The following is a 186938-nucleotide window of genomic DNA, read 5'->3' as shown; positions in this document are numbered from 1 at the left end:
CGGCGCGTCAGCCCACCCCCGCCACCCCGATCGCGCCTGTCCCGAGCGCGGCCGTGCCCAATGCGGTCACCGCCGTCTCGGCCGGTCTCGCCGCCGGCCCCGCGGTATCGCGCTTGCCGATCACCAGCGACGCTGCCGATCGTGCTTTGGCCGCCTTCCGTATCAGCTGCCCCTCGCTCGTCCGCCGCACCGATCCCACTGGCCTGACGCGCGGGGCGGACTGGAAACCGGCCTGCGACGCCGCAGCGCGCGGCGGCGACGCCCGCGACTTTTTCGCGCGCTGGTTCGAAACGGTGCAGGTCGGCGACGGCAAGGCCTTCGCCACCGGCTATTACATCCCCGAAATCGCCGGCTCGCGCTCGCACCGCCCCGGTTATGCGCCGATCTACGGCCGTCCGTCCGATCTGGTCGACGTGGACCTCGGCGCCTTCTCGGAGGCGCTGAAGGGCAAGAAGATCCGCGGTCGCGTCGAGGGCAGCAATTTCGTGCCTTATTACGATCGCACGATGATCGAGGAAGGCGCGCTCACCGGCAAGGCGCGCATCCTCGGCTATGCGGTCGACCCCGTCGAATTGTTCTTCCTTCAGGTCCAGGGATCGGGCCTCGTTCGCATGCCCGACGGCGAAATCCTGCGCATCGGCTACGAAACGCAGAACGGCCGCGATTATACCGGCATCGGCAAGCTGATGCTCGATCGTGGGCTGATCGGCCGTGGGCAAGCGAGCATGCAGGGCATCGTCGCCTGGCTCCACGCCAACCCGGAACAGGGCCGGGAGATCATGCGCGAGAACAAGAGCTACGTGTTCTTCCGCGTCCTCGATGGCCCCCCTCTCGGTGCGATGGGCCTGCCGGTGTCGGACCAGGCGACAGTGGCGGCCGACACCCGCTTCGTGCCCCTGGGCGCGCCGGTGTTCCTGTCGATGGACCGCACCGACGCCACCGGCCTGTGGGTGGCGCAGGATACCGGCGGCGCGATCAAGGGCACCAATCGTTTCGACACCTTCTGGGGCGCAGGCGCGGAGGCGCGCGCGATCGCCGGCGGCATGAGCGCGCGCGGGACCGCCTTCCTGTTGGTGCCGGTCGGGACGCTGGCGCGGCTCGGTGTCGCGCGGCCTTGATCCAAGCGAAGCCGCGCTTTGGGCGCGGGTGATGGCGACGGTTCGGCCCCTGCGTGCAGCGGCCACCCCGGCTGTCACCAAATCCGCGCCGGTTGCGGCCCAGGATCCGGCACCGGTCGCCCGAAAGCCGTCGCGGATCGCCGCTCCGCCGCCCAAAGTCGTCAAAGATTCGCACACGCCGGCCCGGCCACTACCCGGCGTTACGCTCGATGGCGGTTGGGACAAGCGCCTGTCGCGCGGCCTGGTCAGCCCCGACACGACGATCGATCTCCACGGCCACACGCTCCATTCCGCGCACGATCTGCTCGATGGCGCGCTGGCGCAATCGGTCGCGCGCGGCGATCGCGTGATCCTGCTCGTTACCGGCAAACCGCCTCGCCCCGAAAGCGAACGCCCCCACGCCCGCGGCGCAATCCGCGCGGCGATCGGCGACTGGCTCGCCGGCTCGCGCCATGCCGGCTCCATCGCCGCCGTCCGCAACGCCCACCCGCGCCACGGCGGCCAGGGCGCGCTCTACATCATCCTGAGACGTAGCCGCTAAGTCACAGAAAACTATACGGATCCACATCCACCGCGACGCGCACCTTCGCCGACCAGTCGAGCGCGCCGAGCCACCCGCGGATCACATCCTGCACATCTAGCGCCCGCCGCGCATGCACCAGCAACCGGAACCGATGCCGTCCGCGCAGCATCGCCAACGGTGCCGGCGCCGGTCCATAGACGTGCATGCCCTCCACCTCCGGCGCACTCCGCCCGATCGTCCTGGCGACATCCTGCGCCAAGCCCTGATCCTCGCTCGACACGATGATCGCGGCATAACGCCCGAACGGCGGCGCCCCCGCATCGCGCCGCGACTCGGTCTCCGCCTCGTAGAAAGCGTCCGAATCACCCGTCACCAGCGCCTGCATCACCTGTGCGCCCGGCGAATGCGTCTGGATGAACACCCGCCCCGGCTTTTCGCCGCGTCCCGCGCGCCCGGAAACCTGCCGGATCTGCTGAAACGTCCGCTCCGCCGCCCGCAGGTCGCCACCCTCGAGCCCGAGATCGGCATCCACCACGCCCACCAGCGTCAGGTTCGGGAAATGGTATCCCTTGGTCACGAGCTGCGTACCCACGACGATGTCGATCGCGCCCGCCTCCATCCGCCCCACGAACTCCGCAGCCTTCGCGGGCGACCAGATCGTGTCCGAGGTGACGACCGCGACTCGCGCCTCCGGGAACAGCGCGGCCGCCTCGTCCGCGATCCGCTCCACTCCCGGCCCGCAGGCGACGAGGCTGTCCTCCTCGCTACACTCAGGGCACGCGCGCGGGATCGGCTCGATATGCCCGCAATGATGGCAGGCGAGCCGCCGTGTCAGCCGGTGCTCCACCATCCAGGCGGTGCAGTTCGGACATTGAAAGCGATGCCCGCACGTCCGGCAAAGCGTCAGCGGCGCATAGCCGCGCCGGTTGAGGAACAGCAGCGACTGTTCGCCGCGTTCCAGCGTCTCCTCCAGCGCCTTGACCAAAGGCGGCGCGATCCAGCGGCCGCGATCGGGCTTGTGCTCAAGCAAGTCGAGCGCCTCGATCGCCGGCATCTGAGCGGGGCCGAAGCGCCCCGGCAGCTTCACCTCGGCATAGTTGCCAAGCACCACCTGCTGCCGCGTTTCGATCGCCGGGGTGGCCGAGGCGAGGATCACCGGGCAACCTTCGAACTTGCCGCGCATCACCGCCACGTCGCGCGCATGATAATGGACGCCGTCCTCCTGCTTGAAGCTGGTCTCATGCGCCTCGTCGACCACGATCAGCCCGAGATCGGCATAGGGCAGGAATAAGGCCGATCGCGCGCCCACGGTCACGCGCGCCTCGCCGCTGGCGATCGCCCGCCATGCCCGCCGCCGCTGAGTGGAGCGCAGCCCCGAATGCCACGCCACCGGCTCGCAGCCGAAGCGATCGTGGAAGCGCTTCAGGAACGGCTCAGTCAGCGCGATCTCCGGCAGCAGGACGAGCACTTGCCGCCCTTGCCGCAGCGCCTCCGCCACCGCCTCGAAATAGACCTCGGTCTTGCCCGATCCTGTAACGCCGTCGAGCAATGTCGGGCGAAAGGCATGCGTTGCGACGTCGGCGACCAGCGAATCGGCAGCCGCGCGCTGATCGTCAGACAAGGAGGGCGGCGCATGGTCCGGATCAGGCACAGGGTAGGGGCTGTCGATATCGACCTCGACGCCCTCGATCGCGCCCACCTTCACCAGCCCGCGGATCACCCCATCGGAGACATCGGCGATCGCCGCCAGTTCGCGGATCATGCCTTGCCGATCCCCTATCCGCTCCAACGCCTGCTCACGCTGCGCCGTCATGCGATCCGGCACATTTCCCGTCGCACGATATTCGGTGACCAGCCGCGACCCTTCCAGCGCGGAGGTGGAGGACAAGGCCATCCTCACCACCGCCGCGGGTGGCGCGAGGTAATAATCCGCCGTCCACTCGACCAGCCGCCGCAACGCCGGCCGAAGCGGTGGCGCATTGGCCACGGCGAGCAGGTTGCGCAGCCGATTGTCGCCGACCTCAGCATCGGACGGCATACGCTCCGGCTCCCATATTACGCCCATCAGCTGCCGCGGCCCGAGCGGCGCGACGACGATCGAGCCCGGTTCGACCTGCATGCCATGCGGCACACGATAATCGAGCGGGCCAAGTGCGGAATTGAGGACAAGGACGCGGGCACGAGACATGCGCGCCGCATATGGGGCGCAGGCGACTCGTAGGGAAGCCGGTGATAGAGCAAGCGGCATGGACGAGCTGCCGATCCTCTACGCCGCGCATCTGACCCGCGACCGGCGCCGCTCCGTCCACACGGTCCGCGCCTATCGCGCGACGGCCGTGCGGCTGCTGGCGTTCCTGCGCAACCATTGGGGCGGAGCAGTCGATCGAGCCGCTCTGGCAAAGGTCACACCGGCCGATCTGCGTGCCTTTCTCGCGCAGCGCCGCGGCGAGGGCCTGTCCAACGCCTCCGCCGCACGCGAACTCTCCGCCGCGCGCGACTTCCTTAATTGGGCCGGAGGCGAAGGAAGTGCCCCCCGTCTCAAGGCTCCGCGCGTCCGCAAGGGTGTGCCGCGCCCGATCGCGCCACACGAAGCGGTCGCGTTGGCCGAAGAGGTCGGGGAGGGCGCGCGCGTCGAATGGGTCGGCAAGCGCGACTGGGCGCTGCTGCTGCTGCTCTATGGCGCCGGGTTGCGGGTCGGCGAAGCCCTGGCGCTCACCGGCGCGGCGCTGCCGCTCGGCGAGACGATCACCGTCACCGGCAAGCGCGACAAGACGCGCATCGTGCCCCTCCTTCCGCCAGTGCGCGCCGCGATCGAGGCCTATGTCGCCGCGTCACCCTGGCCGGCGGCGCGGACCGAATCGCTATTTCGCGGACTGCGCGGCGGACCTCTATCACCCGGCGTGATCCGCGCGAGTGTGCGATCCGCCCGCGCGACGCTTGGCCTGTCGGACCGCACCACCCCGCACGCGCTGCGCCACTCCTTCGCGACGCACCTGCTCGGGCGCGGCGCCGATCTGCGGGCGCTGCAGGAACTGCTTGGCCATGCCAGCCTGAGCTCGACTCAGATCTATACCGCCGTCGATGCCGCGCACCTGCTCGACGTCTATCGCCACGCCCATCCGCGCGCCTGACGGAACGAAGCCAACTTGCTCTCCGTTGTTAACATAGAGCTACAGGAGGCGACGATGGGCGAGTTGACCGACAAGATCAAAGGCAATGTGAACGAAGCCGTTGGCAAGGCCAAGCAGGCCATGGCCGACAAGGATCCCGCGACGCGCACGGCGCGTGACGATCGGCTGGAAGCCGAAGGTGCCGGGCAGGAGCTGAAGGGCAAGGGCCAGCAGTTCGCCGGCAAGGTGAAGGGCGCGCTCGGCGACGATATCTGATCAGCTGCTACCCCCATCGCAACCATGATGCGGCGCGGTTATAGGTTCATGCATGAAAGGGCCGCGTCGGCATGCCGGCGTGGCCCTCATGCTGTTCGGCCACTGGCGAAGCACCGTGACGACTTCTATGTGGTTTCGCCTGATACCAGGAGATACCCATGCGCGTCGGCGTTCCCAAGGAAATCAAGAACCACGAATATCGCGTGGGGCTGACGCCCGGCGCGGTCCGCGAATATGTCGCGCGCGGGCATGAGGTGCTGGTTGAGACCGGTGCGGGCGCCGGCATCGCGGCCGATGACGCCGCTTATGTAGCTGCCGGCGCGACGATCGTGCCGACCGCGGAGGAGGTGTTCGCCAGCGCGCAGATGATCGTGAAGGTGAAGGAGCCGCAGCCGAACGAGTGGGTCCAACTGCGTGAGGATCAGATCCTCTTCACCTATCTCCATCTCGCGCCGGATCCCGAGCAGGCCAAGGGGCTGATGGCCTCCGGCGTGACCGCCGTCGCCTATGAAACGGTGACCGATCGCAGTGGCGGCCTGCCATTGCTGGCGCCGATGAGCGAGGTGGCGGGACGATTGTCAATTGAGGCAGCGGGCTCGGCGCTCAAGGCCTATAATGGCGGCCGGGGCGTACTGCTGGGCGGCGTGCCCGGCGTGGCACCGGCGAGGATCGTGGTGCTCGGCGGCGGCGTGGTCGGGACACATGCCGCGCGCATGGCGGTTGGGCTGGGTGCTGAGGTGACGATCGTCGACCGTTCGATTCCCCGGCTGCGGCAACTCGACGAGCTCTTCCACGGTCGCGTGCGCACGCGCGTTTCGACGCTCGAATCGATCGAACAGGAGATTGGAGAAGCCGATGCGGTGATCGGCGCGGTGCTGATCCCCGGCGCGTCGGCGCCAAAGCTCGTGACGCGCGATATGCTCCGCCACATGAAGCAGCGCTCGGTGCTGGTCGATGTGGCGATTGATCAGGGCGGTTGTTTCGAAACGAGCCACGCGACCACCCACGCCGACCCGACCTATGAGGTTGATGGCGTAATCCATTATTGTGTCGCCAACATGCCCGGTGCCGTGCCGCTGACCTCAAGCCACGCGCTCAACAACGCAACTCTGCCCTATGGTCTTGCGCTTGCCAACAAGGGTGTCGCGGCATGCGACGAGGATCCCGGTCTGATGGCTGGCCTGAATGTCCGGGCGGGCAAGATCGTCAATGAGGCGGTTGCGCGCAGTCTCGGCTAAATCGCTCGGCGCTGCAAAGCCAAAGAATTCATCCAAAAACATATAATACGTAAAAAGCCCCCGTACCGAACCGGTGCGGGGGCTTTCTTTGTCGCGCCTAACAAAGACGCGTCACAATTCTGTAAGATCGGATCAACCGAACAGTTCGTCAGCAATGGTTGCAATTACCTGCCTAGCCGCAGGAACCCCAACGCTTCACCGCCGAACTCAACCCTTACCAGGGCTTGACGTCGGTGCCGTAGATCAGGGCGAGAATGAATGCCAGCATGTCGGACTCCCTAGTTTTATAGCGTCTGGCAGACGCGAGGGTGCATTTAACGATTTGTTTACCATTCTACAAGAGCGTTAACGCCGGTTAATTCTTTCAACGCGCGGGGCGCCTCCGGTTAAAGGTATCTTCAGTCCTTGCCCCTTAAGGTGGCTCGGTATGGCTGCTTTCGGCTCTCAGATGATGCATGCGTCCCCATCGCAACGGCGAGGGCTGGCGACACTATCCTCCCTAGTGGCGCATCGCCCGGCGTGGCGCTTCTTGGTGCTGGCCGAGATCGCGAACTTCGCGGCCGTGAGGCGTCATGTCGGCTGTACGCGCGCTGGCATGCTGGTCGGGGACGTGCTGACGCGACTGGGCGGGGCGCTTCCTCATCTGCGGCTATCTGTCGCTGGTCGCGCGACGATCGAGATCGCTTTCGAGGGAGACGACGCTGCAGACCTCGACAACACCATCGACATCCTTCGTTGCGCCTGTGATTCGCCGTTCGACCTCGATGGCGAGATGCATCGGTTGGAGATTGCGTTCGGGGCTGCAGCCGGGCGCGTGCCGCAAACCGATGATGTGCGACTGGTCGAGGAAGCAGAGGCAGCTCTCTCCGAGGCGCGCGCCGCCCACTCGCCCGTGCGGCACGACCTCTCTGGACCGGGCGCACGAGAAATCCGGCGCCTTGCCGACGAGCTTCGAACCGCAATCGATGAAGATCAGCTGCTGCTCGCCTATCAGCCCAAGATCCACGTGCGGCGGCAAGAGATCAACAGCGCCGAAGCGCTGGTGCGCTGGGCTCATCCCGAACGCGGCCTGATACTGCCGGGCGACTTCATCGGCGCAGCGGAAGATGGCGACGTCATCGATCTGCTCACCTTGTGGACGATCCGCCGGGCGATTATCGACCAGCGTAGCTTGCAGGCAGCCGGACACGATCTGCGCATCTTCATCAACATTTCAGGTCAGTTGCTGGCAGACCAGGCATTCGTTGATGCCGCCTGCCATCTTGTCGCCGAGGCTGACGCGAAGCTCGGCTTCGAGGTCACTGAAACATCGGTGATCCGAGATCCCGATTCGGCCATCGCCAATCTGCAGCGCTTTGCTGACATCGGCATCATCATCGCCATCGACGATTACGGGGCAGGCTTGTCGAGCCTCGCCTATCTGAAGCAGCTGCCGGCGCGTGAGCTGAAGATCGACAAGCTGTTTGTCACGCAGTTGACTAGTTCCAATCGCGATCCGCTGATCGTGCGCTCGACGATCGATCTGGCGCACGCGCTGGAGATGGAGGTCGTGGCGGAAGGTGTGGAGACGCATTCGGCTCTGGCGCTGCTGACGGTGATGGGCTGCGACATGGTGCAAGGCTTTCTGATCAGTCGCCCGATCGCGCTTGAGGCCTTGCTGACCTTCCTGGAAGAAGATCGGCATCACCATGTGTCGCAGGACACGCGCGCTTCTTTCACCAACCTTGCGACCGCTTGGAAGCGCGGGTGATCCGCTTCAAGGTACGCCGGGGTTTTGGCGTCCTGACTTTCCTGTTGTTGATCGCGGCAAGTCCGGCCGGAAATGATCAACGCTTTGATGCAATGACCGCCGATGTCAAAGCGCAGATGCAGAAGGATCCCAGCACCGCCGTCGGGCAAGCCGAGGCGGCACTTAAATATGCCCGTGAGGTAAGATCTCCGATAATGGAGGCGACAGCGCTCTGGCTGAAGGGAGAAGCGTACAGCCGTATCGTTCAACATGAACGGGCGGCAAAGATACTGGCGGAGGCACGCCGGATCGTCGATCGGGCGGCGCCGGGTTCGCAGCTCAATGCCGATATTCTGCTTTCCGAGGGCGGGGCACTCTACGCCAAGGGCGAAATCGGCGCAGCGCTCGCCGACTTGCGGCGCGCACATGATATGTTTCGCGACGCGGGGGGCACGCGCAGTCGCGCGAAAACACTTATAATGATCGCGTTGGTGCACGCGACCGGTAACGATCACGCCGGTGCGCTCCGCTATCTCGATCAGGCGCTCGACGCCTATCGCGCTGACCCAGGTCTAGCGGTCGCCATATATAACGGCCGCGGCTTGGCCTTCAAGGAACTTGGAAGGCTCCAGGAAGCAGAAGCCGAGCTAGCTAAAGCATTGGCTATGGCACGGCAGATGAAGAGCGTTGTGGTTTATGCTCAGATATTATCGAACGTCGCTGACGTGCATTTGGACGATAATGATCTTCGAGCAGGGAATCGCACGATCGGCGAGGGATTGGCGCTAACCACAAAGCCAGAAGCAGCAGCGTACCGTCCAACCTTCATCGCCCTCGCCGCTCGAGCCGCCTTCCTCCGCGGTGACATTCCCGCGGCGGAACGCCTCATCGCGGAGCGTTTCCAAGGCGTCGATCTCACCGCCACGTTGCCACCTGACCGTCCGGCGCACGACGTCGCTTACCGCATTTACAGCAAAATCGCGCGCGACGACCTCGCCCTCGCGCACCTTGCGGCGCTGAAGCGGCTGGACGACCAGGCCACCGCTACCGCGCGATCGAACAGTGCCGCCATCGCCGCCGCCCGCTTTGATTTCGCCAATCAGGAGCTCCGCATTGCGCAGCTCAAGGCGGCAGACCTGCAGAAGACCGTGGCATTCGAACGCGCGCGCGCGCGGGCGCAGCGATGGGTGTTCGTGGGCGTCGCCGCGGCTACACTTATCATCATCACGCTGCTCGCCTTCGGGATCGTGACGCTCCGGCGCAGCCGCAACGCGCTCGCCCGTACCAACGTTGCACTCGGCAAGGCGCTGGCGGCGAAGACGGAATTTCTGGCCACTACCAGCCACGAAATCCGAACGCCGCTCAATGGCATTCTCGGCATGACTCAGGTGATGCTCGCCAATCCGAAAACCGATGCAGAGATGCGCGATCGTCTGTCGGTCGTGCACGGTGCCGGGATCACGATGCGCGCCTTGGTCGACGACATCCTTGACGTCGCCAAGATCGAGACGGGCAAGATGACGATCGAGAAAACGCCCACCGACATCCGCCGCACCATCCATGAGGCGGCCCGGATGTGGGAGGATCAGGCGCGCGCCAAGGGGCTGTCGTTTAACGTCGATCTCTGCAGCGGCCCGCATTGCGGCATGGCGGACAGCACAAGGTTGCGCCAGATCGTGTTCAACCTGCTGTCAAACGCGGTCAAGTTCACGCCGGGCGGTAATGTCATCGTCACCGCGACAGTTATTGGCGATCGGTGGCGCCTCACCGTGGCAGATACGGGCATCGGCATCGCGCCGGACAAGCATGAGATCATCTTTGAGCCCTTCCGCCAAGCCGACACCGGGACGACACGGCAGTTCGGCGGCACCGGTCTCGGCCTCTCGATCTGCCGCAGCCTGTCGCGCGCGATGGGTGGCGACGTGATCGTCAGCAGTGTGGAAGGCGAGGGCGCGACCTTCACGCTCGATCTGCCCTATGAGCCGGTCGAGGCACCGGAAGCAGCCGCTGCGGCGCCCGGCGCAGGCGTGCTGGTGGTCGATCGCAACCCGATTACCCGTGCGATGTTCAAGGCGTTGCTGTCGCCGATCGGCGGGCCGATATTCTTCGCCGGCAGTGCCTCCGAAGCGCTGGAGGCACTTGCGACGAAGCAGCCCGCGACCTTGTTGATCGACGACGCCACGCTGCGCGTCGAGGATGACCCCATTGCGGCGACTCGCACCATCGCTCAGGCGGCGACATCGGCGCATATCGCCTTGCTCGGCCCACCACTGGAGCGCGGCGAGCAGGGGCGGCTGAACGAAGCCGGCATCGCCCAGTTCATCGCCAAGCCGATCGGAAAGGAAGCGCTAGTTCAAGTGTTGTTCAATGATGAACGGCATGTAACCGCTCTTGTGTCCGAGGCGGCTTGAGACGATACTGGTGACGGCGATGAAACGGTCATACTGCCTCCCCGGCCAACGGCCATGAACGTCCTGTTCATCGAGGACGATCGGATGAACCGCCGGGTGGTCCGCGATATGCTTAACGTGGCCGGTGCGGACATGATCGAAGCGGAAAGCGCGGAGGAAGGCCTGCGCCTGCTGGACGGTCAGGATTTCGACATGCTGCTGGTTGATCTGCGCATGCCCGGCATGGATGGGATCACCGCGATCCGGCACATTCGCGCACGGCCGGACGCCAAGGGGCGGGTGCCGATCATCGTGGTCACGGCCGATACGGCGATCGACCTGCGCGAACGCTGCCTGGCCGCTGGCGCAGACGATGTGATCTTCAAGCCGGTGGCGATGGATAATTTGTTCGACGCAATGGGGCGCGTGCTCGCCGCGGACGAGGACGGCATGATCGGCTGATCCTGCCGATCACGCCCACGCCTCAATAGCCGCGGTCGAGATCCGCGATATTCTCCATCTGTTCCCCCGCGCGGAACGCCGACAGGTTGCGGAGGAAGAGCGCGGCAGCGCGGTGGAACATCTTGGTCTGGCTGCGGCCGGACAGATGCATCGAGATCATGCAATTAGGCGCCGTCCACAGCGGATGGTCCGCCGGCAGCGGCTCGGGATTGGTCGGATCCAGGAACGCGCCGCCGATCGTGCCGCCGGTCAGCGCGGCTAGCAGCGCATCGTCGTCGATCATGTCGCCGCGCGCGATATTGATTAGCCAGGCGTCGCTTTTCATCGCCGCCAGCTCCGCCGTGCCGATCATCGCCTTGGTTTCCCCGGTTGAGGGGGCGGCCAGCACCACCCAGTCGAAATCGCCAACTCGTTCCCGCCAGGCATCCGGCGTCAGCGTGCCGTTGCTGCCGGAGCGGGTGACACCAGTCACCTCGACGCCGAACGCAGCAAGCCGCTCGCCGATCAGCCGGCCGATCGCACCATAGCCGATCACGATCGCCTTGGTCTCGGCCAGTTCAATCTTGCCCGGCGAATCACGCAGCCATTCGGCGCGGTCCTGCGCGCGTACCACCTGGTCGAAGCGCTTGGCGGCAGCAAGCACGCCCAGCACGGCATATTCCGCCACCGCGATGGCGTTGATGCCAACGCCATTGGTCAGGATCGCGCCGCGTTCACGCAGCGTGTCGAGCGGAAAGGCGTCGAGCCCGGCGTAGAGAGTCGACACCCACTTCAGCTTCGGCCCCGCGGCGCGGATTGCCTCTTCGGTCAGGCTGGTCGGCTGCATGTCGACCCAGGCGATATCGGCGTCCGCGGTCATCGCCTTGGCATCGGCTGGGCTGGACCACCAGGCGACCTCAAGGTCAGCGGGAAGCTGCGCTTCAAGCAGCGGACGGGCGATCGCGGGGAGAACGGCCTTCATGGCATGGGTGATAGCGCGCCGCGCGGCGCTCGCCTATCGGGATGTTGTGATCGCGCTCCTCCTCGCCGCTGCCGCTCCGGCAAGTGCCGCCCCGGCTGGCCTCGACACCGCCAGTCTTGAGTCGCTTCGCGCCATCGACTTGCGCCTCGGCGCTATCGCCCATCGCCTGGTGACCGCAAACGCTGCCTTGTGCCGCGATCAGGCACCGGCGACTGGCCTCATCCTCCACGCCGCCACCCAATATGATGCCGACACGCAGGCAGCAGCGCGCCAGGCCTTCGGCTTTGCGACGCCCATTGGGGTGGAAGCGGTTGTTCCTGGTTCGGCAGCAGCGACGGCCGGCGTGGCGGCCAATGACGGATTGATATCGATCGGCGGTCGTCGTCTCGAGGCGCGCGCAACCGCCCCATCTGCTGCGGATCGTGACGCCGCGCTCAGCCTGCTCGAAACCGCGCAGTCGCCCGTGCGCCTCACGGTTGCGCGTGCCGGGAGGGGTCGCGAGGTCGCGGTGCCGGCGCCGATGGGCTGCCGGGCACGATTCGAGGTGTTGCTCGGTCCCGCCATGACTGCTCAGTCGGACGGCAAGGTGGTGCAGATTGGTGTGCGTTTCTTCGAACGTTACCGGGACGAAGATGTCGCGGTGATCGTCGCCCACGAATTGTCCCACATCATTCTGCGGCATCGCGTGCGTTTGGAGGCTGCAGGCGTGAAGGGCGGTCTGCTGGGTGAACTTGGCCGCAATGCTGCACTCGGACAGAAGGCGGAGCTGGAGGCGGATGTGCTCGGCGTCGCGCTGCTGCACAATGCCGGTTACGACACTGCGTCGGCACCACGGTTCTGGCGCGAGCATGGCGGCGATCTCGACGGCGGCCTGTTCCGCAGCCGAACGCACCCGGCCACGAAGCGGCGGATCGCGGCGATCGAAGCAGCCGCGGCGGCGATCCCGGCGGGAGAAAAGCCTTATGTGCCGCCGGTGCTGGTGCAGCGCGACGTGCCGCTGAACTAGGGTCTCGGGCAGCCGCGCGCCGCTGCTCCGCGTCGCTCCGGCCTATGCCGGGGTCCGGGGTCCGCAAAACTCAGCAGCGCCGAGTGTGTGGAAGTCTGGATGCCGCACGAGGCCGGCATGACGGCATCGAATAGGGATGTGTCACTCGACAGGGCATCGCGACGACGGCGTCAGATCGTCACGCGCCAATCCCACCCAAGCGGATCACCGTCCATCACCTCCACACCCGCCACCGCCAGCTCATCGCGGATCGCATCCGATGTCGAGAAATCCTTCGCCGCCCGAGCCGCCTGCCGCTCGACCAGCCGAGCCGCGATGCCTGCCTCGTCGATCCCCGCAGACACCGGCCGAACCCGAAGATCCTCCCGCCGCAATCTGTCGAGCGGCAAGCCAAGCACCGTCACGAAGTCGCCCAGCGCGGCCAGTCGATCCGCTGGCGACACCTTCTTGTCCGCCACCAATGCATCAAGCACCGGCAAGGCACGCGGGGTGGCCAGATCGTCAGAAACCGCCGCGTCCAGCTGATCCCGATAGGCCGCAGCCGAGCCTTTGGCCGGTGCATCCACCCGGGCGCGCAAGCCCTCGACCGCTTGAACCAGCCGCTTCAGCCGCACCTGCGCCGCTGCCAAATTCTCCCAGGAGAATTCCAGTTCGCTGCGATAATGCGCCTGAAGGCATAGCATGCGGTAAGACAGCGGGTGAAAGCCCCGGTCGACCAGCGATTGCAGCGTCAGGAACGCGCCCGACGATTTGCTCATCTTTCCCGCGCGTTCGACCAGGAAGTTGTTGTGCATCCAGAACGCCGCGCCGCTGTCGCCGCAGCCGCAATGCGCCTGGTTCTGCGCGATCTCGTTGGGATGGTGAATTTCGCGGTGATCGATCCCGCCCGTGTGGATATCGAACGATTCGCCGAGATACTTCTTGCTCATCACCGAGCATTCGAGATGCCAACCCGGCGCCCCACGGCCCCAGGGTGAATCCCACTCCATCTGTCGATTCTCTTCAGGCGCGGAGGTGCGCCAGATGGCGAAATCCTGCGCATGACGCTTGCCCTCGACCGGATCGATGCGGCTTTCGCCAGTGTCGTCCGCCGACCGCGCGAGCCGCCCGTAATCGGGCACGGTTGTCACGTCGAAGTACAAGCCGCTGTCCAGTCGATAGCAATGCTTCGCCTCGATCGCCTTGGCGAATGCAATCATCTCCGCCACGTGATCGGTCGCGAGAGGTAGGTGCGTCGGCGTGCGGATGTTGAGGTCGGCCAGGTTCTGCTTGAACGCGTCGGTATAATGGCGCGCGATCGCCCAGATATCAGTGCCGGCCCGCTTGGCTGCAGCCTCCATCTTGTCGTCGCCGGCATCCGCGTCGGAGGTCAGGTGTCCGACGTCGGTGATGTTGATGACGTGGGTGAGGTCATGCCCCTTCCACGTCAGTACACGCGACAGCGTATCGGTGAAGACATAGGCGCGCAAATTGCCGACATGGGCATAATTGTAGACGGTCGGTCCGCACGAATAGACGCGCACGCCGCGGGCGGGATCAAGCGGCGCGAAGGGGCGCAGCGAACGCGACAGGCTGTCGTACAGGGTAAGCGTCGTCATTGGCGCTGCTCTAGCGATCCGCTAACTTCCCGCAAAGGGAGCGCTGTGGCGCGATAGCCACAAGTCCGCGGGTTGCGCTGTGATTGGCGCGGTGATAGACGCAGCGGGTTCACGGCGCGGGCTATGCTCGCGGCCGCCGTTTCCGTTTCGCAGAATCGGGCTGTTTTTAGATTTCGGAGAAGTGTCGGTTTTATGCAGATCATCGTTCGCGACAACAACGTCGACCAGGCCCTGCGCGCGCTCAAGAAGAAGCTGCAGCGTGAGGGCGTGTATCGCGAAATGAAGCTGCGCCGGCACTACGAGAAGCCGTCGGAGAAGCGCGCTCGCGAGCGTGCAGCCGCTGTTCGCCGCGCTCGCAAGCTCGATCGCAAGCGGGCGGAGCGCGACGGCGCTCGGTAAGAACCGCGCGATCGTCTCAACTTTCTCAACATTCGCTGTTTCCGGGTGCGGTGATTCGCACCCGGCCTGACCGGGGATCGCCATGTCGACCGTCACCGCCGTTCCGATCGCTCCGGTCAAGCGCAGCTATGTTGTTTGGCTGATCGTCGGCATCATTGCCGCGGTGATGGCCGCTGCGGCGCTGGCGGTACAGGGTGACGATTTCCTGACGCGCAACGCTCGCGCAAAGGGCGTGGTGACGACCGCCTCGGGCCTGCAATATCAGGTGATTGAGCCCGGCTCCGGGCCCAAGCCGACGGACACCGACGTCGCGCTGGTGATGTACGAGGGCAAGCTGCTCGACGGCACCACCTTCGACAAGTCGCAGCAGCCGACGCCGTTCCCGGTGACGGGTGTGGTGCCCGGCTTCTCCGAAGGCCTGAAGCTGATGCCCAAGGGCGCCAAGTACAAGTTCTGGATCAAGCCGGAGCTTGGCTATGGCGCGGAGACCAAGGGCCCGATCCCAGGCAACTCGACCCTCGTCTTCGATGTCGAACTGATCGACTTCCTTCCCGAATCGGTAATCCGCCAGCTCCAGCAGCAGCAGATGGGTGCCGCCGGCGGGATGCCGGGTGCGCCTCTGCCGGGCGCTGGTGCGCCGGGCACGGAAGCGCCGCAGGGCCGCTAAGCCGTTCAAGCGATAGGTGAGAAGCGGGCGCTTCGGCTTTGAGCCCGGGTGAGCTTCGTCGTCATCTGCGACGGTAGTGAAAGGCGTCAGGGTCCGGACCGAGTCCGGGGTGGCCAAAAAGGAAACGCCGTTGCCTGCACAACGGCGCTCCCGTCAGGTCAGAGCGTGCGCCCGACCATGATCGTCGGCGTGATGTCGGTGAAGTTCGGCACATCGGCCTGAAGTTCGCCGATGCGCGAATTGGCCATTGCCTGGCCCATCGCTTCCGGGGAGGCGAAGTGGAAGTGCGCGATCAGCGCGAACGGCGCCGCGCCGCCGCCGGGCGCCTGGCCCTCGATCAGTTCGACTTTTTCCGGATTCCAGATCTCACGCGCCAGCTCGGCATGCTTGGCCTTGTAGTAGCCGGCGTCGAATTTCGCGCCGTCGTGGTTCGGGTACAGCACGCTAACGATCATATTCCCTCTCCCCATAAAAAAACGGGCGCCTCTTGCGGGGCGCCCGTTTGTTGTAGTCGTCAGGCGTTTTCGCCGACGATCGTCTTCACTTCCATGAAGTCGGTCAGGCCCCATTTGCCGCCCTCGCGGCCGTTGCCCGATGACTTGTAACCGCCGAACGGCGTCGCGCCGTTCGGACCCCAGGCGTTGATGGTAACCAGGCCGGCGCGCAACTTGCCGGCGATTTTCGACGCCTCGGCCGGATCGCCCGAGATCGTTGCGGACAGGCCGTACTCGGTGTCGTTAGCCATCTCGACGGCCTGCTCGGTATCGTCATAGGTGGTGATCGTCGCCACCGGCCCGAACGTTTCCTCGCGGTAGATGCGCATCTCCGGCGTCACGTCGGCGAGCACGGTGGGCTTCACGAAATAGCCTGCATTGCGGCCGTCCGGACGCCCGACGCCGCCGGTGACCAGACGCGCGCCCTCGTCGAGGGCGGACTGGATCAGCGTCTGAATCTTCTCGAACTGCGCCTTGTTGACCACCGGGCCGATGTGCGCGCCTTCCTTCTCAGGGCTGTCGACCTGGGTGGCTTCCATGATCGCCTTCACCACCTCCTCAGCCTCGTTGACTTGGCTTTTGTGGACGAGCAGGCGAGTGGGTGCGATGCAGCTCTGGCCGGTATTGGCGATGACGCCGGCGAGTGTCGGCGGCAGCACTTCACCAAGCTTCGCACCTTCGAGCACGACGTTGGGCGCCTTGCCACCCAGTTCCTGGTGGACGCGCTTGACGGTCGCTGCAGCAGCGGTCGCCACGGCGACGCCGGCACGGGTCGAGCCGGTGAAGCTCACCATATCGACGTCCTTGTGGCTCGACAGCGCTGCGCCAACCGTTGGGCCGTCGCCGTTGACGAGGTTGAACACGCCCGCCGGCACGCCCGCGTCATGCAGGATTTCGGCAAAGATCATCGCATTGGTCGGGGCTTCTTCCGACGGCTTCAGGATCATCGTGTTGCCGGCGGCGAGCGCAGGCGCGACCTTGGCGCAGATCTGGTTCAGCGGCCAGTTCCATGGCGTAATCATCGCCACCACGCCGATCGGCTCGTGCACCACGCGCGCGCCCTTGGCGGCCTGTTCGGAAAAGCTGAATTCCTTCAGCGCCGCCAGCGTGCCCATGAAGTGGCCAAGGCCTGCCGGAGCCTGCGCCATGTTCGCAAAGGAGATCGGCGCACCCATTTCGCGGCTTGTGGCGGCGGCGAGATCGGGGATGCGCGCCTTGTAGCCGGCGATGATCCGCTCGAGCAGCGCAATCCGCTCCTCGACGGTGGACTGCGACCAGGTCTTGAACGCCTTCTTGGCGGCGGCCACCGCCTTGTTGACGTCAGCCTCGCTGCCCAGCGTGATCTCGGTGGTGCCCTGTTCGGTGGCCGGATCGATCACCTCGTGGCGTTTGCCGCCGTCGCTTTCGACCCACGCGCCATCGATATAGTGCTTCAGGTAGCTTTGCATTGTGCCTCTCCGCCTCTTGGAATCGACGTTTCGGTACGCTTGTGCGGACCAATTAAGTCAGTTGCAACAGGAAACGAGACCCGCTGCAACCGTGCCGCGACGGGACACAGGCGTGCCTCGTCAACGCGCATGGCACACCGCTGATCGGATTAACCGCGATTGTGGGTTACGGCCCGATCATGCGCGCGCCAGGACAGCCGGCGAAAGGAACCATTTATGCGTTTCGCACCCGTTCTCCTCACTCTTGCGCTCGCGGCACCCGCTGCGAGCCAGCAGCGGGGGGCGCCATTCACCATTGCTGAAACGGGTGAGAGCTACGCCACACTGGAACAGGCGCTAAGTTCGAACCGCGGGCGTGACTTCACGGTGATGATCGCGCCGGGTGTGTATCGCGAATGCGCGGTGCAGCAGGCCGGCCGGGTCACGTTCAAGGCCGTGCAGCCCGGCACGGCGATCTTCGAGGGCGCATGCGAGGGCAAGGCGAGTCTGGTGCTGCGCGGCAATGGCTCGATCGTCGACGGTCTGGTGTTCCGCGGCATCCGCGTGCCTGACGGCAATGGCGCGGGCATCCGCATCGAGATCGGCGACCTCGTCGTGCGCAACGCGATGTTCCTCGACAGCCAGGAGGGGATACTTGGCGGCACGGAGGATCCGGCGAACGTCACGATCGACCGCTCGACCTTTTCGGGCCTCGGCCAATGTCATGAGACGGAGGATTGCGCGCATTCCATTTATCTCGGAAGCACCGGCAGCGTGACGATCACCAACTCGCGGTTCGAGCGCGGGCAGGGCGGACATTACGTCAAGCTGCGCGTGCCCAAGGTGCGTATCACCGACAACAGCTTCGACGACACCGGCGGCAATCGCACCAATTACATGATTGACCTGCCCGAAGGCGGCACCGGCGAAATCGCGCGGAACACCTTCGTTCAGGGCACCCGCAAGGAGAATTGGTCAGGCATGATCGTAGTGGCGGCCGAGCAGCGGAAATACCGTTCCGCGGGGCTCAGCGTCCACGACAATGTCGCGTCACTGGCGCCGGGGCAGGAGAAGAACCCGGCGTTTGTGGCAAATGTCAGCGGAGAGAAGCTGGCGGTGGGCGCGAACAAGCTCGGTGCCGGCGTACGGGCGTATGAGGTGCGGGAGCCCTAGGACCGACAGGAAGGGCGACCGGCTCGTTCCACGCCTTCGTCATCCCGGACTTGATCCGGGATCCAGCCATCCGCAGGCACTGTCGTTCGCCAATCGGAACCAGCGCTCGCGGCACCGTGGATCCCGGATCAAGCCTGGGATGACGATGAAGGTCGGCCGTTGCCCTGCCTCAGCGGCAGGTGTCGCCGGGGCCGCTGTCGAGATCGAGGCAACGCCCGTCCAGTCCCCTCACGGGCAGGCTGATCGTTGCGGCCAGTGTCGGCACGATGTCCACCGTTTCCACCGATTGCGGCTGTTCGAAACCGGCCATGTCCTTGCGCCAGAACAGGATCGGCACGCGGCGATCGTAATCCCACGGGCTACCATGCGTCGCGACATAGCCTGGTCCCGGTGTTGGGATGCCCGTCACGCGCGGGTTGAGCAGGATCAGGATGTCCCCCGATCGCGCCGGATCGTAGGAGGCGTGCGCGCGCTGCGCGAGCGTCCAGGTCTCGGGCGGCGTCGTCGGAATAGTAGCGGCAGCGATCTCCTCCCGCGTGAACGCGGCGGCGACTTGCGGATGCGCGCGCAGCCGCTTGGCGGCTTCGGCGATCACTGCCTGCTCGCGGTTCGCCGGCACCGAATCGGCGACATAGACGTCGCCTTCCGAACCGAGCAGCACCGGCCCGGCAATGCCGAGCTGCTTGCCGATCGCCTCGCCGATCGCTTTCACCGATACGTCGGTGGTGACGCGCGCTTCCATCGGCATCGCGCGCTGCTGCTGCCGCTCGGCCACGTCGTGCCCGCCATGATCGGCGGTCAGCACGACTTCATAATCGAGGCCCCAGCTGTCGAGCGCGGCGAAGAAGCCGCCCAGCGTCTTGTCGAGCTCGGCCATTTGCAGGCATGTCTCGCCGCCGCCGGGACCGTAGGCATGGCCGATGTAATCGGTGGCCGAGGCGCCAATCGAGATGATGTCCGGCGCGCTGCCCTGGCCCAGCTTCATGTCCTGAATCAGTCCGGCGGCGATTGCGAACACCGCGCCGTCGAGCGCGGGCGAGGCGCGGAACGCGCGCGTGTCACCCGCGGCGCGGGCAAAGCGGGTGTTACCGATCGTCTGGTTGCCGACTTGGATCGGCTGCATCAGCGGGCGGCAGAAGGACGGCACCGGCAGCGGCTCCTGCGGCTGCGCGATCAGCTTGGCGACAGCGTCGCGCCCGCGCTGCACTGCCGGAGGAACGCGACGGCCGTCATAGGAGATGAAATCCTTGCCGCCCCAGAACCACAGTTCGTCCACCTTGTGGCCGCCCATCATGATCGCCGCGCGATCCTTTCCGGCAACGGAGACGACGCGGCTGGCGGGGTTCGCCGCCTTCATCATCTCGCCAAGCGTCGGCACCTTGAGGTGCAGGTCGGCGGGCTTGTAATTGTTGTGATCGGTGCCCGGCACGCTCTCGTTCTCGGCGCAATAGACTTCCTTGTCCTCGCGCGGCGCCTTCTGATTGATCCAGTTGTTGGCGACGATGCCGGTATGGTTCGGGCGCATGCCGGTGAGGATCGTCGAGTGGCCGGGGCAGGTCTCGGTCGCGGCGTGGCTCTGATAGCCCGAGGGGAACACCGCACCTTGCAGCAGGCGCGCGAAGCCATCCGTGAAACGGTTGCGATATTGCGCGAACAGGTCCGCGGAGAATTGGTCGACTGAGATTGCCACAATCAGCTTGGGCGGGGTGCGCGGGGTCCCTAGCGTCGGAGGCGCGGCTGGCTGTGCCGACTCGAGCGCCGCCTCCTGAGCAGCGGCGGCTCCGGCAGTGAGCGGAAGCGCGATGGAAGCGAGGAGGGCGGCGGCAAAAGCTTTCATGACGGACCTTGATGCAAATCGGCAGCGCGCGCGGTATGTGCGTGCCATGACGGCTAGGCAAGCATGGCTATCGGCGTTCTTTTTCGCGGTGATGACGCTGTTTGGGCCGTTCGCGACGGCGCAAAGCAGTGCGGCGCAGGCGCCGCATGTTGCGATCACTTTGGTGCCCGAAACGGCGCGACCCGCGGCAGGCAGCACGGTCACGCTGGCGTTCGACTCGCGGCCGGAGCCGGAATGGCACGGTTATTGGCAGAACCCGGGTGACGCTGGGATCGAGACCCGGCTGAAATGGGCGCTGCCGGATGGCGTTGCCGCCGGCAGCTTGCGCTATCCGGTGCCCGAGCGGCTGATCGTCGGCGGGCTGATGAACTATGTCTATGAGGCGCCGTTCGCGCAGCTGGTCGATCTGCAGATCCCGACCGGCGTGGCGCCCGGCACGCGGCTGCCGGTGAGCGTAAAGGCCGATTACCTCGTCTGCACCAAGGAGATCTGCGTTCCGGAAACGCAGACCCTCTCTACGGTGCTGACGGTCGGGGACGGCGCGATCGATGCCGCGACGCGGGCGCGGTTCGACGGCTGGCGGCAGAAGCTGCCGCGCCCGCTGGGATCGCCGGCGACGTGGCAGGCGAGAGACGGCGCGTTCCGGCTCGCCATTCCGTTCCCCGGAAGCGCACCGGCAGGCGACCTGTATTTCTACCCGCTAGCTGGAGGCGCGATCGATTATGCCGCGCCGCAGACGGTCGCGCGCGACGGCGACCGGATCGTGCTGAGCACAAAGGCCGCCGCCACGCCGGCGAGCGGGCAGATCGAAGGCGTGCTCGCCACCGGAGCGGGGCAGGGCTTTGCCATCACCGCCGCGCCGGGCAGCGTTGCGGCGATCGTCCCGGCGGAGACGGGGGTGACGGCGAGTGCGGCATTGCTGGCTTTCGCCGGGGCATTGATCGGCGGGCTGCTGCTCAACATCATGCCCTGCGTCTTTCCGATCCTGAGCCTCAAGGCGCTTAGCCTCGCCAAGTCAGGCGAGACGGAGGGAGCGGCGCGACGCGAGGCCCTGGCCTACACCGCCGGCGTGGTGCTGGTCTGCCTGGCGCTTGGCGGGACGTTGCTCGCTTTGCGCGCCGGCGGGGCGAGTGTGGGCTGGGCGTTCCAGTTGCAGGATCCGCGCGTAATCGGCGTGCTGCTGCTGCTGACGATGGGGATCGCATTTAACCTCACGGGTCTCTTCGAGCTGCCGACGCCGCGTTTCGCCGGGCGCAGTGGAGCTGGCGGCGCATTCATGACCGGCGCGCTTGCCGCCTTTGTGGCGACGCCGTGCACCGGGCCGTTCATGGGCGCGGCGCTCGGCGCGGCACTGGTCCTGCCGCCGCTGATTGCGATGCTGGTGTTCGTCGGGCTGGGGCTCGGCATCGCCTTGCCGTTCCTGGCGATCGGCTTCGTGCCGGCGCTGCGGCGGCGCTTGCCCAAGCCGGGGGCCTGGATGGGGCGGCTGCGGCGCACCCTGTCGGTCCCGATGTTCGTGACCGCCCTGGCGCTCGCCTGGGTGCTCGGGCGGCAGGCGGGGGTGAATGGCATGTCAATCGGGCTCGCTGCGGCGCTGCTCGCCGGCGTCGGCCTTTGGTGGACGGGGCGGCGGCAGCATGGTGGCGGCGAGCGGGCCTGGTGGCCCGCGGTGCCGGCGATCGCGCTGGCGCTGCTCGCGGTGGCGCTGGTCAAGCCGCAAGCGATCGCGGCCGCGGGCGCAGAGGGCATCGCCGGGGCGGAGCCGTTCAGCGAGCAGCGGCTCGCTGCCTTGCGGGCCGAAGGGCGGCCGGTGTTTGCTTATTTCACCGCCGATTGGTGCCTGACGTGCAAGGTCAACGAGCGCGCCGTTCTCGATACCGATGCGACGCGTCAGACATTCGCGAACAGGAATGCCGCGGTGCTGGTGGGCGACTGGACCGATGGGGATCCGGCGCTCGGCCGCTTCATCGAGGCGCATAATCGCGCGGGCGTGCCGTTGTACCTTTGGTATGCCAAGGGCGCGGCGCAGGCGCAGGTCTTGCCGCAAATGCTCACCACACGCATGTTGAAGGAGTTGCCGGGGGGCGAGACGCGCTGAAGGAGAGAGCCGATGCGTTTGCTTGTTTCAATTGCCATCGCGGCCTTGGCAGCCACGCCCATCGCGGCACAGCAGGTGACGGGCCGACCAGCCGGCAACTTTCGCCTGATGGACGCTGACGGCAGGGCCGTGACGCTGGGCCAGTTCAAGGGGCGCCCGGTGGTGCTCGAGTGGAACAACCCCGGCTGCCCCTTCGTGCAGAAGCATTATGCCAGCGGCAACATGCAGGCCACGCAGGCGAAAGCCAGGGCGATGGGCGCCGCGTGGCTGACGATCAACTCGGCCGCGCCCGGCAAGCAGGGTTATATGACGGGCGCGCAGGCCAAGGCGCTGATAGCGAAGGAGAAGGCGCAGCCGACCGCCTATCTGCTCGATCCGCAGGGCCGCGTTGGCAAGGGCTATGGCGCCAAGACCACGCCGCACATGTATCTGATCGATGCGTCGGGAACGCTCGTTTACCAGGGTGGCATCGACGACAAGCCGACGGCCGACAAGGGCGATATCGCGGGCGCACGCAATCACCTGTTGGCCGCGCTGGACGAGGTAAAGGCGGGCAAGAAGGTCTCGGTGCCAGAGGCGCGACCTTATGGTTGCTCGGTGAAATACGCGGGTTAGGTTCGCGTCAGTAGTGCCAAACCATCCCCGTTCGCCTTGAGCTTGTCGATGGGCGTGTCACAGGCGCCGTCGTTCTAGGCACGTGCTTCGACAAGCCAGCACGAACGGAAGAGGAGGGTCGCGGGCCCGGATAAGTCCTTCGTCTTGTGCACCGCTAACATTCTTGTGCACCATGCACCCGAAATGATGTTGAGGCGTTGAATGCCGCATGGGGATAGCTGCGTTCGACGAAATCATGGGCAACGGCAGCGCGGCGCGCCCGGAACTGGCTGACCTCGCCCGGTGGCTTGCCGATACGCCTGCCGATGAACTCCGCCGACGCCAGGAAGCCGCGGAGACCACCTTCCGTCAGCTCGGCATCACCTTTGCCGTTTATGGCAACAATGATGCCAGCGAGCGGATCATCCCGTTTGACATCGTGCCGCGCGTGTTCCTCGCGGACGAGTGGGCGCGCTTATCCGAAGGGCTGGTGCAGCGGGTCGAGGCAATCAATTGCTTCCTCGACGACATTTACGGCGAGCAGGAGATCCTGAAGGCCGGCGTGCTGCCGGAGGATCTGATCTTTCTCAATCCGCAGTTCCGCCCCGAGATCGTCGGCATCCGCCCACCGCATGGGGTCTGGGCGCACATCTGCGGCATCGATCTGGTCCGCACCGGGCCTGACGAATTCTTTGTGCTGGAGGATAATGCTCGCACGCCGTCGGGCGTCAGCTACATGCTGGAGAACCGTGAGGCGATGGTGCGGCTGTGCCCCGAATTGTTCGGGCAGTTCCGCGTGGCGGCGGTGGACAGTTACCCTGATCGGCTGCTGGAAACGATGCGGTCGGTTGCCCCGCGTGGCTGCGCGCAGAACCCGACGTGCGTGGTGCTGACCCCGGGCCATTTCAACTCGGCCTATTACGAGCACAGCTTTCTGGCCGATTCGATGGGTATCGAACTGGTTGAGGCGGCGGATCTCGTGGTGGACGATGATGTGGTGTACATGCGCACCATCGGCGGCCGGGTGAAGATCGACGTGATCTACCGCCGGGTGGATGACGATTTCCTCGACCCCATCGTATTCCGTCCCGATTCGATGCTTGGCGTCCCCGGCCTGATCGCTGCCTATGCCGCGGGCAACGTTGCGATCATCAACGCGCCGGGCAATGGCATTGCCGACGACAAGGCGATCTACAGCTACATGCCTGAGATCGTCCGCTTCTATTCGGGCAAGGACGCCAAGCTGCCCAATGTCGAGACGTTCCGCTGCCGTGAGCCAGAGGCACTGCGGTACACGCTCGATCACTTGGACGAACTGGTGGTGAAGCTGGTTGATGGGTCGGGCGGCTACGGGATGCTCGTCGGCCCCACTGCCTCGAAGGAAGAGATCGCCACGTTCCGCGCCGTCCTGATGGCGGAGCCGCACCGCTATATCGCGCAGCCGACGCTGGCGCTGTCGACGGTGCCGACGTTGGTCGAGGCCGGCGTGGCCCCGCGCCATGTGGATTTCCGTCCGTTCGTGCTGAGCGGGTCCAAGGGCGTCCAGGTGGTGCCGGGTGGCCTTACCCGCGTGGCGCTTCGCGAAGGGTCGCTGGTGGTCAATTCATCGCAGGGCGGCGGCACCAAGGATAGCTTCGTCTTGCTCGGTGGCGGCAAGCGGCAATCGCAGGTGATGGGCAGCATGACGCAGGAGCAGAGCCTGTGATCGGGGCTCGCCCTGTAATCCTCCCCGGCACGCGGAGGGGTGCGTAATGCTGAGCCGCACTGCATCGTCGCTCTACTGGCTCGGCCGCTACATCGAGCGCGCCGATTTCATCGCTCGCCTGGTGGAGGCGACGATCCGCCTCGACGTCCTTTCGGCCCGCCCGGCCGGCGAAGCGGCTTGGGCTTCCGCACTGGCCGTCACCGATACCGAGGCGCCGTTCAAGGCGACTGGCGACAGCCTGACGCGCGAGGCGGTGTCCCGCTTCCTCACCAGCGACGCCGCCCATCCCGGCTCGATCGCGCGCTGCCTCGACATGGCGCGGATGAACGCCAAGGCGGTGCGCACCGCGCTCACTCGTGAGGCTTGGTCGGCGATCAACGGAGCGTGGCTGGTGTTCGACAAGCGTGTCAGCCGCCTGGATCCCGATCGGACCTTGGCGCTGGTCGATGCGGTAAAGGCCGAGACACGCGGGTTTGAGGGCGCGCTGCACCGCATGCTGCGCAACCAGACGACGCTTTTCATCCGCCTGGGGCAAGCCACCGAGCGGGTCGACAACACGGCCCGGCTGCTCGACGTCAAATATCACATCCTCTTGCCGGAGGGCGAGCAGGTCGGCGGCACGGTGGATCGCGACCAGTGGACGACCATCCTTCAGACGGTGTCCGCGGCGACCGCCTATCGCTGGCTCTACAACGAGGGTCTGGTAACCGCGAACGTCATCGATCTTTTGCTCTCGCGTGCCGAGCTGCCGCGCAGCATCGCCGGCGCGATCGAGGAAGTCACCGATGTGCTGACTCAGCTCGCCCGCCGCACCGGCACCAATGGGGAGGCCGATCGCATGGCACGCTCCCGGCACGCGCGGGTCAGCAAGACTCGCACGGCAGAGGTGATCCTGTCCGGCCTGCACCAGCACCTTCAGGCGCTGATCGCCGAAAATGACCTGCTCCACGCGGCGATCGGCCGCCAATTCAAGTTTCACTGATGCGCCTGACCATCGAACATCGCACCCTCTATGCCTTCACCGCGCCGCAAGGGAGGGTCGTGCAGTTGCTGCGCATGACGCCGGGCGACACGCACGACCAGACCGTTGCTGCCTGGCATGTGGAAGTCGATTGCGATGCCCGCATGACCGACCATCGCGATGGCTTCGGCAACGCGACCACGATGCTCTATTGCGAAGGGCCGATCGCCCGCCTCGAATTGTCGGTGACGGGCGAGGTGGTGACGAGCAGCTCGGGCGGGGTGCTCCATGGCACCAACGAAACGCTGCCGCCGCGCTTCTTCCTGCGCACGACGCCCGCCACCGCAGCGGATGCAGAGATCGGCGCCTTCGCCAAAGGGGCGGCGACCGGAAACGACATACCCGCGCTGCACGGCTTGAATCGCGAGATCCGGCAGAGGTTCAAGGACGATTGTGGCCGCCCCGCGCCGGGGCTAACCGCGGCCGAAGCATTCGGGCGCGAGGCGCTGACCGCGCGCGACATGGCGCAGGTCTTCATCGCCGCCGCCAGCGCGATCGGTGTGCCGGCGCGCTATGTCTGGGGCTATTGCGACCTCGCCGGCGATCACCGCCCGACGCCGCACGGCTGGGCCGAGGCGTGGGTGGCCGGGCTCGGCTGGATCGGGTTCGATCCCTGGCTCGGCCAATCGCCCGAAGAGCATCACGTGCGCGTTGCAGTGGCACTGGACGCCGCTGGCGCGGCCCCGGTCGCGGGCTCGCGGCTGGGCGAAGGACGCGAGCGGCTCGAGGTGGACGTGACGGTGCAGGGCGAGGCGTAAACTTCTCGTTCCGGGAAGGGCGTGCCTGAGGCGCGCCATTCCACAAGCTTCGGACAAACAGGTAGAGGGTAGCCCGCGCTGGCGCGTGAAAGTGGCTCTCGAATATCCCGCTTCGTCATGCCGGAGCCCGGCTACGCTAGCTCCGGCAGCGCCGCATCCGCCTCGTCCATCAGCGCCCAGCCCTTGGGTCCGAGCATCTCGAGCGGACGGTAGCGCGTCTTGTACGCCATCCGCGCCGCGCCCTTCACCCAATAGCCGAGGTAGACATACGGTAGCCCCGCCGCCCGTGCGCGAAGGATGTGATCGAGGATGATGAGATTGCCTAGCCCAGCCCGCGCATCTTCTGCCGCGTCGAAAAAGCTGTAGATCATCGACAACCCGTCCGCTTGCTGATCGGTCAGGCATGCCGCAACCAGCTTGCCCGGCCGGCCCTCCACTGTCGGCTCACGATATTCCACCACCACCGAATTAACGGGCGAATGCTCGACCATGTCGGCATAATCCTGCTCGTCCATCCCCGCCATGCCGCCGCTCGGGTGGCGGTGCGAGAGGTAACGGCTCAGAAGCTGGAACTGCTCGTCGGTCGCCCAGGGGCGGCATGCGGTGACTTCGAGATCGTCGTTCCGGCGGACCAGCTTGCGCTGCGTGGCATTGGCCTCGAACTCATGCGCCACCACTCGTACCGAGACGCAAGCCGTGCAGCCGACGCACGAGGGGCGATAGGCGACCGATTGGCTGCGCCGGAATCCTATGCGCCCAAGCGCGTCGTTCAACTCGCCGGCGTGGGGGCCGTTAAGCTCGGTGAATACCTTCCGCTCCTGCCGCCCGGGGATGTACGGACAGGGGGCGGGGCTGGTCACGAAGAAACGCGGAAAACGAAAAGGCGCAGTCACCGCGGGCACATCCCCTGTCCGACGCGAAAGGTTCGTCGCGTCCGCCGTGGATATGAATGCCTGCGATTTGACTGAAAAGCCGCATTAACAGGTTTTAACGAAATCACGCATCGCCAAACCCTGTCGCGGCGCCGACCTGCCCCATATCGGGGCAGGTCGGACCGCTGGTTACGCCAGCTCGATCAGCTTCACTTCATAGCCAGCGGTGTCGAGCGCAGCGAGCAGCCGGTCGAGATGCGCGCGATCACGCGTCTCGCACTCAACGTCCAGGCTGAGCCCCTTCGCCGGCAGGTTGGTGAAGATGCGCTGGTGCGCCAGCTCCAGGATGTTGACGCGCTCCTGATCGAAGATCCGCGCGACATTGTAGAGCGCGCCGGGCTGGTCGCGCAGCTGGATGCGCAGCCGCGCCAGCCGCCCCGAACGCGCGAGATCGCGCAACAGGACGTTGGCGAGCAGCCGCGTGTCAATATTTCCGCCGCACAGCACGATGCCCACCGTCTTGCCCGCGAACCGTTCCTTGTTGGCGAGCACCGCGGCAAGCCCGGCCGCACCGGCGCCTTCCACCACCGTTTTTTCGATCTGGAGCAGCAGGCTGACGGATTCTTCCAGGCTGCGTTCGGACACCAGCACGATGTCATCGACCAAGGCCTCCACCATCTGCGCGGTAAGGCCGCCCGGCTGCTTCACCGCAATGCCCTCGGCCAACGTATCGCCGGCGCAGGGCAGGTCGGTGTGACGCAGCTTGTTGTACATCGAAGGGAACAGCTCAGCCTGCACGCCGATCACTTCGATCGGGTGATCGGCGGCGCGCGCCACCGTCGCCATGCCGGAAATCAGCCCGCCGCCACCGATCGGCACGACCAGGGCGTCCAGCGCCGGCACTTCGGCCAGCATCTCGATCGCCACCGTGCCCTGGCCGGCGATCACGCGCGCATCGTCGAACGGGTGGACGAAGGTGTAGCCACGTTCGACTTCCAGCTCGCGGGCGTGGGCATAGGCTTCGTCGAAGGTGCTGCCGTGAAGCACCACGGTGGCACCGTGGCCCTCCGTCTGCACCACCTTCACCGTCGGCGTGTTGGTCGGCATCACGATCGTGGACGGCACGCCCAGCCGGTTGGCGTGATAGGACAGCCCCTGCGCATGGTTCCCCGCCGACGCCGCGATCACGCCGCGCGCCTTCGCTTCCTCGTCGAGCAGCAGCAACGTGTTGAGCGCACCCCGCTCCTTATAGGCGGCGGTGAACTGAAGGTTCTCGAACTTCAGATAGATGGTCGCGCCGGTCAGCGCCGACAGCGTCTTGCTGACCAGAGTGGGCGTGCGGACGATGGAGTCGCGAATGCGGGCGTGCGCGGCACGGACGTCCGCAATGCTGACGGGAAGGGTGTCGGTCGTCGATTGTGCCGCAGTCGCCATCTTGGTGAATTCCTTCCCGCTCGCCCTGAGCTTGTCGAAGGGCTGTTCTTCTTTTCCGGGCGCGGAAGAGGAAGGGCAGGGCTTCGACACGCTCAGCCCGAACGGGATCTTGATTGATCCAGGTTCGCTATTGCCGTCACTAGGACCATCTGGCGCACGGTGCAAACAGCCCCTATCGATCGGCCCCATGAAGATCGCTTTCATCGGCACCGGCGTCATGGGTGCCCCGATGGCCGGGCACCTCGCCCGTGCCGGCCACGACGTCATTGTCTATAACCGCACCCGCGCCAAGGCGGCGGCGACCGGGCTGGCCGTTGCCGACACGCCGGCCGCTGCGGCGCAGGGCGCGGACGCAGTGGTCACCTGCGTCGGCAATGACGATGATCTTGCCGCGGTGACGCTTGGCACCGACGGCGCCTTTGCCGCGATGCGCGACGATGCGGTGTTCATCGATCACACCACCGTGTCGGCGAGCATCGCGCAGCGGCTTGCCGAGGAGCGCGCACTGTCAGTCGACGCGCCGGTCTCGGGCGGGCAGGCGGGCGCGGAAAAGGGCGCGCTGTCGATCATGTGCGGCGGCTCCGACGCCGCGCTCGCCAAGGCACGCCCGGTGATGGAGGCCTATGCCGCGCGCATCGTCCACGTCGGCGCCGCCGGCGCCGGTCAGCAGACAAAGATGGTCAACCAGATCTGCATCGCCGGCGTGCTTCAGGGCCTGTCCGAGGCGTTGCGCTTCGCGCAGGCAAGCGCGCTGGATCTCGACAAGGTGTATGAGGCGATCTCCGGCGGCGCGGCTCAAAGCTGGCAGATGGTCAATCGCTGGCCCACCATGGCGAAGGACGAATTCGACTTCGGTTTCGCGATCGACTGGATGCGCAAGGATCTGGGGCTCGCGCTGGATGAGGCGAAGCGCAACGGTGCGGTATTGTCGGGCACGGCGCTGGTGGATCAATTCTACGCCGAGGTACAGAAAATGGGTGGCGGCCGCCAGGATACCAGCGCCCTGGTCCGGAGACTGCCACGATGAACAATAGCCGTCCTATCCACACCCGTCATCTCGGCCACAACCGTCATCCCGGCCTGAAGCCGGGATCCAAGGCTCCGCAGGCGCTGACGCCTAAGATGCTCGAAACCCTCACCACCACCGTCATGCCGGCCGAAGTGCCGGCATCCACCGGCCCGCACATCCAACACCCCTGGAGTTCGCGGACGGGTGGATGCCGGCACGAGGCCGGCATGACGGATGGGAGGCGTAGGCGTGTCATCGTCAAGACAGCGCGCGCGGACGGTTGGACCCCGGATCAAGTCCGGGGTGACGGACGCTGGTGGAAAGCCCTCGCGCTCGCCCTGACTGCCCTTACCGCCACCCCCGCGCTCGCCGACGGCATCGTCGACAACGTCAATGGCCTCGCCCCTACTGCCGACGGCCGCGTGATCCGCTTCAAGGCTGTGCTGATCGACGCCGCTGGCAAGGTCACCCGCCTCGTCCCGCCGAACGAGGACCCCCCCAAGCTAAGCCGCAAGCAGCTGAAGAAGAACGCCGGCAAGCCGCTTTACGACTGGCGCATCGACATGGGTGGCAAGACGTTGCTGCCCGGCTTCATCGACGCCCACGGCCATGTCACCGCGCTGGGCTTCGGCGCGCTGTCGCTCGATCTGTCGACGGCCAAGTCGCTCGACGAGGCGAAATCGCGTATCGCCGCCTACATCGCCGCCAACCCCGAGCGGCATTGGATCACCGGCCGCGGCTGGAACCAGGAGGCCTGGGGGTTGGGCCGCTTCCCCACCGCAGCCGATCTGGCGGACGTCTCCGGCGGCCACGCCATCTGGCTCGAGCGCGCCGACGGCCACGCCGGTTGGGCCAACAGCATCGCGATGCGGGAGGCGAACGTTACCGCCAGCACCGCGTCGCCCGCTGGTGGCCGTATCGAGAAGGCGCCGGGCGGCGCGCCCGCCGGCGTGTTCGTCGATGCCGCCAAGGCGCTGGTCGAGCGCGCCGTGCCGCAGCCGCTCCCCAAGGAGCGCGACGCCGCCTTCCTCCAGGCGCAGCAGGCCTTGCTGTCCAACGGCATCACCGCGGTTGCCGACATGGGCACCACGCTTGACGAGTGGATGAGCTACCGCCGCATGGCCGACATCGGCGGCCTGCGCGTCCGGATCATGTCCTATGCCGCGGGGGTGGAAACCGCCAGCCGCATCGGCGGCAAGGGGCCCACGCCGTGGCTCTACGACGATCGCCTGCGCATGGGCGGGGTGAAGATCTACCTCGACGGCGCACTTGGATCGCGCGGCGCGTCGCTCAAGGCGCCCTATGCCGATGCGCCGGGCGAGCGGGGGCTCAGCTTCCTTTCCGACACCCAGCTGCAGAACCAGATGAGCCGCGCCGCGATGGACAATTTCCAGCTCGCCGTCCACGCCATCGGCGACAAGGCGAACAGTCAGGTCCTCGACGCGATCCAGGTGCTCAGCGAAACCTACACCGGCGATCGCCGGTGGCGGATCGAGCATGCGCAGGTGATCGATCCCGCCGACCTCAAGAGCTTCGGCAAGTTCGGCACGATCGCCTCGATGCAGCCGACGCACCAGACCGGCGACCGCACCATGGCGGAGGCGCGGCTCGGCCCGCAGCGGCTCGCCGGCGCTTATGCGTGGAAGTCGGTGCTGGCGAACGGCGGCAAGCTCGCCTTCGGCTCGGACTTCCCGGTCGAGCGGCCCGATCCGTGGGCCGGCTGGGCAGCGGCCTTCACGCGTCAGGACGCGCAGGGGCAGCCGCCCGGCGGCTGGCGCCCGGAGGAAGCGGTGACTCGCGAACAGGCATGGTGGGCGTTCACCGGCGGCGCGGCCTATGCCGGCTTTGCGGAAGGCAAGTTCGGCAATCTCGCGCCGGGGCAGAAAGCCGATTTCATCATCGTCACGGGCGATCCGCTGGCCGCTGACCCCGCAACGCTGCGCAGCATGAAGGTCGAGCAGACCTGGATCGGCGGCGAAAAGGTCTTCGACCGCAACGGCGGCGTAAAGACACCGGCTAAGTAGGACCGACCTCTCCGTTCGCCCTGAGCTTGTCGAGGGGCTGCCTTCCTCCCCACGCGCGCGTTGGCAAGAAGGAAGGGCAGGGCTTCGACAAGCTCAGCCCGAACGGATGTAGATCAGGCGCGCGACCTCAAACCGAAGGCTCGCTCCGCAAATCACCGCGGTTCGCCGCAAACCCCGGCGCCGGCCCGGTCGCCGGGCGCAGCGCCTCACGATCCGCCGCGGAAACCGGCGCGGTCGGATCGGGGCGGAAATGCTCCACCGTGCGGTCGTTCGGCCCCGGATGCGTATCGCCCTCCAGATCCGGCACGCGATGCCCGTCCTGCGGCGCGAAGAACCGGTCGAACAGCCCGAAGTGGATCGCGCTCGCCAGCCCGGTCGCAATCGCGCCTACCGCAGTGGCGGCCCCGATGACGACGTTGCGCTGGCTGTGATCGGCCTTGTAGCGGCCGCGACTGTCGCGTTTCTTGGTCATCCCCGCTCAACACGCACTAGACGCCGAGCGTTCCCGCGCACCCTCCGTTCGTGCCGAGCCCTATCCCGTTCGTCCCGAGCGAAGTCGAGGGACGTGTCACAAGCGAGTCGTCTGCGGCTGTCCCTCGACTTCGCTCGGGACGAACGGAGGGGAAGGAGGTTCAAAAACAGCCGCTTCCCCCCTAGATCGCGCGCACGATGCAAGGTTCCTACGGCCCCCCCGACCGGTTCAACGAAGAAAAGGCCACGTTTGCGATCCGCGGCAGCGACACGCCTGATCTCGAGGCGGGCGTCGCCGCGATCCGCAACGTCGTGCGCACGCTGCCATTGAAGCCCGGCGTGTACCGGATGCACGATGCCAAAGGCGATGTCCTTTACGTCGGCAAGGCGCGCGCGCTGAAAAGCCGCGTCAGCAACTACACGCAGTTCAAGAACCTGACGAAGCGGCTGCAGCGCATGGTGTCGCAGACCCGCTCGATGACGATCGTCACCACCAACAACGAGGCCGAAGCGCTGCTGCTCGAAGCGCAGCTGATCAAGCGCTACCGCCCACCGTACAACGTCCTCCTGCGCGACGATAAGAGCTTCCCCTTCATCCTCTTGCGCGCCGACCATGATTTCCCGCGCATCCAGAAGCATCGCGGCGCGCGGCGCGCCAAGGGCGATTATTACGGTCCCTTCGCCAGCGCCGGCAGCGTCAACAACACGCTTAACGCGCTCCAGAAACTGTTCCTGCTCCGCAGCTGCACCGATGGCTTCTTCAAGACGCGCGACCGCCCGTGCCTGCTGTACCAGATCAAGCGCTGCTCGGCGCCCTGCGTCGGCCGCATCGACAAGGCCGGCTATGACGAGCTGATCGCCGATTCGAAGAAGTTCCTCGCCGGCAAGACCACCGACGTTCAGGCCAAGCTCGGCGCGCAGATGCAGGCCGCGAGCGAGAACATGGATTTCGAGCTCGCCGCAGTGATCCGCGATCGCCTCCGCGCGCTCACCTTTATCCAGGGCACGCAATTCATCAACGCCGAAGGGGTGGGGGACGCGGATATCTTCGCGCTTGCCAGCCATGAAGGCGTGATCGGCATCCAGGCCTTCTTCATCCGCGGTGGACAGAATTGGGGCCACCGTGATTTCTTTCCCGCGCACACCGCAGAGGTGAGCGAGGAGGAAGTGCTGACGCTCTTCCTGATGCAATTCTACGAGGAAGTGCCGCCCGCGCGCACCGTGCTGGTCGACCGCGCGTTGCCCGACGTCGAGGTCTTGGCGGAAGCGCTGACCACCCAGGCCGGCCGCAAGGTCGCCATCGAAGTCCCCCAGCGCGGCACCCGCAAGCGGCTGATGGAGCAGGCCTGCCGCAACGCCAAGGAAGCGCTCGAGCGCCGCCTGGCGGAGAGCACGACACAGGCCAAGCTCAACCGCGAAGTCGCCGATCTGTTCGATCTTGCCGAACCGCCGCAGCGAATCGAGATCTACGACAACAGCCACATCCAGGGTACCAATGCGGTCGGCGCGATGGTCGTCGCGGGGCCGGAGGGCTTCCGCAAGGGCCAGTATCGCAAGTTCAACATCAAGCAGGCGGCGACCGATGACGATTTCGCAATGATGCGCGAAGTCCTCACCCGCCGGTTCGCCCGCGCGCTCGAGGAGGATCCCGACCGCGACGGGGACACCTGGCCCGATCTCGTCCTGCTCGACGGTGGGCGCGGGCAGCTCAACGCGGCCAAGGCGGTGCTGGAGGATCTCGGCATCGAGGACGTGTGCCTGGTCGGCGTCGCCAAGGGTCCGCACCACGGCCGCGAGGGGCGCGAGGTGTTCCACCTGATGGACGGGCGCGAGCTGACGCTGCCGGTCAATTCACCGGTCCTCTTCTACCTCCAGCGTCTGCGCGACGAGGTCCACCGCTTCGTCATCGGCGCGCACCGCGAGAAGCGCGCCAAGGCGATGGGTGCGAGCCCGCTCGACGAAGTCCCCGGCATTGGCCCTGCGCGCAAGAAGGCGCTGCTGATGCACTTCGGCACCGGCCGCGCGGTGCGAAACGCCAGCCTCGCGGATTTGCAGAAGGCGCCCGGCGTCAGCGCCGGCGTCGCGCAGCAGGTGTACGACTTCTACCACGCCAAATGAGCGGCGGAACGGGCGCGATGCCCCGGCCGTTGATCGCGGAAAGGAGACGATTATGTCCAACCCCCCGCTCAACCCCGCCCAAACCGATCCGCTCGCCAAGACCGATGCAGACGGCAACCCGCTCGACGAAGACGCCAAGCTCGACCTCGCGCTCGAAGGCTCGATGATCACCTCCGAACCGCCGCAGATGTCCGAGCCCAAGACCGCGGCCGAAGAAGACGCCGAAAAGAAGGCGCAGCGCTGATCCCTCGTCATCCCGGGCTTGACCCGGGATCCCGCTTCTTCTTGTCGCCGCCCAAGTAAAGCGGGACCCCGGATCAAGTCCGGGGTGACCGGGTCACATCAATCCCTTCGCCCGCAAGCTCACATGCCCACTGGTCCCCACGATCAGATGGTCGTGCACCGCAATCCCAAGCCCCTTGCCCGCGTCAACGATCGCTTTGGTGATCTCGATATCCGCTCGGCTCGGCGACGGATCGCCGGACGGATGGTTGTGCACCAGGATGATCGCCGCCGACCCCAAGTCGATCGCGCGCCGGATCACCTCGCGCACATGCACCTGCGCCTGATCGATCGACCCCTCGCTCATCACCTCGTCGCGGATCAGCATATTCCGGCTATTGAGGTGCAACACGCGCACGCGCTCGATCACATGATGCGCCATATCGGCCCGCAAATAGTCCAGCAGCGCCTGCCAATTGCCCAGAACCGGCCGCGCCGCGACCTCCGCCTGCACCAATCGAACCGCCGCCGCCCGCGCAATCTTGATTGCCGCCGCGCTGGTCTCGCCCATGCCGGAAACGCGCATCAGCGCCTCGGCATCCGCGGTCAGCAGCCCACCGATGCCCCCGAATTCGCGCAGCAACGCCTTGGCCAAGGGCTTGGTGTCGCGCCGCGGGATGGCAAGCGCAAGGAGATATTCGATCAGCTCATGATCGAGCAACGCCTCGTCCCCACCGCGCAGCAACCGCTCGCGCAGCCGCGCTCGATGCCCGTGATTATCAGCGGCGGCGGGGTCACTGTCGGCCATGGCGCACCAGGCTAAGCGGCGGATGTGACGGGCGCAATCGCGTGTGTGCTGAGATCCTCGCCATCCCGGGACCAGCCCGACATGACGAAAGGTAGGGATCGTACCGCACGCCAGCCACGCGTCTCCGTCATCTCCGCCCCACGTCGCCAGAGGCAATATCGGCGGCGGCCCCCGCTTCCAACCGCGTCGATCACGCCGTAGAGAAGCGCCCTTGCGCGTCGCGGAAGGAGCAAGGTGACGGACGTAGAGGAGGACAAGTCGACACGCCGCCGGACCATCGCGCGCGTGCTGCTCGTCCTCACCCTCCTCCTCGCCGCCGCGCTCCTCGCGCTCTGGTTCGCCCGCGTCCCGATTGCCAGCCGCTTCATCGACCGCAGCCTGGCGGCGAGCAACGTCCCTGCGCGCTACACGATCGAGGACCTCGGCTTCCGGCGTCAGCGCCTCACCAACGTGATCATCGGCGATCCGGCCAACCCCGATCTCGTCGCCGACTGGGTCGAAACGCGGGTCTCGCTTGGCAGTGGCGCCCCGGCGCTCACCGCAGTGCGTGCCGGCCAAGTCCGGCTGCGCGGCGCGCTGATCGATGGCAGACTGTCGCTCGGCGCCCTTGACCGGCTTCTGCCGCCACCTTCAGGCAAGCCCTTCGCACTCCCCGCGATCGATCTTGCGGTGGACGACGCCCGCATGCGGCTGACCACCCCGCTCGGCGTGATCGGCCTGCGCCTGGCCGGGCGCGGGCGGCTCGATGACGGGTTCCGCGGCACGCTCGCGGCGGTGACGCGCGACCTGAAGCTCGGCGATTGTGTCGCGCGCGCGCCGACCGCGCTGCTTAACCTCTCGGTGGCGGAAGCCGCGCCCAGCATTGCGGGGCCGGTGCGGCTAGCGGCGCTGACATGCGGGGACACGCGGATCACGCATCCTGAAGCGCGAGTCGACGTGGCGTTGAGCGCTGCGCTTGATCGCTGGCGGGGCTCGGCCGCACTACGCGCCGGCTCCGTTAGCGCCGCCGGCGTCCGGCTCGCGAGCCTCGGCGGGCAGATCGGCTTCACCGGCTCGCCAGCGCGCACCGAGGGCGAGGCGCAACTGCGTGGCGACGGGCTGGCGAGCAACGTGCTGACCGGCGACACGCTTGCGTTCGCCGGCACATGGCGCGTTGCGACGGGCCGCGCGCTCGCCGCAGGCCGGATCGACCTGCACGGCGCGGCTGCGACACCAGCCTCCCGCGCCCGCCTCGTCAGCCTGGGGACGAGCGCCGCCGGCACACCGCTGGCGCCGCTCGCTGCTGCCACGGGCGACGGTCTCGCCAAGGCCGCTGCCCGCTTCGATCTCGGTGGCGAACTGGCGCTCGGCACCGTCACTGGCCGGCCGCTCGCCACCGTCCGCCAGCTCTCGTTGCGGGCCGCATCAGGAGCCACCGCGAGCTTCGGCGACGGCGCGGGGCTGGTGCTCGGCGAGGCCGGGGCCTTCCGCGCCGATGGCGCGCTACGGTTCGGCGGCGGCGGCCTTCCCGCCGGCCGCATCAGCCTGGCCCAGCCACGCGCCGGCGCGCCAGCCAACGGCCTGGCGGTGCTCGCGCCCTATGCCGCAAGTGGTGCGAGCCTGACGCTGACGCCTGCCCGTTTCACCGCAACCCCCGCCGGCAACCTGCGGCTGATCACCACCGCCACGCTCACGGGCCCGCTTCCCGGCGGGGCGGTGGAGGCGCTCCGCTTGCCGCTCGCGGTTCGTGCAGAACGCGGGCGGGTGATCGTCAATCCCGCCTGCGTGCCCGCCAGCTTCCGCCGTCTCACCCTGTCTGGTCTCACGCTGGGCCAGACGCAGACAACGATATGCCCAATCGATGGCGCACTCCTGCGGCTTGACGGCGAGCAAATCGGCGGCGGCCTCCGCGTGGCCGGGCTCAGGCTCGATGGCACGCTCGGCGGCACGCCGCTCACGCTCGCCAGCCGCGGTGTCGAATGGCGGCACGCCAATACTCGCTTTACCCTCGCTGACGTCGCTGCACGCATCGGCCGCATTGGCAGCGTAACGCGACTCGACTTCACGCGGCTCGACGGGCGAGTCGCTGGCGGCGCTATCGCCGGCTTGTTCCACGGCGGGGCGGCGCAAATCGGCAATGTGCCGCTGCTCCTGTCGAACGCTGCCGGCGACTGGCGCTTCACAAACAGTGTCCTGTCGCTTGGCGGCACGTTGGCGGTCGCCGATGCGGCCGACAGCCCGCGCTTCAACCCGCTTGCCGCACGCGAGGTGTCGTTGCGCCTCGCCGGCAACACGATCACTGCGCAAGGCACGCTTTACCAACCCGTCAAGAGCATCAAGGTCGCCGATGTCACGATCCGCCACGTGCTCGCCAGCGGCGCCGGCGCCGCGCACCTCGCGATCCCCGGTATTACCTTCGGCGACGGCTTTCAGCCCGAGGAGCTGACCCGGCTCACGTTCGGCGTCATCGCCGACGTTCGCGGCACGATCCGGGGGCAGGGGGACATCGGCTGGTCGCCCCAGGGAGTTACCTCCACCGGTACCTTCGGTACCGACAGGACCGATCTTGCCGCCGCTTTCGGACCGGTGACGGGCATCAAGGGCGAGGTGCGGTTCACCGATCTTCTTGCGCTCGAATCCGCGCCCAATCAGGTGGCGACTGTGGCCGAGGTCAACCCCGGCGTCGCCGTCACCGATGGGCGGATCGATTACCAGTTGCTACGCGATCTGCGCGTGAAGGTGAACGGCGGCCGTTGGCCATTTGCCGGCGGCACGCTGGCGTTGGAGCCGACGCTGCTCGACTTCGCGTCGCCGCAGGAGCGGCGCATGACATTCCGCGTCGATGGCATGGAAGCGCGCCAGTTTCTGCAGCAGTTCGATTTCAAGAACTTGGATGCGACAGGTGTGTTCGACGGCGAACTGCCGATGCTGTTCGATCAATCCGGCGGGCGGATCGAGAACGGCCGGCTGGTGGTGCGCCAGGGCGGCGGGAGCCTCGCTTATCTCGGCGAGTTGACCGAAAAGGATCTTGGCACCTGGGGCAACATCGCCTTCCAGGCGCTTCGCTCGCTACGCTATCGCAACCTCCAGATCGTGATGAACGGGCCGTTGGCGGGCGAGATGATCACCGCAGTGCGCTTCGCCGGCGTCAGCCAGGGCGAAGGCGCCAAGTCGAACTTACTCGTTCGCCGCCTGCAAAGGCTGCCGTTCGTCTTCAACGTGCGGATCAAGGCGCCCTTCCGCGGGCTGATTGATTCGGCCGCGAGCTTCTATGATCCGAAGCGGCTGATCGACCGCAACTTGCCTGCACTTCTCGAGGAGCAGAACAAGCGCGCCGATCCGCCCGTCATTCAGCCGCCTGCAAGCGAGATTATGCCAGGAGCGAAACATTGAAGAATCACCGGGGGCATACGATTTCTACGATGGTGAAGAAGGGCGCGATCGGATTGGGTCTGGTGGCGAGTGGCTGCGTCAATGTCGCCGCGCCCGACAAGCCGATCGTGATCAACCTCAACATCAGCGTGACTCAGGAAGTGGTGTACCGCCTCGACAATGAGGCCAAATCGCTGATCAAACAGAATCCGGGGATATTTTGAGATGATGACCAAGAAGGCATTGCTGATGACGGCGGGCGCGCTAGCGCTGGCCGGCGTGTCGGCCGCCGCCTGGGCGCAGCGCGATCCCGCTTATGCCGCCGCGCGTGCCGCGGGGCAGGTGGGCGAACAGCCCGACGGCTACCTCGGCGTAGTCGGCAGCGGCTCGGCACAGCTGCGCGCTTTGGTCAATGCGATCAACATCCAGCGCAAGGCGGCGTACACGCAAAAGGCGCAGGCCTCGGGCGCGACGGTTGAGCAGCTCGCGTTCACCAGCGGCTGCAATCTGATCGCGCAGACGCAGGCGGGCGAGAAGTACCGTACCCCCGACGGCGCTTGGGCGACTCGCGGCGCCGGCACCCCGACTCGCGACCCGCGCTGCGTGTGATCGTTCGGCGCTGACTCACATCCGTCATGCCGGGCTCGTCCCGGCATCCAGGCTTCCGCACATCCGACATCGGAGAGTGCGCGGCGCCCTGGACCCCGGCACAAGGCCAGGGTGACGACGCGTAAGTGGCTGCGTAGCCGCACCTCTCCCGCCTTGCCCACACATGAACACAAGGTTGCGGGAGTGTTGACACCCCCGGACCCCCCGGCTAACCGACCCAAGCCTTGGCGGGCTCGCCACTTGGCTTCTTCGCGCCTGCCCAAAAGTACTTAGAGGGGAGCGCGCGAATGGCTGAGCAAGAGCCCGGACCAGACTCCCTCGGCACCGATGCACGCCTTACCTCGCTCGACGAGCGGCTAAAGGCGGCGCAGGCGGACGAGGCGCACCGGACAGGGGCGGGCAAGGCGGCGGCTGATGACGGATCTCGTCTCGGCAACCGCGTGCTGGCCGAACTGATCGGGGGGATGGTCGGCGGCGCGCTGATCGGTTGGGTGATCGACCGGTTTGCGGGCACGCAGCCCTGGGGACTGCTCGTGATGCTCGCCCTCGGGACGGGCGCCGCGTTCAGGAACATCATTCGTATTTCTACCAAGCGCCCGTAAGTTCGGGCGTTTTCGTTGAGGGAAACAGGCGTGGCGGAAGGCGGCGGCAAGATCGATCCGATGCACCAGTTCCTGGTCGAGCCGTTGTTCGGCACCCAGGACTGGCAGATTGCCGGCTACAACATCGCCTTCACCAATTCGGCGATGTGGATGGCGGTGGCGACGGTGGCGCTGATCGCCTTCATGTCGCTGGGCACCAAGGGCAAGGTGATCCCGGGTCGCGGCCAGGTGATGGTCGAAGGCTTCGTGCGCTTCATCGACAACATGCTGGCGTCGAACATCGGGCCGGAAGGGAAGCGCTACGTCCCTTACGTCTTCTCGCTGTTCATGTTTATCCTGTTCGCCAACGTGCTCGGCCTTCTGCCGCTCGGCGTAGTCGGTGTGCATCCGTTCACCTTCACCAGCCATTTCACGATCACCGGGATCCTCGCGATCCTGAGCTTCACGATCGTGCTGGTGGTCGGCTTCTGGCGCCACGGCCTGCACTTCTTCAGCCTGTTCGTGCCGCACGGCACGCCCTGGTGGCTGCTGCCGGTGATCCCGCTGATCGAGTTCGTGTCGTTCATGGTGCGCCCGTTCAGCCTCGGCCTGCGACTGTTCGTCGCGATGACCGCCGGGCACATCCTGCTGAAAGTGCTGGCCGGGTTCGTCGTCAATGCTGGCAATGCCGGGCTCGGCGTCGGGCTGCTGGTCGGCATTCCCAGCTTCGGTCTGATGGTCGGCATCTCGGCGCTCGAGCTGCTGGTCGCCGGCATCCAGGCTTACGTTTTCGCGCTGTTGACCTCGCTGTATCTCAACGATGCGGTCAACCTGCACTAAGTTCTTACCTGTTCTTTCCAACCGTTTGATCTTGATAGGGAGTTATTGAAATGGACGCAGAAGCCGCAAAGCTGCTCGGCGCCGGTCTGGCCGCTGTGGGTGCCGGTCTCGCCTCGCTCGGCGTGGGCAACGTGTTCGGCAAGTTCCTTGAGGGCGCGCTGCGCAATCCGGGTGCGGCGGACGCGCAGCAGGGCCGTCTCTTCATCGGTTTCGCCGGTGCCGAGCTTCTCGGTCTGCTCTCGTTCGTCGTGGCGATGATCCTGGTCTTCGTCGCCTAACAAGAGACCACCTCTCCACCGTTCGGGCTGAGCCTGTCGAAGCCTTGTCCTTCCTGAGGGCAGTTCGCCAGGTTCCGCGCGAACGGTAGGGAGCTAAGGGTTCAAGATGCCTCAGATCTCCCAACTTGCCGCAACCTGGGCGTCGCAGCTGTTCTGGCTGGTGCTGACGTTCGGCATCGTGTTCTTCGTCGTGGGCCGCGGCATGCTGCCCAAGGTGCAGAAGACGATCGACGCGCGCGACCACTCGATCGCCGCCGATCTCGCCGCTGCTTCCGCCGCGCGCGACGAAGCGGACAAGGTCGAGGCGGATTGGCGCGTGCGTGACCAGGCCAATCGTGAAGCGGCGCAGGCGTTGATCGCCGACGCCCGCCAGCGTGCCGCCAAGGCAAGCGAGGAGACGCTGACCGCCGCCGGTGCCGATCAGGCGCAGCGGATCGCGTCGGCCGAGGCAGATATCAAGGCGGCCACCGCCCGCGCGCTCGACGAGATCGAGGCGGTCGCGGCGGAGGCGGCGCAGGACATCGTCGCGCGTGTTTCCGGCGTCTCGGTGTCCACCGACGAAGCAAGGGGCGCCGTCAAGGCGGCAATGGCGCATGGCTGAGTTCATCATCATGAGCGCCGGCTCGGCGCTGGTCGCCGAGAACCTCGCGCACGCCGCGGAAGCCGAGGGCATGAACGCCCATGGCACCGAGGCGCTGAGCACCTCGATCGCGGAGGGCGGCCCCGACCATCACGTCGACCCGAGCGTGCTCGGCATGAACGGCACGGTGATTGTGTCGCTCGCGATGCTGGTGCTGCTCATCATCCTGCTGGTGAGGAAGGTGCCGGCGATGCTCGTCGGTGGGCTCGACAAGCAGATCGCCGACATTCGTCGCCAGCTCGATGAGGCCAGGACGCTCCGCGCAGAGGCAGAGGCGCTGCGGGACGAATATGCCCGCAAGATCGCCGACGCGGAAAAGTCCGCTGCCGACATGGCTGCGCAGGCTAACCATGAGGCCGAAGTGATCGTCGCCAAGGCGAATGCCGACGCCGCCGAATTGGTCGGCCGCCGCGCCAAGATGGCCGAGGACAAGATCGCTGCCGCCGAGCGCGCGGCGATCAACGAGGTTCGCGCCAGGACTGCCGCCGCTGCCGCCGGCGCCGCCGCCAAGCTGATTGCTGAGCGGCTTGGGCCGGATGCGGATCGTCCTCTGGTCGATCGCACTATCGCAGGGCTCGGCCGCCCAAACTGAGGCAAGAGTCTCGCTGGCGATTAACGGCCGTGCCCGGTGGTGCGGCCGTTTCGTTATGGTGAGACTGCCCATTCGCAGCCGGTGGCTACTCAGTTCCGCCGCTCGATATCGCGTTCCATCCAGCGAGCGGCAGCCCCATAAGCCGCAACCTTTCCGGCAGATTCGGCTGGAACCTCCGGGCTGGTGAACCCCAGTCGCTGCCAATAACCCGCGGCCCCTTCGACCGCGATCAACTCGGCACGCTCCAAGCCGTCGCGCGCCGCCAGATCGAACGCACGCAACACCAACTGTCGCCCCACGCCAGTGCCGCGGCCAGTGAGCGACACGGCCAGATCGTGGATGAACAGCACCTCGCCGACGACCGGGTCAGCGAGCACGTTGCCGATCGACGGCGGCGCGCGCGAAGGCCAGGCATGGGCAAGCAGATAAGCGATCAGAACGCCGTCGCGCGTCGCGGCCAGACAGCATGAGCCTGCCAGCGTGATCCGGCTTGCAAATGCCCGTTCGTGCTCCAGCAATGCCGCCGGGTAGGCCAGAGCTTGGATCTCGAGCGCGGCCGACAGGTGATGACGCTCCAGGGGGCGAATCGCGGTGCCAGCTCGGTCGATGGTCATGGTTCCTTGATGCCGGTCTGAGCGCCGCATGTGGAGGAACAATGTGCCCGCTGCTCTACGTCCGGGGACGTGCTACCGGGCGTGGCATGCACCGCCGCGTCGCTAAGGTTCTGGTCAGTTCGTCCGCGGTCATTCTCGCCTATCCGCTCGCCGGGCTATTTGGGGGCGCCATAACGAGCAACGCCCGTTGGTTCGCGCCCGCGCAGGGCGTTACGCTCTATATCGAATCAAACGGCGTTCACACCGGCATCGTCATGCCCAAGCAGGCCGCGGGGGTGGACTGGCGCAGCGTGTTCCCTGCCGGCGACCTCGCCGACTCGCGGTACGCCGGTCACGATCACATCTCGGTCGGCTGGGGTGAGCGTGATTTCTACCTCCACACGCCAACGTGGGCCGATCTGAAACTCTCCACCGTCCTCGCCGCCGCAGTGGGTAGCGGAAACACCTTGGTCCACGTCGATCACGTTCCGCGTCCGCCACCCGGTGGTGAGCTACGGCGGCTGACGGTCCGGCCGGCTGAGTATCGCCGCCTCGCTGCTTATATCCAGGCGTCGCTCGTCCGCGGCGGCCCGCATCATCGCGGCTACTTCGGCTATGACGTCTTCTACACCGCCCGGGGGCGCTACAGCGCGATTCGCACCTGCAACGCCTGGATCGGCGACGCCCTGCGCTTTGCCGGCATCCGCACCGGCGCGTGGACGCCATTCCCCGTCACCGTTCAATGGTGGTACCCGCGCGATCAGTGACGCGTTGCCCCGCCGATTTTTCACGGTAAACGGTTACACGTTCACGGAGGGGATTTTCTCGATGGCCTTTGCTCACGGCGCAAGCACCGCCAACAGCGCCGACCCATTGCCAGACGCCGCTGAGGGCGCGCACGTCGATGCGCCGGACTTGCGCTGGTTCGTCTTTGCGTTGTTCTTCATCTTCGGCGGCATCACCAGCCTCAACGATATCGTCATGCCGAAGCTTCAGGAGCTGTTCACGCTCAGCCACGCCCAGGCGAACCTCGTCAACTCTGCCTTTTTCCTCGCCTATTTGCTGTTCTCGCTGCCTGCCGCCGCGATTGTCCGCCGCGCCGGCTATATGCGCACCGCGTCGATCGGCCTTCTCACGATGACGGTCGGTTGTTTGCTGTTCATCCCGGCGTCCAGCTCGGCGACGTTCGGCATGTTCCTGCTCGCCCTGTTCGTGCTCGGCGCGGGCATCACGGTGGTGCAGGTCGTCGCCAACCCGCTGATATCCCTGCTCGGGCCTGCCAGCACGACGAGCAGCCGGCTCACTTTTGCGCAGGCGTTCAACTCGCTCGGTACGACGATTTTTCCCTATGTGGGCTCGACGCTGATCCTCGGCGGCCTCGCTGGCGTCAGCGCGGCGGCGCTCAGTGGGGCTGCGCTCGATGCCTATCGCGTCGAATCCTCGCGCGTGATCGTCCACACCTATATCGGTCTCGCTGTCGCGCTGCTGGTCATCGCAGGGGTCGTCTGGACTCGCCGCAACCGGCTGAACGAGGAACAGGAGCAGGGCGGCTCCATCTTCCACCCGCTGACGCTGCTGGCACGCCCGCGCTTCGCCTTCGGCGTGCTGTGCATCTTCCTTTATGTCGGCGCGGAGGTTGCGATCGGCTCCAACCTTGTCGTCTATCTCGCCCAACCCACCGTCTGGAACGTGCCGCTGGGCACCGCCGGCAGCTATGTGCCTTTCTATTGGGGGGGCGCGCTGCTCGGCCGTTTCATTGGCTCCGGCATCCTTCGCGTTGCCTCGCCGGGCAAGGTCTTGGCGATCGCCGGCGCGATCGGCATCGCGCTGATCGTCTTCTCGGCCAACACCAGTGGCGCGGCCGCGGGCTGGGCGCTGATCGCGGTGGGGCTGACCAATTCAATCATGTTCCCGACGATCTTCAGCCTCGCCTCGGAAGGACTCGGTAAGCGCGCCGCCGAGGGCTCGGGCGTGATCGCCACTGCGATCGTCGGCGGCGCTGTGGTCCCGCCGCTCTACGGCACACTGGCCGATGCTTCGGGCAGCCTTGCCTTTGCGCTGGTCCTGCCGGTGATCTGCTACGCGATCATCGCCGGTTTCGGCATATTCGCCCGGCGCCCGGCGGCCGCGTGATGACCGTCCCCCTCCCTTCTTGCGAGGGGAGGGGCAGCGCCCTTCGCCGTACGTGCGGCGTTGATGACGATAGTGAAAGGCAGCGGCTGTTCTGCTCAGCCGCCGTCACGCGAACGTGCCGCAGGACCCGTTATTCCGCCGGGTCGTTGCACGGTGGATAGCGAAACAAGCTCAGCATAACGGCGCGTATCGAAAGGCCAGCCGTTCGCGCCTGATTGAACGGCGCCCATGCCCGCGCTGTATGGACGACTATATCAGACGCTGAGGACATGATGTGGGCCCGCGCGCGCCTAAACCGGGCGAGGGGTTACGCCTCCAGCGGGTACAACGCCGCGGCGATCTCGCGACCCTCGCTGCGCAAAACGCCCCAAGCCCTGGCGGCAGCGCGGCTGTCCATCGGCTCCACCCCCATCCCGCGGGCCTCCAGCGCATCGACCAGCGCGCGCGGTGGCCGCGCGAGGTTCGCGCCTGTACCGATCAGCACAAACTCCGGCGCTGGTTCCAGGATCGCTGCCAATGCGCCTTCGTCCAGCGCGGTGAGCGGGGGCGGGGACCAAGCTCGCGCTTCCCTGATCGTCAGCAGCGCAGCCTCGAGCACTGTCTCTTCGTCGAGGCGAAAGCCAGTCCGGGTGAATCCGCGGATGATCGGCCCGCCCCCGTCGCGCTCCCGGTTGATCTTCACGCCTGAATCACTCCCCGCGCGGGCCGATGCGCTCCGCATTCTCGATCCCGCCGCGACCGGGCGCGGTCGGCGCCGGATTGGCGCGCAGGCCGAGCGAGATGAGCAGTGAGGAGGAAACGTAGATCGACGAATAGGTGCCGACGACGATGCCCAGGATCATTGCCGCGGTGAAGCCGCGCAGCACGTGCCCACCCAGGAACAGCAGCGCGCCGAGCGCCAACAGGATGGTGACGGTGGTCATCACCGTGCGCGGCAGCGTTTCGTTGACCGAAAGGTTCACGATCTCACGCATATCCATCTTGCGATAGCGGCGCATGTTCTCGCGGATCCGGTCGTCGATCACGATCTTGTCGTTGATCGAATAGCCGATGATGGTCAGCACTGCGGCAACGATGTTGAGGTCGAATTCGAACTGGGTCAGCGCGAAGAAGCCTAGCGTCATGATCAAGTCGTGCACGATGGCCGCGATGGTCGACACGCCGAACTGCCATTCGAAGCGGACGATCGCGAACAGGCCGATGCCCAGCACCGACAACACGACGGCGAGAATACCGTTGCGAATCAACTCGCCCGAAACCTTGCCCGAGATGGTGGAGTAGCGGCTGAACGTCGCGCCTGGGAACGCCTGCGCCACCGCCGTTTCAACCTTCTTCACTGCGGCATTGGTGGCGCCCTCGTCGGCGCCCTGCTGCACCGGCAGGCGGATCGTCAGCGTCTTCGCATCGCCGAACTGCTGGATCGACGCCTCGCCGAGCCCCTGTGCGCCCACTACCTGGCGCAATTTGTCGAGGTCGGGCGGCGAGGCGAACCGCTCCTCGATCATCAGGCCGCCCTCGAAATCGACGCCGAAGTTCAGGCCCTTGGTGAAGGTAATGCCGATCGCCAGCACCGACAGGAGCAGGGTCAGGCCGAACGCCCAGCCGCGCAGGCGGACGAAATCGATGTTGGTATCGTCAGGGACGAGTTTCAGCAGCTTCATGATTTCAACCCGTCATCCCGGCGAGAGCCGGGATCTTGTGCCGAAAGGGCACGCTAAGCAGCAGGGAGACCTCAGCACGCGCTGAGGTGACGATTAGCACGACAGGGAAGGCGATCATATCGTGATCGTCTTCGGCTTGTTGCGTCGCAGCCATTGCGCGGTCAACATACGCGTGAAGAGCACGGCGGTGAACACGCTGCTGGCAATGCCGATCAGCAGCACCACCGCAAAGCCCTTCACCGGGCCCGAGCCCAGCAGGAACATGATGATGCCCGAGATGGCGTGGGTGATGTTCGCCTCGAAGATCGTGCGGCTGGCTTCGGTATAGCCGAGCTCGACCGACTGGATCACCGATCGCCCGCGTCGCCGCTCCTCGCGAATACGCTCGTTGATCAGCACGTTGTTGTCCACCGCGGTGCCGATCGTGAGCACGAAGCCAGCGATGCCGGGCAGCGTCAGCGTGCCGCCGATCAGCGCCAACACGCCGACGATAACGAACACGTTGATGATGACGGCCAGGTTGGAATAGACTCCGAACCGGCCATAGGTGACGAGCATGAATGCCACCACCAGCGCCACCGCCACTGCGGAGGCGAGCGTGCCAGCCCGGATCGACTCGGCGCCAAGGTCCGGCCCAACGGTGGATTCCTCCACCACCTTCAGCGTCACCGGCAGCTTGCCCGAGCGGAGCGCGATTGCCAGCGCATTGGCGCTTTCGGTGGTGAAGCTGCCCGAAATCTGCGCGCGGCCGCCGATGATCGGCTCGTTGATGTTGGGGGCCGAGATCACCTGATTGTCGAGGATGATCGCGAACGGCTTGTTGACGTTCTCCGTCGTTACCCGCGCGAACTTGCGCCCGCCCTGGCTGTCGAAGGTGATCGCGACTTGCGGCTCATTGGTCTGCTGGCTGAATTCCTGCCGTGCGTCGGTCAGCTGGTCGCCGGTCAGGATCGCCGAGCGCTTCACCGCGATCACCGGAATGCCGGCCGGGTTTGTCGGATAGGGCAGGATCTGGCTTCCCGCCGGCGCCTGGCCGCTGGCCAGCTGCTGCGGTGAGGCGCTTTCGTCGACCAGTTTGAACTCGAGCTTGGCAGTCTTGCCGAGCAAGTCCTTCAGCGCCTGCGGGTTCTGAAGCCCTGGCACCTGGACGACGATGCGGTTGGAGCCCTGGCGCACGATGGTCGGCTCGCGCGTGCCGAGTTCGTCGATACGGCGGCGGACCACCTCGGTGGCATCGCCCATCGCGGTGTCCACAGCCTGGGTGAGGCCGGCCTGAGTCGGCGTCAGCACGATGCGGCTGGTATCGACGACCTGAAGATCCCACTCGCGCTGGCCCGTCAGGCCGACGCCGCCGCCGGTGATTGCCAGCAGCCGCTCCCGCGCCGCATCGACCTGGCTCGGATCGCGCAGCAGGAACGACAGGCGGCCACCCCGCGTGGAAATGTCGCCGATCTCGATGCGCGGCTTCTGCCGGCGCATCTCGGTCTGCACCTGCTCGCGCATCGCCTCGATGCGGTTCGCGGCGACTTCCTTCACATCGGCTTCGAGCAGCAGATAGCTGCCGCCGGCGAGGTCGAGGCCAAGGTTGATGCGCGGCGGGTTGAACCCCCAGCTATCGGTGATCCGCTGGGGGATCAGGCTGGGGATCGCCAGGGCGACGAGCGCGATGATCGTCAGCCAGATCGAGACGACCTTCCAGCGCGGGAAATCAAGCATGTGTGCCGCGTGCCTTTTAGTCGTTAGCCGGCTTGGAACCCAGCGGCGTCACCTCGGCGAGCGTCGCCTTGACGATGCGCACGCGGGTGTTGGGGGCGATCTCCACCTCGACGATCGCGTCCTCCACCTTGGTCACCTTGCCCACCAGGCCACCGGCGGTGACCACGCTGTCACCCTTCTTCACCGCGGCCACCGCATTCTGCAACGCCTTCATGCGGCGCTGCTGCGGGCGGATCATCAGGAAGTAGAAGACGATGAAAACCAGAACGAGCGGCGCGAGGCTGATGAAGCTGGCGAGGCCGCCCTGCGATCCGGCGGCACCGGCCGTCTGGGCATAAGCTGGAGAGATGAACATGCCGTCCTTGCGTGCACATGGGTCACGGGGGCCGCACGCGGACCCCGTCTTGAAGCGTGCGCCGCTACCATCGCCGCGCCCTTGGCGCAATGCGCTGCCGTGTTAAGGAAGCCGCGCAACAATGAAGGAGGAGGGGATAATGACGATCCTGGTGATGGGCACGATCAAGCTGGGCGACGGCGAGGGTGCGAAGGCCGCGAAACTGTTCGCCGATCACGCGGCCGTGGTGAAAACTGAGGATGGCTGCGAGGAGTATAGCTTCGCCTTCGACGCCGCCGATCCCGATCTGGTGCGTGTGGCAGAACGCTGGGCCAGCCCCGAGGCGCTTGGCGCACACGGCCAGGCCGAGCATCAAAAGGCGTTCGGCCGCGCATTGCGGGCACATTCGCCCGCCGCCATGTCGATCGACGCCTGGGACGGGCAGCATTGGCGCAAGCTGATCTGATCACGGCTTGCATAACCCGCGCGGCCCGCGTAGGGCCGCGCGTCTCGGTCGGGGCGTAGCGCAGCCTGGTAGCGCATCACACTGGGGGTGTGGGGGTCGCAGGTTCGAATCCTGTCGCCCCGACCAAGAAAACCAAGCAATTGCGGTGGGTTAAGCGGGCAGCGAGAGCTGCCCGTTTTCGTGTACGGGCGCCGTGTACGGGCTGTGTAAGACTTGCGTTGCGCTCATTGTTCTCCCGATCGTGCTTGTGCTCCCCTACGCTGGGAACGAATCGGTCTGGAGAAGCCCGTGACCACCGCCGACTACATCAGCACCCTGAGCTTCCAGTATGGCAACGAGGTGAACGGCGAGAACAGCCTCGACACGCTCCCTGCCGCGCCAAAACTCATTGCAGAGCGCGAAGCAGACATGCGGATTGAAAGGCTCAATCAGGTCTGGGGTCATGCCGACGCGACTGTGCGCAACCTTAGTCACAAGTATCGGCGCCTTTGGGACGGTGCGATCACCGAACTCGCAGACTACAAGGGCACGATCTACGTGACTTAGCGCGACGAGGTAAGCCGCGTCATGTTCGAGGGGGTCATACTCGGAGCATGGGAAGCTAAGGGCGAACACATGCACTCTCATTCGCTAGCGTCAGGGCGGAAGGAGTGTCGCCTACCCCCGCTGCTGCGGATGTTCGATTAACGAGGGACCGTCCGCTGGTCCTCGGCGCAGGCGGTGAATAACGCCCAGCGCAATCCCATGCTGCTACCGGGAGGCACCGTCAGCGAGCATATGCCATCACCCACAACCCGCCCTCTTCCCACGAGCGCAGAATATCAAGAATCGGGAGCCAGTCGTCGCCCAGCTTCCCCGCTTCCACCTCCGCGTAGGTCGCATCGGCGAAGGAGATCCTGGACCTCTCCGTCCCGGACAACATGCGAGTCACCTCCGGGACGGAGATCCGACGCCTCATACGCGCGTCCGACCCGCTGTGGGCGAGGTTCGTCCCCCCGGCGGTCGCGGAGATTATCGAAACACGCCTGCGCGGACGTCGCGCAAATTCCGCCGCGTGAGCGGCGGCGATCTGTAATCAAGGCTGGTGCCGACGTTTCACAAGCTCGGGCATCAACCGATTGTCGATGGCCTCCGGCTAGGCTCAGATGCCACGCGCTGGTCATAGATTACCTATGAACAAAGGGCTGCTAACGCGGGTTTGGTGCTTCGAAGCGGCCATTCCGCTTTGGGTGGGGAGCGGCCTGTCCGATCTCGGGTCTCGATCGCAAAAAGAGGACGTTCGTTCAGTTGGAAGGGGACGCGAATGCGCCGCTGGCGGGAAGCGCGGCGCTTCTTAGGAAGACGGGTATCCGCTACCGCCTCCCTACGCGCGGTCGGCTTGTCGCCTGTTCGACGCCCGCGTCGGGGGGCGCGCTCGGGTCACCATGCAACTCGACGGTCGGCGACATCGTCCTGAACAAGGTCGCGCGCTTTCTGGTTGATCGCCTGCACCTCATCATTGGTTTGGAGTGAGGATGATGCGGCTCGTTGCAGGTGCGGCCTGCCTGTCCTTGTCCCCGCGCTCGATGAGATCGGTGCGCGCCTGCTCGCGTTTCGGCAGTGTGGATGTGCCCGTGCTCGTCATAGGATGCGATCGCATGGGGCAAAGCAGCCCGGCAGCTACGCGCTCGAATGCCGGTCGTTTTGTTTATAGAACGCTGAGTTGCGACCGACGACGACCGACATTGGGGACAATGTTGTCCGCACCGATGCACTTCCGAAATGACAGCAAGACAGCCGATGCGGACGTTCGATCGACGAGCAGGCCGCCTCTACAAGCAGCGCGATCGAGGCCGATAAGCGGCCGACAACTTTTTGTCTCCGCACTTTGCCCTCGCCGTTTAGGCGGCCTGAGGGGCAGGTGACCATCTGCCCGGACCGTTGATGTCAGGGTTCGCGGGCTGCCCGATCGTCTCTCTGTCCCGGAAACTTTGTGTTAACCTTGAACGCGCTAGCCTGACGTGATCGCTCGGAAATCGCTGATTTTCGCTCCAGCTGGGCCGATCCGAAGGTACCTCAATGGCAAAGACCAAATCCGTACTCGTCTGTGATGATGATGAGCTTCTCGTCGATCTGCTGGAGTATCGGCTGCGCGCACGTGGGTTCGACGTGACGATCGCCCGCGACGGCGGTGCGGCCCTGAACGCCGTCGGTGATCGCCTGCCAGATGTCATCGTGCTGGATACAATGATGCCGGTGCTGGACGGCTATGGGGTACTGCGTCGACTTCGTTCAAAGGCGGAGACTGAGAAGGTGCCCGTACTCATGTTGACAGCGCGGAAGGGCGAAAAGGACATAGTTGGCGCGCTGGAGCTTGGCGCCAATGACTATCTGGTTAAGCCTTTCCTGCCTGAAGAGTTGATGACCCGGCTCCAGCGCCTGATCGCGTAGCCTCGATGATGCGCCTCATCAGTGTACTTCTGGTCGCGGCGGCCGCGCCGGCTGCCGCACTAGCACAGCAGTCCCCCTATGCGGCGGCGGTGCAGGCGCGACTGGCCGGAGACCCTGATCGTGCGATCGGTCTGCTAGAGCCGGTTGTCGCGTCGGATCCCGGCAATGTCGACGCACGAGTTCAGCTGGGCCTAGCCCAGCTTGCCCGAAGTGACTTTGACGCGGCGGAGCGAGCGTTCACTGCGGCTCTAGCACAAGCGCCGGACTACACGGACGCGCACATCGGGCTGGCACGGGTGGCGCAGCGGCGCGGCGACACCGCAGGTGCTTTGGCGGCGCTTAGCTCCGTGCCTGCGAACAACCCTGAGGCCGCCGCGCTGCGCGTACAACTCGCACCTCGCGCGAGCGGTCCTCGGTTGCGGCTTGATGTGGAGACGAGCCACAGCAGCTTGACCGGACCGCAACCCGACTGGAAAGAGGCGGCCGCACAATTGCGTTACCAGGCCGCGTCGGGGGCGGCGGTGACTGGACGCGTGGAATATGCCCGGCGCTTCGGCATCAACGACGTCTACATCGAAGCAGCCGTGGAGCAGCGCCTTTCGGACCAAGCCCGCGCCTATGTCTCGGTCGGTACGACCATCGACGCCGATTTCCGGCCACGCTGGCAGATCGGCGCGGGCGGATCGCTGCGGGTGCGCGGTGGAGGCAACGCCACGGTTCTGACGTTGGATGCTCGCCAGTCGAGCTTCGCGAACGGGGAGGTGCAAAGCGTTACGCCCGGGATCGAACAGTATCTCGGCGGCGCAGCCTGGCTGACCGGTCGGTGGATCAACCTCTTCGATGAACGTGGCGCCCATCGCTCCGGCTACCTCGTGCGGGGAGATCTGCAGGTTGTGGAGCCTGTGCGGGTCTTCGCCGGCTACAGCGATGCCCCCGACACGGACGAAGGCCGGGTGGTGCCGGTACGGAGCGTCTTTGCTGGCATCAGCATTGACGTCGATTCCGCCACCACCTTGCGCGCTTCGATCGCGCACGAGGATCGGGCGACCGGTTCAGATCGCACGCAGTTCGGGCTTGGGCTTGGTCTTCGCTTTTGAGCTTCCTTCAGCTTTTATGGACGGCCTCGCTGTTGCTTGCCGGCATTGCGGTGGCGGTCATGCTGGTGCTGATCGTAGCGCGCCTGCTGATCGTGCGGCGGGCACGGCAGCGCCGGGCGGAACGGCGTCGACTGGTGCCGATCCTGATCAGCAGCGCACGCGCTGACGAGGCGGCGCTACTGGGCGTCCATCGTGACGTTATCGCGGAGGTCACGCTTGAGTTGATCGACATGGTGCGTGGTGAGGAGCGAGCCGCGTTTTTGAGCAAGGCCGATGCGCTCGGCGTTCCCAAGCAGTTGATGCGGCGTCTAAAGTGGGGCTCGCGGCGGACCCGGGTGCTGGCGGCGCAGGGCTTGTCCCAGTTCGACCAGCCTGAAGCCCGCCGCGCGCTGTACCGCGCCCTGGAAGATCGCAGCAGGGAGGTTCGGCTGGCCGCCGCACTGGCACTCGGAGCAAGTTCTCAGCCGCCGGAGGCAGGCGAACTGATCAAGAAGTTGGGCCTCGGCACTGCGGAAGCTTCTTTGACAGCGGTCAGTCTGTTCAGACAAATAGCCGAGACGCGGCCCGATGAGATCCGAGCCTTGGTGCTCGACGATGCGTGCAGCACAAGCCTCCGCCTGGTGGCTCTCGAAGCGTTGGCCACCAGCGGCGATTTCTCGTTGGTGACCGTGATCACTGAGTTGGCGCTTGCAGCAGAGGACAGTTCGGAAGCTTTGCCGCGGTATCTCCATGCGCTGGGAAAGCTCGGCCACCCCGCGGCACGCCCGGCGGTGCTCCGCGGCTTGGGCAGCCACTCGATGCCCGCGCGCGCCGCCGCTGCGGGGGCAGCCGGCCGCATCCTGCTGAAGGAGAGCGCCGATCGGCTGACCGAATTGCTCGACGATCCCGAATGGTGGGTGCGGTTCCGCTCCGCCGAATCGCTGATCCTGTTGGGCGAGCCGGGCATAGCCCGCCTTCAAGAGGTGACCCGTTCAGGAGCTGAACGAGCGCGCGCCGCCGCCTCAACCGTGCTCGCCGAGCGGGGACTTGCGGGATGATCGACTTCCCGCCCTGGTCCTTCGCGGCGGCCGAGTTGATCACGCTGGTCATCATCTTGGTCGGACTGATCCAGGTGCTCTTCAACCTAGTGCAGCTGGTATTTGCCGGCGTCGCCCTTCATGAGCGGCCTCCGCTCTCATCGACGAGCGTGTTGTGGCAGCGCTACAGCGAGCTTGCCCCGCCGATCGCGCTGATTGCGCCCGCCTACAATGAAGAGCTCACGATCATCGCGAGCGTGGATGCCCTGCTGGCACTTCACTACCCGGACTTCGAGGTGGTGGTCATCAACGATGGTTCTAAGGACGCCACCTTGCAGCGGCTGATCGACCATTATCGCTTGGTGCCGGTGCAGCGGTATCACGATCAAGCGTTGGAAAGTAAGCCACTGCGCGGACTATATGCGGCCGATGACGTGCCCCGGCTGCTGGTGATCGACAAGGTCAACGGCGGCAAGGCAGATGCGATGAATGCGGGCATCAATCTCGCGCGATCGCCCCTCGTATGCGTCATCGATGCGGACACGCTGCTTGAGCCCGACGCACTCATTCGAGTCGTCCGCCCGTTTGTCGATGACCCAGTGCGCACGATCGCTGTAGGCGGCACGATCCGTATCGCGAACGGCTGTCACGTGGACGGCGGTCGCGTCATCCGGGCAGGTTTGCCGCGCAACCTGCTCGCGTTGGTGCAAGTCGTTGAATATCTGCGCGCGTTCCTGATGGCTCGGCTCGGCTTGAGCCGTATGGGAACGCTGATGATCATTTCAGGTGCGTTTGGCGTGTTCCGCCGCGGCGCCGTGCTCGATGTGGGCGGGTTCAGCCACAACACCGTTGGCGAAGACATGGAGCTCGTCGTCAAGCTCCACCGCCACATGCGCGAGCAGAAGCGCCCCTATCGCATCGCTTATATTCCGGAGCCCGTAAGCTGGACCGAGGCGCCCGAGAGCCTTAAAATTCTGGGCAACCAGCGCGCGCGATGGCAGCGCGGGGCGCTGGAGACATTCCGCAAGCACTTCGACATGTTCTTGAACCCGAAGTACGGGCGCATCGGTTTCGTCGGCTTCGGACAGATCCTGATCGTCGACGTGCTGGGACCGCTGGTAGAAGTCGCTGGCTACGCGCTGGTGCCGCCGCTGTGGCTGCTTGGGTTGATCTCGTTCGATTATCTGTTGGCGTTCGTCGCCCTGGTGTTCACCTTTGGCGTGTTCGTTAGCGTGGCGTCCCTTGTGCTGGAGGAAGTGCAACTCAGACGCCTTCCCCGAGCTCGAGACCTTGCACTGCTGACGCTTGTCGCGGTGTTCGAGAACTTCGGCTACCGTCAGCTCAACAACTTCTGGCGGCTCCGCGGCTGGTGGCAGTTCGCGCGCAAGAAGCAGGGCTGGGGAACGATGACGCGAAAGGGCTTTCAACGCTCGTGAGCGACATCGCGCAGCTGGGCCAGCAACTCGCTCCCTGACAACCGAATTAATTCTGGCGTGGCGTCCGCTTCGATCACTTGCTCGACCCGTAGCGCAATCGCTCCCAACTCGAAGAAACCGAACATTCCGGCACGGCCAGCCAGACCATGGCAAAGCGCACGCAACTCGCTCCACTCGCCAGCCGCTAGGTGGGTTTCCACCTGCCGCGCTTCTTCGGCCGCACGCATGACGAAGCGCTCCTGCAGGATTGCTAGCCGGTCCTCAAAGCGAGTCACCTCAAATGCTCGCGGACCTGATCGGAGAGAGTCATCGGATCGAAGGGCTTGGCTAGCACGCCGCGCGCTCCGAGCTTGCGATAGGCGCTGACTTCATGAGACTGCGTGCGTGCCGTGATGAACACAACCGGAATACTAGCCGTGCTGGGTTCCTCTTGTAACCGAGCGAATACGGTCGGCCCGTCCATGCCCGGCATCATCACGTCGAGCAGGATGAGATCTGGCTGCCACGCTGGCGCCGCCTCCAGCGCTTCCGCCCCCGAAGCGCAGGTCCGAATTTCAAAATCGGGGTCTAGTTCCAACGCCATCTGCGCGACCTCGCGGATGTCCGCCTCGTCGTCGACGTAGAGAATTCGTGTCATGCAGGTCGCTCCTTCTGGCCTCCTTTGACCCGCTCCATCACCTCGGCAACCAAGCGTTCAAGGCTGGCGCGGGACTTTACCAGCGTCAGGTCAACATCCTGCGCGCGGCATTGCTCCACCTCCTGCGCGGTGAAGACGACGATCGGAATACGCCTTTGTTGCTGCCGCAACTGGGGGACCAAATCCAGGCCGGAACCGTCCAGCATGCCGACGTCCAGCACCGCGGCATCGAAGGTCTTTCGGCGGATCAACGCGCGAGCTTCTTCAACACTGGTTGCGGACTGGAGGATCGCCAGCCCCTCGAACGCGCTCGACAAGACCCGTAGCACGTCGGGATCATCATCAACGTGCAGGACATGCGGGAGGGACTCTGTCGACCGGCGTTCCTTGAACGCCGTCTCGCCCTCGACAGAAAGCTCCGCAACACGCTGCAGCTCAGCGGCGGGAAGGTCCACGTGGAACGTTGTTCCAGCGCTCTCTTGCGTATCGAACGTGATGGACCCGCCGAGCCGAGTGACGATTTCGCGTACGATGCTCAGGCCAAGCCCGGTCCCTCCCTTCTGCCGCGTGTCCGAGCCGTCCGCCTGAGCGAATTTGTTGAAGATACGGTCTCGGAATGCTTCCGGAATCCCGGTGCCTCGATCAATCACGCTGACGCGATATCGCCGGTCCAGTGCGATCACCTGGACGGTTACCACTGCATCGGGCGGCGAAAACTTGATCGCATTGGAGAGTAGGTTGGTAAGCACCTGCATCAGCCGGTCGTAGTCGGCGAGTACCGCCGCGCCTGTGGGCACCGGCGCAAGTTCCAGCCGGACGCCATATTGCGTGGCAAACCCCGAATTGTCCTGAACCGCGGATTTGAGGATCATGTCGAGTGCGATCGGGCGGACGTCGAACGACATGCGGCCAGCTTCGATCTTCTCGATGTCCAGGATGTCGTTGATCAACCGGACCAATCGTGCCGAATTGCTTTGCGCGATCTGCACCAGGCGCGCCGCCTTCGGCGGGAGCTCGCCTGCGGCCCCGCCAGTGACCAGGCCAAGCGAGCCGGCGATCGAGGTCAGCGGAGTGCGCAGCTCATGGCTGACCGTTGCGACGAATTCGCCCTTCATTTGCTCGATTTGGCGGCGATCCGTGATGTCACGTGTCACGAGCAGAAAGAGGGTCACGTCTGCGAGCCGGACCGGACTGAGTGAAACCTCGAGAGGAAAGGTCGTGCCGTCCGCCCGGTGACCGACGAATTCCTTCACGTCACGAAGACGGCCCTCGGTGTGGCCTTCAAGCCGGGTGAAGAAAGTTTCCAAGCGCCCACGATCCGGGGCGATTTCAAACAAGGTGCCAATGTCACGCCGTAGCAAGGCCTTGTCGGGATAGCCGAACATACGCGCCGCGGAAGGGTTCAGGCTTTCGATGCTGCCGCTGGGGTTCAGTACGATCATGCCGTCGTTGGCGAATTCGAAGATGCTCTCGTTGCGGGCCGCTAGATCCTTGGCAGCCCGAAGTGCTACCGCGCGGGCAGCACTGCTCCGGGCGATCAGCACCACTGCTGCTACCGTAATCAGCAGCAGAAGGGTGAGCATCGCTATGGTTCGGCCCTCAAGCCGCCTGCGCGCGGCTTCCGCAGCCTCGGTACGTCGCCCGAGCTCGGCTCGCTCCAGCTCCTGAATGCGAGCAATGCGACCGCGGATCGCGTCCATCAGCCGCTTGCCCTCTCCTGCGGCCACTAACCGCCGGGCCGCTTCCACGTCGCCCCGCTCTGTCAGATTGATGGTATGTTGCGCAAAACGATGTTTCGCACTCGATTCGTCCAGCAATGCGCGAAGGTCCGTACGGAGGGCCGATCGCATTGCCAGTCGCCCATCGAGCCGATGGAATGTAGCATTCAACTCGTTGCTGGCTTCTCTGTAAGGATCCAGGAAGACCGCGTCGCTGGTGATCACGTAACCACGTTGCCCGAGTTCCAGGTCTTGATGCAGGGACAGGATGCGCTGGAGTTCCGAACGTGCTTCGTAGGAACGGATCACCTCCTGTCGGAGTGCCGCCATCTCCCCGAAGCCCCGTGCCACCGAAAGCGTCAGTACAAGCAGGATGAGGGCAGCGCCGATCGGAGCCGCAATCAAGGATCGTCGCGTCCAGCGTTGTAGGTTTCGCATCCTCGTTTCCGCTGAGTTCGCAGGTTGTTGATAGCCGCGCTCGGGCGCACCTTTGATCGTTAACACACGCGGTAATTACCGAAAGTTAGGAAATAGTGTTGATCGTCGATCAGCCTCGGCGACCGTTCGAGGGCATGGCAACCTGGATTTGGGATCCTGGCGCTTGGGAGCAGCGCGGCGCACCGCTTTTGGCTCGCGCCCGCGAGTTGGGCATCCGCCGGCTGTTCGTCGGGTTGCGCATCATCGACGGGGCGATCTGTGATCCCCACAAGCTAGACCGGTTCGTTCATGAAGCTCGCGCTGCGGGGATCTTTGTGGACGCAGTGGAAGGCGATCCGCAGATGGTGGACCGGCACGGCCTCCGCATCGCGGTCCGAAGGGCACAGGCCATTCGCGCATTTCAGAACAACACGTCGCAGGACGGCCGGCTAGGAGGCGTCCAGTTCGACATCGAACCCTATGTCGGGCCCGGGTGGCGTGGTGACGCGCGCGCCTTTTCTCGCTGGGGGCAAGCGGTGGCAGTTTTGGCCGACGCCGTCGACGAAGCGGTTGATTTGGTGGTACCCTTCTGGCTGCTGGACGGTTCCGCAGACCCGGCGGCGCGCAACATGCTGCTCCGCGTCGCAAGGTGCGTCCGGGTGTTTACCGTGATGCTCTATCGCAGCGATACAGCGGAGTTGCATCGGCTTACGGCTATATGGGCTGCTTGGGGCGGCGAAATGGGAATCCCGATGCGCTTCGCGCTTGAACTGTCACACTCGCAGCCCGCGGAAATCAGCTTCCGAGGAGACCGGATCCGTCTCAGCCTCGCTGCGCATTCGATCAGCCGGAGTGAGTTCCGACCGAGCGCGGGCTGGGCGGTACATGCCGCCCTGCCGGAGGAGGTCACACTCGAGTGAGTCAGACGAACGACAGAAGAGGGGTCAATGGTGAAACATTGATTTCCCTCCTTTCACAGGCGGAACCAGTAGCTGGTGGACCGCATAGCGCCCGTAAGCCGATGTGGTAATCGCGGTTCGAACCTATCAGGTTTCCTGCGGAAGGAGTGCCAACAGACTCGCAGCCAGGTCTGCATTCCGAAATGGCTTCGTGAGCCGAGGCAGGTCCGGCGTGATGCCTTCCTCTTCCGCATAGCCGGAGACGACAAGGATCGGTAGTGCCGGGTGAAGCGCCCGCGCATTCTGCGCCAGTTCGGCGCCGCTCATGCCGGGCATGAGGTGATCGGTGACGAGCAGGTCCGGCTTGCGACCGGTTTGCAGCAGCCGCAGCGCGTCTTCGGCGGAGCCTGCTTCCACGACTTCGAAGCCGAGGTCGTTCAGCATGTCGGCGGCAAGCGAGCCGGCATGCGTCGAGATCGTAGCCTGCGCGCTGGACGGAGGCGAAAAGGCCTTCCTTCTTCAGCTCCCGCACCCGGCGGTCGCTTAGGTCCAGGTGTGCGGCGACTTCAGCTTCGGTGGCCATGAGGAACCGGAACCCCCTTAGGCAGCCCTGGCGCTAGAAAAGTTTCGCGCTCTGCCCCCCGTATTGACCGGATCGACGGGAAGGACCCAAGGGTGGGGGTATGGGTCCGGCATGGGGCAGGCTGGTTGACGCAGGGGCCGTGCAGGCGCGATCGATGAGGCAGGGTTGCCGCGCCTCGATCAGGAAGCGGCGCGCTGTACGGCCTTCCTAGGCGCCCTGCTTAGACCTTCCCTCGCCGCAAGCGACCAGGTCTGGAGAGGATGACAGACCGGTGGACGAGGAGGCGGACCAGCCAAAGGGTAAGACGGTCGACCAAAACTGGAGAGGGCGCAGCTCACGCTGTCCACCCGCCGCACATGCGGCCGGCTCAGGGGAACGACGCGGCTGGCTTGGCACCCTTAGCTCTGCGTGGTCCGAAGCCGCTCATGCGGCCAAAACAGGAACATCGGATAGCTGATCTGGTTGCAGCAGCCAAGAGGCAATGTTGAACGTGAACGGCCCGCCGAACGACACGACGGCCTTGCCCTCGCGCATCTCGACCACGTGGCCGACCAGTCCCGTGAACGAAGGCTCATCGCAGCGCACGCCCTGGCCTTTGTCGAAGCGCGGCTGCTTGGCCTTGCGTTCAGCCAGGGCGATCCGCTCGCGCTCCTTTTCCTCCTTGGCACGCAGCGCGGCGATCTCGCGGTAGCCGATCAACGGTAGGCGCCCTCGTACGGTGCGGGCTTCGGAACCGGGAGACTGTCGTCCAGGTGAAGGTGAGAAGTCGGCATCGCGTTCGTTTAGAATTCATTCGACCACGCACCAAGCACTTGATTCTGCGGCTTCAGGTCAAAACGGCAGACGCCACCGGGGCTGATGGCGAACAGCCGCTTTGCGCCCGGCATCCGAACCTCTGTACCGTCAGCTTTTGGCGCGTAGCTGTGCGCGTGGCCGCGAATAACGAGCGTCGGGTTTTGGGGAGCGCTGAAACGCGGCTGAGCGGCGGATTGTGGGTCTCCGCTGCCGCCAGGGCGCCGGCTAAGGAACGCGTATTTGCGCGTTCACCGACGGCGGCTCACTTGCCTTCCAGTCGAGCCGGCGACCGGGCATAGTACCCGCGAGTTGATTGATTCCTGCGGCAAGCGTCTCGATTTTGTACGGCTTGCGAAGGATCGGAAACTCCCGTTCGTTCTTGGGTATGAACTGCTTGCTGCTGTAGCCGCTGGCCAGGAGCACGGGTACGTCCTCAAAGGTTTCCTTGATCCGCTTTGCGAGCTCGAGGCCGTTCATCCCCGGCATGACGATATCCGAGAACACCAGATCGACGGAGTGCGCCTTCATCAGCTCGAGCGCCTCGTTTCCGTTGGAAGCCTCGATGACCTTGCAGCCGAGATCGTCTAGGAGCTGGCGGGCAAAATAACGGACGTGCTCGCTATCTTCTACGACGAGAACCCTGAGTCCCGCCGGCACCTGGGTGTCGCCTGCGGGCACAAGGGCCCTTTCGCGCTGCCTAGCCGTTCGGGGCAACCAAACCTCAACAGTGGTACCGTGTCCCACCTCGGACTCGATACTCGCCGATCCGCCTGATTGAAGGGCATACCCATGGATCTGGGACAGGCCCAGACCGGTGCCTTTACCTGTAGGCTTGGTCGTGAAGAAGGGCTCGAACACTCGCTGAAGCGTTTCAGGCGAGATCCCGTGGCCCGTGTCACTGATCAACAGCGTGACTCCGTCTTCTCCAGCTCGGGTGACGTTTCTGGTCGTGATGGTGATCCTTCCGCCGCCCGGCATGGCATCACGGGCATTCAGGACCGCGTTGAGTAAAGCGGCTTCCAGTCCCGTCGGATCCACCTCAACGAGCCACAGGGCCGGGGCGAGATCGAGCTTTAGTTCGAAGAGGCTTCCGAGCGTTCGCTGGAGCATCTCGCCCAGTGCATCCAAGCGAACGCTGAGGTCGACGACCTCAGGTTCAAGGGGCTGGCGCCGCGCGAATGCAAGGAGCTGAGAGGTCAGACTGGTTGCTCGCTCTGCCGTCTCCAACATGACGTTCAGATAGCGATTTCGCTTGTCGACGGGCAGATCGGGCTGGCGCAGCATGAAATCAGCCGAGCCGCGCATCACCGTCATCATATTGTTGAAATCATGCGCGATGCCACCTGCTAGCTCGCCAAGCGCTTGCAGCTTTTGCGATTGGAGCAGGGCTTCCTGCGTTTGCCGAAGCTCAGCCTCGACCAGCTTGCGATCTGATATGTCGCGCGTGATCTTGGCGAAGCCGACATGCTCGCCGAGCTCGTTGTAGATCGGGTCGATCAAGACGTGAGCCCAGAACAGCGATCCGTCCTTTCGCACGCGCTGTGCCTGGGCCTCGAACTTACCCTCCCGAAGAGAGGTCTCCAGCGCGGTAACCGGTCTGCCCCGGACGCGATCTTCCTCGGTGTAGAAGAGCGAGAAATGCTGTCCCAGCACTTCTTCCTCCTCATAGCCCTTGATCGCCCTGGCCCCAGAGTTCCAGGTCGTGATCCTGCCGCGGGTGTCGAGCATGTAAATCGCGTAATCGCGTACACCCTGAACGAGCATGCGAAGCTGCAGCGCGCTATCGTAGGTCGCTTGCTCGAGGCGCCGTTTTTCGGTGATGTCCCTCGTGATCTTCGCGAAGCCGACCAGGTCCCCGTCTTCGTGGATGGCGTCGACGACAACATGCGCGAGGAACTTCGTGCCGTCCTTGCGCAGCCGCCATCCCTCCATCTCGAATCGCTTCTTCTCGGCAGCCGTCTTCAGGATGCGAGAGGGGAGGCCGTCGCGCCGATCTTCGGGAAGAAAGAACCGGGAGAAATGCTCGCCGATGATCTCCTCGGCCTCGTATCCCTTGAAGCGCCGCGCACCCGCGTTCCAGGTTGCCACGTGGCCCTGAGTATCGAGCATGTAGATGGCGTAATCGTCGACTGACCCGACGAGTAACTGGAAGCGACGCTCGCTTTCTCGCAGCGCCCGCTCGCGATCCTTGCGTTCGGTGATGTCGCGGGTGATCTTAGCGAAGCCGATCAGCCGGCCGGCATCGTCGCGGATAGGATCGAGAACGGCATTCGCCCAGAAACGGGTGCCGTCCTTGCGCACACGCCAGCCCTCGGCCTCGAAGCGACCCTCCCGTGCTGCCGTCGCAAGGGCGCGCGCCGGAAGACCCGCATCGCGGTCCTCCTGCGTGAAAAAGCGCGAGAAGTGCTCCCCGATGATCTCGTCTGAGGCATAGCCCTTGAACCGCTCGGCACCTGCGTTCCAGGTCACGATCCGGCCCTCTGTGTCGAGCATGTACAGCGCGTAGTCGGTGATCGCGTCGACGAGCCGCTGAAACGTCTCGGCAGGTGGTTGCTTCTGAAACTCGGACGTCGACAAAATCTGATCCCGTGATAGCCCCCCGGCTCAACACCCCAGACCAAAGTCCATAGTGGGTCAAGTGGAGGGTGCAACGGGAATCGCGTGCCGCCTTCTTTCAACGAGGCGGCTGCGCCGCTTACAGGCCGGCCTCGATCGCGAGGCGCATGGCTTCAGCCGTCGAAGACACACCTAGACGCTTTACCATGGCGCCTCGATGCATCTTGATGGTCTTCTCGGCCAGGCCAAGTGCCTCACCGATTTGCCGATTGCGCAGGCCGCGCGCCATCAGCCGCAAGACCGCGCGCTGCTGTGCTGTGAGATCGCTGATACGCTCTGCGGCGGCAGCCTTAACAGCCCCTGCTTGCCGCTCGTTCACTTCCATCTGGCTGCCGACAAAATATGCGAGGCGGCCTCCATCGTCGAAGACCGGCGCCACCATCACGGCATTCAGGAACGTGCTTCCGTCCTTGCGGTAGTTGACCAACTCAACCACCACCGGGCTGGCTCTTGCGACAGCGCGGCTGAGCGCTGCCGACGCCGCGTTCGAGGTCTCCGGCCCGGCGAGGATCCGGCAGTTCTGACCGATAAGCTCTGCGAGGCCGTAACCGGTGAGCTGCTCGAATGCGTGGTTGGCAGCGATGATCGGGTTGTCGCTTAGGTTCGGATTGGTGACGATCGAAGCGATCGGCGAAAGTTGGATCGAACCGACGAGCTCTCGCTCTTCCTTGGAACGCCCTATCAAATCGGTCCTCATCGCTGGTTACACGCCGCCTGGTGCTTTCGCTCGGTTTGCAGCTATCGTAGTGCGCGATTCACGTGAAGGCTCACGAGCCTGTAGGAGGCACGCAGTGGCAGTGTCGCGCCGGCTCTTTGCCACGGCATGAGCGCGAGAGGTGGACCGTCGCGACAACACGGCCGAAGCGCTCTCGGTCACGCAGGTCCCGAAGGCGCTTCGCGTCCTTGAACTTAGCCTCATCGGCGCCCACGATGACTACCGACCATTTGCATGAATGGACGCCTGCTGTCGGGAAGCTACCTGCACTACTGAATGTCACCTGGTGGGTCTTAGCACTCACTTGAGCGGCTTTTAACGCCTGGTGTGGTTGCGCAACGCGACAATGCTGGTGAACACGCGTGGCGAGTAGGCTTGGAACTCTGGGCGCGATCGGCGTTTAAAGCCGGCAGAGCTAAGGAGAGTAGCCATGCCAACGCATGCCATTTTCGACACTCACGATCATGCCACCCGCGCGGTGAACGACATGCGTGCCGCAGGGGTGCGGGACGACTCGATTTCGATGGTTGCGCATCACGGACGCACGACGACCACGACCGACGCTGACGGCAACATCACGGACGAAGATCATACCAACTTAGTTCGCGGTATCCTCGGGGGAGGGGCGCTGGGTGCCGGCTTAGGCGTTGCTGCGCTGGCGATCCCCGGGGTTGGGCCGCTTGCTGCGGCCGGCGCCATAGCTGCGTCTGCGGTTCCCGAAGCGATCGGTATCGGCGCTCTTGCGGGCGCAGCATTCGGTTCCTTCAACGAAGTGCTCAAGAAGCACGGCGTCAGCGACGAAGACGCGGAGTACTACAACCCGCGTATGAAGAACGGCGCGGTCTTCATGTCGGTCGACGACGAAAAGTCGGGCCACGACGCAGCTCGGACTGCGGATCTGATGTATAGCGCGGGCGGACACAATCGGAGCCGCCCGCGGCCGTAGCGCTCAGCCAATAATCAGGGAGGTGGTCCGCAGGACCGCTTCCCGCGAGACCTACCTGGAGATTGCAAACCGAAGACTACGGCATCCGCGAGCGCTTTTCGTCTCCAACTTGGCGTTGTTCCAGTGGGGTAAAAGGGGCATTGCGTTTCTTCGGGTTGGGAAAGTTCAAACGGATTGCGCTCGTTACGAAGCTACATGATCTCGATGGCTGTCGTGCTCGTCGGGTTGGTCTGCGCTGCTGCAGCCATTCTGTTGCACGAAGTGGCGCAATACGGACGATCTCAAACACAGGCGCAGCTTCTGTCCACCACCCGCGCGCTCGGTCTCGTTATCGACGGCGAGCTCGAGCGGTTTGAAGGTATATTGCAGGCGCTGGCGGACAAGAGGTATATCGACGAAGCGGATTGGGCGCACTTCGACGCGCGCGCCCGCAAACTTCTCGCGGACCCCGACGCCTGGATCGTGGTTGGGCAGCGCGATGGCCAGCAACTCGTAAATACGCGTTTGCCGCAGGGCGCCGCCCTCCCGCACGCATCCTATCCACGGCAAATCTGGTCTGTCCTCGATCAGGGCAAGAGCCGGACTTGTGATCTGACCCGGGGGGTGGTGGTCAACCATATCCTGTGCGTCGATGTGCCAGTCGTTCGCGATGGCCGAGCGAAGTATGTGATCTCGGTTATCTTCAAACCACGTTTTCTGCGGTCCGTGCTCGATCGGCAGCATCTTTCTGCGGGCACGTTCGGCACCATCCTCGATCAGAATGGGCGGGTGGTCTGGCGCAACGCCGATCCAGAGAGATTTATCGGAGACCTCGCCACCGCTGATCTTCGAGCCGACATCGCCGCACGCGGCGAAGGCATTCGCGAAAGCACCGCGCTATCGGGAGAGGCGACGCTCGCTGCCTTCAGCAAATCGCCGCGGTCGGGCTGGACGTTCGTCGTCGCGGCGCCTCGTGATCAGGTCACCGCGGCGGCGACAAGGGCCCTATACCTCGGGCTGCTGAGCGCCGTCGTCCTTCTGCTGATCGGGGGTGCGATCGGGCTGCTGGTTGCCAGGCGCGTGACCGAGGCGGTGAACCACCTGTGCGAAGCCGCGCTACGCATCAGGGACGGGGACGCGCCCCGCTACGAGGCGAGCGGGCTGCGCGAGATTGATGCGGTTGGCGCGGTTCTCGACGAAGCCGTTGCCGCTCGCGATCTGCACGAAGAGCGCTTCAACCTTGCGCAAGAGGTGGGAGGTATTGGCGCCTGGGACTGGGATGTTCCGGAGGACCAGGGTCACGTCTCCGATAGCTACAAGGCGATGCATGGGCTCGACCATGTCGCGGGGCCACTGTCGATCGCGCAGGTTCGACAGACGATCCACCCCGGCGATCGAAAGGCTTACGAGGAGAGCCTGATCGCTGCTCGAGGGAGGCGCGAAGCATCGACTCATGAATATCGCGTCGTCCACCCTGACGGCTCGGTTCGGTGGATTGCCTCCAAAGGGCGGCCGATTTTTGACGCCCACGGGCGCTGTGTCCGTGCGGTGGGGATCGTGCGCGACGCCACGGCGGAGCGGTCCGCAGGTCAGCTGTTGCAAGAGACCGTGGATCGCCTGGCACTGGCGACCGAGGCGGCGCAGATCGGGATCTGGGATCTGGATATCCGTCGCGGCACTCTGACGCATTCGGAAGAGGCGCGGATCATCTTCGGTCTTCCCGAAGGACACCCACGCGTGATCGAGGATGTCCTTGCCGTCATGCACCCGGACGACCGACCAGTCGTCGAGGAGCAGATGGCGCGAGCGTTGAGTCCGGCGGTTCAGGACACGGCGCCATTCGAATATCGCGTCGTCCATGCCAACGGCGCGGAGCGGTGGGTGCTGGTCCACGGGCGCGCCGTGTTCGAGGGCGGAGGCATCGATGCGGCCGCGGTTCGATATACCGGGACGGTGCTGGACATCACCGAGCGGAAGCGCGCGGAGCAGGAACTGAACCGTTTGAACGCGCTGCTCAGGAACAATGTCGACGAGCGCACCGCGGAGCGCGATCGCTTGTGGACGATTTCGCATGATCCCTTCGTCGTCGCCAATTCGGAAGGCAGATGGCTTGCCGCCAGCCCCGCCTGGACGACGTTGCTCGGGTGGAGCGAGGAAGAACTCGTCGGTCGAACATCCGAGTGGATGGAGCATCCCGACGATCGGGCGCTAACGGCGGGCGAGAACCAGCGGCTCGCGTCGGGACAGGTGACGACGAACTTCATCAACCGATTTCGCGCGAAGGATGGCTCGTATCGGTGGTTGTCCTGGACGGCCGTGCCGGAAGGCGATCGCTTCTACAGCATCGCACGCGATATCACGGGGGAACGCGAGCGTGCCGAGGCATTGCGCAAGGCAGAGGAGGCATTGCGCCAGAGCCAGAAGATGGAGTCGATCGGCCAGATCACCGGCGGGCTGGCTCATGACTTCAACAACCTGCTGACGCCGATTGTCGGCGCGCTCGACCTGCTTCAACAGCGCGGGCTTCCTGATCCGCGGTCGGGCCGGCTTGTAGGGGGGGCGATCGAAGCGGCAGACCGGGCGAGAATGCTCGTGCAGCGTTTGCTGGCGTTTGCTCGTCGTCAGCCGTTGCAGATCGGTGCGGTGGATGTCGTGGTCCTCACGCAATCGCTGCGTGGCCTGATCGAGACCACCGTCGGATCACGCATCGACGTCGACTTCGAACATCCGCTCGCGCCCCTCTGGGGCAAAGCAGACGCCAATCAGCTGGAGATGGCACTCTTGAATCTGGCGGTGAACGCTCGTGATGCGATGCCGGACGGTGGCAAGCTGTCCGTCAGAGTGGCGATGTTGGAGACGAGCGGCGACACGCACGGCGAGCTAGAGCCTGGCCGCTACGTTTCGATCGTGGTCGAGGACACAGGGATGGGCATGCCGGCGAGCGTCCTCGAGCGCGCGACCGAGCCGTTCTTCTCGACCAAAGGCAGCGGGCGCGGCACCGGCCTTGGCCTCTCGATGGTGCACGGCCTTGCCGCCCAACTTGGCGGGACGATCCGCATCACGAGCCAGCTCGGCGCCGGTACGCTCGTGCAGATCGTCATTCCCGCAGCCGATCCCCCGAGCAGCCAGCAGGAGACGGCTACCAGGGAGATGCTCGAGCCAGCGGGCCGATCAACGGTGCTGCTGGTCGATGACGAAGCGCTGGTGAGGGCAAGCACCGCTGACATGCTGGCAAGCCTCGGCTTCGCCGTCGTCGAAGCCAGTTCCGCTGCGCAGGCGGAGCACATACTGGACGATCAGCCGGGCATCGACCTGCTCGTCACGGATCATCTGATGCCGGAGATGACAGGAACCGAGCTTGCTCGAAAGGCGAAGCTGAGGCGCCCGGACCTGCCAATCCTGATCGTATCGGGCTATTCCGACGTCGATGACATCGCCCCGGACTTTCCGCGGCTTCTCAAACCATTCAGAACTGACGAGCTGCGCCGGAGCATCGCAGCCCTCAGAGCGGGTGTAGCTTCCTGAGGAGCCCTCGCTACGTTGTTGACGCTCCGGCTTTCGGCGGCAAGGTGGAGATCGGGATCAGCATCGTGGCGGTCGCCTCGTTCAACTTCAGCTGCCCCATGTAGAAGAACAGCGCACCGAGCTAATGGTGCCAGTGAACCTCGCGATGGCGAGATCGGCGTCTTTTGCTGAACGATGATGGCGCGATCACGAACACGCCCACTCGAGACTACGTCTCCGATCCGCACCTTGACCACGTCACACCCGCGCAGCTTGCTGTCGATTGCGAAGTCGAACAGCGCCCGGTCACCTAGTCGCCTGTGCTGGTCGCGCCAAAAGCGGATAGCCCAGACCTGTTTTCTGCTTCAGGGCTCGCTTTGCACCGACCAACCGGCCTTCGTTCCAAGGACGAAGTTCGTGAAAGGCAGGGTCAATCGACGAGTGACCCATCACTCATCTCCATAGCGCCGAAACGACCACTCGATAGTAAGCCAACCGGTAAAGCGACGATTGCAGGATGTGGTTGATGCGCCGGAGAGAGACGCGTGAACGAACGGCATAGCACGGGAACGATCAGAGCGTTGCTGAACGTCGCCTTCTGGGGCAACGAAGCTGCGGTTCCCGTTAACATGCCCGATTGCCATCCAGCGAGTTAAGTTAGTCTCGCCACGGGACCGACCGAGCAAGCTGCCTTCGCAAGCTCACTATCTGGCGAGTTGCTAAAGTGAGTGCGTCGAACTCGGCACGATTGGCGACCCGAGATTCTCGAGACGGCCTGGCGTCTGACACGGGTCCGAACGGAAGGTCTGGCCGAACTCGGTTAAATACGTGCCGAACGCCTCCAGGAAGAGGCGGAGCTTGGCTGGTTGGTGGCGTCGGCTCGCTAGAACGGCCCAGATGCCCTGATCCGCTAACGTTCCGTCGGCCAGAGCGACCGGTGTGAGCCGGCCATTCGCCACTTCTTCGCGCACGTTCCATTCGGAAAGGCCAACAATACCTAGTCCCGATACGCTCGCCTCGTGGAGCGCCTCGACGCTGTCGGCCACGAAGCGACCCTTGATGGCCTGGCGTACCGAGCGCCCGTTGCTATCGAAGATCCAATGCGTCGTGGCTGGTGTTGACAGGCACTCGTGATGCTGCAGATCCTTCAGCGACGCCGGCGTGCCGTGCGCAGCAAGATAAGCCGGCGCGGCGTACAGGCCCCGTGGGTTATCCGCCAGCCGCCGTGCGATCAGCCCGTTCTCACGCAGCTCTCCCAGCCGCAGCGCGATGTCGATGCCTTCCCCAGCGATATCGACCAGCGCATCGCTCAGCCGTAATTCGACTCGCAGGCGCGGGTGCATGCCAAGGAACAGCGCCAGCATCGGTGTCACCACCTTGCGGCCGAACGGCACCGACGCGGCGATCCGAAGCACGCCGGACGCCCCCGCGTTGTCGGGGGCTGCCGCCGCGCGCCCTTCTTCGGCATGGTCGAGCATCGCTTCCGCATGCGGCAGAAAGGCTTCGCCCTCGGGCGTCAGCGACAGCGACCGGATGGTACGATTGACTAGGCGAACGCCCAATTCCTGCTCGAGCGTGGCGAGCCTGCGCGATGCGGCGACCGGGGTCAGGCCCAACCACCGCCCGGCAGCGGAAAGGCTGCCCTGCCGGATCGCGTGAACGAATACGGTAACGTCGGCGAGTTCGATCATATCGCCTAATGATAAGCCGGCTTTGCAGATGGCGCCACTTATCTCGTCAAGCGAGAAGGTCCAGCTTTGCATCGACACGAGATTAAAGCAGGAAATTCGCGTGGAACACAGAGCAGAACGCGCTGGTGCATTGTCGTATGCCCGGAGGGGGCAGGGGCTCACCCTTGCGATGGCCGGTGCCGCCGGTGTCGGTGTGGCCAATATCTATTACAACCAGCCGATGCTCGGCATGATGCAAGCCGATCTGCCGGGGCCGCTCACCACGCTGGTGCCGACCGCCACTCAGCTAGGCTATGCCGCGGGGCTGTTCTTGCTGGTGCCGCTCGGCGACCTGGTGGAGCGGCGACGCCTCATTCTGATCCAATTCCTGGCTCTTGCCGCTGCTCTTGCGCTCGCCGCGGTGGCACCCGGCCCGGCACTCGTGCTCGCCGCCTCGCTGCTGGTCGGCGTGCTATCGACTGTGGCGCAGCAGATCGTCCCGTTCGCAGCGCATCTCGCATCGCCCGAGCGGCGCGGTGCCACGGTCGGTACGGTCATGGCCGGGCTGTTGTGCGGCATCCTGCTCAGCCGCACGCTGGCCGGCTTCGTTGGAGCGCATGCCGGCTGGCGTGCGATGTTCTGGCTTGGCGTTCCGATGGCGCTCGGTGCCGGCGCGGTAATGGCGGCGCGGCTGCCCCACAGCCGGCCCGACAGCAGCATGCGCTACGGTGCGCTGATCCGGTCGCTGGCTGCGCTCTGGAGGGAATTCGCGCCGCTGCGGAAGGCGGCGATCACGCAGGCATTGCTGTTCGGCGCCTTTAGCGTCTTCTGGACGATCCTGGCGTTGCGCTTGCAGCAGCCGAGGTTCGGACTGGGCGCGGAAGCGGCCGGCCTTTTCGGGGTCGTCGGGGCGGTAGGCGTGCTCGCGGCGCCGATCGCCGGGCGCGTTGCCGATCGGCGCGGTCCGCACCTGGTGATCCTGCTCGGTGCGGTGCTGGCGCTTGCCGGCTGGGCGATCTTTGGCCTGTGGGCGTCGCTGGCCGGGCTCGTTGTCGGGGTGATCCTGCTCGACTTCGGTGTCCAGAGCGCGCTCGTCTCCAACCAGCATATCGTTTACGCGCTGCGGCCGGAGGCACGGGCGCGGCTCAACACGATCTTCATGGGCGCCATGTTCCTGGGCGGGGCCGCAGGGTCCGCCGCGGCAACCTGGGCGTGGAGCACAAGCGGCTGGACGGCGGTGTCGATCCTTGGCGCGGCCTTGTCGGCGGCGGCGGTGGCGGTGCAGCTTGCCGGCGCCAGCCGCTCGACGTGATCGGCCGATCCGGGCACGATGCTATTGCGCCTGTCCGCCGCGCGGCTAGGCAGCGGCGCGACGCAGCGTTGAGGGTGATGGAACACGGCAATGGCAGGGACGCGATATCGGTTCGGCCCCTTCGTGCTCGAGCTTCCTCACCTCACCCTGACGCGCGAGGGGGTGCCGGTGAAGCTCGGCACCCGCGCGCTCAATCTGCTTGCGGTGCTGGCGGAGGCCGAGGGGAAGCTGGTCTCCCGCGACGAGCTGATCGAGCGTGTCTGGCCTCGCCAAGCGATCGACGACAGCGCCATCCGGGTCCATCTCTCCGCCGCACGAAAGGCGCTCGGGCAGGATGGGGGCGAGCCGCTGATCGTCGCGGAGGCGGGGCGCGGCTACCGCCTCACTGTGCCGGTTTTGCGCGAAGACTTAGCGGTGCCTGCTCCCGCTAACGCTGCTCGCGCCCGGCTGCCCTCGCGGGTCGGTGCCATTCTCGGCCGCGAGCCGGTGATCGCCGCACTTGTCGAGGAAGTGACCGCGCGCCGGTTTCTTTCGCTGGTGGGGCCGGGCGGGATCGGCAAGACGACGGCGGCGCTGGCGATCGGGCAGCGGGTCGCCGACCAGAACGCGATGGACGCCTGGTTCGTCGATCTCGCGCCGGTCAGCGAGGGTTCCACCGTGGCCGTGACGCTCGCGACGGCGCTGGGGCTGCCGGGCGCCGGCACCGATCTGGCCGGGCGCGTCGCCACCCGTTTTTGCGACCGGCCGGGGCTCATTCTGCTCGACAATTGCGAACATGTCGTGGACGCCGCCGCCGCGCTGGCCGAGACGCTGCTTCAGGCCGCGCCCAGCCTGCTTCTCCTCGCCACCAGCCGCGAGCCGCTGCGTGCCGAAGGCGAATGGGTACACCGGTTGGCCGCGCTCGAGGTGCCGGGGGACGCGGATCGCAACAGCCTTGAGCAAGCGGCATCCTGCGCCGCCACCGCTCTGTTTGCGGATCGCGCCCGCGCCGTGAACGCCGACTTCCGGCTCGATGAAGATAATCTGCCCGCCGTCGTCGAGATCTGTCAGCGGCTCGACGGCATTCCGCTCGCCATCGAGCTCGCCGCCGCCCGCAGCGACACCATGACCCCCCAGGCGATCGCCGCGGGACTGGACGACCGCTTCGCCCTGCTGAATCGTGGCCGGCGAACTGCGGTGCCGCGCCACCGCACGCTGCGGGGCGCGCTGGACTGGAGCTACGACCTGCTCGATCCGCCGGTACGCGCGCTGCTCGATCGCCTGTCGCTGTTCCGCGGCAGCTTCGCGGCAGACGCGGCCGCAGCGCTGGGCACCGGGCTCCCGCCATCCGGTCACGGGGCGCAGGACCTGCTTGACGAACTCGTTGCCAAGTCGATGGTGGTGGCAGCCCCCGCCGCCCGCGGCGCGCGCTTCCGGCTCTTGGACACCACCCGCCATTACGGCCTCGCGCGGCTCGACGCCGCCGGCTTCGACGAAGGCGCGCGGCGGGATCACGCCCGCTACCTGCTCGGCCGGCTGGCGGGCAGCGCAGCCGCCTGGGAGGGAAAGGCGGTACGCGAATGGCTGGCGGATTATAGCGCGCAGATCGACGATGTGCGCAGTGCCATCATGTGGGCGAGCGGCGCGGCCGGAGGCAGCGGCGATCCTTTGCTCGCCACCGAACTGGTGATCGCCGCCGCGCCCCTGTGGTTTCACCTGTCGCTTCCCGGCGATTTCCTCCGCCATGCCGAGGCGGCGATTGCCAGGATGGAGGCCGGCGACGTCGATCCCGCGCGGCAGGTCGAGCTGTTGTCCGCTTACGGCCACGCGCTTTGGCATATCCAGGGGCCGGTGCCAGCCATGGCCGATGCCTTCGCGCGGGCGCTGGATCTCGCCCGAAGCGTCGGCTCCGCGCCGCTGGCGCTCCGCGCGCTGTGGGGTGTCTGGGCGCAGCGCATCCTCGCCGGCGACTATACCGAAAGCCTCATGCTCGCCCGGCAGTTTGATGGAGAGGTCGGGCCACAGGGCATGCTGGCAGACCAGCTGACGGGCGCACACATGCTCGCGCTGTCGCATCATTTCTCCGGCGACCACGACGCGGCGACGGCGATGCTGGAAAAGGTCATGGCCGGCGACGCCGCGCCCGAGCGCGCCAACCACGCCAATCACGCACAGGTCGACGGCAAGATTGCGGTCATGAGCCTGTTGATGCGGCTGCATTGGGCGCGCGGCGATCTGGCAGGCGCGCTCGCGATCGCCCGTGACTGCGCCGAGGATGCGGGGCACATCGATCATGCGTTGTCGCTTTGCTATGGCCTCGCCATCGGCTGCATCCCGGTCGCCATCGCCGCCGGTGAACCGGCGCTGGCGGAAGCTTGGATCGCCGCCTTGCGGGCGCGCACGGAACGGCACGGCCTCGATCACTGGCAGCGTTTCGTGCTCGGCTACTCCCGCGCACTGGTGGGGGACGACACACCGGTGGAGGGCATGAGCGCCATGCAAGCCGAGATGTTCGCCGTCGCGCGCGATGCCCATGCTCAGGTGCCGTGGCGGCGCGAAGCCGCTTAACGTCTCTTCACGACGCTTCACTCGCGAGCCCGTCAGGCGGGCGGCATAACGCTCCTTGCCAAGCCGGCAAACGCCCGGCGTCAAGGTCAAGGAAGACGCCGTGCCCCAGTTCACTTTGTGCCCGATCGCCGCGCGACGCGCCGCCGCGCTGGTGGAGCCGGCGTCGGCCCTGGCGGTGCTCGATCCCGTCGTGCGTTCCTTCCTGGATCGCTGGGAAGATCGGCCTGCCGGACTTCTGGGCGCCGAGCCGGCCATGGCCGGTGTCACGCGGCTGGCGCCGGATAGCGTGCTGGTACGACCAGCCGACGCAAAGGCGCCGCTGCCCCTGTTCCTCTACCTGGCCGGAACGTCGGAGCATGCCGGCCTGCGAACCGCGGCGTTGCAGACGCTGGCGGCGCAAGCGGGGATCGCCGTTCTGGAACTCGTCGCGCCCTTCGATGCGACGCCAGCGGACTTACGGGCCATGATCGATGACCGGATCGAAGCGACGTCCGCGCTCACAGGCCGTCCGGATCGCATCGCGATCGGCGGCGACGGGCTTGGCGCGGCGCTGGCGCTCAACCTTGCGCTCCATGGCGGCGAGTACCGGCTGCTGGTGATGGCCACACCCGTGCTCGGCCCCCCCGTCGAAGGCCGGGCTGACGCATGGATGCCGCACCACCGTTCGGCCGCACTGACGGCAGCGTCGGGGACGATCGAGCCAGCGCGCCTTGCGGCAGGGTCCGCGATCCTTCCGCCGGTGCTGATGCTGACGGCGGAGGCCGATCCGTTCCGCGACAGCGCGGAGGCGCTGGCGCACACGCTGATCCGCCAAGACGTCGAGGTCTCCGCCGTCCGCTTCCTCGGCACCATTCACGATTTCACCTGGCTCCCGCCGCTCAGCGATGCTTCCGCGTCGATGGAGGCATGCCAGCTGATCGCGGGGGCGCTGCGCCAGCGCCTCCACGCACCTGCCTGGCAACAGGCGGGCTGACACCGCGCCGCGTCCGACGCGGCAGTACTGTTCAACTCTCTCGAACGATCAAACCGACTTTATCCGGATAACCCGGATGAACGGACGTGCCTATCGTCCATCCAATCGCTGACCACGACCACCACCAAGAAAGGGAAAATGACCATGACCACTGCCACTGCCACCGCCGGCTCCACCCTCCTCACGCCGACCGATCACACGCTGATCCTGATCGACTTCCAGTCGCAGATGGCCTTCGCCACCAAGTCGATCGCCCCCGAGCTGCTCCGCAACAACGCCGCGCTCGTGTCGCAGGCAGCGGCCGGCTTCGGCGTCTCCACCATCCTGACCACCGTGGCCGAGAAGAGCTTCTCGGGCCCGATGTTCGACGAGATCACCGATGCCTTCCCTGGCCAGAAACTGCTCGACCGCACCAGCATGAACACCTGGGAAGACGAGGCCGTGATCGCTGAGGTCAACCGGACGGCCAAGGGCCGCATCGTCCTCGCCGGCCTGTGGACCAGCGTCTGCATCGTCGGCCCCGCGCTGTCGGCGCTTGATCAGGGCTTCGAGGTCTACGTCATCACCGACGCCAGCGGCGACATCTCGCCGGAAGCGCATGACCGCGCCGTCGAGCGCATGATCCAGGCCGGGGCCCGCCCCATCACCGCGCTCCAGTACCTGCTCGAACTGCAACGCGATTGGGCGCGCGGCGACACCTACGACATGACCACCGGAATCGCGCGCCAATGGGGCGGCGCCTACGGCCTCGGCATCACCTACGCCAAGACGATGTTCAACGCCTCCGAAGGCGCGCACTGATCGTTACGCGGCCGACTCGACCGCGGGTCGGCCGCTCCTTTCGGCACTATTGAAAAGGACAATCCGATGAGCACGATCACCACGCAGGACGGCGCCGAGATCTTCTTCAAGGACTGGGGCCCCAAGGATGCCCAGCCGATCATGTTCCACCACGGCTGGCCGCTGTCGTCCGACGATTGGGACGCGCAGATGCTGTTCTTCCTCGCCCAAGGCTTCCGCGTGGTGGCGCACGACCGCCGCGGCCATGGCCGCTCGGCACAGGTCGATCATGGTCACGACATGGCGACCTATGCCGCCGACGCCGCCGCAGTCGCCGCGCATCTCGATCTGCGGGGCGCCGTCCACATCGGCCACTCGACCGGCGGCGGCGAAGTCGCGGCCTATGTCGCTCGCCACGGCATCCCGCAGGGTCGCGTCGCCAAGGCGGTGCTGGTCAGCGCGGTGCCGCCGATCATGGCGAAGACCGATCGTTATCCCGGCGGCCTGCCAATCGAGGTGTTCGACGGCTTCCGCTCGGCGCTTGCCGCGAACCGCGCGCAATTCTTCCGCGATGTCGCCGCCGGCCCGTTCTACGGCTACAACCGCGAGGGCGCCGACGTGAAGCCGGCGGTGATCGACAATTGGTGGCGCCAGGGCATGATGGGCAGCGCGCTCGCCCATTACCAAGGCATCAAGGCCTTCTCGGAGACCGACCAGACCGACGATCTGAAAGCGCTCACCGTGCCGACGCTCGTCCTCCACGGCGATGACGACCAGATCGTGCCATACCAGAACGCCGGAATCCTCTCGGCCAATATCGCGCCCAATGCGACGCTGAAGATCTATCCGGGCTTCTCGCACGGCATGCTGACGGTGAACGCGGATGTGCTGAACGCCGATCTGCTCGCCTTCATCCGCGGCTGACGAAAGGGGAACGGCGCCATGAAGCTTTACATCCTTTCGCTGGGCGCCGGGCTGCTGATCGGCGTGATCTACAGCCTTATGGGCATCCGTTCCCCCGCCCCGCCGATCGTCGCATTGATCGGGCTCGCCGGCATTCTCGCCGGCGAGCAGATCATGCCGCTCGCCAAGCGGATCATCGACGGTCCCGCGATCACCCGCCCGGAGCCCAGACCATGACCGATCTCACCCGCCGCGGCCTGCTCGCCGGGGCCGCCGGCACCGCCCTTGTCACCGCTACCGCCAATGCCACCGGAACCCTCGCCATGCAGACGCAGCCCGACCTCATCATCACGAACGCCAAGGTGACCACGCTCGACCGGTCCAACCCGGTCGCCCAGGCAGTCGCGATCCGCGACGGCAAGTTCCTCGCCGTCGGCAGCGAGGCCGAAGTGCGCGCCGCCACCCGCGGCAACCCGCAGATGATAGACGCCAAGGGCCACCGCCTGATCCCCGGCCTGATCGACAGCCACATCCACGTCATCCGCGGCGGGCTGAACTACAACATGGAGTTGCGCTGGGAGGGCGTCCCCTCGCTCGCCGATGCCATGGCGATGCTGAAGAAGCAGGCCGAGAACACCCCGCCCCCGCAATGGGTGCGCGTCGTCGGCGGCTTCACCGAGCATCAGTTCGCCGAGAAGCGCCTGCCGACGCTCGAGGAGATCAACGCCGCCGCGCCCGACACGCCGGTGTTTATCCTCCACCTCTACGATCGCGCTTTGCTCAACGCCGCTGCTTTGCGCGCAGTGGGCTATACCAAGGATACGCCCAACCCGCCGGGCGGCGAGATCGTGCGCGATGCCGCCGGCAACCCGACCGGGCTGCTGCTCGCCCAGCCAAACGCGACGATCCTCTACGCGACGCTCGCCAAGGGGCCCAAGCTGCCCGAGGACTATCAGCTCAACTCCACCCGCCACTTCATGCGCGAGCTGAACGGGCTCGGCGTCACCAGCGTGATCGACGCGGGCGGCGGCTATCAGAACTATCCCGATGACTATCAGATCATCGAAAAGCTGCATCGGGACGATCAGCTGACCGTGCGCATCGCCTACAATCTCTTCACGCAAAAGCCGAAGGAGGAGCTGAAGGACTTCGCCACCTGGTCGACCAAGGTGAAGCCGGGCGATGGCGACGACACCTATCGCCACAATGGCGCGGGCGAGATGCTGGTCTATTCCGCCGCCGATTTCGAGGATTTCCGCGTCGCGCGGCCCGACATGCCGCCGTCGATGGAGGGTGATCTCGAACCCGTCATTCGCCTGCTCGCCGAACGCCGTTGGCCGTGGCGGCTCCACGCCACCTACGATCAGACGATCGGTCGCGCGCTCGACGTGTTCGAGAAGGTCAATCGCGACATTCCGCTGCAGGGTCTCAACTGGTTCTTCGACCACGCCGAGACGATCAGCCATCGCAACATCGATCGCATCGCCGCATTGGGCGGCGGCATCGCCGTGCAGCACCGCATGGCGTTCCAGGGCGAGTATTTCGTCGAACGCTATGGCGCCAAGGCCGCCGAGGCGACCCCGCCGATCCGCCGCATGATGGAGGCGGGCGTTCCGGTCGGCGCCGGCACCGACGCGACCCGCGTGGCGAGCTACAATCCCTGGGTCTCGCTGTCATGGCTGGTCACCGGCAAGACGGTCGGCGGCCTGTCGCTCTACCCAATGCGCAACCGCATCGACCGCGAGACAGCGCTGCGCCTCTGGACCGAGCGTAACACCTGGTTCTCCAACGAGGTCGGCAAGAAGGGTCAGATCAAGGCCGGCCAGCTCGCCGACCTGGCGTTGCTGTCCGGCGACTATTTCTCGGTTTCCGAAAGCGAAATCGCGCACCTGCGTTCGGTTCTGACGCTGCTCGGCGGAAAAGTGGTCCACGGGGAGGGGGATTTCGCCCGCTTTGCACCCGAGATGCCGCGTCCCATGCCCGATTGGTCACCGGTGGCGACCTTCGGTGGCCTGCGCCGGCCCGATACCGCGCGCAAATTCGCCGCCGCCTGCGGCTGCGCCTCGGCCTGCAATGTCCACGGCCACGACCATGCCGCGGCGCTTGGGCAGCCCGTTCCCGCCGCCGACGTCCAGAGTTTCTGGGGCGCGTTCGGCTGCGGCTGCTGGGCGGTCTGAGCCATGACGACCAACCCCTTCGCGCCCCTGCTGCGCGACCACCGCTTCGCCGTCTCCGCCGCCACCCTCCTGACTTTACCCTATTGGACCAGTGGCTTGGCCAAACTCGCCGATCTCTCCGGCGCGCTGGCGGAGGCCGAACATTTCGGCCTCCACCCCGCCGCCGCGATCGTCGCGCTGACGGTCTTGGTCCAGGTCGGCGGCTCGCTGCTGGTAATCGCCGGCCGCCTCGCCTGGCTCGGGGCGAGCGCGCTTGGCGTCTTCACCGCAGTCGCCACGCTGATCGCCCACCCCTTCTGGACGGTCGTCGATCCGATGGCGCGCTTCCACGAGCGCAACACCTTCCTTGAACACGCCGGGCTGATCGGCGGGCTGATGCTTGCAGCGATCGTACGGGAGCAGACACGATGACCGACCAGACCGCTAAGCCACTGTCCACCCCCGTTTTTCGCGCGCTATGGATCGCCACCATCGTCTCCAATACCGGCACCTGGATGCACGATGTCGGCGCCGGCTGGCTGATGACCTCGCTGTCCGCCAACCCACTGATGGTCGCGCTGGTGCAGGCCGCGACCACCTTGCCGATGTTCCTCCTCGCGCTCCCCGCCGGCGCGCTCGCCGACATCGTCGATCGCCGCAAGTTATTGATCGGGGCGCAGCTTTTCAGCCTCGTCGCCACCGCGATCCTCGCGCTCGCCACCTTCGGCGGCATCACCACCGCGCCGCTGCTGCTGGCGCTCACCGCTGCGATCGCCGTCGGCGCGGCGCTGTCCGCGCCGACCTTCCAGGCGATCGTGCCGGAACTGGTGCCCGGCAAGGCGCTGCAACAGGCGGTCGCGCTCAACAGCCTGGGGGTCAACATCGCCCGCGCGATCGGCCCGGCGCTGGGCGGCGTCATCATCGCCGCCGCCGGCACCGGCGCGGTCTTCGCCTTGAACGCCGTCTCGGTGCTCGGCGTTATCGCCGTGATCGCCCGCTGGCGCCGCGACGTGCCGCAGCGCCATCTGCCCGCCGAGCATTTCGTCGGCGCGATGCGTGCCGGGATGCGCTACGCCCTCAGCGCGCCCGAGCTGAAGACGGTGCTGATCCGCTCGGTCGGCTTCTTCCTGTTCGCCAGCGCCTTGTGGGCGCTGCTGCCGATCGTCGCCCGGCGCGATCTCGGCCTCGGCCCGGCGGGTTATGGCGGGCTGCTCACCTTCATGGGCCTCGGCGCGATCGCCGGCGCGATGCTGATGCCTCGACTGCGCGGCAAGCTGGGCGCGAACCGCACCACGACCGCCGCATCGCTGCTGCTCGCCGGCGCGATGATCGGCCTGTCGCGCTCGCACAGCTTCCTCACGGCCGCCGCCTCGCTCGGCGCGGGCGGGTTCGCCTGGATCGCGATGATGGCGATGCTCAACGGCGGCGCACAGGCCAGCTCGCCCGGCTGGGTCAAGGCGCGCGCGCTTGCCATCTACCTGCTCGTCTTCCAGGGCTCAATGACGGCCGGCTCCACCCTCTGGGGCGCAATCGCGGGCCGGATCGGCGTGCCGACCACGCTGCTCCTCGCGGCGCTGTTGCTGACCGCCGTCACTTTGCTGCTCGCCTGGCGCCGCCCGCTCGACGGCATGGCGAAGCTCGATCTCGCGCCGTCGCTCCACTGGCCCGCGCCGATGATCGACAATGAAGTCGAGCATGATCGCGGCCCGGTGCTGGTGACGATCGAGTACCGCGTCGATCCGGCCCGCGTGCCCGAGTTCTTCGCCGCGATGCAGGACATGCGCCGCATCCGCCGCCGTGACGGCGCGATCCACTGGGGCCTGTACGAGGATGTCGCCGCGCCGGGCCTCGTCACCGAGACCTTCACCGTCGAAAGCTGGCTCGAGCACCTGCGCCAGCACGACCGCGTCACCAACGCCGATCGCGTGCAGCAGGATGCCGTTCGCGCCTTCCAGATCGGCGACACGCCGCCGCTGGTCCGCCACATGGTGTCACGGTGATCCTGCGGCTGGTTGCAGCTCTTCTCCTCGGCCTGCCGCTGGCCGCGCAGGCCCAGGTCGATCAGACCAATTTGCGCTACGATGAGGATTGGTCGGCCCTGCGCGATGCGCCCAACCGCAACGCCGATTGGTGGTATCGGCTGAAGGATCGCCCGCTCACCGACGGTGGTACGGTCAACGTCACGATCGGCGCGGAGGCGCGCGCCCGCTACGAAAGATTCGACAACAACCTGTGGGGCCAGCCGCCCGCGCCGGACGATGGCTATCTATGGCTGCGCTTCATGCCGCTTGCCGACGTACACGCCGGGCCGGTCCGCGCCTTCGTGCAGGGCATAGCCGGCTATGCGCTTGGTGTCGGTGCTGGCGCAGGCCCGGCCGACGAAACTGGTATCGACCTGCTCCAAGGCTTTGCCGATCTGCGTCTGCCGATCGGCGTCGACAGTGCGGTGACGCTTCGCGGCGGCCGCGAGCTGATCGCACTCGGTTCCGAACGGCTGGTCGGCCTGCGCTACGGCCCGAATATTCCGCAGCCGTTCGATGGCGCGCGCCTGATGATTGAGCATGGTGGCGCGAGGATTGAGGCGATGCACCTACGTCCCGTCGAGGTACGCGCCGGCGAGTTTGACGACCGCACCTCGTCCACCCGCCGCCTGGATGGCATCTACGCCACCGTGCCGCTCGCCACCCGTGCCTCGGCCAATCTTTACTGGCTCGGCTATCGCAGCGATCTCGCGCGCTTCGCAGGCACGATCGCCCGAGAGCGCCGCGACACCTATGGCGTGCGCCTATTCGGTAATTGGGGACAGCTCGGTTGGAATTGGGAAGCGATGCTCCAGCGCGGCCGCTACGGAGACGACACGATCCGCGCTTGGTCAATCGCGACGGAGACCAGCTACGCCTTCCCGCAAGTCTCACTCGCCCCCCGCATCCGCCTGCGGGCCAACATCGCAAGTGGGGATCGTGACGCGCGCGATGATCGCCTCGGCACGTTCAACGCCCTGTTCCCCAAGGGCAAATATTTCGGAGAGCTTTCCCCGATCGGCCCGCGCAACATCATGAACCTGCACCCCAGCGTCGACATGGATCTTGGCCGCGGCTTGACCGCCGAACTCGCCGCCGTCGCTTACTGGCGCGCCAGCCGCGGGGACGGGGTGTACGACGTCCCCGGCCAGCTGATCCGTGCGGCGGGCAACAGCGACGCACGCCACATCGGCAATCAAGTCGAGCTGCTGGTCGGCTGGCAGGCGAGCACCGTGCTGTCCTTCTCGCTCTCCGCCTCACTGTTCACCGCCGGCGACTTCCTGCGCAACACCGGCCCCGCCCGGCCGATCCGCATGGTCGGCGCGGAGGCGATGTTCCGCTTCTGATTCAGCGAAGACAGACACCGTCCAGATAATCTCTCCTCATAGAGGTCGTGCGTTTCCGCTCAGCTTGCTGACCGTGGCGCCCGCTCAGCCCGAGTGTCAGGGGCAGCAGTGATCGGGTGCCTTGGACCTTCCTTGCCGCAGCCTCGCATGGGGGTGAACGAACGTCCGAAAGCGGGAACTCAAATGACGTCCCGGAATGTCCATCTGGGTCGATAATGCCTCTCCGATGTTATCGCGCGAAGGGTCACACAGTTCGAACCGTTCCGCCGTCAATGATGAACTCTGCGCCGTGGATCGCAGCGGCGCGGTCCGAAGTTAGATAGGCAATGAGGTCGGCGACCTCGTGGGGCTCGGCTGCACGACCGATCGAGATGCCGCCGAGCGCGTCGAGCACTAGCTGGCGCGCGTCTTCGACCGTGCCGCCGTTCGCGGCCTGGAGGCGCTTCAGCATATCGACCGAGGACTCGGTCATGATCCAGCCGGGAGAGACCGCATTGACCCGAACGCCCTTGGGGCCCAATTCCTTGGAGAGGGACTTGCTGTAGGTCCGGAGCGCGGCCTTGGCGGCGGCGTACGCGGTGGTCGAGTCCGGCAAGGGCAGGATTGACTGGATCGAGGTGACGTGCACCACCGCGCCGGCTCCGCGCTCGATCATCTGCGGGACCAGCAGGCGATCCAGCCGGACGGTGGCGAGTAGGTTGAGGTTTAGCTCGGCCAGCCAGTGGTCGTCAGTGAGCGCAACGAAGCCGCCGCCAGGCGCGGACGAGCCGCCTATCACATGGGCGAGGATGTCGATCCCGCCCATCCGATCGAGTGCCGCTTCGGCAAGCGCCTTGCTGCCCTCCGCGGTCGTGAGATCCGCTTGCACGAAGATTGCGTCTCCGACCGGGTCGGCATTGCCGCGGGCAGCGGTGATGACTCGGGCGCCCCCGGTCAGGAAGCGCTCGACGGTGGCGCGGCCAAGACCCTTGGTGCCGCCGCTGACGAGCACCCGTTTGCCGGCGAACTCGTTGGGATCGGTGGCGACGCTCACAGCGTGATCTCCAGCACGATGATGGCGTCGTTCTCGAGCGTGAAATCGTAGGTGAAGCGCAGCGGGCTGCCCGGGAAGTCGCCATGCGCCGATCCCTCGACCACCACCCGGCCCGCCTCGTGGCGGGCGGTCTCGGGCGTGAAGATCGCCTTCACCGGCACGACTTCATGCTCGAACAAGGCGCGCACGCTGGCGCGTCCCTCGAACCGCTTGCCATTGTCGAGGATGATGGCGTCGGGCGCGAAGGGCGCCACCATCCCGTCCAGGTCGAGACGGGCGTTCGCCGTGATGAAATCAGCGACGGGCTTGGGCAGATCGATCAGCATTGTTCGGCTCCTTTGAGAGGCGAGACACAGCTAACGCGCACAATCATTTCTGATAATCAGGGCAAAGCGCCATGCGGCGTTGTGGAAAGGGGGATAATGGCGACGCACGGGCTCATCGAATTTGACGCAGTCCTGGCCATTGCACGGCGGGGATCGTTCCGCGCCGCGGCGCTGGAACTCGGGCTGTCGACCACGGCGTTGAGCAACCTGATCGGCAAGCTGGAGCGTCGGCTCGGCGTCCGGCTGTTCAATCGCACGACTCGCAGCGTCTCTTTGACCGATGCGGGGCAGACCTTCGTCGATCAGGTGCGGCCGGCGGTCCGGGTGTTGCACGAGGCGATGGGAACGGCGCGCGCGCAGCAGGACACGCCTTCGGGCACGCTGCGCATCAACGCCTTCCCGACCGGTGCGCGAGAGGTTATGCGTCCGCTGCTACTCCCCTTCTTGCGCCGCTATCCGCAGGTCCATGTCGATATCGTCACGGAGGGCCGGATCGTCGATATCGTCGCGGCCGGGTTTGATCTCGGCCTGAGAAGCGCCAACCTTGTTCCGAGCGACATGATAGCGGTGCCGATCGGACCCGCGCGACGTTTCGCTGTGGTCGCGACGCCCGCCTATTTTGAGGCGAACGGCAAGCCCAGCGTCCCACCCGATCTCCTGCGCCACGCCTGCCTGCGCATCCGGCTGCCTAACGGCGCGCTGCATCGCTGGCAGTTCGAGAAGCACGGACAGCCCGTCCAGATCGATGTCGATGGCCCGATCACGCTTGACGAGGCCAGTCTCACGCGGATCGCCGTTCTGGACGGCGTGGGCATCGCCTATGCCATGGAGTCCGACGTGCGCGAGGACATAGAGGCCGGGCGGCTCGTCCGGGTGCTGGAAGAGTGGACGCCCCCGTTGTCGCCCGTGTGCCTCTACTATGCCAACCGGCGCAATCCGTCTGCCGCGTTCCGGGCGTTCATCGACATGGCGCGCAGTCTCGCCGTTTGATCGGCGCCTAGGCGATCATCGCGTGCGATCGACCGATCACGCGAGAGCGGGGCCGAGACCTCGACAACCTCTTCGAACGACCTGAACGAACGGCAGCCTTCAGGAAGTGCCGAAGGCATGCTTAGCGTCGCCTTGGGTCATCAACGCCGAGATGCTGCGGATCCGAGGCCAACTCTGGGCGTCAGCACCTTTCGTCCGGACACTTGGCGATGGGGACGACCGATCTCTAAGCGCTAACAACCGTTTGAAGCAGTGATGGACCTGATGAGAGGCCGGCTTTCGCGCGAAGTGAGCCGGACAATCGCACTCCCGTTGCAGCGCAATCCAGGGGCAGCGTAGCGGTACGTTACCCGGTAGGCGCTCCCCGAAAGGGAACTGACGCTGGTGAGCCGCAATGGCTCGGGTAACCTGCCGTAGAAGCGTGAGATTGCATCGGCGGAATAGGCGCGGCTGGATCGCTTTTCCGGAATGACCTGCGCTGAGGCCACTTCGCCACGCCCAGCGCCTAGGGCGTTGTAGAAGGTACGCACAACGCCCTCGCCCGCTGACGCGGCGAGAGCGTCAGATCGAACGGGGCTCGTGACCGTTCGCGCTTCTGGTATCCTTGTCGTGCTCGTGCTCGTGCTCGCGGTACGGGCGCCTCGAGCCGCAGCCTCGTGCTCAGGTTCGTCCGAGCCTAAGCCGCCGAGTTCGGAAGCAGAAACTCGGCGCGGCGGCTCGGCGGTCCGCTCATCCGCGTGTGTGGTTTCGGTCTTTGGCGCGTCGGCATCGAGGGCGGGAAGCGGGCGGTAGGTCGCGTCCGAGAGGTCGAACGCAGCAAGTCTGCTAACGATCGGTTCTGCGCCTGTGACGACATAGACGAGACCGCTCCCATCTGCGGCATCCTGAGCGGTGTAGGCGATGTCCGCACTTAAGCGCCGCTCACCTCCGAGTGCCTGTTCGGAACCGGGCGGAACGTCCAGAATAAATCGCCCTCTGCATCGCGTAACGTCGAGCGTCGGGTCACGACCCTCCACTACTGGCCCTTCCATCCTGACGATGGAAAATGCTTCGAGTGTGTCGAGGTTGGTGCGGTGGCTGCTCTGTTTTCGCGCCTCATCGAAGATGACGCGCTTCATGCGATCATAAGCGGTGCCCGAAGCACAGGCGTCCTTGTGCCGCTTGGCTTCCGCGCGCGTCTGCGCAGTCTCAACCGGCTTGTCCTGCTCGATCTTGCCACACGAGCCAAGCAAGAGCGCAACGGCAAGAAATCGGGCCGAGGCGATGGACGGCTTCGCTGACGTGCTCATGACCACTCCTGAACGAAAGTCGGCCATCTAACTTCTGCAAACGGGCAAGGTTCACGCAGAGCGAGGCTGACGCATAGGACCGAAGCCGGCCAGAGGGCGCGCGAGATTGGTCCAGCCAACCGACGTGCACGGTCTCGCGAAGGTCGTGCACACAGTGGCAAGCAACATGTTGCAACGTGAACGCGACGGCAGCTTTGAGAAGAGAAGGCCACCGCAACGGCGCGGCAAGCCGCCGATGACCCGACGTTCTGACGTGACCTAGTGGCCCCCGCGCCTGGCATTTCCGCCCTGAACGGAAATTCCATGTCACTCAAGCCTGCATGAACAAGCGGCGGATCGGTAAGCTCGTCGTCCTGCTTGCTACTTTAGCCGACGTACGTACGGCCAGCGTGCTGGTTTGATCAGTCTATCAACAATCGATCCAGCCGCACGCGCCAGAACTGCGTCTCCGCACCCATGACGCCGAAATCGTTGTCGCTGACTAGCAGCAACTCCGTGGGCGATAGCAACGCCATGCCTTCCAGATCCGCGGTAACTTCGGGAAAATCGTCGCTGGTGAAGAGCAGCGTCTTGGTAAGAACCGGCACGGGTGCGTCGTCCGCCGCGCTGAGCTCCTCCAGTGTCGGACGCGTTGTCACCTTCAGGTGCTCCGCAACCACCTCCGTGTCCGTGTCGAGGACGCACCGGTAAATCTTGGTGGTCGCCGACCCGCGCTCCAGCACCAGCAGCGTGTCGGGCCCGAGCCAGAGCAGTTCACTGACCTTGATGTCACTACGCTTGAAGGCGCCGAGCGCGCAATCCCGTGCGAAGCTCTCGGGCGGGTCCAGCGGATAGATATATTGTGTCGTCACAGTGCCGGTGGCTGCGTCGAGGCGCCAAAGGCGGACGTGGCGCGCCTGCTTGTGCGCATCCTCATCCGGGTGCGCGAGCGGGCTTTGGAAAGCGAGATAGATCCAGCGCTCGTCCGCGGAGATCGTCAGCGCCTCGAAGCCGCGATTGAGCTGGCGCTTGGCGGCAATCGCCGGCAAGACGGCTCCGCTGTTCACCTGCACGCCGGACGCGCCGGGCAGCAGCCGCGCCTTAACTCTGCCATCACGGTCGAGGCGGACGAGCGAAGGCCCGAACTCGTCGCCCACCCAGAACCCGCCGTCGGATAGTGCGACCAGCCCCTCAGTGTCGAGCCCGTGCGGATCGGCAGGGATCAGTGCGCCAGAAAGGTCGAAAACCGGCTCGGCCAGCAGATCCTCACAGCCGGGATTGGCGAGCCCTGACAGGGGATGGCCGCTTGCATCGGTCAGCGGCAGCATGCGTACCAGGACAACCGCATCATCCTCGACCCGCAACTCGGCGAGCGTCGGACCTACGTCGGGACGCGGCATGATCTTGGCACCGGGAATGTCGAGAAGGTGCGCCAGATGATCGACGCCATAGGTGTCGATCAGGTCCCTGACCTTGATGTTTGGTCCGCGGTCGCCAATTGCCCAGATCCGGCCCGGCGCATCGCCGGGGCGCGTCGAGAGTCCTGAGCCGAAGCCGTATCGCAGCGTCATGACGCCGCGGGGGAGAGCAATCGTTCCGATTACCGGGTCCTCCCAAGCAAGCCGCTCGACCGACACGTCAGGCATCTCAGCTTTCCTCGTCATAAGTGACCAGCTTCACCCGCTCGCCGGGCCGGAGCGGCTGACCAGCGCTCTTGCCGTTGAGGAGCTCGAACAACGCGGCAGGTGTACTGTCGGCCATTCGGCTGATCAGGGTGGAGGCGGTGTCGGCAGGACCGACCTGAACCACGCGGACGATCCGCGGGCGGAGCTGCGCAGCCTCCGCCGCCGAGAGGCGCCGGAACGACCGGATCAAGGCGAGCACGGGTGCGGCATTGGCGTCTGCTGGCGGCGAGATGACGACCATGTGGTAGGCCTGACCGTCGCCCCCGTCATAAACGGCGATCGCGACTGGAACCGTGCCCTGCCGGACGGCCAGGCGCATCTGAAGAAGCACGGCCTGCGTGCCGTTCACGGCCGTGCGCTCGGCCGCTGCCACCTCGGCGGGCACGTCTCCGGCAGTCTGCTGCGCCAGCAGTTCGGCGTATCTATCTAATCCGCCGGGCGGCAGGGCACCGCCACCGAATTCGCCGACAATGCCGCCGGGCCCCTGCAGCCGGATCGTCTGCGGACTGTTGGTCAAGGTGAAGCCGGGAGGCGCCTCGAAAGTAACACGCATGACCGGATGCGCGAAGCGTCGCCCGGTCACAAAGCCCTGCTCGGGATCGTCGCCGTAGAGAAGCCCGTCAATTTCGCTCAGGTAAGCGTCTGTGTTCTCTGGTAGGGCGTCATCGGCGAGGCCGGTGGCGTCTGCCGTTGCACCCGCCCTGTCGATGCGGTGCTGGGTGAGCGGATGACTGAGCGCCCATTCCGGAATGCCGCGTGCTGAGTCTCGCCCCGCCCTTGCGCTCATGTAGCGCTCCTGCCGGCCGAGCGCAGCCAGCATCGCGGCGGCGGCGTGGACGTCGTAGCCGGCATGCTGAAGATATCGGATGCCGTGATCGTCCGCCGCATATTCCTGCCCACGCGAGTAGCGCAGCGTGAAGAACTGCGCGGCCCGCCCCGCTAGCCGCGTCAGCCGTTCGGACCCGCTCAGCCCAACGGCGATCACGCCCAGCCTGCGCCATAGCGAGCGGCGTTCCTGCCGCTGGGCATGGCGGGCAGCGATGTGCCCCAATTCGTGGCCCAGGACCGACGCGAGCTCGGCCTCGCTCCCGACAATGGCGACCAGGCCACGCGTCACGTAGATGAAGCAGCCGGGCACCGCGAAAGCATTCACGACGTCGCTGTTGACCAGCGTGAAGGAGCATTGTCCTTCCAGCCCGGCGGCGCTCGCCATCCGCTCGCCAATGGTTGCAACGTAGCGCGCTTCCTCGGCCTGGTACGCGCCGCCAAATTCGGCGAGGAGGGCCACATGCTGCTCGGCCCCATATGCCCGCTCGTCCTCGGTGATCCGCACCGGCTGATCGGTCGCAGCCTCGCCGCATCCGACGAGCAGCAGCCCCAAGAGCGCCGCCAAAGCTAAGCTGCGATGTGACGTCACAGCCAGCCGAGCAGATGGAGCAGCAGCAGACTTACGCCGACCGATATGGCGGTCGAGCTTAGGCAACCCAGCCGTTTCGAAAAAATAAGGAACATCGCTCCAACCCTCCGCCTCTGAACGACCATGATCCTGCAAGGGTTCACAGGTCTTTGTTCAAGCCCGGCGCTTTCCTGGTTTCTCATTCGGTCTGAGATTTAGTACGTCGCGTTTCTGGTCGTTGAAGCGCCGAATACAGCCTGTTTAAGCGGGTTAGGGCAGTTGTGATGAGGGTCCCCCGGTTTCTCACAGGTCGAGGGTGAGTATCCGGCGTTCATTCGGCCGCGATCTTGGCCGCGGCAGCAGCATATTCGACCGGCGTCAGCCAGCCAAGCGATGTGTGAGGACGGCTCTCGTTGTAGTCGCGCCGCCAGCCCTCGATCTTGGCCCGCGCGTCCTCCAGGGACAGGAACCAGTGCGTGTTCAGGCACTCGTCGCCCAGGCGGCCGTTGAACAACTCCACGAAGGCGTTGTCCGTAGGCTTGCCTGGCCGGCTGAAATCCAGTGTGACGCCGTTCTCGTAGGCCCAGCGGTCGAGTGCCTTCGAGATGAACTCCGGCCCGTTGTCCACCCGGATGGTCCGGGGCGCGCCGCGCGTCGAGGAGATCCGTGCCATCACCTCGACCACCTGCTCCCCCTTGATGCCCTGGTGGACGTCAATCGCCAGCACCTCGCGCGTGAACGCATCGACCACGGTCAGCGCCCGCAACCGCCGGCCATCGAACAGCGCGTCGGAGACGAAGTCCATCGACCACATCTCGTTGGCTGCCGCAGCCGCAGGTTGTCGGTCGCGGTTGGCAGCGCTGACGTTGCGTCTGGATTTCTTGAGCCGAAGGCTCAGTCCATCATTCCGGTAGAGACGGTAGACGCGCTTGTGATTCACGAACCATCCCTCCCTGCGCAGCAGGATGTAGATCCTGAAGTAGCCGTACCGCGTCCGCGTCGCCGCCAAATCACGGATGCGCAGCATCAGCGGCGCCTGGTCCAGTCGATGCGACACGTAGCGCACCGACGACCGGTCGACGCCCAGCGCCGAGCAGCTGCGCCGCTCGCTGACGCCATGGGACGCCTGGACGTGCGCGACGAGTTCGCGCCGTCGTCCAGGCGTCAGGGCTTTTTTGCCAGGACATCCTGCAGGATATGCTTGTCGAGACTCAGATCCGCGACCAGCTGCTTGAGCTTGCGGTTCTCCTCCTCGAGCAGCTTCAGGCGCCGCAGCTCGCCCACGCCGAGCCCGCCATACACCTTCTTCCAGCGGTAGAACGTCTGCTCCGAGATCCCTATCCGGCGGATCACTTCCGCCACCGACGTACCCGTCTCCGCTTGCTTCAGCGCGAAGGGAATCTGCTCCTCGGTGTGCCTCGTCTTCTTCATGTCCCAGCTCCTCGCCCGCAGGCTTCAAAGGGCCAGAAAACTCTCACTCAGCGTGGATGAAAAAACAGGGAGGACGTCACATCCACCGTGCCTCAAGCATCGGCAACGCGGGCTATTGAGTGGACCCGAAAGCGAGTTCAGGGCGAAGGCCTGCGGCAGTAGCGTTTTCGCCCGCCTGTCAGCGCTCCATGAGCCGCGGCATCAGCTCCACGAAATTGCACGGGCCATGCCGGCTATCGAGCTGGTCCCGAAGGATCCCGTCCCACCCGTCCTTTACCGCGCCGGTCGATCCGGGGAGGGCGAAGATATAGGTCCCGCGCGCCACGCAGGCGCAGGCGCGCGACTGCACCGTCGAGGTGCCGATCGTTTTGAACGACAGCCAGCGGAACAGTTCGCCAAAGCCAGGGATCATCTTGTCGGCGACCCGCTCAATCGCCTCGGGCGTCACGTCCCTGCCGGTCACGCCGGTGCCGCCGGTGGTGATGACGCAATCAACGCTCTCGTCATCGATCCAGCGGTGAAGCAGCGCTACGATCATGTCGGCATCGTCGCGCAGGATGGCCCGCTCGGCCAGCACATGCCCTGCCTCGGCTAGCCGCGCCACCAGCGTATCGCCAGAGCGATCCTCCGCCAGGCCGCGCGTGTCCGAGACGGTCAGCACCGCGATTCGGACAGGGATAAATGGGCGGCTCTCGTCAATTGGCATGGCGACAGTATCGCGCGTGCAGAACCCGCGATCAACGATAGCGTTGTGTCGCCGCGCCGAGTCGCGGACTGGCGAAACTGTTTTCAAAGGCGTGGCCGTGCGCCGGGTCGCCCGGATTGCGCAGCATCGCCTTGAGCGCGGTCAAGGCGGTTGCATCATTCGCCGCGATCGACGCCGCCACCGCCGCCCCGTCGCCGATCATCTCGACCAGCCCGGTTCGCTGCGCCTCGGCCGCGTCGATCGTCACGGCGGTGAACAGCAGTCGCGCCGCCTGACCCGGCCCGACCAGCGCGGACAAGCGCGCAATATCCTCCGCTGGATAGGAAATGCCGAGCCGCGCCGGCGGCAACCCGAAGCTGGCTCCCGGACCGGCGACTCGGATGTCAGCGGCGAGCGCCAGCGCCACCGCTGCGCCGTGACAGCCGCCGTCAATTGCGGCAACGACCGGCATCGGCAGCGCTGCCACGGCATCCACCGCCGCACGCAGCGCAAGCCGGAACGGCGCGCGCAGCGCGGCGTCCTCATGCAGCCGGGCGACCTCGCCAAGATCGGCGCCGGCCGAGAAGATGTCTGGCACGCCCGACCGCAACAGCACCACGGCTGCCTCGGGCGGGATGCGCGCAACCGTTTCGACCAGCGCCAGCCAATGCTCCGTCGCCATCGCATTGCGCCGCGCCGGCCGGTCGAGCGTCACGCGCCAGACCTCGCTGGCCCGGTCAAGCCCGATCATGCGAGTGTGGTGGCGAGCCGCCACCAATCGGGCGCTGCATGCGCAACGGCGGCATCGGCGGCGTCGCGGTCGGCAGGCGTGGCGAACAGCGCGAAACAGGTCGCACCGGAGCCCGACATGCGCGCCAGCGTCACCCCCGGCTGCGCCGCGAGCAGCGCGACGACACCGCCGATCACCGGCGCGATCGCGCGGGCAGGGGACTCCAGGTCGTTTCGTCCATCGAGCGGATCGGCCGGATCGAGCGCGCCGCGATCCACGCCGTCCCAGCCCGTGAACACGGCGGCGGTGGAGACCGCCACGCCGGGATTGACGAGCAGCACCGGCGTGTCGCTCCAGCCATCAAGCGAGGCGAGTGCGTCCCCCTTGCCGGTGCCAAATGCGGTCCGCCCGCCAAGGCATGCAGGCACATCCGCGCCAAGTTCAGCGGCAATGGCGAGCAATCCGGGCGCATCGTGGGCGACGCCATGCCGCCGCGCCAGCGCCCGCAACGTCGCCGCCGCATCCGCCGACCCGCCGCCGATCCCCGACGCGATCGGCAGGTTCTTCTCCAGCACGATCGCGTGCCGCTGCGTGACCCCGAACGCACCCCGAAACGCATCCGCCGCCCGCGTGACGAGATTGTCACGCGGCCACACCCCCGCCGTGGCCCCGGCCCTGAGCCGGCGCTCCGCTTCTTCTTCGGCGCGGGGCGAGCAGCAGCCTTCCGGATCAAGGACGGGCTGACGAGCAATGCCGCTCAACGCCCCCGCAAACGGCCCGGTCATCGCAAAGCTATCCGCCTCAGCATCCGCCACCGTCACCACATCGCCGTCGCGGCAAAAGGCGAACAGTGTCTCGATGTCGTGATACCCGTCCGCCCTTCGCCGTCGCACGTGCAGCGCAAGGTTGAGCTTGGCGGGCGCCGGCTCGACGATCACATCCGAAGAGATCATGGCTGCGGCTCAGGCCCGTTGGCAATCTTGGCCGCAAGCCGCGCGGCGGTATCATCCTCCGCCACCACTTGCGCCGCGCGCCAGGCATAGCGCGCGTCGAAGCGCCGTCCGACTGCCCAGTAAACGTCACCAAGATGCTCGTTCACCTCGACATCGGTGGGAGAGGCAAGGGCCGCGCGCTCGATCAGCGGCAGCGCGCGCTTCGGCTCGCCCGCCAGATGATAGGCCCATCCCAGCGAATCGGTGATCGCCGGATCCTTGGGCCGCAGCTTGCTCGCTTTCTCCAGCAGCGCCTTCGCCGGCGCGACCGGTTCGCCATGCACTATCTGCGCATAGCCGAGATAGTTGAGGGCTAGTGGCTCGTCCGGCGCCAGCTTCACCGCTTGCGCCAGCGCCTCATGCGCGCGCGGCCAATCGTCCGCTTCGTCGAGCGCCGCGCCATATTGCAGCCACGTCGACCAGTCCGGCTCGCCTCCCGTTGATTCCCGCTTGTCGATGATCCGGCGATAGATCGGGGCGGCGTCTGCCGGGCGATCGGCGGTCATCAGCAGGTCGGCATAGCGTTGCAGCGCCACCGTGTCGCCGCTGCGCGCCAGCGCTTCGGCCTCGGCCAGCGCCGCCTCCGTCCGTCCAGAGTCAGTGAGGATCTGTATCCGCCCACCGCGCGCCGCCTGCGCATAGGGGCTGTCCGTGCCTACCATCGCCAGGGTGGCGAGCGCACGATCGGTCTGCCCATCGCGACCCAGCGCATAGCCGAGCAGCAGCTTGGCCCGATCGTTGGCGGGATCGGCCATCACCGCCGCTTGCGCCAGCGTCAGGGGCAGCGGGCCCGGCGGCCCCGTGATCAGATCGGTCGCGATCCGGGTAAACAATGCGGACACGCCGAAGCCGAGCGATGGCTTGGTGCCTGCGCCAGGCCGGGCGCGCAGCGCGGCGATCGGCGCCGCCTCGCCGGTCAGCAACGATTTGGCTTCGGCAGTCCGCCTGGTGCCGATCAGCAGCCGCGCGGCGAGCACTCGCAGATCCTCGCTCGCCTGCCCCGTGCCCAAGATCGCGCGCAGTGTCGCCAGACCTTCACGGGTGTTACCCTGCGACAGCAGGATCAGCCCGCGCGCTTCCCCCGCGAACCGCCGCGCCACCGTGTCCTCGCGCGCCGCGGCGAGCAGCGGAAGCGGGTCCGCGCCGCGCTCAAACGCCGCCCAGGCCGCCAGCGGCGCGGCCATAACGCCGAACTGCCGCTTGCCGATCCGCGCGATCGCGGCGTCGGCGGCGGCAAGGTCATGATGCGCCGCCGCGCTGGCGAGGATCAGAAGGTCGGCATCGGGCGGCGCCGCATTGCCCAGCACCGCCGCCGAGTCCATCGCCAGCTTGAGGTCACCGGCCGCCACTGCCTCGCGATAGGCGTAGGCAGCAACCCCCGTATCTCCCGGCGTCGCCGCCAGCGCATCGGCATAGCGCCGCGCGGCAAGCTGCGCTGCGCCGTCGCCATCGGCGGCGCGCCCTTGCAGATAGGCCAGCAGGTCAGGCGTGCGGGCCTCCGCGGGCAGGGCGGTACAGGCGAGGGCCCCCGCCAGAACGCCCGTCACCCCGGCCTTGAGCCGGGGTCCCGCCGCCTTGGCAACGGTAGAGAGGAAGCGGGGCCCCGGCCCAGGGCCGGGGTGACGAAGAAAGGATGGAGCAACAAGTGGCACAGCGACTCTACATATTCGGATAGTTCGGCCCGCCGCCACCCTCCGGCACCACCCAATTGATGTTCTGCGTGGGATCCTTGATGTCGCACGTCTTGCAATGGACGCAATTCTGCGCGTTGATCACGAACTTGGGGTCGCCCGTTTCCTCGCCGACGATCTCGTACACGCCGGCCGGGCAGTAACGCTGCGCCGGCTCGTCATACAGTGGCAGGTCGTACTTCACCGGAATGTCCGGGTCCTTCAGCGTCAGGTGGATCGGCTGATCCTCCTCGTGATTGGTGTTCGACAGGAACACCGAGGACAGGCGATCGAAGGTCAGCACACCATCCGGCTTGGGATAATCGATCTTCTTGGCCATGTCCTTGCGCCACAAGGTCTCATGGTCGGCATGCTGCTTCATGGTGAACGGCCATTTCAGGCCGAGATACTCCATCCACATCGCCAGGCCCGAGATGCCCGAGCCCATGAAGTCGCCGAACTTCTTCACCAACGGCGCCACGTTGCGGACGATCGACAGCTCCTTCTTCACCCATGACGCCTCGAAGGCGGCGGGGTAGGCGGTCAGCTCGTCGCTCTGGCGCTGTGACAGGATCGCGTCGGCCGCCGCTTCGGCGGCCATCATGCCGCTCTTCATGGCGGTATGCGTGCCCTTGATTCGCGGCACGTTGAGGAAGCCGGCGCTGTCGCCGATCAGCGCACCGCCCGGAAACACCAGCTTGGGGATCGACTGCAAGCCGCCGTCCGAGATCGCGCGCGCGCCATAGCTGACGCGCTTGCCGCCCTTAAGCAGCGCCGCGATCTCCGGATGCGTCTTCCAACGCTGCATCTCGGCGAACGGAAAGACATGGGGATTGGAATAATTGAGCCACGTCACCAGCCCGAGGCTCACTTGCCCGTTCGCCTGGTGATAGAGCCAGCCGCCGCCATTGGTGTCGCTCTCGCTGAGCGGCCAACCCTGCGTGTGGATCACCGTTCCGGGCTTGTGGAGCGCGGGGTCGATGTCCCACAATTCCTTGATGCCAAGCCCATAGGATTGCGGATCGCAATTCGCGCGCAGGTCAAAGATGCGCATCAGCTCCTTTGACAGATGCCCACGCACGCCTTCGGAGAAGAAGGTATATTTCGCGTGCAGCTCAAGCCCGGGTTGGTAATCGGGCTTGTGCGTGCCGTCGCGCGCTACGCCCATGTCGCCGGTCGCGACACCCTTCACACTGCCGTCTTCGTTGAACAGCACTTCGGCCGCCGCGAAGCCGGGGAAGATCTCGACGCCAAGCTCTTCGGCCTTGCCCGCCAGCCAGCGGCACAGATTGCCGAGGCTCCCGGTATACGTGCCCTTGTTGTGCAGAAATGGGGGCGTCCACAGGTGCGGCAGGTTGAACTTGCCCTTGCGCGTCAACACCCAGTGGATGTTCTCCGTCACTGGCACTTCGGCAAGCGGGCAGCCGTCCTCGCGCCAGTTCGGCAGCAGCTCGTCCAGGCTTTTGGGATCGATAACCGCGCCCGACAGGATGTGCGCGCCGACTTCGCTGCCCTTTTCCAGCACGCAGACCGAGAGCTCGGCCTCTTTCTCGGCCGCGAGTTGTTTCAGCCGGATCGCCGCGCTGAGGCCTGCCGGCCCCGCACCCACGATCACCACATCATACGGCATCGACTCGCGTTCGCTCATCACTCTCTCCATGCGCCGGCCCCGCCCTCTGCCTTACCGATCGTAAGCGAGCGATCGGGCGTACGCCGGCAACGTCTTGTCCTCATCGGCTGTCGAGCGAATTGACCGCTACGTCAACCGTAACGCTAAAGGAGCGCACATGGGGGCAGATCAGACCATCGATTGGCATGCGGCCGCGGCGAGCGCACTCGAATGGTGGCGCGACGCCGGCGTCGACGTGCTGGTCGGCGACGATCCGTTCGACTGGCTGGCGGCAGAGGGGCCGGTTGCCGTAGCGTCGCCGCTGCTCGCTGCATCGCCCCCTGCCGCGCCCGTCGCCCCGACAGCGGCCATGCCGGCCGCCATCGCCGATTTCCTCGCATGGCGCATCGCAGAGACGGCGCCCGAAGCGGAATGGCGCGTGCCAATCGTCGCGGCGAGCGGCCCGGCAGACGCCGACCTGATGATCCTGATCGACTGTCCCGAGCGCGATTCGGCCGATTCGCTGCTCGGCGGTGCGGCCGGGCGGCTCTTCGATCGCATGCTCGCCGCGATCGGGCGGAGCCGCGCCGACGTCCACCTCGCCAGCGTCTGTGCCGCGCGTCCGACCGTTGGTCGCATGCCGCGCGACATGGAAGCGCGGCTTGGAGAGATTGCCCGCCACCACGCCAGCCTCGCGGCGCCGCGCCGCCTGCTCGTGATGGGCGATGCGGCGAGCCGTGCGATCCTGTTGGCGAATGTGATTGAGATGCGCGGGCGTTTACACGCGCTTAACCATAATGGCGGGAAAACGACCGAGGTCGTGGCGAGCTTCCATCCGCGCATGCTGCTGGAGCGACCCGCGCTGAAGGCCGAGGCGTGGAGGGATCTCCAATTGCTGATGGCCAGGACCAAAGGGGAAGAAGAGTGATTGCCAAGCTGCCAGCCATTCTAGCAGCCGCTGCATCGATCGCGGCACTGTCGCCGTCGCTGGTCGCCGCCGAGCCGGCCCGGTCCGCCCGCGCCGCCACGCCCGTCATCCCGACGCAGCTCTCGGCCGAGCAGCGCACCCAGTATCGTGCCGTCTTCGCCGCGATCCGTGAAGGCCGCTGGCAAGACGCGCAGATCGGCCTCGATACGATGGCGACCGGCCCGCTGCACAGCTATGCCCGCGCCGAGCTGTACACCGCCAAGGGTTCGCCCCGCGTCGAGATGGAGCCGCTCGTCCGCCTGCTCACCGAAGCGCCCGAACTGCCGCAGGCCGAAACGCTGGCGCGCCTCGCCAAGCTGCGTGGAGCGGAGGAACTGCCCGAGCTTCCCGTCGCGCAGCGGCTGATCTGGCAGGATGGCGCCCCGACCCGCGTCCGCGCCAAGGCGACGCGCAGCGACGCGATCGCCGCTGATCTCGCGGAGAGGATGGTTCCCTATGTGAAGGGCGACATGGGCCGAGAGGCCGAATCGTTGCTCGAATCGACGGATGGCCTGACGCCGGAGGCGCAGACCGAATGGCAGTCCAAGATCGCCTGGATCTATTTCCTCCAGGGCCTCGATGGCGACGCGCGCCGCATCGGCAACAAGGCCGCGCGCGGGCAGGGCGATTGGGCGACGCATGCGCGCTGGACCACCGCGCTCGCCGCCTGGCGCCAGAATGATTGCGGGTCCGCCACCGAGGGCTTCGAGGCGGTGTCTGCCCGCGCCGGCGATACCGACATGCGCGCCGCCGGCCTCTATTGGGCAAGCCGCGCCGACATGGTGTGCGGCAGGCCCGACCGGATCGAGGTGCGGCTGAAGAACGCCGCGCAATATGGCGAAACCTTTTACGGCCAGCTCGCCCGTCAGTCGCTCGGCATGCAGACCGCTGCGTTCAAGCCGCAGAAGGTGACTAGCGACTGGGCCAATCTCGAGCGCCGCCCCAACATCCGGGTCGCCGCCGCGCTGATCGAGATCGGCGAGGAGGGCGCCGCCGATGACGTGATCCGCCAGCAGGCGAAGATCGGCCCGGTCGGTGAATTCGCGTCGCTAGTCCGCGTTACGGAGCAGATGAACCTGCCCGCCAGTGTCGTTTGGCTCGCGCACAATTGTCCCCCGGGCTTCGTTGCCACCGCCGACACGCGCTATCCGACGCCTAACTGGACGCCCGACACCGGCTGGCGCGTCGACAAGGCGTTGGTGTATGCTCATACGCTCCAGGAATCGGGCTTCCGCAACAAGGTCGTCTCGCCCGCTGGCGCTTATGGCCTGATGCAGATCATGCCCGCCGCTGCGACCGATTACATGCGCGAACGCGGCATCTCGGTCGACAAGGCCGCACTTAGCCGCCCATCGACGAACATGGATATCGGTCAGCGCCACCTCGAAAAGCTGCGCGACATGGGGCTGACGCAAGGCCTGCTGCCCAAGGTGATCGCCGCCTACAACGCCGGCCCCAAGCCGGTTGGCGAGTGGAACTCGATCGTCCGCGATAACGGCGATCCGTTGCTCTACATCGAGAGCATTCCGTACTGGGAGACCCGCGGCTACGTCGTCACCGTGCTGCGCAACTATTGGATGTACGAAGGCCAGACCGGTCGCGACAAATCCGCCAGTCGCTCGGCCCTGGCGCAGGGCATGTGGCCCCGCTTCCCCGGCATGAAGGGTGACCCCGCGGTCCGCATCGCTGCTCGCCCGGCGGCGAACACGGTGGCGTCGAACGCCGTGGTGTCGCCTGCATCGACCACCACGGTTGCCAGCGCACAGTAACGCCGCCCCGCACACCCCGTCATCCCGGCCCTGAGCCGGGATCCAAGGCGCCGCGAACGCTACCGCTGGATCCGAAGCACTAACCAGCCCACCTCCGTCATCCCGGCCTTGAGCCGGGATCCCGCTTCTTCTTCAGCAGCGGTGATAAGCGGGACCCCGCTCAAGTGCGCGGTGACGAGTATTAGACAACAGCTCGCTCGTTCCGTCATGCCGGCCTTGTGCCGGCATCCACCGTGCCGAAAACGATCAACAGGCGAGTAAGCGGGGCCGTGGATGCCGGGACAAGCCCGGCATGACGGATTGGGCAGGACAGGAATCACCGTTTGTCCTCCAACTCCCCAACAAAAAAGTCATCGTTCTCCACTTGTTCCACCAGAACAAACATAATACATCCGCATCACGCGTTGAACGGTTCGCGCGCATGATCTAGCGGAGGGGCTCTCACATGGCCGCCAATCTCAAGGTGATCCCAGGCAACATGGCTAGCCCGAACACAGATCGTCAAAAGGCGCTCGACGCCGCCCTCGCGCAGATCGACCGCGCCTTTGGCAAGGGCTCCGCGATGAAGCTCGGCCAGAAGGAGGCGATGAAGGTAGAGGTCGTGTCCACCGGCAGCCTCGGCCTCGACATTGCGCTCGGCGTTGGTGGCCTGCCCAAGGGCCGCATCGTCGAGATCTTCGGCCCCGAATCCTCGGGCAAGACCACCCTTGCGCTTCACGCCATCGCCGAGGCGCAAAAGGCCGGCGGCATGGCTGCCTTCGTCGACGCGGAACACGCGCTCGACCCGGCTTATGCCAAGAAGCTCGGCGTCAACATCGACGAACTGATCGTTTCTCAGCCAGACACGGGTGAGCAGGCGCTCGAGATCGTCGACACGCTGGTTCGCTCCAACGCGATCGACGTGCTGGTGGTCGACTCGGTCGCCGCGCTCGTCCCGCGCGCGGAAATCGAGGGCGAGATGGGCGACAGCCACGTCGGTCTCCAGGCGCGTCTGATGAGCCAGGCGCTGCGCAAGCTCACCGGCACGATCAGCCGCTCCAACTGCCTCGTCATCTTCATCAACCAGATCCGCATGAAGATCGGCGTGATGTACGGCTCGCCCGAGACGACCACCGGCGGCAACGCGCTGAAGTTCTACGCGTCGGTGCGCCTCGACGTGCGCCGCATCGGCTCGGTCAAGGATCGCGAGGAAGCGACGGGCAACCAGACCCGCGTCAAGGTCGTGAAGAACAAGGTCGCGCCGCCGTTCAAGCAGGTCGAATTCGACATCATGTTCGGCGAAGGCATCTCCAAGCTCGGCGAGATCATCGATCTCGGCGTGAAGGCCGGATTGGTCGAAAAGTCGGGTTCGTGGTTCAGCTACGATTCGATCCGCATCGGCCAGGGCCGCGAGAATTCGAAGACCTATCTGCGTGAGAATGCCGAAGTCGCCGAACGCCTCGAACGCCAGATCCGCGCCCGCCAGGAAGGTCTCGGCGAGGAGTTGATGGCCGGTCAGTCCGACGAAGACGACGTCTGATCCGGGGCAAACCCCTCCTTTTCGATGGGAGGTTGGGGTGGGGGGCGCCTTCATCACCGCATCTCGATAAGCAAGGGCCGATGCCGAAAGGCACCGGCCCTTCGCACATCCAGTCTCTGCCGAATGTTGAGAAGAACCCGCTATCGCCTCAACTTTCTCAACATTCGCCGCGCTCCTGGAACGACCGTTCGCCCCGAGGCTGTCAAAGGGCGTGCACGGAGTCCCCGCTTCGACACGCCCGACCAGACCCGCCATAAGGAACACCAACCGGCAACGAAGGAGCCACGAAGCATGACCACCGCCCCCGATTGGCAGACCCGTGTCGGTGACGTCTGGGCTGCCGAATGGCAGCGCACCGACCGCAGCTTCGCTGATTTCGCCCCCCACCTCGACGCCGCCATCCTCGCCGTCGCCCCCGATCACGGCCGCGCCGCCGATCTCGGCTGCGGCGCCGGCGCCACCAGTCTCGCCATCGCCGCGGCGCGCCCCGGCCTCGCCATCCACGGCGTCGATCTTTCCGAGCCGCTAATCACCATCGCGGGCCAGCGCACCGCCGATGCCGCGCTTTCGAATGTCCACTTCACCGCCGGCGCGGTTCCTGGCGATCTCGAACCATCCTATGATCTCGCCTTCTCGCGCCACGGCGTGATGTTCTTCGACCATCCGGTCACCGCCTTCCGCGGCATCGCGGCCGCGCTCAAGCCGGGCGCTCCTTTGGTCTTCTCCTGCTTCCGGTCCCCCGCCGAGAACGCCTGGGCGTCCGACACGGTCGCCGCTGTCGGTGGTCAGTTCGACTCGCCGGACGGCTACGCGCCCGGCCCTTTCGCCTTCGCTGACCGCGACAGGATCGCCGACTTGCTCGCCACCACCGGCTTCACCGACATCACCATCACCGCCGCGGACTACCACTATAGGGCAGGGGAGGGCGCCGATCCCGTCACCGATGCGATCGACTTCTTCCGCCGCATCGGCCCGGTCGCGCGCAAGCTTGCCGACACCCCCGATGCCGATCGCCCGGCACTGCTCGACCGCTTGCGCGTTATGCTCGCCGACCGGGTCCGCGGGGGAGTGCTCGATTTCCCCGCTGCCGCCTGGATCGTGACTGCGCATTCGCAGGGGAGCGGCCAATGATCATCGTCCACCATCTCGAAAACTCGCGCTCGCAGCGCGTGCTCTGGATGCTCGAAGAACTCGGCCTGCCGTATGACATCAAGCGCTACGAGCGGAACAAGAAGACGATGCTCGCCCCACCCGAGCTCAAGCGCGTCCACCCGCTCGGCAAGTCCCCGGTGATCGAGGACCGCACCGACCAGAACCGGGTCGTCGCCGAAACCGGCGCGATTGTGGAATATCTCGTCGACAAGGCCGACGGCCGGCTCGGCGCTCCCGCCAACCGCACCGCGGCGCTCGATTACCGCTTCTGGCTCCATTATGCCGAAGGCTCGATCATGCCCCCGTTGCTGGTGAAGCTCGTTCTCACCCGCGTGCCGTTGTTCGGCAAGGCCGCGCAGAAGCGCATCCAGCCGATGATCGACACGCATCTCGATTTCGTCGAAGCGCATCTCGCCAGCCGCCCATGGTTCACCGGCGACACGCTCACCGCCGCCGACATCATGATGAGCTTCCCGCTGGAAGCCGCGCGCAGCCGCGGCGGCCTTGACGCCTCGCGTCCCGCAACGATTGCCTGGCTCGACAAGGTTCACGCCCGCCCCGCCTATCAGACTGCGCTCGCGAAGGGCGGCCCTTACGCTTATGCGTGAGCCGCTCGGTGTTGCGTTGGTGGCCGTATCGCTGCTTGCGCCCGCCGCAGCGGCCCAGACGCCCGCTTCGCTCGCAGGCGATTATGTTCACAGCCAGGTGGAGCTCGTCGCCGGCATCCGCCTGAACGCGGATGGTACCTTCCAATATGGGCTGACCGTCGGCTCGCTCGACGAGCGCGCGCAGGGCCGCTGGAAACGGTCGGGCGACGCCATCGAGCTGACGAGCGATCCCCGGCCGGTGGCGCCGACGGTCACCGCAGGTGCGATCGAGGAGACTCCAGGCAAAGCCTTCGCTGTGCGCCTCGTTGCGCCGAACGGCAGCGACGTACCGGGGGTCGACGTTACCATCGCCTTCGACACTGGCGAGCTGCTCACCGATTATACTCGCGGCGAAGCATGGCACCTCCCGCCGGAGGAGCGCCGGACACCGCGCTCCATCACCTTCGCAAAACCGTCCTACCGCCTGCAATCCGAGCCGCTGCCACTCGATGCAAAGCCGGGCCGCACCGCGACGTTCCTGCTCATCCCCAACGACTTCGGGGTCGCCGACCTGACCGGCACGCGGTTGGAGGTCGAGGGCACCACCCTGACGCTTCATCGCGAGGGCGGCACCATGCGTTTCAAGCGGATCGAAGATTAGGCACCGCCAAGATCACCCCCGCCGATCGCCCTCGATCGATGGCGCGTCGGCAAAGCTGTCAGTGGCATGCGCAGGCCCATGGCCAGCCGGCGCGGCCGGCCCGTCGATCGTGTCCGGTTCCAGTGGGTCGAGCTTGCCCTCCCACTTCGCAATCACCGCGCTCGCCACCGCATTGCCGACCACGTTGGTCGCGCTTCGCCCCATGTCGAGGAAATGATCGATCCCCAGGATCAGCAGCAACCCGGCCTCCGGAATGTCGAAAAACCCAAGCGTCGCCGCGATCACCACCAGGCTCGCGCGCGGCACGCCGGCGATCCCCTTGCTGGTGATCATCAGCACCAGCAGCATGGTGATCTGCTGACCCAGCGATAGGTCGATGCCATAGGCCTGCGCGATGAACATCGTCGCGAAGGTCATGTAGATCATCGATCCGTCGAGGTTGAAGCTATACCCCAGCGGCAGCACGAAGCTGGCGATCCGCGGCGGCACGCCGAACTTGTCGAGCGCCTCCAAGGTGCGGGGATAGGCCGCCTCCGACGATGCGGTTGAGAAGGCCAGCAGCAAAGGCTCGCGAACATAGCGCGCCAGAAGCGTCGTGCGCCGGCCAACGATTGCGTAGCAGACCGCGAACAGCAGCAGCCACAGGATGATCATGCCTAGGTAGAAAGTGCCCATGAAATAGGCGAGATTGCCGATGATCGACGGCCCGCGCTCCGCCAGCGTCCCTGTCACCGCGGCGAACACCGCGAAGGGCGCAAAGCGCATCACATAATTGGTGACGACCAGCATCACTTGCACCAGCGCCTCGATCCCGCGCACCAGCGGCGCGGCCTTCTCGCCCACGGCGGTGATCGCGACGCCGATGAAGATCGAGAAGATCACGATCTGCAGAATTTCGTTCTTCGCCATCGCGTCAATGCCTGACGCGGGAAAGACGTGGGTAAAGAAGTCCTTGAGGTTGAAGGCGGCCTTCTCGACGCCGCTCGCCTCCGTGACCGGCGGAAGCGGGAAGTCGAGCCCCAGGCCGGGCTGGAACAGGTTCACCAGGATCAACCCCAGCGTCAGGCTGACCAGACTCGCGCCAATGAACCAGCCGATGGCGCGCCCGCCGATCCGGCCAAGCGCGCTGGTATCGCCCATGTGCGCGATGCCGGCGACCAGTGTCGCGAACACCAAAGGGGCGATGATCATCTTGATCAGCCGCAGGAAGATGGCCGTGACGATCGAGAAATAACCCGCAATCTCGGACAGCCGCGCCGCCGATGCGGGCGTGCCATCGTCAATCATCGCGTTGAGCGACAGCCCGAGCACGAGGCCAGCGACCAGCCCGATCATGATGTACAAAGTGAGGCGCTTGGCCATGGATGCTCCCGGAACGTCTTGCCGCCCTATCGTTCGCCCTGAGCTTGTCGAAGGGCTGCGCTTCTCCGGGAGAAAGGCAGGGCTTCGACAGGCTCAGCCCGAACGGAAGAGGGGTTTGCCGGTAGGAACGGGATTGCTGGCGCAAGGTCAAGCCCATGCGCGCCTGGTCATGCCGGGCTTGTCCCGGCATCCAGGCTTCCGCATACCTTGCGGCGAATGAGTTCGCGGCAAGCTGGAAGCCGGAACAGGCCCGGCACGACGAAGGACCTAGGGACGATGTTAACCCCCAACCGCCGCACGCTCCTCACCGCCGCTGCGGCGATCCCGCTGCTCTCCGCAACCAGCATCCTGCGCGCCGCTGAGCCCGACCTCGCCGGACTGGGCGACATCACCCGCGGCGCAGCGCCCATCACCCCCGCTGAGCGCACCGCCCGCATCGCCCGCGCGCAAGCCCTGATGAAGGCCAGCAACATCGGCGCCATCCTCGTCGAACCCGGATCAAGCCAAACCTATTTCACCGGCGTTCGCTGGAGCCGTAGCGAACGGCTCACTGCCGCGCTGATCCCGGTGGAGGGCGAAGCGCTGATCGTCACGCCCTTCTTCGAGGAGCCTTCGGTCCGCGAAACGCTTGGCATTCCCGCCGAGGTGCGCGTGTGGCAGGAGGATGAAGATCCGCTGGCGCTGATCGCTGGCTATCTGAAGGAGCGCAACCTCGCCGCCCGCCCGATCGGCATCGAGGAAACCGTTCGCTTCTTCGCGGTGGACGGTCTCAGGCGCCTGCTCCCCGACGCGCGCCTGGTTTCCGCCAACCCGATCGTGCGGGGTTGCCGGATGATCAAGACGCCGGCTGAGATCGCGCTGATGCAGGCCGCCACCAACGTCACGATCGCCGCTTATCGCTGGCTTCACCCGCGCGTGGAAAAAGGGATGACCGGTCCGGAGATCGGCGCATTGATGAGTGCCGCGACCCGCAAGCTCGGCGGCGAGCCCGAATTCTCCATGGCGCTGGTCGGCGAAGCATCGGCCTATCCGCACGGCAGCCACGAAGTGCACCGTGTCGGCGAGGGGCAGGTGGTGTTGATGGACTGCGGCTGCACTGTCCAGGGCTATCAATCGGACGTGTCGCGCACTTGGGTCCACGGCGCCGCGACCGCCGAGCAGCGCCGCGTCTGGGATCATGCCGCGCAGGGACAGCGCATCGCGCTCGCCGCGGCGCGGATCGGCGCGCCAGCGGGATCGATCGATGATGCGGTGCGCGCGCAATACGAACGCTGGGGCTATGGCCCGCGCTACAGATTGCCGGGCCTGTCGCACCGCACCGGCCACGGTATCGGCATGGACGGGCACGAGCCGATCAACCTCGTCCACGGCGAAGCGACCCCGCTGGCGGCGGGCATGTGCTTCTCCAACGAACCCGGCATCTATCTGCCCGGCAAGTTCGGCGTGCGGCTGGAAGATTGTTTCCACATGACCGACGCCGGTCCGAAATGGTTCAGCGAACCTCCCGAACGCCTCGATCGCCCCGTGTAACGCCTCCCCGCACGGGGGAGGAACGTTTTCCTAGCCTACCCGCGGGCCCCATAGGATGATCGCCGCACCGATCAGGCAGACGATCGCGCCCACCATGTCCGACCGGTCCGGCCGCACGCCTTCCGCCAGCCACAGCCACAGCACGGCGGACGCGATATAGACGCCGCCATAAGCGGCATAGGTCCGCCCCGCATGCTCGGCATCGACCAAAGTCAGCAGGTAAGCGAAAAGGCACAGCGAAGCCACGCCAGGCACCACCCACCACGGCGATCGCCCGAGCCGCAGCCAGGCCCAAAAACTGAAGCAACCCGCGATCTCCGCCAGGGCCGCGCCGATATAGGCGATCACGCTCATGGCACCGTCTTCGCAGACCCGCCGGTCGTTCGCCAGCATGACGCGCCGGAACGATCGCCCCGCCGCTGCGCTCTTCGCTCACGCACGAGGAGACAAGAACATGGACGATGATCGCATCTGGCGCTTCGAGGAAAGCCTGTGGACCGGCGATGCCGATCATTATCGCGAGTTGATCGACGAAGAATGCGTGATGGTGGTGCCCGAAAAGCCGTTCGTCTTCAAGGCGCAGGCCGCGATCGAGGCGGTCGCGGACACGCCGCGCTGGTCCAGCGTCTCGTTCAGCGAACAAGAGGTGATGCGCCCGCAGGAAGGCCTGATCACCATTGCCTACAGGGCAGAGGCGAAGCGGGACGGGGGCGACGGCTATGTCGCTTATTGCACCACCACGATGCGCCGCCTCGAACACGAAGTCTGGCGCGTGGTCCAGCACCAGCAGACCCTCCCGCCCGTGGCCAGCGGTTCGACAGAAGGCTGAGCCGAGCCGACGCTATACCCTACCGCCGTCATGCTGAACTTGTTTCAGCACCCACCGTACCGCCAGCGCCGGCGCTCATACGGAAGGGCGGACCCTGGAAACAAGTTCAGGGTTACGGCGGGAGCGTGCCGCGCCAATATATCCTCCCCGAAACGGGGAGGGGGACCGCCGCCGAAGGCGGTGGTGGAGGGGCGTCTCCCCTAAACGTAACGCCTGACGGATAGACGCGCCATCCCAAGCCCGGGCGTCCTCCCGTGCCGGATCAACCGAACTCTGTCCTACAGCACCGCTTCATGGGAAAGAATGAGGCATGCTCATCCACCCCGACCGACCGCCACCCCGCCAATGTTGAGACGCCACACGAAACCGCGCGATCGTCTCAACATTCTCAACATTCGCGCCGCAGCCACGCCAGCAACACAAACGCTAGTCACCGCGCGCGCGGCCGATTAAGTCGCGAGCCATGACCTCGACGAACGACATCCGCCGCAGCTTCCTCGATTATTTCGGCTCGGCCGGGCACAGCATCGTGCCCTCGGCGCCTTTGGTGCCGCAGAACGACCCGACGCTGATGTTCGTCAACGCCGGCATGGTGCCGTTCAAGAACGTGTTCACCGGGCTCGAATCGCGGCCCTATTCCACCGCGGTCAGCGCCCAGAAGTGCGTGCGGGCCGGCGGCAAGCACAATGATCTCGACAATGTCGGCTACACCGCCCGGCACCACACCTTCTTCGAAATGCTCGGCAACTTCTCGTTTGGCGATTATTTCAAGGAACAGGCGATCACCCATGCCTGGACGCTCCTGACGCGGGAATGGGGCCTTCCCGCCGATCGCCTGACGGCCACCGTCTATCACACCGACGATCAGGCGTTCGATCTGTGGAAGAAGATCGCCGGCCTTCCCGACCACCGCATCATCCGCATCGCCACCAAGGACAATTTCTGGGCGATGGGGTCGGACGGCCCGTGCGGTCCGTGCAGCGAGATCTTCTACGATCACGGCGATCACATCCCCGGTGGCCCTCCCGGCTCGCCGGACGAGGACGGTGATCGCTTCGTCGAGATCTGGAATCTGGTCTTCATGCAGTTCGTGCAGGAAGCGGACACGATCGTCGGCGATCTGCCGCGTCCGTCGATCGACACCGGCATGGGGATCGAGCGTGTCGCCGCGGTGATGCAGGGCGTCACCGACAATTATGATACCGACACGTTCAAGGCGCTGATCGCCGCCTCGGGTGCGCTGACGCATACGCCGACGACCGGCGACAATCAGGCCTCGCACCGCGTGATCGCCGATCACCTGCGCACTTCGGGTTTCCTGGTCGCGGACGGCGTGCTGCCGGCGAACGACGGTCGCGGCTATGTCCTGCGCCGCATCATGCGCCGCGCGATGCGCCACGCGCACATCCTGGGAGCGAAGGAGCCGTTGATGCACCGGCTGGTGCCGGCGCTGGTTGCCGAAATGGGCGCCGCCTATCCCGAGCTGGTCCGCGCGCAGCCGCTGATCGAGGCCACGCTTCAGCAGGAGGAAACCCGCTTCCGCCAGACGCTGGACAAGGGGCTGAAGCTGCTCGACGAAGCGACCGCAGGCATGAAGCCCGGCGAGGTGCTGCCCGGCGAAACCGCGTTCAAACTCTATGACACCTTCGGCTTCCCCTATGATCTGACGGAGGATGCGCTGCGCACCCAGTCGTTCGGTGTCGATCGCGCCGGTTTCGACGCCGCGATGGCCGAGCAGAAGCGCGCTGCCCGGGCCGCTTGGAAGGGCTCGGGCGCCAAGGCGTCGGACGAACTCTGGTTCGACCTCGTCGAGGAAGTCGGCGCAACCGAATTCACCGGCTATGCCAGCGATGTCGGCGAAGGCGTGGTGCTCGCGCTGGTCAAGGACGGGGCACGTGTGCAATCGGCTGCGGCCGGCGATCAGGTCGACGTGATCGTCAACCAGACGCCTTTCTATGGCGAAAGCGGTGGTCAGGTCGGCGATGCCGGCACGATCGCCAACGAGGCTGGGGTGGCGGGCACTGTCTCCGACACGTCGAAGCAGCTGGGTAAATTGTGGGTCCACCACACCAGGCTGAGCGCCGGCGAACTCAAGGTCGGGGACAGCGTCAAGCTGTCGATCGACGTCGCTCGGCGTGCCGCAATCCGCGCCAACCACTCCGCGACTCACTTGCTGCATGAGGCCCTGCGCCAGCGGATCGGCACGCATGTCGCGCAAAAGGGCTCGCTCGTCGCACCCGATCGCCTGCGCTTCGACGTCAGCCATTCGACTGCGATGACTCCGGCCGAACTCGCCGATGCCGAGGCCGCGGTGAACGCCAAGATTCGTCAGAACGGCCCCGTGACCACGCTGCTGATGACCCCCGACGACGCGATCGCCATGGGCGCCATGGCGCTGTTCGGCGAAAAGTATGGGGACGAAGTCCGTGTCGTCTCGATGGGCAGCGATGATGACGGCAAGACCTATTCGGTTGAGCTTTGCGGCGGCACCCACGTCAAGGCGCTAGGCGACATCGGCCTGTTCAAGGTGGTGGGCGAGGGTGCAGTGTCATCCGGCGTCCGTCGTGTGGAAGCGCTGACCGGTGAGGCGGCGCGCGCCTATCTCTCCAACCGCGACGAGAAACTGCGCGAAGCTGCCGCCACGCTGAAGGCCACCCCCGACGAAGTGCCCGCGCGCGTCGCGGCGCTGATGGAGGATCGCCGGCGCCTCGAACGCGAACTGGCCGAGGCAAAGAAGGCGTTGGCGCTCGGCGGCGGCGGCGGTGCCCCGCCGGCCGGGCCGGAGACGGTCGGCGGCGTGCCCTTCATAGGGCAGGTGCTCGAGGGCTTCGAGGCCAAAAGGCTGCGCGGCGCCGTTGATGAAGCCAAGCAGCGCATCGGCTCAGGCGTCGTCGCGCTGGTCGCGATTAACGAGGGCCGCGCAACGGTAGCGGTCGGCGTGACCGCGGATCTGGTCGCCACCCGGAATGCCGTGGATCTGGTGAAGCGCGCCGTCGCCGCAGTGGGCGGGCAAGGCGGCGGCGGCCGTCCCGACATGGCGCAGGGTGGCGGGCCGGAAGGCGACAAGGCCGCGGAGGCACTCGCGGCGGTGAAGACCGCGCTGGAAACCGCCGAAGCGGCGGCCTGAACATACGCGTCACCCCGGACTGGGCCGGGGGACGACAGCAAGGCCGCGGGAGCGAACCCCCGCGGCCCTTGCATCACTTGCCGGCCATCGCCGCTTCGAGCTGCGCGGCGGTCATGCCGATCGTGACGCCCTGCGGGCCAGGGCCGAACGAACCCTTGGGCAAGCGCGCATCGCCCTTGGCGGTGGTCAGCGTCACGAACTCGCCTTCGACTGCCTTGATCGTGCCGAGCGAGGTGCCACCGGAGCCATAAACCGTGGCGCCGGCGGTCAGCTTCGACTGGAATTCGGCTGCGGCCTGCGCTGCGCCCTGGCTGGCAGCGGCCTCAAGTTCGGCCTTGGTCATGGCAATCGCCACGCCCTTGGGGCTGGTGCCGAACGAGGTCAGCGGCACGGCGGCCTTGACGCTGCCGGTATCAATAACCGCATTGGTGCCGTCGCTCGAGGCGATCGTGCCGACAGTGCCGCCCTGCGCGTCGTAAACGGTCGCGCCAACGGTCGGTGCCGTTGCCGCCGTCGTTGCGGCCGGGGCTGTGGCCGCGCCCGCGGGCGCCGGAGTCGTCTGGGCGCTCAGTGCGGCCGGTGCGGCCGCGACGAGTAGGGCAAATGCATAACGGTACATGATTACTCCTCATGATTGTGTCGCGTAAGCAACGAGGCCGTAGCGTCGGGGTTCCGCGCAAGCACCGCGCGATGGCCGGAGCCTGCATGGGGACGGGCCGAGCATGGTTGGCGTCCTGCCGGGGCGATCCTACCTGTGACGCTCAAGTCGAGGAGCCCGACGTGACCGACCTCAGTACCTTCCCGATCACCCGCCGCTGGCCGGCGCAGCACCCCGATCGTCTGCAATATTACGGGTTGCCAACGCCCAATGGCGTGAAGGTGTCGATCATGCTGGAAGAAACGGGGCTCCCTTACGAGGGGCACCTGGTCGACTTCGCCAAGGGCGATCAGAAATCGCCCGAGTTCCTGTCGCTCAATCCCAATGGTAAGATCCCGGCGATCCTCGATCCGAACGGACCGGGCGGCGCGCCGTTCGCATTATTCGAAAGCGGCGCGATCCTCCTCTACCTCGCCGAGAAGACCGGGCGATTCCTGCCCGCCGACCCCGCCGGCCGCTGGCACGCGGTGCAGTGGCTGATGTTCCAGATGGGCGGCCTTGGGCCAATGTTCGGCCAGCTCGGCTTCTTCAACAAGTTCGCTGGCAGGGAGTGGGAAGACAAGCGCCCGCTTCAGCGCTACGCGGATGAGGCGAAGCGGCTGCTCGGCGTCATGGATACCGCGCTGGAGGGCAAGACATGGTTCTTGGGCAACGACTATACGATCGCCGACATCTCGATGCTTGGCTGGGTCCGCAACCTCATCACTTTCTATGAAGCGCGCGAGCTGGTCGGCTTTGACGATTTTCGCAATGTCGCCGTCTGGCTTGACCGCGGCCTCGCCCGCCCGGCGGTGCAGCGCGGCTTAGAGATCCCGAAGCGGCCCTAAAACCACTCCTCCGCGAACCATGGAGGGAGCGGCCGCCGAAGGTGGTGATAGAGGAGTGCTTGAATCGCACCATTGCAAGCGCTCCTCGGACTAGCGAAGAAACCCGCGGATCGCATCCCAGGCCGGCTGCTTGGCTGCGATCCCCACCGTATGCAGCGGGCTCGACGACGGCAGCGCAATCACCGCCAGCCCGCGGCCGGCGATCATCGGTCGCCCGATCGCCAGCGCTTTTCCCCCGTTGAATGCGACCGCCCTCAATTCAGGCAGAAGATCGAGTAGCGCGGGGAGGTCGTTCGCCGCCGCATCGCGGATTGTCGCATCGCTGCTGCCGGTGCGCCGTGCCGTCGCGACTACGTCCCAAAGCGCGACGCGAGACGCCTGCAATGCGGCAAGCCGTTCCTCATATTGCAGCGCCTTGAGGTCGCGCCCGACAACTGGTGACAGCAACGCCCAGAATTGGTTCTGCGGATGCGCATAATAGCGCCGCTCGGCGAGGCTGCGCTCACCCGGCAGGCTGCCGAGGATCAGCACGCGCGCGTTCGGCGCTGCGATCGGCGAAAAGGAGGCTTTTATCGTCAAGCCGCCGGCGTCATGTCGGTGCGGGCGAAATCATCACCCTTGCGCTGCGCACCCATCGCTCTACCTCCGTGACTGCGCGTTCTACCATCAGCCGCGCTTTGCACCAACAAAGCAAGGCTTCCGGTTGCCGCATCAGCTCCGGCGCGCCATCTAGCGGTTATGCACACTGCCACTGACACGCTTTCGCTCATCGGCCACACTCCGCTTGTCCGCCTCAAGGGCCCGAGCGAGGCAACCGGCTGCGACATCTTCGGGAAATGTGAATTCGCCAATCCGGGCGCCAGCGTGAAGGATCGCGCCGCCTTGTTCATCGTCGAGGATGCGGAGGCACGCGGCATGCTTCAGCCCGGCGGGACGATAGTCGAAGGCACCGCCGGCAATACCGGCATTGGCCTGGCCCTGGTTGCCAATGCCAAGGGCTATCGCACCATCATCGTGATGCCGGACACCCAATCCAAGGAAAAGATGGATACGCTGCGTGCGCTCGGTGCCGAACTGGTGACCGTTCCTGCCGCCCCTTATTCCAGCCCCTGCCATTTCGTGCATCAGTCGCGCCGCATCGCGGAGGAAACACCCGGCGCGATCTGGGCCAACCAGTTCGACAACATCGCCAATCGCCGCGCCCATATCGTCGGCACTGCGGAAGAGATCTGGACGCAGATGGACGGCAGGATCGATGGATTCACCTGCGCGGCTGGCACCGGCGGCACGATCGCGGGGGTGGGACTGGGCCTCAAGGAAAAGGACGAGGCGATCACCATCGCGCTCAGCGATCCGCATGGCGCGGCGCTGTACGAATATTATGCCAATGGCGAGCTGAAGAGCGAAGGCTCCTCCGTCGCCGAAGGCATTGGCCAGGGGCGCATTACTGGCAATCTCGAAGGCGCACCGATCGACACCCAGTTCCGGGTTTCGGATGCCGAGGGACTCGAATGGGTCGATCGGTTGTTGGCGGAGGAGGGACTGTGCCTCGGTTTGTCGTCGGGCATCAACGTTGCCGGTGCGGTGCGGCTGGCGCGGCATCTCGGGCCGGGCAAGCGTGTGGCGACGATCCTGTGCGATACCGGCTTTCGCTATCTCTCCACGCTCTACAATCCGGCGTGGCGCCAATCAAAGGGCCTGGCCGCTCGCTCTTGACCCCCGAAATTCGACAAGCCCGCGACATGCCGTTAGGGTCGCGCGATAAAATGAAGCCTGTCGCATCCATTAGCCAAGCCATGCAGCGTGTTCGCGTCGGCATGGTCGGCCTTGCCGCCGTGGTCCTGCTGATCGGTCTTGCCAGTGCGCTGTTCAGCGCCGCAAGCCGGGAGCAGCCGGTGGCCGCTGCCGGCGCGCCGCGTGCCGAAAAGACGACCAATTCGACCGCCGCGAATAGCGTGGCTCCCGTCAGTGAGGATAACGAACCACTCGCCAAGCTGGGCGTGGCGCCGAGTGCGACCGAGACTGCGCCGCCGTCACTCGCGCCGCCGCCGCAGCCCCCGCAAACAGGGGGTGCTCAGTGACACCGGATTCGTCGGGGAATTTCGGGGAAACCGCCCGGAGCTGCAGGGATTCGGCGACTTGCGCGTGGCGGGTGCGCGGAACCAAGCCGGAACGCTCGAGGTGCGTGTCGCGCGGGAGCCACAGTTTCCCGCCGGGCTAGGTTACTTTCCCCGACTTTCCCCGATTTTCCCTTCCCATCCCCGAAGCTCGCTGATACTTGTTAAGCGACAGAGGGGCAGGACCACTGTTGCTTGCGTTTGAGCGACAACCGGGAGGCGGCGAGGGCTGCTTTTCGGGGTGAGAACTCCTGCGCGCCTTGTGCGAGGTGGGCGTGTCGGAACGGGTGGATTATCTTGGGAAGGGGGTCGGTCTTGTCGATGACAAGGGCCGGGTCGCGATTCCCAACACCCTTCGGGCAGCCCTGGCCCAGAACGCGCCGCGTCCGGACGGCAAGGACGGCGGCACTGTGCTGGTCGGCGTCCATCCCGACTTTCCCTGCCTGATCGCGCACGACCGGGGCTATATCGAACACGCCAAGAACCAGCTGATCCAGCGCCAGGCCGAATCCGGCATTCGCACCGGCTCGGCGGAATTCTACGCCCCGCGCATGCGCGGGGCCTCGGTTGAGCCGGTGCCGTTCGACGGCAGCGGCCGCTTCATCCTGCCTGCGGCCGAGCGCGAACTGGCCGAGATCACCGACATCGCCTTCTTCCTGGGCGATTACGAAAGCTTCATGATCTGGGATCCGCGCACGCTGATCGCACACGACGGCGTTGACGAGATGGCCAAGCGCCACGCCCGAATCATGTGCCGCGACAAGGGAATCGAGCTGTGACGGGCGCGCCGCATATTCCGGTGCTGCTCGACGAAGTGCTCGCCGCGCTCGCCCCCGGGCGCGGCGAGACGATGGTTGACGCGACGTTCGGCGCGGGCGGCTACACGCGGGCGCTGCTCGCCACCGGCGCGCATGTCTTCGCCTTCGATCGCGACCCTGACGCGATCGCCAACGGCCGCACGCTGGAAGAGGCCGAGACCGGCCTGACGCTGGTGCCCGCCGAATTCTCGCGCCTCGACCGTGAACTCGCCGCGCGCGATGCGGTGCCGGTCCACGGCGTCACGATGGATATCGGCGTCTCCTCGATGCACCTCGACCAGGCGGCGCGCGGCTTCTCGTTCCAGCAGGACGGTCCGCTCGACATGCGCATGAGCCAGGAAGGCGAAAGCGCGGCCGATTTCCTCAACGCGGCCGACGAGGAAGACATCGCCAACGTTCTGTGGCGCTACGGCGAGGAGCCCAAGTCCCGCCGCGTCGCGCGGGCCATCGTTGCCGCGCGTCCGCTCAGCACCACGGGCGAGCTTGCCCATGTCGTGCGCAAGGCGCTCGGCCATCGGCCGCACGACAAGAAGGATCCGGCGACTCGCGCTTTCCAGGCGATTCGGATCCACATCAATCGCGAGCTCGACGAACTGGCCGAGGGCCTCGCTGCGGCCGAGCGTGTGCTCGCGCCCGGCGGGCGGCTCGCCGTGGTCAGCTTCCACTCGCTCGAGGATCGCATGATCAAGCGTTTCCTGCGCGAACGTTCGGGCGGCACGCCGGCGGGATCGCGGCATCGCCCGGCGTTGGAGGTGACGCGCGAACCGACGTTTGAGATCGTCGGCAAGGCGGTTCGGGCGAGTGCGGCGGAGGTGGCGCGCAATCCGCGCGCGCGCTCCGCGACATTACGGACGGCGCGGCGGACAGCGGCGCCGGCTTGGGGGAATCATGGGGCTTATGCGGCGGGCGGGCTGCGCGTGGAGGTAAGTGAATGACGGCGGCGTATCGATTGAAGGGTCTGGGGTGGTTCGGCGGCGTGGTGATCGTGTCGCTGAGCTTCTATCTCGTCAGCCTGCAGGTGGCGGCCGAACGCAAGCGCCTGGCGCAGATCGACGCCAAGATCGCCATGGCCGAGCGTGAGATCCGCTCGCTCGAAACCGAATTCGACGTTCGCGCGAACCTGGCTCAGCTCGAACGCTGGAACGGCAATACGCTGGCGTTGGTCGCCCCCACGGCGTCGCAGTTCGTTCGTGACGAAGGGCAGCTGGCGGCGATCAGCTTCCGTCCCGGCGCCGCCATGCCCGGCGACGAGGGCGCTGTGCAGACTGCGCAGCTGATCGTGCCGCAGGCGGTCGAAATCGCCCCCGCGGTTGTCACTGACGTCCCCGTGGCCTCGCCAGCCACGCTGGTCCAGGTCGCTGCCAAGCCCGCTACCCCGCGTCCCGCCACGGTGAAGATCGCCGCAACAGTTACCGAGCCGGTGCGCCCCGTTGCGATCAAGGCAATCGCCACCGCCAGCACGTCCACCGCCACACTGCGCAAGGCGCATGCGGTGGCGATGCTCGACAAATCGCTCCTGAGCGACTCGACGTTAGGCGATCTGATGAGCGGCGCACGTTCGGAACGGAGCCGCCTGCGTTGACCACCATGGTCGCCCGGGCGACGCGCCCCGCGCGCATCAGCGAACAGCGCCAGGCGCTGCTCGCCACCCAGCATCAGCGCCTGATGGTGCTGATGCTGCTGTTTGCGGCGGGCGTCCTGCTGGTCATCATTCGTCTCGCCATGCTCGCCTTCGATGGGGGACCGAGCCGCGTTGCGGCCATTTCCACCGCGCCGCGCGGCGACATTGTCGATCGCAACGGACAGCAGCTCGCCCGCACGATCGATGCTTGGACGATCGGCGTCCACCCGCGCCGCCTGCTCGGCGACAAGAGCGAGATCGCTAAGCGTCTTGCCGATCTGATGCCGGATCTCGGCGATCAGCATCATTTCTACGCGTTGATCAGCAAGGACGTGAACTTCACCTATCTCAACCGCCGCGCCTCGCCCGCGCTGGTGCAGGCGGTGAATGCGATCGGCGAGCCGGGGATTGTCTTCGACCGCGAGACCCAGCGGCTGTATCCGCAGTCGACGCTCGCCGCACACGTGCTCGGCTATATCGGCACCACGCGGAAGGATCCGACCGTCCACGGCCGCCTCGGCATGGAGCGCGCACTCGACGAACGCCTGCTCAATCCAGCACTGTCCGGGACCCCCGTCACGCTGTCGATTGACAGTCGCGTCCAGGCGGCAATGGAAAGCGAGCTCGGCCAGGCGATGGCGAGCATGCAGGCGCGGGCCGCGGCTGGTATCGTGCTCGATGTCGATACCGGCGAGGTGATCTCGATGGTCTCGCTGCCGCTCTTCAACCCCAATCGCGTCGGCATGGCTGGCACCGAGCAGCTGCGCAACACGGTGACTCAGAGCGTTTATGAGCTTGGCTCCGCCTTCAAGCCGATCGCCATGGCCACCGCGATCGACACGGGCGTTGTCACCGACATGTCGCGCCGCTTCGATGCGACCGGCGCGCTCCAGGTCGGCCGCTTCCGGATCCGGGATGACCATGCGCAGAACCGCTGGCTCAACATCCCCGAAACGCTGATCCATTCCTCGAACATCGCTACTGCCCGCATCGCCGACGAGATCGGCGCCGAGCGGATGCAAACCATGTTCCGCAAGCTCGGATTCGATACCAAGCCCGATATCGAGCTGATCGAAAAAGGCCGGCCCTTGTGGCCGCATTACTGGGCGCGCACCACGGTGATGACCACCGCCTACGGCCACGGCATCGCGGTGACGCCGTTGCACCTCGCCAACGCCTATGCGACGCTGGTCAACGGCGGGATCTGGCGCCCGACCACGCTGCTCAAGGTGGCGCCCGGTAAGGCGCCGCAAGGCCGCCGCGTAATCAGCGAGACGACCAGCGCGCGGATGCGCCAGCTCCTTCGCCTGATTGTCACCGACGGCACCGGCCGTAAAGCCGAGGCACCCGGCTACCGCGTGGGCGGCAAGACCGGCACGGCCGAGGCTGCGGAGGCCGGCGGCTATGCCCGCAACCGTAACGTCTCGACGTTCGCCGCCGCCTTCCCGATGGATGCGCCGCGCTATGTTGTGCTGACCATGATGGACAGCCCGAAGCGGGTGCAGGCGAACCTGTTTCAGACCACCGCCGCCTACACCGCGGCGCCGGTTGTCAGCCGCGTCATCAGCCGCACCGGCGCGATGCTGGGCGTCATCCCCGACGCGCAGCGCGATCTCGACATCCGCGAACTGCAAGGCCTGCTCTGGCATGCCCCCGGCGACAAGAAGGTGGAAGCGGAATGAAGCTCGGCACGCTGACCGGCGGCGACGAGGCTGCAAGCGTCACCGGCTTCGCGATCGACCACCGCAAGGTCGCGCCCGGCACGATCTTCGGCGCTTTCGAAGGCGCGCGCGTGAATGGGGAGGACTTCATTCCCGCCGCCATCGCCGCCGGCGCGATCGCCGTCGTTGCGCGCCGTTCGGCCACCGTTGAAGGCGCTGTCCATATCGCGGACGACAATCCGCGCGCCTGCTTCGCCGATCTCGCCGCCCGCTTCTTCGCGCCGTTCCCCGAAACCGCTGTTGCGGTGACCGGCACCAATGGCAAGACATCTACGGTCGAGCTGACCCGCCAGCTCTGGCGCATGGCCGGCCACCACGCCGCTTCGATCGGCACGCTGGGCGTCACCACTGCCGGCGAACAGGTCAGCACCGGTCTTACGACGCCCGACGTCGTCACCTTTCTGTCCAACGTCGCCGGCCTCGCCCGTGAGGGCGTCACGCACCTCGCCTTCGAGGCATCGAGCCACGGCCTCACGCAGTATCGCACCGAAGGGCTGCGCGTATCCGCCGCCGCCTTCACCAACCTGTCGCGCGATCACCTCGACTATCACGGCGACATGGCGAATTATTTCACTGCCAAGCTGCGCCTGTTCTCCGAAGTGCTCAGCCCGGATGGCACGGCAGTGGTCTGGGCTGACGATCCCAATTCCGAACGCGTCGTCGATCTTGCTCGCCAACGCCGCAACCGGCTGTTCACCGTCGGCGAACATGGCGACGACCTTCGCCTCGTGTCGCGTGATCCCACGCTGATGGGGCAGGGGCTGGTGATCGCCGCCGACGGCGTCGAACATCGCGTCAACCTGCCGCTGATCGGCGCTTATCAGGCCGCCAATGCGCTGATCGCCGCCGGTCTGGTGATCGCCACCGGCGGCGACGTGGCCAGCACGCTCGCCAATCTCGCCCGCCTCCAGCCGGTCCGCGGCCGCCTCGAACGCGCGGTGATCGCCCCGAGTGGCGCGCCGGTCTATGTCGATTACGCCCACACCCCCGACGCGCTGGAGGCCGCCATCGCCGCGCTTCGGCCGCACGTCTCGGGCCGGCTGATCCTCGTCTTCGGCGCCGGCGGCGACCGCGACCAGGGCAAGCGCGAACCGATGGGCAAGGTCGCCGCGGCTCATGCCGATGTCGCGATCGTCACCGACGACAATCCGCGCAGCGAGCAGCCCGCCGCGATCCGCGCCGACATCCTGCAAGGTGCGCCCAGCGCGATCGAGCACGGCGACCGCCGCGGCGCGATCCGCCTCGCGATCCAGCAGACACAGGCCGACGATATCGTCCTGATCGCCGGCAAGGGACATGAACAGGGCCAGATCGTCCGCGATCTCGTCCTGCCCTTCGATGACGTGAGTGTAGCCAGGGAGGTTGCAGGTGAAGCGTAAGTTCGTGATGCCATCCAAGCCCCAGATCAGCGAGGGTGACAAGCAGCCCCGCGAACGCCGCAAGCTTGGCCTGCGCTACGAACTGGTGACCGGCGACACGGTGAGCGGCCTGCGTTGAACGCGACGGCGGCAACCACGCAAGACTTTCGTCACCCCGGCCTCGAGCCGGGGTTCCGCTTCTTCCCAACCATCGGAAAGGCAGCGGGACCGCGGATCAAGTCCAGGGTGACGACGTATGTGGGTCGGGTAACGACTGCCACTAAGTCGTCCCGTCATCCCGGCCTTGCGCCGGGATCCAACCCTCCGCACGCGCTGTCGCAAGCTAGTCAGGCGCAGCGCGCGCCGCACCATGGATCCCGAATCGAGTCCGGGATGACGGTGCCTGTGCGGCAGCCTTCCTCCTACCGTCATGCCGGCCCTGCGCCGGTATCCCCCGTTGGGCTTGATCGCCGGCCGCTGGCTGCGCGGACGCCTGGATGCCGGCGCAAGGCCGGCATGACGAACCGCAATTCCCGCAAGCCCCGCCCAACCAAGATGCTATAGAGCGCCATGCTCCCCCTCTGGACCTCCCCCGACATCGCCGCCGCCACGGACGGCACCGCCAATGGCGACGACTTCGCCGTCGCCGGTGTCGCGTTCGATTCGCGCGAGGTCGGCCCCGGCGACCTGTTTGTCGCGCTCAGCGGCGAAGCGACCGACGGCCACCGCTTCCTCGACCAGGCGTTCGCGCAGGGCGCCGCCGGTGCGCTCGTCTCCAACGACACGCCGCACCCTAGCGTCCGCGTGACCGACACCTTTGCGGCGCTGGAGAACCTCGCCCGCGCCGCCCGCACCCGTACAGACGCCAGAATCATCGGCGTAACCGGATCGGTCGGAAAGACCTCCACCAAGGAGGCCTTGTTCGCCGCGCTCGACCGCGGTGCGCCCGACGCCGCGCACCGCTCGGTCAAGAGCTACAACAACCACACTGGCGTGCCACTCAGCCTCGCCCGCATGCCCGCCGCCGCCCGCTTCGGCGTGTTCGAGATGGGCATGAATCACCCCGGCGAGCTGGCACATTTGACCACGCTCGTCCGCCCGCACGTCGCGATCGTCACCGCCATCGCCCCCGCGCACACCGAATTCTTCCCCGACGAAAGCGCGATCGCCGACGCCAAGGGCGAGATCTTCCGCGGCCTCGAACCCGGCGGCACCGCGATCATTCCTTATGATAGCCCGCACCGCGATCGCCTGATCGGCGCCGCCCAGCCGTATGCGGCAAAGATCGTCACCTTCGGCACCGACAATGCGGCCGACGTCCACCCGATCGAAAGCATGGCGCTGAAGACGGGCGGCACCTTTGTCACTGCCAAGATCGGCGAGCGCGAACTCAGCTTCACGATTGCACAGCCCGGCGCGCATTGGGTCTTCAACGCGCTCGCCGTCCTCGCCGCGGTCGATGCGGTCGGCGGCGACCTCGGTCTGGCCGGCCTTGCGCTCGCCGAACTCGGCGGCTTGCCCGGCCGCGGTGCGCGCCTCATCGCCAAGGTAAACGGCGGCGAGGCGCTGGTGATCGATGAAAGCTACAACGCCAACCCCGCCTCGATGGCGGCGACCCTCGCGGTGCTCGCCACCGAGCCCGGCCGCCACATCGCCGTCCTTGGCGAAATGCGCGAATTGGGGGAGGGCGCACCCGCCTATCACGCAGCACTCGCCGAGCCGCTCACCGCCGCCCGCGTCGAAATGGCGCTGCTGGTCGGCGAACAGATGGCGCCACTCGCACAGGCGCTTGAGGGCAAAGTGAAATTCGTCCATGTGCCCACCGCCGCGGCGGCGCTGGAGGTCCTTCCGGATATGCTCGCGCCGGGCGATGCGGTACTCGTCAAGGGATCGAACGGGGTCGGGCTGTCGCGGATCGTCGCGGCACTCGCCGGGGGCATGGCATAATGTTGTACTGGATTGCCGAGCAGCTCGGATTCCCGGGCGTTCTCAATCTCATCCGCTACCTGTCGTTCCGCACCGGCGGATCGATCGCGACCGCCCTGTTCATCGGCCTCGTCATCGGGCCGAAGTTCATCGGCTGGCTGCGCATCCGCCAGGGCAAGGGGCAGCCGATCCGCGCTGACGGCCCGCAGACCCACCTCGCCAAGCGCGGCACGCCCACCATGGGCGGGCTGATGATCCTCACCAGCCTCGCGCTGTCGATCCTGATCTGGATGGATCTGCGCAACCCCTTCGTCTGGGCATGCCTGTTCGTCACGCTCGGCTTCGGCGCGATCGGTTTCCTCGACGATTACGACAAGGTGCGAAAGGCCAGCACCGCCGGTGTCCCCGGCCGCGTCCGCCTGCTGCTCGAGTTCATCATCGCCGGCATTGCGGCGTGGATCATCAGCTACGAGAACGGCACGGGCCTCTATCTGCCCTTCACCAACCGCATGTACATCGAGCTCGGCTATTTCTTCCCGATCTTCGCGGCCTTCACGATCGTTGCCTTCGGCAATGCGGTGAACCTCACCGACGGGCTCGACGGCCTCGCCACGATGCCGGTGATCATCGCCTCGGTCGCCTTCATGCTGATCGTGTACCTGGCCGGCAACGTGAAGTTCGCCGATTACCTCGGCATCCCGCACGTCGCCCGCGCGGGTGACCTCGCGATCTTCTGCGGCGCGATGATCGGGGCAGGGCTCGCCTTCCTCTGGTACAACGCGCCCCCCGCCGCCGTCTTCATGGGCGACACCGGCAGCCTTGCCCTCGGCGGCGCACTCGGCACGATCGCCGTGGTCGCGCACCACGAAATCGTCCTCGGCATCATCGGCGGCCTGTTCGTGGTCGAGGCGATGAGCGTCATCATCCAGGTCTTCTGGTACAAGCGCACCGGCAAGCGCGTGTTCCGCATGGCGCCGATCCACCACCATTTCGAACAGCTCGGCTGGAGCGAGCCGACTGTCGTGATCCGCTTTTGGATCATCAGCCTCGTGCTGGCGCTCGCCGGCCTGTCGACGTTGAAGCTGCGGTGATCACCTCGCCCGCCTGGAGCGGCCAGCGTTACGCCGTCCTCGGCCTCGCCCGGTCGGGTCTCGCCACCGTGCGCGCGCTCGCCGCGGCCGGCGCGCATGTCGTTGCGTGGGACAGCAACCCCGAGGCACGCGAAGCGGCCGAGGCGATCGACGGCGTCATCGTCCACGACATCGCCGAACTGACCCTCACCGGCGCGGCCGGCCTCGTCGTTTCCCCCGGCGTGCCGCTCAACACCCACCCGCTCGCCGCCAAGGCGCGCGCGGAGGGCGTGCCGATCATCGGCGACATCGAACTGTTCGCCCAAGCCCGCGCCACCCTGCCGCCGCACAAGGTCGTCGGCGTTACCGGCACCAACGGCAAGTCGACCACCACGGCGTTGGCAGCGCACATCCTTGAGACGGCCGGCGTCCCCCTGCGCATGGGCGGCAACATCGGCCTGCCGATCCTCGGCGCCGATCCACTACCGGACGGCGGCGTGTACGTCCTCGAACTGTCGAGCTACCAGATCGACCTCGCCCAGACCCTCGACTGCGACGTCGCGGTGCTGCTCAACATCACCCCCGACCATCTCGACCGCTACGACGGCTTCGAGGCCTATGCCGCGTCGAAGGCGCGCCTGTTCCAGATGCAGTCGCCCACCCACGAAGCGGTGATCGGCATCGGCGACGCGCCCTCGGCGCAGATCGCCCGCTCGCTCTCCGCCCGGGCTGAGCACCTCACCAAGATCGCGCCGGGCGTGTGCATGGACCAGTCCCGCTGGCCATCGCTGCAAGGCCCGCACAACGCCCAGAACGCGCTCGCCGCGATCGCCGTCGCGCAAGCGCTCGGTGTCAACGAAGCCGATATCGACCGCGGTCTCGCCAGCTTCACCGGCCTGCCGCACCGCATGGAGAAGGTCGCCGAGATCAACGGCGTCGCCTTCGTCAACGACAGCAAGGCAACCAACCCCGAAAGCGCCGCGCCGGCGCTCGCCGCCTTCCCGCGCGTCCATTGGATCGTCGGCGGCAAGGGCAAGGGCGAGGATCTCGATGCCTGCACGCCCCACTTCGGCCATGTCGTGCGCGCCTACACGATCGGCGCCTCCGGCCCGGTCTTCGCCCGCGCGCTCGACGGCAAGGTACCGGTGGAGCAAGCCGAGACGCTCGGAGCCGCCGTGGCCAGCGCCGCGCGCCAGGCCCTGCCCGGCGAGACCGTGCTGCTGTCGCCGGCCGCCGCGTCTTTCGATCAGTTCCGCGACTATGAACATCGCGGCGAGGCATTTCGCAACGCAGTGGGGGCACTGTCTTGACCGATCTGGCGAACACGCAAGGATTACGTGGCCGGCTCAAGGAGCGGGGCGGGCGGGGCGATCGCTCGCCGCTCGGCACCTGGTTCTGGGACACCGACCGCGTCCTGTTGCTGCTCACCTTCGCGCTGATCGCCGTCGGCCTGCTGTCGGTCGCCGCCGCCTCACCGGCGACGGCGATGCGCTATTCGGGCGAGCAGCTGAAGTTTCCGCCGCTTTACTACTTCTGGCGCCAGGTGATGTGGGTTGGCGTGTCGCTGCCAGTGCTGATCGGCGTCTCCATGCTCCCCGTGAACGTCGCGCGCCGCGCGGCGGTGATGGGCGCCGCCGCGTTCGGCTTCATGCTGGTGCTGGTGCTGATCCCCGGCGTCGGCGTCGAGGTGAACGGCGCCAAGCGCTGGCTCGGCGTCGGCTTCTCGCAGTTCCAGCCGTCCGAGTTCCTGAAGCCCTGCTTCATCGTCACGATCGCCTGGCTGCTCTCGCTGCGCACCAAGGAGGAGGGCCTGCCGCTCACCGCCATCACCTGCGCGATGACGGCGACGGTCGGCGCGCTGCTTATGATGCAGCCCGACTTCGGCCAGACCATGGTCTTCGGCATCGTCTGGATGACGCTCCTGATCATCGCGGGCACGCCCACCAAGACGCTCGCCGCCTTCATCGCCATGGCGCCGCTCGGCGTCGGTGCGGCCTATATGTTCTACGGTACAGCCCGCACGCGTATCGACGCCTTCCTGTTCCGAGACCCCAATGAGGCGGAAGGCGCACACTTCCAGACCGACGCGGCCCACCGCACGCTCACCTCGGGCGGCTGGACCGGCACCGGCCCCGGCGCGGGCACCTCCAAATTCGGCCTGCCGGAAGCGCACACCGACTATATCTTCTCCGTCATCGGCGAGGAGTTTGGCCTGATCGCGTGCATGGTGATCGCCGTGCTGTTCCTAGCCATCGTGGTGCGCGTGTTCGTCAAGATGCTCGACGAGCAGGACAGCTTCAAGCTGCTCGCCGCCTCCGGCCTTGCCACGCAATTTGGGCTTCAGGCGCTGATCTCGATGGCGGTCAATACCGGCCTCGCGCCGTCCAAGGGGATGACCTTGCCCTTCATTAGCTATGGTGGTTCGTCGATGATTGCGCTGTCGATCGGCATGGGGCTGCTGCTCACCTTCACCCGGCGCAACCCGTTCCTGCTGCGCAGCCCGTATGTCGCGCGCTGGGGATCGGCATCGTGAGCCGCCCGCGTCACTTCGTCCTCGCTGCCGGCGGGACCGGCGGCCACATGGTTCCCGCTGCCGCGCTGGCGGAGGAACTGATGCGCCGCGGCCACCGTGTCGCGCTGGTCAGCGATGCGCGCGGCGTGCGTTTTCCGGGCCTCTTTGAAGGCGTGCAGACCCACGTCCTCCCCGCCGGCCGCCTGTCGGGCGGTCCGCTCGGCTGGATCAAGGCCGCGCGGGAGATGTGGCGCGGCCGTGCGATGGCGCGCGAGCTATACAAGACGTTCAAGCCAGCCGCGGTGATCGGCTTCGGCGGCTATCCCGCCTTTCCTGCGCTCGCCGCTGCGTTTGCGGACAAGATCCCGACCGCCGTCCACGAACAGAACGCCGTCCTCGGCCGGGTCAACCGCCTCGTTGCCGGCCGCGTCGACGCAATCGCCACCTCGTACGCCAAGACCGAGCGTCTCAAGCCCGCGTACGAGCCCAAGGCGCATCACGTCGGCAACCCGGTGCGCGATGCCGTGATCGCCCTGCGCGCGCGACCCTATCCGCTGCTGGAGGAAGACGGCATTTTCCGCGTTCTCGTCACCGGCGGCTCGCAGGGCGCCAGCGTCCTGTCCAAGGTCGTGCCCGACGGCCTCGCCATGCTCCCGGTCGCCTTCCGCCGTCGCCTCCAGGTGACGCATCAGGCGCGGATCGAGGATATCGACGCCGCCCGCGCGAAATATGCCGAGCTCGACATCGCCGCGACGCTCGCGACCTACCTGCCGGACTTGCCCGAGGAACTCGCCTGGGCGCATCTCGTCATCGCCCGCGCCGGCGCCTCGACGATCAGCGAGCTGACCGCCGCCGGCCGCCCCGCGATCCTCGTGCCGCTCCCCAGCGCCACCGACGATCACCAGACCGCCAACGCGCGCGAGATCACCACCGCCGGCGGCGCGCGCACCATCCCGCAAAGCGCCTTCACCCCCGGTGAACTCGCCAAGCAGATGCAGAAGCTCGGCCTCGACCCGGCCGCGCTCGAAAACGCCGCCGCCCGCGCCAAGGCCTGCGGCAAGCCAAACGCCGCCAGCGATCTCGCCGATCTGGTGGAGAGCCTCGACGCCCCTTGCGCGACCCTCCCGGTCGGCTCGACCAGGCCCAAGGAGGCTTTCGCGTGAGCCACACCTTCGTTCGTGCTGAGCTTGTCGAAGCACGTGCCCCAAATGCTACCGCCAGTAACACGCCCTTCGACAAGCTCAGGGCGAACGGAGACGCTTGTCTGGAGTCCCGCGCGTGAAAGGCGTCGCAACGGACATCGGCACGATCCACTTCGTCGGCATCGGTGGGATCGGCATGTCGGGCATCGCCGAGGTGATGCACAACCTCGGCTACACCGTGCAGGGCAGCGACGTGGCGGAAGGATACGTCATCGAGGGCCTGCGCGCCCGCGGCATCAAGGTCACGATCGGCCATGACGCCGCCAACGTCGACGGCGTGGCGGTGGTCGTCATCTCCACTGCCGTGAAGCGCGGCAACCCTGAGGTCGAGGCGGCGCTCAACGGGCGCATCCCCGTCGTCCGCCGCGCCGAAATGCTCGCCGAGCTGATGCGGCTGAAATCCACCGTCGCGGTCGCCGGCACCCACGGCAAGACAACGACCACCTCAATGGTCGCGGCGCTGCTCGACGCCGGCGGCGTCGACCCCACCGTCATCAACGGCGGCATCATCAACAGCTACGGCTCCAATGCCCGTCTCGGCGACAGCGACTGGATGGTGGTCGAGGCCGACGAAAGCGACGGCAGCTTCTTGCGCCTCGACGGCACAATCGCGGTGGTCACCAACATAGATCCCGAGCACCTCGATCACTATGGCAGCTTCGACAAGGCCAAGGACGCCTATGTCGAATTCGTCGAAAACGTACCTTTCTACGGCGCGGCGTTGCTCTGCCTCGATCACCCCGAAGTGCAGGCGCTGATCCCGCGCGTCCGCGACCGCCGCATCGTCACTTATGGCTTCGCGGCCAGCGCCGACGTGCGCGGCGTCAACGTTGCGCCCTATCCCGGCGGCAACCGCTTCGAGGCGATCATCCGCCACCGCGATGGCACCACCCGCTCGATCGAGGGCATCGACCTGCCGATGCCCGGGCGACACAACGTCCAGAACGCGCTTGCCGCGATCGGCGTCGCGCTTGAGCTCGGTATCGACGACGCGACGATCCAGAAGGGCTTCGAGAAGTTCAACGGCGTCAAGCGTCGCTTCACCAAGGTCGGGGAAGTGCCCCTTGCCGGCGGTGTCGCCACGATTATCGACGATTACGGCCACCACCCCGTCGAGATTCGCGCCGTCCTCTCCGCCGCGCGGGAAAGCGCGCAGGGCAGGGTGATCGCGGTCGTCCAGCCGCACCGTTACTCGCGTCTCGGCAATCTGATGGAGGACTTCCAGGGCGCCTTCAACGATGCCGACGCGGTGTACGTGACGCCGGTCTATGCCGCCGGCGAGGCGCCGGTCCCCGGCGTCGATGCCGAAGCTTTGGTGGAGGGCCTGCGCCACCGCGGCCACCGCTCGGCAGCAACGGTGTCGGACGCCGACGCACTCGCCCGAGCACTCGCAGGCGAGTTGCGCCAGGGCGACCAGGTCATCTGTCTCGGCGCCGGCGACATCACAAAATGGGCCGCCAACCTCGCCCCCGCGATCGAGGCGCATCAAGCTCCCCTCCCGCTTGCGGGAGGGGCTGGGGGAGGGCCTGTCAACTCATGACCACGTTCTTGCCCAACAATCCCTCCCCTAACCCCTCCCGCAAGCGGGAGGGGAATGAGGTCGCGCCTGCCCAAAGCCGCCTCACCCAGAACGCCCCGCTGGCCCCGCTCGTCTGGTTCAAATCCGGCGGCAAGGCCGACTTCCTCTTCGAACCAGCCAAGGTCGAGGACCTGTCGAACTTCCTCGCCAACCTCGACGAAAGCGTCCCGGTCCTTCCACTAGGGCTGGGCTCGAACCTCATCGTCCGCGACGGCGGCGTCCGCGGCGTCGTCGTCCGCCTCGGCAAACCCTTCGCGAAGGTCGAGGCGATCGACGCCACCACGCTGAAGTGCGGCGGTGGCGCAAGCGGCGTCCTCGTTTCCTCCACCGCGCGCGACGCAGGGATCGCTGGCGTCGAATTCCTCCGTTCGATCCCCGGCACTGTGGGCGGCTTCGTGCGCATGAACGGCGGCGCCTACGGCCGCGAGACCGCCGACATCCTCGTGGAGTGCGACGTCATCCTGCGCACCGGCGAACGCCGCACCCTCGCGGCATCGGAACTCGGCTACACCTACCGCCACTCCAACCTGCCCGAAGGCGCGATCGTCATCAGCGCGACCTTCCGCGGCACCCCCGGCGAACCGCAAGCGATCCAGGCCGAAATGGACCGCATCGCCGCCGCGCGCGAGGCGTCGCAGCCCTTGCGTTCCAAAACCGGCGGCTCGACCTTCAAGAACCCGCCCGGCCATAAGGCGTGGGCACTGGTGGACGAAGCCGGCTGCCGCGGCCTCAAGCGCGGCGACGCGCAGGTCAGCGAGAAGCACACCAACTTCCTCCTCAACCTGGGGCAAGCGACCAGCGCCGACATCGAAGCGCTCGGCGAGGAAGTCCGCACCCGCGTAAAGGAGACCAGCGGCGTGACCCTCGAATGGGAAATCCAGCGCGTCGGGGTGCCGGCGTGATGAGCACCCCCACCGTCATCCCCGCGAAGGCGGGGATCCATACTGGCTGGCCCCTCGATCGAGCCGCACCCTCAGCGTCTATGAATTCCCGCGTGCGCGGGAGTGACGGAGGTGTGCGTGGCTGAGGCAATCAACCCCCTCCACATCGCCGTCCTGATGGGCGGCTGGTCCGCCGAGCGCGAGGTATCGCTCTCGTCCGGCGCCGGCATCGCCGAAGCGCTGGAGCAGCGCGGCCACCGCGTCACCCGCATCGACATGGACCGGACCGTCGCCGCGACCCTCGCGAGCGCCAAGCCCGACCTCGTCTTCAACGCGCTCCACGGCACGCCCGGCGAAGACGGCTCGATTCAGGGCCTGATGGACATCATGGGCCTGCGCTACACCCACAGCGGCCTCGCCACGTCGGTGATCGCGATCGACAAGGTGCTGACCAAGCAGGCGCTCGTCCCGCATGGCATTCCCATGCCCGGCGGTCGCATCGTACTCAGCGAAGACCTGTACGCCGCCGATCCGCTGCCGCGTCCCTTTGTGCTGAAGCCGGTCAATGAAGGCTCCTCGGTCGGAGTCGCCATCGTCACGGACGAAGGAAATTACGGCAATCCGATCGGCCGCGACGTCGTCGGCCCGTGGCAGGAGTTCGATGAGCTCCTCGTCGAACCCTATATCCGCGGCCGCGAGCTCACCACCGCCGTCCTCGGCGGCAATGCGCTCGGCGTGACCGAGCTTCGCCCCAAGTCCGGCTGGTACGATTACCAGTCGAAATACACCGACGGCCTGACTGATCACATCTTCCCCGCGCCCGTGCCGGACGAGATCACCGAAGCCTGCAAGGCACTCGCTCTGCGCGCCCACCAATTGCTCGGCTGCAAAGGGTGCAGCCGCGCCGATTTCCGCTGGGATGACGAGCGCGGGGTCGACGGCCTGTTCCTGCTCGAGGTCAACACCCAGCCCGGCATGACGCCGCTGAGCCTCGTCCCCGAACAGGCCCGCCACCTCGGCATCAGCTACCCCGATCTCGTCCAAGCGATCGTCGACGAGGCGCTGAAGGATCATCCGCTCGTGGGAGAAGTGGCATGAGCCGCGCCGCCACCCGCGCAGCGCCGCAGCGCCGCCCCACCGTTCGCCGCGGCCCGCCCAAGAAGTCGCTCGGCGACCGGCTGGTCGCCGCGCTCCCGGTCAGTGAGGCGACGCTGCGCCGCGCCGTGACCTGGTCGATCCTCGGCCTCGGCGGCGCCGCCGCGCTCGCCACCGCTTCCTGGTTTGGCGTCCCCGCCGCGATCGGCACCGCAATGGCCGACAGCACCGGCCGGCTCGGCCTCGAGGTCGAGGGTGTCGACATCACCGGCATCAAGCGGATGAACCGCGAAACGGTGTACGCGGTCGCGCTGGAGGAACAGCCCAAGGCGATGCTTCGCGTCGACCTGGAGCTGATCCGCGAGCGCCTGCTGGCCTACGGCTGGATCAAGGACGCCTATGTCTCGCGTCGGCTGCCCGATCGCCTGCTGATCCACGTCGTCGAGCGTGAGCCCGCCGCGGTGTGGCAGAACGGTGGCCAGCTCACGCTGATCGACGCCACCGGCGTGCCGCTGGAACCGGTCGACCGCAACCGCCTGCCCGATCTGCCGCTGGTGATCGGCCCCGGCGCGGACCGGCAGGAGGCCGCCTACCAGCGCCTGCTCGCCGCCGCCCCGGCGCTGAAGCCGCGCGTGAAAGCCGCGACTTGGGTCGGCAACCGTCGCTGGGACATCACCTTCGACAGCGGCGAGACGCTCGCCCTGCCGCAGGAGGGCGCAGCGGCGGCGCTGGTGAAGTTCGCCGAGCTCGACGGCGCGCGCGCGCTGCTCGGCAAGGGCTGGCTGCGCTTCGACATGCGCGATCCCGCCAAGCTGGTCGCGCGCAAGCCGGGGACGGATCTGGAGCAGAACGTGCCGGCAGCGGCGGAGGGGGAGGGCGCTTCGGCCGCCCCCGCCCGCTTCGCCCGGATCGACGAGGTCTAGGGCGATGTCTCCACCTCTCCCGTTCGTGCTGAGCTTGTCGAAGCACGTGCCCCGAGCGGTAGCGCTCTTGGCACGCCCTTCGACAAGCTCAGGGCGAACGGGGCGGGGGGACGCAAACCAAACGTAAGATCACACGAAAAGACGTAACGGGGCAGGGAACAGGGGTAACAGGGCGATGGCAAAGGCGGCACCCGAAGGGATCATCACCGCGCTCGACATCGGCACCTCCAAGGTGTCGGCGATGATCGCGCAGCGTGGCGACGGCGGCGAGCTGGTCGTGCTCGGCACTGGCCAGCGCGAATCGAAGGGCGTGAAGCGCGGCTATATCGCCGACATGGCGCTCACCGAGGTCGCCGTGCGCGAGGCGGTCGCGCAGGCGGAGCGGATCGCCGGCTTCAACATCGAAAACGTCTGGGCGGGCTTCTCCGCCGGCGGCCTCGTCAGCGACGAAGCATTCATCGAAGTCGAGCTCAACGGCCACCGCATCGAGCAGCAGGATATTGACGCGCTGCTCGGCGAGGGTCGCCAAGCGATCGACCCGCAGGGCCGCATGGTGCTCCACGCCCAGCCTGCGCTCTACACGCTCGACGGCCTCACCGGCGTCAAGAAGCCACTCGGCTTGCACGCCGATCGGCTTGGCGTGCACATCCACGTCATCGCCGCCGATGGCTCGCCGGTGCGCAACCTCGATCTCACCGTGCGTTCGGCGCATCTTGAAGTGAAGTCGATTATCGCATCCCCGGTCGCAACCGGCCTCGCCTGCCTCAGCGAGGAGGAGCGTGACCTTGGCGTCGCGCTGGTCGAGATCGGTGCCGGCATCACCAACGTCTCGCTCTTCGCCGGCGGCATGCTCGTGGGCCTCAAGTCGATCCCGGTCGGCTCGTGCGACATCACTGATGACATCGCCTCGGCGTTCGGCACCTCGCGCAGCCAAGCCGAGCGGATGAAGTGCTTCCACGGCTCGGCCAACGCATCCCCGCGCGACAATCACGAGATGATCGCGATCCGCCCCGGCCGCGCCGACGACGATGCCGATCCCTTGCAGATCACCAAGGCCGCGCTGATCAGCGTCATCCGCACCCGCCTCGAACACCTCATCAACGAGGTGCAGGCCGCGCTCAAGGAGCTGAAATTCGAGGGGCCGGTCGGCCGTCAGGTGGTGCTCACGGGCGGCGGTGCGGAGTTGAAGGGCATCGCCGACTATGCGCAGCAGGTGCTCGGCCGCACGGTGCGCGTCGGTCGCCCGCGTGGCCTCACCGGGCTCCCCGATGCCCATGGCGGGCCGGGCTTTGCAACATTGGCGGGGCTTGCCTTCTTCGCGGCGTCCGATCCCGTTGATCTGCGCGGCCTCGTGCCGCAGCAGCAAATGGTGGTGCGGCAAAAGGGCCTGGGCGCGATCAAACGTTTGTTCCAGGCGGCGAAGGCAAATTATTGAGTCAGCGGGGCCGCTTTTCGGCTGGCACGCGGCCTCGTGATGTTGCACTAAGATTAATGGCGATGGCGGGCCAGTGTTTCGTGCCCGAAATGACGGAGTAGATTGGCGATGGGCATCGAATTCATTGCACCCGAAGTGGACGACCTCACCCCCAAGATTGCGGTGATTGGCGTCGGCGGCGCTGGTGGCAACGCGATTGCCAACATGATGCGCGCAGACGTGCAGGGCGTGGACTTCCTGGTCGCGAACACCGATGCGCAGGCGCTGAAACAGTCGATCGCTCCGCAGAAGATTCAGCTCGGCGCGAAGATCACGCAAGGTCTCGGCGCCGGCAGCCGGCCCGAGATCGGCCGCGCCGCCGCCGAAGAGACGATCGAGCAGGTCTCTAAGCTGCTTGAAGGCGCGCACATGTGCTTCATCGCCGCCGGCATGGGCGGCGGCACCGGCACCGGCGCCGCCCCGGTCATCGCCAAGGCCGCGCGCGACATGGGCATTCTGACCGTCGGCGTCGTCACCAAGCCGTTTGCCTTCGAGGGCAAGCGCCGCGGCAAGTCGGCTGATCAGGGGATCGAGGAGCTGCAGAAGTTCGTCGACACGCTGATCGTCATCCCGAACCAGAATTTGTTCCTGATCGCCAACGCCAACACCACCTTCAAGCAGGCGTTCGAGCTTGCCGACGAAGTGCTCCAGCAGGGCGTTCGCGGCATCACCGACCTCATGGTCATGCCAGGCCTCATCAACCTCGATTTCGCCGACGTCCGCTCGGTGATGCAGGAAATGGGCAAGGCGATGATGGGCACCGGCGAGGCGGACGGCGACGACCGCGCGCTCGTCGCCGCGCAGAAGGCGATCGCCAATCCGCTGCTCGACGGCGTGTCGATGCAGGGCGCGAAGGGCGTCATCATCTCGATCACCGGCGGCGAGGACATGCGCCTGCTCGAAGTGGACGAGGCCGCCAACCACATTCGCGAACTGGTCGATCCCGAAGCCAACATCATCTGGGGCTCGGCGTTCAACCCCGATCTCGAAGGCAAGATTCGCGTCTCGGTCGTCGCCACCGGCATCGAGGCCGTCGCGCCTAGCGAAGCACCGCAGGCCGAGCCGGCGCGCGCGTTCAGCTTCTCCGCCCCGCGCCGCATCGACACGCCGGCTCCAACGCCGGCCCCCACCCCGGCGGCTGCCGCTCCCGCGGCTCCCGCGCCGCAGCCGACCGGTGCCGCGGCCGGCGCCATGTCGGCGGGCGTGCCTGCGCCCGGTGCGAAGCCGGAAGTTGAACTGACCCCCGCAGCGCGTGCCGTGGAGGAAGCGGCCGGCGACGAGCTGCTGCTTGGCAGCGACACGGTTGTGCCGCCGACGTCGGCCGCGCCACAACAGGCAGCGCCGCAACAGTCCGCACAACCGCGCGTCTTTGGTGATGACGATACCGGCGGCGCGCCGCGTCGTCGTTGGCTCTCGGGCGGCGGCGAGGCTGCCGAGGACGTGCCGGCCCAGCCGCGCGTCAAGCTCGGCGGAACCCTGTTCGAGCGGATGCAGAATGCGTCGCGCGGCGCTCCGCGTGGCGAGGAGGAAGAAGGCAAGGATGCGCTCGACATCCCGCGCTTCCTGCACCGCCAGAACAACCAGTAAGTACCGCAAGGTCAGGACAGGCGGCTGGCGTTCGTCGGCCGTCTCGTGCGGCTCGGCGCGTGGACGCGCCGGGTTCATTGCCGTTTCATCGTAGCTGGTTCTTAATCACGTCGCCCATGTCGCTCGCCCGCCCCCTTATCCTCGTCGCCGCGCTTGCCGGCGTACCTGGCGCCCTCGCCCAGACCTATCCCGGTCAACAGGTGCAATCGCTTCCTCGGGCGACGCCTGATGCCGATGCGCTCGCGGACGCAATGCGCCGCCTGGGCGCCAACCCGCGTGACCTGGCATCGCTGATTCAGGCCGGCGAACTGTCGCTCAAGCTGGGCGACGTTAACGCTGCCGCCTCGCTGTTCAAGCGAGCGGAAGACGTCGATCCGATGAACGGTCGGGTCAAGGCGGGCATGGCGCGCATCCTGGTGACTCAGGAGCGCCCCGGCGAGGCGCTGCGCTATTTCGATCAGGCAGTCGGCTACGGCCTCAGTCCGGCAAGCTTCGCCGGCGATCGCGGCCTTGCCTATGATCTGATCGGTGAACAGGAGCGTGCGCAGCGTGATTATCGGGTCGCGCTGAAAGGCGCTGCGGGCGATGAGGTGCGGCGCCGCTATGCACTGTCGCTCGGCATCTCGGGCAAGCGCAAGGAAGCGCTTGCGGAGATCGACGATCAAGTGCGCGCGAACGATCGCAGCGCGTGGCGGGTGAGGGCGTTCATCCTCGCCATGACCGGTGACGTGCCCGGCGCGGAGAAGATCGCCAGCACGATGATGCCGCGGGGCATGGGTGCGGCGCTGGCGCCATTCTTCGCTCGGCTGGCCACCCTGCCGCCCGCCGACCGCGCCTTTGCGGTTCACTTCGGCGAACTTCGTCCCACGCCGCAACGCGTCGCGGACGCGCGGATGATCCCGGCGCTGCCGCCCCTCGCGCCCGAGGCGTCGCAACCGGTGCAAGTCGCTGCCGCGCAGCCGACGGCCGCGCCTGCCGCCCGCAACGATCGCCGTCGCGCGCGTGAGGAAATCCGGCGGGAGCGTGAACTCGCCCGCGCCGAACAGCGCGCCCGCCGCCGCCAGGCCACGAATCGACCGGTAGCCGTTGCCAGTGCAGCCCCGTCGCGCCCGCAGCCGAGCGCAACCGAGGCCTTGCAGCCGCCGCGCTATGCTGGCGTCACTTTCGCCGCACCCAGGGCAGTGGTGCAAGCCGTTCCGATCCCGACGCCCCCGCCCGTTGCGCCCACCCCTGCACCGGCACCAGCGCCCGCCCCAACACCGGCACTAGCAATGACGCCGGCGCCAGCCGCGGCTACGCAGATTGCCGCCGCCAGCGTCCCGCCGCAGCCGGCGCCCGCGGCCGTTGTGCCCAGCGCCGTGGCATCACCCAGCACGATCAACCCGGTTCCGTCCCCCGGCGTGGCCGCTGCCGCCCTGCTCGCACCGGCACCGGCGCCGGCACAAACGCCGGCCCCAGCAGCGTCGGCGATCGCCCAAGCGATCACGCCCGTCAGCCCGACGGTGAGCGAGGATACGATGCTCGCCCGGATCATGGCCGGCATCTCGATCCCCGGTTCGGAACTCGGCGTGGCCCCGGTCCGCTCGCCCGAGCCGGCCCCAGCGGTTCAGTCTGTCCCCCCAGCGGGTACGTCCGTTGCGTCCCCCGCAAGCATCGCCTCCGCCGAAACGGCGCGGCGCGCAGCCGAATCGGTTCGCGAAGCGCAGAAGGAGACGGCGGAGAAGCTGCAAAAACCTACTGATGCCGCCAAAAAGTCCGTTGAAGTCGCCAAAAAGCCCGTAACTGCCGCCGAAAAGCCCGCGCAAGACCCGAAGAAAGTCGCTGCCGAGCGCAAGGCTGCCGCCGCCAAGAAGCTCGCTGATGCCAAGAAAGCGGCCGAAGCGAAAAAGGCGGCGGAGGAAGCCAAGGCCGCCAAGGCCGATCCCTCGCGGATCTGGGTGCAGGTCGCCGGCGGCGCGAACAAGGCCGATCTGCCAAAGGCCTGGGCCGCGGCTCAGAACAAGGCTGCGGTGCTCAAGGGCAAGGCTGCCTATACGACGCCGCTTCGCTTCACGAACCGACTCGTGACTGGCCCGTTCAAGACGGAGGCGGAAGCGCGCGACTTCATCAACACACTGGCGAAACAGGGAGTTTCCGCCTTTTCCTTCACCAGCGAAAAGGGTCAGAAATTGGAAAGGCTGCCGGCTAAGTGACGGTCCTTGCGCCCTGGGCTTGCCACCCGGCGCACAGCAGAGGCCGCCTTCATGAAGAACAAAGCAAGTCCGGCGCAACTGGCGAACGTGGCCCCCGCGACGCCTACCAGCGCGACCGGGACCGCATCGTCCATTCCATCGCCTTCCGCCGGCTACGCCATAAAACGCAAGTCTTTCTGGCGCCTGACGGCGATCACTTCCGCGTCCGCCTGACGCATAGCCTGGAGGTGGCGCAGATCGGCCGGACGATCGCCCGCACCCTCGGCCTCAACGAAGACCTGACCGAGGCGCTTTGCCTCGCCCACGACATCGGCCACCCACCCTTCGGCCATGCCGGCGAGGATGCGCTGAAAGCGGCGATGATCAACTCCGGCGGCTTTGATCACAATGGCCATACCTTGCGCACGCTGATGCGGATCGAACGCGCTTACCCGCGCTTCGATGGCCTCAATCTCACATGGGAGACGCTGGAAGGCCTTGCCAAGCACAACGGCCCTGCGCGTCACCCAGGCTGGGCGCTGGCGGAGGCCGATCGGGAGGCAGCGCTGGAGCTGGAAACCTGGGCCAGCCTTGAGGCGCAGGTCGCCGCTCTTGCGGACGATATCGCCTATGACAATCACGACATCGATGATGGCTTGCGCGCCGGGCTGCTCTGCGTCGACCAACTGCTCGCCGTGTCGCTGGTGGCGAAGGGCTGGGATCGTGTGCGCTCGCTCTTTCCCGATGTGAGCGAGCGACGTCAGGCCCGCGAGCTGGTACGCAGCCAGATCGGCGTGATGGTCAACGACTTGATCGGCGAAACCAAGCAGCGCATCGCCGAATCGGGCGTGCAAACCGTGGCTGATATCCGCAATGCCGGCCGCGCTCTCGTCGCTTTCTCCAGTGAGATGCGCACCGCCGAGCGCGACCTGAAGCGCTTCATGTACGCCAATCTCTACCACCATCCTCGCCAACTCGAAGCGGCGGCGGCGGCGCACCAGGTGGTGGCGGGGCTGTTCGCAGCCTTCCACGCCGATCCCGCCACAATGCCGGCCGAGTGGCGCGCCAGCCTGCCCGCGGATGAGCCGGCGCTGAGCCGCCACATCGCTGATTATATCGCGGGAATGACGGACCGCTACGCAATCCGAGAGTATCAGCGCGTCGTCGGACCAGTGACGATGCCGGACGGGTTCTAGACCGCCCGCACGTTCAGTTCTTCAGCCGCCACCCGCGCCGGACCAGCGTGTAGCAGGTTAGGCCCAGCACGACGTCAAGCGCCAGGATCACCAAGCTGCCAAGCAGCACCGGCGAATCGGCGATGCCGAGGAAACCGTAGCGAAAGCCCGAGATGATATAGAAGAAGGGGTTGGCGTGACTGACCGCCTGGAACACTGGCGACAGGCGATCGACCGAATAGAAGGTCCCCGACAACAAGGTCAGCGGCGCCACCACGAAGTTGGTCACAGCCGCCGCGTGATCGAATTTCTCAGCCCAGATCGAGGTGAGCACGCCGATCAGCGCCAGGAACACCGCACCGAGCAAGCCGAACCACAACACTGCGATTGGATGCACTGGCATCACATGCACGCCCGGCCACAACAGCATCGCCAGCCAAACCGTCAAACCAACAAGGAACGCGCGCGTCACCGCACCCCCTGTAATCGCGGCGAGCAGTTCGGCGGTCGACAGCGGCGGCATTAGGTAATCGACGATCGTGCCTTGGATCTTGCCAACCAGCAGCGAGAAGCTGGCGTTGGCAAAAGCATTGTTGAGCATGCCCATCACGATCAGCCCCGGAGCGACGAAGTCGGCAAAGGCGACCGTCGAACCGCCAAGGTGAACCGCGCTTCGCCCGCCCAGCGCCACCGTGAAGATGATGAGGTACAACAAGGTGGTGATCGCGGGGGCCCAGATGGTTTGCAGCTGGACCTTGAAGAACCGCCGCACCTCCTTCACATATAAGGTCTTCAGGCCGCCCCAATTGACGTTCCGGATCGAAGGAACGCCCGGCGCGCTCCTGATCAAAGAACTATTCTGGCCGGTTTGGGGATGGCTGCTCATCGCGGGATCGCGTAGTCGCTGCCGCCGTCCGCTGCAACCGGCGCAAGAAGTGAAGGAACGACGACGCCCATGTCCTGGACCGAGGAACGGATCGATACGCTGCGCAAGATGTGGGAGGGCGGGCAGACCGCCAGCCAGATCGCGGAGGCGCTGGGCGGGGTTAGCCGCAATGCCGTGATCGGCAAGGCGCACCGGCTTGGCCTTCAGTCCCGCCCGTCACCCGTCGTTCCCAAGGAAGTCGAGGCGAAGCCCGAGCCGGAACCGGTGGTCGCCGCGCCACCGCCGCCGCCGCCCGCTCCGCCGGCTGCTCCTGCCGCACCGGCAGCGGCGCCTGTGATCAGTCATACGACGGCGCCCAAGCCGATCACCATCACCACGCCGCTCGAGCCGGAGCGTTCGCCGGAATCGATGCGCATGGTTCGCTCGGTGGGTCCGGGTGGTTTCGTGCGGCAGGCGCCGGGCGAACAGCAACCGCCGATCGCCCCCGCACCGCCACGCCGGCTGGTTCCGGCCAAGCCGGCGCCGGAGATCGCGGGCAAGACCAGCCTGCTCGACCTGAGCGATAAGGTTTGCAAGTGGCCGCTGGGTCACCCCGGTGAACCGGATTTCCACTTCTGCGGCGAGAAGGTGAACCCGGGCTTCCCCTATTGTGTCGATCATTGCGGCCATGCCTATCAGGCGCAGCTGCCGCGGCGTGATCGCCGGTCGGCGCCGTTGCCATTCGGTGGCCCGCGCATGCGCTGATCGCGTAACGTTTCGATCATCATGGCAAGGCCGCGGCGGGCGAATCTCGCTGCGGCCTTGTTCATCGCCGGCTTCTTACGCGTAAGTAACACAAGCTGCATCGAGACGGTGAGAAAGGCGCCCTGATCCAAGCAAAGATATGCCCGATCTCGAAGGGCTGGGTTGGTGCGGCCCTTGGTGCCCATGTTACATAGGGCGCGCCTCGGCATCGCGGGGTCCGGAGTTCGCGTTAATCCTGCCGGCGCTTTGTCTTTGCTGACCGCCGTGGTTCAACCCGGCCGTTGGGGCCAATGCGCTGCGGGCAGGCGACCCTCGTCGCCTGACCGCAGCGCCGCACTATCAGAAGCGGAACGCCGCCGTTGCGCGAATTGAGTGCCAGCGGAACTTGTCGTCGCTACGACGGAAGTCCGTGCCACCCGCATTGCCTAGCAGGAATGGGTTGGTCGCCGGCGTGGTGCCGCTATTGCCGGCCCGGACGCGGTATTCGTTGTCCTGGTACTGGTGGTACATATACTCGAGACCGACCGAGAAGTTGTTCCCGATCCGCTGCTCGACGCCGCCACCGCCAGTGATGCCCCACTGGTTGCGATCGCCACTCTCGGAGAAACCGTTGGCGGTGTTGGTGGTGGTGAACTCACGATCGATGCGCGCGTAGCTCGGGCCGAAGGTGCCATAGAACAGCGTGGTGTTGTTCGGCGTGTAACCGATCCGGCCGCGGATCGAGGCTTCCCAATCAACCGAGCGGGTCATCACGTACGATGCGGGCGTGGTCGAGAAAGCCGAAACGCTGTCCGTGATCTCGCTCTTGCCGAATTCGCCAACGGCACCGATGACGACGTTGCCGCGCTGATAATCCCAGCCGACCCGACCGTAATAAGCCCAGCCGTCCTTGTCGTTCGCGCAACCTGCCGGTGCAGTCGGGTTGGTCGGTGAGGTGCCGCCCAGCGCGCGACCGTTGCAGAAGCCGCCGATCGGCGCCCCGAATGCGTTGGCGCCCGCCGCGGTCGTCACGGTGCTGCCGAAGCCGCCGTTCAGGCCGCGGTCGAACAGGATTGAAGAGCCGACGTCGTTTGGCTGAACGTCATAGCCGCCTGCGGCCCCGACGTAGATGCCCGAAAAGCCATCCTCGCCGTCGGTCGTCTGCGCGGCAACCGTCGGAGCGACCAGGGCGGCAGCAATGCCGGCGAGCAACAAGGATTTCATACGCAAACCTTTCCGTACAGATACATGGATGCGCCGGAAACGGTGCGGCGGCCCGAAAGGATGCATGTCGAAAGATTGCGGTGCGGCCATCGATCTGAAACCGTTGCATTGAAGCAACAGCTCGCCGTGCGGTCCGGCTGCGCTATATGGAGGCATGGCCGATCCAGATTTGTTCCGTGCTCCTGCTCCCGCGACCGACTATGACGCTTCATCGATCGAGGTGCTGGAGGGGCTGGAGCCGGTGCGGCGGCGGCCCGGCATGTATGTCGGCGGCACCGATGAGCGTGCGCTGCATCACCTCGCCGCCGAGATCCTCGACAATGCGATGGACGAGGCGGTCGCCGGCCATGCGACCCGCATCGAGGTGACGCTGGTGGTCGGCAACCGCATCATCATCACCGATAACGGCCGCGGCATGCCGGTCGATCCGCATCCCAAGTTCCCGGACAAGAGCGCGCTGGAGGTGATCCTATCGACGCTGCATTCGGGCGGCAAATTCTCCGGCAAGGCCTATGCGACCAGCGGCGGTCTGCACGGCGTCGGCGCCTCGGTGGTCAACGCGCTGTCGTCGGACACGGTGGTGGAGGTGGCGCGCGACCGCCAGCTGTATCGCCAGCGTTTCTCCAAGGGCGTGACGCTCGGGCCGCTGGAGACGGTGGGGTCGGCGCCCAACCGCCGCGGCACGTCCGTGGCGTTTACGCCGGACACCGAGATCTTTGGGCCGGAGCTGCTGTTCAAGCCCGCCCGGCTTTACCGGCTCGCGCGCTCCAAGGCCTATCTCTTCGCCGGCGTGGAGATCCGCTGGAAGTGCGCGCCCGAGCTGATCGGTGACGACATCCCGCCCGAGGCGGTGTTCCAATTTCCCGGCGGGCTGGCCGATCACTTGCGCGAGCAGGTCGGCGCGCGTGAATGCGCCACCGCGGATTTCTTCGCCGGGTCGCAGGAGTTTCCGTCGGAGGCAGGCCGGGTGGAATGGGCGGTCGCCTGGCCGCTCTGGTCCGACGGTAGCTACAGCTGGTATTGCAACACCATTCCGACGCCCGATGGCGGCACGCACGAACAGGGTCTCCGGCAGGCGCTGGTGCGCGGGCTTCGTGCCTTTGGCGACCTCGTCAACAACAAGCGCGCCAAGGAACTCACCGCCGACGACGTGATGGTCGGCAGCGAACTAATGCTAAGCGTCTTCATTCGCGATCCGCAATTCCAGTCGCAAACCAAGGACCGGTTGACCTCGCCCGAGGCCGCCGGGCTGGTCGAGAAGGCGGTGCGCGACCATTTCGACCATTGGCTCGGCCAGAACATGGAGCGGGGCAAGGCGCTGCTCGGCTATGTGCTGGAGCGGATGGACGATCGCCTGCGCCGAAAGGCGGAGCGCGAGGTGAAGCGCAAGACCGCGACCTCGTCACGCAAGCTGCGGCTCCCGGGCAAGCTGACCGATTGTTCGATCGACAGCAACGAGGGTACCGAGCTGTTCATCGTCGAGGGCGACAGCGCCGGCGGCAGCGCCAAGCAGGCGCGCGACCGCAAGACGCAGGCGATCCTGCCGATCCGCGGCAAGATCCTCAACGTCGCCTCCGCCACCAGCGCCAAGATCCTCGCCAATCAGGAAATCGCCGACCTGATCCAGGCGCTGGGCTGCGGGACGCGCAAGGAGTGCCGGCCGGATAATCTGCGCTACGAGCGGGTCGTCATCATGACCGATGCAGACGTCGACGGCGCCCATATCGCGACGTTGCTGATGACCTTCTTCTTCCAGGAGATGCCCGATCTGGTCCGCCGCGGGCACCTCTACCTCGCGCAGCCGCCGCTCTACCGCCTGACGGTGGGTGCCAAGTCGCTTTACGCCCGCGACGACGCGCATCGCGCCGAGATCGAGCGGACAGCGTTCAAGGGCAAGAAGGTCGACGTCGCGCGGTTCAAGGGCCTGGGCGAGATGAACCCGGGCCAGTTGCGCGAGACGACGATGGACCCTGGGAGCCGCAGCTTGATCCGCATCACCCTGCCGCAGGAATATGAGGAGCGTGCGGGCGTGAAGGACTTGGTCGATCGCCTGATGGGCACCAATCCGGCGCACCGCTTCGCCTTCATTCAGGAGAATGCGGCGCGCATGGACGAGGACACGATCGACGCGTGACAGGGCGCGAGCGCGCCGTCGGGCGTTCGTTGATCAGTTGGACCGGCCGAACGGGTCGACGAGCGCGCCGCCACCCTGATTGCCCTTGTAGCGAATGTTCTGAATGCGCTCGATCGATTGGCGATCAATGCGCGCCATCTCGGCCCATTCGCTCGCGGGCAGGCAACGCTTACGCGCGCCCAAGCGGCTACCGGTGACGCTTTCCGTACGGCAGATCACACGTTCCGAACCGTCCTTTCCGGTGGGAGCGGCGCCGGCCTGGGCTGTTGCGATCGTTGGCAGGGCGAATAGCCCAAGGGTGGCAATGATGGGGAGTTTCATCAAACCATCTCCTCAAAAGCGGTAGGAATAGCGCGGGTGCCGCGCAGCTTCCAGCGTCCGGGTGGCGAGCGCCGTCGGGTTCGTCGCAAAATCATCGGGTGACCCGCTGCGGGCGGCTCCCTATCTAGCGGGGATGCGTAAACCAAAAGCGGGCCTGCCGAGCCGCCAGCAGATCCTCGATTTCATCGCCACCAGCGACACGCCCGCCGGCAAGCGCGAGATCGCGCGTGCGTTCGGGCTGACGGCGCAGGAGAAGATCGGGCTCAAGGCGCTGCTCCGCGACATGGCCGACGAGGGGCTGATCGACAGCGCCCCCGGCCGCGCCTTCCACAAGATGGGTGGCTTGCCCAAGGTGACGGTGCTGCGGGTCGCCGATGTCGACGATGGCGGCACGATCTGGGCCGTGCCCGAGCGATGGGAGGCGGAAACACCGCCGCCGCGCATCCGCGTGCGCGAGCGCAAACGTGGGGAGTTGGGCGTCGGTACCCGCGTCCTGGCGCGCACCGAGGAGGCCGGGAACGGCTGGATCGCGCATCCGATGAAGACGCTTGCGCCATCTGCCGAGCAGATGATCGGCGTGCTGCGCGGCGAGGGCGACCGGCTCTGGCTGCAGGGGGTGGAGAAGAAGGAGAAGCGCGAATATCCGGTGTCCGACGCGGGTGGTGCGGAGCCGGGCGAGCTGGTGCTGGCGGAGCGCGCGGGGCGGCCGCCGCGGATCACCGCGAAGGTGATTGAGCGGTTGGGCGATCCGTTTGCGCCGCGCAGCTTCTCGCTGATCGCCATCCACAAGCATGAGATCCCGCACGTCTTCGATCAGGAAACGCTCGACGAAGCGGTGCGGGTGGCGAAACAGCCGCTGGGGGAGGGGCGCGAAGATCTGACCCATCTGCCGATCGTTGCGATCGACCCCGCCGATGCGCGCGATCATGACGACGCAATCTGGGCTGAGCCTGACGACGATCCTGCGAATGCGGGTGGCTTCCGTGCGGTGGTGGCGATCGCTGACGTCAGTTTCTACGTGCGGCCGGGCAGCCACGTTGACCGCGAGGCGCGGCGGCGCGGCAATTCGGTGTATTTCCCGGATCGGGTGGTGCCTATGCTGCCGGAGGTGCTGTCGGCGGATGTTTGCTCGCTGAAGGAAGGCGAGGATCGTGCCGCGATGGCGTGCCACCTGCAGATCACCAAGGCGGGGGCGCTGAAGTCGTGGCGGTTCACGCGCGCGGTGGTGCGGATCGCCAGCAACATCGCTTACGAAGACGCTCAAGCAATGATCGACGGGGCTCCCCTCCCGCTTGCGGGAGGGGTTGGGGGAGGGCCTGTCGACATAGACCGAACCCTCGCGGACAAGCCCTCCCCTAGCCCCTCCCGCGAGCGGGAGGGGGATATCCTCACCGCCCTCCGCAACCTTTGGGATTGCTGGGCGGCCCTCGCCACGGCGCGCGACAAGCGGGAGCCGCTTGGGCTGGACCTCCCCGAACGGCAGGTCGCGCTCGACGAAAAGGGGCGCCTGCTCTCGGTTGCGCCGCGTGAGCGGCTCGATGCGCACCGCCTCGTCGAGGATTACATGATCGCCGCCAACGTCGCCGCCGCCAAGGCGCTGGAGGCGAAGAAGGCGCCGGTCATGTACCGTGTCCACGAGCCGCCCTCGCGCGAAAAGCTCGTCGCGCTGAAGGACTATCTCGACACGTTCGATGTGCCCTTTGCGCTCGGCCAAGTGATCAAGCCCGCCACCTTCAACCGCATCATCGAGCGGATCGGCGACGCCGATTTCCGCCCGCAGGTAATGGAGCAGATCCTGCGCTCGCAGACCCAGGCCTATTACGGGCCCAGCAATCACGGCCACTTCGGCCTGTCGCTCGGCTCCTACGCGCATTTCACCTCGCCGATCCGCCGCTATGCCGACCTTCTGGTCCATCGCGCGCTGACCAGTGCCCATGCGCTCGGCCCCGGCGGGCTGAACGGCGACGAGGATTTCGAGCGGCTCGGCGAGACGATCAGCAAGCTGGAACGCCGCGCCATGGAGGCCGAACGCGACACGATCGACCGCTACGTCGCCGCGTTCCTGGCCGAGCGCGTCGGCGAGGTGGTCGATGCCCGGATCACCGGCATCCAGAATTTCGGCTTCTTCGCCACCGTCGAGGGGATCGGCGGCGACGGGCTGATGCCGATCAGCGATCTAGGCGGCGAATATTTCCGTTTCGACGAGGCGGGACGGCGGCTGGTCGGCGAGACGAGCGGCGAGGAATATACGCTGGGCATGCGGTTGAAGCTTCGATTGGCGGAGGCGAACCCGGTTTCAGGTGCGCTTCGCTTCGAGCTGGAGGAAGGGAAGGGCGCCCGGCCCGGGCGACGCGAGGATCGCAAGTCCGGCCCGCCGCGCGTGCTGAAGCGGCGCGGGCGGCCCGGCAATATCCGGCATCAGGGACGAAAGAAGTAACATGGCCAATATCGTGGTGCGCGCGGCGGAGCGCTATTCGACCCGTGCGCAGAACCGGATCGTGGAGCGGCTGCGTGCCGCGGGTGCGATCAAGCCGGCAAACGCGACGGCGTTGGGGCTACCGACGCGCGGCGAGCGGCGGCTGCTGGAGCGGATGGTGAAGTTCGGCGCGGTCGTGGCGGAGAGTGAGGGACATTACTGGCTTGATGAGCGGGCGCTGGTGCATTTCCGGAAGGAGGAACTGGCGCGGGTGCTGGGGGCGATCGCGGTGGCGGGGTTCGCCGCGGCGGGGGCGATCGCTTTCGGGCGTTGATTGGGTTCACGCGAAGACGCGAAGAGAGGAAGAAGAGGTTTGTTCGCGCGGAGGCGCGGAGGACGCAGAGGGGTTGTGCTTTGGAGTAACCTGTTGAGCGGCCTCATGCGGTCGCCCACCCACTTTCGTCACCCCAGCGAAAGCTGGATCTCCCGACGTGAAGCGCGTCCCCGCGGCATGAGATACCAGCGTTCGCTGGGATGAAGGTGATGCACAGGCTTCGACTTGGCGTGCGCCGATCGGCAACGACGCAGCACCTCCGCGTTCTCCGCGCCTCTGCGCGAACCGAATCTTCTTCTCTTCGCGTCTTCGCGCCTTCGCGTGAACCCGATCACCCAGCCGTGAACGTCAGCCCAGCGTTCTTCACCAGCCGCTCCCGCAACGCCGGTCCCATCAGTGCGCCCGGCGTCCACACGCCGCCATCGCCCTGGACGTCCTGTACCAGGCATAGCGCGCTTTCCGCCAGCATCTTGCTGGTCGAACCATAGCCCGGATCGCGATCCCCCGTGACGACCGCGTCGATGCGCGTGCCGTCCGGCATCAGCCCGGCGAACAGCACGTCATAATGGCCGGTCTCGCGCTCTTCCTTGGTCGGGCCCTCGCCCGGCTTCGGTCCGGAGTCCCCGGCAAACGGGTTCATCTTCGCGATCGCCTCGGCGGCAACCTTGCCCATGTCGCCCAGGCCGGCGACCATCATCTCGTCATAGACGAAATCGTCGCCATAGCGCCCGCCCAGCAGGAAGTTGGTGCGGTGGACGTTCTTGGTGTTGATCGGCGCCATGACGAACGGCGCCACCCAGCAGTTGAGCGTGGTGTCAAACTCCGGGAGCAGCCCGGCCGGTTGATGCGGGCCGCTGTGCCCTGGCGTTAGTGCGAAGGGGCTGGCGAGCAGCGGCACGAGTGAGGGGTCGCGCGCCGCGGCCGCCAGCGTTGCCTTGAGGCTCGCCGCGGTACCGCCGGAGAAGCCGCCCTTCATCGTGCGTACCCGGCCCTTCACTCGTGGCGCCGGGCGACCGAAGCGTTCGATCGCATGTTCCTGCAACGTCAGCACGCCGAGATCGAAGGGGATCGAATCGAAGCCGCAGGAAAAGACGATGCGCGCGCCGGTGCGCCTGGCCTCGTTCTGGTGCGCGTCGATCATGTGGCGCATCCACCCCGGCTCGCCGCACAGATCGACATACGCGGTGCCGGTCGCTGCGCAGGCCGCGACGAGATCGCTGCCGTAGAGCTGATACGGCCCGACGGTGGAGATCACCACGTGCGTGCGCTCGCACATCGCCCGCAGCGAGGCCGGATCGTCGGCGTTGGCGGTGACGAGCGGGACGTCGGCGGCGATGCCCATCTCCGCGCGGACGTCCTGCAGCTTGGTCAGCGACCGACCCGCCATCGCCCAGCGAACGCCTTCGGGATGCGCACCCGCGATATATTCCGCCACCAGACGCCCGGTATAGCCGGTCGCCCCATAGACGATCACGTCGAACTCGGTCGCCATCGTTCCTCTCCCTCTTATGCCGCCTCGCTGAACTGGAGGCTGGCGAGTCGGGCGTATAGCCCGCTGCGCGCCATCAGCGCGGCGTGATTACCCTGCTCCACGATCCGCCCGCCGTCCATCACCACGATCCGGTCGGCCGCGCGCACGGTGGCCAGGCGATGCGCGATGACCAGCGTCGTGCGATCGGCCATCAGCCGCTCCAGCGCCTCCTGCACCAGCCGCTCGCTTTCCGCATCCAGCGCACTGGTCGCCTCGTCGAGCAGCAGGATCGGCGCATCGCGAAGCAGCGCACGAGCGATGGCGACGCGCTGGCGCTGCCCGCCGGACAGCCGCGCGCCGCCTTCGCCTAGGAAGGTGTCGAGCCCTTGCGGCAGATCGCGCAGGAATGCTGCGGCATTGGCGGCGTCGGCCGCGGCCCAGAGCGCATCGTCGTCGGCATCCCAGCGGCCGTAGCGCAGATTGTCGCGCGCCGAGGCGGCGAAGATCACCGTCTCCTGCGGCACCATCGCGATCCGCGCGCGCAAGGCAGCAGGATCGGCGTCGCGCAGATACACGCCATCGATCGACACATGGCCTGTCGCGGGATCGTAGAAGCGCTGGAGCAGCTGGAACAAGGTCGTCTTGCCGGCGCCCGACGGGCCGACCAGCGCAACCGTTTCTCCGGGTGCGACCGCAAGCGAGAAATCATGTAGCGCCGCCGCATCGGGGCGGGTGGGATAGCGGAACTCGACGCGGTCGAACGCCACTGCGCCGCGTGCGGGCTCCGGCAGCGCAACGGGGCGGGGAGGGGCAGCGATCTCGGGCGTTTCGGACAGCAGTTCGGCCAGCCGCCCGGCTGCGCCGGCACCGCGCAGCAATTCGCCATAAACCTCCGTTAATGCCCCGAACGCGCCGGCCACGATCCCGCCGGTGAGCACGAAAGCGGCGATCGATCCGCCGGAGATGCGGCCGGCGGCGACGTCGGTCGCGCCTTCCCACAACACCAGGGTGATCGAACCGAACACCAGCCCGATGACGATCGCAGTCATCATCGCGCGCAGTCTGATGCGCCGCTCGGCCGCAGCCATGGTGGCCTGCACCGCGCCGGTGAAGCGATCGCTCTCGCGCTTCTCCTGGCCGAACGCCTGAACGATCTTCATCGCGCCGAGCGTCTCGGTCACCATTGCGCCGACGTCCGCGACACGATCCTGCGACGTCCGCGAGTAGGTACGCACGCGCCGGCCGAGCAGCATGATCGGCAGGATGATGAGCGGAATGCCAAGTGTCAGCAGCCCCGCGAGCTTGGGCGAGATGGCAAACAGATAGATCAGTCCGCCGACGCCGGTGAAGGCGTTGCGCAGCGCGACCGAGACGGTAGTGCCGACCACCATTTCGATCTGCGCGGTGTCGGCCGTCATGCGGCTGGCGATCTCGGAGGGGCGATTCTCCTCGAAGAAGCGCGGGCTGAGCGTCAGCAGATGCCGCTGCACACTGGTGCGGATATCCGCCACCACCCGCTCGCCCAGCCAGGACACGAAATAGAATCGCACCGCCGTGCCGATCGCGAGCACCGCGACGATCATCAGCATGTAATGGAACGCGCCGGCCACAGCCTCGCCGCCGCCGGCGGTGAAACCCCGGTCGATGATGCGCTTGAAGCTGTAGGGGATCGCGATCGTCGCCGCGGAGGTGATCGCGAGCGCTGTCCATGCCGCGGCGATCTGCGCGGGGTAGCGCTTGGCGTGGCGCCAGACGAGCGCAAGATTGCCGATCCGGCGGGTGGGTTGCGGCTCTACGTCCGCGATACTGGCCATGGCGCCACCTAGCAGCGGCAGCACTGTGGCTCAACGGCCACCATCAAGGAGCAAACGGCTCTCGTTGTTCGTTGTGCAGTGCACAATGAGTACAATCCGGCCCGATCGTGCTACAGGATACCCGATGCTCTACGATGCTTATGAATTCAACCGCTCGCTGCTCGCCACGGCCAGCGCGATGGCCAATTTCAGCGCGGGCATGCTGCAAAACCCGGCAAACCCGTTCGCCTATTTCGGTGGCGGGCAGATCATGGCGTCTGCGCTGGAGGTGTTCGCACATGCGGCAGCATCACGGGGTAAGCCGGCGTTCGGGCTCGATCACACGACCATCGACGGTCGGGAAGTCGCCGTGGATGAGCAGATCGTGCTGCAAAAGCCGTTCGGGCAGCTGAAACGCTTCGTGCGTGACGGGGTCGAGGGCGGGCCCAAGCTGCTGATCGTCGCGCCGATGTCGGGTCATTTCGCGACATTGCTGCGCGGCACGGTGGAGCGGATGCTGCCGTTCGCGGACGTGTACATCACTGACTGGCGTGACGCGAAGTACGTGCCGCTCGCCGAGGGGCGCTTCGATCTCGATGATTATGTCGATTATCTCGTCGCTTTTCTGGAAGCGATCGGGCCCGATGGCGACAAGGGGAGCGCGCACATGCTGGCGGTCTGCCAGCCATCGGTGCCCTGCTATGCCGCCGCATGCCTGATGAGCGCGGACAAGCATCCCTGCCGCCCTAAGACGCTGACCATGATGGGCGGGCCGATCGACACACGCGAGGCGCCGACGGCGGTGAACACGCTGGCGACGGAACGGCCGCATTCCTGGTTCCAGCAGAATGTCATTGCCACCGTGCCGCACATGTATCCGGGCGCCGGGCGACAGGTCTATCCCGGTTTCCTCCAGCTCACCGGCTTCATGTCGATGAACCTCGGCAATCACATGATGAGCCATTGGGAGATGTTCAAACATCTCGTCCGCGGCGATGGCGAGAGCGCGGATGCGACCAAGGACTTCTACGACGAATATCGCTCGGTCTGCGACATGGCCGCGGAATATTATCTCCAGACGATCGACCTGGTGTTCCAGACGCATGCGCTGCCGAACGGGACGATGACGCACCGTGGCCGGCCCGTCGATCCGGCGGCGATCACCGACATCGGCTTGCTCGCAATCGAGGGCGAACGCGACGATATTTCAGGGCTGGGGCAGACCAAGGCGGCGCTGACGATCGCCACGGCGCTGCCGGAGGAGAAGAAGCGTTACTATATGGCCGAGGGTGTCGGCCATTACGGCATCTTCAACGGGTCGAAGTGGCGCGAGCGCATTGCGCCTGTGGTCGAAGACTGGATAACCGCCCACGATTGAAACCAACGTGATGCCGGAACGAGCCCGGCATGACGCCTTTGTGTGATCGTAACTGCCCCGGCTGGTTCAGGCGATCGATCCGACCTTGGCGTGGCTCGACGATTCCGAAGCGTCGATCGTCCCGCCGAACAGCATCTTCAGCCGCCCGCTAACCGCAACGTCAGTTTCCCACAGTTCGGCCGATGTGACGTCGAAGCGGTTGAGCCGCGCGTCGGCCTTGCCGTTCGGGAACCATGCCTCGACCCGATTGTCCCAGAGCTTGTCGAAGGTCGCCTGATCGGTTTCCTGCGACACACGGCCAGCCAGGCAGCCGAAGAAATCATGCCCCTTGCCGACGAACTGCGCCATCGCCGCGCCGCCCTTCGCGATGCGATTGTCGTGCGCCGAAAAGATGAACAGCGTGTTCGGCTGGGTATCGTCAAGCTTGACGTTCATCGGCTCGGAATGCTGGCCGCCCGTCAGCCCGATCATCACGAAAGGGCTTTCCTCCAGCTTCTTGAGGAATGTTTCCGCGACTTCCTGCGGGCTGTCGTGATTGGCCATTCATCGTCTCCTGCTGTGAATTTGTCGGGAGAACGAGAAGGACGTGGGTTGGTTGCGTTCCGTTAATCGCGCCGACATCGCGCGGGGCGGCAGCAATCCAACTGTTGCATGGGGAGGTGCAACTATGAGGCTCGCCGAATTGTGCCCCTTTTTGCTGGTGCCGTTCGCCTTTGCGATCTTGGTCTGACGGAAATCGAATCCAGCGGGAATTGAGGTGCCCGGCGGGGCTCGTACAGGAGCATGAGCCCTAAACGACTTGAGCCCCGGCCGTAGCAGCGGCCGGGGCTCATGGTCAGGTGCTTATGAAATACATCACGCGTCCCCGGCGAATGCTCAATTAAAGCACTTCGAACAACCCGGCCGCGCCCATGCCGCCGCCGACGCACATCGTGACAACGACGTACTTCGCGCCGCGCCGCTTGCCTTCGATCAGCGCGTGGCCCGTCATACGCGCGCCTGACATGCCGTAAGGGTGACCGATCGAGATCGCGCCGCCGTTGACGTTGAGCAGCTCATCAGGGATGCCCAGCTTGTCGCGGCAATAAAGCACCTGCACCGCGAACGCTTCGTTCAGTTCCCACAGGCCGATGTCGCTGGTCTTCAGGCCGAACCGCTCAAGCAGCTTGGGGATCGCGAAGACAGGGCCGATGCCCATTTCGTCAGGCTCGGTCCCCGCCACTGCCATGCCGACGTAGCGGCCGAGCGGGGTGAGGCCCTTCTTCTCGGCCAGCTTCTCTTCCATCAGTACGCTGGCCGATGCGCCGTCCGACAGCTGCGAAGCGTTGCCGGCGGTGATGTTGAGATCCGGCCCGAGCACCGGCTTCAGCGCCTTCAGGCCTTCCAGCGTCGTGTCGGCGCGATTGCCCTCGTCCTTCGACAGGGTGACTTCCTTATAGGAGACCTCCTTGGTCTCCTTGTTCACCACCGCCATGTTGGCAGTTACCGGAACGATCTCGTCGTCGAACTTGCCGGCAGCCTGCGCGGCAGCAGTCCGCATCTGGCTCTGGAAGCCGTACTCGTCCTGCGCATCGCGGCTGATGCCATAGCGCTTCGCGACCACTTCCGCGGTCTGCAGCATCGGCATGTAGATGTCCTTGTGCATTGCCACGAGCTCAGGGTCGGGCTGCACGCGCATCTGCGGCGTCTGCACGATGCTGATCGAGTCCACGCCGGCGCCGATCGCAACGTCCATATTGTCCACGACGATCTGCTTGGCGGCGGTGGCGATCGCCATCAGCCCCGACGCGCACTGCCGATCGAGCGACATGCCCGATACCGAGGTCGGCAGGCCCGCGCGCAACAGTGACGTGCGCGCGATGTTGGTCGCCTGTGCACCCTGCTGAAGCGCGGAGCCCATGATCACGTCCTGCACCTCGGCGCCGTCGATCTTGGCGCGCTCGACCGCGGCCTTCAGCGCGTGGCTGGCGAGGGTGGGCGACAGCATGTTGTTGAACGCCCCGCGATAGGCACGGCCGATCGGGGTGCGGGCGGTGGAAACGATAACGGCGGAACGCATGGATGGTGGTCCTTCAACTCCCCTCCCGCTTGCGGGGAGGGGTTGGGGGTTGGGCGTGTCGGTCAGGGGAAAGCGTGGTTATGGACAGCCCACCCCTGACTCCTCCCGCAAGCGGGATGGGAGATCAGATCAGGCAAAAACCTGAGTGATCCACTCGGCGATCATGGCCGGCTTCTCCGATCCTTCGATCTCCACCGTAGTCTCGGTGGTGAACTGATACTGGCCCGGACGCTTCTCCTCGAACTCGGTCAGCTTCGAACGCCCGCGCACCTTCGATCCCGACGGCACGGGCGCCAGGAACCGCACTTTGTTGCCGCCGTAATTGACGCCCATCTTCACGCCATCGAGCCGCGGCATGTTCGGGTTCTTGGCGGACAGCAGCGGCAGCAGCGACAGCGTCAGGAAGCCGTGTGCGATCGTCGTGCCGAACGGCGTTTCCTTGGCACGCACCGGATCGATGTGGATGAACTGGTGATCGCCGGTCGCGTCGGCGAACTTGTTGATCATCTCCTGCGTCACTTCGACCCAGTCGGACACGCTTTCCTTGCCGATCGCGGCCTTCATTTCGTCTGCGTTCACGACAAACTCCCCTTGGCTTCCTCGTCCCGTTCGCGGGTGCAGCGTATCTGTAGGCGCGACGGCAGCAGGGCCGCAAGCCTCCCTCGACCGGATGATGGAAAGTTGCACCGGGCAAGGGCGGGAATGGCGAACCGCATCTTCTAAAATGCCGCTACGGCACGCCCGCGCTTGCGCGGTCCACCATAAATAATGTTATGGTAGTGAAGACAGCTGCCGGAGGGGCGGCGCAAGGAGGAGAGGCGGCTTGGCATACGAGCAGATCATCTATGACGTGAAGGACGGCATCGCGACCATCACGCTCAACCGACCCGAGAAGTTGAATGCGTTCACCGGCACGATGATGGCCGAGATGATCGATGCGTTCGACAAGATCGACGCCGACGATGACGTGAAATGCGTGATCGTCACCGGCGCCGGCCGCGCCTTCTGCGCCGGGGCGGATCTGTCGGCGGGCGCCAAGACGTTCGACTATGACAAGCGCAGCGATCGTCCCGATCACGGCAGCGGGCAGGGCGGGCTGACCTATGAGATGGAAGAAGCGCGCGATGGCGGCGGCCGCCTGACGCTACGCATCTTCGAATGTCTGAAGCCGGTGATCGCGGCAGTGAACGGCGCGGCGGTCGGCGTCGGCTCCACCATGCAGCTGCCCATGGACATCCGCATCGCTAGCGATAGCGCGCGCTTCGGCTTCGTGTTCGCGCGGCGCGGGATCGTGCCGGAGGCAGCGTCCAGCTTCTTCCTGCCGCGCGTTGTTGGCATCAACCAGGCGCTGGAATGGTGCTACACCGGCCGGGTGTTCGATGCCCAGGAGGCGCTGAACGGCGGACTGGTCAAGCAGGTGGTGCCCGGCGGCGAGTTGCTCGCCGTCGCCAACGCGCTGGCGCGGGAGATCGCCGACAACACCGCGCCGGTCTCGGTCGCGCTCACCCGCCAAATGCTGTGGCGCGGTCTCGGCTTCCAGCACCCGATGGACGCGCACAAGATCGACAGCCGCGCGATCCTCGCCCGCGGTCGCTCGGGCGATGCCAAGGAAGGCGTCACGTCATTCCTGGAGAAGCGCACGCCGGCCTATCCCGACAAGGTGTCCGCCAACATGCCCGATTTCTTCCCGTGGTGGGACGAGCAGAAGTACGGTTAAGGATCAGGGTGGCGTTGGCTCCAGGCGACGATCTCGCCGAGTGGCGCCACCCAGATCTCCTTGTGCGCGCGCAGCCACGCGAGCAGTTCCTCATGCGCCTTCGCGGAGGTCTGCAGATAATCACCGCCAACGCCGTGGAAGACGTACACTGCCGTGCCGCCGTCGCGCATTGCTTCCTGCGCATAAGCGATCAGCTCCGCGCCGGTGACCGTTTCTTTGAAGCCGCGCCCGGCGATGCGCATCGGGTCGGCGATCACCGAAGAACGCGCGGCGGGCAGATCCGTCATCGAGCGCGCGTAGCTGACGATACCGGCGGTGGTCAGCGGCGCGAGATAATCTTGCCCGTTCACCGCGTTGACGGTGCAGGGGCTGGCGAAGCCATGTTTCTGCCGCCCGTCGATCGCGGTCAGCAGCACCTCCTGCCGTTCGATCTCGCGCACCATCTGCGCCGGCGTATAGGCCTCCGACGTGTAGCGCGGGTCTTCCGGATACGTTCCCACCGGGCAGGGGTGGAACATCGAATGGTTGGCGAGCTCATGCCCCTGGCGGGCTAGCGTGCGCCAGCGGTCGACGTGCTCGCGCTTCACGGTGCTGAGAAAGAAGGTACCTTTCAGCCCCGCGCGATCGAGCGCCGGTGCGGCAATGTCGAGCTGCGACGTGAGCGCATCGTCATAGGTGAGCGCGACCGCCGCCCTGGCGCCGTTCGGCCAGCGGGCCGCGGCCGGCGCGCCACAAAGAACGAGAGCAAATGCGAGAAGGCGAGCGATCGTCATGCCATCGGCTGTAGCCGCGTGGCCCACGGAAGCGCTAGAGGCCGACACATGAGCGTCGAGCAGGACAAGCGGCTGGCGGCCGAAGCGGCGGTGGCGGAGATATGCGACGGCATGATCGTCGGCCTGGGTACCGGATCAACCGCCGCTTTCGCGGTCGCGGCACTGGCGCGGCGCATCACGGATGGGCTCAAGGTAGAGGCAGTTGCCACCAGCAAGGCAACCGCGCAGGCGGCGATCGCGGCCGGTATCGCAGTGCGGGACTTCGCCGAGGTGCCGTCGCTCGACCTGGCGATCGACGGGGCCGACGAGATCGACGCCAGGCTATGGGCGATCAAGGGCGCAGGCGGCGCAATGCTGCGCGAGAAAGCGGTCGCGGCGGCAGCGAAGCGCTTCGTCGTGATCGCCGACGGATCGAAGAGCGTGGAGGCGATCGGAGCGGCTAAGCTGCCGGTCGAGGTGCTGCCGTTCGCCCTCAGCTTCGTTGTCGCCCGGCTCGAGGAACTCGGGGCGGCCGTGACCGTGCGACCTGATTACTGGACCGACAACGGCAATCTCGTGGCCGACTGCCGCTTCGCCGCTCTGGCCGATCCGCACGCGCTGGCGGGAGCGATCGACGCGATCCCCGGTGCGCTAGGCCATGGCCTGTTCCTCGATGAGGTGGATGCAGCCTATATATCCGCCGCCGGCGAGGTAACCCGTCGCGACCGCACCTAGTGCATCGTCATTCCCGCGAAGGCGGGAATCCATAACCGCTGCCCTCGCGGTTCCTGCGAGAACCTGCGCGTATGGATCCCCGCCTCCGCGGGGATGACGAGAGACCACTTCGTTACGCGACTGGAACGCGACGGAGCGAACGTCTAGGGGGACGGGGACTCGGCAACCGGGCATCGGCCCGCGCGTTCGATCCAAAGCCGTCCAGCGCCAAGAACTAGCGAGAGCCCCTGATGACCGACACCGCCACCCCTTTGCCTGCCGACGTCCACGAGGACGGCTCGCCCGAGCGGTTGCAAATCGACACGATCCGCACGCTCTCGATGGATGCAGTGCAGGCGGCGAATTCGGGTCACCCCGGAACGCCGATGGCGCTGGCGCCCGTCGGGCATACTTTGTGGACCAAGTTCCTGCGCTACGATCCCGCGCATCCGCACTGGCCCAACCGCGACCGCTTCGTTCTGTCCGTCGGCCACGCCTCGATGCTGCTATATTCGCTGATCCACCTCGCCGGCGTGAAGCAGCCCGACGGCGGGGAGGCGGTGAGCCTCGACGACATCCGCCAGTTCCGCCAGCTCAGCTCCAAGACGCCGGGCCACCCCGAATACAGCCACACCGTGGGCGTCGAGACCACCACCGGTCCGCTGGGCCAGGGCTGCGGCAATTCGGTCGGCATGGCGATCGCCGAGCGCTGGATGGCGGCGCGCTACAACCAGGACGGCTTCACCCTCTTCGACCATGACGTCTATTCGCTGTGCGGCGACGGCGACATGATGGAAGGCGTCGCGGCCGAGGCGGCCAGCCTTGCCGGTCACCTCAAGCTCTCCAACCTGTGCTGGATCTACGACAGCAACCACATCTCCATCGAGGGCGGCACCGATCTCGCCTTCGACGAGGACGTGGGCATGCGGTTCAAGGCATACGGCTGGAACGTCATCCACGTCGACGACGCCAACGACGTCGCCGCGCTGACGAAGGCTTTCGAGCAGTTCCGCGCTACCACCGACAAGCCGACGCTGATCATTGTCCATTCGGTGATCGGCTGGGGCTCCCCGCGCGCCGGCACCGAAAAGGCGCACGGCGAGGCTCTGGGCGAAGAAAACGTCAAGCTCACCAAGCAGGCGTACGGCTGGCCCGAGGACAAGAGCTTCTACGTCCCCGATGGCGTGCAGCAGGCCTTCGAGAAGGCGATGGTCGATCGCAGCGCGCCGCTGCGCGAAGCCTGGGAAGCAACCTACGAAAAGTACAAGAGCGCCCACCCGGAGCTCGCCGCCGAAGTGAATGCGATCCTCACCGGCACGCTGGTCGACGGCTGGGATGCGGACATTCCCACCTTCGACGCCGATGCCAAGGGCGTAGCCAGCCGCGATTCGAGCGGCAAGGTGCTCAACGCCATCGCCAAGAAGATGCCGTGGCTGATCGGCGGCTCGGCCGATCTCGCGCCCTCGACCAAGACCGACATCAAGGGCGAGGCCTCGTTCGAGGCGAGCAACTACGCCGGCCGCAACTTCCACTTCGGCGTGCGCGAACATGCCATGGGCTCGGTGGTCAACGGCATGGCGCTGTCGGGCCTGCGCGCTTACGGCAGCACCTTCTTCGTGTTCCTCGATTACATGCGCCCGCCGGTCCGCCTGTCCGCGCTGATGGAGCTCGGCGCGGTGTGGGTGTTCACGCACGATTCGATCGGCGTGGGGGAGGACGGTCCGACGCACCAGCCGATCGAGCAGATGGTGATGCTGCGCGCGACGCCGGGACTCGACATGTTCCGCCCAGGCGACGCCAACGAGGTCGCCGCGGCATGGCGCGCGATCGTCGAGGATCACAAGCAGCCCGCCGCTTTGGTCCTGTCGCGGCAAGCACTGCCGACGCTCGACCGCAGCAAATACGCCAGCGCCGATGGCGTGAAGCAGGGCGGCTATATCCTCGCCGACAGTGACGGCACGCCCGACGTGATCCTGATCGCCACCGGCAGCGAAGTGAGCCTCGCGATCGAGGCCCACGAGAAGCTGACGGCCGAAGGCGTGAAGAGCCGCGTCGTCTCGATGCCGAGCTGGTTCCGCTACGAGAAGCAGTCGGACGAGTACAAGGAAAGCGTGCTGCCGTCGACGGTATCCGCGCGCGTCGCGATCGAGATGGCGGGCGAGATCGGCTGGGATCGCTACGTCGGGCTGAAGGGCAAGACGATCACCATGTCGACCTTCGGCGCCTCCGCTCCGATCGCAAAGTTGGCGGACAAGTACGGCTTCACCGCGGATAACGTGGTGAAGGTGGCGAAAGAGGTCATGGCTGCCTAGCTTGTAACCACCCCCCCGTTCGGTCCGAGCGAAGTCGAGGACCGGGGCCGGACGGGACAGGCGTTATCCTGCGCCAACGTGTCTCGACTTCGCTCGACACGAACGGATGGAGACAGAAATGGGCAAGCTCAACGATCTCGCGAACCTCGGCCAGGCGATCTGGCTCGACTTCGTCGACCGCAAGTTCCTGGAAGAAGGCGGCCTCGAAAAGCTGGTTGCCGAGGATGGCGTGACCGGCGTCACCTCCAACCCATCGATCTTCCAGCAAGCGATGGGCAAGGGCACCGCGTACGACGGCACGCTTGCCGCGTTCGACAAGGAGAACCCCGGCGCCGCCACGATGGACCGCTACGAGCACCTCGCGATTCAGGACATCAAGGCCGCGTGCGAGACGCTGCGTCCGATCTACGACCGGCTGAACGCCAAGGATGGCTATGTCAGCCTCGAGGTGTCGCCTTATCTCGCCAACGACACGGACGGCACAATCGCCGAGGCCGAGAAGCTGTGGAAGGCGGTCAACCGCCCGAACCTGATGATCAAGATCCCCGGCACCCCCGCCGGCGTTCCCGCGATCGCCGCGACGATCGCCAATGGGATCAACGTCAACGTCACGCTACTGTTCTCGCAGGAATCGTATCAGAAGGTCGCGCTCGCCTATGTCGAGGGGCTCGAACAGCGCGTCGCCCGCGGCGAGCCGATCGATCGCATCGCCAGCGTTGCCAGCTTCTTCGTCAGCCGCATCGACAGTAAGATCGATGAGAAAATCGATGCGGGGGTCGGCGGTGACGAAGCCAAGGCGCTGAAGGGCAAGGTCGCCATCGCCAACGCCAAGATGGCGTACGCCTGGTATCAGGAGTTCATCGCCTCGGATCGCTGGCAAGCGCTCGCCGCCAAGGGCGCGCAGCCGCAGCGGCTGCTCTGGGCGTCGACTGGCACCAAGAACCCGGACTACCCCGATACGCTGTATCTCGACACGCTGATCGGCCCCGATACCGTCAACACCGTCCCGCCCAAGACGCTCGACGCCTTCCGGGAGCGCGGCACTGCGGGGGTAACGCTGACGCAGGATGTCGATGGTGCGCGCCAGGTGCTGGCGAATGCCGAGCGGCTGGGCTTGGACCTTGCCGGCATCACCGAAGCGTTGGTCGAGGAAGGCGTCGCGTCGTTCAGCAAGGCATTCGACGACCTGCTCGGCTCGATTCAAGCCAAGCAGCCCGCGGCGGCCTGAGACCAGACCCGGAACGAACGCCAACCCTCCACCGTTCGCCCTGAGCCTGTCGAAGGGCGTGTCACGAGCGTCACCGCCGGCGGCACGGGCTTCGACAGGCTCAGCCCGAATGGCAACTTCACGTGGAGCCTGAGAGTATGAAGATCGGCATCATCGGCCTCGGCCGCATGGGCGGCAACATCGCGCGTCGGCTGATGCGCGGCGGCCACGAGGTGGTCGTGTGGGATCGCAACACCGAAGCGGTCACCGGCCTTGCTGGCGAGGGCGCGATCGGCGCGGAGTCGCTGTCCGACATGAAAGGCAAGCTCGACAGCCCCGCGATCTACTGGGTCATGCTTCCCGCCGGTGCGCCCACCGAAGAAACGGTCGACGCTTTGTGCGCGCATGATTGCGCCGAGGGCGACATCATCATCGACGGCGGCAACACCTTCTGGAAGGACGACGTTCGCCGCGCCAAGACGCTGGCCGAAAAGGGCGTCCATTACGTCGACGTCGGCACCTCCGGCGGCGTCTGGGGGCTCGAGCGCGGCTATTGCATGATGATCGGCGGCGACAAGGAAACCGTCGACCTGCTCGATCCGATCTTCGACACGCTCGCGCCCGGCATTGGCAGCGTGCCGCGTACCCCCAACCGTGGCGAAGCCTGCGATCCGCGGGCCGAGAAGGGCTATATTCATGCCGGCCGCGCCGGCGCCGGCCACTTCGTGAAAATGGTCCACAACGGCATCGAATACGGCCTGATGCAGGCTTATGCCGAGGGCTTCGACGTCTTGTGGGGCCGTAACGTCGAGCATCTGCCCGAAGACGAGCGTTTCGATTTCAACATGGCGGAAATTTCCGAAGTCTGGCGCCGTGGCTCGGTCATCTCCTCGTGGTTGCTCGATCTCACGGCCTCCGCGCTGGCGCAGGACCAGAAGCTCGAGCAATTCTCGGGCAAGGTCGCCGATTCGGGCGAGGGTCGCTGGACGATCGAGGCGGCGATGGAGCAGGCGACGCCCGTCGCCGTCCTTACCACGGCGCTGTTCGCCCGCTATCGCAGCCGCATCGACGAAATGTACGGCGACAAGTTGCTGTCCGCCATGCGCTACGGCTTCGGCGGCCACGTCGAGATCCCGCAATGATCAGCCTCCGGCAAGCTGCTCCCCGGCGAAGGCCGGGGTCCAGTTGAGAGACGTAAGCGGCTCGATCGATCCGGCTCGTAACTCGACCCCGGCCTGCGCCGGGGAACTGCACAAGGTAACTGAATGACACTCGTCATCAGCGACGTCGACGGCACGCTCGTCGACAAGCAAAAGAAGCTCACCCCCGGTACGATCGCCGCAGTGAAGCGGCTGCAGGACGCCGGTTTCGGTTTCACGATCATCAGCGCGCGGCCGATGTCCGGTCTTGCGCCAATCGCCGACGAACTCGCGCTCGACGTGCCGATCGGCGCCTTCAACGGCGGGCTTGTCTATCGTCGCGATGGCGAGATCCTGTGCCACCATCTCGTTGACGAAACGGTTGCCCGCGGCGCGCTCGCCCTCGCCAGTGAGACGCCCGTCGACACCTGGGTCTTCGCCGACAACCAATGGTATGCCTCCAGCGTCGACAACCCGCACATGCCGAGCGAACGCGTGTCGTCCAATCAGGAGCCGGTGATCTGCAAGAGCTTCGCCGACCTGCTCGATCGGGCGGACAAGATCACCTTCGTCAGCGACGAACCTGCGCTGCTCGATACGCTCCGGGACCAGATTGTCGCCCGCTTCGAGGGTCAGGCAACGATCGTGAAGTCGCAAAGCTATTATCTCGACATCACCGCCATCGCCGCCAACAAGGGCGACGGCGTCGCCACACTGGCGCAGGCGATGGGCGTGCCGCTCGAACGCACGATCGTGCTCGGCGATCAGGCCAATGACATCGCCATGTTCGACCGCGCCGGCCGCGCCATCGCGATGGGCAACGCCACCGACGAGGTGAAGGCCAAGGCCGCCGACGTCACCACGGCGAACGACGCGGACGGCGTCGCGCACGCCATCGACCATTTCATCTTGGGGAGAATGATGTGAAGCAGCTCGTCGCCTTCGATCTCGATGGCACGCTCGCGGAGAGCAAGCAGGCGATCAAGGAGAATATGGGCGAGGCGCTCGCCGATCTGCTGGACGTCGCGCATGTCGCGGTGATCTCCGGCGGCGACTGGCCACAGTTCGACAAACAAGTTGCCAGCCGTCTGCCCGAACGCGCCGACCGGTCGAAACTGTGGCTGATGCCCACCACCGGCACCAAGCTGTTCGTCTTCCGCGACGGCAAGTGGGACACGGTCTATGCCGAGCTTTTCACCGACGAGCAGAAGCAGAAGATCCTCAAGGCGTTCGACGAAGCGCTTGAAGCGACCGGTTTCGCCCCCGAACAGACCTGGGGCGAGCGGATCGAGGATCGCGGCAGCCAGATCACCTTCTCCGCGCTTGGCCAGCAGGCGCCGATCCACGCCAAGGAAAGCTGGGATCCTGATTTCGCCAAGCGCAAGGTGATCCAGGCCGATCTCAAGAAGCGCTTGCCGGGCCTGTCGATCAACATGGGCGGCGCGACCTCGATCGACATCACGCAGGAGGGCGTCGACAAGGCCTATGGCCTCAAGCGCCTGCGCGACGAAAGCGGCATCCCGCTCGATTCGATGATGTTCGTCGGCGATGCGATCTTCCCCGGCGGCAACGACTATCCCGCCAAGGAACTCGGGCTCGATACGGTGCGCGTCCGCGATCCGCAGGACACGCTTGGCGTAATCGCCACCGTCGTGGCCTGCCAGAAGTAACTCAAATCCCCGTCACCGCGGCCTTGAGCCGGGGTCCCGCTGGCTGTGCAATGCCGAAAAGAAGCGGGACCCCGGATCACGTCCGGGGTGACGGGAGAGCAACCGCCAACGTTCGTGTCGAGCGAAGGCGAGACACAGGTCAGGGGCGGAAGCGCTTGTAGCTTGTCCCTCGACGATGCTCGGGACGAACGAAAGGGAGGACGTCGCCACCTGCACCGTTCGCCCTGAGCCTGTCGAAGGGCGTGCCTCGAACGCACCACTGCTTGGCACGTTCTTCGACAAGCTCAGCACGAACGGGGGAGGGGCGGTCAGCCCGCCAAAGCAGCCCGCGCCCGCGACGATAATCGATCCAGCGCCGCCTGGTGGATCCCCCGACTACTCGTAATCACCCCGAATGCCTGCGGATCCGGCTTGTTGAACACCAGCTCCGCCCCCCGCGCATCGGTCACCGAACCACCCGCCTCCTGCGCGATCAGCGCGGCGGCGGCGATGTCCCACTCATTCCCCCAGCGCAACGTCGCGACCAGATCCGCGCGGTCGTCCGCTACCATCGCCATGCGCAGCGCGATCGAATTGGGCTTCTCCACCATCGTCAGATCGCGATCCGCCTTGGGCAAGGCATCGGTCGGCACGCGTGCACCGGCGAACGCCGTCCGTGCGCTGGCCAACAGCGGCCGTCCGTTCAAGGTCGCGCCCGCCCCGGCCCGTGCCTGCCACAACTCGCCGCGGCCCGGTGCGTCCAGCACACCGATCACGACGCGCCCCGCCTCGACCAGGGCAATTGACACCGCCCAGCCGGTCCGCCCGCGGATATAGTCGCGCGTGCCGTCGATTGGATCGACCACCCAGATGCGGTCGCACGCCAGCCGGTCGGGGTTGTCCGCGGTCTCCTCGGAGAGCCAGCCCGCGTCCGGTAGCAATGCGGACAGCCGCTGGCGCAGCATGTCGTCGATCGCCAGGTCCACTTCGCACACCGGGCTGCCCGGCGTCTTCTCCCAACGCGCGAAATCGCTGCCAAAGCGCGCCATGCCGAGTTGCCCCGCCTCGCGCGCGATCGCCGCAACCTCGTCGGCGAGTTCAGCCACCAGCTACCGTCATTCCGTCGATACGCACCGTCGGCACATTAGTGCCGTGGCGGAATTCGAGATCGTTCGCGGGGGTGAGGTTCAGGAACATGTCCTTGAGATTGCCTGCGATGGTAAATTCGGCGACCGGCCGCGTGATCGCGCCTTCCTCGATAAGGAAGCCGGCCGCCCCGCGACTGTAATCGCCCGTCACGCCGTTCACGCCCTGGCCGATCAGCTCGGTGATATAAACGCCGCGCGTGATGTCGCCGATCAGCGTCTCCACGGGCACCACGCCGGGATGCATGTAAAGGTTGCTCGTGGTCACGCCGGGTGCGCCGCCGACCCCGCGCGCGGCATGGCCGGTCGGCTCCATGCCCAGCTGCCGGGCCGAGGCGCTGTCAAGCAGCCAGGTCTGAAGCACGCCGCCCTCCACGATCGCGCATGGCGACACCGGCAGCCCCTCGCCATCGAAGGGTCGCGAGCGCAGGCCGTGCGGCCGATGCGGGTCGTCCGAGATGGTGATCCCAGGCGCGAAGACCGCGCTGCCCAGCGCCTCGAGCAGGAACGACGTCCGCCGCGCGATCGCCTGTCCCGAGATCGCGCCGGTCAGATGCCCGAGCAGCCCGGCGCCGACCCGCGGATCGAACACCACCGGCAGCGCCGCGCTTTCCATCTTGCCCGGATTAAGCCGCGCCACCGCCCGCTCACCCGCAAGTCGACCGACCACCGCCGGCGCATCGAGCCGGCTGCGATGCCGCGCAGAATGGAAGCCGTAGTCGCGCTGCATCCCGCTGCCCTCACCGGCGATCACGCTTGCCGAAATGCCGTAGCCGGTGGTCGCATAGCCGCCGGCAAAGCCATGACTGGTCGCCAACGCCCAGACACTGCGCGCAGCGCTCGCCCCGCCCCCCTCGCTGTTGGTGACGCCGGCGACGGCGCGCGCTGCCTCTTCCGCCGCCAGCGCCGCCTCGCGCAGCTCCGCCGGCGACACCTCACCGCCATCATCCAGATCGAGCAACGGCGGCGCGCCATGCATCAGCCGCTCTTCGGGGGCGAGCCCGGCCCACTTATCCTCGGGCGCCTCCCGCGCCATCGCCACCGCGCGTTCGACCAGCGCATCAAGCGCTTCGGGCGACAGGTCGGAGGTGGAGACGCTTGCCGAGCGCTGTCCTACGAACACCCGCAGCCCCAGATCCTCGCTTTCCGACCGGCCGACATCCTCCAGCTTGCCAAGCCGGACGGAAACTTCAGTGGAGGCATCGGCGGCGAACACGGCATCGGCGGCATCCACCCCCGCCTTCACGGCACGGGCGACGATATCGGCGGCGCGTTCCTGCGCCTGGATCGGAGTCAGCATGAACCGCGACTTAGGGCGCAGGGTTGCCGGTTGCTAGGGTGTACGGCGTCACAAGCCACCACGTCTTCCCCGCGATGGCGGGGATCCATACACGCAAACCTCGCGCGTCCATCGGTACGGCAGCGTCTCTGGATTTCCGCCTTCGCGGGAATGACGGTTTATGGCAGCCCTAAAGCGTCGTCCCCACCACCAGGCACGCCAGGAACATCAGCAACCCCGCAAACCGGTTCGCCCGGAATCGCGCCAGCGCACCCGCGCCGTCATCCGGCCGCAACGTCACCACCTGCCACCCGAGATGCAGCGCCATCGGCAGCAGTGCCAGCAGGGCGAGCATATCGCCCCGCCGCAGCCACAGCGCCGCGCCCCAAAGCACCAGCGCCAGCGCATAACAGATCGCCGTGCCGCTGCGCACATGCCGTCCCATGCGCAGCGCGGACGATCGCACCCCAATCAGCGCATCGTCCTCACGGTCCTGCAATGCATAAACAGTGTCATAGCCGATCACCCAGAAGATCGACCCTGCGTACAGCAGCAATCCGGGCGCGGCGAGCGAGCCCCACGCCTCTAGCCACCCGACCAAGGCCGCCCAGGAAAAGACCAGGCCCAGCCACGCCTGCGGCCACCAGGTAATTCGCTTCATGAACGGGTAAGCCGCGACTAACGCAAGGCTGGCGATGGCGAGGGTTGCCGTGTCGAGCCGCAGTTGCACAAGCACCAGCAAACCCAGCAGGCACAGCAGCAACAGCCACACCCAGGCCGCCTTCACCGACACTGCACCCGACGCGATCGGCCGCGATCGCGTCCGCGCCACGCTGGCGTCCAGGTCACGATCGACGATGTCGTTGTACACGCAACCCGCGCCGCGCATCGCAATGCTGCCCAGCAGGAACCAGAGGATCAGGTCCCACCGCTCCACCGCCGCGCCGGCCAGCGCGATCGCCCAGGCCCCGGGCCAGAACAACAGCCACCAGCCGATCGGCCGGTCAAAGCGCGCGAGCAAGGCGAACGGGCGGATCGTGGCGGGCAGGGCTGCGACGAGGCCGCGATGCTCGCTGTCGGGGGTGATGTCAGGAATGCTGGTCACGCACGCACGCCTAATCCCGCTGCCGCGCTTTCGCCACAGGTGTGTGGCAGTCGGTGTTCGCGTTCCCGATTCCGCGGGATGGCGTTAGTGCGGGGAATGTTCCCTCCCGTTCGCCCCTGAGCTTGTCGAAGGGCTGCCTTCCCTCGCGAAGACAGGGCAGGGCTTCGGCAAGCTCAGCCCTAATGGCAAAGCGGCTGTAGCGAGTAACATTATGCGATCTAAACTTGCCGTCCTAACCCTCCTCCTCCTCCTCGCCACCCCTGCCACAGCGCAGCGCGCCGGCGGTTGGGAGGGCATCTGGCACAACGCTGCCGATAGTGTCCGTATCAAGGTCGCGCGCTGCGGCCCCGGCCTGTGCGGCACCGTGGTCCAGGCCAGCGCCAAGGCCAGGGCAGACGCCGCGCGCGGCGGCACCGATCGGCTGGTCGGCACCCAATTGTTTCACGATTTCCGCCGCGAGGACGATGGCTTGTGGTATGGCCAGGTCTATGTCCCCGACATCGACCAGACCTTTGATGGCACGATCGAGCAGGTCGATCGCAACACGATCATCGGCACCGGCTGCCTGTTCGCCAACTTCGGCTGCAAGTCGCAGACGTGGAAGCGCGTAACCAAGTGATTGGCCCGCGATGATCCATCTGTCGGTCGCCATCGGGCGCTTCGTGGAGGCGTTGTTCTACGCCATCCTCCGCGTTGCCGGCGTGGTGACCGGCGTGGTGCTGTTGATCGCGTTTGCCGGTTTGGTGCTGTTCCTTGCCGCGCGCTGGATGATCGCGCGCGGGCGGCGTAGAGGCGCCGGACAATGATCGCCACTCCCGCCTGGCCGCCGCGCTCCACCCCGCGCCTGTTCGTCGACCAGCCGCTCGCCCCCGGCCCGCTGCGCCTTGATGGCCCGCAGGCGCATTATCTCGCCGGCGTCATGCGGGTAAAGGCGGGCCACCCGGTGCGGCTGTTCGATGATGTGACGGGCGAATGGCTGGCGATCGTCGCTGCGGCTGGCAAGCGCGACCTGACGCTCGACGTGACGGAGCAGCTCTCGGCGCGCGAGTCAGTCCCCGACCTGTGGCTGGTCGCCGCCCCCCTCAAGAAGGGGCGGATCGACTGGATGGCGGAAAAGGCCTGCGAGCTCGGCGTCGCGCGCTACGTCCCCGTCGTCACCCACCGCACCGTGGTCGACAAGCCCAATGTGGAACGCCTGCGCGCGCACATGATAGAGGCCGCCGAACAATGCGGTCGCACGGCCTTGCCGCAGGTTGCGGAACCCGTGAAGCTATCCGCGCTCCTACGCGATTGGCCGGCCGAGCGTGCGCTCTATTTTGCCGACGAGCTCGGCGGCGTGCCCGCGCGCGAGGCGATGAAGCCCGACCCGGCCGCTATTCTGATCGGCCCCGAAGGCGGCTTCGACGAAGGCGAGCGCGAGGCGATCCGCGCGCTGCCGCAAGCCATCGGCATCGGCCTCGGCCCCCGTATCCTGCGCGCCGATACGGCCGCGGCCACCGCGGTGGCGATCTGGATGGCAGTGGCAGGGGATTGGAACGGAGATCGATGATGCGCTGGCCTCGCCTCATAGGGGCAATTGCGTCGCTTCTTGCGGCGCCGGCAATGGGTCAGACGGCAGACCCCGCCGCCGAGAGCGAGATCGTTGTCACCGCTCGAGAGCGCACCATCGTGGATCAGTTCGTGCAAGACCTTACCGATCCGGCCCGCAGCGATCAGGTGCCGCGCTGGGAGATGCCGTTGTGCAGCGGTGTGGCTGGGCTGCCGGCGAAACATGCCGTGGTGCTGAACAGCCGAATTGAGGACGTCGCTCGGCAGGTGAGGCTCACGATCGGCAAAGGAGGATGCCGCCCGAACGCCTTGATCCTCGTCACGTCGAATCCGGATGCGATCGCAAAGCAACTGCGTGCCCGCTACCCTCGAACGCTGGCCCGCGAGGGCAGGGCGCGCCTAGCTTCCTTTGCCGAGACGACCCAGCCGGTGCGCTGGATCAGCCAGGTCTCGGAACTCCCGTATGACGGCAGTCCATCCGTTCCGGGTGCGGCAGACGAGCCGGCCGCCGGTCGGCTCGCAGGTTCCCGGCTGCAGAAGAGCACGCGAGCGATATTGAGCGGCATGTTGGTGATCGTGGACGCGAACCGATTGTCCGGGCTGTCACTCGGACAGATTGGCGATTACCTGGCGATGGTCGTGCTCGCCCGGCCCAAAATGGATGCGCGGGCGCCCTCCGGTTCGATCCTTTCGCTGTTCGGCGACGGCACCACCCCGGGACTCAGCAAGGAGGACCGGACCTTCCTTCAGGCGCTTTATGCCGCCCCTGACGATGTCTCCGCCAAGGTGCAGCGCGCCGCGATGAAGGCCCGGATGGAGGGGCGGTAGAAACCTGCTCTAGCACGCGGCTTCATCCGCGATTAAGGGCGCGCCATGACGACCAAGACAGTTTCGGATAGCAACTCGCCCGTGATCGAGTCGCGCGACCAGCTGATCGCCAGCTTCGCGCGTGGCGAGAAGCCGAAGGACCGCTGGCGCATCGGCACCGAGCACGAGAAGTTCGTCTACAATCGCGCCGATCACCACGCGCCCAGCTGGGACGAGCCGGCCGGCATCCGCGCGCTCTTGACCGAGCTGCAGCAGCACGGCTGGCAGCCGGTTGAGGAGGGCGGCAATCTCATCGCGCTGACCGGCGCCGACGGCTCGGTCAGCCTCGAACCCGCCGGGCAGTTTGAACTTTCCGGCGCCCCGCTCGACAACCTTCACCAGACCTGCGCCGAAACCGGCCGCCACCTCGACCAGGTCAAGGCGGCGGGCGAGAAGCTCGGCATCGGCTTCCTCGGTCTCGGCATGTGGCCCGACAAGGCGCGCGACGAGCTGCCGATCATGCCCAAGGGACGCTACGGCATCATGCTCCGCCACATGCCGCGCGTCGGCACCATGGGCCTGGATATGATGCTGCGCACCTGCACGATCCAGGTGAACCTCGATTACGCGACCGAGGCGGACATGGCGCAAAAGTTTCGTGTCGGCCTCGCGCTCCAGCCGCTGGCGACCGCCTTGTTCGCCAACTCGCCCTTCACCGAAGGCAAGCCCAACGGCTATCTCAGCTATCGCAGCCACATCTGGTCGGACACCGATCCCGCGCGCACCGGCATGCTGCCGTTCGTGTTCGAGGACGGCTTCGGCTACGAGCGCTACGCCGACTATATGCTCGATGTGCCGATGTACTTCGTCTATCGCGAAGGTCGCTACATCGACGCCGCCGGCCTGTCGTTCCGCGACTTCCTCAAGGGCGAACTCTCCGTCCTGCCGGGCGAACGCCCGACGCTCGACGACTGGAACGACCACCTTTCCACCGCCTTCCCCGAAGTGCGCCTCAAGACCTTCCTCGAAATGCGCGGCGCCGATGGCGGCCCGTGGAACAAGATCTGCGCGCTTCCCGCGTTTTGGGTCGGCCTGCTCTACGACCAGGGCGCGCTCGACGCGGCGTGGAATTTGGTTAAGCATTGGACGATCGAGGAACGGCAGGCGTTGCGCGACGCCGCCCCGAAGCTAGGCCTCGACGCGCCGGTCCCCGGCCGCGGCACGCTGCGCGACATCGCCGGCGAGGTGCTCGACATCGCCAACGCCGGCCTTGCCTCGCGTGCGCGGCTCAACAGCTCGGGCGACAATGAAACCGGCTTCCTTGACCCGCTGCGCGAGATCGTGCGGCTGGGCAAGACGCCGGCGGAGCAGTTGCTCGATCGCTACAATGGCGCTTGGGCCGGCGACCTGTCGAAGGTGTACGCGGAGCAGAGTTTCTGATCCCTTCAGCCTGTGATCGGCTGGTGAAGGTCGGAGCATCGCTCAACCCACCTCGTCATCCCGGACTTGATTCGGGATCCATGGTGCCGCGAGCGGTAACGCCAGAGGGGCAGACGACAGCGCCTGCGGATGGTTGGATCCCGGCTCAAGGCCCGGGTGACGTGGTCGGGACCACCCACCCATGAACCGCCGCACCCACCGCATCGGCCTGCTCGGCGGCTCCTTCAACCCCGCCCACACCGGCCACCGCCGCATCAGCCTCGCTGCCCTCAAGGCGCTCGATCTCGACGAGATCTGGTGGCTCGTCTCCCCGGGCAATCCGCTCAAGCCCGCCGCCGGCATGGCCCCGCTGCCCGCGCGACTCGCCTCCGCCCGCCGCGTTGCCCGCGCCGCGCGCATCCGCCCGACCGACATCGAATCGCGCCTCGGCACCCGCTACACCGTGGATACCCTCGCAGCCCTCGTCCGCCGCTACCCGCGTCACCGCTTCATCTGGGTGATGGGCGCCGACAACCTGGGTCAGTTTCACCGCTGGCGCGAATGGCGCCGCATCGCACGCACGGTGCCGATTGCAGTTGTTGCGCGTCCGGGCTATGATGCTCAAGCCCGCGCGGCACCCGCGATGGGTTGGCTACGGCGCTTCCAGAGGCCCGCACGCCAGGCGAGGAACTGGACCGGATGGAGTGTGCCAGCCCTGGTGCTGCTACGTTTCCGCCCTGACCCGACATCTGCGACGCAGCTTCGCGCTGCCGATCCCGTCTGGCATTCGCGCTATGCGCTTCCCATATCCACAGCCAAACCTTCCACCCAGGAGTAACCTTGCCCGCCACCGCCAACGACTATCGATCCGCCGACGCAGACAGCGTTGCGGCATTGCATAAGCTCGTTCTCGACAGCCTGGACGACGATCAGGCCGCCGACACCATCTCGATCCCGCTCGCCGGAAAGTCTTCGATTGCTGACCATATGGTGATCGCCAGTGGTCGCTCGACCCGCCAGGTCGCATCGATGGCGGCGAAGCTGTCGGAGAAGATCAAGGCGGAAACCGGCCGCTCCCCGCGCATTGAGGGCCTGCCCACTGCGGACTGGGTGCTGATCGACGCCGGCGATGTGATCGTCCACCTGTTCCGCCCGGAAGTGCGCTCCTTCTACAATCTGGAGCGCATGTGGTCGTTCGGAGAAGCGCCAACGCCGACCAACACGGCACCGACGACCGGGAACGCCTGATCTGATCCTCCACATCGTTGCGCGTGGGCGGATCGGGCGCTCGCCCGAGTCCGAGCTGGTTGATCGTTACATGAAGCGGATCAGCTGGCCCACGCGCATCACCGAACTGCCCGATCGTGGCGGTAAACTGCCCGATCCTGCCGCGCAGATGCGCCGGATCGTGCTGGATGAAACCGGAAGGGTCCTGTCCTCGATCGAGTTCGCGCGCCAGCTCGAACGCTGGCGCGACGATGGCGTGCGCGAGGCTCGCTTCATGATTGGTGCCGCAGACGGCTTCGGCGATGCCGAGCGGGACGGCGCGGACCTGCTCCTGTCCTTCGGGCGCGCCACCTGGCCGCACATGATGGCCCGCGCGATGCTTGCGGAGCAACTCTTCCGCGCCACCTCCATCCTTGCCAATCACCCGTATCACCGCGAAGGGTGATCGCCGATGCGGCGGGCGGGGACATTGGCGTTGACAGGCGCGGCGGTGCTGCTCGCCAGCGCGACTGCCGCGCCCGATCCACTGACGGTCGAACGGGAACGGCTGCAGGTTGCCAAGCAACAGGCAGTGCAGGCCACCGCCCGCGCCGCGGACCTGGAACGCCGCGCCAGTGACGAGCGAAACGCCGCCGCCAAAGCCCGCGCGCAGGAAGCAGCGATTGCCGCGCGCGTTGATCGCGCGGAGGCGAACGTCGCTGCCGCGCAAGCTCGCGTCGCGATTGTCGCGGGGCTGCTCGCGCGACAGCGCGCGGAACTGGGCGAACGGCAAGCCCCGATCGCTCGCCTCATCGCCGCTTTGGCCTCGCTCGCGCGGCGACCGGCAGCCGCGGCGATCGTCCAGCCTGGCTCGGTCACCGATCTCGTCCATGTTCGCGCCGTGCTGGGCAGCGCCTTGCCCCTGATCCGCCGCGAAACTGCCGAACTGCGCGGCGATCTCGCGCAGACGCGCGCGCTGCAGGCCAGCGCGGAGCTTGCTGCGCGAAGCCTTGGTAATGAGCGCCAGACCTTGCTGAGCGAGCGGCAATCGCTGGCCGCCCTGCGCGCGCGACATGCGGCGGCGGCGGTGCGGCTCGACCGCGATGCGCTGATCCAATCGGATCGCGCGATGGCCATGGGAGAGGAGGCGCGCGACACCATCGATCGCATGGCGGCGATCGGCGAAACCGCCGCGACGCTGGACGAACTTGCGGCGCTGCCCGGTCCGCCCCGATCGGCCGCAAGGGCGGGCGGCGCTGCGGCGGTGTATCGCCTGCCGGTTCGCGGCCAGCTGGTCACTGGCTTGGGCGAAGTCTCGAGTAACGGCGTCCGGGCCCGCGGCCTCACCTTCGCGGTTGCTGCGAATGCGCCGATCGTCGCGCCAGGGGCGGGTAAGGTGCTCTTCGCCCGCCCGTTCCGCGGCTTCGGCACGATCGTCATCATCGATCACGGCAGCGGCTGGAACAGCCTGGTGACGGGGCTCGGCAGAACCGCAGTCACACGCGGCGCAAGCGTCACGGCCGGTCAGCCGATCGGGCGTGCCCCGGCCGGGGAGGAGTCCAAGATCACGGTGGAACTGCGCCGCCGCGGTCAGCCAATGGATGTCACGGCGCTGATCGGGTGATGGTTTGATCGCGCCTGATCCCGCCTACGTTAGCCCGAGCTTGTCGAAGTGCGGCCCCGTCTCCCGTGGGCATGGGCGTTGATGAAGAGCCGGGCCTCGACGGGCTCCGCCCGATCGGAAGTATGTGCCCGCTCAGCCCCTGTTCACCTCGCTCCCGCTTTGATCGGCGGCGCGAAAGCCGCTACACCCGGTCGATCCGGTTCGCCCTAGGACGTATTCCATGAAGTTCCCGCTGCTTTCCGCCACTGCCCTGGTCGCCACGCTTGCGCTCGCGCCGCTGACCACGGGGGCGATGGCGGCGGTGGATGCCAGTGCCTATAAGGAAATGGAGCGCTTCATGGACGTGTATAATCGCGTCAAGGCGGACTATGTTGACAAGGTCACTGACGAGCAGCTGATCAAGGGCGCGATCGATGGCATGCTCTCCGGGCTGGATCCGCATTCGAGCTATGTCGATGCGTCCGACTTCGAGAACCTCCGCATCGCCACCGAAGGCAATTACGGCGGCATCGGCCTCACCGTCTCGCTGGAGGACGGCGCGGTGAAGGTGATCGCGCCGCAGGAGGATTCGCCCGCCTGGCGCGCCGGCATCAAATCCGGCGATTACATCACCCATATCGATGGCAAGCTGATCTACGGCGGCACGCTGGACGAGGCGGTCAGCCAGATGCGTGGCAAGCCGGGCAGCAAGCTCAACATCACCATTGTCCGTCCCGGCCGCGACAAGCCGATCGAGCTTTCATTGGCGCGCGAACTGATCGTGCAGCGTCCCGTGAAATGGGAAGTGAAGGGCGATGTCGGCTATCTCAACATCAACACCTTCTCCGAAACGACTGGCGCGGACACGCGCGCCGCGATGGTCGCGATCGAAAAGGCGCTTGGCCACCGCCCGCTCGGCTATGTGGTCGATCTGCGCTCCAACGGCGGCGGGTTGCTGACCCAGGCGATCGAAGTGTCGGACATCTTCCTCGAAGGGGGCGAAATCGTCTCGCAGCGCGGGCGAGGCAAGGGTGATGTCGAACGTTACTACGCCAAGCCGGGCGACCTGGCGCATGGCTTGCCGATCGTGGTGCTGACAGATAGCGGCACCGCCTCCGCGTCGGAGATCGTGGCCGGTGCGATCCAGGATCATCATCGCGGTCTGGTGATGGGCGAGCGGACGTTCGGCAAGGGATCGGTCCAGACGCTACTGCAACTCGGCCCCACGACGGCGCTGCGGCTGACCACCGCGCGTTATTACACGCCGGCGGGGCGCTCGGTACAGGAGGGTGGGATCGAGCCCGACATCGCCGTGCCGCAGATCAGCGATCCCGATTACAAGTCGCGTCCGGTGTTCCGGGAGGCCGACCTGCGTCGCCACCTGATCAACGAGGTCAAGGCTGACGACAAGATCCTTGAAGAGGATACAAAGGATGATCCGCGCTTCTCGGCCAAGCCCGAGGAGCTGAAGAAGCAGGGCATCGAGGATTTTCAGCTCTGGTACGCGCTGAAGACGATCGCCCGGGTGGGCGGGCCGACTCAAGTCGCGGCGGTAACTGCGTCGATGAAGAAGGACGTTGCTGCCAAGTGAGCTGGGCGCAATCACGGGCGCGGTGGATCGCGCTGCTTCTGCCGCTGCTGCTGCTGGCGGGTGCCTGGGGGTCGCAACTGATCGGCGGCCTGGTGCCATGCGAGATGTGCCACTGGCAGCGCTGGCCGCATTATGCCGCGGTGGCCGCAGCAGCCTTCGCCTTCATCGTGCCAGGCCGCTCCAGCAAGAAGACGATGGTGATTGCGGCGGCCGTGCTGATCGCTCTTTCCGGGCTGATCGGTGCCTTTCACGCCGGCGTCGAATATCATTGGTGGCAAGGCGTAACGGCTTGTTCGACCATGATGACGGGCGACGGGGTGTCGACTGACGAGATGCTTCGCCGCTTGCTCGCCGCCCCGGTGATCCGGTGTGATGCGGCACAATGGACGTTGTTCGGCGTTTCCCTTGCCGGATATAACGCGATCCTGTCGCTGGGCGGCGCAGCGGTGATCGCATGGCTGATCGGAAGGGCGAGATGAGCTGGAAACCGGGCGACCGTCGGCACGATATCAAATCGATGATCCGCGTCGATCAGGCGGGCGAGTTCGGCGCAACCCGTATCTATGCCGGGCAGCTTGCGATCATGGGCCCGCGCTCGCCCGCCGCGCGCAAGATCGCCGGCATGGCGATACAGGAGGAGCGGCATCGCCAGTTCTTCGACCGGCTGATTGTAAAGCGTGGCGTTCGGCCAACGGTGCTTCAGCCCTTCTGGGACGTTGCCGGCTTCGCGCTGGGCGCCGCCACGGCAGTGATCGGGCCGGAGGCGGCGATGGCCTGCACCGCTGCAGTCGAGACCGAAATCGACAAACATTACGCCGAGCAATTGGTGGCGCTCGGCGACGAGGATCCCGAACTGAGCGAAGCCATTGCGGAGTTCCAGGCCGAGGAACTGGAGCATCGCGATACGGCGCTGGCCAATGGCGCGGAGGATGCCTGGGCCTATCCGCTGCTGTCGGCGGCGATCCGGCTTGGCTGCCGTGTCGCGATCGCGACGGCGAAGCGAATCTGACGGAGCGACTGTGGGAATGCGACTGATCGGAACAACTCTTGCGGCCTTGTTGATCGCCAGCCCGCTCGCCGCGCAGACGGAAAATGCCCCTGTCACCCCGCCCAAGGTGGTGATCGTGCCGCCGCCGTCAAAGCCGGTTGCGCTGCCGGGCGCGCCGCGGGTGAGCCGCCAGACGGTATCGACCGAAACCGCGCGCGGGGCGCCGGTCAACGGGGTGCTCGTTCTTTATGGTAACGAACGCTGCCCCACCAACAAGAACGGCGAGGAGATCGTCGTCTGCCAGCGCCGCAGCGCGCAGGAGCAGTTCCGCATTCCGCAGGAAGTCCGCACGCTCGAGATCACGCCCGAGAATGAAAGCTGGGCCGTGCGAGAGAAGAGCAACGAGACGGTGGGTAATGTCGGCACCGGATCGTGCACCACGGTGGGCGCAGGCGGTGCCACTGGCTGCTTCGTGCAGAACGCCCGTCGTTCCAAGCGTGAGGCCCAGCAACGTGACGCCGATGCGACGCCGGATCTTACCCCGTTTTGATTGGCTCGCGCGCGCTCGATAGGCTTTCTTCGGTCGCGTAAGTGGGGCCAGCGCGGCGCACCGCGCGGAAGCGAAACCGTTCTTTGCCGCGCGCCAGAGCATGTCTTCACTTGCAAGGACAAGCCCGACGCACACTGCATTTCTGCAGTTCCCGCTTTACTTGGCTTGATCGGACCGGCCCTGCGCAGGTTTGGTCGCGGCTTGTCGGCAAGTCGCGGCTCGATTCAGGCTCAGCCGCAATTAGGTGCCGATCGATGCCGGCTTGTCGATCCTCCCTACCCGTACGTTTGCCGATGTGCGGCGCTGACATCCGGTGTGTGTCCGCCGGCGTCGGCCCAGGATCGGGTCGTCACCGACAACGCGGCAATGGTATGATCGGGCCGCTCGGGCGCTAGGCCGCGCGGGTGGCGGGCGTATGCACTGGATCGCCGATCCTCTGCGCCGCTGGCCTGCTGCGCGGTTATCGCATCAGCGCACGTGGGGCGTGGCGGCACTTGCTCTGCTGTTTGGAGTCACGTCCGCTACCTCGCGCGTGGTGATCGAGCCGCACCTGCCTGATGAGCGGCGGCGCACAGCGGGCAGCGACTTCGCCATGACCCAACGCGCTGATCCACGGAAAGGAGCACGATCGCGCGATGCAGCTCGGCCTCGGATATGTTCCCGCACAGCCGCTGGTCTGGCGGATGAAAAAGCTAGCGCCCTGGCGCAAAACAATATCGCACGCGTTGCGAGCCGAACGCGGCTTCCGGCGCGGCGCCTGCGAAATGATCCGTTCCGGATCGATCGCCCGCTACGCCGCGCCTTTGTTTACACATTGGCAAGCACGCGAACCTAGCCCCGGCCGCTGATCAAAGGTCGAGAAATGAGCGCCCAGGCACGGTTCAACGAAGGTCCCGCAGATTCAGTCAATTCGGTTACGCTGCGGATGGCGATTGCGCATCCTATGCCGGCAGCTAATGCGGTTCACCTGATGCAGCAGGATGCCCGGGACCGGCTAAATAGCAACAATGATGCGCCCACCCCCGCGTCCGGCATGCCGCTGCATGCGGTGGTGACCGTGCCCGGCGTAATCGTCGGCGCGGCCTGCGTCCTGCCGCTCACCGTTGTTGCATTCAGCCTCACACGATTGGCACGTGGCCAAATCCGCGGCCTGGGCGCGGACGCGGTCGGCACCGCACGGGGCGTGTGGCGGGCGACGGGCGCGGCGATCGATGCGCTGACGGATCGGTCGTCACGCCGCTGAGCGCCGCCGCGCCTGCACGGCCCGCCCCGCAGGCTCTGCTTTCAGCAGATCGGCCAGATAGCTGCTCAGCGCCGTCAGGTCAGTGGTTGCCATCACCGGCGTCTGCGCGCGCACCGTTGCCAAAGCAGTCGCAAAGTCCTGTGTCTCGTCAACCACCGCCAGCAGCCCGCGCTGGGCAAAGGCGGCAGTGATCTCCAGCTGGTGATCGTCATAATGTTCGCCGAGCGCGAACAGCCGCGGCACGGCGATGACGCGGCAGCCCTGTTGCAGCGCGGTGATCAGTGATCCGGTGCCGCCATGGCAGACTACAATATCGGCGCGTCGCAGAATGTCCTTCACTTCCTCGAACGGAATGGCATCGCGCACTTCCTCCACCCCGGCGGGAAGGTAGCGGCCGTCACCCACCTGCACGATCACCCGCTCCGGGAGCAGCCCGTCCCGTTTTGCCTGCTCCACCATGCGAATCAGACGATCGAACGGCAGCGTCGCGCCCACGGTGGCGAACAATAGCGGCTCCTTGGCCGGCCGGGCGCCTTCAAGCACACAGAGCGGGTCGAAGGTTTCCGTGGCTTGCCATTGCGCCGCCGACGCATGGCTTTGCGACACGCGCACATGCGCCATCGGCCCGGCAATGCGCGCAAAGGCGGATGGTGCCGTGAAGCGGGCGAAGCTGTCGATCAGGATGATCTTCGCGCCCAGCAATCGCGCGCACAGCAGCACGAAGAACATCGATCCCGCGCCAGTGGTAATCACCGCATCGGGCCGCTCGCGCAGCACGATTCCCAGCGACTGGAACAGGTTGCGCAGCGCCGCGGCAAGCATGCGAAACGGCGCGCCCAGCCGTGCCTGGCCGAGTGCGTAGTGAGCAACGAACAAGGTGCGGTACTTCGCCGCGATCGACCGCCCAAGAGCAAGATCCTCGGTTACGAAGAAGAAGTCATGGTCCCTCCATACGCTCTCCAGGTCGAGGATCTGGCGGACATGCCCGCCGCCCGACGCGCACAACGCCAGCTTCAGCTTTTTTTCACTGCCGGGTGTATCGCGCGGCAGCGGTGCTGCCATGCCCGACACATTCGCAAAGGACGCGCGCAATCCATGCACAGGAACACTACTCCCCCGCAGCGTAACTGAAAGATTTTCGCCTCAATGGGCGTGAGTAATTGACGACGGACATAGCTGTGTTCGGGCCGATCATGCGATGCAGAAGCATCCGGAATGGCACGATCGACTTTATCCGTTTCGGCAGAGACTGCTGCCCAGCTGCGGGCGAACGGATGGAATAGAAGCCAATGCTCGCATAGACATCGGCGTATCAAGTCATGCGCACGCCGCATGACGGGGCTGGCGGGACCATTCGATCAGGCATGAGGAACACTGCCAGGCTGGCCAGCGATCATGCGCTTGCCCCGATCATGCCGGTACTTCGGCGGGCGTTGATTGGCATTGGCCTGTCGAGCGCGTTCCTGAACGTGCTTTTCCTGTCCGGCTCGATCTACATGATGCTGGTCTATGATTTTGTCATACCGGGCCGAAGCGTCCCCACCCTGATCGGGCTGCTCGCCATGGTCACCGCCGCTTATGTCTTTCAGGGGCTGCTGGATGGTGTGCGCGGTCAGTTGCTCGTGCATCTGTCCAGCAATGTCGATGCGCAGCTCGAACGCCAGGCGCACGATCTGGCGCTGACGCTCGCGCGTCTGTACCCGGCTCAGGATTCTAGCCAGCCGATCCGCGATGTCGATCAGGTGCGCCAGTTCCTTGCCGGGGCCGGGCCGACAGCGCTGATGGATTTGCCATGGGTGCTGTTCTTCGTTGCCATCCTGTTCCTGCTCCACCCGTGGCTCGGCGCCACGGTGCTGGCCGGCGCGCTGGTGCTGATCGCACTGACCTTGCTCACCGAATGGGCCACCACCGCGGGCAGCGCGCAGCTCATCAGGCTCAATCGGGATCGTCAGCAGGTGATGGAGGCCAACCGCCGCCACGCCGAAACCCTCTACGCCATGGGCATGCACGAACAGCTCGGGGCGATGTGGCGCACCGCCAATGGCGCGCATCGCGTGGCGCAGGTGCGGCTGGCGGCGCGCTCCGGGATGCTCGTCACGGTGGGGCGTGTGTTCCGCATGTTTCTGCAATCGGGGGTGCTGACGGTCGGCGCGCTGCTGGTGCTCAGCGGCAAGGCGAGCGGCGGGGTGATCTTCGCCAGCTCGATCCTGTCGGCGCGCGCCCTGGCGCCGATCGAACTGGCGATCGCCAATTGGCGCGGCTTCGTTGCTGCGCGGCAGAGCTGGGCGCGGCTTGGCGACGTGATGCGCTTCGGTGGCGAACCGCGGCCGCTGCAACCGCTGCCGCCGCCTCGCGCCAGCCTCTCCGCCGAGGCGCTGACGCTCGCGCCGCCGGGGACGCGCGAGCCGACGGTACGCGGCATTTCGTTCGTTGCGCTTGCCGGGGAGGCGATCGCGATCCTCGGGCCGAGCGGCGCCGGCAAGTCGACTCTAATGCGCGGTCTTGCCGGTAGCCTGCCGGCCGTGGCGGGGGAGGTGCGCCTCGATGGCGCGACGATGACTCAATGGCCACGTGATCAGCTCGGCCGTGACATCGGCTACCTGCCGCAGAATGTGGAGCTGCTGCCCGGCACGGTCGCGCAGAACATCGCGCGCTTCGAACCCGATGCCGAGGCTGCGTCCATCATCGCCGCGGCGCGGCAGGCTGGCGTCGACGAGATGATCCAGCAATTGCCCGACGGCTATAACACCGATGTCGGGATTGACGGGCGGCGGTTGTCGGCGGGCCAGCGGCAGCGGATTGCACTTGCCCGCGCCCTGTACCGCGATCCGTTTCTGATCCTGCTAGACGAACCCAATTCCAATCTCGATCCGGTGGGTGAGTCGGCGTTGGTCCATGCGGTTCGCGCCGCCACCGCGCGCGGTGCGATCGTGATCGTCGTCGCTCACCGTCCGTCCGTGTTGGTGGCGATCGACAACGTTCTGCTTCTGAAAGAAGGTCGGGCGCTGTCATATGGTCCACAACGGACAATTCTTCCCGGTGCTGCACTAGACGAGGGCCGCTCTTGAAAGTCTTACTTAGGTTGTCGGCATTGGGGTGAGTTATGAAATCTGCGCAACTATGCGTCCATTATAGCCATGACTCCGGCTATCGCCAAATGTGAATTGTTTTCATTATTCGATGCGAGGCAACGGGCTGCTCCGGTGTCTCGGGGGCAAACGAAATGCCCATATGCCTAGTGCTAGGAGGGTATGATGGTTGATTATGTTGCAGGAACGAACGACAACAATGATGATCTCACGGCAACCCCTACCGGTTCAATGATGGCCGGAAACGGCGGGGATGATGTGCTTCGCGGAGGGAAGGGAAACGACATCCTTATCGGCGGCGCCGGAAATGACAAACTCTATGGCGGCGCAGGTGCAGATCAGTTCCGTTTCTTTGGAAATCAGGTCGATGGTGCTTCCGATATCGACGCCATCTACGACTTGAACTTCGCTCAGGGCGACAAGCTGGTGTTCGGTGAGTATAACGGCTTGTTCAGCACGGACGCGCCGGGTCTCGATGCCTATTCGAACGGCAATGCCGCGACGATCACCAGCTTTGCCGGTTTGGCTGCAGCGCTCGAGGCTTCGGAAGGCCGCATCACCTATGGCGGCAACGCAGACCTCGATCTGCTGGTGATCAGCTTCGACACGGGCAACGACAGCGTTCAGACGATCCGGATCAGCAACGGCTATGCGGCGTTCGTCGCGGCGCTCGAAGCCTGATCGACATACACCGTATGACGAAAGGGGCGTCGCGTTCGCGCGGCGTCCCTCTTCGCCGTTTCAATGCATGGCACGAAGAACGCCAGCCTTGGTGGCAGCGTCGAGGGTGAGGGATGGGGCGCTCGATCGATCTGGTCCGTTCGCGTGGGGCGGACACGCCCATTGGGCGGCTGGATGCGGCGGTTCGGTCGGCTGCGATTGGGTTGGCCGTTCTCGCGCCGGCGCTTTGGCTGCTGCCGGTCTGCTATGCCTTGTACGCCATGCTACTGCTTGATGTGGCCCGGCCTGGGCGCAGTGGAGAAACAATGGCCGGCCTGGTCATCATGGCGGCCGCGCTGGTGCAGCTTCACGCCGTGCTGCTCGGCCGCCGCCGCCGGATCTTTGGCCACCTCGCCGTGCTGTGCGATCGGCTTATGCCAGCGGCTCGCGGCAGCGTGTCTGATGCTGATGCGGATCTGATACGGGCCGCGCTCCTCGGGGGCGGCGTCGCGGCGCTGATCGATGCGTCTGCGCTGCCGCTGCTGCTGATCGTGCTCGCGCTCGTCGTGGGTCTGGCGGCAGCGATCCCGCTGGTCGGGGCGTTCGTTGCCGCGTTGCTGCTGATCGCTGCCCGGCAGCCTGCGTATCGCTTCCGAGAACGTGCCCAGGCGGCGCAACACGCGCGCGACGCTGAGGCAATGGCGGGGGTGCACCGGCGCGATCTGCTCGGGCTGCTCGGCCTGACCAGTCACGCGCGCGCCGCGATCGAGGGCCGGGAGCAGGAGGTGGCGGTCACCCACATGATGGCCGCCCGGCAATCGGCCGATCTGCTCGGCCGCATCTGGCTCGTGGCCGCATTGACGATGACAATCACGCTTGGTTCGGCAACCTGGCTGATGGCCAATGACGCGGCCAGCACCGGGGCGCTGGTCGCGGCGCTGCTGCTCACCCTGTTCGTCCTCGCCCCGCTGGTGCGCATCGCCGGTCACCTCGACTCACTGGCGGCCGCTGGCCCTTCCTGGCGGGCGTTCCGCGGGGCGCTGGCCAGCGTGGCGGCGCCGCGGCCGCAAGTCGCCCTTCCCCCGCCCGTGCGCCGGGTCGAGGTCAGCGGCGTCGCCGTTCCGGTCCATGGCACGCGCCGGCTGATGCTTCAGGACGTCAGCTTCGCGGCGGAGGCGGGGGATGTCCTCGCGGTGATCGGGCCTGCGGACGTCGGCAAGTCCACGTTGCTGAAGCTTCTCGCCGGGCAGCTGTCCGCCGCTGCCGGCGCCGTCCGGCTCGACGGCGCCGCGCTGGACCAATGGGATGAAGACGCCCGCGCGGCACACATCGGCTATCTGCCACAGACGCCCGACCTGCTTCCCGGCAGCGTGGCGCAGAACATCGCTCGCTTTGACGGCGAGGCCGATCCTGCGGGGATCACGCGGGCTGCACTGGCGGCGGGGGCGCACGAGGCGATCGTCCGCCTGCCGGCCGGCTATGATACGCAGATCGGCGCCGCCGACGCCCCGCCGCTGGCGCTGTCAGTGCAGCACCGCATCGCTTTGGCACGCGCGCTGTACGGCGATCCGTTCCTGCTGCTGCTCGACCATCCCAGCGCGTTTCAGGATAATGACGGCAATGCCGCGCTGCGCCGCTGTCTCGCCGGCGCCAGCGCCCGCGGCGCCGTCACGATCGTGGTCGGCGATTCGGCGGCGATCATCGACAGCGCCAGTCTCGTCCTCGTCCTGCGCAAGGGCGGCATGGCCGATTTCGGCACCAAGGAGGAGGTCCGCGCTCGTCTGGTCGAGCGTCAGCGCCGCGATGCCGAGCGGCTTGCCGCCGTTTCGGTCTGCGCCGATCCGCGCGGGAGCAAGAATCCATGATCAACGACATGACGCTGCGCCTCGCCGATCCCGCCTACGCGCTGGACGATCCGCAACGCGCGCTCGACCGGAGCCTGCGCCACGCCATCCTGCTGGTCGCCTCACTGGTCGTCGCCATCGCGCTGATGGCATCGGTGATCCGGGTGACCGGCGCGGTGATCGGCACCGGCAAGCTTTCCGTCGAATCCAGCGTCAAGCGAGTGGCCCATCCCACTGGCGGAGTGATCGCGCAGCTTTTCGTTCGCGAGGGCGACCGAGTCCGCAAGGGCCAGCCGATCATGCGCTTCGACAATCGGGTGAGCGGGGACAGCGCCGCCACGCTCGGCCAGTCGCTCGAACAATTGCTCGCCGCCCAGGCGCGCCTCACCGCCGAGCGCGACGGGCAGGGCGCCGTTCGCTACCCGCCCGCCTTGTTCGCCGCCACCAGCGATTCCGCTCGCCTCGCCATCGCCGAGGCCGATCGGCAGTTCGCCACCCGCCGCTCGCTGCGCGCCACCGAGCAGGAGGCGATCCGCGAACGCATCGTCCAGGCGCAGCAGGATGTCGCGGCCACAGCCGCGCAACTTGCCGGAGCGGAGAACCAGCGCACCTTCCTCACCCCCGAGCTGGAGGCGCTCCGCGGCCTTTATGCGCGTCAGCTCGTCACCGTCGCGCGCGTCAACCAGCTCGAACGTACCGCCGCCGAACTCAACGGCAGCATCGCCTCGCTGCGCGCCCGGATTGCGGAGAAGCGTGCCCGGATCGCGGAGCTTCGCCAATCCGCTGTCGAGGCGGACCGCAACGCCCGCGTCCAGGCCGGCCAGGAGCTTGCCAGCGTGGTCGCGCAACTCGGCGACCAGCGCGTCCGCTCGATCGCCGCCAACGACGCATCCGAACGCTCGCTGCTCCGGGCGCCTTATGATGGTGTGATCGACAATCTCGCCTTTCAAACGGTCGGCGGTGTCGTGCCGCCAGCGCAGACGATCATGGAGATCGTGCCCGATTCCGAACCGCTGATCGTCGATGTCGCGGTCAGCCCCGCCGACATTGACCAGCTTCACGACGGACAGCCCGCGACGATCCGCTTCTCCGCTTTCAGCGCGCAGACTACGCCGGAGCTGAACGGCACGGTCTTCTACATCGGTGCTGATCGCAAGGACGACGAACGGTCCGGCGCGACCTTTTTCGACGTCCGCCTGCGCGTGCCCGAAACTGAAGTGAAGAAGCTCGGCGCGCTCAAGCTAAAGGTCGGCATGCCGGTCGAGGCCTATATGCAGACGGGCCGACGCTCGCTCCTCTCCTATCTCGTCAAGCCGCTGATCGATCAATTCAACCGCGCCTTCCGCCAATAAGTCCCTCCGAAGCACCCGCGGGCCTACATCTTCTCGGTCTGTGTTGAGGACGCGCCATTCCGACCATCGCAGCGCCTATTGCGGCCGGTCAGTAGAAGTTCTTCAGTGTCAGACGCCGTTCCGCGCCGTCGCACAGCTTCAGCGCCACCACCCGCCCAGGCGCTCCCGCTGACCAGGTCGCCAGCGGGCTGGTGGCGTAATCGCGTGGGATCGGCTGGCCTTCGACCGCGCAGATCGTCTCGCCGGCCTTCCACCCCGCTGCCTCCGCCGGCCCACCGCGCATTACATGAAGCACCCGCAATCGATCACGATCGATCCCCACCAGCAGCCCGCTGGTGGAGCGCAGCGGCGGCTCGTCCGCGGCCGGCCGCGGCGCCAGGATCATGCGCCGCGCCATGGGGTCGAGCAGCACGCGATAATTTTGCAAGAACCCGGATCCGATCCGCCCTGCCGCGTCGATCGATTCGGAAAAGCCGCGCACCGGCTCCACCCGCACCTCGACATTGCGCGCCGTCAGCTCGCCCAGTCCCAGCGCCGGCACGATCCCGATCGTGCTCGTCACCGTGCCCGCCAGCCCAAAGGAGATGGTCGTGGTCGTCCGTACGCCCTTGATCCCCGCCGCTTGCCAGCCGCCGGCGGTCACCGTCACGGCCGATCCATCGCCCGTATCCACCACCATCGGCCGCAATCGCGTCGCGCCAAGCGTCACTTCGCTGACATAGACCAGACGGTCTCGCGAGATGGCCAGCGGTGCAGTTGCGCCGCGAAACGGCATCCGCCCGCTCGGCAACAGCCTGAAGCGGCGGGCGGCATAATCGATATCGAGCGCGAAACCGCCGGTGAGATCGCGGCCCACCAACAGATCGACCGGCTCGGCACTGCCCGTCGCCAGCGCCGGCAAGGTTGCCACCGTCAGCCCGCCGCCCCGCCGGCTCAGCCCGCCGAACGCCACCGTCCGCGTCGCTGCCCAGCCGATCGGCACCACCCCGCCGATCGCCGTTGCCTTGCCCCCCGCAGCAACCTTCAGCGCGGCTGCATCGGCGAACCGCCGCGACAGCACGGAATAGCTCACCCCCGTATCGAGGATCGCCGTCGCCGGCCGCCCGTCGATCGTCAGCTCGAAACGCATTTGGTTGCCGGGGGTGAGATCGAATGCGACCCAGCGCTGCTCCGTATCCGCCGCCAGCATCGACGTTCCCACCGCTTGCGCGGCCGGCGAGGTGAGGGGGGCGACAGCGGCGACGAGCGGGAACAGCAGGGACACAGGCCGGCTTAGCCGCGCGCGTGCCCAGTGCCTATAGACTAGATTCAGCTACGGCTTTCGGCGTTGCTCGGTCGAATGGGCCGCACCCGGCACCCATGAGCATTCGCACGTCATGTTGCTTAGCTCCAATCAAAAGCCTCGGCCCTCAAAGGAACCGCCACCCCGAACTCGTTTCCGGGTCCACAGGACCACCGTCGAAGGCACTGCGGGCTACACGGTGGGTGCTGGAGCAAGGTCGAGATAAAGGATCGCCGGGTGATCGCTTTCGCCCGCTCAAATGGTGGTCGTTGCGATACACCCGGCGCGCTGGTGCGGTTAACCGGGCGAAGCGGCTGAGCCGGCGAGCAACCCGCCGTCGATATTCACTTCCGTCCCCGTGACATAGGTCGCCTCGTCCGAGGCGAGGGTAAGGGCGATCGCTGCGACCTCAGCAGGCAGCCCGAACCGTCGTAGCGGGGTGTCGGCTACGAGCGCCTGCATCTTCGCCTCGCGATCGGAGCCGGTGCCCAGCATCGGCTCCCACATCGGCGTAAGGATCGCGGCGGGGTGAATTGAGTTGCACCGTATCGCCCAACCCTGTTGCGCGCAGTAAAGTGCGACCGTTTTGCTGTGGTTGCGGATCGCTGCCTTGGACGACGCATAGGCCGCAGCCCCGGGAATACCGACCAACCCCGAGCGGGACGATATGTTGATGATGGAGCCTGCCCCCGCGCTCTTCATTGCGCCGATTGCGTAGCGGCAGCCGAGGAATGTTCCGTCGAGGTTGACCCGGTGGACCTCGCGCCAATCCGCAAGGCTGGCGTGTTCCGGGTCGTGGATTGTCGCGCCCGATTCGAACCCGGTCACACCGGCGTTGTTCACGACCACATCGGCGACCGGAACGACGCTGGCCAGCCGCGACCAATCGGCTTCCTGCCGCACGTCGAGCGGTTCGAACCGGCATCCAATTTCGGCAGCGGTCGCCGCGCCCGTCTCTTCGTCAATGTCAGTGACGATGACGACAGCCCCTTCGTCATGGAAGCGCGCTGCAATGGCGCGCCCAATGCCACGCGCAGCGCCGGTGACGACGCACGTCTTGTTATTCAATCTTTGCATGATGTTCTCGAAACCAGAGTCCAGTCTGCGGATTACTCCGCTGGCTTATGTCTGCCGCTTCAGCGGTGACGCTGGATCATTTCGAAAACTCCAAGAACAGAAGCGAGGTTACGTCAGCGAGCTCGCGGGCGCAATTGCCGATCGCCGTTCTTCTCGGAACCGCGATCGTGTCGCGCGGCCAAGCCACGGCGCGTGCCGCTCACCACGTCGGCACGCCCCATCCGGGGAGCGCTTACCCCTTGTTCGCCTGCCGCTTCGCCATGAACGCCAGCCGTTCAAACAACATCACGTCCTGCTCGTTCTTCAAAAGCGCGCCGTGCAGCGGCGGAATCGCCTTGGTCGGATCGCGGTTCTGCAGCACGTCGAGCGGCATGTCCTCGTGCAGCAACAGCTTGAGCCAGTCGAGCAATTCGCTGGTTGACGGTTTCTTCTTCAGGCCCGGCACGTCGCGCACGTCGTAGAAGATGTCCATTGCCTTCGACACCAGCATCTTCTGGATACCGGGGAAGTGGACGTCGACGATCGCCTGCATCGTCTCGCGATCGGGGAACTTGATATAATGGAAGAAGCAGCGCCGCAGGAACGCGTCGGGCAGTTCCTTTTCATTATTCGACGTGATGACCACGATCGGGCGTTCCACCGCGCGCACCGTCTCCTTTGTCTCGTAAACATGGAATTCCATGCGATCGAGTTCCTGGAGAAGGTCGTTCGGGAATTCGATGTCAGCCTTGTCGATCTCGTCGATCAGCAGCACGGGCAGCTGCGGCGCGGTGAACGCTTCCCACAATTTGCCCTTGCGGATGTAGTTAGCGATGTCGTGAACGCGCTCGTCGCCGAGCTGGCCGTCACGCAGGCGAGCGACCGCGTCATATTCGTACAGGCCCTGCTGCGCTTTGGTCGTGGACTTGACGTTCCATTCGATCAGCGGCGCGCCGGTCGCCTTGGCGATTTCATAAGCGAGGACAGTCTTGCCGGTGCCCGGTTCGCCCTTCACCAGCAACGGTCGGCGCAGCATGACGGCGGCGTTGACCGCGACCTTCAAATCATCGGTAGCGACATAGCTCTGGGTGCCCTCGAACCGCTTCATGCCCTCATCCCGTCTCGTTCGACTATTGGGTATGGCGATGCGGGAATTTTCGGGCGCGCGCAAGCCGCTTGGCCCAGGGTCTGTACTTAATCGCAACAAGGTCGTGAGGGAGCCGATTTTGGCGCCAGGCTAGGAGCAAGGAGGGAGCGATGTCCGTGCATCGTGACCGACGCGCGACGCCGCATGGCGTCAAAAGCGGCCCGTCGCATAGCGGTTGCCCGTGGAGGGCCGCCGAGCGTCGTCGCTTGCTTGCGCGTAGCTTCAGCTACGCGTCTGCGCCGCGCCCCTAGTCGGCGGCCTTCCACGGGCGATCACGATCCTTGTTGCGATTAAGTACAGACCCTAAAGTGCATCGCGCGCCTGGGCGCGGGCGTGGAGTAACTGCCACAGCCCGCGATGTTGCAGGATCAATTGCTCGGCACCGAAGGCCAGCGCTCGGGCGGGGCTTGGCTGCGCGGCGATCATCCGCGCCGCCGCGGTGATCGCGGCGGGCGCGGGGATGTCGCTGGGCAACAGGACCACGCCGGATCGGTAAGCCGCCGCCGCGAGCACGTTGCGAATCGCATGCCAGTCGAGCAGCAGCGCGAGCGCGGCGCCGATCGCGCACCCGCTACGCGCCGAGGTCGCCAGCGTGGCGAGTGCGTGGCGCTGGGCGGTGATTGCGGCCTCAGCCTCTGCATGCCGCGGCGTGGAGGGCATTGGGCCGATCGCTGCGGTCAGGCTCGCCAACGATTGCCGCTCCTGGTCGAGCCCTGCCGCCGCCTGCCGCAACCATGGCCCGAGCGTATCGGCGCCCGGCGCGTAGGACGCGCTATCGACGATGCTGGGGCTCGTGCCATGCAGCGCGCAAAAGGCGTGGATCGCGTCGGACAGGTCACGCGTCGCGGCGTCACCGGCGCACAAGGCTCGGGCATGCTCGCTGCTCGCCGTGCCCTGATCGACGACCAAGCCGTCGATCAAGCGCCCTGCGGCGACATTCTCCGCAATGGGAGCCACTGATCCAAATCCTTCCCGCCAGCCCGGGAGGACCATAGCCAATCACAGTAAACGCCGGCTTAAGCGCCCAATGGCGTGATGATGATGGTAACGCCGACGACTCGCCCGCTGCTCAGCAGGGGGGCTAGGCCGATCGACACCCGCCGCAGCGCCGCGCCGCCGACCAGCAGCGATGCTTCGAGCGATTGTGGGGCGCGCGCATCGATCGCCGCCTCGAACGCATCGCCCAGCGCGCTGCGATCGCCGACCGCTACCAAAGACGCCAGTCGCGCCGTGGCGAGCGCATCGGCACTCGCGCCAGTCAGCGTGATGAGGTGAGGGGACGCTTGATCGATTCGCCCGCGAAGGTTGATGATCGCCGTCGCGCCGCCGGCGGCCTCGACCGCACGTGCCAGCGACTCGTGCCGGTCGCGCCATTGTTGTAATTCGTCAGCCGCCGTGGCGTCCCGGACGTGCAGGACGCAGCCGTTCGGCCCGCAATTCACGGCGAAGTTGAGCAACCGGTCAGGAAAGCGCGGTGAGCGGCATTCCACCGTCTCCGCCAGCCCCGATTGCGTCACCCGCCCGACGGCAGACAATAGCCCTTGGTCGCTTGCGGCGGCCAGCCCGCTCAGCGGCGCGCCGACCTGCACCATGTCGCCGAAATAGCCCCGTGCGCCGCGGCTCGCGCCCACCACGGTGCGATCCTCGCCCAGCAGCACGATCATCTCATCCGTCGCTTCGAGCAGCGTCTGGAGGTGGCTGCTGTTGGCCGGCCGGCTCGCGTGCGGCGCACACAAGGCGTCCATCACGTCGAGTGAAGTCAGTACCAGCCGCGGCCGGCCGCGGTGCAGGATATACACTGGCGCGCGCGCCGCCTTGTCCTGCCAAATACCGAAATGCCGCACGAGATCGGATGCGGTGACCTGTTGCTCGACACCGGTCGGCGCGGGAGAATGCTTGGCCATACATGCAATTTGCTGACCGCGCACGC

At 66.2% G+C, this 186938-nt stretch carries 166 protein-coding genes, 1 tRNA gene and 3 pseudogenes; 113 read left to right on the top strand and 57 right to left on the bottom strand.

What is annotated here, in order from left to right:
• On the top strand, window positions 1-1118 hold a 1118-nt coding region (mltA, locus tag SPHI_RS03975), incomplete at its 5' end, for a murein transglycosylase A (protein WP_233130650.1).
• A 31-nt stretch (window positions 1119-1149) separates the two neighbouring features.
• Entirely contained in the window at window positions 1150-1659 is a 510-nt protein-coding gene (locus tag SPHI_RS03970) for a Smr/MutS family protein (RefSeq protein WP_076743614.1), read from the top strand.
• Window position 1660: 1 nt separating this feature from the next.
• On the opposite strand, the gene SPHI_RS03965 is transcribed toward SPHI_RS03970, so the two are convergent.
• Window positions 1661-3829 carry a primosomal protein N' gene (locus tag SPHI_RS03965; RefSeq protein ID WP_076743567.1) on the bottom strand — a complete coding sequence of 723 codons (2169 nt, stop codon included), beginning with the start codon at window positions 3827-3829 and terminating at the stop codon, window positions 1661-1663.
• A gap of 58 nt (window positions 3830-3887) precedes the next feature.
• Here SPHI_RS03965 and SPHI_RS03960 point away from each other — a divergent pair, with 58 nt between their 5' ends.
• The 6 genes from SPHI_RS03960 (at window position 3888) to SPHI_RS03935 (ending at window position 10846) form a co-directional block, all read left to right on the top strand.
• Entirely contained in the window at window positions 3888-4772 is an 885-nt protein-coding gene (locus SPHI_RS03960; RefSeq protein WP_076743566.1) for a tyrosine-type recombinase/integrase, read from the top strand.
• Window positions 4773-4826: 54 nt separating this feature from the next.
• Window positions 4827-5027, top strand: a complete 201-nt coding sequence (locus SPHI_RS03955) for a CsbD family protein (RefSeq protein WP_076743565.1) — start codon at window positions 4827-4829, stop codon at window positions 5025-5027.
• A 158-nt stretch (window positions 5028-5185) separates the two neighbouring features.
• A complete protein-coding gene (ald, locus tag SPHI_RS03950) occupies window positions 5186-6265 on the top strand; it encodes an alanine dehydrogenase (protein ID WP_076743564.1) in 1080 nt (359 codons plus the stop codon).
• A 532-nt stretch (window positions 6266-6797) separates the two neighbouring features.
• Window positions 6798-8015, top strand: a complete 1218-nt coding sequence (locus SPHI_RS03945) for an EAL domain-containing protein (RefSeq protein ID WP_233130648.1) — start codon at window positions 6798-6800, stop codon at window positions 8013-8015.
• Between the two features lie 92 nt (window positions 8016-8107).
• On the top strand, window positions 8108-10405 hold the full coding sequence (locus SPHI_RS03940; protein WP_144036149.1) for a sensor histidine kinase: 2298 nt from the start codon (window positions 8108-8110) through the stop codon (window positions 10403-10405).
• A 54-nt stretch (window positions 10406-10459) separates the two neighbouring features.
• Window positions 10460-10846 carry a response regulator gene (locus SPHI_RS03935; protein ID WP_076743562.1) on the top strand — a complete coding sequence of 129 codons (387 nt, stop codon included), beginning with the start codon at window positions 10460-10462 and terminating at the stop codon, window positions 10844-10846.
• A gap of 22 nt (window positions 10847-10868) precedes the next feature.
• Here SPHI_RS03935 and SPHI_RS03930 read toward each other — a convergent pair whose 3' ends face one another.
• Window positions 10869-11807: a D-2-hydroxyacid dehydrogenase gene (locus tag SPHI_RS03930; RefSeq protein ID WP_076743561.1), complete on the bottom strand. Its 939-nt coding sequence runs from the start codon at window positions 11805-11807 to the stop codon at window positions 10869-10871.
• Here SPHI_RS03930 and SPHI_RS03925 point away from each other — a divergent pair.
• The gene (locus SPHI_RS03925) at window positions 11806-12813 is read left to right on the top strand and encodes a M48 family metallopeptidase (RefSeq protein WP_076743560.1); all 1008 of its coding nucleotides are present in this window, start codon (window positions 11806-11808) and stop codon (window positions 12811-12813) included. The genes SPHI_RS03930 and SPHI_RS03925 overlap by 2 nt on opposite strands.
• Before the next feature lie 170 nt (window positions 12814-12983).
• Here SPHI_RS03925 and cysS read toward each other — a convergent pair whose 3' ends face one another.
• A complete protein-coding gene (cysS, locus tag SPHI_RS03920) occupies window positions 12984-14411 on the bottom strand; it encodes a cysteine--tRNA ligase (protein WP_076743559.1) in 1428 nt (475 codons plus the stop codon).
• 192 nt (window positions 14412-14603) lie between these two features.
• Here cysS and rpsU point away from each other — a divergent pair, with 192 nt between their 5' ends.
• Both rpsU and SPHI_RS03910 read left to right on the top strand, forming a co-directional pair.
• Entirely contained in the window at window positions 14604-14810 is a 207-nt protein-coding gene (gene rpsU / locus SPHI_RS03915) for a 30S ribosomal protein S21 (RefSeq protein ID WP_022686405.1), read from the top strand.
• A gap of 82 nt (window positions 14811-14892) precedes the next feature.
• Entirely contained in the window at window positions 14893-15477 is a 585-nt protein-coding gene (locus tag SPHI_RS03910) for an FKBP-type peptidyl-prolyl cis-trans isomerase (protein WP_076743558.1), read from the top strand.
• A 158-nt stretch (window positions 15478-15635) separates the two neighbouring features.
• Here the strand turns inward: SPHI_RS03910 and SPHI_RS03905 are convergent, their stop codons facing one another.
• Both SPHI_RS03905 and SPHI_RS03900 read right to left on the bottom strand, forming a co-directional pair.
• Window positions 15636-15932, bottom strand: coding sequence for an EthD family reductase (locus SPHI_RS03905; RefSeq protein ID WP_076743557.1), 297 nt, complete (start codon window positions 15930-15932; stop codon window positions 15636-15638).
• A gap of 59 nt (window positions 15933-15991) precedes the next feature.
• A complete protein-coding gene (locus tag SPHI_RS03900; RefSeq protein ID WP_076743556.1) occupies window positions 15992-17419 on the bottom strand; it encodes an aldehyde dehydrogenase family protein in 1428 nt (475 codons plus the stop codon).
• 216 nt (window positions 17420-17635) lie between these two features.
• Here SPHI_RS03900 and SPHI_RS03895 point away from each other — a divergent pair, with 216 nt between their 5' ends.
• On the top strand, window positions 17636-18571 hold the full coding sequence (locus tag SPHI_RS03895) for a right-handed parallel beta-helix repeat-containing protein (RefSeq protein ID WP_076743555.1): 936 nt from the start codon (window positions 17636-17638) through the stop codon (window positions 18569-18571).
• Between the two features lie 169 nt (window positions 18572-18740).
• On the opposite strand, the gene SPHI_RS03890 is transcribed toward SPHI_RS03895, so the two are convergent.
• The gene (locus tag SPHI_RS03890; RefSeq protein ID WP_076743554.1) at window positions 18741-20408 is read right to left on the bottom strand and encodes an alkaline phosphatase family protein; all 1668 of its coding nucleotides are present in this window, start codon (window positions 20406-20408) and stop codon (window positions 18741-18743) included.
• Between the two features lie 46 nt (window positions 20409-20454).
• Here SPHI_RS03890 and SPHI_RS03885 point away from each other — a divergent pair, with 46 nt between their 5' ends.
• The 5 genes from SPHI_RS03885 to SPHI_RS03865 all read left to right on the top strand — a co-directional run bounded on the left by SPHI_RS03885 (window position 20455) and on the right by SPHI_RS03865 (window position 26584).
• A complete protein-coding gene (locus tag SPHI_RS03885) occupies window positions 20455-22506 on the top strand; it encodes a protein-disulfide reductase DsbD family protein (protein WP_076743612.1) in 2052 nt (683 codons plus the stop codon).
• A 12-nt stretch (window positions 22507-22518) separates the two neighbouring features.
• On the top strand, window positions 22519-23121 hold the full coding sequence (locus SPHI_RS03880) for a thioredoxin family protein (RefSeq protein ID WP_076743553.1): 603 nt from the start codon (window positions 22519-22521) through the stop codon (window positions 23119-23121).
• A gap of 208 nt (window positions 23122-23329) precedes the next feature.
• Window positions 23330-24805, top strand: a complete 1476-nt coding sequence (locus SPHI_RS03875) for a circularly permuted type 2 ATP-grasp protein (protein ID WP_076743552.1) — start codon at window positions 23330-23332, stop codon at window positions 24803-24805.
• Window positions 24806-24851: 46 nt separating this feature from the next.
• A complete protein-coding gene (locus SPHI_RS03870; RefSeq protein WP_076743551.1) occupies window positions 24852-25787 on the top strand; it encodes an alpha-E domain-containing protein in 936 nt (311 codons plus the stop codon).
• Complete coding sequence (locus SPHI_RS03865) at window positions 25787-26584, top strand: transglutaminase family protein (protein ID WP_076743550.1); 798 nt, start codon at window positions 25787-25789, stop codon at window positions 26582-26584. The genes SPHI_RS03870 and SPHI_RS03865 overlap by 1 nt, the downstream gene beginning before the upstream one ends.
• Window positions 26585-26715: 131 nt before the next feature.
• On the opposite strand, the gene SPHI_RS03860 is transcribed toward SPHI_RS03865, so the two are convergent.
• Window positions 26716-27477 carry an arginyltransferase gene (locus tag SPHI_RS03860; protein ID WP_076743611.1) on the bottom strand — a complete coding sequence of 254 codons (762 nt, stop codon included), beginning with the start codon at window positions 27475-27477 and terminating at the stop codon, window positions 26716-26718.
• Between the two features lie 168 nt (window positions 27478-27645).
• On the bottom strand, window positions 27646-28890 hold the full coding sequence (locus tag SPHI_RS03855; RefSeq protein WP_076743549.1) for a threonine ammonia-lyase: 1245 nt from the start codon (window positions 28888-28890) through the stop codon (window positions 27646-27648).
• A 187-nt stretch (window positions 28891-29077) separates the two neighbouring features.
• Between SPHI_RS03855 and SPHI_RS03850 the strand changes: the two genes are divergently transcribed.
• Window positions 29078-29917, top strand: a complete 840-nt coding sequence (locus SPHI_RS03850; protein ID WP_076743548.1) for an NAD(P)-dependent oxidoreductase — start codon at window positions 29078-29080, stop codon at window positions 29915-29917.
• Window positions 29914-31923 (top strand): amidohydrolase, encoded by a 2010-nt coding sequence (locus SPHI_RS03845; protein ID WP_233130647.1) that lies wholly within the window; start codon window positions 29914-29916, stop codon window positions 31921-31923. The genes SPHI_RS03850 and SPHI_RS03845 overlap by 4 nt, the downstream gene beginning before the upstream one ends.
• A 127-nt stretch (window positions 31924-32050) precedes the next feature.
• Here the strand turns inward: SPHI_RS03845 and SPHI_RS03840 are convergent, their stop codons facing one another.
• Window positions 32051-32395: a hypothetical protein gene (locus SPHI_RS03840; RefSeq protein WP_083719721.1), complete on the bottom strand. Its 345-nt coding sequence runs from the start codon at window positions 32393-32395 to the stop codon at window positions 32051-32053.
• A 197-nt stretch (window positions 32396-32592) separates the two neighbouring features.
• Here SPHI_RS03840 and uvrC point away from each other — a divergent pair, with 197 nt between their 5' ends.
• A complete protein-coding gene (gene uvrC, locus SPHI_RS03835; RefSeq protein WP_076743547.1) occupies window positions 32593-34512 on the top strand; it encodes an excinuclease ABC subunit UvrC in 1920 nt (639 codons plus the stop codon).
• Between the two features lie 52 nt (window positions 34513-34564).
• Window positions 34565-34756 (top strand): hypothetical protein, encoded by a 192-nt coding sequence (locus tag SPHI_RS03830; protein ID WP_076743546.1) that lies wholly within the window; start codon window positions 34565-34567, stop codon window positions 34754-34756.
• Between the two features lie 93 nt (window positions 34757-34849).
• On the opposite strand, the gene radC is transcribed toward SPHI_RS03830, so the two are convergent.
• Window positions 34850-35542, bottom strand: coding sequence for a RadC family protein (gene radC / locus SPHI_RS03825; protein WP_076743545.1), 693 nt, complete (start codon window positions 35540-35542; stop codon window positions 34850-34852).
• Window positions 35543-35776: 234 nt separating this feature from the next.
• On the opposite strand from radC, the gene SPHI_RS03820 reads away from it, so the two are divergent.
• From SPHI_RS03820 to SPHI_RS03785, 8 genes are all read left to right on the top strand, one after another.
• Window positions 35777-38914: a YdbH domain-containing protein gene (locus tag SPHI_RS03820; protein ID WP_083719718.1), complete on the top strand. Its 3138-nt coding sequence runs from the start codon at window positions 35777-35779 to the stop codon at window positions 38912-38914.
• 29 nt (window positions 38915-38943) lie between these two features.
• Entirely contained in the window at window positions 38944-39117 is a 174-nt protein-coding gene (locus SPHI_RS03815; RefSeq protein WP_076743544.1) for a YnbE family lipoprotein, read from the top strand.
• A gap of 1 nt (window position 39118) precedes the next feature.
• A complete protein-coding gene (locus SPHI_RS03810) occupies window positions 39119-39502 on the top strand; it encodes a YdbL family protein (RefSeq protein ID WP_408640471.1) in 384 nt (127 codons plus the stop codon).
• 287 nt (window positions 39503-39789) lie between these two features.
• Window positions 39790-40104, top strand: coding sequence for an AtpZ/AtpI family protein (locus SPHI_RS03805; RefSeq protein ID WP_076743543.1), 315 nt, complete (start codon window positions 39790-39792; stop codon window positions 40102-40104).
• Between the two features lie 30 nt (window positions 40105-40134).
• Window positions 40135-40923 carry a F0F1 ATP synthase subunit A gene (locus tag SPHI_RS03800; protein WP_076743542.1) on the top strand — a complete coding sequence of 263 codons (789 nt, stop codon included), beginning with the start codon at window positions 40135-40137 and terminating at the stop codon, window positions 40921-40923.
• 50 nt (window positions 40924-40973) lie between these two features.
• On the top strand, window positions 40974-41201 hold the full coding sequence (locus SPHI_RS03795) for a F0F1 ATP synthase subunit C (protein ID WP_046409264.1): 228 nt from the start codon (window positions 40974-40976) through the stop codon (window positions 41199-41201).
• A 106-nt stretch (window positions 41202-41307) separates the two neighbouring features.
• Window positions 41308-41802 (top strand): F0F1 ATP synthase subunit B family protein, encoded by a 495-nt coding sequence (locus SPHI_RS03790; protein ID WP_076743541.1) that lies wholly within the window; start codon window positions 41308-41310, stop codon window positions 41800-41802.
• Entirely contained in the window at window positions 41795-42433 is a 639-nt protein-coding gene (locus tag SPHI_RS03785; protein ID WP_408640470.1) for a F0F1 ATP synthase subunit B family protein, read from the top strand. Before SPHI_RS03790 ends, SPHI_RS03785 begins: the two co-directional genes overlap by 8 nt.
• A gap of 89 nt (window positions 42434-42522) precedes the next feature.
• On the opposite strand, the gene SPHI_RS03780 is transcribed toward SPHI_RS03785, so the two are convergent.
• A complete protein-coding gene (locus tag SPHI_RS03780) occupies window positions 42523-43089 on the bottom strand; it encodes a GNAT family N-acetyltransferase (RefSeq protein WP_233130645.1) in 567 nt (188 codons plus the stop codon).
• Here SPHI_RS03780 and SPHI_RS03775 point away from each other — a divergent pair.
• Window positions 43089-43793 (top strand): TIGR02117 family protein, encoded by a 705-nt coding sequence (locus SPHI_RS03775; protein WP_233130643.1) that lies wholly within the window; start codon window positions 43089-43091, stop codon window positions 43791-43793. The genes SPHI_RS03780 and SPHI_RS03775 overlap by 1 nt on opposite strands.
• Window positions 43794-43854: 61 nt before the next feature.
• Window positions 43855-45159 carry a sugar MFS transporter gene (locus SPHI_RS03770; RefSeq protein WP_076743538.1) on the top strand — a complete coding sequence of 435 codons (1305 nt, stop codon included), beginning with the start codon at window positions 43855-43857 and terminating at the stop codon, window positions 45157-45159.
• A gap of 307 nt (window positions 45160-45466) precedes the next feature.
• Here the strand turns inward: SPHI_RS03770 and SPHI_RS03765 are convergent, their stop codons facing one another.
• From SPHI_RS03765 to yajC, 4 genes are all read right to left on the bottom strand, one after another.
• Complete coding sequence (locus SPHI_RS03765; RefSeq protein ID WP_332888900.1) at window positions 45467-45841, bottom strand: Mth938-like domain-containing protein; 375 nt, start codon at window positions 45839-45841, stop codon at window positions 45467-45469.
• Window positions 45842-45848: 7 nt separating this feature from the next.
• Entirely contained in the window at window positions 45849-46820 is a 972-nt protein-coding gene (secF, locus tag SPHI_RS03760) for a protein translocase subunit SecF (RefSeq protein WP_076743536.1), read from the bottom strand.
• Between the two features lie 114 nt (window positions 46821-46934).
• On the bottom strand, window positions 46935-48536 hold the full coding sequence (gene secD, locus SPHI_RS03755; protein WP_076743535.1) for a protein translocase subunit SecD: 1602 nt from the start codon (window positions 48534-48536) through the stop codon (window positions 46935-46937).
• Window positions 48537-48552: 16 nt separating this feature from the next.
• A complete protein-coding gene (yajC, locus tag SPHI_RS03750; protein WP_076743534.1) occupies window positions 48553-48891 on the bottom strand; it encodes a preprotein translocase subunit YajC in 339 nt (112 codons plus the stop codon).
• A gap of 139 nt (window positions 48892-49030) precedes the next feature.
• Here yajC and SPHI_RS03745 point away from each other — a divergent pair, with 139 nt between their 5' ends.
• The 7 genes from SPHI_RS03745 to SPHI_RS03710 all read left to right on the top strand — a co-directional run bounded on the left by SPHI_RS03745 (window position 49031) and on the right by SPHI_RS03710 (window position 55315).
• A complete protein-coding gene (locus SPHI_RS03745) occupies window positions 49031-49336 on the top strand; it encodes a putative quinol monooxygenase (RefSeq protein ID WP_076743533.1) in 306 nt (101 codons plus the stop codon).
• Window positions 49337-49385: 49 nt separating this feature from the next.
• A tRNA-Pro gene (locus SPHI_RS03740) sits at window positions 49386-49462 on the top strand.
• 162 nt (window positions 49463-49624) lie between these two features.
• The gene (locus tag SPHI_RS03735) at window positions 49625-49882 is read left to right on the top strand and encodes a hypothetical protein (RefSeq protein ID WP_076743532.1); all 258 of its coding nucleotides are present in this window, start codon (window positions 49625-49627) and stop codon (window positions 49880-49882) included.
• 1512 nt (window positions 49883-51394) lie between these two features.
• A complete protein-coding gene (locus SPHI_RS03725) occupies window positions 51395-51766 on the top strand; it encodes a response regulator transcription factor (protein WP_076743530.1) in 372 nt (123 codons plus the stop codon).
• 5 nt (window positions 51767-51771) lie between these two features.
• On the top strand, window positions 51772-52863 hold the full coding sequence (locus tag SPHI_RS03720) for a YaiO family outer membrane beta-barrel protein (RefSeq protein WP_076743529.1): 1092 nt from the start codon (window positions 51772-51774) through the stop codon (window positions 52861-52863).
• 32 nt (window positions 52864-52895) lie between these two features.
• Window positions 52896-53900 (top strand): HEAT repeat domain-containing protein, encoded by a 1005-nt coding sequence (locus tag SPHI_RS03715; RefSeq protein ID WP_158049616.1) that lies wholly within the window; start codon window positions 52896-52898, stop codon window positions 53898-53900.
• A gap of 35 nt (window positions 53901-53935) precedes the next feature.
• A complete protein-coding gene (locus SPHI_RS03710; protein WP_233130641.1) occupies window positions 53936-55315 on the top strand; it encodes a glycosyltransferase family 2 protein in 1380 nt (459 codons plus the stop codon).
• Here SPHI_RS03710 and SPHI_RS03705 read toward each other — a convergent pair.
• Genes SPHI_RS03705 through SPHI_RS03695 form a run of 3 tightly spaced genes read right to left on the bottom strand, consistent with a single transcriptional unit; the run spans window position 55303 to window position 58075 of the window.
• Window positions 55303-55542: an Hpt domain-containing protein gene (locus SPHI_RS03705; protein WP_144036148.1), complete on the bottom strand. Its 240-nt coding sequence runs from the start codon at window positions 55540-55542 to the stop codon at window positions 55303-55305. The genes SPHI_RS03710 and SPHI_RS03705 overlap by 13 nt on opposite strands.
• Before the next feature lie 44 nt (window positions 55543-55586).
• Window positions 55587-55952 (bottom strand): response regulator, encoded by a 366-nt coding sequence (locus SPHI_RS03700; protein ID WP_076743525.1) that lies wholly within the window; start codon window positions 55950-55952, stop codon window positions 55587-55589.
• Complete coding sequence (locus SPHI_RS03695) at window positions 55949-58075, bottom strand: ATP-binding protein (protein WP_076743524.1); 2127 nt, start codon at window positions 58073-58075, stop codon at window positions 55949-55951. Before SPHI_RS03695 ends, SPHI_RS03700 begins: the two co-directional genes overlap by 4 nt.
• 131 nt (window positions 58076-58206) lie before the next feature.
• Here SPHI_RS03695 and SPHI_RS03690 point away from each other — a divergent pair, with 131 nt between their 5' ends.
• Window positions 58207-59007 carry a hypothetical protein gene (locus SPHI_RS03690; protein ID WP_076743523.1) on the top strand — a complete coding sequence of 267 codons (801 nt, stop codon included), beginning with the start codon at window positions 58207-58209 and terminating at the stop codon, window positions 59005-59007.
• A 126-nt stretch (window positions 59008-59133) separates the two neighbouring features.
• Here SPHI_RS03690 and SPHI_RS03685 read toward each other — a convergent pair whose 3' ends face one another.
• From SPHI_RS03685 to SPHI_RS03670, 4 genes are all read right to left on the bottom strand, one after another.
• The gene (locus SPHI_RS03685) at window positions 59134-59430 is read right to left on the bottom strand and encodes a response regulator (RefSeq protein WP_076743522.1); all 297 of its coding nucleotides are present in this window, start codon (window positions 59428-59430) and stop codon (window positions 59134-59136) included.
• Window positions 59431-59992: 562 nt separating this feature from the next.
• Window positions 59993-60268 carry a hypothetical protein gene (locus SPHI_RS03680; protein ID WP_076743521.1) on the bottom strand — a complete coding sequence of 92 codons (276 nt, stop codon included), beginning with the start codon at window positions 60266-60268 and terminating at the stop codon, window positions 59993-59995.
• Window positions 60269-60589: 321 nt separating this feature from the next.
• On the bottom strand, window positions 60590-62941 hold the full coding sequence (locus SPHI_RS03675; RefSeq protein ID WP_083719713.1) for a hybrid sensor histidine kinase/response regulator: 2352 nt from the start codon (window positions 62939-62941) through the stop codon (window positions 60590-60592).
• 118 nt (window positions 62942-63059) lie between these two features.
• Entirely contained in the window at window positions 63060-63677 is a 618-nt protein-coding gene (locus SPHI_RS03670; RefSeq protein ID WP_083719710.1) for a PAS domain-containing protein, read from the bottom strand.
• 448 nt (window positions 63678-64125) lie between these two features.
• Here SPHI_RS03670 and SPHI_RS03665 point away from each other — a divergent pair, with 448 nt between their 5' ends.
• Together SPHI_RS03665 and SPHI_RS03660 are read left to right on the top strand one after the other, a co-directional pair.
• Window positions 64126-64641: a hypothetical protein gene (locus SPHI_RS03665; protein ID WP_076743520.1), complete on the top strand. Its 516-nt coding sequence runs from the start codon at window positions 64126-64128 to the stop codon at window positions 64639-64641.
• Window positions 64642-64836: 195 nt separating this feature from the next.
• Complete coding sequence (locus tag SPHI_RS03660; protein WP_076743519.1) at window positions 64837-68145, top strand: PAS domain-containing protein; 3309 nt, start codon at window positions 64837-64839, stop codon at window positions 68143-68145.
• A gap of 104 nt (window positions 68146-68249) precedes the next feature.
• Here SPHI_RS03660 and SPHI_RS15220 read toward each other — a convergent pair.
• Window positions 68250-68574: pseudogene (locus SPHI_RS15220) on the bottom strand (tyrosine-type recombinase/integrase); the annotation flags it as partial.
• 269 nt (window positions 68575-68843) lie between these two features.
• Window positions 68844-70016, bottom strand: coding sequence for a LysR family transcriptional regulator (locus tag SPHI_RS03655; protein WP_233130639.1), 1173 nt, complete (start codon window positions 70014-70016; stop codon window positions 68844-68846).
• Here SPHI_RS03655 and SPHI_RS03650 point away from each other — a divergent pair.
• The 10 genes and pseudogenes from SPHI_RS03650 to SPHI_RS03605 all read left to right on the top strand — a co-directional run bounded on the left by SPHI_RS03650 (window position 69985) and on the right by SPHI_RS03605 (window position 81832).
• Window positions 69985-71106 (top strand): MFS transporter, encoded by a 1122-nt coding sequence (locus tag SPHI_RS03650; protein ID WP_083719707.1) that lies wholly within the window; start codon window positions 69985-69987, stop codon window positions 71104-71106. The genes SPHI_RS03655 and SPHI_RS03650 overlap by 32 nt on opposite strands.
• Window positions 71107-71196: 90 nt before the next feature.
• The gene (locus tag SPHI_RS03645) at window positions 71197-73653 is read left to right on the top strand and encodes an ATP-binding protein (protein WP_076743516.1); all 2457 of its coding nucleotides are present in this window, start codon (window positions 71197-71199) and stop codon (window positions 73651-73653) included.
• Window positions 73654-73753: 100 nt separating this feature from the next.
• The gene (locus SPHI_RS03640) at window positions 73754-74626 is read left to right on the top strand and encodes an alpha/beta hydrolase (protein ID WP_144036146.1); all 873 of its coding nucleotides are present in this window, start codon (window positions 73754-73756) and stop codon (window positions 74624-74626) included.
• Between the two features lie 138 nt (window positions 74627-74764).
• Window positions 74765-75427, top strand: a complete 663-nt coding sequence (locus SPHI_RS03635) for a hydrolase (RefSeq protein WP_076743514.1) — start codon at window positions 74765-74767, stop codon at window positions 75425-75427.
• A 66-nt stretch (window positions 75428-75493) separates the two neighbouring features.
• Window positions 75494-76330 carry an alpha/beta fold hydrolase gene (locus SPHI_RS03630; RefSeq protein WP_076743513.1) on the top strand — a complete coding sequence of 279 codons (837 nt, stop codon included), beginning with the start codon at window positions 75494-75496 and terminating at the stop codon, window positions 76328-76330.
• An 18-nt stretch (window positions 76331-76348) separates the two neighbouring features.
• Window positions 76349-76528 (top strand): annotated as a pseudogene (locus SPHI_RS03625) (DUF1427 family protein); the annotation flags it as partial.
• Between the two features lie 14 nt (window positions 76529-76542).
• Entirely contained in the window at window positions 76543-78486 is a 1944-nt protein-coding gene (locus SPHI_RS03620) for an amidohydrolase (protein WP_076743511.1), read from the top strand.
• A 3-nt stretch (window positions 78487-78489) separates the two neighbouring features.
• Window positions 78490-78897, top strand: a complete 408-nt coding sequence (locus tag SPHI_RS03615; protein WP_076743510.1) for a DoxX family protein — start codon at window positions 78490-78492, stop codon at window positions 78895-78897.
• Window positions 78894-80465: an MFS transporter gene (locus SPHI_RS03610; protein ID WP_076743509.1), complete on the top strand. Its 1572-nt coding sequence runs from the start codon at window positions 78894-78896 to the stop codon at window positions 80463-80465. Before SPHI_RS03615 ends, SPHI_RS03610 begins: the two co-directional genes overlap by 4 nt.
• Window positions 80462-81832, top strand: coding sequence for an alginate export family protein (locus SPHI_RS03605; protein WP_233130636.1), 1371 nt, complete (start codon window positions 80462-80464; stop codon window positions 81830-81832). The genes SPHI_RS03610 and SPHI_RS03605 overlap by 4 nt, the downstream gene beginning before the upstream one ends.
• Before the next feature lie 244 nt (window positions 81833-82076).
• Here the strand turns inward: SPHI_RS03605 and SPHI_RS03600 are convergent, their stop codons facing one another.
• Both SPHI_RS03600 and SPHI_RS03595 read right to left on the bottom strand, forming a co-directional pair.
• The gene (locus SPHI_RS03600; protein ID WP_076743508.1) at window positions 82077-82865 is read right to left on the bottom strand and encodes an SDR family oxidoreductase; all 789 of its coding nucleotides are present in this window, start codon (window positions 82863-82865) and stop codon (window positions 82077-82079) included.
• Window positions 82862-83191, bottom strand: coding sequence for a nuclear transport factor 2 family protein (locus SPHI_RS03595; protein WP_076743507.1), 330 nt, complete (start codon window positions 83189-83191; stop codon window positions 82862-82864). The genes SPHI_RS03600 and SPHI_RS03595 overlap by 4 nt, the downstream gene beginning before the upstream one ends.
• 96 nt (window positions 83192-83287) lie before the next feature.
• Between SPHI_RS03595 and SPHI_RS03590 the strand changes: the two genes are divergently transcribed.
• The gene (locus SPHI_RS03590; protein ID WP_076743506.1) at window positions 83288-84181 is read left to right on the top strand and encodes a LysR family transcriptional regulator; all 894 of its coding nucleotides are present in this window, start codon (window positions 83288-83290) and stop codon (window positions 84179-84181) included.
• 233 nt (window positions 84182-84414) lie between these two features.
• Here SPHI_RS03590 and SPHI_RS03585 read toward each other — a convergent pair whose 3' ends face one another.
• The 9 genes from SPHI_RS03585 to SPHI_RS03540 form a co-directional block, all read right to left on the bottom strand.
• Window positions 84415-85497: a hypothetical protein gene (locus tag SPHI_RS03585; protein ID WP_158049613.1), complete on the bottom strand. Its 1083-nt coding sequence runs from the start codon at window positions 85495-85497 to the stop codon at window positions 84415-84417.
• Window positions 85498-85871: 374 nt separating this feature from the next.
• Window positions 85872-87095, bottom strand: coding sequence for an esterase-like activity of phytase family protein (locus SPHI_RS03580; RefSeq protein WP_076743504.1), 1224 nt, complete (start codon window positions 87093-87095; stop codon window positions 85872-85874).
• A 1-nt stretch (window position 87096) separates the two neighbouring features.
• Entirely contained in the window at window positions 87097-88527 is a 1431-nt protein-coding gene (locus tag SPHI_RS03575; protein WP_083719699.1) for a M48 family metalloprotease, read from the bottom strand.
• A gap of 334 nt (window positions 88528-88861) precedes the next feature.
• Window positions 88862-89961, bottom strand: a protein-coding gene (locus SPHI_RS03570; RefSeq protein ID WP_096348712.1) for an IS3 family transposase whose coding sequence is annotated in 2 segments (ribosomal slippage) — window positions 88862-89709 and window positions 89709-89961 — 1101 coding nt in all. Because the reading frame shifts where the segments join, the coding sequence is not laid out codon by codon here.
• 178 nt (window positions 89962-90139) lie between these two features.
• On the bottom strand, window positions 90140-90667 hold the full coding sequence (gene moaB, locus SPHI_RS03560) for a molybdenum cofactor biosynthesis protein B (protein ID WP_076743501.1): 528 nt from the start codon (window positions 90665-90667) through the stop codon (window positions 90140-90142).
• A 31-nt stretch (window positions 90668-90698) separates the two neighbouring features.
• Window positions 90699-91397, bottom strand: coding sequence for an enoyl-CoA hydratase/isomerase family protein (locus tag SPHI_RS03555; protein WP_076743500.1), 699 nt, complete (start codon window positions 91395-91397; stop codon window positions 90699-90701).
• Window positions 91394-92329, bottom strand: a complete 936-nt coding sequence (locus tag SPHI_RS03550; protein ID WP_076743499.1) for a 4-(cytidine 5'-diphospho)-2-C-methyl-D-erythritol kinase — start codon at window positions 92327-92329, stop codon at window positions 91394-91396. The genes SPHI_RS03555 and SPHI_RS03550 overlap by 4 nt, the downstream gene beginning before the upstream one ends.
• Window positions 92326-94020, bottom strand: a complete 1695-nt coding sequence (locus SPHI_RS03545) for a tetratricopeptide repeat protein (RefSeq protein WP_233130634.1) — start codon at window positions 94018-94020, stop codon at window positions 92326-92328. Before SPHI_RS03545 ends, SPHI_RS03550 begins: the two co-directional genes overlap by 4 nt.
• A gap of 7 nt (window positions 94021-94027) precedes the next feature.
• The gene (locus SPHI_RS03540) at window positions 94028-95686 is read right to left on the bottom strand and encodes an electron transfer flavoprotein-ubiquinone oxidoreductase (RefSeq protein ID WP_076743498.1); all 1659 of its coding nucleotides are present in this window, start codon (window positions 95684-95686) and stop codon (window positions 94028-94030) included.
• Between the two features lie 139 nt (window positions 95687-95825).
• Between SPHI_RS03540 and SPHI_RS03535 the strand changes: the two genes are divergently transcribed.
• The 6 genes from SPHI_RS03535 to SPHI_RS03510 all read left to right on the top strand — a co-directional run bounded on the left by SPHI_RS03535 (window position 95826) and on the right by SPHI_RS03510 (window position 102302).
• Entirely contained in the window at window positions 95826-96575 is a 750-nt protein-coding gene (locus tag SPHI_RS03535) for a uracil-DNA glycosylase (protein ID WP_076743497.1), read from the top strand.
• Window positions 96572-98383 (top strand): lytic transglycosylase domain-containing protein, encoded by a 1812-nt coding sequence (locus tag SPHI_RS03530; protein ID WP_408640469.1) that lies wholly within the window; start codon window positions 96572-96574, stop codon window positions 98381-98383. Before SPHI_RS03535 ends, SPHI_RS03530 begins: the two co-directional genes overlap by 4 nt.
• 445 nt (window positions 98384-98828) lie before the next feature.
• Entirely contained in the window at window positions 98829-99902 is a 1074-nt protein-coding gene (recA, locus tag SPHI_RS03525) for a recombinase RecA (RefSeq protein ID WP_076743496.1), read from the top strand.
• A 291-nt stretch (window positions 99903-100193) separates the two neighbouring features.
• Complete coding sequence (locus SPHI_RS03520) at window positions 100194-101033, top strand: class I SAM-dependent methyltransferase (RefSeq protein WP_076743495.1); 840 nt, start codon at window positions 100194-100196, stop codon at window positions 101031-101033.
• Window positions 101030-101662 (top strand): glutathione S-transferase family protein, encoded by a 633-nt coding sequence (locus SPHI_RS03515; protein ID WP_076743494.1) that lies wholly within the window; start codon window positions 101030-101032, stop codon window positions 101660-101662. Before SPHI_RS03520 ends, SPHI_RS03515 begins: the two co-directional genes overlap by 4 nt.
• A 19-nt stretch (window positions 101663-101681) precedes the next feature.
• Window positions 101682-102302 carry a hypothetical protein gene (locus SPHI_RS03510; protein ID WP_233130632.1) on the top strand — a complete coding sequence of 207 codons (621 nt, stop codon included), beginning with the start codon at window positions 101682-101684 and terminating at the stop codon, window positions 102300-102302.
• Between the two features lie 12 nt (window positions 102303-102314).
• Here SPHI_RS03510 and SPHI_RS03505 read toward each other — a convergent pair whose 3' ends face one another.
• Entirely contained in the window at window positions 102315-103664 is a 1350-nt protein-coding gene (locus SPHI_RS03505; protein WP_076743492.1) for a dicarboxylate/amino acid:cation symporter, read from the bottom strand.
• Window positions 103665-103940: 276 nt separating this feature from the next.
• Between SPHI_RS03505 and SPHI_RS03500 the strand changes: the two genes are divergently transcribed.
• Window positions 103941-105194 carry a M24 family metallopeptidase gene (locus SPHI_RS03500; protein WP_076743491.1) on the top strand — a complete coding sequence of 418 codons (1254 nt, stop codon included), beginning with the start codon at window positions 103941-103943 and terminating at the stop codon, window positions 105192-105194.
• A 30-nt stretch (window positions 105195-105224) separates the two neighbouring features.
• Here the strand turns inward: SPHI_RS03500 and SPHI_RS03495 are convergent, their stop codons facing one another.
• Window positions 105225-105548 carry a YnfA family protein gene (locus SPHI_RS03495; RefSeq protein WP_076743599.1) on the bottom strand — a complete coding sequence of 108 codons (324 nt, stop codon included), beginning with the start codon at window positions 105546-105548 and terminating at the stop codon, window positions 105225-105227.
• A gap of 100 nt (window positions 105549-105648) precedes the next feature.
• On the opposite strand from SPHI_RS03495, the gene SPHI_RS03490 reads away from it, so the two are divergent.
• Complete coding sequence (locus SPHI_RS03490; RefSeq protein ID WP_076743490.1) at window positions 105649-106023, top strand: DUF4440 domain-containing protein; 375 nt, start codon at window positions 105649-105651, stop codon at window positions 106021-106023.
• Window positions 106024-106486: 463 nt separating this feature from the next.
• Window positions 106487-109150: an alanine--tRNA ligase gene (gene alaS, locus SPHI_RS03485; protein WP_076743489.1), complete on the top strand. Its 2664-nt coding sequence runs from the start codon at window positions 106487-106489 to the stop codon at window positions 109148-109150.
• A gap of 73 nt (window positions 109151-109223) precedes the next feature.
• On the opposite strand, the gene SPHI_RS03480 is transcribed toward alaS, so the two are convergent.
• Window positions 109224-109769, bottom strand: coding sequence for a hypothetical protein (locus SPHI_RS03480; RefSeq protein ID WP_076743488.1), 546 nt, complete (start codon window positions 109767-109769; stop codon window positions 109224-109226).
• A gap of 161 nt (window positions 109770-109930) precedes the next feature.
• Here SPHI_RS03480 and SPHI_RS03475 point away from each other — a divergent pair, with 161 nt between their 5' ends.
• On the top strand, window positions 109931-110635 hold the full coding sequence (locus SPHI_RS03475; RefSeq protein WP_076743487.1) for a glutathione S-transferase family protein: 705 nt from the start codon (window positions 109931-109933) through the stop codon (window positions 110633-110635).
• 90 nt (window positions 110636-110725) lie between these two features.
• Here the strand turns inward: SPHI_RS03475 and SPHI_RS03470 are convergent, their stop codons facing one another.
• Window positions 110726-111214, bottom strand: coding sequence for a DNA-deoxyinosine glycosylase (locus SPHI_RS03470; RefSeq protein ID WP_076743486.1), 489 nt, complete (start codon window positions 111212-111214; stop codon window positions 110726-110728).
• Between the two features lie 159 nt (window positions 111215-111373).
• On the opposite strand from SPHI_RS03470, the gene SPHI_RS03465 reads away from it, so the two are divergent.
• The 21 genes from SPHI_RS03465 (at window position 111374) to SPHI_RS03370 (ending at window position 135886) form a co-directional block, all read left to right on the top strand.
• On the top strand, window positions 111374-112351 hold the full coding sequence (locus tag SPHI_RS03465; protein ID WP_076743485.1) for a cysteine synthase A: 978 nt from the start codon (window positions 111374-111376) through the stop codon (window positions 112349-112351).
• Window positions 112352-112431: 80 nt separating this feature from the next.
• The gene (locus SPHI_RS03460) at window positions 112432-112716 is read left to right on the top strand and encodes a hypothetical protein (RefSeq protein ID WP_076743484.1); all 285 of its coding nucleotides are present in this window, start codon (window positions 112432-112434) and stop codon (window positions 112714-112716) included.
• 311 nt (window positions 112717-113027) lie between these two features.
• The gene (locus SPHI_RS03455) at window positions 113028-113531 is read left to right on the top strand and encodes a division/cell wall cluster transcriptional repressor MraZ (RefSeq protein WP_076743598.1); all 504 of its coding nucleotides are present in this window, start codon (window positions 113028-113030) and stop codon (window positions 113529-113531) included.
• Window positions 113528-114505: a 16S rRNA (cytosine(1402)-N(4))-methyltransferase RsmH gene (gene rsmH / locus SPHI_RS03450; RefSeq protein WP_198927806.1), complete on the top strand. Its 978-nt coding sequence runs from the start codon at window positions 113528-113530 to the stop codon at window positions 114503-114505. Before SPHI_RS03455 ends, rsmH begins: the two co-directional genes overlap by 4 nt.
• Window positions 114502-115152 carry a hypothetical protein gene (locus tag SPHI_RS03445; protein ID WP_076743483.1) on the top strand — a complete coding sequence of 217 codons (651 nt, stop codon included), beginning with the start codon at window positions 114502-114504 and terminating at the stop codon, window positions 115150-115152. Before rsmH ends, SPHI_RS03445 begins: the two co-directional genes overlap by 4 nt.
• Complete coding sequence (locus tag SPHI_RS03440) at window positions 115149-116873, top strand: peptidoglycan D,D-transpeptidase FtsI family protein (protein WP_083719693.1); 1725 nt, start codon at window positions 115149-115151, stop codon at window positions 116871-116873. Before SPHI_RS03445 ends, SPHI_RS03440 begins: the two co-directional genes overlap by 4 nt.
• A complete protein-coding gene (locus SPHI_RS03435) occupies window positions 116870-118291 on the top strand; it encodes a UDP-N-acetylmuramoyl-L-alanyl-D-glutamate--2,6-diaminopimelate ligase (RefSeq protein WP_076743481.1) in 1422 nt (473 codons plus the stop codon). The genes SPHI_RS03440 and SPHI_RS03435 overlap by 4 nt, the downstream gene beginning before the upstream one ends.
• Window positions 118281-118409, top strand: coding sequence for a hypothetical protein (locus tag SPHI_RS15400; RefSeq protein WP_269844738.1), 129 nt, complete (start codon window positions 118281-118283; stop codon window positions 118407-118409). Before SPHI_RS03435 ends, SPHI_RS15400 begins: the two co-directional genes overlap by 11 nt.
• Before the next feature lie 431 nt (window positions 118410-118840).
• Window positions 118841-120217: a UDP-N-acetylmuramoyl-tripeptide--D-alanyl-D-alanine ligase gene (locus SPHI_RS03430; RefSeq protein WP_076743480.1), complete on the top strand. Its 1377-nt coding sequence runs from the start codon at window positions 118841-118843 to the stop codon at window positions 120215-120217.
• Window positions 120217-121287, top strand: coding sequence for a phospho-N-acetylmuramoyl-pentapeptide-transferase (gene mraY, locus SPHI_RS03425; protein ID WP_076743479.1), 1071 nt, complete (start codon window positions 120217-120219; stop codon window positions 121285-121287). The genes SPHI_RS03430 and mraY overlap by 1 nt, the downstream gene beginning before the upstream one ends.
• Entirely contained in the window at window positions 121284-122576 is a 1293-nt protein-coding gene (gene murD, locus SPHI_RS03420) for a UDP-N-acetylmuramoyl-L-alanine--D-glutamate ligase (protein ID WP_076743478.1), read from the top strand. Before mraY ends, murD begins: the two co-directional genes overlap by 4 nt.
• On the top strand, window positions 122573-123799 hold the full coding sequence (ftsW, locus tag SPHI_RS03415; RefSeq protein WP_076743477.1) for a putative lipid II flippase FtsW: 1227 nt from the start codon (window positions 122573-122575) through the stop codon (window positions 123797-123799). Before murD ends, ftsW begins: the two co-directional genes overlap by 4 nt.
• Window positions 123796-124941, top strand: coding sequence for an undecaprenyldiphospho-muramoylpentapeptide beta-N-acetylglucosaminyltransferase (gene murG, locus SPHI_RS03410; protein ID WP_076743476.1), 1146 nt, complete (start codon window positions 123796-123798; stop codon window positions 124939-124941). Before ftsW ends, murG begins: the two co-directional genes overlap by 4 nt.
• Window positions 124942-125056: 115 nt before the next feature.
• The gene (gene murC / locus SPHI_RS03405; protein WP_076743475.1) at window positions 125057-126520 is read left to right on the top strand and encodes a UDP-N-acetylmuramate--L-alanine ligase; all 1464 of its coding nucleotides are present in this window, start codon (window positions 125057-125059) and stop codon (window positions 126518-126520) included.
• Window positions 126517-127461 (top strand): UDP-N-acetylmuramate dehydrogenase, encoded by a 945-nt coding sequence (murB, locus tag SPHI_RS03400; RefSeq protein WP_083719690.1) that lies wholly within the window; start codon window positions 126517-126519, stop codon window positions 127459-127461. Before murC ends, murB begins: the two co-directional genes overlap by 4 nt.
• A 156-nt stretch (window positions 127462-127617) precedes the next feature.
• On the top strand, window positions 127618-128538 hold the full coding sequence (locus SPHI_RS03395; protein ID WP_233130658.1) for a D-alanine--D-alanine ligase: 921 nt from the start codon (window positions 127618-127620) through the stop codon (window positions 128536-128538).
• Window positions 128535-129458 (top strand): cell division protein FtsQ/DivIB, encoded by a 924-nt coding sequence (locus SPHI_RS03390; protein ID WP_083719687.1) that lies wholly within the window; start codon window positions 128535-128537, stop codon window positions 129456-129458. Before SPHI_RS03395 ends, SPHI_RS03390 begins: the two co-directional genes overlap by 4 nt.
• 175 nt (window positions 129459-129633) lie before the next feature.
• Window positions 129634-130893, top strand: a complete 1260-nt coding sequence (gene ftsA, locus SPHI_RS03385; RefSeq protein ID WP_076743473.1) for a cell division protein FtsA — start codon at window positions 129634-129636, stop codon at window positions 130891-130893.
• 108 nt (window positions 130894-131001) lie between these two features.
• Entirely contained in the window at window positions 131002-132519 is a 1518-nt protein-coding gene (ftsZ, locus tag SPHI_RS03380) for a cell division protein FtsZ (RefSeq protein WP_076743472.1), read from the top strand.
• A 116-nt stretch (window positions 132520-132635) separates the two neighbouring features.
• Window positions 132636-134711 carry a tetratricopeptide repeat protein gene (locus tag SPHI_RS03375; RefSeq protein WP_076743471.1) on the top strand — a complete coding sequence of 692 codons (2076 nt, stop codon included), beginning with the start codon at window positions 132636-132638 and terminating at the stop codon, window positions 134709-134711.
• A complete protein-coding gene (locus tag SPHI_RS03370) occupies window positions 134708-135886 on the top strand; it encodes a deoxyguanosinetriphosphate triphosphohydrolase (RefSeq protein ID WP_076743470.1) in 1179 nt (392 codons plus the stop codon). The genes SPHI_RS03375 and SPHI_RS03370 overlap by 4 nt, the downstream gene beginning before the upstream one ends.
• Before the next feature lie 13 nt (window positions 135887-135899).
• On the opposite strand, the gene SPHI_RS03365 is transcribed toward SPHI_RS03370, so the two are convergent.
• Complete coding sequence (locus SPHI_RS03365) at window positions 135900-136751, bottom strand: ABC transporter permease (RefSeq protein ID WP_076743469.1); 852 nt, start codon at window positions 136749-136751, stop codon at window positions 135900-135902.
• Window positions 136752-136820: 69 nt separating this feature from the next.
• On the opposite strand from SPHI_RS03365, the gene SPHI_RS03360 reads away from it, so the two are divergent.
• Entirely contained in the window at window positions 136821-137495 is a 675-nt protein-coding gene (locus tag SPHI_RS03360; RefSeq protein ID WP_076743468.1) for a GcrA family cell cycle regulator, read from the top strand.
• 339 nt (window positions 137496-137834) lie between these two features.
• On the opposite strand, the gene SPHI_RS03355 is transcribed toward SPHI_RS03360, so the two are convergent.
• Complete coding sequence (locus tag SPHI_RS03355; protein ID WP_076743467.1) at window positions 137835-138698, bottom strand: outer membrane protein; 864 nt, start codon at window positions 138696-138698, stop codon at window positions 137835-137837.
• A 154-nt stretch (window positions 138699-138852) separates the two neighbouring features.
• Here SPHI_RS03355 and parE point away from each other — a divergent pair, with 154 nt between their 5' ends.
• A complete protein-coding gene (gene parE, locus SPHI_RS03350; protein WP_076743466.1) occupies window positions 138853-140832 on the top strand; it encodes a DNA topoisomerase IV subunit B in 1980 nt (659 codons plus the stop codon).
• 33 nt (window positions 140833-140865) lie between these two features.
• Here parE and SPHI_RS03345 read toward each other — a convergent pair whose 3' ends face one another.
• A complete protein-coding gene (locus SPHI_RS03345) occupies window positions 140866-141153 on the bottom strand; it encodes a hypothetical protein (RefSeq protein ID WP_076743465.1) in 288 nt (95 codons plus the stop codon).
• A 133-nt stretch (window positions 141154-141286) separates the two neighbouring features.
• Between SPHI_RS03345 and SPHI_RS03340 the strand changes: the two genes are divergently transcribed.
• Both SPHI_RS03340 and SPHI_RS03335 read left to right on the top strand, forming a co-directional pair.
• Entirely contained in the window at window positions 141287-143590 is a 2304-nt protein-coding gene (locus SPHI_RS03340) for a ribonuclease R family protein (RefSeq protein WP_076743595.1), read from the top strand.
• A 1-nt stretch (window position 143591) separates the two neighbouring features.
• Window positions 143592-143903: a DUF1403 family protein gene (locus SPHI_RS03335; RefSeq protein ID WP_076743464.1), complete on the top strand. Its 312-nt coding sequence runs from the start codon at window positions 143592-143594 to the stop codon at window positions 143901-143903.
• 331 nt (window positions 143904-144234) lie between these two features.
• Here the strand turns inward: SPHI_RS03335 and SPHI_RS03330 are convergent, their stop codons facing one another.
• On the bottom strand, window positions 144235-145395 hold the full coding sequence (locus tag SPHI_RS03330) for a saccharopine dehydrogenase family protein (protein WP_076743463.1): 1161 nt from the start codon (window positions 145393-145395) through the stop codon (window positions 144235-144237).
• A 14-nt stretch (window positions 145396-145409) separates the two neighbouring features.
• Window positions 145410-147188: an ABC transporter transmembrane domain-containing protein gene (locus SPHI_RS03325; RefSeq protein WP_096348715.1), complete on the bottom strand. Its 1779-nt coding sequence runs from the start codon at window positions 147186-147188 to the stop codon at window positions 145410-145412.
• Window positions 147189-147312: 124 nt separating this feature from the next.
• Here SPHI_RS03325 and SPHI_RS03320 point away from each other — a divergent pair, with 124 nt between their 5' ends.
• Window positions 147313-148545 (top strand): polyhydroxyalkanoate depolymerase, encoded by a 1233-nt coding sequence (locus SPHI_RS03320; RefSeq protein WP_076743462.1) that lies wholly within the window; start codon window positions 147313-147315, stop codon window positions 148543-148545.
• A gap of 66 nt (window positions 148546-148611) precedes the next feature.
• On the opposite strand, the gene SPHI_RS03315 is transcribed toward SPHI_RS03320, so the two are convergent.
• The 3 genes from SPHI_RS03315 to SPHI_RS03305 form a co-directional block, all read right to left on the bottom strand.
• Complete coding sequence (locus tag SPHI_RS03315; RefSeq protein ID WP_076743461.1) at window positions 148612-149088, bottom strand: pyridoxamine 5'-phosphate oxidase family protein; 477 nt, start codon at window positions 149086-149088, stop codon at window positions 148612-148614.
• A gap of 337 nt (window positions 149089-149425) precedes the next feature.
• Window positions 149426-150604: an acetyl-CoA C-acyltransferase gene (locus tag SPHI_RS03310; protein WP_076743460.1), complete on the bottom strand. Its 1179-nt coding sequence runs from the start codon at window positions 150602-150604 to the stop codon at window positions 149426-149428.
• Window positions 150605-150733: 129 nt separating this feature from the next.
• The gene (locus tag SPHI_RS03305) at window positions 150734-151168 is read right to left on the bottom strand and encodes a MaoC family dehydratase (RefSeq protein WP_076743593.1); all 435 of its coding nucleotides are present in this window, start codon (window positions 151166-151168) and stop codon (window positions 150734-150736) included.
• A 259-nt stretch (window positions 151169-151427) separates the two neighbouring features.
• On the opposite strand from SPHI_RS03305, the gene SPHI_RS03300 reads away from it, so the two are divergent.
• Entirely contained in the window at window positions 151428-152321 is an 894-nt protein-coding gene (locus SPHI_RS03300) for a crotonase/enoyl-CoA hydratase family protein (RefSeq protein ID WP_076743459.1), read from the top strand.
• On the opposite strand, the gene SPHI_RS03295 is transcribed toward SPHI_RS03300, so the two are convergent.
• A complete protein-coding gene (locus SPHI_RS03295) occupies window positions 152318-153094 on the bottom strand; it encodes a polysaccharide deacetylase family protein (RefSeq protein WP_076743458.1) in 777 nt (258 codons plus the stop codon). The two genes, SPHI_RS03300 and SPHI_RS03295, sit on opposite strands and share 4 nt — an antisense overlap.
• 48 nt (window positions 153095-153142) lie before the next feature.
• Between SPHI_RS03295 and rpiA the strand changes: the two genes are divergently transcribed.
• The 6 genes and pseudogenes from rpiA (at window position 153143) to SPHI_RS03265 (ending at window position 160115) form a co-directional block, all read left to right on the top strand.
• Window positions 153143-153808, top strand: a complete 666-nt coding sequence (gene rpiA / locus SPHI_RS03290) for a ribose-5-phosphate isomerase RpiA (RefSeq protein WP_076743457.1) — start codon at window positions 153143-153145, stop codon at window positions 153806-153808.
• A gap of 230 nt (window positions 153809-154038) precedes the next feature.
• Complete coding sequence (gene tkt, locus SPHI_RS03285) at window positions 154039-156099, top strand: transketolase (RefSeq protein WP_076743456.1); 2061 nt, start codon at window positions 154039-154041, stop codon at window positions 156097-156099.
• Window positions 156100-156217: 118 nt separating this feature from the next.
• Window positions 156218-157327 carry a transaldolase gene (tal, locus tag SPHI_RS03280; RefSeq protein WP_076743455.1) on the top strand — a complete coding sequence of 370 codons (1110 nt, stop codon included), beginning with the start codon at window positions 156218-156220 and terminating at the stop codon, window positions 157325-157327.
• Between the two features lie 74 nt (window positions 157328-157401).
• Window positions 157402-158448: pseudogene (gene gnd / locus SPHI_RS03275) on the top strand (phosphogluconate dehydrogenase (NAD(+)-dependent, decarboxylating)); the annotation flags it as partial.
• A gap of 123 nt (window positions 158449-158571) precedes the next feature.
• Window positions 158572-159372 carry a Cof-type HAD-IIB family hydrolase gene (locus SPHI_RS03270; protein WP_076743453.1) on the top strand — a complete coding sequence of 267 codons (801 nt, stop codon included), beginning with the start codon at window positions 158572-158574 and terminating at the stop codon, window positions 159370-159372.
• Window positions 159369-160115: an HAD-IIB family hydrolase gene (locus tag SPHI_RS03265; protein WP_076743452.1), complete on the top strand. Its 747-nt coding sequence runs from the start codon at window positions 159369-159371 to the stop codon at window positions 160113-160115. The genes SPHI_RS03270 and SPHI_RS03265 overlap by 4 nt, the downstream gene beginning before the upstream one ends.
• Before the next feature lie 308 nt (window positions 160116-160423).
• Here SPHI_RS03265 and SPHI_RS03260 read toward each other — a convergent pair whose 3' ends face one another.
• The 3 genes from SPHI_RS03260 to ubiA form a co-directional block, all read right to left on the bottom strand.
• Window positions 160424-161200, bottom strand: a complete 777-nt coding sequence (locus SPHI_RS03260; protein WP_076743451.1) for a 3'(2'),5'-bisphosphate nucleotidase CysQ — start codon at window positions 161198-161200, stop codon at window positions 160424-160426.
• The gene (locus SPHI_RS03255; protein ID WP_076743450.1) at window positions 161193-162539 is read right to left on the bottom strand and encodes a TldD/PmbA family protein; all 1347 of its coding nucleotides are present in this window, start codon (window positions 162537-162539) and stop codon (window positions 161193-161195) included. Before SPHI_RS03255 ends, SPHI_RS03260 begins: the two co-directional genes overlap by 8 nt.
• Before the next feature lie 169 nt (window positions 162540-162708).
• Window positions 162709-163623, bottom strand: a complete 915-nt coding sequence (ubiA, locus tag SPHI_RS03250) for a 4-hydroxybenzoate octaprenyltransferase (RefSeq protein ID WP_076743449.1) — start codon at window positions 163621-163623, stop codon at window positions 162709-162711.
• Window positions 163624-163834: 211 nt separating this feature from the next.
• On the opposite strand from ubiA, the gene SPHI_RS03245 reads away from it, so the two are divergent.
• From SPHI_RS03245 to SPHI_RS03185, 14 genes are all read left to right on the top strand, one after another.
• Window positions 163835-164242 carry a DUF2147 domain-containing protein gene (locus tag SPHI_RS03245; RefSeq protein ID WP_076743448.1) on the top strand — a complete coding sequence of 136 codons (408 nt, stop codon included), beginning with the start codon at window positions 163835-163837 and terminating at the stop codon, window positions 164240-164242.
• A 10-nt stretch (window positions 164243-164252) separates the two neighbouring features.
• Entirely contained in the window at window positions 164253-164429 is a 177-nt protein-coding gene (locus SPHI_RS15080) for a hypothetical protein (RefSeq protein ID WP_198927805.1), read from the top strand.
• Window positions 164426-165172 (top strand): 16S rRNA (uracil(1498)-N(3))-methyltransferase, encoded by a 747-nt coding sequence (locus SPHI_RS03240; RefSeq protein ID WP_076743447.1) that lies wholly within the window; start codon window positions 164426-164428, stop codon window positions 165170-165172. Before SPHI_RS15080 ends, SPHI_RS03240 begins: the two co-directional genes overlap by 4 nt.
• Before the next feature lie 53 nt (window positions 165173-165225).
• Window positions 165226-165999: a hypothetical protein gene (locus SPHI_RS03235; protein ID WP_158049609.1), complete on the top strand. Its 774-nt coding sequence runs from the start codon at window positions 165226-165228 to the stop codon at window positions 165997-165999.
• Between the two features lie 45 nt (window positions 166000-166044).
• On the top strand, window positions 166045-167418 hold the full coding sequence (locus tag SPHI_RS03230) for a glutamate--cysteine ligase (RefSeq protein WP_076743445.1): 1374 nt from the start codon (window positions 166045-166047) through the stop codon (window positions 167416-167418).
• 181 nt (window positions 167419-167599) lie between these two features.
• Window positions 167600-168235 (top strand): nicotinate-nucleotide adenylyltransferase, encoded by a 636-nt coding sequence (locus SPHI_RS03225; RefSeq protein ID WP_076743444.1) that lies wholly within the window; start codon window positions 167600-167602, stop codon window positions 168233-168235.
• A 2-nt stretch (window positions 168236-168237) separates the two neighbouring features.
• The gene (rsfS, locus tag SPHI_RS03220) at window positions 168238-168645 is read left to right on the top strand and encodes a ribosome silencing factor (protein ID WP_076743443.1); all 408 of its coding nucleotides are present in this window, start codon (window positions 168238-168240) and stop codon (window positions 168643-168645) included.
• Between the two features lies 1 nt (window position 168646).
• Entirely contained in the window at window positions 168647-169069 is a 423-nt protein-coding gene (locus SPHI_RS03215; RefSeq protein ID WP_076743442.1) for a 23S rRNA (pseudouridine(1915)-N(3))-methyltransferase RlmH, read from the top strand.
• Between the two features lie 6 nt (window positions 169070-169075).
• A complete protein-coding gene (locus SPHI_RS03210) occupies window positions 169076-170227 on the top strand; it encodes a murein hydrolase activator EnvC family protein (protein ID WP_076743441.1) in 1152 nt (383 codons plus the stop codon).
• A gap of 220 nt (window positions 170228-170447) precedes the next feature.
• Window positions 170448-171797 carry a S41 family peptidase gene (locus SPHI_RS03205; protein WP_076743440.1) on the top strand — a complete coding sequence of 450 codons (1350 nt, stop codon included), beginning with the start codon at window positions 170448-170450 and terminating at the stop codon, window positions 171795-171797.
• Complete coding sequence (locus tag SPHI_RS03200) at window positions 171794-172276, top strand: disulfide bond formation protein B (protein ID WP_076743439.1); 483 nt, start codon at window positions 171794-171796, stop codon at window positions 172274-172276. Before SPHI_RS03205 ends, SPHI_RS03200 begins: the two co-directional genes overlap by 4 nt.
• Window positions 172273-172806 (top strand): demethoxyubiquinone hydroxylase family protein, encoded by a 534-nt coding sequence (locus SPHI_RS03195; protein WP_076743438.1) that lies wholly within the window; start codon window positions 172273-172275, stop codon window positions 172804-172806. The genes SPHI_RS03200 and SPHI_RS03195 overlap by 4 nt, the downstream gene beginning before the upstream one ends.
• Before the next feature lie 16 nt (window positions 172807-172822).
• Window positions 172823-173335, top strand: coding sequence for a hypothetical protein (locus tag SPHI_RS03190; RefSeq protein ID WP_076743437.1), 513 nt, complete (start codon window positions 172823-172825; stop codon window positions 173333-173335).
• A gap of 862 nt (window positions 173336-174197) precedes the next feature.
• On the top strand, window positions 174198-174578 hold the full coding sequence (locus tag SPHI_RS03185; RefSeq protein ID WP_076743436.1) for a hypothetical protein: 381 nt from the start codon (window positions 174198-174200) through the stop codon (window positions 174576-174578).
• On the opposite strand, the gene welK is transcribed toward SPHI_RS03185, so the two are convergent.
• Entirely contained in the window at window positions 174567-175640 is a 1074-nt protein-coding gene (gene welK / locus SPHI_RS03180; protein ID WP_076743592.1) for a beta-1,4-glucuronosyltransferase WelK, read from the bottom strand. The genes SPHI_RS03185 and welK overlap by 12 nt on opposite strands.
• A 302-nt stretch (window positions 175641-175942) precedes the next feature.
• Between welK and SPHI_RS03175 the strand changes: the two genes are divergently transcribed.
• From SPHI_RS03175 to SPHI_RS03160, 4 genes are all read left to right on the top strand, one after another.
• On the top strand, window positions 175943-177646 hold the full coding sequence (locus SPHI_RS03175; protein ID WP_076743435.1) for a type I secretion system permease/ATPase: 1704 nt from the start codon (window positions 175943-175945) through the stop codon (window positions 177644-177646).
• Between the two features lie 186 nt (window positions 177647-177832).
• Entirely contained in the window at window positions 177833-178348 is a 516-nt protein-coding gene (locus tag SPHI_RS15395; protein WP_269844737.1) for a calcium-binding protein, read from the top strand.
• A gap of 305 nt (window positions 178349-178653) precedes the next feature.
• Window positions 178654-180192 carry an ATP-binding cassette domain-containing protein gene (locus SPHI_RS03165; RefSeq protein ID WP_158049607.1) on the top strand — a complete coding sequence of 513 codons (1539 nt, stop codon included), beginning with the start codon at window positions 178654-178656 and terminating at the stop codon, window positions 180190-180192.
• Complete coding sequence (locus tag SPHI_RS03160) at window positions 180189-181523, top strand: HlyD family type I secretion periplasmic adaptor subunit (protein WP_076743432.1); 1335 nt, start codon at window positions 180189-180191, stop codon at window positions 181521-181523. Before SPHI_RS03165 ends, SPHI_RS03160 begins: the two co-directional genes overlap by 4 nt.
• Window positions 181524-181611: 88 nt before the next feature.
• Here the strand turns inward: SPHI_RS03160 and SPHI_RS03155 are convergent, their stop codons facing one another.
• From SPHI_RS03155 to SPHI_RS03135, 5 genes are all read right to left on the bottom strand, one after another.
• On the bottom strand, window positions 181612-182787 hold the full coding sequence (locus SPHI_RS03155) for an aspartyl protease family protein (RefSeq protein WP_076743431.1): 1176 nt from the start codon (window positions 182785-182787) through the stop codon (window positions 181612-181614).
• Window positions 182788-183102: 315 nt separating this feature from the next.
• On the bottom strand, window positions 183103-183882 hold the full coding sequence (locus SPHI_RS03150) for an SDR family oxidoreductase (RefSeq protein WP_076743430.1): 780 nt from the start codon (window positions 183880-183882) through the stop codon (window positions 183103-183105).
• A gap of 232 nt (window positions 183883-184114) precedes the next feature.
• Window positions 184115-184969, bottom strand: coding sequence for an AAA family ATPase (locus tag SPHI_RS03145; RefSeq protein WP_076743429.1), 855 nt, complete (start codon window positions 184967-184969; stop codon window positions 184115-184117).
• Window positions 184970-185311: 342 nt separating this feature from the next.
• The gene (locus SPHI_RS03140) at window positions 185312-185965 is read right to left on the bottom strand and encodes a DUF6975 family protein (RefSeq protein ID WP_144036145.1); all 654 of its coding nucleotides are present in this window, start codon (window positions 185963-185965) and stop codon (window positions 185312-185314) included.
• 59 nt (window positions 185966-186024) lie between these two features.
• Entirely contained in the window at window positions 186025-186912 is an 888-nt protein-coding gene (locus tag SPHI_RS03135; RefSeq protein WP_076743427.1) for a PAS domain-containing protein, read from the bottom strand.
• Window positions 186913-186938: the final 26 nt, after the last annotated feature.

The organism is Sphingomonas jeddahensis (assembly GCF_001981525.1).
In the GTDB taxonomy this organism is placed as follows: domain Bacteria; phylum Pseudomonadota; class Alphaproteobacteria; order Sphingomonadales; family Sphingomonadaceae; genus Sphingomonas; species Sphingomonas jeddahensis.
This window is presented reverse-complemented; position numbering and strand designations above follow the sequence as displayed.

What these genes read in the sequence shown, in the direction of transcription:
- SPHI_RS03310 (WP_076743460.1), bottom strand. Translation starts at nt 150,604, where the DNA reads ATGCGTTCCGCCGTTATCGTTTCCACCGCCCGCACCCCGATCGGCCGT.
- SPHI_RS03890 (WP_076743554.1), bottom strand. Translation starts at nt 20,408, where the DNA reads ATGAAAGCTTTTGCCGCCGCCCTCCTCGCTTCCATCGCGCTTCCGCTC.
- SPHI_RS03240 (WP_076743447.1), top strand. Translation starts at nt 164,426, where the DNA reads ATGATCGCCACTCCCGCCTGGCCGCCGCGCTCCACCCCGCGCCTGTTC.
- SPHI_RS03165 (WP_158049607.1), top strand. Translation starts at nt 178,654, where the DNA reads ATGGCCGGCCTGGTCATCATGGCGGCCGCGCTGGTGCAGCTTCACGCC.
- alaS (WP_076743489.1), top strand. Translation starts at nt 106,487, where the DNA reads ATGACCTCGACGAACGACATCCGCCGCAGCTTCCTCGATTATTTCGGC.
- SPHI_RS03305 (WP_076743593.1), bottom strand. Translation starts at nt 151,168, where the DNA reads ATGAAGGCCGCGATCGGCAAGGAAAGCGTGTCCGACTGGGTCGAAGTG.
- SPHI_RS03935 (WP_076743562.1), top strand. Translation starts at nt 10,460, where the DNA reads ATGAACGTCCTGTTCATCGAGGACGATCGGATGAACCGCCGGGTGGTC.
- SPHI_RS03610 (WP_076743509.1), top strand. Translation starts at nt 78,894, where the DNA reads ATGACCGACCAGACCGCTAAGCCACTGTCCACCCCCGTTTTTCGCGCG.
- secF (WP_076743536.1), bottom strand. Translation starts at nt 46,820, where the DNA reads ATGAAGCTGCTGAAACTCGTCCCTGACGATACCAACATCGATTTCGTC.
- SPHI_RS03900 (WP_076743556.1), bottom strand. Translation starts at nt 17,419, where the DNA reads ATGCAAAGCTACCTGAAGCACTATATCGATGGCGCGTGGGTCGAAAGC.
- SPHI_RS03515 (WP_076743494.1), top strand. Translation starts at nt 101,030, where the DNA reads ATGATCATCGTCCACCATCTCGAAAACTCGCGCTCGCAGCGCGTGCTC.
- SPHI_RS03720 (WP_076743529.1), top strand. Translation starts at nt 51,772, where the DNA reads ATGATGCGCCTCATCAGTGTACTTCTGGTCGCGGCGGCCGCGCCGGCT.
- SPHI_RS03810 (WP_408640471.1), top strand. Translation starts at nt 39,119, where the DNA reads ATGATGACCAAGAAGGCATTGCTGATGACGGCGGGCGCGCTAGCGCTG.
- SPHI_RS03480 (WP_076743488.1), bottom strand. Translation starts at nt 109,769, where the DNA reads ATGTACCGTTATGCATTTGCCCTACTCGTCGCGGCCGCACCGGCCGCA.
- SPHI_RS03805 (WP_076743543.1), top strand. Translation starts at nt 39,790, where the DNA reads ATGGCTGAGCAAGAGCCCGGACCAGACTCCCTCGGCACCGATGCACGC.
- SPHI_RS03520 (WP_076743495.1), top strand. Translation starts at nt 100,194, where the DNA reads ATGACCACCGCCCCCGATTGGCAGACCCGTGTCGGTGACGTCTGGGCT.
- SPHI_RS03885 (WP_076743612.1), top strand. Translation starts at nt 20,455, where the DNA reads ATGACGGCTAGGCAAGCATGGCTATCGGCGTTCTTTTTCGCGGTGATG.
- SPHI_RS15395 (WP_269844737.1), top strand. Translation starts at nt 177,833, where the DNA reads ATGGTTGATTATGTTGCAGGAACGAACGACAACAATGATGATCTCACG.
- tal (WP_076743455.1), top strand. Translation starts at nt 156,218, where the DNA reads ATGGGCAAGCTCAACGATCTCGCGAACCTCGGCCAGGCGATCTGGCTC.
- SPHI_RS03855 (WP_076743549.1), bottom strand. Translation starts at nt 28,890, where the DNA reads ATGGCGACTGCGGCACAATCGACGACCGACACCCTTCCCGTCAGCATT.
- SPHI_RS03465 (WP_076743485.1), top strand. Translation starts at nt 111,374, where the DNA reads ATGCACACTGCCACTGACACGCTTTCGCTCATCGGCCACACTCCGCTT.
- SPHI_RS03195 (WP_076743438.1), top strand. Translation starts at nt 172,273, where the DNA reads ATGAGCTGGAAACCGGGCGACCGTCGGCACGATATCAAATCGATGATC.
- SPHI_RS15080 (WP_198927805.1), top strand. Translation starts at nt 164,253, where the DNA reads ATGATCCATCTGTCGGTCGCCATCGGGCGCTTCGTGGAGGCGTTGTTC.
- SPHI_RS03500 (WP_076743491.1), top strand. Translation starts at nt 103,941, where the DNA reads ATGTTAACCCCCAACCGCCGCACGCTCCTCACCGCCGCTGCGGCGATC.
- SPHI_RS03445 (WP_076743483.1), top strand. Translation starts at nt 114,502, where the DNA reads ATGACGGCGGCGTATCGATTGAAGGGTCTGGGGTGGTTCGGCGGCGTG.
- SPHI_RS03495 (WP_076743599.1), bottom strand. Translation starts at nt 105,548, where the DNA reads ATGAGCGTGATCGCCTATATCGGCGCGGCCCTGGCGGAGATCGCGGGT.
- SPHI_RS03330 (WP_076743463.1), bottom strand. Translation starts at nt 145,395, where the DNA reads ATGGCGACCGAGTTCGACGTGATCGTCTATGGGGCGACCGGCTATACC.
- SPHI_RS03205 (WP_076743440.1), top strand. Translation starts at nt 170,448, where the DNA reads ATGAAGTTCCCGCTGCTTTCCGCCACTGCCCTGGTCGCCACGCTTGCG.
- SPHI_RS03660 (WP_076743519.1), top strand. Translation starts at nt 64,837, where the DNA reads ATGATCTCGATGGCTGTCGTGCTCGTCGGGTTGGTCTGCGCTGCTGCA.
- SPHI_RS03395 (WP_233130658.1), top strand. Translation starts at nt 127,618, where the DNA reads ATGGGCGGCTGGTCCGCCGAGCGCGAGGTATCGCTCTCGTCCGGCGCC.
- SPHI_RS03535 (WP_076743497.1), top strand. Translation starts at nt 95,826, where the DNA reads ATGGGGGCAGATCAGACCATCGATTGGCATGCGGCCGCGGCGAGCGCA.
- SPHI_RS03145 (WP_076743429.1), bottom strand. Translation starts at nt 184,969, where the DNA reads ATGAAGCGGTTCGAGGGCACCCAGAGCTATGTCGCTACCGATGATTTG.
- SPHI_RS03865 (WP_076743550.1), top strand. Translation starts at nt 25,787, where the DNA reads ATGCGCCTGACCATCGAACATCGCACCCTCTATGCCTTCACCGCGCCG.
- SPHI_RS03895 (WP_076743555.1), top strand. Translation starts at nt 17,636, where the DNA reads ATGCGTTTCGCACCCGTTCTCCTCACTCTTGCGCTCGCGGCACCCGCT.
- SPHI_RS03700 (WP_076743525.1), bottom strand. Translation starts at nt 55,952, where the DNA reads ATGACACGAATTCTCTACGTCGACGACGAGGCGGACATCCGCGAGGTC.
- SPHI_RS03875 (WP_076743552.1), top strand. Translation starts at nt 23,330, where the DNA reads ATGGGGATAGCTGCGTTCGACGAAATCATGGGCAACGGCAGCGCGGCG.
- SPHI_RS03245 (WP_076743448.1), top strand. Translation starts at nt 163,835, where the DNA reads ATGCGATCTAAACTTGCCGTCCTAACCCTCCTCCTCCTCCTCGCCACC.
- tkt (WP_076743456.1), top strand. Translation starts at nt 154,039, where the DNA reads ATGACCGACACCGCCACCCCTTTGCCTGCCGACGTCCACGAGGACGGC.
- SPHI_RS03830 (WP_076743546.1), top strand. Translation starts at nt 34,565, where the DNA reads ATGTCCAACCCCCCGCTCAACCCCGCCCAAACCGATCCGCTCGCCAAG.
- SPHI_RS03550 (WP_076743499.1), bottom strand. Translation starts at nt 92,329, where the DNA reads ATGATCTCTTCGGATGTGATCGTCGAGCCGGCGCCCGCCAAGCTCAAC.
- SPHI_RS03365 (WP_076743469.1), bottom strand. Translation starts at nt 136,751, where the DNA reads ATGAGCAGCCATCCCCAAACCGGCCAGAATAGTTCTTTGATCAGGAGC.
- SPHI_RS03725 (WP_076743530.1), top strand. Translation starts at nt 51,395, where the DNA reads ATGGCAAAGACCAAATCCGTACTCGTCTGTGATGATGATGAGCTTCTC.
- SPHI_RS03340 (WP_076743595.1), top strand. Translation starts at nt 141,287, where the DNA reads ATGCGTAAACCAAAAGCGGGCCTGCCGAGCCGCCAGCAGATCCTCGAT.
- mraY (WP_076743479.1), top strand. Translation starts at nt 120,217, where the DNA reads ATGTTGTACTGGATTGCCGAGCAGCTCGGATTCCCGGGCGTTCTCAAT.
- SPHI_RS03940 (WP_144036149.1), top strand. Translation starts at nt 8,108, where the DNA reads ATGACCGCCGATGTCAAAGCGCAGATGCAGAAGGATCCCAGCACCGCC.
- SPHI_RS03235 (WP_158049609.1), top strand. Translation starts at nt 165,226, where the DNA reads ATGGGTCAGACGGCAGACCCCGCCGCCGAGAGCGAGATCGTTGTCACC.
- SPHI_RS03150 (WP_076743430.1), bottom strand. Translation starts at nt 183,882, where the DNA reads ATGCAAAGATTGAATAACAAGACGTGCGTCGTCACCGGCGCTGCGCGT.
- parE (WP_076743466.1), top strand. Translation starts at nt 138,853, where the DNA reads ATGGCCGATCCAGATTTGTTCCGTGCTCCTGCTCCCGCGACCGACTAT.
- SPHI_RS03590 (WP_076743506.1), top strand. Translation starts at nt 83,288, where the DNA reads ATGGCGACGCACGGGCTCATCGAATTTGACGCAGTCCTGGCCATTGCA.
- SPHI_RS03505 (WP_076743492.1), bottom strand. Translation starts at nt 103,664, where the DNA reads ATGGCCAAGCGCCTCACTTTGTACATCATGATCGGGCTGGTCGCTGGC.
- radC (WP_076743545.1), bottom strand. Translation starts at nt 35,542, where the DNA reads ATGGCCGACAGTGACCCCGCCGCCGCTGATAATCACGGGCATCGAGCG.
- SPHI_RS03650 (WP_083719707.1), top strand. Translation starts at nt 69,985, where the DNA reads ATGGCCGGTGCCGCCGGTGTCGGTGTGGCCAATATCTATTACAACCAG.
- recA (WP_076743496.1), top strand. Translation starts at nt 98,829, where the DNA reads ATGGCCGCCAATCTCAAGGTGATCCCAGGCAACATGGCTAGCCCGAAC.
- SPHI_RS03620 (WP_076743511.1), top strand. Translation starts at nt 76,543, where the DNA reads ATGACCGATCTCACCCGCCGCGGCCTGCTCGCCGGGGCCGCCGGCACC.
- SPHI_RS03615 (WP_076743510.1), top strand. Translation starts at nt 78,490, where the DNA reads ATGACGACCAACCCCTTCGCGCCCCTGCTGCGCGACCACCGCTTCGCC.
- SPHI_RS03295 (WP_076743458.1), bottom strand. Translation starts at nt 153,094, where the DNA reads ATGACGATCGCTCGCCTTCTCGCATTTGCTCTCGTTCTTTGTGGCGCG.
- SPHI_RS03210 (WP_076743441.1), top strand. Translation starts at nt 169,076, where the DNA reads ATGCGGCGGGCGGGGACATTGGCGTTGACAGGCGCGGCGGTGCTGCTC.
- SPHI_RS03580 (WP_076743504.1), bottom strand. Translation starts at nt 87,095, where the DNA reads ATGCCTGACGTGTCGGTCGAGCGGCTTGCTTGGGAGGACCCGGTAATC.
- SPHI_RS03360 (WP_076743468.1), top strand. Translation starts at nt 136,821, where the DNA reads ATGTCCTGGACCGAGGAACGGATCGATACGCTGCGCAAGATGTGGGAG.
- rpsU (WP_022686405.1), top strand. Translation starts at nt 14,604, where the DNA reads ATGCAGATCATCGTTCGCGACAACAACGTCGACCAGGCCCTGCGCGCG.
- SPHI_RS03185 (WP_076743436.1), top strand. Translation starts at nt 174,198, where the DNA reads ATGAGCGCCCAGGCACGGTTCAACGAAGGTCCCGCAGATTCAGTCAAT.
- SPHI_RS03255 (WP_076743450.1), bottom strand. Translation starts at nt 162,539, where the DNA reads ATGCTGACTCCGATCCAGGCGCAGGAACGCGCCGCCGATATCGTCGCC.
- SPHI_RS03345 (WP_076743465.1), bottom strand. Translation starts at nt 141,153, where the DNA reads ATGAAACTCCCCATCATTGCCACCCTTGGGCTATTCGCCCTGCCAACG.
- yajC (WP_076743534.1), bottom strand. Translation starts at nt 48,891, where the DNA reads ATGTTCATCTCTCCAGCTTATGCCCAGACGGCCGGTGCCGCCGGATCG.
- SPHI_RS03430 (WP_076743480.1), top strand. Translation starts at nt 118,841, where the DNA reads ATGCTCCCCCTCTGGACCTCCCCCGACATCGCCGCCGCCACGGACGGC.
- SPHI_RS03320 (WP_076743462.1), top strand. Translation starts at nt 147,313, where the DNA reads ATGCTCTACGATGCTTATGAATTCAACCGCTCGCTGCTCGCCACGGCC.
- SPHI_RS03585 (WP_158049613.1), bottom strand. Translation starts at nt 85,497, where the DNA reads ATGGCCGACTTTCGTTCAGGAGTGGTCATGAGCACGTCAGCGAAGCCG.
- SPHI_RS03795 (WP_046409264.1), top strand. Translation starts at nt 40,974, where the DNA reads ATGGACGCAGAAGCCGCAAAGCTGCTCGGCGCCGGTCTGGCCGCTGTG.
- SPHI_RS03770 (WP_076743538.1), top strand. Translation starts at nt 43,855, where the DNA reads ATGGCCTTTGCTCACGGCGCAAGCACCGCCAACAGCGCCGACCCATTG.
- SPHI_RS03930 (WP_076743561.1), bottom strand. Translation starts at nt 11,807, where the DNA reads ATGAAGGCCGTTCTCCCCGCGATCGCCCGTCCGCTGCTTGAAGCGCAG.
- rpiA (WP_076743457.1), top strand. Translation starts at nt 153,143, where the DNA reads ATGAGCGTCGAGCAGGACAAGCGGCTGGCGGCCGAAGCGGCGGTGGCG.
- SPHI_RS03685 (WP_076743522.1), bottom strand. Translation starts at nt 59,430, where the DNA reads ATGCTGAACGACCTCGGCTTCGAAGTCGTGGAAGCAGGCTCCGCCGAA.
- SPHI_RS03635 (WP_076743514.1), top strand. Translation starts at nt 74,765, where the DNA reads ATGACCATGACCACTGCCACTGCCACCGCCGGCTCCACCCTCCTCACG.
- SPHI_RS03785 (WP_408640470.1), top strand. Translation starts at nt 41,795, where the DNA reads ATGGCTGAGTTCATCATCATGAGCGCCGGCTCGGCGCTGGTCGCCGAG.
- SPHI_RS03375 (WP_076743471.1), top strand. Translation starts at nt 132,636, where the DNA reads ATGTCGCTCGCCCGCCCCCTTATCCTCGTCGCCGCGCTTGCCGGCGTA.
- SPHI_RS03315 (WP_076743461.1), bottom strand. Translation starts at nt 149,088, where the DNA reads ATGGCCAATCACGACAGCCCGCAGGAAGTCGCGGAAACATTCCTCAAG.
- SPHI_RS03335 (WP_076743464.1), top strand. Translation starts at nt 143,592, where the DNA reads ATGGCCAATATCGTGGTGCGCGCGGCGGAGCGCTATTCGACCCGTGCG.
- SPHI_RS03840 (WP_083719721.1), bottom strand. Translation starts at nt 32,395, where the DNA reads ATGACCAAGAAACGCGACAGTCGCGGCCGCTACAAGGCCGATCACAGC.
- SPHI_RS03175 (WP_076743435.1), top strand. Translation starts at nt 175,943, where the DNA reads ATGAGGAACACTGCCAGGCTGGCCAGCGATCATGCGCTTGCCCCGATC.
- cysS (WP_076743559.1), bottom strand. Translation starts at nt 14,411, where the DNA reads ATGACGACGCTTACCCTGTACGACAGCCTGTCGCGTTCGCTGCGCCCC.
- SPHI_RS03390 (WP_083719687.1), top strand. Translation starts at nt 128,535, where the DNA reads ATGAGCCGCGCCGCCACCCGCGCAGCGCCGCAGCGCCGCCCCACCGTT.
- SPHI_RS03225 (WP_076743444.1), top strand. Translation starts at nt 167,600, where the DNA reads ATGAACCGCCGCACCCACCGCATCGGCCTGCTCGGCGGCTCCTTCAAC.
- SPHI_RS03745 (WP_076743533.1), top strand. Translation starts at nt 49,031, where the DNA reads ATGACGATCCTGGTGATGGGCACGATCAAGCTGGGCGACGGCGAGGGT.
- SPHI_RS03270 (WP_076743453.1), top strand. Translation starts at nt 158,572, where the DNA reads ATGACACTCGTCATCAGCGACGTCGACGGCACGCTCGTCGACAAGCAA.
- ald (WP_076743564.1), top strand. Translation starts at nt 5,186, where the DNA reads ATGCGCGTCGGCGTTCCCAAGGAAATCAAGAACCACGAATATCGCGTG.
- SPHI_RS03925 (WP_076743560.1), top strand. Translation starts at nt 11,806, where the DNA reads ATGGCATGGGTGATAGCGCGCCGCGCGGCGCTCGCCTATCGGGATGTT.
- SPHI_RS03880 (WP_076743553.1), top strand. Translation starts at nt 22,519, where the DNA reads ATGCGTTTGCTTGTTTCAATTGCCATCGCGGCCTTGGCAGCCACGCCC.
- SPHI_RS03555 (WP_076743500.1), bottom strand. Translation starts at nt 91,397, where the DNA reads ATGATCGGGCTTGACCGGGCCAGCGAGGTCTGGCGCGTGACGCTCGAC.
- SPHI_RS03960 (WP_076743566.1), top strand. Translation starts at nt 3,888, where the DNA reads ATGGACGAGCTGCCGATCCTCTACGCCGCGCATCTGACCCGCGACCGG.
- ftsZ (WP_076743472.1), top strand. Translation starts at nt 131,002, where the DNA reads ATGGGCATCGAATTCATTGCACCCGAAGTGGACGACCTCACCCCCAAG.
- SPHI_RS03815 (WP_076743544.1), top strand. Translation starts at nt 38,944, where the DNA reads ATGGTGAAGAAGGGCGCGATCGGATTGGGTCTGGTGGCGAGTGGCTGC.
- uvrC (WP_076743547.1), top strand. Translation starts at nt 32,593, where the DNA reads ATGCAAGGTTCCTACGGCCCCCCCGACCGGTTCAACGAAGAAAAGGCC.
- SPHI_RS03910 (WP_076743558.1), top strand. Translation starts at nt 14,893, where the DNA reads ATGTCGACCGTCACCGCCGTTCCGATCGCTCCGGTCAAGCGCAGCTAT.
- ftsA (WP_076743473.1), top strand. Translation starts at nt 129,634, where the DNA reads ATGGCAAAGGCGGCACCCGAAGGGATCATCACCGCGCTCGACATCGGC.
- SPHI_RS03460 (WP_076743484.1), top strand. Translation starts at nt 112,432, where the DNA reads ATGCAGCGTGTTCGCGTCGGCATGGTCGGCCTTGCCGCCGTGGTCCTG.
- SPHI_RS03160 (WP_076743432.1), top strand. Translation starts at nt 180,189, where the DNA reads ATGATCAACGACATGACGCTGCGCCTCGCCGATCCCGCCTACGCGCTG.
- SPHI_RS03540 (WP_076743498.1), bottom strand. Translation starts at nt 95,686, where the DNA reads ATGAGCGAACGCGAGTCGATGCCGTATGATGTGGTGATCGTGGGTGCG.
- SPHI_RS03230 (WP_076743445.1), top strand. Translation starts at nt 166,045, where the DNA reads ATGACGACCAAGACAGTTTCGGATAGCAACTCGCCCGTGATCGAGTCG.
- SPHI_RS03490 (WP_076743490.1), top strand. Translation starts at nt 105,649, where the DNA reads ATGGACGATGATCGCATCTGGCGCTTCGAGGAAAGCCTGTGGACCGGC.
- SPHI_RS03135 (WP_076743427.1), bottom strand. Translation starts at nt 186,912, where the DNA reads ATGGCCAAGCATTCTCCCGCGCCGACCGGTGTCGAGCAACAGGTCACC.
- SPHI_RS03355 (WP_076743467.1), bottom strand. Translation starts at nt 138,698, where the DNA reads ATGAAATCCTTGTTGCTCGCCGGCATTGCTGCCGCCCTGGTCGCTCCG.
- SPHI_RS03845 (WP_233130647.1), top strand. Translation starts at nt 29,914, where the DNA reads ATGAACAATAGCCGTCCTATCCACACCCGTCATCTCGGCCACAACCGT.
- SPHI_RS03970 (WP_076743614.1), top strand. Translation starts at nt 1,150, where the DNA reads ATGGCGACGGTTCGGCCCCTGCGTGCAGCGGCCACCCCGGCTGTCACC.
- SPHI_RS03435 (WP_076743481.1), top strand. Translation starts at nt 116,870, where the DNA reads ATGAAGCTCGGCACGCTGACCGGCGGCGACGAGGCTGCAAGCGTCACC.
- welK (WP_076743592.1), bottom strand. Translation starts at nt 175,640, where the DNA reads ATGGCAGCACCGCTGCCGCGCGATACACCCGGCAGTGAAAAAAAGCTG.
- SPHI_RS03670 (WP_083719710.1), bottom strand. Translation starts at nt 63,677, where the DNA reads ATGAGGACCGATTTGATAGGGCGTTCCAAGGAAGAGCGAGAGCTCGTC.
- SPHI_RS03870 (WP_076743551.1), top strand. Translation starts at nt 24,852, where the DNA reads ATGCTGAGCCGCACTGCATCGTCGCTCTACTGGCTCGGCCGCTACATC.
- SPHI_RS03190 (WP_076743437.1), top strand. Translation starts at nt 172,823, where the DNA reads ATGCGACTGATCGGAACAACTCTTGCGGCCTTGTTGATCGCCAGCCCG.
- SPHI_RS03645 (WP_076743516.1), top strand. Translation starts at nt 71,197, where the DNA reads ATGGCAGGGACGCGATATCGGTTCGGCCCCTTCGTGCTCGAGCTTCCT.
- SPHI_RS03790 (WP_076743541.1), top strand. Translation starts at nt 41,308, where the DNA reads ATGCCTCAGATCTCCCAACTTGCCGCAACCTGGGCGTCGCAGCTGTTC.
- SPHI_RS03905 (WP_076743557.1), bottom strand. Translation starts at nt 15,932, where the DNA reads ATGATCGTTAGCGTGCTGTACCCGAACCACGACGGCGCGAAATTCGAC.
- SPHI_RS03630 (WP_076743513.1), top strand. Translation starts at nt 75,494, where the DNA reads ATGAGCACGATCACCACGCAGGACGGCGCCGAGATCTTCTTCAAGGAC.
- SPHI_RS03775 (WP_233130643.1), top strand. Translation starts at nt 43,089, where the DNA reads ATGTGCCCGCTGCTCTACGTCCGGGGACGTGCTACCGGGCGTGGCATG.
- SPHI_RS03850 (WP_076743548.1), top strand. Translation starts at nt 29,078, where the DNA reads ATGAAGATCGCTTTCATCGGCACCGGCGTCATGGGTGCCCCGATGGCC.
- SPHI_RS03665 (WP_076743520.1), top strand. Translation starts at nt 64,126, where the DNA reads ATGCCAACGCATGCCATTTTCGACACTCACGATCATGCCACCCGCGCG.
- SPHI_RS03965 (WP_076743567.1), bottom strand. Translation starts at nt 3,829, where the DNA reads ATGTCTCGTGCCCGCGTCCTTGTCCTCAATTCCGCACTTGGCCCGCTC.
- SPHI_RS03325 (WP_096348715.1), bottom strand. Translation starts at nt 147,188, where the DNA reads ATGGCCAGTATCGCGGACGTAGAGCCGCAACCCACCCGCCGGATCGGC.
- SPHI_RS03955 (WP_076743565.1), top strand. Translation starts at nt 4,827, where the DNA reads ATGGGCGAGTTGACCGACAAGATCAAAGGCAATGTGAACGAAGCCGTT.
- SPHI_RS03705 (WP_144036148.1), bottom strand. Translation starts at nt 55,542, where the DNA reads ATGCGTGCGGCCGAAGAAGCGCGGCAGGTGGAAACCCACCTAGCGGCT.
- SPHI_RS03595 (WP_076743507.1), bottom strand. Translation starts at nt 83,191, where the DNA reads ATGCTGATCGATCTGCCCAAGCCCGTCGCTGATTTCATCACGGCGAAC.
- murB (WP_083719690.1), top strand. Translation starts at nt 126,517, where the DNA reads ATGACCACGTTCTTGCCCAACAATCCCTCCCCTAACCCCTCCCGCAAG.
- moaB (WP_076743501.1), bottom strand. Translation starts at nt 90,667, where the DNA reads ATGCCAATTGACGAGAGCCGCCCATTTATCCCTGTCCGAATCGCGGTG.
- secD (WP_076743535.1), bottom strand. Translation starts at nt 48,536, where the DNA reads ATGCTTGATTTCCCGCGCTGGAAGGTCGTCTCGATCTGGCTGACGATC.